Origin of the sequence: Brevundimonas sp., from assembly GCF_029946145.1 — a bacterium.
In the GTDB taxonomy this organism is placed as follows: Bacteria; Pseudomonadota; Alphaproteobacteria; order Caulobacterales; family Caulobacteraceae; genus Brevundimonas.
Genome location: NZ_JAQSDY010000021.1, coordinates 1 through 169,179, shown reverse-complemented (window position 1 = coordinate 169,179; position 169,179 = coordinate 1). Strand labels below are relative to the sequence as shown.

Genomic DNA, 169,179 nt, shown 5'->3' with positions numbered 1-169,179 from the left:
ATAGGCCGGATTCCTGGCGGCGGCCTCGATGGCGCCCACGACGGTCATCATGGCCTCGACGTCTCGGGCGGACAGGAACACCGGCCCGCCGGAGAACAGGTGCGGTCGATCCTCGAGCAGCGCCGAGACGAGGTCCGGATCTCCGGCCTGCCGGCGGATCGCTGCGTCCAGACGCGGCCTATCCAGCGTGATGCAGAAACAGTCCCTGTTGAGGACTGCGTCGAGGGCGCCGTCGCCCCCGGTCTTTATCATGGTGTTCCCTGGCCGGGCCCGCATTGGGGCGCCAGCGCCCGGCGGCCTGGCTTCCCACTGTGCGTCGGCTTGGTTGCGCGACGCAATCCATGCCTCGGTCCCGCCGCGCCAACGGGAGGGTCGATCGTTCCGACGCGACGCCGTAACGGGCCGACCGGTCGCTCGACGCGGCACCCGTCGCCGGACGGATGACGATTCGCCGCCTAGCGCCCGCCTTCCCGGCCCCCGGCGGCGCGGAGGAGGTCACCGACCCGCCGCCCGTTGAGTCTGCAGGAGGCGATGACCCGGTCATGGACGATGACCCGGCCGCTTCGACCCCGAACCGCGACGCACTCCAGCCGGCGGCCGCCCACGATGCGGATCAGGCGGTCGCGGTCGGCGCGGCCGGTGGAACTGTGCAGTTCGGGAGCATCGAAGTCGGACAGGCGCACCTCGATCCAGGCGGCGCGGTCGGCGGCGTCGCCTACGCACAGACTGTCGCCGTCGCCGACATGGCGCACCATCCCCGCGAAGGCTTCGCCGGCGCGGGCGGGCAGCCGGCCCTCGCACGGATCGGCCCGGGCGACGGCCGGAGCCAGCAGCAGTCCGGCGGCGATCAGAAGCCATTTCATCGGCCCAAGTTGGCGCAGCCCCGGTCGGGGAACAAGCCCCGGTCGGGGAGGGAAAGGAAGGCCGCGCGGCGGCGCTCCGTGGTGGAGCGGAGGACACCGCCATGAAACCAACCTCGACCCGGCCGACGACCGCTGAACCGCGCAAGCGTCCCCCGCCGGGGCCGACCCTCGTCCATGCGGCGCTGGCCGATCAGACCCTGCTAGCCATGATCCTCGGGAGGCCGGATCCGGACGCCGAGCCCGAACGGCTCGCCGCCGCCCTGCTCGACCGGTTCGGGTCGCTGGGCGCCGTCGCCGGGGCGGCGCCCGCGGAACTGGAGCGGGACTTCAGCGCCGGAGCGGGCGTCGGCGCCCAGCTCGCGCTGCTGCGGGAGTTCGCCCTCCGCCTGGCGCGCGACGAGGCCTGCCGGCGCCCCGTGATCACCTCCTGGACGGCGCTTGTCGCCTATGTTCGGACGGCGCTCGCTCATGAGCCGCGCGAACAGTTTCGGACCCTGTTTCTCGATCGGCGCAACGTCCTGCTCCGGGACGAACTGACGGCGGACGGAACGGTGGATCACGCCCCCGTCTATCCGCGCGAAGTGATTCGCCGGGCCCTGGAGCTGTCGGCGTCCGCCATGATCCTGGTCCACAATCATCCTTCGGGCGACCCGACGCCATCGCAGGCCGATATCCAGATGACGCGACAGATCGTCGAGGCGGCGCGGGTGTTCAATCTCCAGGTCCACGACCACCTGGTCGTGGGTCGGGAGGGCACGGCCAGCTTCAAGGCCCTGGGCCTGATCTGAGGGTTTGATCAGGAGGCATTCTCACCGCGCCCCGCCTGTCGATGGCTTGCCCAGGGTCGTGCCGATGACGGATTCGGCATGGAGGGCCGCCCAGCAGCCATCAAGCGCCGGAAAACACTTTCTGAGGGCCCGGATTGCCGTGGAGACTCTGTGATTTGTGCCGGCTAGAACCGCGTGCTCAGGGTCAGCCGGGCGTTCAGCGGAGCTCCGGTCGAGATGTTGGCGTTGTTGTGCGCGTCCGGGAAATAGGTCGTGTCGAACAGATTCTCGATATTCAGCTGCAACTGGACGGTGTCGTTGACCTCGTAGAACACGGCGGCGTCGACGCGGGTGAAGGCCGGCAACCGCGTCGTGGATGACGAGGTCCGGATCGCCGCGAACTGGCTGGCCTGATGTATGACTCCCAGACCGATACCCAGCCGGCGGCCGACGTCATAGCGGTTCCACAGGCTGAACTGCTGCTTCGGCGTCTGGGCCAGACGGACCGAGTCGTTGCCCTGCAGGCGGGCGTCCTGCCAGGAATAGCCGCCGCTGACCTGCCAGTTCGGCCGCAGTCGCCCGGTGACAGCCAGTTCCACGCCTTCTGTCCGTGTCTCGCCGACATTGATGGTGACCGTCGGGTTGAGAGGATCGGGCGTGGTCGCATTGGTGCGGTCCAGCCGGAACACGGCGGCCGTGACGTTGAGGTCGGGACGGATGTCCCATTTGGCGCCGACCTCATGATTGGTGAACTCTTCGGGCTCGAGGTTCTGCTCCGTCGTCGACAGGGTCAGGAACTGGTCGCCCGACCGCGGCAGGAAGGACTGGCTGTAGCTGCCGTAGATCGAGACGTTCGGCCTCGGCTTGTAGATCAGGCCCAGGCGCGGCGAGACCTTGTCGTCGGTGCGGGCGAAGGGGCGGTCCGGATTCGGTTGCAGGTCGGTTCCGGTGATGTCGAAGCGATCGTAGCGCAGGCCGGCGACGACCTCGATGCGGTCGCCGAGGCTGATCTGGTCCTGCACATAAGCCGAGACCGATTCGACGTTCGAAACCGTGTTGCGGTTGAGCGCCGGAAAGGTGACGCTTGGGAATACGGGGTCGGCGAGGTCAAAGTTCGTGTCGGACAGCACGGCGTTGCGGCGCCGGTTGGCTGAGTCCTGGTCGCCGTATTCGAGGCCGAACAGCACCTTGTGACCGATGCCGCCCGTCCTGACGTCCCAAACCAGATTACTCTGGACCAGCAGGTTTCGGCGGGTGGTGGGGTCTGTATAGCCGGCCAGCTGGACCGTCCCGTTCTGCGCCGTGGCGGCTCCGCTGGCGAAGACGTTGGTGTAGACCTTGTCGTAATCGCCGTACATGACCGTGGTCGAGACCTCGACATTGTCCGCCAGTACGCCGTCCAGCCGCAGCTTGACGATATTGGCCTCGAGCGTCGTGCGGTTCACGCCCGGGACACCGAAGAACTGGTCGCGATAGCCCCCGAGGGGCGCTCCGGCCAGCGAGGGGACACCCCGATCGACGACGCGGTCGTCATTGACGTACTCATAGGAAAGGCCTGCCCGCCAACCGGCTCCCAGGTCGATCACTACATAGGGGTTCAAGGCGTATCGCTCGCCTTCGTAGAAGTCCCTGTGGTTGTCGAGGGTCTCGTAGATGGCGTTGATTCGGACGGCGGCCCTGTCGCTGAGGGGCGCGTTGAGGTCCGCCGACACGTCCCAGGCGCCGAAGCTGTTGGCGCTGGCCCGGCCAGCGGCGAATAGTCCGCTCGCGCTGGGCGTCTTCTGCACCCGGTTGACGATGCCGCCGCCGCCGCCCCGCCCGAAGATCAGGGCGTAGGGACCCTTCAGCACCTCGACCCGCTCGAGATTATACAGGCCCCGGAAATACTGCGTGTCATCACGCACGCCGTCGAGAAAGAAGTCGGCCGTGGTGTTCTGTCCCCGCAAGGTGATCTGATCGCGATTGCCTTCGCCCTGACCGACCGTGGTGCCCGGCACATAGCGCAGGACGTCGCCGAGGCTGTGCAGCGCCTGATCGTCCAGCTGTGCGCGCGTCACAACGTTGATGCTCTGGGGCACGTCGATGAGAGGGGTGTCGGTCTTGGTCGCGGTCACCGAGTCGATCGCGATGTAGCCGCGGGCCTGCCCGGTGACGATGATGGGTTCCAGATCGGTCGCCCGCTCCTGAGCGATCGCGGCTACCGGACAGGTCAGGAGGATGGCTGTCGAAGCCAGAAGGAGGCGCATGGGATCTGTCGTTTCTTGAGTCGATGTTGGAAACAGGAATGCGAGTAATGCGACACATTCGCATTCGCAAGAAGAATCGATACCAGACCACGGCGATCGTCGGGATTGGCGCGGCGAGTACCTGCGGCCTCTCAGGGCGATGGGGGAAGGGAGGGCCGGCCGGGTTGGCCGCGATGGCGCGGCGAGCCCTCAGGAGACCGCGATGACTGCGCCCCGTTTCACGACCACCAGAGCACGCATGGCGTCATCGAATCCGGCGCCGCCCATCGCGCAGACGCGATACCCTCCGGGACCAGGGCGAGCTCTGAGGCGACCATGAGCTTGCACCGCATCGTCGCCGCCCTGGGCGGCGATCTCTACTCCGGCGGCCGGCGGGCCAATGTCCCCGCGCCCGGCCATAGCGCGCGGGATCGCTCCGTCTCGCTGCTGCTGACCGACGGCCGGGTCGTCATTCACGGCTTCGGCGGGTCGGACTGGAGGACCATCCGCAATCAGTTGCGGGACAGGGGCTTCATCGACGACGCTGGCCGATTGACCGGCGGCGGGCCAGCGGGCCCGTCGGTCCCAAAGCCCGATCCCCGTCTTCGTCTCCAGACAGCCTCGGATCTCTGGGCCGGTTGTCGGGGCCTGGATGGCGGCGATCTCGCAGATCGCTACCTGCATCATCGCGCCGTTCAAGCCGCCGCCGCTTCGAACCTCGGCTTCCATCCGGAAGCGCCAATCTCCGTCTACCGGCCGCGTGGCCGGGGTCGCCCCGCCCTGATAGCGCGGATCAGCGACAGAGAGGACCGACTGACGGCGGTCGAGCTGACCTATCTCGACCGGAACGGGCGTCTCGCCTCGGGCCTGCGACTGCCGCGAAAGACGGTCGGCCTGGTTCCGACCGGCGCAGCCGTTCGCCTGGCTCCGGCGACCGCGGAGATGCTGGTCGGGGAAGGCGTGGTCACCACCCTGTGCGCCATGGACCGCTTCCAGCTTCCGGGTTGGGCGCTGATGGCGGCGAACAACCTCGCCGCCTGGACGCCGCCCGCAAAGGTGCGCCGCCTGCTCATCGCCGCCGACCGGGGAGCCGTGGGCGAGGGCGCTGCGGCGCGGCTTCGGCGACGCCTCCTGCGCACCGGTCTGGAGGTCCGTGTCCGGCTTCCAGACCCGCCATTCGGCGACTGGAACGAGGCGGCCGTCGGCGCGGCGAGAGGAGGGGAGCGAGGGTCCTGAGGGGCGCCGGAGCGGCGGGGATAGGCCCCGATGCCCGGCAGGAGAGTTCCCATGACCGACCTCATTCCCGTCAGCGCGCCCGTGGTCGTCGAGCGCGACGAACGCACCGTTCGCCTTGCCGACATCGGCATCGCCCCCGAGAATCTGCGGTTCAACGAGCCGCCGGATGACGACATCCCGACGCTGGCCGCCACGATGAAGGCCGCCGGTCAGCTGCAGCGCCTCACCGTCCGCCCCGGCCGCGGCAAGAAGGAAGATCCCTGGATGGCGCTGGACGGCCGCCGTCGTCGCCTGGCGCTGGGCTTGCTGCAGGACGCGGGGGAGATCGACGGGAGCTACCCGGTCACGGTCTGTGTCGAGACCGATCCGGCCCGCCAGGCGGCCGCCGTCCTGTTGACCAACACGGCCGTGCCCGTTCATGTCGCCGATATCATCGCCGCCATCGGCCGGATGCTGAAATCGAAGCTGACGGTGTCCGTGATCGCCCGGGCCCTCGGCTACGCCGAGATCGACATCAAACGCCTGGCCGCCCTGGCCGGGCTGCCGCCGGTCGCCCTCGCGGCCCTGAAGGCCGGACGCATGACCCTCAAACAGGCCAGGCTGCTGGCCCGTCTGCCGGACAGGGCGGAACAGGCCGAGCTCGCCGAGGCGGCGCTCGACGGACACGGCTTCCAGGACTGGCGCATTATCGAACGGCTCGACGAAGGGCGGGTCACCGTCCGGGATCGACGCTGCGCCCTGGTGGACCCGGTCCGCTATGGAGAAGCCGGCGGCCGCACCGAGGCGGATCTGTTCGGGGAGCTTGCGCCGGTGTTGCTTGACCCGGAAATCCTGACCGACCTGTGGATCCGGCGGGCGCGCGGAATCGCCGCCGTGTTCGAGGCCGAGGGGATCGCGGTGCATGTCACGGCCGGACCCGAGCCGGACCTGCCGGACGATCTGGAGGCTCTGGGGTATGTCTACGGCGGCCAGCTTCCGGCTGAAGACATGGCGCGCTACCGGGCTCAGCGGGAGGTGTTCAATGAGCGGTTGGAGGCGGCCCGGCAGGTTCTCTCGGACGCCGGCGACCCCGAAACCGTGGACGCCACCATCGTCGCCATGATCCGCGCCCGGGTGACGGCGGACCAGACGGGTTGCGGCGGGCGGGTGGTGACGACGATGGTGATGTGGCCCGCCGCCGGGACGGGGGTCGATGTGCGCTGCTACACCCCCGAGGAGCCCGAGATCGAGGAGGACAGCTCGACCGAGAGCGATTCACCGGACCCGGCGTCGGCGCCGCCGGCCTATGTCCCTCCGGAAGTGGCGACGCCCGCGCCGGAGATCGACGGCGTCAACCATGCCCTGCACGGCGTGCGCACCGACGTCGCGACGCGGGGACTGATCCGCGCCCTGGCCGATGACCCGGGCGCCGCCCTGACCGCCCTGATCGCGCGCCTGTTCACCGTTCTGGTGCTTGCCGCCCAGGTGGCGCGCTCGGACTCCGCCCTGGCCATCCTCGCCACCGGCTTCAATCCAGCCGGCGGGCGGGTGATCGAACCCCTGGACGGAGAGGTGCGCCAGCGGCTCGATGATCGGCGCGCGACCTGGCAGGCTTCGGGCGAGACCGTCATCGCCTGGGTTCATGCGCTGCCGCATGGCGAGAAAATGGGTCTGCTGGCCGAACTGACCGCGATCAGCCTCGACGTCCGCGAGGAACGCACGACCCTGATCCGGCGCAGCGCCCGCGCGGAAGCGGCCGAGCTGGCCGCGCTGTGCGCGGCGGACATCACCCTGCACTGGACCCCCGACGCGCCCTTCCTTCAGCACCACTCCAAGGGGCTGCTGCTGGGGATGCTCGAGGCCATGGGGGCCGAGGACGACCGCGCCAGGTCGCTCAAGAAGGCCGAACTGGTCGACTGGGTCGCCGAACAGGCGGCGTTGCGGACCTGGGCGCCGGCCGGCCTGTCCTGGGCGGGCTCGCCGCAGGACGATGCCGACGAAGCTGACGACCGGGCCCTCGACGAGCAAGACCCTGTCTTCGACGACGACGGGGTTGGGGCGTTCGCCGTCACCCCGGCCGGTGAGGCCGCGCTCGATCCCGCCGCCGCCTGACCGCCAGTCTTCCTGACGGACGCCGCCCCGGCTCAGCCGGGGCGGCGTACTCGTGCGAATCCCTGGCGTGGAAAAGGGCGAGGAAAGGGCGGGCGAGGCGAGCCTGCAGGACCGAGAGGGAGGCGCCCTCCGCTCCAGGCCACCGGAGCCTTCGCCATGTCCTCGACCCCCAACCTGTCCCTGTTCGCCGATCCGGGCGCCGGCGACGCCGCCGCCAATATCCTTGCCGCCGCCCGGGCGCTGGCGGCGCATCTGGCGCGCTCCCGTCCGCTCGACCGCAAGCTCGTCGCCGCCATCATGACAACCGTCTTCGGCGGGTCCGACGCCGAGGGCGCCTGGGTCTGGCGCAACGCCTATGACGCGATCGAGGCGGCGACGGTCCTGCAGATCCGGCGTCTCGCGCCCCAGGTCGGTCGTCTGGAAGATGCGCCGGCGGAGATCACGGCCCTGCTGGCGGCCGTCTCGGCGCTCGGGCTGACCCAGTCCCGGCGCAGCGAGGAACAGGTCGCCCTCGATCAGTTCTCGACGCCGCCGCATCTGGCCGCCCTCGCCGTCCTGGCCGCCCAGGTGCGTCCCGGCGACCGCGTCCTGGAGCCCTCGGCCGGAACGGGACTCATCGCCGCGGTCGCGGAGGCCTGCGGCGGACTGCTGAGCCTGAACGAGCTCGCGACCGGTCGGGCCGACCTCCTCGACGGGCTCTTTGCGGACGCGGACCGGACGCGCCACGACGGACGCCATATCCATGACCTGTCCACGGGCTCGGGCGCTTTCGACGTGGTGGTGTGCAATCCGCCGTTCTCGGACCTGGCCCCCCATCTGATGGCGGCGCTGAAAGCCCTGGCCGACCATGGCCGTATGGCCGCGATCGTCCCCCTGAACGCCCTGACGGACGCCGCCCTGCTTCGCCGCCTCTGCAAGGTCGGCGCCGTCGTCAGCCGCATCGCCCTCCCGGGGCGCGCTTTCGCCAAACATGGCGCCTCCGTGGAGACCGGCCTGCTGGTGCTCGACCGCTCTGAAGGCCCCGCGGACGCCGCGGCGCCCCAGAGTGCTGATGATTTGCAGAACGCGGCGCGGATGGTCGGGGCGATTCCGCCGCGGATTGGCGCCAGGCCGCGAACCCGTCTCCCGGTGACGATCGGCGCCCTGCTGGGACCCCGCGCGCGGGGCCTGGCCCTGCCTTCGGGCCGGCTGGCCTGTCTCGGCGGGGCCGCGCCCCTGGCCTATGAGGTTCGGGCCTGGACGGGGGAGGGGCGCGATGTCGGGCTTTACCAGGCCCACGCCCTGGCGCGGATCGTTCTGCCCGAGTCCCGACCGCATCCGTCGCTTCTGGTCGAGTCCGGGCCGATGGCCTCGGTGGCGCCGCCGGCGCCGACCTATCGACCTGTCCTCCCGCCGGCCATGCGCGACCAGGGCTGGATCTCGGACGCCCAGACCGAAATGGTCATCTACGCCGGCGAGGCCCACGCCGTGCATCTGCCGGGACGGTGGCGGCTGGACACCGCGCCCCACCAGATGGTGCTCGCGTCCGAGGACCAAGGGGACGCTGTCCAGCTGCGGCGCGGCTTCTTCCTGGGCGACGGCACCGGCTGCGGCAAGGGCCGCCAGATCGCCGCCGTCATCGCCGACAACATGAGCCAGGGCCGGGTGCGCGCGGTGTGGCTGTCGCGAAACGACGCCCTGCTGGAGGACGCGCGGCGCGATTGGGCGGCGATCGGCGGCGGCGCGCACGACATCGTACCCCTGTCGAGCTGGAGGCAGGGGGACGCCATCCGGCTCGACCGGGGCGTTCTGTTCGCGACCTATGCGACGCTGCGCCAGCCGGCGCGGGGCGCCCGTCAGTCCCGCCTCGACCAGATCATCGCTTGGCTTGGCGCGGATTTCGACGGCGTCATCGCCTTCGACGAGGCCCATGCCATGGCCAACGCCGCGGGCGGCGGCAAGGGCGCGCGGGGAACGAAGAAGGCGTCGCTGCAGGGGATGGCCGGTCTGGCGCTGCAGAACCGGTTGCCCGATGCGCGGGTCCTCTATGTCTCGGCGACCGGCGCCACCACGGCCGAGAACCTCGCCTATGCCGCGCGCCTTGGCCTTTGGGGTGGACCGGAGGCGCCCTTCATGTCGCGGGCGGACTTCCTTGAGGCCATGGATCGGGGCGGGGTTGCGGCCATGGAGCTGGTGGCGCGCGAACTCAAGGCGCTCGGCCTCTATGTGGCGCGGAGCCTGGCGTTCGAGGGCGTCGAATACGAACCGCTCGTCCATCCCCTGACGTCCGACGACATTGCGATCTGGGACGCCTGGGCCGACGCCTTCCAGCTCATTCACGCCAATCTCGCCGAGGCCTTGAAGGCCGTCGGCGTCAACGACGAGACCGGCAAGGCGAAGGGCGGCCAAGCGGCCTCGGCCGCTCATTCCGCTTTCGAGGGCGCCAAATTGCGCTTCTTCGGTCATCTGCTCGCGGGGCTGAAGGCGCCGAGCCTGATCGCATCCATCCGCGACGATCTCGGCTCCGGCCGATCGGCCGTCGTCCAGATCGTGTCGACCAATGAGGCGGTGATGGAGCGCCGGCTCTCGTCCATCCCGCCGGAGGAATGGAACAACCTCTCCATTGACCTGACCCCGCGCGAATACGTCCTCGATTATCTGCGCGGGGCCTTCCCCGTTCATCTGATGGAGGCCGTCGAGGATCGAGACGGCAATGTGATCATGGTCCCCGTCATGAATGAGGGTCGGCCCGCTGTCAGCCAGGAGGCCCTCGTCCGTCGCGAAGCCCTGATCGAACAGATGGCCTGCCTGCCCGCCGTGCCGGGCGTGCTCGACGCCCTGCTGGAAGCGTTCGGCACGGACGCCATCGCCGAAATCACGGGGCGGTCGCGTCGGGTGGTGGTGCGTGACGGTCGACGCATCGTGGAACGGCGCGGCGCCTCGGCGGCCCGCGCCGAGACGGACGCCTTCATGAGCGGCCGCAAGCGGGTGCTGGTCTTCTCCGACGCCGGAGGCACCGGACGCAGCTATCACGCGGACCTGTCGGCGGCGAACCAGCAGCGCCGGGTCCACTATCTGGTCGAACCGGGGTGGCGGGCTGACGCCGCCATCCAGGGGCTGGGCCGCAGCCACCGCACCCACCAGGCCTCGGCCCCGCTGTTTCGGCCGGTCACGACGGACATCCAGGGCGAAAAGCGATTCACCTCCACCATCGCCCGCCGGCTGGACACGCTCGGCGCGCTCACGCGCGGCGAGCGCCGAACGGCCGGGGCGGGCCTGTTTCGGGCCGAGGACAATCTGGAAAGCCCATGGGCGCGCCGGGCCCTGCTGGTCTTCTACGGGGCCCTGGCGTTCGGTGATCTCGCCGCGATGACGCTCGAGACCTTCATGACCAGGACGGGTCTCAAGCTGCTCGACGCCGACGGCGGGCTCAAGCCGTCTGACGACCTGCCGCCGATCCACACCTTCCTCAACCGCCTGCTGGCGCTGAGGATCGCCGACCAGAACGCCCTGTTCGAGGACTTCGACCGCATACTCTCGGGCATCCTGGAGCGCGCCGCCGCGTCCGCGGATCTGGACCGCGGACTTGAAGACATCGAGGCGGAGGAACTGGCGGTGCTGCGCCAGGAAACCATCCGGACCGATGTCTCGACGGGCGCTGAAACCGCCTTGGTGACCTTCTCGCTCAGGGTTCGTCGTGACATCCTGCGCTCGCATGACGCGCTGGCCGGGACCGCCGACATCGCCCATCAGCTGGTCGTCAACGCCAAATCCGGCCGGGCGGCGGTCGCCGAGTTGGGCCTGACCACCGCCACGGACGAGGATCGGCTGGTCGCCGCCGTTCGCCTGATCCGGCCGGATGGGCGTCAGACCCTGCCGGAAAAGACTTTCGAGGAATCGGCCTGGAAGCCCGCGGCGACCGACGAATGGCGTCGCGTCTGGGATGAGGAGGTCGGGGGAACCGACCCCTGGCGGACGCGCGAGCTCACGCTCGCGACCGGTCTGCTGCTGCCTATCTGGGGCCGGCTGCCCGCGCGCGGCTGTTCGGTGCGTCGGGTCAGGGCGCCGGACGGCCGTCGCTGGCTGGGGCGTGTGCTGGACGAGGTTCAGGCCCGAAGCCTCAAGGCGAGCCTCGGCCTGACCGATGTCGGCGAAGCCTGGTCGGACGGGGCAAGGACCGCCGCCACCGTGCTGGATCGCAACGTCCAGCTCTCGCTGGAGGGCGGCCTGTGGCTCAAGCGGTCGCGGGTCATGGACCGCTGGCGGATCGAGGTGGTCGGCGGGCGGACAGACCGGGACGCCCTGGTCGCGCTCGGGTGCTTCGTCGAGATCATCGCCTTTACGCCGCGGGTGTTCGTACCGACGGACCGGTCGGAGGTGGTGGAGGCGGTGCTGCGCCGCCATCCCGTCCAGACCGTCCTCGACGGAGCGGCCGCCTGAGATATGCGCCGGGCGGGGCGGAGGCCCCGTCCGGGCAGGATGAGGACGGAGGAAGGGAGGTTCCGGGTGAAGCGGGATCGGGGAGATCGGCTCTCCGACGCTTCGGATCAACAGGAGACTGACATGCAGACCATGGTGTTCACCGGCCGGTTGGCGGCCGACCCCCAGATCAGCCCGGACTTCGCCAAGGCGGTGTTCCGGCTGCTCGAAAAGCGCGGCGTCGACGGCGCCGGCAAGGACCGGCTCGTCGGGGTCAACTGCGTCAGCTGGTCGAAGGGGCTCAACGAGAAGGTCATCGCCCGCGGACTGGCCCAGGGCTGCGAACCCGTCGTCGTCGGCGCCTTCATCGACACGGCCTACGCCGCCAAGGACGGGACCGAACGCACCGCCAAGGAACTGGTGGTGAACCGGCTGACCGTCCTCGACTGGGCCGAGGCCCGCGACCCCGGAGCCGTCGACGCCCGCGAAACCGATCGCGCCGCCGCCTGATCCTCAACCGAATTTCATCCTCAGGAGACTGACCATGCAAACCCTCACCCTCGAAGGCTATCTGGCCGCCGACCCGTCCATCCTGTCGGCTCAGGGCTCGGGCAAGAAGCGCGCGAGCTTCCGCGTGCTGGAGACCACCCGTTTCCGGCGCGCCGATGGCACGCCGGGCGAACGCACCACCGGCTTCAACTGCATCTGCTTCAACGAGGCCACGGCCGAGAAATATATCGAGGCCTTCGCCCGCAAGGGCAGCCGGGTGGTGATCCAGGGCCATGTCGAGAACGACACCTGGACCGGCAAGGACGGGGTCGAACACTACGATCTGCGTCTGATCGTCGGCGACATTCGTCTGAAGAACCGGCGTGACCGGCCGTCGGCGGACGACGGCGCCGCCGACCGGCAGATGCAGGAGCCGGCGAGCGGATACGATCTGAACGACGACATCCCGTTCTGAGCCGACGGCGAGAAGGGGGGCGGCCCGGCGCGCGAGCGCTGGGCCGTTTCCGTGGGAATCCGGAGGGCGAAGCGAGGGCGGACGCGGGCGAGCCGATTGGGCTCGCTGGCTTTGGAGTTGCCGCCATGACCGTCTCTGCCTGGACGGACGACCGCGTCGGTCGTCTCAAGACTCTCTGGATCGAAGGGCGCAGCGCGGCCGAGATCGCGCGCGATCTGGATCACGGTCTCACGCGAAGCGCTGTGCTGGGCAAGGTTCATCGCCTGGGGTTGTCGGCCGGGCGCCCGCCCGCTTTCAGGTCCGCCAGGGCCGCTGCCGGTCCGGCGGCGCGCCGGCCCCCGCCCGCCAGGGCCTCTCCTGCGCCTCGCCCGGAGCCGTTGCACCGAAGCGCGATGGATGCGCCTTCGCATGGCACGGCGACCATCCTGTCGGCGCGTCGGCAAGACTGCCGCTGGCCCTATGGCGATCCCGGCGACCCCGGCTTCGCCCTGTGCGGCCGGGCGGTCGCGAGAGGCGCCTTCTGCGCCGCGCATGCCGAGATCGGCTATCGCCCCATCGGTCAGAACGTCGAAGGCCTGATGGCGCTCGCGGGTCTGGCCTGAGACGCCGCGCTTTTGAATCCCCGTACCGCGCCGTCACGGCGGTCTCGACCCGAGGCCGCCGTTGTTGCTGTGTGTCCGGCGCGCGCCGGGAGGCGCGGAAGAGGCACGACGCGCCGGAGCGTTCTGGCCATGGGCGGCGCCGTGGCCGGCTTCCATCGGGCGCATGGATTGCAGGTGAGCGACGGCGCGCCGTCGCCGGCGACCGGTCGTGATGTCCTTTCGTCCGTATCGGCGCGACGGCGCCGAGTTGTGTCCTCGCCCGAAGACGGGCGAGGACTTGCCCCCACACAACGCCCTCCGATTTTGTCACAGCACCCCGGAAGTCAACGGCTGCGCCGTTCCCCTGCGCGACCCGCAAGGGGCGGGCCGCTCCGGTGACTGCCGGGGACCCCGCCGTGGCCAAAACCGGGGTCGTTGCGCATGGGGCGCTTCGACATTTCAGAAACGGAATGACCCGATGCAAGCCTTCAGCTCACCCTTCTCCGCCAAATCCGACTCCGCCTTCGACGACCTGTCCGCCTCGCTCGGCGATCCTCGTCCGCATCCGACGGAGGACGCCCTGGTTCAGCTCGGGCGCGCGCTCATGACCGAGTTGCTGGACGTGATCGCCGACACAGCCCTGGAGGACTTCCAGAACGACATCGTCGAGACCTACGGGCCCCACAACACCATCTTGGACAACTGCGCCGTCTACACCGCCTTTTCGGCGCTCGACCCGCTGACGCAGGAGAAGGTGTCCAAGCTGACCGGCTCTGTGGCGGAGACGCGCACCAGCCGCAGCGCGCCTGCCGGCCTGGCCGCCGGGCGTTCGTCCGTCTCCCGAACCCGGATCGAACGGCCGCTACTGGAACCGGGCGAAATCCGCGCCCTGGCGGATGACCGCCAGCTCGTCTTTGTCGCGGGGCGCCGTCCGCTGCGCACGCACAAGCTTCAATACGACCGGCGCGCGCCGTTCCGCGGTCGGGCGGCGGCGTCCGCGCCCGACCAGGCTGGCCGCATCGACACGCCGGGACGCCGTCCACATCCCTGGGCCGGCCGTCGTGGCCTCGGCGAGGATGCGCAAGCGAGCCTGCCTCTGTTCAAGGAGGTGGCCGCGGCCATGGACGACAAGAAGGCGGCCGCGCGGGCGGCGGACATCTACGGGCGGGTGGCGCAGGAGATGGCGGCCCAGCAGGCCGCTCTCGATCAACTTCAAGGATTGGGCGATGACCAGGACTAACCCCCAGACCAGCCGGGTGCAGGTCTATCTCAATGACCCGAAGATCGTCTCGGGTCTCAACCGGGAAGCGCGCGCGGGCCGGATGCCGTTGAGCCAGGCGGCCGGTCGGGCGATCGCCCGAGGCCTGCAGAAGAGCCCCCAGGCCGATCCCGAGGACCGACTTCTGCAGCTGGAGCGGTCGTTGCGCGATCACATGAGGTCGACGGCGCGCGACATGCAGATTGTCCAGGAACTGCTGATCGAGGTCGCCCGCGCCTTCTTCCTTCGTCTGCCGGACGCGGTCGTCGACCAGGATCCGACCGTGCAGGCGGCCGTGGACCGGCGGATCGAACGGCTGCTCGACGCCACGGCGGCCAGGATCGTCGCGGGCCGCACCGCCACCGGGACAGCGGCCGGAGAACCCCGCTCGTTCGATCCCTCCGCCTGATGGCCGTCCATCCGATCGTCGCGGAGCGCAAGCTGGAGGCGCTGCGCCACGCCCTGGGCGCGACGGTGCTCGCCGCGCTTGATGAGCCGGCCGTGGTGGAGATCCTCGCCAATCCGGATGGGCGGCTGGTCCTTGACCGCAGCGGGCAGGGGCGCAGGGATACCGGCGAGACCCTGGCGGCCGAGGCGCGCGAACGCGCCATCAAGCTGATCGCCGACTACGTCGGCGAAAGCGTGACCCGGGAAAATCCGCGCCTGTCGGGCGTTCTGCCGGGCACGGGCGAGCGGTTCCAGGGCTTGTTGCCGCCGATCGTTGCGGCGCCGGCCTTCTCGATCCGCAAGCGACCGGCTGTGATCTGGAGCCTGTCCGACTATGTCCGCGACGGCGTGATGACGCAGGCCCAGGCGGATGCGCTCCGACAGGCGGCGACCGAACGCCGCAACATCCTCATCTCCGGCGGAACAGGATCGGGCAAGACCACCTTGGCCAATGCGGTGCTTGCCGAACCCGCTTTCGCCGGGGACCGGGTCTTTCTGATCGAGGATACGCCGGAACTTCAGTGCTCGGCCTGGGACGTGGTCGCGGTGCTCACCCGGCGCGCGCCGGTCGTCGGCGTGGTCGATCTGGTCCGGGATGCGCTTCGGATGCGTCCTGACCGGATCGTGGTCGGAGAGATGCGCGACGGCGCCGCCGCGCTCGAAACCCTGAAGAGCTGGAACACGGGCCACCCCGGTGGTCTGTCGACGATCCACGCCAATTCAGCCGAAGACGTGCTGCGCCGGATCGAGGATCTGATGATGGAGGTGACCGCCCAGGCGCCGCGCCGGGCGATCGCCCGGGCCGTGGACCGTATCGTCCATATCCGCCGCACCCCGGAGGGGCGGCGGGTGGAGGCTGTGCTTGCCCTCGACGGTCTGCAGGGAGAGGGCTATCGGGTGACCGTGGTGGCCTAGGCGCGCTCCGGCTCCTGACGCACCGAAGATGACGGCTAGAGTTGGAGGGCTGCCTCTAACTCGTCATGGACGAAGGCGGACTCATAATCGCGCGCCTGATGACCGGTGACGCCGACCTTGCGAAACTCATAGCGCCATGCCTCGCGGATGCGGATGGCGGTCTCGCGGATCAGGCCCTTGGCCGCGGCCTCGGTCATCTCGAAAAACTCGCAGGCTTCCAGCGCGAGCAGGACAGATCGGTCGTGCCGACCGCCCTCCATGATAGCGGTCTCGAGATGCGGATTTCGGTCGGGCGCCGGGTTGATGTCGAACGCTGGCGACAGCCGCCACTGCTGGCCCCCGACATAGATGAAGCCGTGATTCTTGAGATGGTCGTCCTTGTTGGAGACGAGAATGGTGAAGATCAGTCGGAGATAGAGTTCGCGGAAATCAGCCGTCGGATCGGCCCCGGCCATCCGGATAAAATCGGCGATCTCCGTATAGGACCCAAGCTCTGCGCCCGTCTTGCGCAGCGCGGTGCGCGCCGAGATGTAGGGAATACGGGCCGCTTGCCGCCGGTCGAACCGCTGGATCAGGGCAACCGGGAAGGCGCTCTCCGCCAGTTCGAGCCTGACCTCCGGCGTCCGGATCCCGCACAGTCGCGCGAGCCGGAGTGTGGCGACCTCGACCCGCTCGATCGGAGCCTGGTCGTGCGCGGATGTGAACTTGGCCAGCCAGAGCGTCTCGCCGTCCTGCACGTTGGCCTTGGGCCGCGCACCGCCCGAGCCGCCGGCGCCGGCCAGGGCGTGCAAGTCCGCGGCCGAGACATCCTTGCCCTGTTCATAGGCGCGCGCGATCGCCGTGATCGCTTCCAGGTCCACGAGTCGGGGAACGGTCGCGGCCGCCCCGCGAATGACTTCGTTCTGGTCATCGAGAAAGCGAAGCGCGCCCTGGCGGCAAGCGTCGTCGGAGAGGGTGAGATATTCGAACTCCGAGAGACCAGCGCCATAGGCGCGCTCAAGGAGACGGCGTCCCCAGGTATCGGGCGCGGCATCAGAAAAGGCGCCCGCCAGGGCGTCGCGCATATGTCCGGGTTGGCCTGCCGAATGAACCGGCCCGCCATCGAGCGGCATGTCCGGTTGCAGGGCGAACCCACGCGCGTGTTCAATCCACGCCTGCTCATAGGTGAAGGTCGAGAACTGCCGCGGCCCCGTTCTCGTAAACCGCAGTTGGCCGACGAAGGTCAGGTTTTCGCCGAGGGCGACGCGTGCGCTGAACTCCGCCATCAGAAGGCCGCGCCATCCGGATCGAGGACATCCACGGCCACCTTGGAGGCCGCTCCAGCGACGCGTTTGCGTCGATGCATGGATCCCTGGGAGCGGCCACGCTTGGGCGTCTGCTCCCCGGCCAGGGCCAGGCCGAGATCGTCGTTGCGGATGTCGATCAGATCAGCCAGCCGTTCGATCAGTCCCAAAACCACCAGCACGTCCGCCAACGTCCCCAGGGCAACGCCGACATCGCCCTTCTCAAGGCGCGCCAGGGTGCTGGGCGACGCCCCGGCGCGGATCGCCAGATCGGCTACAGTCATGCCTCTGCGGAGGCGCGCGCCGCGAATATCACGGCCGAGCCGTTCAATGGCCGGTCTGGACTTCGGCGAGCTCACGTTAACCTCCCAGATATGACAAAATAAGATAGGTTGCTTGTCATATCTGATTGTTTAAGTCCAGATCAAAAATCGCGTGGGTCGCGCTCGCGCGGGGACTCCGGACACACATGACGGCGGGCTGGCGCGTGCGGACCGGTCAGGATGTTCACCGTGATGGCAGGTGAAAGTCGTCGCAAGTCGGGCCAGGCGTCACCACGGGTCATCCGCCACGACACGCCGCAAGTCACCGGAAACTTGCTGACAAGTTGCTGAGAAGTCGTCCATAAGTCATGGAAAATAAAAAGAAAAACAATTTGACAGACCCTCGTCTCGTTTGCTTGCAATGAGTCGCGGCGCGGTGACCTGCGCTGAAACAAAAGGAAGCGGATCATGCAACGGAGACTTGGGCGCCGCCTGTTCGGCGCAGCGATGACGTGCGGCCTGATGCTGGCCGGACCGGCCCTGGCCGGAGGTTCCGGCATGCCGTGGGAAGGGCCCCTGCAGCAGGTGGTCCAGTCGATCACCGGACCGGTGGTCCAGGCCGCGGCGGTGGTGGCGGTGGTGGTCTTCGGAGCCGGCATCGCCATGAGCGAGAACGGCTCCTCGATGCGGCGCGGCCTGGGCATCATGTTCGGCCTGTCCATCGCCTTCGCCGCCTCGACCTTCTTCCTGGACTTCTTCGGCTTCGCCGGCGGCGCGGAGATCGGGTGATGGATCCGCGTCCGGACGGTTGGGAGCTGCCGGTCGCCCAGGCTCTGGCCGAGCCGGTCCTGATGGCCGGGATGCCCCGCGACTACGCCATCGCCATGGGCACGATCGCCCTGGTCCTTGGCCTGGCGCTGCGCATCTGGTGGCTGGGCCTGCTGTGGTGGGCGGTCGCCCATGCGATCGGCCTGTGGGCGGCGCGCTCCGACCGTCGCTTCTTCGACGTGCTGCGCCGGCATCTGGCTCTGCCCGGACACCTGGACGGGTGAGGGCGCGATGCGATTTCTCGACGAACATCGTAAGCGTCCCGCCGCCCTGGCGGACCATCTGCCCTGGGCCGCCCTGGTCGCCCCCGGCGTGGTCCTGAACAAGGACGGCTCCTTCCTCGCCGCGTTCCGGTTTCGCGGCCCGGATCTGGAGTCCTCGACCGAGGACGAGCTGATGGCTGTGCGCGCCCGGCTGAACAACGCCCTCAAGCGCCTCGGCTCGGGATGGTGCCTGCATATGGAGGCGCGTCGCCGTCCGGCGACGGCCTATCCGGAGAGCGCCTTCGACCTGGATGTCGCCTGGCTGCTGGACGCCGAGCGTCGGAGCCGGTTCGAGACGGCCGATCCGGCCTTTGAGACGGACTTCCGGCTGGCCCTGACCTGGCTTCCGCCGGCCGACGAGACCCGGCGCATGGAGCGGTGGCTGTTCGACGGCCTGGCCAGGGGCGGCCATGACTGGCGGCTGTCGCTCGCGGCCTTCGGCCGGGAGGCCGACACCACCCTGGACCTGCTCTCGGACGCGCTGCCCGAGATCGCCCGGCTCGATGATGCTGACCTCCTGACCTGGCTGCATGACAGCGTTTCGCCCCGGCCGGTCGCAGTCCGGCCGCCCGAGACGCCGATGTTCCTCGACGCGTGGCTGGCCGACGCGGATCTGACAGGCGGGGTCGCGCCCCGTCTCGGCGACCGATCGCTCAAGGTCGTGTCGGTGCGCGGTCTGCCGTCCGCGACCCGCCCCGGTCTCCTGGACGCGCTGGGCGCCTTGCCGTTCGAATACCGATGGGCCGCGCGCTGGATCGGGCTCGACAAGCCCGAGGCCGAACGCGAGATCGTCAAGCTGCGGAAGCGCTGGTTCGCCAAACGCAAGGGCGTCGGCGTCCTGCTGCGCGAGGCCATCACCAAGGAGGAGGTCCCGCTCCTCGACACGGACGCGGCCTCCAAGACCGAAGAGTGCGACGGCGCCCTGGCCGCCCTGGGCGCCGAGTCCTGCGCCTTCGGCTACCTGACCCTGACCGTCACGGTGCTGGACGCGACCGAGGAGGGCGCGGCGGCCAAGGCCCGGGCGATCGAGGCGGCGCTGAATGCCCAGGGATTGGTGGCCCGGATCGAGGACCTGAACGCGGTCGAGGCCTGGCTGGGATCCCTGCCGGGCGAGCCATACGCCGATGTCCGGCGCCCCCTGGTCTCGACCCTCAATCTCGCCGACGTGCTGCCGGTGTCGGCCGTCTGGGCCGGACCCGCCGGGGACGCCTGCCTCGATGGGCCGCCGCTGGCGACGGCCCGCACGACCGGGGCGACGCCGTTCCGGCTGGTCCTTCATGTCGGCGACGTCGGCCATGCCATGGTCGTCGGGCCGACCGGGTCGGGCAAGAGCGCGCTTCTCTCCTTTCTGGCGCTGCAATGGTTCCGCTATCCGGACGCTCGCGTGGTCTTCTTCGACAGGGGTCGCTCCGCCCGGGCGGCGACCCTGGCGGCGGGCGGTCGCTGGCGGGCGATGGAGCCGGGGGCCCGGTTCTCGCTGCAGCCGCTGGCCCGCATCGACCGGGAGGATGAGCGGGCCTGGGCCTCGGAATGGATCGCCGAGACGGTGCGGCTGGCAGGCCTCGAGCCCGTCCCCCGGGTGCGCGAAGAGATCTGGGTCGCGCTCTCGGCCCTGTCGGACGCGCCGGTCGCGCAACGGACGCTGACGGTGTTCTGCGCCCTGGTCCAGGACAAGGCCGTGGCCGCCGCCCTGGAGCCCCTGACCCTGAAGGGACCGCACGGGGCGCTGCTGGATGGGGTGGGGGAGGCGCTTGAGCCGACCCGGTTCGACACCTTCGAACTGGAGACCCTGATGGGAACGCCCTCGGCGGTGGCTCCGGTGCTCTCGGCGCTGTTCCACGACCTGGAACGAGGTTTCGACGGCCGGCCGACCTTGCTGGTGCTGGACGAAGCGTGGCTGTTCCTTGGCGAGACGGCGTTCGCGGCCCGCATCCGGGAGTGGTTGAAGACGCTGCGCAAGAAACGGGTCTGCGTGGTGTTCGCCACCCAGAGCCTCGATGACGTCGCGGCCTCCTCGATCGCGGCCAGTCTGATCGAGAGCTGCCCGACCCAGGTCTTCCTGCCGAATCCCCGCGCGCTCGAGCCGGCCTCGGCCGAACTCTACCGGGGTTTCGGTCTCAACCGGCGCCAGCTGGAGCTGATCGCCTTCGCCACGCCCAAGCGCGCCTACTATTGGCGCCAGCCGCGCGGCCGACGGCTGTTCGACCTGCGCCTGACCGGCGTGGCCCTGGCCCTGTGCGGTTCAAGCGCGCCGGAGGACCAGACCCTGATCGACACCATCCTTGAGCGATCGGGTGACGCCGACTTCGCCCGGGATTTCCTCAAAGCCAAGGGAGTGCAAAATGTGGATTCCGTCTTCGACGCCTTTGTCGCCCCGCTGGCGGCCGACCCGGCCGCTGCGGTTCGCCGCGGCCGGCCTGGTCGCGGCCAGCCTCCTGGCCGCGACGCCGGTCCCGGCCCAGCAGGTCGTGTTCGACCCGCGCAATCACATCGAGAACGCGCTGCAGGCGGCCCGACAGCTGGAGAGCCTGGCCAATGAGGCGCGCAGTCTGGCGGCCTCGCCCTACAGCCATCTGACGCAGTCCAGCCAGTCGCTGAGCGACATGGCCGAACTGGCCCGGACCGCCCGGGGCGTCGCCAGCTCGGTCAGCGGCCTGGAGCAGCAATTCCGGAACCTTTATCCTGACGATCTGTCCGGCTCCGATATGCTCAGCCTGCTGGAACAGGCCCAGGCCCGGACGGCCAACGCCCGGCGCACGGCCGAGGACGTGGCCCGCACGGCGGCCGAACTGGAACGCCTGGGGCGCGGGCGGGATCAGCGCCTGGCCGGAGCGCTCTCCGCCAGTCAGGCGGCGACCGGCCAGACCGCAGCGGTCCAGTCGTCCAACCAGATGTTGGCGGTGCTGGCCGAGGACCTCGCGGCGTTGCGCACCATCATGTTGGCCCAGTCCCGCCTGTTGGCCGAGGCGACCGCCCGGGATGCGGCGGACCGCGCTTCGGGAGACGCCGCCCGGCAACGACGCTGGAGCGGTCAGGCCCGGTCCCCCTCGGCGCCCCGGTTCGATCCGCTGTCCCACGCGCGGGACTGAGGGAGACTCGCGATGACGGTCGGAGTGGAAACCCCCAACGAGCTGATGGTCGTGTTCTCCGACACGGTCTCGGCGGGGTTCGACGCCCTTCAGGGCTCGGTCAACGGCGTGTTCGGCCTGCTGATCGCCCTCGTCGTCGCCCTGACCGGCATCCAGTGGGCCCTGTCGCCGAACCGGGAGGTCCTGGCCTCCGGCTTCGGCAAGGTGCTGCTGATCGGCGCCTTCGCCTGGCTGATCAACGACTGGCAACGACTGTCCGAGACGATCTACGCCGGCTTCCTGGAACTGGGATTGACCGCGGGCGGCGGGTCGTTGAGCCGCGAGGAATTTCTCAATCCGGGCGCGATCCTGGCCCAGGGCTGGGAAATCGTGAAGGCGCTGGGCGAGACCCCGGCGCCGGTGGACAACCCGCTCGACATCGTCGGCAACATGGCCGACGCCCTGATCCTGGGGCTGGCCATGATCGGCATCATGCTGGCCTTCGCGGTGCTGGCCCTGCAGATCATCGTCTCCCTGCTGGAGTTCAAGATCGTCACCCTGGGCGGCTTCGTGCTGCTGCCGTTCGGAATCTGGAACAAGTCCGCCTTCCTGGCCGAACGGCCGCTGGGTTACGTGGTCTCATCCGGGCTCAAGGTCCTGGCCCTGGCCATCGTGGTCTCCGGCGCGCGGACGATCTTCGACCAGTTGCAGCCCTCGGCCAATCCGGACATCTACGAGGCCCTGACCATCCTGGTCGCGGCCATCCTGCTGGCCATGCTGGCGCTGTTCATTCCCAACCTGGCCTCGGCCCTGGTGACGGGGGGACCAGCACTGGGGGCAGGCGCGGCGCTCACCGGAGCGCTCGCGATCGGCGGGGCAGGCGCCCTGGCCGGTGCGGGCGTCGCCGGCGCCGGCGCGATGGCCGGCGGAGCCGCGGCGCGGCTGGCCGGACCGGCTCGTGCGGCCGCGGGGGCGGGGTCGGGACGTCCGACCGCGCCGACGAATGACCCGGGCCCCGGATCGTCGCCCAAGCCATCCAACGACAACCCGCCGCCGGGCGGACCCCGCCGCCCTTCAGGCGGAGCCATGACCGCACGGCCGCCTTCCGGAGCAGCCGGCGTCAGTGAACCCGCTCCGGCCCGGCGGCCCCAGGCCACGTCCGGCGCCGAAGTGGCGGACGGAACAGCTACGAACTCAACCTCGCCGTCGGGCCAGGAGGGCGTCGTCCCGGGCTCGCCGGGGCGGTCGCCGGGCAAGATCGCCGCCGAGGCCCAGGGCGCCCGGACAGACTTCCATCGCGCCGCGTCGCGACCAGCAACGGGAGCGAGCCCGCCCGCCCGGTCCGCCGCCCTGCAGGCCTTCTTCGTCGCCAACGCCGGTCGGGGCCTGCTGCCCTCCGGCGAGACCAGCGGCGTCCTGTCTCCCAACCTCAAGACCGAGGAGTCCTGAAATGCACCCCTTCTTCCGGCCCAGACGGGCCATGGCTTCCGCGCCGGACTCCACGCCCTACCAGCGGGCCGGCCAGGTCTGGGACGACCGCATGGGGCTGTCCCTGGCCCACGCCCGCAACTGGCGCCGCATCGCCCTGGCCAATCTGGCGTTGGCCGCCTTCCTGGGCGCCGGCTGGTGGGTCCAGGCGGACCGGGCCGTGGTCAAGCCCTTCGTGGTCGAGGTGTCCGACTGGGGCGAGACCCAGAGGATCACCGCCATCGGCGGGCGCTATGAACCGAACGAGGCCCAGATCGGTCATGCCCTGGCCGGCTGGATTCGCGATGTCCGTTCCAAGTCGATCGACCCCATCGTCATCCGCCAGAACTGGCTACGGGCCTATGACCTGATGACGCCGAAGGCGGCGTCCTTCCTCAACGCCTGGGCCCAGACCCACGACCCGTTCGCCGAGGTCGGGCGCGAGGCGGTCAATGTCGAGATCCTGAACGTGGTCCGCCGGACGGACCGGACGTTCGATCTGCAATGGCGAGAGACCCGCTTCGTCAACGGCCAGTCCGCCGGGACCGAACGCTGGCGAGCCCTGATCACCACCACGATCCAGCCGCCCCGCACGGAGGCCGAGCTGATGAAGAACCCCCTTGGACTGAAAATCGAGGATGTATCATGGACGCCCGACGCCTCCTGATCCTGGCTGCCCTGGGCCTGTCGCTGTCCGGCTGCGCGCTCTGGCGCGATGGCCCGGTCCACCCGGTCTCCCCGATGGCCATGACCGTTCCGGTCGCTGCGGATGGCGCAGCGTCGGCGGCGTTTGTCGAACCTGAGCCCGCCCTGCCGGTCGGCGAGGTCTCCCAGGACCGCTCGGGGTCGGAACGGCCCTACGAAGCCGCGCCTGCGCCCCTGGCGGCGGAGGTAGCGGCGGAGACGACAGACGGGCCGGACCCCTCCACCGTCGCCACCGGTCGGCGCGCCATCGCGGCGGCCAATGTGGCGGCCCGGGCGCCGTCCCGGGAGGACGGGTTCGTCGGCGGCGTCCAGGTGTTCGCCTGGTCGCCTGGACGGGTGTTCGAGGTCTGGACCGCTCCCTTGCGCGTAACCACCCTGACCCTGGCCCCGGGCGAGACCCTGGTCACCAAGGCGGCCGGCGACACCGTGCGCTGGCAGATCGGCGAGGCGGTATCCGGCGCGGGCGCGAGCCGGCGGACTCATGTGCTGCTCAAGCCCCTCGAACGAGGCCTTGAGACCAACCTCGTGCTGACGACGAACCGACGGGTCTATCTCATTGATCTGAAAAGCGGTGCGGCGGACGCTTTCAACGCCGCCGTCACCTGGGATGCGGATGCGCTCGTGGCCGGGCAGGTTCCGGGCGATGTGGTGGAGTCCGCCACGGTCCCGGTCACGGAGCCTGTGGCGATGCCGCAGGGGGCTCTCGACGCCCGCTACCGGATCGATCCTCAAGGCCGCCGTCCACGCTGGACCCCGACCTCGGTGTTCAACGACGGCCTGCGCACCTTCATCACCTTTGATCCCGACCTGCAGGTGGACGAGGCGCCGGTTCTTTTCGTCATCGCGCCCGACGGCGAGGCGCAGATGGTCAACTACCGGCAGGTCGGCGGCTTGTACGTCGTCGACCGCGTGTTCGACCGGGCCGAGCTCCGGCTCGGCGACCGGCGTCGGCAGATCGTCCGTATCCATCGTCTGGCCGGAGCACGCCGATGACTGATCTCGACCCCCGTTCCTCGACCGGATCCGCGCCATCGGCGAAGGAGCCGGCGCCGGGCCTCAGCACCCGGGCGCCGCGTCCCCAAGCCGTGCGGCTGCGGAAATCTGTCGTGCAGGCCATCGTCATCGGCGGCGCGGTGCTTGTCTCGGGATCCCTCGCCTGGGCCTTCGTGGTCCAGCCGGACCTGCGCGCCAGCGCCCGCGCCCGGCAGGCCGAGGCGCGCGACGATCAGGCGCGCGGCGTGGTCCGGCCCTCCGAGGCGGTCACCGACCAGCCGGCCAGCTACGACCGCCTTCCGGAGCCCCGCATAGGGAAGAGCGATCCGGAAACGGCGGCGGACATGAGGGCGCCGCCGCCGACGGGGGCCTCCGGCGGCTATGCGCCCGCCTACCGCCCGACATCGGCGTCGCGGGTCGTCGGACCCAGCCCTCGCGAACAGGCGGCGCGGTCGGGGCTGTTCTTCGAGGACGCCAGGCCCCGAGCGGCGGGCGCCGAGGCGCCGGCGTCCCCTTCGGGCGGGGAGCGGTCGCCCGCCGTCAACCCGGACTACGGCGCGATCTACAACGGACATACGCTGGTCGCGCCGCTCTCGCCGTTCGAGCTGAAGGCCGGGGCGATCGTGCCGGCGGCGCTCCTGACGGCCGTGGACACATCGCGCGCGGGGCCGGTGATCGCGACGGTCACCCAGAATGTCTATGACTCCGTGAGCGGCCGCCACCTGCTGTTGCCGCAGGGCACGCGGCTGATCGGCACGTCCGAGGGCGAGAGCGCCTACGGGGACCGCCGGGCCTTCCTGACCTGGGAACGGCTGATCCTGCCCAATGGCAAGAGTCTCGTGCTGTCCGGCGAGCCGGGGGTCGACGCCCAGGGGGCGGTGGGCGTTCGGGGCCAGGTCGATCGACGGCTGCTGCCGCTCCTCGTCGGGACGCTGTTCGCCGGCGCCATCACGACCCTGGGCCAGATCGCCCGGGACGACGACCGCGGCGGCTCGGGCGGGCTGCTGGGCGACGCCGGCGACGCGGCGGCGATCGAAGGCTCCCGGGTCGGGGGGCGGCTGGTGGATCGCGAACTGGAGGTCCGGCCCTCGATCCGGCTGAGGGCCGGGGCGCCTGTCCGGGTCCTGATCACGCGCGACCTGATCCTGGAGCCATATCGTCCATGACCCCGTCACTGAAATCGGTCGGATTCTGGGGGATAATGGCCGCCCTCGGGCTTCTGGCGAGCGCGGCCTCGGTCGCCGACCGGACCCCGGCCCTGGCTCTGGTCAACGAGAGTCCGAGTCTGCCACGGGGCGTCTATCTGAGACGGGCGGCCGCCGAACCTGAACCGGGCGGGGTCGTGGCCATTCCCCAGCCGGCGGCGGCGCGCCCCTATCTGGCGGCGCTCCGGATGCCGCCGGACGTGCTCCTGATCAAGCGTGTCGCCGCGGCGGGCGGCGATACGGTCTGCCGGCAGGAGGATCGGCTCGTCACGCCCCGGCGAACCGTCGTGGTTCATGAGCGGGATCGGCGCGGGGTCATTCTGCCCGCGTGGCGGGGATGTCGGCGATTGGGGCCACAGGAGCTGTTCCTGCTCGGCGATACGCCGTCGAGTTTCGACAGCCGCTATTTCGGGCCGGTCCACCTCAGTCAGGTGACCGGCGTCTATCGGGAGCTGCTGACATGGTGAAACTGATCTGGATGGCGGCCGCCGCTCTGGCGGTCGCGACCCCGGCCTCCGCTCAGCAGGCGGACTGGAGCCGGGCTGGCGGGGATCTGTTCGGGAGGCCGGTCGTCGAACCGGCGGCGGCGGAACCTCTGGACCGCGAGGAGATCCCGCGCCTGGAGAGCCTGAATCAGCCGTTTCAGGCGGCGATCGATGCCGCCGCCCTGGCCCACGGGATAGATCCGAAGCTTCTCCACGCCCTGGTCGTGACGGAAAGCGCTTATCGGGCCGACGCGCGATCCCCGGCCGGGGCGGGCGGCCTGACCCAGCTTATGCCGGGCACGGCAGCGGAGCTGGGGGTTGAGAACCGCTTCGACCCCGTCGAGAACCTGAGGGGAGGGGCTGACTATCTCGCGCGGCAGATCCGCCGGTTCGGCGACCTGAGGCTGGCCCTGGCGGCTTACAATGCGGGGCCGGCGCGGGTCGCCCGGCTGGGGCGCATACCCGACATAGCCGAAACCCAGTTTTATGTTGCGACGGTCGTGGACTGCTACCTTGCGCTGACGGCGGGCCAGGGCGTGACCAATTCCAGGCAGTGTCGTCCACGCGGAGCGGGACGATGATCGAACCGATGGAGACCGGGCTTGAGGCCCCTTCGGCCGGCGAAGAGGATCTGCTGACGCGGGCCGAGGCTTCGGCGTTTCTGGCTCCGTTCGGCATCCGGATGAAGCCCGCCACCCTGGCGCGGCTGTGGTCGGCCGGCGGCGACGGGCCGCCCTGCCGCCACATTCGGGCCAAGCCCTACTATCCGCGGGGCCTGCTGCGGGCCTGGGCGATGTCGCAGATGTCCGAACTCCGCACCGCCGCGCCGCCGGCGGCGAGAGGCAGGCGTCATGGCTGAGCGCCCGATCAGAGCAGTGGCCCCGCCTGTACCGACGGTCGCGGGTCTCTTGGCCGACCCGTCCGCCAGCTTCGCGGTCAAGGCTGTGGCGAGACAATGGGGGGCGCGTGATTGCGTTGACGCCGCGATCGACGCCCGCGTGCTTTGCGAGGTCTTCGAAGCCGCCGCGGATCGCATGACCGGAGGTGCGTCATGACCTTCGAGCCCGAGGCCGAACCCGTGCAGACGGGCGGGCCGCAGGACCGGCTGCTTCCGTGGGACCGGGTCCGGGACGTCACCGGCCTCAGTCGCTCGACGGCGTGGCGGCTGCAGCAGGTTGGGGATTTTCCGGAACCGGTGCGCATCTCGCCCAACCGGGTCGGCTGGTGGGAGAGTGAACTCACGGCCTGGAAGGCGACCCGGACCGTCCGCGGGCTTCCGCACCCCAGGCCGTTGGCCCGGCCCCGGGAGCCGAAGCTGATCCAGACCGCGCGATCGCCGCGCCCCCAGACGGCCCGACAGACGCCGATCCCGGCGGCTGCAACCGTACAGGAGCCATCCAACGCTGCTGCACCGGCGACCCAGCCCCGACGGCGAAAACGGCAGACGTCGGCGGATCAGATCGATTTCGGGTTCTAGGCCGGGACAGGCTCCGCGGCTTGGAGGAAGGCTGCGCTGGTGTCTGACGCCCTCCTGCGGATTGCGCTTCAGCCTATTCGCTTAAGTGACCCGGGCGGACATTTTGGCACATTAAGAGAGTTGTACGGACATTTGACCGTGACCTGGCGGACTAAGAGAAACCTACCAGGTGCCTCAGGCGGGTTATCGAGATGCTCGACTGCGTCCTGTCTCGGCTCGACGACTGGCAGTCCCTAAGGCACGATCAACGCGCGGCACGTCGATCCAGAAAGAGGCGGCGAACCTCGCCCTTCAGCCGATAAAGCCGGTCTGAAGGCAGATAAGGCCGCACATATGCGGCTTCCGATGCTCGTCCTGCCGGGACTCGGACCATCAGGCCGCGTGCGCGTGAAGCCAGCCCTTCTGGTCAAGCCTGTCGAACGCGAGCGCGATCTGCTGCCGGCTGAACTGGCGCTTGCGATCATTCCATCGATAGGTTTCGGCGGCGGCTTCGTCCGCGGTGCTCGATCCGCCCCGCGTGGCGACCCAGTGAACCGTGGCCAGTAGCTCCAGTCCGAACGGGGTCTCGAAACCGGCGACCAGATCCGCTACGCGATCGAAGCGGCTGCGAGTGTCGGCGGCGTCCGTGAGGCGGGCCTCGGCATCGGCGACCGCTCCGGGAACGATCTCGATCTGCTTGGTCGGCGCATCCCCGCCGTCAGCGTATCCGGAGATCAGATGACCTTCGACGGTCCTCAGCACATGACGAAGGTTCTGGGCATAAGGACCGTAGGGTGCCTTGGCGTAATCCAGTCGGAGAGGCTCGCCGGCTTCCTGCATGAAGTACATCAGTTTGTGGACTTCCAGCAGGGTGACGAAAGGATCCAGAAGCCCGCTGAGATAACGGTCCATCAGAACGACCAGGGCGGCGCGACCGTTCGTCATCGTCGGGACAGTTTTGGACGAAACCATTTCCTGCGCGGTCGGGGCGCCGCCCGGTTCGTAGATCAGGACGTGGACATCCGTGAGGTCGGCCAGCGCCCTTTCGATGCGCGGACGCACATCCGACCAGTTCAGTCCGCCCAGACCGCTACCCAGCGGCGGGATCGCGATGGACTGGATCTTGCGCTCGCGGATAACGCGGACGAGGTCGATAAGGCCGGCGTCGATATCCTCGATCCGACTCTTGCCGCGCCAGTGGCGCTTGGTGGGGAAATTGATGATGAAGCGCGGGTTGTCGAGACGGTGCCGTTCGTAGACGAACATCCGGCCGGGCTGGACCTCCTTGGCTTCACAGGCCCGGGCGTAAGCTTCCCAGTTGTCCTGGAAGGCGTTCTTGAATTGCAGGGCGATGCCCCGGCCCATGATGCCAACGCAGTTGACCGTGTTGACCAGGGCTTCCGCCTCGGACTTCAGGATGTCGCCAGTGGTGAGAGTGATCATCGGGCCCCCTAATAGTACCACGTTGGCTGAAGTTCGACCCGCGGCGCGTGCGCGGCGTTTGCCAAGATCTGATCGACCCGCATCTTGACCGGCATCGACCGCACGCCGATCCGCGTGAACAGAGACCAGGGAAAGGCGTCCTTCATCAGAAATTCGGCCTGCTTGCCCTCCCGGATTTCCGAGGCGGACCACTGATTGGAACCGACCGAGTCCCAGTTGATCTCATCGATCGCATCCAGGCTGGAGCGAAACTCGGCGTAATAAGCGCCGGCGTTGGACAGGGTGAAGGCCCATCTGCGGCCTTCACCTTCGGCCCATTCCACCGCGTCACGCAGATCGGCTTCCAGATGCACAATCGGCTCCTGTCCCCCGCGGTAGGTCACCTCCGCATGGTTGCCGCGGTATAACAGATAGAGCATGACGGAACGAGAACAAAAGTAGAACGAACGTATTCTCCGACACTGTCGCCGGGGTGGCAGCGGACAGGCAGAGCCAAGCGACGTTCTTTGATCGAGGCCATCCCGATCGTGGTCGCAGGTCCGCCGGAGGCGATCATCCTGGCGTCGCTCAGCAGTGCTCCGGTCGCGACCAGATTGGCCAGGTTATCGACGTGGGTGATATGGTAGATCTTGGGTCGGGCCGGTGCTGGCATGATGGGTCACGCTCCCGCGCCGTCGCTCGCCGATGATCGCGAATCCCCAGGGGATCAGCTCAAGTGTTTCGCACAACGGCGGGCAGGGCAAGGAAGCCCGGAATGGAGTCCGAGAACAACCCTCGACCAGGGACCTGACCGTTAAGAGGCGGCTTCGGTATGGGAGGCGCCGGCGAGTTCATCAAAGCGGGCCCGGGCCTTGGCCTCGTCGTAGAGAATCTCGCTCTGCCGCGGAGGCCCGACGACATAGTACATGGTGACCGGCGCCAAGGACTGACGCTCGCGACGCCAAAGAGCGACCCCCTCTTGGCCCTCCAGGCGCGTCCAGGTTCCGGCGTCGTTGGGATGGTCCGGGATCGACGCCATGACGGCTCCTTCGAATGTTTGGCCGCGATGGGTTCGCGGTGGGAGACCGGTTTGGATGAAAAGCCCTGCAAAAGCCGCGGACGAGCGCGGTCGAATCAGGCCCGCTGTCCACTTCAATCAATGCTTTTCAGGGCGCTTTGTCTCGTTTCGGGCGACATTTTTGCGCGGCGACTGCCCCACTACTGCCCCACTAACTTGACTTCCGAGAAACAATCATCCGTATGCAGATCAAGGCGCTCTGCTAAAGTAATGTTTTTCAACGAGAAAAATGGTGGATGCGACAGGGATTGAACCTGTGACCCCCTCGGTGTGAACGAGGTGCTCTCCCGCTGAGCTACGCATCCATCTATCGTGCCCCGTCCAAACGGGGAGGCGGCGACATAGCCCGGTCGCTTCGGACGCGCAAGACATGAGATGCCACGGAGCCGGGCTGTTCCAGCAGCCGGTCAGGCGATCAGCCGGGCGATCGCGGCGGGCAGGTCGTCGAAATGGGCGATCACGGCGTCCGCGCCCAATTCGGTCGCGGGTGTGTCGGTATAGCCGAAGGTCGTCAGGATGCAGGGCACGCCCGTTGCCCGGGCGGCGTCCAGATCGGTGATGCTGTCGCCGACCATGATCGCGCGGCCGGGATGGCCGCCGGCCAGAAGCACCGTCTCGCGAATGTGCGCGGCGTCCGGCTTCTTCGCTGACACGGACTGCGGCCCGCAGATGGCGGCGAACCGCTCGGACAGGCCGATGGCGTCGAACAGCGCCACGGCGAGATCGGTGGGCTTGTTGGTGGCGACGCACAGAACGGCCCCGCGGGCTGACAGCACGTCCAGCGCCTCCATCGACCCGGGATAGGCGGTGCTGTGATCCGCGATGTGGTCCAGATAATCGGCGAGGAAGGCCTCGAGCAGGGTCGGGGAGGCGGCCTCATCCCAATGGGCTCCGGCCGCCTCGAACCCCCGTTTCAGCAGGGCCACAGCCCCGTGGCCGATCAGGTTGCGGGCGGACTCCAGCGGGACAGGCGGCAGCTCGTGTTGCGCCAGCAACCGGTTCAACGTCCCCACCAGATCGGGCGCCGTCTCCACCAGGGTGCCGTCCAGATCGAAGGCGATGGTCCAGCCTGCAAGGTCCTTCACGCGCGTTGGTCCCCGGCCTCAGCGGGCGAGCAGACCTTCCGCCGCCGCCATGACCGCCTCAACCTGCAGCGATTCCATTTGGGAATGCGTCGTGCTGACGGTTTTCGAGGTTTTGCCGAAGATGAAGCCGACGTCCGCCGGCCTCACCGCGGCGGAGCGATCGCCCCACGGACCATAGAGGCGCTCGTCGGTCGGGCCGAACAGGCCCAGCGTCGGCGCGCCGGAGGCGGCCGAAAGATGCATCATCCCGGAATCGTTGCCGACGAACAGCCGCGCCCGGCGCATGACGGCCGAGGTCTTCAGCAGATCGGCGCCGGTCATGTCGAGGAAGCTGGTCCCGGCCAGGAGACCCCGGATGGCCTGCGCCGCCGCCCTGTCCATCGGCCCGCCGACGGCCACCACGAGCGCATTTTCCATAGGGCCGCCGACGGCGGTCAGCATCGCCGCGGCCCGGGCGAACCGGTCGACCGGCCACGCCTTGCCGATCCGGCTAGCTCCCGGTCCGAGGACGAGGATGTCGTCGCCCGCGGCCCTGATCTCCGACGGCACGTCCGCCGCGACCTCTTCCGTCATCCAGATCACCGGCGACGCCGGGTTCGTCTCCGGTCCCAGTATCGAGGACGCCTCGACGACCTTGTGCTCGAGGGCGCCACTGGACCCGCGACGGGGTCTCGACCTCGGTCCCCTCAGGAAGCGCGAGAACATCGTCCCGCGGAAATCATAGATCGCCTCCCACCGGCGCATACCCATACACCTGAACAGGTCCAGCCAATGGCGGCCGTGCTTCTGCTTCACGAGCGGGACGATGGTGGACTGTCCGGGCAGACCGCTGAACAGCAGGCGCGTGCCCGGCGAGCAGACGACCGTGAAGTGAGAGCCCGGATGGCGGCGGACGAGCTCTCCGATCGCCCCGGTAGTCATGATGACGTCGCCGATCATGCTGTTCGCGATGATCAGCACCTCACTGGTCATAGGATTTTTCTTCGGTCAGGGCCGAGCCCGTGACCGTGTTGATCTCGCGCTTGATCGCAGCCCTGAGATCGTTCTCGAGGTACACTCGCCGGGCAAGCTGGATGAAGTCGGCGTCGAACCGGTGTTCGCGCTCGTGCGCCCGCTTCCCGTCTTCCACTTCCCAGAGCGCGGCGTTGATCTGGTGAAGCCGGCCCACCAGCGAGTCGAGCGCCGGGCTGGCCGGCACGCCTGCCGCCATTGCTTCCAGCGCCTGCAGTTCCTTCGTGACATTGGCGACACGCGCGGGATCGCGAAGCTTGGCGGCTTTCAGTCGCAAGATGGTAATTTTGTCGAAAAGTTCGCCGACAGCGATCGGAGCAGTAACAATCATGTAACAATTTATCGAGTGATTTCAATGAGATAATTGCTAGAGCTCAGCGCGAAAGTTGTCAATCCTGGCTTGGCGAGGCGGGTTCTGGCGTTTCCGGCGACCGCGCCGTTGCCTGCCGGGCGTTCAAAGTCGCGTCCGCGAGGCATCCGCAGACCGCGGTGACGCTCCGGCTTTCGGTCAGGCTGCCGATGCGGTATCCGCTGGGTTGATCTGACGCCTGCCCGGATTCCCGCATGACCCCTCGCGCCGCCATCATCCTCGCCGCCGGTCAGGGCACGCGGATGAAGTCCTCCCTGCCCAAGGTGCTCCACCCCGTCGGCGGCCGCGCCATGCTGGATCACGCCATCGACGCCGCCGAGGCGCTGGGCTGTGAACGGATCGTGGTTGTGGTCGGCGCTCATTCGCCCGAGGTGCGCGACCATGTCGTCAAACGGCTGGGCGAGGACGCCATCGCCGTCCAGGACCCGCCGCTGGGCACCGGCCACGCCGTCCGCGCCGCCGAGGCCGTGCTGGGCGACTTCGTCGGCCAGGTGGTGATCACCTATGGCGATGTGCCCTTGCTGACCGCCGCCGACATCGAGCCCGTCTTCGCCGCCCACGAGGGCGTCACCGTGATCGGCTTCGAGGCGCGCGACCCCGGCGCCTACGGACGTCTGGTCATGGAGGGCGATTCGCTCGCCGCCATCACCGAGGCCAGGGAGGCGTCGCCGGAGGTTCTGTCTCTGACCGCCTGCAACTCCGGCGTCATGGCGGCTCCCGTCGGCCTGCTGTTCGAACTGCTGGCCCAGGTCCGCGACGACAACGCCAGGGGCGAATACTATCTGACCGACGTGGTCGAACTGGCCCGCAGGCGCGGCGCCCCGACCCGGGCGGTCTTCGCCGGCGAGGACGCCGTCATGGGCGTCAACGCCCAGTCCGAACTGGCCGTGGCCGAGGCCCTGTTCCAGAAGGCCCGGCGCGACGCCTTCCTCGCCGCCGGAGTCACCATGCCGGCCCCTGAGACGGTGCATTTCTCGTTCGACACCGAGGTCGGCGGCGGCACGATGATCGAGCCCTATGTCGTGTTCGGCCCCGGCGCGAAGATCGCCCCGGGCGCCCGCATCCGCAGCTTCAGCCACATCGAGGGCGCGACGGTGGGCTCCGGCGCCGAGGTCGGACCCTACGCCCGCCTGCGTCCGGGCGCGGACCTGGGGGAGGACGCGAAGGTCGGAAACTTCGTCGAGGTGAAGAACGTCCGCATGGGCAAGGGCGCCAAGGCCAACCATCTGGCCTATCTCGGCGACGGCGAGGTGGGGGCGAAGGCCAACATCGGCGCCGGCACGATCTTCTGCAATTACGACGGCTTCTTCAAACATCGCACCATGGTGGGTGAGGGGGCCTTCGTCGGTTCCAACAGTTCGCTGGTGGCGCCGGTGACCATCGGCGCGGGGGCGATGGTGGGGTCGGGCTCGGTGATCACCGCCGACGTGGCGCCGGGAGACCTGGCGCTGGGGCGAGGCCCGCAGACTGCCAAGGCCGGCTGGGCTGCGCGGTTCATGGAGACGATGCGGACGAAGAAGGCGGCGAAAGCAAGATGAGCGCGGACGATCAGAAGCGCCGGGCCGGCGAAGCCGCCGCCCTCCGCGTCGAGGCCGGGATGGTCGTCGGCCTCGGCACCGGCTCGACCGCGGCCTGGTTCGTCAAGGCGCTGGCCGCGCGCAACCTGACCGGACTGCGCTGCGTGCCGACGTCGGAGGCGACGGCCGAACTGGCGCGCGAGCTGGCTCTGACGCTGTCGACGCTCGAGGACACCCCGCGCATCGACCTGACCGTCGATGGCGCCGACGAGATCGGCCCGGGGCTGGCCCTGATCAAGGGCGGCGGCGCGGCCCTGCTGCGCGAGAAGCTGGTGTGGGAGGCGTCCACGCGCTGCATCGTCATCGCCGACGCCGCCAAGGTCGTGACGACTCTCGGCGCCTTCGCCCTGCCGATCGAGGTGGTCGCCTTCGGCCACAAGACCACCGCCAACCGCATCGCCGACGTTCTCGCCGACCACGACATCGCCATGCCGGCGCGCGTCCGCACCGCCGAGCGCGGCCTGGTCCGCACCGACGGCGGCAACCTGATCTACGACGCCAAATGCGGCGCCATCCACGACCCGGTGCGGCTGGCCGACGACCTGAAGCTGATCACCGGCGTGGTCGAGCACGGCCTCTTCCTCGATCTGGCCGATGAGGCAATCATTGGTGGCGCGGCCGGGATCGACCTCCTACTTCCGTGATCCCTTCCATCCGCTCATCCCGGCGAGAGCCGGGACCCAGTGCTTTCGCGGGGCAAGGTGGTTGGGATTTGCAGCGGCGCGGATCGGGTTCAACCGACCGCCCACAGAACTGGGTCCCGGCTTTCGCCGGGATGAGCGGGATAAAGAATGGCTGAGACCTACGACTACGACCTCTTCATCATCGGCGCCGGCTCGGGGGGCGTGCGCGCCGCGCGGCTGACGGCGCTGGGCGGCAAGCGGGTCGCCATCGCCGAGGAGTTCCGGGTCGGCGGCACCTGCGTGATCCGCGGCTGCGTACCCAAGAAATTCATGGTCATGGCCTCGGACTTCTCGCACCAGTTCCATACGGCCGAGGGCTACGGCTGGACCGTGAACGCCTCGTTCGACTGGTCCGAATTCATCCAGACCAAGGATGTCGAGATCGCCCGGCTGTCGGGCATCTACGCCGCCAACCTGGGCAAGGCCGGCGTCGACCTGATCCACGGCCGCGCCGTGCTGAGGGACGCCCACACCGTCGAGATCGTCGGCAAGGACCAGACAATCACGGCGGACAAGATTCTCATCGCCACCGGCGGCCGGCCGTGGTTGCCCGCCGACCTGCCGGGCGTCGAACACGCCATCACCTCGGAAGAGGCTTTCCACCTGCCGGAGCTTCCGAAACGCATCCTGATCGCGGGCGGCGGCTATATCGCGGTGGAGTTCGCAGGCATCTTCGCCGGCCTGGGCGTCGAAACGACCCTGATCTACCGGGGCCCAAACATCCTGCGCGGCTTCGACGATGACGTGCGCGCCCATCTGGCCGGCGAGATCGAGAAGCGTGGGATCAAGGTCATCCTCGGCTGTCAGCACTCGGCCATCGAGAAGACCGCGACGGGGCTGGTCAACAAGCTGGAGAACGGCATGGAGATCGAGACCGACGTGGTCATGTTCGCCACCGGCCGCGTTCCCCATGTGAAGGACCTCGGGCTCGAGGCCGCCGGTGTCGCCCTGAACGACAAGGGCGCGATCCAGGTCGACACGCTGTCGAAGACGACCGCCGATAACATCTGGGCCATCGGCGACGTCACCGACCGGATGAACCTGACGCCCGTCGCCATCCGCGAGGCTGTGGCCTTCCACGAGACCGTCTACCGCAACAATCCGCAGCACTTCGACTATGAGGCCGTCGCCACCGCCGTCTTCAGCCAGCCGCCGGTCGGCACGGTGGGTTTGTCCGAGAGCGAGGCGCGGCATTCCTGCCCCGGCGCCGTCGACGTCTATGTCACCCGCTTCCGGCCGATGAAGTACGCCTTCACCGGCTCGGACGAGCGGATGCTGATGAAACTGGTCGTCGACGCCGAGAGCCAGAAGGTCGTCGGCGTCCACATCGTCGGGCCCGAGGCGCCCGAGATGATCCAGCTGGCCGCCATCGCCGTGAAGGCCGGCCTGACCAAGGCCCAGTGGGACGCCACCTGCGCCGTCCATCCGACCATGGCCGAGGAGCTGGTCACCTTGAAGGAAAAGCAGTCGACTGACACGTCTGCGGGGTAGGGACGTCCGGATTTGACGTAGCGTTATGCCAGACTGGCCCGATGGCTCGCACAACCGCCCTTCAACACTATCTCGATCAGCGCCGATCTGATCCGACTAGCGCCCTGTAGACGCTGTAGACGCTGTAGACTGTGTTTTTCAGGTTCGGACCGGGCGGGCGGCGACGGCGAACGGACGACTGCGACATGGCCTTCGTTGTCCCGGGCGGTGCGAACGCCTATCCTTGAGACATGAGTACGCGCTGGACCCCCGATAGCTGGAGACAAAAACCCGTCGTGCAGATGCCGACGGACTATCCGGACATGGCCGCCCTGGGCCGGGTCGAGGACGAACTGCGCGCCCTGCCGCCGCTGGTCTTCGCCGGCGAGGCCCGTCACCTGACCGCCAAACTGGCCCAGGTCGAGGCCGGAAACGCCTTCCTGCTTCAGGGCGGCGACTGCGCCGAGAGCTTCAAGGAATTCTCGACCGACAACATCCGCGACACCTTCCGCCTGATCCTGCAGATGGCGGTGGTCCTGACCTTCGCCGGCGGCAAGCCGGTGGTGAAGGTCGGCCGCATCGCGGGCCAGTTCGCCAAGCCGCGCTCGTCCTCGCTGGAGACCATCGGCGACGAGACCCTGCCCAGCTATCGCGGCGACATCATCAACGGCATGGCCTTCACGCCGGAAGAGCGGCTGCCGGACCCGCAACGGCTGCTGCGCGCCTACAACCAGTCGGCCTCGACCCTGAACCTGCTGCGCGCCTTCGCCGGCGGCGGCTACGCTGATCTGTACAATATCCACCGCTGGACCATGGGGTTCGCCAGCGACAGCGCCTACGGGGCCAAATACCGCGAACTGGCCGACAAGATCACCGAGGCCCTGGCCTTCATGGAGGCCGTCGGCGTCACGCCGGAAAGCCATCCGGACCTGAGCCGCGTCGAGGTCTTCACCAGCCACGAAGCCCTGTTGCTGAACCTCGAGAGCGCCTTGACCCGTCTGGACGGGGCGACGGGCGAGTGGTTCGACACCTCGGCCCACATGGTCTGGATCGGCGAGCGCACCCGCCAGCTGGACGGCGCACACATCGAATTCGCCCGGGGCATCAAGAACCCGGTCGGCCTGAAATGTGGACCGACGATGGAGCCGGACGACCTCCTGCCGCTGATCGACGCCCTCAACCCGGACAACACCCCGGGACGCCTGACCCTGATCGGCCGCTTCGGCGCGGACAAGGTCGGCGACCGGCTGCCGCGCCTGATGCAGGCGGTGAAGGCCGAGGGCCGGCGCGTCGTCTGGTCGATCGACCCGATGCACGGCAACACCCTGAAGGCCGGCAACGGCTACAAGACCCGGCCCTTCGAACGCATCCTGGCCGAGGTCCGGGGCTTCATTGACGTGGCCGAGGCCGAGGGCGTTCACCCGGGCGGCGTGCATCTCGAGATGACGGGCCAGAACGTCACCGAATGCCTGGGCGGAGCGCAGGCCCTGACCGAGGACGACCTGTCCAGCCGCTACCATACCCATTGCGACCCGCGCCTGAACGCCGACCAGGCGCTGGAGCTGGCCTTCCTCGTCGCCGAGCGGCTCAAATCCGGCCGTGTCAGCCGGTCGCAGGCGGCGTGAGCATGGAGGGTGTGGGCAAACCGGCGGGCGACGAAACCGGCGGCCGATGCGCCTATCAGGGCGCGCCCGGGGCCTTCAGCCACGAAGCCTGCCTCGATCTGCGACCGTGGGACGAGGCCGTCGCCTATGACTCCTTTGACGGGGCCATCGCGGCCCTGAAGGCCGGGGAAGTCGGCTGCGCCCTGATCCCGGTCGAGAACAGCACCGTGGGCCGGATCGAACCCGCCGCGTCTCTGGTCGAGGGTGCGGGACTGACCATCGTCTCCGAAGTCTGGCGGCCCATCCGCCTGGCCCTGATGGCGCCTCCGGGCGCCACCCTGCGCAGTGTGAAGACGGCCGAGAGCCACCCCATCGCCCTGCGCCAATGCCCGGAGTCGCTGGCGGCCCTGGGCCTGACGCCGGTCGAGGCCTTCGACACCGCCGGCGCCGCCCGCGCCGTGGCCGAAGCCGGCGATCTCACCCGCGCGGCCGTGGCCCCCGCACGCGCCGCCGAGGTCTATGGACTGTCGATCCTGCGCAACGATATCCAGGATTCCGAGGACAATCGGACGCGTTTTGTCCTCCTGAGCCCCAATCCGGCTTGACGCCGCACGATCCATGCGGCCTTTGACTGCCATGGTCCGTTCGCAAGCCACCGCTGCGACTGCATTCGCCCGCGTTTTCGCGGCCGCGGACCTGTATCTCTACGGCTTTCGATACGCCGGCTGAGGCGTCCGGGACCTCGTCCTGACGGCCTCGCCGGCGACCGCCCCGCAACGGGGCGGCGGCTCGCAAAATCCCACATCGCCGTGATCGAAATCGAAAGTCCATTTCCGTGCCCCATTCCAGTACCAAACCCGCCCTCCAGCAGGTCTGGCCGACCGCCGAGCCTGCGCTGACCGACATCTCGCCCGAACACATGGCCCTGGCGGCCCTGCGTCACGAGATCGACGATCTCGACGACGAGCTCCTGACCCTGTTCGAGCGCCGCCTCGCCATCGCCGCCCGCGTCGGCCAGGCCAAGGACGCTCCCGCCGGCCCTCATGTGAAGCTGCGTCCCGACCGCGAACAGGCCGTGCTGGCGCGGATGCTGACGAAAGCCGGTCCCGACAACCGCGAGGCGGTTGAATCCCTCTGGCGACAGATCGTCGGCTGGGGTCTGGCCCGTCAGGGCCGGATCAAGGTCCAGGTCTGGTCGCCGATCGAGCCGACGCGCGCTTTCGACGGTGCCCGCCTGCGCTTCGGCGCCGCCGCCGACATGCGCGCCGTCCGCGATCCCGAGGCCGCCCTGGCCTGGGCCGCGGAAGGCCACGGCGTCGCCGTTCTGGCGGTCAACGCCGATAGCGCCTGGTGGATCGGCCTGCGCCGCGACTGGTCGATGCTGAGCGTGTTCGACGGCTTCGGCGGCGCGACGCCGACGGCCCTGGCGGTCGGTCGGATCGATCCGGCGGCGTTGCCGACGGGCCGGCGCGTCCTGGTCGACGCCGGCGGCGACGCCGGCGACGGCGGCGGCATCCGTCGGCGCGGCCTCGCCACCCACCACGGCTGGTCCCTGTCCCTGACCGACGCCTTCCTGCCGGTCGGCGGCGACGAGGGCTGCGTCGGCGCGATCGGTTAAAACCGCCCGAAGGCGGGCTCAGCCCGCCTTCGCCGCCCGGATGGCCCGGTCGATGTCGGCGGGCTGGATGCTGGCGCTGGCGCGGCCGTTGATGAAGAAGGTCGGCGTGCCGAGCAGGCCCAAACCCGTGGCCGACGTCTGGACGTCAGCCAGATGGCGCGCCGTTTCCGGGCTCGACATCGCCGCCTGCGCAGCCGGCGCGGCGACCCCGTTCGCGGCGAGGATGCGATCAACCGCCGCCTTGTCCAGCGCGGGCTCGGCCATCAGGGACCGGAACACGGCCAGGTATTTGCCTTCGCGGTGCGCGGCCTGGGCGGCGCGGGCGGCGTAGTGCGAGACGTCGTCGGTTCCGCGATCCAGAATCGGCCAGTCCTTGAACACGAACCTCACATCGGGGTGCGCCTGCATCAGACGCAGTACATCCGGCGCCGTCGCCTTGCAGCCGGGGCAACGGAAGTCGAAGAACTCGATCACGGTGACCTTGGCGTCGGCCGGCCCAAAGGCGGGGTCCTGGGCGGTTACGGCCAGCAGGGTCGGACTGGCCGCGGCGCGCTGGTTGATCGCGTCGGTGCGCGCGCCCTCTTCCCTGGCCTGCAGCGCCGCGCTGACTTCCTGCAGGATTTCCGGGTGCTTCAGCAGATAGGCCCGCACCCGTCCGTCGAAGTCGCCGCCGGTGGCGTAGGGCGCCGCGGCCAGCCCGAGGGCGACGATAGACACGGCCATGGACGCCATCGCCGCGCGAGGGCGGTCGAAAAAGCCGCGATCTCGCACGGGCGTCGGGTCAGGCGCGTCGGTCATATGGGTCTCGATCGGGGAAGGGGTCAGCCGGCGGCCGGGATCACGCCGCCGCGGTCGCGACGGCTGTTGCGGCGATCGACGTCGTCGATGTCGTCCTGGGTCGCGCCGGAGGCGAAGACGATGTCCATGGCGCGGGTCCACTCGGCCGTGCCGGGGGCCAGCATGTCCCGGGCGCGCAGGGCGAACTGGGTCGCCTGCCGCTCGGCGCCCATGGCGAAATACATCTCGGCCGAAGCCAGACGCGCCTCGCCCTCCTTGTTCTGGCTGGCATAGGCCTGGCTCAGCAGCCGCCAGCCCATGGTGTTGTCGTGCTCCAGCGCCGTGGCGCGTTTCAGCTGGTTCACGGCCTCGTCCAGTTTGGCGGGGTCGCGGGTTTCCAGCAGGGCGTGGGCCAGATTGATGCGCAGCAGCGGGGCATCGGGCTTCAGCTCGACAGAGCGCTGGTGCGCGCCGATGGCTTCGGCGGGGCGGCCTTCCTCGAACAGGATCTGGCCCTTCAACTCCCAGAAATAGGGGTTCTCGGGCTGTTCGGTCAGAAAGACTTCAACCACGGCGAGCGCCTTGTCGGTCTGGCCGTCGCGGTACAGCGCGATGGCGCGGGCGTATCGAGCGGGCAGGGACGTGTCGCTTTCCGGATAGTCGCGCAGCGTCTGGTTCGGCGCGTCCATGAAGGCGTGGATCTTGGCCAGGATCAAAGCGTGCTCGGCGATCCGTTCGGGACTGTCCTGGTGGTTGTAGTTCGATTGCTCGGAAACGAAGCGGCGCAGGTTTTCGATGCGCGCCGACGACAGGGGGTGACTGCGGAAATAGGGATAGCGCCGCTGATCCGAGAACACCTCCTGCGAGCGGAAATTCTCAAAGAAGGTGACCAGACCGCGGCCGGACTCGCCCGCGTTCTGCAGCGCCCGGGCGCCGGTATTGTCAGCCTCCCCCTCCTGATGCGTCATGTAGCGCAGCGCGCTGAGGGTTCCGAAATACTGGCTGTTGCCCAGCAGAACCGCGCCGGCGTCGGGGGCGCCGGCTGCGATCGCCAGCGCGCCCAGCGCCATGGTCATCAGCATGGGCTGCATACCGGCGCCCTGGGCGCCGTCGCGCAGGGTGTGGCGGTTCTTGATATGCCCCGCCTCGTGGGCGAGGACGCCGAGAAGTTCGTTCGCCGAGCGGGTCTTGAGGATCAGCCCGGTGTTGACGCCCATGATCCGGCCGCGCGTGGCGAAGGCGTTGAGATCGTTCTCGTTGATCAGAAGAATTTCGACCTCGGACGGTTCCAGCCCCATGGCGGTGAGAACCGGGTCCGTCCATTCCTGGATGATGCCTTCAATTTCGGTGTCCCGAATGGCGCTCTGGGCCGCGGCCGGCGAGGCTGCAGTCAGCACCAGGCCGACGGCGGCGACAGCGCCGGACAGCCGGGCGGCGGCGTTTCGGGACAGCCAGTTCACTGCGAACTCCTCATACCCAAGTCTACGCCCCCGCCCGGCCGATGGTCACAACCTAATCACGGCGTTTCAGCGGCGCCACCATCCGCGCTTCGGCTTTTCGGGCGGGGCGACGATCTGGTTCGGGTCTTCCGCGATCAGGGCGGCGACGTCGATTTCCGGCTGCGGCGACGCGACGGGCTCGACGACAGGAGCGGCAGCCGGCTCCGGCTCAGGAAGCGTCCCGGCCGCTTCGGCGGGCGTGACGTCCAGCACGGCGGCGGCGGTTTCCGGCTCCGCTTCGTTGGGCTCGATCGGCGCCGTGACGGCTTCGGCTTCGGCCTCGGCAGTGGCGCTGGCCGACACCTTGCGGCGCACGCGGCGACGTTTGGGCTCTTCCGCGATGGCGACCGAAGCCGTCTCGGCGTCGTCGATGACGACGGCCATAGGCGTATCGACCGAGCCGTCCGGCGGCATGCCCTCGTTGGTGGCGCGCGTCTCGACCTTGGTCTCGTGGGTCAGACCCTGTTCGCTGCCGCGATCCCGACCGCGACCTCGTCCGCGGCGACGGCGCGAGCGGGGCCCGCGTTCGCCGCCGAGCTCGCCCTCGGGCCGCTCGCCGATGACCTCGTCCACATCGTCGGCGGAGGTGGCGTCAGCTTCCGCGCGCGGTTCGACACGCTCGGGATTGATCGGATCGAACCAGACGTAAGGGTCTTCCAGCGACGGCGTGCGGCCGCGCACCCAGTTGAAGCCGTCGCGCTCGCCGCCTTCTTCCCGCACCCGTCGTCCGCCGCGGCGTCCGCGGCGACGGCGACGACCGTTTTCGCTGTCGTCGTCATCCTCGCCGGGAGCGAGCGCAGGCGCCGAAGCGACGGCCTCGTCAGCCGCGCCTTCGGGGGTGTCACGGCGTCCGCCGCGACGGCGACGGCCGCGGCCGCGGCCTGCTTCGCCTTCGACGCGTTCGGCGCGCTCGCGCGGTTCGTCGTCGTCCGTGTCCTCGCGGTCCAGGGCGTCGTCGTCGGCGATGACTTCGTCGTCGTCCTCGTCCTCGTCATCAAAGGCGCTGTCGTCGAAGTCGTCGTCGAGGTCGATGAAGGCTTCGGGGCGCTCTTCGGGGACGAAGTCCTCGTTGGTTTCGGTGCGATCGAGCGAGTGGTCGCCCTGGCCGAGGGTGTCGTCGATCAGGATGACGACGTTCAGGCCGCGCTGGGCCAGCAGGCGCTGCAGATAGTCGCGCTTGTGGTTCAGGATGTAGAGGGCGACCGCGGTGCACAGGCGCAGGTTCACCGAGCCCGCGCCGTTCTTGCCCGCCTCGATGTCCACGGCGCGCAGCGTCATCAGCGCGGCGCTTTCGGCCGAGCGGACGCGTCCGGCGCCCTGGCAATGCGGGCAGGCCTCGGTCGCGCCCTCGATGACGCCGAGGCGGCGACGCTGACGGCTGATCTCCATGAGGCCGAAGCCCGAGATGCGGCCCATCTGGATGCGGGCCCGGTCCTTGGCCAGCGCATCCTTCAGCACCTTCTCTACGGTGCGGTTGTTCTTCGACTCATCCATGTCGATGAAGTCGATGACGATCAGGCCGGCGAGGTCGCGCAGGCGCAGCTGACGCGCCGCTTCGACGGCGGCTTCCATATTGGTCTTGGTGGCGGTGGCCTCGACGTTGCGTTCCTTGGTCGAGCGACCCGAGTTGACGTCAATGGCGACCAGGGCCTCGGTCTGGTTGATGACCAGATAGCCGCCCGAGGGCAGGGGGACGACCGGCTGGTGGATCTGGGTCAGCATCTCCTCGATGCCGTTGGTGGCGAACAGCGGACGAGCGCCCTGGTACAGATGCACCTTCTTCGACTGCGAAGGCATCAGCACGCGCATGAAGTCGCGGGCCTCCTTGAAGCCCTCGACGCCCTCGACCTGGATGCCGTCGAAATCCTTGTCGAACATGTCGCGCACGGCGCGGCGGACGAGGTTTTCTTCCTCATAGATGATGGAAGGGGCGTTCGATTTCAGCGTGGTTTCGCGGATCGTCTCCCACAGGCGCAGCAGATATTCGTAGTCGCGCTTGATCTCGGCCTTGGTGCGTTTTGCGCCGGCGGTGCGGATGATCAGGCCCATGCCCTGGGGCACGTGCAGGGCGGCCGCGGCGGCCTTCAGGCGCTTGCGGTCGGTGGCCTGGGTGATCTTGCGCGAAATGCCGCCGCCCTTGCCGGTGTTGGGCATCAACACGCAGTAGCGGCCGGCCAGCGACAGCCAGGTGGTCAGGGCCGCGCCCTTGCCGCCGCGTTCGTCCTTGACGACCTGGACCAGCATGACCTGACGGCGCTTGATGACGTCCTGGATCTTGTAGCGGCGCATCAGGCGACGTTTCAGCCGCTCTTCCTCGGCCATGCCGCCTTCGGATTCGTCGTCGCCTTCGCGGGCGTGCTCATCGTGCTCGTCGTCTTCCGAATGCGCTTCGGCCATGATGGCCTCGCGGTCGGCGACCGGGATCTGATAATAGTCCGGGTGGATTTCGCTGAAGGCGAGGAAGCCGTGGCGGTTGCCGCCGTATTCCACGAACGCAGCCTGCAGGCTGGGCTCTACGCGAACGACCTTGGCGAGATAGATGTTGCCGCGAAGCTGGCGCTTCGCGCGGGATTCAAAGTCGAATTCCTCGACCTGACGGCCCTCGACGATAGCGACCCGGGTCTCCTCGGGATGCGCGGCATCGATCAACATGGTCTTTGGCATGGAAATTTTCTCTCTGGCGCGCTCGGCCATCCCCACGAAGGGGGCAGGCGGCTCGCCGAATGGGATGGGGGGCGAACGCAGACGGCATCCCGTCGCCGCGGCGAAGGCCGCGGGCGAGGTCGGTTGTTTCAAACCGGAAGGGAGCGCAGGCGATAAGGCCCATGGGGGTTCAGTACGGTCCTGGGGCCGGACGCGCCGTCTGAGGGGCGTCCCGGTCCCGTCTTCAAACCGGCGAGCGCAAACCCGGCCGGCTTTCGGATCAGTGAAAGTCACGCCGCGAGGAGGGCGCGTCCGGCCTGATGATCAGGGGACGCGATCGTTCGCGGACGAGACAAGCATAGGCATGGCGGCCGTGAATTAAAAGGCGCGTCCGCTTTAACCCGTTGGCGACGACGATGAGGCATCATGAGCCCAACCAAGAAGGTGGGTCTGCCGTCAAATGCACGGACTGTCGCGTATCAACCTGACGCAATGGCGCGTTCGCGAGTGGGCGACGGCGGCGATAGCCGCCGCCGTCTTCTGCGTCGCCGTGTTCGCGGCCGGGCGCGGCCTGGCTTCGGGGGCCATGGGCGAGGTGCTGCGCGTGCGGTTCGGCGGTGACGACCAGCACACACGGGTGGTGGTCGATCTGGACCGGACCTCGCGCGGACAGGTGATCCTGTCCGGGGAGCAGGGTCAGGTTGTCGTGTCGCTGGCCGGCGTCGCGCCGCAGCGCGGACTGAACGGTACGGGCACGGGACTGGTGCGCGGCTGGCGGGTCGCCGGCGCGGGCGTGGCCTCGCGGGTCGAGCTGGACCTGGCCACCAGCGCCGAGATCGAGCGCCGCTTCCTGCTGCCGCCCGGCGATGGGATCGCCCACTACCGCTATGTGATCGACCTGAAGGCCACCGGCCGCCCTCCGACGCGCGTCGCGGCACGGCCCGCGCCGCGTGCTCCGGTGCGCACGGCGGAACGACCCCTGATCTTCATTGACGCCGGCCACGGCGGCCGCGACCCCGGCGCCCACGGCGCCCGCTCGGACGAGAGCGACGTCACCCTGGCGGCGGCCCAGGCCCTGAAACAGGAGCTGGAGCGCACGGGCCGTTACCGCGTGCGGCTGACGCGCGAGAGCGACGCCTATGTCGCCCTGTACCGCCGGGTTTCCATCGCCCGTCAGGCAGAGGCCGACCTGTTCATTTCGCTGCACGCCGACGCGGGGGCCGATCCGGCCACGCGCGGGGCCAGCGTCTATACGCTGTCGGAACAGGGCGCGGGCCGGGCGGTGCGCGAGTTCACGCGCGGCGACAACTGGCACCGCAGCCTGAACCTGCCGGGCCGCGACCCCTCGGTGGACCGCATCCTGCTGGACATGACCCAACGCGCCACCCAGAACCGCTCGGCCCAGCTGGCCCGGACGCTGCTGGGCGAGCTGGAGGGCGCAGACCATCCGATGCTGCGCCGCAGCCACCGCGACGCCGGCCTGGCCGTGCTGCTGGCGCCCGACGTACCGGCGGTTCTGCTGGAGATGGGCTTTATCACCAATCCCGAGGACGAGCGGCTGCTGACCGACAATCGCGCCCGCCGCCGCCTGATGCGCGCCGTGGCCGAGGGCATCGACCGCTATTTCCGCGAGCCCGCGGGCACGCTGCAGATGGCGTCGAACGGGGCGGCCGGTCAGCCCTAGATCAACCTTTCCCAGTTCGGCGGCGGCGTCAGACCCTGATCGATCAGGGAGCGCGCGCCGCGTTCGAACTCTGCCCGGCCGCAGGCGCGCAAGCCTTCGAGGCCGACCAGCCGCCAGGATTCCTCGACCACCATTTGGGTCCACGCGCAGTTTACGGCGTGGCGCCACTGTTCGGCCTGCACGAGGCGCTGGCGCTCGAGGTCGGCCTCGGTCGGTTTCGGTCGATAGGGGCGGGGCGGGCGGCGGCGTGGCATGGGTCCTCCAATCGGGCATGCGGAAATGACCCCGCGCCGGACGGCGCGGGGGGCGGGAGGCGTGCGGAGCGCCGGACCGGAGCCCGGTGCAAAAAAGGGCAGAACCGTTTCGGCCACAGGCCGGACGCTCCGCGCGGAGATTGGTCGGAAGCTTGCGTCGGGTGGCGGTCTTATCGCCTTACCGCAGCGCCTCCGGCGGGCGGGCCGTGCTTGCGACACGGTCCCCGGACCGGACGAGTATCCCCCTCGTCCCTGACGTCCGTTTGGTTATCAGACCCCGGGCGTCGCTCGTCCTGCTCCCGGATCAAGTCCGGGATGACGAAGACGAACCGGAACCGGGCCCCCGCTTCTCCACATCCCGCCGCCAAAGATCGCAAGGCCTTTGCGCCTCCCCCGCGACGGGACGGAGAGGAGTGTCGCACGGGCCCTTCCTGCGGCTACGAAATGACGCTGCTTTTCAAAATAAACGTATAAATATCAACATATTAACATGGAGAATCTGGCTTGTTCAGCTGGAATTCGCAGCATTGTGAGCGGCATGCGGCCTGGCGGCCATCCGTCACCCCTGGGGGCAAGCCGCAGGAAGGCGGGATGGGGAGTTGTCGGGACCGGACCTAGTAGAGGTGAGCCGCGACCTTCACCCAATGCATCGCCTGGCCCGCATCAATCAGCTCGAACAGCGGGATCGCCAGCAGAAACACGAGGCCGTCCCGGATGGTGAGGAGGAAAAGGGAGGGGCGGATGGTCAGTTCATCCGCGTCGCGCCACTGAGAGAAGCGAGGCCAGAATCGGGGCGTGCGGGCGACATAGTCGGCATAGCCCGGGCCGAATTCCCGGAGCAGGAAGGCTTCCTCCCGCCGCACCGTAAGGTGGAACACCAGGATCGCCGCCACCACGAAAGCAGCGGCGATGACCGCGCTCCCGCTCTGGGCGCCCATTCCGAACGCCCCGATGAAACTGAAGACGTAGAGCGGATTGCGACTGATCGAATAGGGGCCCCGGTCGACGATTTCCGCCTTTTTCCGTCCCCCGATATACAGGGTGCACCAGGCGCGGCCGACGATCGAGAGAATGATCGCCGCCAGGCCGACAGTCTCCACGAACTCGTGCCAACCGCCATCGATCCCGCCGATGGATTGGCTGACGACAGACAGAGCCAGCAGCCCGATGAGGGCGATGGCGATCGCGACCTTCCGCAGCTTCTGGATTGTGGCGAGCTGCAGGGGAGGCGCCGGCGTCGGGGTCATTTCACGTCTCCGTGGGCGGATGGGACGGTGGAGCTGTGACGGTTTCGGGCCGGGCGGCGGATGGTGCGGAGCGGACGCATCTAGACCACCGTTCCAAACAGCCGGCCAATGCCCGCGGTCGCGGCCATGGCGATGACGCCCCAGAAGGCGACCCGCAGGACGGAACGGCCTACGTTGGCGCCTCCGGCCAGGGCGCCCAGCGCGCCCAGCCCCACCAGTCCCGCCAGGGCCGTTACGCCGACCCAGATGATCAGGCCTGACAGCGGCGCGAGTATCACCAGAATCAGGGGCAGAAGGGCGCCGAGCGCGAACGTCAGGGCCGAGGTCAGCGCCGCCTGCACCGGCCGCGCCGTCGTGATCTCGGAAATGCCGAGCTCGTCCCGCGCATGGGCCCCGAGCGCGTCCTTCTCCATCAACTGGATCGCCACCTGCCGCGACAGAACCGGGTCGACGCCGCGCGCCGCATAGATGCCGGCCAGTTCGGTCACCTCGGACTCGCGGTCCCCCGCCAGCTCGGCGGTCTCGCGGGCGAGATCGGCCTTTTCGGTATCCGATTGGGAGCTGACGGAGACATATTCCCCCGCCGCCATCGACATCGCCCCGGCGACGAGGCCGGCGACGCCGGCGATCAGGATTCCGCCGCGCGTCGCCTCGGCCGCCGCGACACCGATGACCAGGCTGGCGGTCGACACCAGCCCGTCGTTGGCGCCCAGGACGGCGGCTCGCAGCCAGCCGATGCGTGAGACCAGATGACGTTCGGGATGCAGGGCGAGACGACTCACAGAATAACTCCAGACCAGTAGCGCAGACTACGCCGGCGAGACGCGATCGTCCCCATCAGGGAAGACCCGGCGCCATGCGACGCAGGGTCGGGTCCCTGAGCACATAGTGGTGGAAGAGGGCCGCGGCGGCGTGGAAGCCGATCAGCCAGTAGCCCGCGGCGCCGACCGTGGTGTGCAGATCCTCGATCCGTTCGGCGAGCGCGGCATCAGGGGCCACCAGCGGAGGAAGAACGAGGCCGAAGAAGGGAACGGCGTCGCCTTCAGCGCTCAGCAGCAACCAGCCCAGGACGGGCATTGCGATCATGAGCATATAGAGGGCGACGTGCACGATCATGGCCAGGGCGCCTGACCAGGTCCGGGGAGCGGGTCCTCGTGGTGAAAGCGCCCGGGCGGCCAGGCGAACCCAGACCAGGACGAAAACCGAGAGACCGAGCATGAAATGCCACGTCTTCAACCCCTCGCGGACGTCACTGCCGCGCGGATAGAACTCCCGGAGCTCGATACAGGCGTAGACGGCCGCCAGAAGCGCCAGCATCAGCCAGTGCATGATGATGGACAACCGGGAGAATGGCGGAGCAGGGAGGTGGGGCGATAGGGCCATAGGGGTGCTCTGACGGGTGAAGAGAATCAAACCTCGCATGGGGAGAAACCCCACGCCTTGATCTTGCGCAAGGCCGGCGCCGCGTCCCGGAGCCGTTACGCGACCTGACCAGGCCGCGCCTCGGGAAGGTCCGTCAGCGCTTCCTGTTCGACACGACGGCCGGGGACACCTTATCCCTTCGGCATCGCGCAGCCAGCCGGAGCGGTCCCGTGACCCCCACCATCACCGCATTTGAAAGTTCGCCTGATCGCGGTCGGGGACTGGCGCGGGACATGCGCGTTCGCTGGGCGCTGGAGGAGGTGGGCCGGCCCTATGAGGTTCGTCTGGTTTCGTTCGGCCAGATGAAGGAGGCCGCGCATCGGGCGGTTCATCCCTTCGGGCAGATTCCGACGTATGAGGAGGGCGACCTGGCCCTGTTCGAGACGGGGGCGATCGTCTTCCACATAGCGGAACGCCATGCGGGCCTGCTGCCGGATGATGCAAACGCCCGGGCCCGGGCGATCGCATGGATGTTCGCCGCGGTGAACACAGTGGAGCCGCCCATCCTCGAGCGTGGAGGGGCCGTGCTGATGGAACGCGACAAACCCTGGCACGAGGCGCGCCTGCCCATGCTCGACGCGCGGGTGGATGCGCGGTTGGGTGATCTGTCTCGCCGGCTGGGCGACGCGGACTGGCTGGACGGCGCGTTCAGCGCCGCCGACGTGATGATGGTGACGGTGCTGCGCCGGCTGGATGGATCGGGCCTGCTGGAGCGGTATCCGAACCTGTTGGCCTATATCGCCCGGGGCGAGGCGCGGCCCGCGTACCGGCGAGCGTTCGCCGATCAGCTGGCGGTGTTCACCGACAGGCAGTCGGCCGACTGACGACGGGCCGCCGCAGGCTGGAAACAGTCAGCAAGCGGCGCTCGCACTCGCGCGCCCAACCGCCTATCTGCGTCCCATGCGCCTGAGAGTCGTCGATCTGGAAACCACCGGGGGAGACCGGACCGCGGAGATCATCGAGGTCGGGATCGTCGATGTGGTGCGCGACGGGGACGGGTGGACGGCGCTGCCGCCCGTGGCGAAACTGTTCAGGCCGCGGGGCGAGATATCGTTCCACGCCATGGCCGTGCACCATCTGACGCCGGGCCATTTCCGCGACGACGATCCGCATTGCGACGAACATCGGCTGCGCGAGATGTTCGGCGCCCAGCCCGCCGATGTGATGGTGGCGCACAGCGCGGGGTTCGAGCGGGGCTTCATCGCCGACACGGCGCACGGGGGCCTGCCGTGGATCTGCACGGTGCGCTCGGCCAAGGCGGTGTGGCCGCAGGCGCCGGGGCATTCCAACCAGGTGCTGCGCTACTGGCGCGGGCTGAACCTCGATCCGGCGCTGGCCAGTCCGGCGCACCGGGCCGGGCCCGACGCCTGGGTGACGGCGCATCTGCTGATCGACCTGCTGAAAGAGGCGACGGTCGAGCAGATGATCGGCTGGACGTCCGAGCCGCGGAGGCTGAACCGGATTCCGTTCGGCAAGCATCGCGGCAAGCCGTGGTCCGATCCGCCCGACGACTATCTGCGCTGGATGGCCGGGCAGGGGGATATGGACGCCGATGTCGTGGCCGCCGCGCGACAGGAGCTCGTCCGTCGCACGGATGCTATGGCGGACGCGGACGACGCAAGCTAAACCCGTGGTCGGGCCCGCCATTCGGAGACTGCGGTGAAGATTGCCGAACGCTGGTTCGTAATGGCGGGTGTCGCCCTGCTGGGCGGAATCGCCCTGGCGGGGCTGATCGTCGCCGTCTATGCGGCCTGGCTGTTCCATGACCTGCCGGACGCGTCCGAGCTGGCCGACTACCGGCCAGCGACGGCGACGCGGGTCTATGCGGGCGACGGCACCCTGATCGGCGAATTCTCGGACGAGCGGCGCATCTATGTGCCGTATGAGCAGATCCCGTTGCCGGTGGTGCAGGCGTTCCTCGCGGCCGAGGACCGGAATTTCTTCAACCACGGCGGCATCGACGTGGGCGGCCTGGGCCGGGCCATGTTCAAGAACGTGTTCAACGCGGCCACGGGGCGGCGGCTGGAGGGCGGCTCGACCATCACCCAGCAGGTCGCCAAGAACGTCCTGCTGACCAACGAGAGCAGCATCAACCGCAAGGTCAAGGAAGCCATCCTGGCCAACCGGCTGGAGGCGACGCTGACGAAACAGCAGATCCTCGAACTGTATCTGAACGAGATCTTCCTGGGCTATCGTTCGTTCGGCGTGGCGGCGGCGGCCTACAATTATTTCGGCAAGTCGCTGAGCCAGCTGACGCCGGACGAGGCGGCCTTCCTGGCGGCCCTGCCCAAGGGGCCTAACAACTATCACCCCAAACGCCACCCCGGCGCGGCCAAGGGCCGCCGCGACTGGGTGCTGGGCGAGATGAACCAGAGCGGCTGGATCAGCGACGAGGAACTGGTGGCGGCCCGCGGGCGGCCGCTGACGACCCAGGACGCGCCGCGCCGGGCCCAGTACGCCGACGCCGACTTCTTCGTCGAGGAGGCGCGGCGTCAGGCCATCGCCCGCTTCGGCAAGGAAGAGGTCAATCGCGGCGGCTACTATATGCGCACGACGCTGGACCCGACGCTGCAGTCGGCGGCGCGCGACGCCCTGATGAAGGGGCTGGAGAACTATGACCGCCGGCACGGCTGGCGCGGGCCGTGGGGCACGACCGACTTCGCCGGGGGCTGGCGTGAGACCGCCGTGCGCGGCCAGCGTCCGCCCGAGCGCCGGGCGTGGGAAGCCGCGGCCGTCGAGAACGCCGCCGGCAACAGCGTGCGCATCCGCACCGCCCGCGACGATCACACCGGCTATCTGATCACCGGGGACGCGGCCTGGGCCAACGCCAACCGCCCGCTGAAACGCGGCGATCTGATCTTCGTCGAGGCGCAGGGCGGCCAGTACGCCCTGAAACAGGTGCCGCGCGTCAACGGCGCCCTGGTCGCCATCGAGCCCCAGTCGGGCCGGGTGCTGGCCATGGTCGGGGGCTATTCCTACGCCCTGTCCAGCTTCAACCGCGCGACCCAGGCGAAGCGTCAGCCGGGCTCGGCGTTCAAGCCGTTCGTCTATGCGACGGCCCTGGAGGGGGATTACACCCCCGTCTCGATCATCCTGGACGCGCCCATCAGCTTCGCCGGCGGACGCAACGGGGAACGCTGGACGCCGGAAAACTACAGCCGCGAATACTATGGTCCGCAAACGCTGCGCCGCGGGCTGGAGCTGTCGCGCAATGTCATGACCGTGCGGCTGGCCCAGGCCATCGGCATGCGCAATGTCGTCGACCTGTCGAGGAAGATGGGCGTCGCCGACGACCTGCAGCCCAACCTGTCGGTGTCGCTGGGCGCCGGTGAGACGACGCCGTACCGGCTGACGGCGGCCTACGCCGCCTTCGTCAACGGCGGCCGGCGGGTCGATCCCTATCTGATCGAAATGGTCCAGGACCGGGACGGCGAGACCATTTTCAGCGCCGATCCGCGCCGCTGCCGCGACTGCGGCCGGCCATTCACCGGTCAGGAGTCGCCGCGTCTGGAACAGCGCGGAACCCAGGTCATCGACCCGATCACCGCCTATCAGATGAGTTCGATGCTGGAGGGCGTGGTCCGGCGGGGCACGGCGGCCAGCGCCAGCAGCCTGGGGCCCTGGGTCGGCGGCAAGACGGGCACGACCAATGAGTATCGCTCGGCCTGGTTCGTCGGCTTCTCGTCCGACATCGTGGTGGGGGTGTTCATCGGCTTCGACGATAACCGGCCGCTGGGCTCGGGCGAGACGGGCGCCACGGGCCCGGTGCCGGTGTTCACCGACTTCATGCGCGTGGCCCTGCGCGAGCGTCCGGCCCGACCGTTCGTGCGGCCTCGCAACGCCGTCTTCCGCACCGTGAACGGCATCGAGGAAGCCTTCCGCCCCGGCACCGAACGGCGCCGCGAGGAGGAGCGGCGGGCGCCGGCGGAACAGATTCCCACGGGTCCGCAGAACTACAATGAGGTGATCCGCCGCGAGATCGAGGGGCCCGACGCCCCGCCCGCGGCTTCCGCACCGCCGCCGCCCACGACACCGCCGCCGCCGAAGAAGGAACCGGCGGAGGACTTGAGCGGACTGTACTGACCCTCTAGGTAGAGCCATCGACGGCGCGCCTGCTTTTCGGGCGCGCCGTTCCCTTTTGGAATCGCAGGAGTTCGCGATGAGACCGGATGTCGAGGCCATGAAGGCCGACATCGAGCAGAGCATCGCTCTGCTCAGGAGGCGTCTTTGACTGGGATGTCGCGCTTCGAAAACTCGATGAGCTGAACGCGCGGGTCGAGGACCCGACGCTGTGGAACGACCCCGAGGCGGCCCAGGCCGTGTCGCGCGACCGCTCGCGCCTCGAGGCCCAGATCAACACCGTCCGCCAGATGGAAACCGGGCTGGAGGAGGGGGTCATGCTCTCCGAAATGGCTGACGAGGAAGGCGACGAGGCGACGCTGGAGGAGGCGCGCGCGCAGCTGAAGGCGATCAAGGACCGGGCCGGGCGCGCCGAACTGGAGGCCCTGCTGTCGGGCGAGGCCGACGGCAACGACGCCTATCTGGAAGTGAACTCCGGCGCCGGCGGGACCGAGTCCTGCGACTGGGCCGGGATGCTGCTGCGCATGTATTCGCGCTGGGCCAGGGCGCACGGCTACGAGGTCGAGCTTGAGGCCGAGGAATCGGGCGAACAGGCCGGCATCAAGTCGGCCACCATCCTGATCACCGGGCCCAACGCCTACGGCTGGCTGAAGTCGGAATCGGGCGTGCACCGGCTGGTGCGCATCAGCCCCTTTGACGCGGCGGCCAAGCGGCATACCTCGTTCGCCTCGATCGGAGTCTCGCCGGTGGTGGATGACGCCATCGAGATCGACATCAATCCGTCCGACGTGCGCACCGACACCTATCGCGCCTCGGGCTCGGGCGGGCAGCACATCAACAAGACCGACTCGGCTGTGCGTCTGACGCACATCCCGACCAACACCGTGGTGGCCTGTCAGGCCGGCCGGTCGCAGCACCAGAACCGCGAACAGGCGTGGAAGATGCTGCGGGCCCGTCTGTACGAGCTGGAGCTGCAGCGGCGCGAGGCGGCGGCGCAGGCCGTGGCCGACGCCAAGACCGACATCGGCTGGGGTCACCAGATCCGATCCTACGTCCTGCAGCCCTACCAGATGGTCAAGGATCTGCGGACCAACGTCGAGACATCGGACACGCAAGGGGTTCTGGACGGCGACCTGGACGCCTTCATGGGCGCAGCGCTGGCGGCGCGAGTCGGCGAGACGCGCGGCTCGACGGTGGATTAGGATGGTCTCCCTCCCCCGAAGTGGGGAGGGTGGTCGCGAAGCGACCGGGTGGGGAATGCCTGATGCACCCCACCCTGTCGCCGCTTCGCGTCGACATCCCTCCCCATGAAGGGGAGGGAGAGGCGTTTGTTACGCCCCCGGCTTCATGTCGATGATCTGCGGCGCCGCCTCAGGCGCGGCCGGGCGGGGCGGCGCGGTCGGCGCGGGCGCTTCGCGGCGGCCCTGCAGGACGCGGCCCTGGAAATAGGCGCCGATGTCGATCGACATCTGTTCGGCGGTGATGTCGCCGTCGACATAGGCCGTGGCGATCAGCTTGACCTGCTTGCCCGAGATGGCGCCGACGACGCGGCCCCGGATCTCGACATAGTCGCCCGAGACATTGCCCTCGACCGCGCCGGTCTCGCCGACGATCAGGCGGCCGACGCGGACGTCGCCCTTGATGGCGCCGTCGATCTGGAGATCGCCGCCGCCCGAAATGTTGCCGTCGAACTGGAGGTCCGACGACAGGGTCGACAGCCCGCGCTGGCTGGCCGGAGCCGGCGAGGCGGAACGCGGCGCAGCGGCCGGGCCGCCGGGCGTCGGCAGGTCGGGCAGGGGCGGAATGGCCGAGCCGCTGTTGGCGCGCGGCTGGGGCGGTGGGACGGGGGACTTAGTCTTGTTGAACAAGTTGATCTCCGGCTCTCATGAAGCGGGCGGGGTTTTGCGGGCGGCCGTCCATCCACACTTCGTAGTGCAGGTGGACGCCGGTGGAGCGTCCTGTGGTTCCCATGGCGCCGACGCGCTGGCCCAGCGCGATACGCTGTCCGGGCGTGACCGCCGTGGCGTTCAGATGAGCGTAGCGCGTCTTGAAACCGCGTCCATGATCTATCTCAACGGTGTTGCCATACCCTGAACGCACGCCGACAAAAGACACGATTCCGGGAGCCGGGGCGTGGATCGGGGTATTCAGCGGGGCCGCGAAATCCTGCCCCTGATGCAGGGCGGGGCGGCCGTTGAAGGGGTCGAACCGGACGCCGAAGCCGGAGGTGGTGCGCGCCTGGGTCGGGCGGCGGAAGGGCATGCCCTCGGCCGCATTGGCCAGGGTCCGCATCTCCGAAAGATTGTCGGCGGCGTGACGGATGCGAACCGCGAAGGCTTCGTCCACGTCCAGCACGGCGGCGAGGGCGCGGGGATCGCGGGCTTCCACCAGCGGGCCGCCCAGGGCCGTGTCGTGCGGGGCGTAGGCGGCGGGGTTCAGTCCGGCCAGCCGGAAGGCGAGGCGCAGGCGTTCGGCCCGCGTGTGGGCCTCGCTTTCGGCGCGCGCGATCAGCCGCTCCTGGTCCATGCGGACGGCGATCATGCGCTGGACGGGAGAGGTGCGGGCCGGATCGGGCGCGATCGCCGGCCGCAGGGCCGCCTGGGCGCCCTCGACGCCGCGGAACATGCCCATGACCTGGGTCAGGGCGGCGTGACGGCGCTCGACCATCTGCGCCATCTCGTCGAGCGATCCGGTGGTGGCGGTCATGCGCACGACCGCGCTGTCAAGACGGGCCTGCAGGTCGGCGTTCATCCGTTCGGACGCGGCGCGGGCGCGGGCCACGGTGCGGTCGGACTGGCTCTGCGCCACCATGTCGAAGATCAGGCTGCCCGAGGCGGCCATGGTCCAGCCGCCGATCAGGAGGGCCGCCGCGGCGGCCAGGACCTGTTTGCCCGGCGTCAGCGCCCAGGCGCGAACGGCGTCGCCGTCACGCAGATACAGGTATCGGGTCGGAAACCACTTTCCGATCAGAGACCGCCTGTTGGTCGGCTCGTGTTCGGTCATCACGCAACGCCCCCACGTACGAGCGGGGTATATGCGCCAGGTAGCGCCCCGGGGACAAGTCTCTTCACGCCTTGTTAACCACGATCAAGCGTGTTCGGGCGAACGAAGACCGTATTCGAGCTCAAAACTCGCCTGTCAGGCGAGTGCGCGAATCTTTGAAACGACAATTACATCTCTGGTTGTAGAGAACAGTCCGTGGTCAGAGCGATTTCACGGTCGCAAGAACTTCAGCTGCGTGGCCCTTGACTGAAACCTTGCGCCAGACCCGGCGGACGACGCCGTCGCCGTCGATCAGGAAGGTGGCGCGTTCGATGCCCATGTATTCGCGGCCGTAGAGCTTCTTCTGCACCCAGACGCCCCAGGCGTTGGTCACGTCCTCGGGCTCGTCGGAGGCGAGGATGACCTTGAGGTCGTGTTTGGCCTTGAAGCGGTCAAGCTTCTTCACGGGGTCGCGCGAGACGCCGATGACCACGGCGCCGGCGCCGGCGAAGTCGTCGATCAGGGCCGAGAAGTCCTGGCTCTCGGTGGTGCAGGCCGGAGTGTCGGCCTTGGGGTAGAAGAACAGGACGACGGTCTGGCCCTTGAGGGCGGCGAGGGATGCGCGGCCGCCGCCGTCCGCGGCCATGTCGAATGCGGGGGCCGGCAGGCCTTCGGTGATTTCCAACTCATTCCTCCCGTCATCCTCGGGCTTGACCCGAGGATCGGATGTGGGACCGCTGGTGCGACGCCGTTTTCGCACGAGCGATGGATGGTCCGGCCCTCGGGTCAAGCCTGAGGGTGACGGCGGATGGGGTCAGACCGGGCGCACCAGCACGATCTTCTTCTTACCGGCGGCCAGCTTGAGGACCCCGTCCGCGTTGACGTCGCCGGCCTCGATCAGGCGGGCGCCGTCGGCGATGGCTTCGTCGTTGAGACGCAGACCGCCGCCCTGGGCGAGGCGGCGGGCCTCGCCGTTGGAGGCGGTCAGACCGGCTTTCGTCGTGACGGCGGCGATCATGGCGCCGATGACCTCGTCGCGCGGCAATTCCACTGTGGGCAGGTCGACGGACAGCCTGCCCTGTTCGAAGGCGGCCTCGGCCGCGCCGCGGGCGTGGGCGGCGGCATCCGCGCCGTGCAGCATCGTCGTGGCGGCGTCGGCCAGGGTCTTCTTGGCGTCGTTGATGCCGGCGCCCTCAAGGGTCTCGAGCCGGGCGATCTCGCCCAGCGGCAGGTCGGTGAACAGGCGCAGGAATTTGCCCACGTCGGCGTCGTCGACGTTGCGCCAGAACTGCCAGTAGTCATACGGGCTCAGCTGTTCCGCATTCAGCCAGACCGCGCCCTGGGCCGTCTTGCCCATCTTGCCGCCCGAGGCGGTGGTCAGCAGGGGCGTGGTCAGGCCGAAGGCGGCCTTGTGGTCGACGCGGCGCACCAGATCGACGCCCGAGACGATGTTGCCCCACTGGTCCGAGCCGCCCATCTGCAGGGTGCAGTTCCGGGCGCGGTTGAGCTCGAGGAAGTCCACCGACTGCATCAGCATGTAGTTGAACTCGAGGAAGGTCATCGGCTGTTCGCGTTCCAGCCGCAGCTTGACCGAGTCGAAGGCCAGCATCCGGTTGATGGTGAAATGCGTGCCGTAGTCGCGCAGGAACTGGATGTAGCCGTAGCCCGACAGCCACTGGTCGTTGTCGAGCATGATCGCGTCGGTCGGGCCGTCGCCGAAGGTGAGGAATTTCTCGAACACTGTGCGGATCGAGGCGATGTTCGACTGGATGGTCTCGTCGGTCAGCTGGGGGCGCGAGGCGTCCTTGCCGGTGGGGTCCCCGACCTTGGTGGTGCCGCCGCCCATCAGGACGATGGGCTTGTGGCCCGCCTGCTGGAGCCGTCGCAGCATCATGATCTGGATCAGGCTGCCGACGTGCAGCGAGGGCGCCGTGGCGTCGAAGCCGATGTAGCCGGTGACCACGCCACTCGCCGCGGCGGCGTCGAGCTCGGCCGGGTGGGTGATCTGATGGATGTAGCCGCGCGCCTGAAGGGTTTTCAGGAAGTCGGACTGGAAGGCGGGCTCGGCGGTCATGGGCGGGGGATCGGGCTTGGCTTGGGAGGGAAGGGGCGTGTAGCACGGGCGTATGGAAGCGCGAACCGCCGGAGCATCCGGACAGCGACGGTCTTTGCTGCGCCACGCGGACTCCGCGGGCGAGGCGGCGTCGCGGGTCGAGGTCACGGCCTGGCGCCCGCAGCACGGGCGGCTGGCCCTGCTGTATGTGATCCATGCGCCGGCGGACGAACTGAAGCTGCCGCCTATGGCGGAGTCCGCCCGGGTCGATCACCTGTGGCGGCATACCTGCCTGGAGGCCTTCATCCGGACGCCGACGGGCGAGGCCTATTGCGAGATCAACCTGTCGCCATCGACGCGGTGGGCGGCCTATCGATTCGACGCCTATCGCGAGGGAATGGAGAACCTCGACATGCCATCGCCGCGGATCGAGAGTCGTTCGTATCCCGAGCGCCATGAACTCGAGGCGCTGATCGACCTCGGCGGCGCGCCGGAACTGGCCCGGTCCGACTGGCGACTCGGGCTTTCGGCTGTCATCGAGGACGCGGACGGCGGCAAGGCCTGGTGGGCGCTGGCCCATGCGACCGGGCAACCGGACTTCCACCATTCCGACGCTTTCGCCCTCGACCTGCCCGCCGTGGAGCCCGCATGAAATTCGGCATCGACCGCCTGCTGTCCGAGCCCGATCTGCGGGCGGCGCTGAAGGGGCGCAGGGTCGCCCTGCTGGGGCATCCGGCGTCGGTGACGGCGGACCTGACGCATTCGCTGGACGCGCTGATGGCGTGCGACGACCTGAACGTCACGGCGGCGTTCGGGCCCCAGCACGGCATGCGCGGCGACCTGCAGGACAATATGATGGAGTCGCCGGACTTCACCGATCCGCGGCACGGCATTCCGGTGTTCAGCCTGTATGGCGAGGCGCGCCGGCCGACGGCGGCGTCGATGCAGACGTTCGACGTCCTGCTGGTCGACATGCAGGACCTGGGCTGCCGCATCTACACCTTCGTGACGACCCTGCTCTATGTGCTCGAGGAGTCCGCGAAGCACGGCAAGGCGGTGTGGGTGCTGGACCGCCCCAACCCGGCCGGACGACCGGTCGAGGGGACGACCCTGCTGCCCGGCTGGGAGAGTTTCGTCGGGGCCGGGCCGATGCCGATGCGGCACGGCATGACCCTGGGCGAGATGGGCCGCTGGTTCATCGATCACTTCAGGCTGGACGTGGACTACCGCGTCATCGAGATGCAGGGCTGGGCGCCCGGGCAGGGGCCGGGCTTCGGCTGGCCGAGCGGGGAGCGCAGCTGGATCAATCCGAGCCCCAATGCGGCGAACCTGTCGATGGCGCGGGCCTATGCCGGGACGGTGATGCTGGAGGGCACGACCCTGTCCGAGGGACGCGGCACGACGCGGCCCCTGGAGCTGTTCGGGGCGCCGGACATCGACGCGCGGGCCGTGATCGCGGAGATGCAGGCGTTCGCGCCGGAATGGCTGGACGGCTGCCGGCTGCGCGACTGCTGGTTCGAGCCGACATTCCACAAGCACGTCGGAGCCTTGTGCAACGGGCTGCAGATCCACGTCGACGACCCGGCCTATGACCACGCGGCGTTCCGGCCGTGGCGGCTGCAGGCGCTGGGGTTCAAGGCGATCCGGCGGCTGTATCCGGACTACGCCCTGTGGCGGGACTTCCCGTACGAATACGTCTTCGACAAGCTGGCCATCGACGTGATCAACGGCGGGCCGGGCCTGCGGCAATGGGTCGACGATCTGGCGGCGACGCCGGCCGATCTCGAGGCCCTGGCCGGGCCGGACGAGGCGGCGTGGGTGGAACTGCGGAAGCCGTTCCTGCTCTACTGATCGTCAGAAGCGCCGCGCCAGACCGATCCCGATCTCGACGTCCGGGCTGTCCTCATTGAGGCCGAAATTGAGTCCGAAATCCAGCTGGGTGTCGGCCATGCGAGGGGGCGACCACACTGCGGTCAGGTCGAAGGTCGCCTGGGTCGAGGGGGCCAGGGGGTCTTCGTCGCGGCTGGCCCACAGCTCGACCCCCAGGGCCCAGTCGCCAACCATGCGGCCGACGCCCGCGGCCATCGCATAGGCCGCGTGACGACCGTCGCCGTCGCTATCGGCGACCACATCGACGCCTGGCGACAGACCGAGACTCCAGTCATCGTTCAGCGGCACTGAGACCGGCAGGATGACGCCGCCCTCAACCCCGTCCGCGCGAAAGGCGCGCGAACCCGTGGGGGCGGTCACATAGGCGGCCAAGGCCACCGAGAGGCCCGAACCGTCCGGGTTGGCCAGCGAATGGGCTATGCCGAGGGTGATGTCGCCGACCCCTTCGACGACGTCGGAGACGCCGCTGGTCCGGTCGGTCGCGGACTGGCGATTGTAGGCGGTGACGCCGAACTGGATTTCCGTGGTCGGAGAGACGCCGTGCCGGATGAAGATATCTCCGGCGGCCCAGTCGGTGGTCCGTGTCTGATCATCGCGCCGGCGGGCGAAGTCGACCAGGCCGAGCTCCAGCTGCCAGCGGCCCTGGTCGAGAATGCAGGTGGGCGTGCCCTTGCCGGGACGGGCCGCGCAGAACTCACGTTCCAGCGCGGGACTCTGCGCCAGCGCCGGCGCGCCAGACAACGTCAGGGCGGCGATCAGGGCGACCCGACGCATGATCAGGCCGGTTTTTCGGCCAGGCGCTTGTCCAGATAGGCGCCGACACGGCGTTCGACGGCGTCGATGTGGTCCTGCCAGAAGTGGGTCGCGCCCTCTTCGAGCTCATAGTCGATGATGATGCCCTTCTGGGTGCGCAGCTTGTTGACCACGCGCTCGACCTCGACCGGCGGGACGACGGTGTCGGCGGTGCCGTGCAGGAACAGGCCCGAGGCGGGGCAGGGGGCCAGGAAGCTGAAATCGTACATGTTCGAGGGCGGCGAGACCGAGATGAAGCCGTCCGTCTCGGGGCGCCGCATCAACAGCTGCATGCCGATATAGGCGCCGAACTGATAGCCGGCGACCCAGGTCTGGGAGGCGCCCGGGTTGTTGGACTGGAGCCAGTCGAGGGCCGTGGCCGCGTCGGCCAGCTCGCCGATGCCGCTGTCAAACTCGCCCTGCGACTTGCCCACGCCGCGGCTGTTGTATCGCAGCGTCGCGAAGCCGCGCTTCTGGAACAGCTGGTACAGGGTCACGGTGACCGGGTTGTTCATATGCCCGTTCGCCTTGGGGTGCGGATGCAGGATCAGCGCGATCGGCGCGTTCGGGCGCTTGCCCGGGGAGTAGCGGCCTTCGATACGGCCAGAGGCGCCGGGCAGGATGACTTCAGGCATATGGGTCCAACGCTTTGGGGAATTCCGTGTTCAACTGTCGTTTCGCAGCTGCGTAATACTTGACCGCAGCGGTAGGACTTTCTAAGTCCAGCCTGCGCGCCGACGCCTTTGCGAAGGCGCGGGTTCTAGCACAGGACCCTCGAAAAGCGCGCGATTTTTGAAGGTGCGCGATGCGTCTGTCGACCAAGGGACGATACGCCGTGATGGCGATGGCCGATCTGGCCAAGAACGGGCAGGCCGACGGCGTGGTCCGGGCCGTGTCCCTGGCCGAGATCGCGACGCGTCAGGAGATTTCGCTGAGCTATCTGGAACAGCTGTTCGCGCGGCTGCGGAAGAGCGGTCTGGTGCAGAGCGTGCGGGGCCCGGGCGGCGGCTATCGGCTGGCCAAGGGGGCGAACGAGACGGTGGTCGCGGAGATCGTGCTGGCGGTCGACGAGCCCATCCGCGCCACGCGCTGCATCGGCCATTCGGCGCCCAAGGGCTGCATGATGGCCGGCGAGCGCTGCATCACCCACAATCTGTGGGAGGATCTGGGCGACGAGATCCATCGCTATCTGGCGGGTGTATCGCTGGAAGACGTGGTGATGAACCGTACCGGGGCGCGCCGTCGCGCGACCGCCGAGGAAGTAGGAGTGGCGGCGTGAGCGGCGTGTATCTGGACTACAACGCCTCGGGCCTGGTGCGTCCCGAGGTGCAGGACGTGATGGCCCGGGCTCTGGCTGACAACGGCAATCCGTCGGCCGTGCATGCCGCAGGCCGTCGGGCGAGGGCGCGGGTCGAGACCGCGCGGGCGCAGGTGGCCGAGCTGGTCGGGGCCGATCCGTCCTCGGTGGTGTTCTCCAGCGGCGGCACGGAATCGAACGCCCAGGCGATCCTGAGCGCCATAGCGGCCGGCTGCGAGCGGCTGATCGTGGGCGCGACCGAGCATCCGTGCGTGGCCGAGGCGGCGACGGCGTCGGGCAAGCCGGTCAGGATGTTGCCCGTGGACGCGCGCGGCGTCGTGGACCTGAACAAGCTGCGGCAACTGCTGGGACAGCCGGGGCGGGCGGTCGTGGCCATCCATCACGCCAACAACGAAAGCGGCGTCATCCAGCCGATCGTCGAGGCGGCGAGACTGGTCCGCGCCGCGGGCGGTTGGCTGCATGTCGACGCCATCCAGTCGGCGGGCAAGATTCCGGTCGATATCCGCGAGCTGCGGGCCGACAGCCTGACCCTGTCGGCGCACAAGCTGGGCGGGCCGCAGGGCGTCGGGGCCCTGGTGATGGGCGAGGGCCGCGAGGCGGTCCAGATGCTGCACGGCGCGGGACAGGAGCGCGGCCTGCGGGCCGGGACGGAGAATGTGCCGGGAATCACCGGCTTCGGAGCCGCCGCCGTCTGCGCCGCGCGTGACCTGCCCGACGCCCAGGCCCACGCCGTCTGGCGGGACGCGGCCGAGGCCGTGGTCAAGGCGGCCGGGGCGACCATCATCGGCGAGGGCGCCGAGCGGCTGCCCAACACCCTGTTCATGGCCGTGCCCGACTGGGAGAGCCCGCAGCAGCTGATCACCCTCGATCTGATGGGTCTGATGGTCTCGGCCGGCAGCGCCTGTTCGTCCGGCAAGACCAAGCCGTCGCGGGCCATCCTGGCCACGGGACGGATCGACATGGCCACCGGCGGCATCCGCATTTCCGGCGGCTGGGGCACGGTCGAGGACGACTGGAAGCGCTTCGCCGCCGCCTGGGTCGAGGCCTACGCCAAACAGCGCCAGCGGGCCGCCGAACGCGTGAAAGCCGACGCCTGATGGCTGCTGTCCAGAAGACCATCGACGCCGTCGCCGCGCTGGAGAAGTACGAACACGGCTTCACCTCGGACATCGACACGGAATACGCCCCGCGCGGGCTGAACGCCGACATCGTGCGGTTCATCTCCGAGAAGAAGGGCGAGCCCGAGTGGATGCTGGAATGGCGTCTGGCCGCCTATGAGCGCTGGCAGGCGATGGAGGAGCCGACCTGGTCGTCGGTGAAATACACGCCGGTCGATTACCAGGACCTGTTCTACTACGCCGCGCCGAAGGAGAAGCCGGGGCTGAAGTCGCTGGACGAGGTCGATCCGGAAATCCTCGCCATCTACGCCAAGCTGGGCATCCCGCTGAAGGAGCAGGAGGTGCTGGCGGGCGTCGAGGGCGCGCCGCGCTATGCGGTGGACGCGGTGTTCGACAGTGTCAGCGTCGTCACCACCTTCAAGGCCGAGCTGGCCAAGGTGGGCATCATCTTCATGCCGATTTCCGAGGCCTTGCGCGAACATCCTGATCTGGTGCGCAAATATCTGGGCTCGGTGGTGCCGGTCTCGGACAACTATTTCGCGGCCCTGAACAGCGCGGTCTTCAGCGATGGATCGTTCGTCTACATCCCGCCGGGCGTGCGCTGCCCGATGGAGCTGTCGACCTATTTCCGCATCAATGCGAGCCAGACCGGCCAGTTTGAACGCACCCTGATCATCGCCGACAAGGGCAGCTATTGCTCCTATCTGGAGGGCTGCACCGCCCCGATGCGCGACGAGAACCAGCTGCACGCGGCGGTGGTCGAGCTGGTGGCGCTGGACGACGCCGAGATCAAATATTCGACGGTGCAGAACTGGTACCCCGGCGACGCCGAGGGCAAGGGCGGCATCTACAATTTCGTCACCAAGCGCGCCGACTGCCGCGGCGACCGGTCGAAGGTCAGCTGGACCCAGGTCGAGACCGGCTCGGCCGTGACGTGGAAATATCCGTCCTGCATCCTCAAGGGCGAGGAGAGCTCGGGGGAGTTCTATTCGATCGCCATCACCAACGGACATCAGCAGGCCGACACCGGCACCAAGATGATCCATCTGGGCAAGAATTCGAAGAGCCGGATCATCGCCAAGGCGGTCTCGGCCGGGAAGTCGGACTCGACCTATCGCGGTCTGGTCTCGGTGCATCCCAAGGCGACCGGGGTGCGCAACTTCACCCAGTGCGACAGCCTGCTGATCGGCAAGGACTGCGGCTCCCACACCGTGCCCTATATCGAGGCCCGCAACGGCTCGGCCCAGCTGGAGCACGAGGCGACGACGACGCGGTTGAGTGACGACCAGCTGTTCTACGCTCAGCAGCGCGGCCTGTCGCAGGAGGAGGCGGTGGCCCTGCTGGTCAACGGCTTCGTCCGCGACGTGATGCAGAAGCTGCCGATGGAGTTCGCCGTCGAGGCGCAGAAGCTGGTGGCGATTTCGCTGGAGGGCTCCGTTGGCTGATCTCCACAATCCGTCATCCTCGGGCTTGTCCCGAGGACCCATGGCGCCGCAAGCTCAACCTTATGGGCAGAGAGCGAGTCCTGATCGCCGTCTACATCATGACCAACGGACCGTACGGCACGCTGTACGTCGGCGTGACCAGCAATCTGTATCAGCGGGTTCAGCAGCACCGAGACGGGACGTTCGCCGGTTTCACCAGCAAGTATGGGTTGAAGAGGCTGGTCTGGTTCGAGACGTTCGAGTTCATGACGGTCGCGATCAAGCGCGAGAAGGCGATCAAACGCTATCTGCGCGACTGGAAGATCAATCTGATCGAACGGGACAATCCGCACTGGGACGACCTGTCGCTGGAATGGGATCGTCCGCCGGTTTGGAAGCATGGGCCGACGGACGAATAGCGTCCGCTCCTCGCCCCACCTCCCGTCATCCTCGGGCTTGTCCCGAGGACCCATCGTTCGGCGGCATGGCTTGGTCGGGTTTGACGCACCGGTCCGCGAGCACTGACTTGCGGTTCGCGCATGCTGACAAATGGGTCCTCGGGACAAGCCCGAGGATGACGGAATTTAGGGTGGCGATGTGTCTGGAAGGGAGCGTGGGGTGAGCAGTTTCCACGAACGCTTTTTCCGAAAGAGCCGGTTTGGCCATTTCTACCCACGCGGCCCCAAGGCCAGGCGGTACGCCCTTGCCGGAATGGTCGGTTTTCTCGCATTCGGCGGACTGGGCATGGTCCTTCTGACTTCGGGCCAGTGGTTGGCCGGTCAGATCGTTCTCGGCGCTCTGGTCGTCTTCATCCTTATCTACAACGGCTTCGTTTCGACGAGGTCAGACCTGTGAATTCAATGCTCTCCATTTCCAACCTCCACGTTTCCGTCGGCGACAAGCCGATCCTCAAGGGGCTGACGCTCGACGTTCCGGCGGGCGAGGTGCACGCCATCATGGGGCCGAACGGGGCCGGCAAGTCGACGCTGGGCTACGCTGTGGCCGGTCGGCCCGGCTATGAGGCGACCGAGGGCGCCGTGTCGTGGAAGGGCGAGGACCTGCTGGCCCTCGAGCCGGCCGAGCGCGCGGCGAAGGGCGTGTTCCTGTCGTTCCAGTATCCGATCGAGATTCCCGGCGTCCCGGCCCTGACCTTCGTGCGCACGGCGCTGAACGCCCAGAAGCGGGCGCGCGGCGAGGAGGAGGTGTCGGCCCCCGCCTTCCTGAAGCTGGTCAAGGCGGCGGCGACGTCGCTGAAGATGGACTTCGACATGCTCAAGCGGCCGCTGAACGTCGGCTTCTCGGGCGGCGAGAAGAAGCGGATGGAGATCCTGCAGATGGCCCTGCTGGAGCCGTCGCTGCTGATCCTCGACGAGACGGATTCGGGCCTCGACATCGACGCCCTGAGGATCGTGGCCGAGGGGGTCAACGCCCTGCGCAGTCCCGACCGCGCCATGCTGGTCATCACCCACTATCAGCGGCTGCTGGACTACATCAAACCGGACCGGGTGCATGTGCTGGCCGGCGGGCGGATCGTGGCGTCCGGCGGGCCGGAACTGGCGCATCAGCTGGAGGCGGAAGGGTACGACAAGTATCTGCCGGAAGCCGCTTGATGACCCTTCTCCCCTTGCGGGAGAAGGTGGCCCGCGCAGCGGGTCGGATGAGGGGTCGCGCAGGCGGCGCCGAGTCCTCTTCCCCGATCATTCCGGACAGAGCAGTGCGACCCCTCATCCGTCAGCCTTCGGCTGCCACCCTCTCCCGCAAGGGGAGAAGGGCATGAGTTTGGCCATCGACCTGCGCGACCCCTCATCCTTCCCGACCCGCCGCGTCGAGGCGTGGAAATATTCGGACCTGCGCCGTCATCTGCGCGAGGCGCCCGCGCCTTCGCCGTCGGCGACGGTGCCGCTGGTGGGGGGTGGGCCGTTCGAGGCGCTGGGCGGCGAGGCGATGGTGTTCGTCAATGGGCGCGCGGTGGGCGAGACCCAGCTGATGGTCTCCGGTGAGAAGACCGTGCGGCTGCGCCTGATCTCGCGGGCGGAGGGGACGGGGCACGCCCTGACAGCGCGCATCTCGGTGCGGGCGGGGGCGAAGCTGCTGCTGCTTGAGACCCACGAGGGCCACGGCTCGGCCTGGGTCGCGCACAACCGGCTGGAGCTGGACGTGGCGCGCGGCGCCGAGGTGACCCGGCTGGTGCTGACCGACGAGCCGGCGGACGCCATCTCGATCACCCAGGCGCTGGTGAAGGTCGAGGCGGGCGGGATCTATCGCCAGACGATCCTGACGACCGGCGCCAAGCTGCAACGTCAGGAGACGCAGCTGACGCATCGCGCGCAGGGCGCCGAGGTGCGGCTGGACGGGGTCTATGTCCTGTCGGGCGAGCGGCAGGCGGATCTGACCACCGTGGTCGATCATGTGGCCGCCAACGGCCTGACCAGCCAGCTGACCAAGGGTGTCGTCCGCGACACGGCGCGCGGAGTCTTCCAGGGCAAGATCGTGGTCGAGCGCGGGGCCGACGGCACCGATGCGCGGATGGGCCATCATGCCCTGATCCTGGGCGAACGGGCCGAGGTGGACGCCAAGCCGGAGCTGGAGATCTACGCTGACGACGTGCAGTGCGCGCATGGCAATACGGTGGGAAATCTGGACGAGAGCGCCCTGTTCTACATGCAGCAGCGCGGCCTGCCCGCCGACGAGGCGCGGGCCCTGCTGACCCAGGCCTTTCTGATCGAGGTGGTCGACCGGATCGAGCATGAGGGCGCGAGAGAGGTGGCGCGCATGTGGTTGGAGGCGAGGCTTTGACCGCCAAAGCGTCTCCCTTCCCCCTGGAGGGGGGAAGGGCCGGGGATGGGGGTGGAGGTGTGTCAGCCGCCGCTCAGCCCGGCGCGTCTGACACTGTGTTTGAACCCGCGTCCTCCACCCCCATCCCAACCCTTCCCCCCTCCAGGGGGAAGGGCTTTGACGTGGCAGCCGTTCGTTCGGAATTTCCCATCCTGTCGCGGACGGTGAACGGCAAGCCACTGGTCTATCTGGACTCGGCCGCCTCGGCGCAGAAGCCGCGGGTGGTGATCGACGCCATGACGGCGGCGATGGAGGGGTCCTACGCCAACGTCCATCGCGGCCTGCACACCCTGGCCAACGAGACGACCGAGGCCTTCGAGGCGGCGCGCGACAGCGTGGCGCGGTTCCTGAACGCCGAGGCGTCGTCCAACATCGTCTGGACCAAGGGCGGGACCGAGGCGATCAATCTGGTCGCGTCCGGCATCGGCCAGTCGATCCAGCCGGGCGACGAGATCATCGTCAGCCAGATGGAGCATCACTCCAACATCGTGCCCTGGCACATGCTGCGCGAGCGGCGCGGAGCGGTGCTGAAGTGGATCCCGGTGCTGGATGACGGCTCGCTGGACATGGCGGCCTACGCCGACCTGCTGGGCCCGAGGACGCGCATGGTCGCGGTGACCCACATGTCCAATGTGCTGGGCACCATCAATCCGGTGCAGGCGATCACGGAGATGGCGCACGCGGTCGGAACGCAGGTGCTGATCGATGGCTGTCAGGGGGCGGTGCACGCCGCGCCGGACGTGCAGGCCATCGGCTGCGACTTCTACGCCTTCACCGGCCACAAGCTGTACGGCCCGACCGGCATCGGCGCCCTGTACGGAACCGCCGGGGCGCTGGAGGCCCTGCCGCCGTATCAGGGCGGGGGCGAGATGATCGAGACGGTCACCGAGGACGCGGTTCGCTATGCCAGGCCCCCGCACAGGTTCGAGGCGGGGACGCCGCCGATCGTCGAGGCCATCGGCCTGGGCGCGGCCATCGAATGGCTGTCGCGGTTCGACCACGGCGCGGTCGCGGCGCATGAGCGGGCGGTCCATGACCACGCCCTGGCGCGGCTGGACGGCCTGAACTGGCTGAGGGTCATCGGGACGGCGGACGGGAAGGGGGCGATCCTGACCTTCACCGTCGAGGGGGCTCACGCCCATGACATCGCCCAGGTGATGGATCGCTACGGCGTCGCCGTGCGCGCCGGCCTGCACTGCGCCGAGCCGCTGGCGAAAAGGTTCGGCCTGACGTCGAGCGCCCGCGCCAGCTTCGCCCTATATAACACCCTCGAGGACGCCGACGCCTTCGCCGACGCCCTGATCAAGGCCCGTGAGTTCTTCGCATGAGTGACCCGACGACCCCGATTTCCGACACCCCGGCGTTCGCCGAAGCTTGGGACGCGCCGCAGAAGAGCGCCCTGGCCCAGGGTGAGATCGACCGCATGACGGACGACATCATCGAGGCGCTGAAGTCGGTGTACGACCCGGAAATCCCGGTCGACATCTATGAGCTGGGGCTGATCTACAAGGTCGACCTGTCCGACGATCGCGACGTGGCCATCGAGATGACCCTGACGGCGCCGGGTTGCCCCGTGGCGGGCGAGATGCCCGGCTGGGTCGAGGATGCGGTGAGAAAGGTGGAGGGCGTCCGATCGGTGCGCGCGGAACTGACTTTCGATCCGCCCTGGGATGCGTCCAAGATGAGCGACGAGGCCAAGCTGGCCCTGAACATGTTCTGATGGACCGTCCGATGACCGAGCTTCAGACCACGCCCCGTCCGCGCCGTCCGCGTCCCAAGGCCGTCAGCCTGACCGACGCCGCGGCGGCACGCGTGATCGAGATCATGGCCAACGCCGCCAGGCCCTGTGTGGGTCTGCGGGTCGGGGTGAAGAACGGCGGCTGTGCGGGCCAGGAATACACCTTCGCCTATGCGGAAGAGATCGCCCCGATGGACGAGGTGGTCGAGGACAAGGGCGTCACCATCCTGATCGACCCGAAGGCGATCCTGTTCCTGATCGGCTCGGAGATCGACTACGAGACGACGAAGCTGGCGTCGAAATTCGTGTTCCGGAATCCGAACCAGACCGACGCCTGCGGCTGTGGCGAGAGCGTCACCATCATTCCCGCCAAGGCGTTCGAGACCGACTGATGATCCGGCTGGAGGGGGTCACGAAGCGCTTTCATAGCGCGGCGGGCGAGCGCGTGGCGCTGAACGCGGTCGATTTGATGGTCGAGGCGGGCCAGGTGTTCGGCGTGGTCGGGCGCTCCGGGGCCGGAAAATCAACATTGATTCGAACCATCAACCTGCTGGAACGGCCGGACGCGGGCCGGGTGACGGTCGACGGGCAGGAGATGACGACGTTATCGCCGGCGGAGCTGCGCGCGGCGCGGCGGCGGATCGGCATGATCTTCCAGCATTTCAACCTGCTGAACGCGAAGACGGTAGCGGAGAACGTGGCCTTTCCGTTGCGGCTGGAGGGGCGGGCGTCGGCGGAGGTGGACCGGCGGGTGGCGGACCTGCTGGAACAGCTGGGTCTGTCGGAGCATGCGAGGAAGCATCCGGCGCAGCTGTCGGGCGGGCAGAAGCAGCGGGTGGGTATCGCCCGGGCCCTGGCCTGCGAGCCGGGCGTGCTGCTGTGCGACGAGGCGACCAGCGCCCTGGACCCTGAGACGACCGACGAAATCCTGACCCTGCTGGATCAGCTGAACCGCGACCTGAAGCTGACGATCGTGCTGATCACCCACCAGATGGAGGTGGTGCGCCGCGTCTGCGACCGGGTGGCGGTGCTGAAGGACGGGCGGGTGGTGGAGGAGGGGGCGACCGCCGACGTCTTCCTGCATCCGCGGCACGCCGCCACCCGCGCCATGCTGGCCGAGGGCGAGGAGGGGTTCGAGACCGCCGACGTGCCGCCCGGCGGCCGGCTGGCGAAGCTGACCTTCCGCGGCGGCTCGACCTATGAGCCCGAACTGAGCCGCGTCGCGCGGTCGGTCGGGGTGGACTATTCGATCCTGTCGGGCCGGATCAGCCGTATACGCGGCGAGCCCTACGGCCAGTTGGTCGTCGCCTTCACGGGCGGCGACGCCGAGGCGGCGGTGGCCCAGCTGACCGCGCGCGGCGTCACGGTGGAGGGGGTCTGATGGACGTCTTCTTCGCCAATATCGACTGGCCCGAAATCGCCCGGGCGTCGCGCGACACCCTGCTGATGCTGGGCGGGTCCATGGTGCTGACGGTGCTGTTCGGCATTCCGCTGGGCGTGCTGCTCTACCTGTCGGGCAGGGGGCGGCTGGCGGCCAATCCGGTGCTGAACGGCCTGCTGTCGCTGGTCGTCAACATCCTGAGGTCGGTGCCCTTCATCATCCTGCTGATCGTGATGCTGCCGGTGACGGTGTTGCTGGTGGGGACGTCGCTGGGCGTGGCCGGGGCCATTCCGCCGCTCGTCGTCGGCGCGGCGCCCTTCTACGCCCGACTGGTCGAGACGGCGCTGCGCGAGGTCGACAAGGGGGTGGTCGAGGCGACCCAGGCCATGGGCGGCTCGACCTGGCAGATCGTGACCCGCGCCCTGCTGCCCGAGGCCATGCCGGGCATCCTCGCCGGGGCGACCGTGACGGCCATCGCCCTGGTCAGCTATACCGCCATGGCCGGAGTCGTCGGCGCGGGCGGCCTCGGCGACCTGGCCATCCGCTTCGGCTACCAGCGCTTCCAGACCGATGTCATGGTGGTCACCGTCGTGCTGCTGCTGCTGCTGGTGCAGATTCTCCAGATGCTCGGCGACCGGCTGGTCGCCTCCGTTTCCCACCGCTGATCGTCCCGAAAGACCCGCCCATGATCCGTCGCTCGCTCCTGACCCTCGCCGCCGCCTCGCTGGTGCTCGCCGCCTGCGGACAGGGCGCTGACAGGAAGGCCGACGCCGATGCGCCGCTGATCGTCGGTGCGACGGCGGTGCCGCACGCGGAGATACTGGAGCATATCAAGCCGCTGCTGGCGGCCGAGGGTCTGCAGATCGAGATCAAGGTGTTCAACGACTACGTCCAGCCGAACACCCAGCTGATGGAGCGTCGGCTGGACGCCAACTATTTCCAGACCAAACCCTATCTGGACGAGTTCAACGCCTCGCGCGGGGCCGACCTGGTGACGGTGGCCGGAGTGCATGTCGAGCCGCTGGGGGCCTATTCGCGGCGCTTCCGCTCACTCGAGCAGTTGCCGAACGGGGCCGAGGTGGCCGTGCCGAACGACGCCTCCTCTATCGGGCGGTCGCTGATCCTGCTGCAGAAGGCGGGTCTGGTCCGGCTGAAGGACCCGGCTAATCCGCTGCAGACCCTGCGCGACATCGTCGACAATCCGAAGAACCTGCGCTTCCGCGAGCTGGAATCCGCGACCTTGCCGCGCGTGCTGGACCAGGTCGACATGGCCGTTATCAACACCAACTATGCGCTCGACGCCGGGCTGAAGCCCAGGACGGACGCCCTGGCGCTGGAAGGCGCCGACAGCCCCTATGTCAACTATCTGGTGGCGCGCCCCGACAACCGCGCCGACCCGCGCATCGCGACCCTGGCGGCCATGTTGCGCAGCCAGGCGGTCAAGGACTTCATCGCCGCCAGATACGACGGCGCGGTCATTCCGGCGGCCTGACGCATGGCCTATGATCCCGACTTCGGCGAATGGGTGCGCGAGCATTTCGCCGGGCTGGGCCCGATGCGGATCAAGCCGATGTTCGGGGCGGCGGCCGTCTATGCCGACGATCTGATCTGGGCCCTGCTGGACGACGGCGTCGTCTGGCTGAAGGTCGATGAGGAGAATGCGCCGGCGTTGCGCGCCGCCGGATCCCGCCAGTTCACCTATCCCACGAAGGACGGCCAGGTGATGAGCATGGCCTACTGGAGCCTGCCTGAGACCGCCGCCGACGATACCGACGAGGCGTTGGGCTGGGCGCGGGCGTCGATTGCGGCGGCGGTCCGCAAGGCGGCCAAGAAGCGGAAACCGAAAAAGCTCAAGCCGTGACTGGCGCGGCCTGGCCGGCGCGGGCGATCTCGTCCGCGGCGAGGACGCGAACGGCGGGCATCACCGGCTGACCGGTGGCCTCCGCGATCAGTTCAGCGGTCTTGCCTTCCACCGCGGCTTCCAGCCGGGAGAGGAATTCGTCCTTGTCCAGCCCGGTCGGGATAGGCTCGAGGAACTCCAGTGTCGCCGTGCCGGGGTTCTTGCGGAATTCCTCCCGCGGCCAGAACAGGCCCAGGTTGGTGGCCAGCGGGACCACCGGCATGTCGAAGTCGCGGTACATGTGCCAGACGCCCGAGCGGTAGCGGAATTTCTCTCCAACCCTGGCCAGATTGCCCTCGGGATAGATCAGGATCCTGCGGCCCGCGGCGTGGGCGTCGGCGGAACGGTGCTTCAGCGCCTCGCGGGCTTCGCGGCCGCCGCAGTTGTTGACGACGATGGCCCCCAGCTTGCGCAGCACCGTGCCGAGCAGCGGGAATTTTTCGAGGTGGTCGCCCGTGACGAAGGCGAGGTCGTCGAACTGGTCGTAGGTGGCGAAGCCGTCGCCCCAGCTCTGGTGTTTGGAGGCGATGATGAAGGCGCCGGCCGGCAATCGCTCACGGCCCCGGATCTGGAGGCGGATGCCGGCCAGCAGCCGCATGGCCTGGACCATGCGCTTCACATAGCGGCGGATGATCCAGCTGGTCGCGCCCCGTCCCGGTGCAAGCGCCGCGAAGGCGGCGGCCGAGGCGTAGACAATCGACAGGAGCCAGTAGGCGATGTTGAAGGCGAGGCTGCGCATCCGGCGACTATGGCGTGAATCGGGAGGCGGGAAAGGCCTCAGGCGGCCTTGGGCAGCCGTTCCGCGCACGACACGCGATTCCGGCCGCCGCGCTTCGACGCATAGAGGGCGGCGTCCGCCCGCTCGAGGAAGGCCGAGGCGGTCTCGCCCCGCCGCCGGACGGCGAAGCCCGCCGACACGGTCACGGCGCCCAGCTCATCGTTCGTTGAGCGGCGGCGAAGCGAGCGGGAGGCGATTTCCGTGCGGACGTTCTCGAGCGCGGCCTCGACCATGGCGACGCTCTCATAGGGGAAGACAATGGCGAATTCCTCGCCGCCGTAGCGGGCGGCGAAGCGGGGATTGGCGGCGGTGCGCCCCAGCACGCTGGCGACATAGCGCAGGACCTGGTCGCCGGTCTGGTGGCCCCAAGTGTCGTTGAACCGCTTGAAGAAGTCGATGTCGAGCACCGCCAGGGTCAGTGCGCCGCCCTCGGTCTCGGCGTGCTTGCAGGCCGCGGCGAGGTGTTCGTCGAAGGCCTTGCGGTTGGCGAGATCGGTCAGGGCATCGGTCATGGCGTCGCGGCGCACCATCTCGAGGTGCTGACGCAGGCGGACGACCTCCTGGGTGGAGACTTCCAGCTTCTTCTCGAGCGATTCGGTCTCATGCTGGGCCTGCCGGGTGGCGGTCGTCAGTCCCGAGACGATGGTCTGGAGCCCGTCGCCGTCGGCCGCCGCCTCGATGTTCGTCGCGGCCTGGTCAAGGGTCTGGCCATAGGCGGCCTGCGACCTGTGCGCCTCGGCGATGACGCTGGAGACGCTGGACAGCTCGCGGTCCAGCACCCGGCCGGCGTCGCGGATCTGTTCGGTCAGGCGGCCGCGGGGCAGGTGTTCCGCCGCAAGCCCGTCGGTGACCGCCTCCGTGAAGGGCTGGCCCGCCGCGGTCATACGCTGGATTTCGACGGCGAGGACGCTTTCGGGTTCGCCGAGCGCATGGGTCCAGAGTTCGAAATTCAGCGGCGTCGGCCAGACGCCGGCGGCTTCCATCGCGTCGATGACCTTGCGCGCAAGCCCATAGGCTTGCGGACTTCGCAGGGTGGTTTCGACCTTGGCCGTCATGCGTGTTTCCCCAGGCTCAAACCCGTGCGGCGATCCTGTGCCGTGAAGTTAGGCGGGGTTCCGTAACGACGGGTTAAATTGCGGGCCTGATCCGGAGATAGGCGAGCGTTTTCAACCCTTGATCGAAACGGGACGGCGCAGGAATGCGGGCACGTCGCCCTCGCCGAACGGACGGCCGTTCGAGCGTTCCGGCTGCGCGTCGGCGCGATCGCCGCGGCGATCCGACTGGCGCAGATGGGTTTCCTGCACGGGACGGTCCGACTGGACCGTCGGGACGGGCGCCGGGGCCGGGGCCGGGGTGGAGACGGGCTCGCGGTCGGCGGGCTTGCGCTCGGGGGCGGCGGCCTGGGTCTCGACCGCCGAAGCGGGTTTGGCGCTGCGGCGGCTGCGCGAGCGGCGGGCGGCCGGTGCGGCGGCGGCCTCGGGCGCGGCCACGGCTTCAGCGGAAGCCTCGACCGGAGCGGGGGCGTCAACCGGAACGGACGGTTCGGCCTGTGCGACCGGAGCGGCGTCAGCTTTCGATTCACTGCGGGCGCCGCGGCTGCGGCCCCGGGGCGGAGCCTTGTCGGACCTGTCGCTGTCGCGGGCGAGCGCCTTGCCGGGAGCGAAGTCGAGACCGTCGAGCACCAGTTCCTGCGGGTCCATCTTGATCAGCTTCAGGACCTTGTCGAGCGAGCGGTCGTCGCCCGGCGTCACGATCATGAAGGTCTGGCCCAGCTTGCCGGCGCGGCCGGTGCGGCCGATGCGGTGGACGTAGTCGTCGGCGTGGTGCGAGACGTCATAGTTGAAGACGTGGCTGACGTCGGGGATATCGAGGCCGCGCGCGGCGACGTCGGAGGCCACCAGCAGTTTCAGCTCGCCCGAGCGGAAGGCGGCCAGGGTCTTCATGCGCAGCGACTGATCCAGGTCGCCGTGGATCGGGGCGGCGTCGAAACCATGCTGTTTCAGCGACTTGGCGACGACGTCGACTTCGGATTTGCGGTTGCAGAAGACGATGCCGTTGCGCACGTCGGCGCGTCCGATCAGGGCGCGCAAGGCGGCGCGCTTGGCCTTGGGATCGCTGGTCGGGATGCGGACCAGATACTGGGTGATGGTCTCGGCCGTCATGGCGGGGCGCGAGGCCTCCAGCCGGGTCGGGTCCTTGAGGAACTGGGTCGTCAGCCGGGTGATCTCGGGCGGCATGGTGGCCGAGAAGAACAGGGTCTGGCGGCGCGGCGGCGTCAGTTTGAAGATGCGCTCGATGTCGGGGATGAAGCCCATGTCCAGCATCCGGTCGGCTTCGTCGATGACCATGATCTCGACGCCGTTGAGCATGACCTTGCCGCGCTCGAACAGGTCCAGCAGGCGGCCGGGCGTGGCGATCAGGACGTCGACGCCCTTGTTCAGCAGGGTCACCTGGTCGCCCATGGAGACGCCGCCGATCAGCAGGGCCCAGCTGAGCTTGGTGCCCTTGGCGTATTTCTCGAACGAGGAGGCGACCTGGTCGGCCAGTTCGCGGGTCGGGGCCAGGACGAGGGCCCGCGGCATGCGGGCCTTGGCGCGGCCCGACGACAGCCGGTCGATCATCGGCAGGGTGAAGGCGGCGGTCTTGCCGGTGCCGGTCTGGGCGATGCCAAGCACGTCGCGGCCGGCGAGGGCGACCGGGATGGCCGAGGCCTGGATGGGGGTGGCGGTGGTGTAGCCGGTGTCGGCGACAGCCTTGAGAGTCGTGGGCGAGAGGCCCAGCATGGAGAATTCGGTCATAGGTCCTTGGGACTGGAAGAAGGACGCCCCGCGCATCGGGCCGTCGTGCGATGTCGCGGAACCGCCCTGAATCTCTGGGCGAGCGGGCGGCGCGAATTCGCCAGTCCTGTCCCGAACGTGCGCCGGATATAGAAGCCCCCACCGCAGAGTCAACTATTCGTGCGCGGAGGAAGCGGGGCTTGGCATTCCATAAACGTTTGTTAATAGTTCGCGCCGGGAAGGGCTGAATGAGGGATCAGTATGCTGCGTACGCTTGGCGTCGCGACTCTTGCGGTCGCGTGTCTGATGGCCGGCTCTGTTCGGGCCGACATGAATTCCGCCTTCGGAAACACCGTGGTTTCGCGATACCCGGACGGGGGCTGGGTCAAGCACTGGTTCAATCCTGACGGCACCTACTCGGCCCAGTTTTCCGATGGCCGGCGGCTGGCGGCGCGCTGGTCGGTGAACGGCGAGCGCATCTGCCTGACGCATATGCGGCCCTATATGCTGGTGCCCCGCTTCTGCACCACCATGGTCGAGGCGTCTGTCGGCGAGACCTGGCAGTCGCGCGATCCGATGGGACGTCGCGTGCAGAACGTGCTGGTGGAGGGGCGGACGCCGTAGGGGCAGGGACGCTTCTCTTTACTGACGAAGCCGGGAGTTTATTCCTCGCACGCTGTCAAACCGTGCATCCCCGCCCTCGCGGGGGATGCACGGATCATTCCAGCGCTCGGTCTCCTCCCCAGGAATGGGGAGGAGACCGGGGCGTCAGCCGGGGTCGGCGGCCTGCTCGCGCATGCGGGCGGCGCCCTCTTCCATGCGGTCCGCGCCGCTTTCCATTTTCGGGATGGCGTCCAGCAGTTCCCGGTCGGTGACGGTTTGTCCGCGTTCACGGGCGCGGGCGATCTGTTCGGCGCGATAGGCCGGATCGCGCAGCTTGCGGGCCTCCTCGCGCATGTCGCGGGCGCCTTCGACCATCTGCTCCGCGCCCTCGCGCATCCGCACCCTGGCTTCAGCCAGCTGACGGCCGGCCTGGGCCCGCATCTCGTCGGCATTGGCGCGGGCGTGGGCCGCATGCTCGGCCAGGACCCGGGCATGGGCCGCGGAGCGCTCGGCCTGACGGGACAGGTTTGCATTGGCCCGGGCCATGGTCCGGGCTTCCGCTGCGTGGACACGGGCTTCGCGGGCCGTGACACGAGCCTGGGCGGCGGCTTGCCGCGCGGCGGCGACGGCGGTGCGGTGTTCCTCGCCCTGCCAGGCGGGGGCCTCCGGCGGGGCGGGCGGAGCAGGGGGCGCGGGAGGAGCCGGATGAGCCGGATGAGCGGGCGGGGCCGGGGGTGGCGGCGGGGCCGGCGGGGGCGCGACAACGGTCTGGGTCACAATCATCGGCGCCAGCGCGGCATAGGGAACAGTCGGAGCGGCCGGGGCCACAGGCCTGTGCCTGACGGAGAGCTCGACGGCGGCCAGGGGCGTCGCCACGCCCAGAAGGGCGCCGACGGCGACGATCATGACAACGGGGCGGGGCGAGGCGGGACGGCGGTTGGTCATGACCCTGGTGATCCTTTTTGCGAGAGAACGGGCCGGTCCGGTCATGCCGGTGGCGGCCACGGGGGTGAAGTCAGCGGCCAGGCCGAGCAGGGTGCGGGCGTAGGCCTCGGGCTCGACATGGCGCAGGGCGTCGGCGTCGGCCGCTTCCTCGGACAGGCGGCACAGCTCGGCCTGCAGCAACCAGACCAGCGGATTGAACCAGAACAGGGCCACCGCGACGCGGGACAGGGCGAGGAACAGCCAGTCCTGGCGGCGGATGTGGGCCAGTTCGTGGGCCAGGACCGCCTCGGCGTCACGCGGCTGTTTCAACTGGTCGGCGCCGATCAGGACCACGCCGGGTGGAGCGCCCCAGCTCAGGGGCGCGGCGATGCGGCCGGTCGCCAGCAGGCGCGGCGCGGACGCGCCGGCCAGCCGGGCCAGGGGCGCCGTCCAGGCGGGATCCGATACGACGTCGCCGGCGCGGGTCCAGCGGGCAAGGGTCAGGACGCCCAGGCCGAACCGCGCGAGGAGGACGGCGCCGCCGGCCCCCCAGGCCAGGGCGAGCCAGGTCGACCAGGCGGGCATTGTGGAGGACGGTGCGACCCCCGGCTCGCCTCCGGTCAGGGGGAGGATAAAGGTCTCCGCCGGCGAGGGCGCGGACGCCGCGGTCAGCCAGATCGTCAGGTCGGGCCCGGTCAGGGCGATGACGGGCACGACGACCAGCAGGACCACGGCGGCGCGCAGGAGCGTCACCCGTTCGGCCGGCGACCGTCCCCTGAGCAGCCATACAGCCGACAACGCCAGCCCGGCGACGAGGCTGGACTTGACCAGAAGGGACAGGAAGACGGCGGTCACGATCCCCGCTCCCGGGCTTTCTCGATGGCGCGTTGAAGCGCGGCCAGTTCGTCGGGCTTCAGTTTTTTCGTCAGGCCGAGCAGGGCCGTGGCGGCGCTGGCCGCCGAGCCGGCGAAGAAGGTGTCGACCAGACGGTTCAGGGCTCCGGCGGCGACCGTTTCGGGACGGGGGACGGGCGCATAGACATAGGCGCCCCCCTCGCTGTGGTGTCCGACCAGCCCCTTGGCCTCCAGCCGGGTCAGCAGGGTTCGCACGGCCGAGTCGCTGAGGGAGCCGGCCATGGCCTGACGCACCGCCGCCGCCGTGCCCTGTTCCAGCCGGCACAGGATCTCGAACACTTCGCGTTCACGCCGGGGGAGGGTTTCGATCATGCCGCGGGATTCCTGGTGAAGCGGGACTGCTACATATGTAGTGTTACGTTTGTAGCGGAAAAAGGCAAGACTGAGGCGCGGGGATGAAACCGCGGTAAGGTGCACTGTTTGTGAGGATGGGGGCGGGGGATCCGCGCCACCTCTCCGGTCAGGAGAAGTGGCGCGAGTGACGGGACTCGAACCCGCGACCTCCGGCGTGACAGGCCGGCACTCTAACCAACTGAGCTACACCCGCGTATCCCGGCCGCGGCGCTGAGGTGCGTCGCGGCGAGGGGCGTCGTTTAGGCGGGGGCGGCTCGCGCTGTCAAGCGACGAAAGACGGCGTCCGGAGAGTTTTTCCCGGGTTTCGGCGCCGTTCAGGCCGTTGCTGGAAGCGCCGAATAATCTGCGAACCATTCTCAAGAAAAACCTTTCGTCACACGGGTTTGAACGGGGGTTTGAACGGGCGCGGTTCAGCGGCTAGAAAGCGCCGAATCCGCCCCTCCCATCAAGGGCGGCCGAGGTCCCCCCGGATGAACGCATTCCTTCTCGAATATCTGCCGATCGTGATCTTTCTCGGGATCGCGGCGGTTCTCGGCCTCGGCTTTATGCTGGCGGCCTGGGTCCTGGCTCCGAAGAACCCCGACAGTGAGAAGCTGTCGGCCTATGAGTGCGGCTTCAACGCGTTCGACGACGCGCGGATGAAGTTCGATGTCCGCTTCTATCTGGTGTCGATCCTCTTCATCATCTTCGATCTGGAAGTGGCCTTCCTGTTCCCGTGGGCGGTGTCGATGTTCGACCTGTCGCAGGCGGGCATGGTGTTCGCCTTCTGGTCGATGATGGTTTTCCTGGGCGTCCTGACCGTCGGCTTCATCTACGAATGGAAGAAGGGCGCGCTCGAATGGGAGTGACGACCACGAACACCGTCCCGCTGATCGGCGTGGGCAACCAGGGCAGTTCGCCCGTGGCCCCGGGCGCGTCCTCGCGTCTGGCCGGGCCGATGAGCACGACCATGTTCAACACCGGCGCCCGTTCGTCGGTGGAGGGCTATGATCCGGCCATCCACGACAAATTCTTCGAGGCCGTGAACGCCGAGCTGGGCGAGCGTGGCTTCATCACCACCTCGCTGGACGACGTCATCAACTGGGCCCGGACGGGGTCGCTGATGTGGATGACGTTCGGTCTGGCCTGCTGCGCCGTGGAGATGATGCAGGCCTCGATGCCGCGCTTCGACATGGAGCGGTTCGGCATGGCTCCGCGCGCCAGCCCGCGCCAGTCCGACCTGATGATCGTGGCCGGCACCCTGACCAACAAGATGGCTCCGGCGCTGCGCAAGGTCTACGACCAGATGCCGGATCCGCGTTACGTGCTTTCGATGGGCTCGTGCGCCAATGGCGGCGGGTATTATCACTATAGTTACAGTGTTGTTCGTGGTTGCGATCGCGTTGTACCTGTCGACGTCTATGTGCCCGGCTGTCCGCCGACGGCGGAGGCGCTGCTGTACGGGCTGTTGCAGCTGCAGAAGAAGATCCGCCGCACCGGGACGATCGACCGATGAACGCACTCGCCCGTATTCAGGAGATCGAGACCGCCCTGACGCCGCTGGGCGCCGAGATGGTCGGCGAACTGGGCGTCGAGGCGCAGATCGCGTTCGGCGAGCTGACGCTGATCGCGACGCGCGCCAACATCCTGTCGGTGCTGACGGCGCTGAAGGACCGGTTCGGCTTCCATCAGCTGCTGGACCTGTGCGGGGTCGACTTCCCTGACCGGGCCGAGCGGTTCGAGGTGGTCTATCACCTGCTGTCGATGACGCGGAACGCGCGGGTGCGGGTCAAGCTGTCGACCGACGAGGTCCAGCCCGTCCCGAGCGCCGTGGGCGTCTTCCCCTGCGCCGACTGGTTCGAGCGCGAGGCGTTCGACATGTACGGCATCCTGTTCGAGGGCCATCCGGACTTGCGCCGGCTGCTGACCGACTACGGCTTCCAGGGGCATCCGCTGCGCAAGGACTTCCCCATGACCGGCTATGTCGAGGTGCGGTACGACGAGGAGCAGAAGCGGGTGGTCTATGAGCCCGTCAAACTGACCCAGGAGTTCCGCAATTTCGACTTCCTGTCGCCGTGGGAGGGCGCGGAATATCCGCTGCCGGTCCTGCCGGGCGACGAGAAGGCGCAAGGCCTGGCGGGGAGCAAGGCCTGATGGCTGACGGACACAACACCCCCCTGCCGATCGGCGCCACCGACGTGTTCGACGACGGCCTGACCGACCACGCCCGGGCGCTGGACGACCGCAAATTCACGATCAATTTCGGCCCGCAGCATCCGGCCGCGCACGGCGTGCTGCGTCTGGTGCTGGAGCTGGACGGCGAACTGGTCACCCGCGTCGATCCGCATATCGGCCTGCTGCACCGCGGCACCGAGAAGCTGATGGAGGCGCGGACCTATCTGCAGAACGTGCCCTATCTGGATCGTCTCGACTATGTCGCGCCGATGAACCAGGAGCACGCCTTCTGCCTGGCCATCGAGAAGCTGCTGGGCGTGGACGTGCCGTACCGGGCCCAGCTGATCCGGGTGCTGTATTCCGAGATCGGCCGCATCCTCTCGCACCTGTTGAACGTGACCACCCAGGCCATGGACGTCGGCGCCCTGACGCCGCCGCTGTGGGGCTTCGAGGAACGCGAGAAGCTGATGGTGTTCTACGAGCGCGCCTCGGGCGCCCGTCTGCACGCCAACTATTTCCGGCCCGGCGGCGTCCACCAGGACCTGCCCAACGAACTGATCGACGACATCGGCCGCTGGTGCGCGGAATTCCCGGCGGCGCTGAAGGACATCGAGTCCCTCGTCACCGAGAACCGCATCTTCAAACAGCGCAACGTCGACATCGGCGTGGTGTCGAAACAGCAGGCGCTGGACTGGGGCTTCACCGGGGTGATGCTGCGCGGCTCGGACATTCCGTGGGACCTGCGCAAGTCGCAACCGTACGAATGCTACGCCGACCTCGAGTTCGACATCGCCGTGGGCAAGAACGGCGACTGCTGGGACCGTTACCTGTGCCGCATCGAGGAGATGAAGCAGTCGGTGCACATCATGGAGCAGTGCATCCACAAACTGCGCAACTGCCCCGGCGAGCCGGTGATGACCGAGGACAACAAGGTCGTCCCGCCCAAACGCGGCGAGATGAAGCGCTCGATGGAAGCGCTGATCCACCACTTCAAACTCTACACCGAGGGCTTCAAGACGCCCGAGGGCGAGGTCTACGCCTCGGTCGAGGCGCCCAAGGGCGAGTTCGGCATCTATCTGGTCAGCGACGGCACCAACAAGCCGTACCGGGTCAAGATCTCGGCCCCGGGCTTCCGCTCGCTGCAGGCCATGGACTGGATGAACCGCGGCCACATGCTGGCGGACGTGTCGGCCATCCTCGGCTCGCTGGATATCGTGTTCGGAGAAGTGGATCGGTGACGGCTTTCGCCGTCGATCCGATCTTCACCGCCACCCAGGCGATCTGGTTCGCCGCATTTCTGGCGGTCGTCCTCGCGACGCAGGTCGCATTTTCGCCGAAGCGGCGGGCGATCATGGGCGGGCTGAAATTCGCCCTGGCCAGCGCCGTCGTCGCCGCGCCGGGCATTGCCGGGATCACCCTGGTCCGCGGCGCGTACAAGCTGGGTTACCTGGAAGCGGGCCGGGGCTTCTGGGAGGCCAACCTGCGCTCGATCGTGTGGATGAGCGGCGCTATCTTCGCCGGCCAGATGGCCGTGCGGTTTCTGCCGCCGATGGCGTGGCTGTCGCGGGAACTGCGCGACGCCGACCGGGCCGTATGGAGCGAGCGCCTCGGCCGCTGGATGGGGAGCGCGCGATGAGCGGCAAACCCCTGAGCGATCTCGTCCGGCAGGGTTGGTCGGTGGTCGCCTATTCGGCCACCGACATGAGCGGCGAGACCTATCAGCACAATGTACTGCTGACCCGTCAGGGCCAGCACCGCATCCTGACCCTGCGCAAGAAGATGATCGGCGAGGGGCTCGTCGTCTCGGAACTCGACATCTGACGAACCCGGCTCGGCGTGCGGGCCCTAGTTGCGCGGTCGCTGGGCGACGGCGCCGGTCGGGCGAGCCGGGCTGGCCGGCTCGCGCGTGGCCCAGCCCGCCGCCCCGCCGTAGAAGCCGGTCGCCACGGCCGTCCGACCGTCCGCGGACACGGCGAGGTCCACGGTGATGGCGCGTGACAGCCGGGCGATATTCCCCGGCTGCGCCGTGCATGCGATCCACCGACCCCAACCCGAGGATCCAAACGCCAGCGGAACGCCGGCCACATAGGCCGGAAAGGGGTCCGATGTGGAGGCGTAGAACACCAGCCCACGCTGTGCGGATTGGTTCGGCGCCCCGTCGCGGAAATCCAGGACGCCCGTAACGACCTGGGCGGGCGAGCCCCCCTCAACATGAAAGAGCCAACGACCGCCCGCGAGTTGCTCGCAGGGTCCGGCCAGGGCGGGCGCGGCGGCCAGCAAGGCGGCGGAGCCGATAACGACGGCTAGGACTCTGGACATGGCGCGCTCCCCCGCCCGGGCTGCGCGCGGGCCAGAAGGCCAGGCGAGCGGACGGCATGAGAGACAGGGCAGGTTTGCGACAGTTCGTCAAACGGCATCCGGTGAACGATGTCGCGTGAGAGGCGGGCGGGCCCGGGCCGGGTCGCCGCTTTGCGCGCGTCCCGAACTCTTGCCGCGCGTGTGGAACTGGGTGGCCCGGACGACTTGCGGGCCTCGTTCAGGAGGGGCTAGAGAAGGCCGCGCCTCACCAGCCCCCTTCACGCGAGTCTTCCCGCCCCATGTCCGTTCGTCGTCTCGCCAAGGAACAGCCGGCTTCGTTCGCCTTCTCGAAGGCGACGAAGGCCAAATGCGACTGGTGGATCGCCAAATATCCCGAGAATCGGCGTCAGTCCGCGGTGATCCCGATTCTGTGGCTGGTTCAGAAGCAGGAGGGCTGGGTCTCCGAGCCCGCCATCCGCACCATCGGCGAGTTGCTGGGCATGCCCTATATCCGGGTGCTGGAGGTCGCGACCTTCTACACCATGTTCATGCTGGAACCGGTCGGCACGGCGGCCCTGATCCAGGTCTGCGGCACCACGCCCTGCATGCTGCGCGGGGCCGGGGACCTGATGAAGGTCTGCAAGGACAGGATCGGGCCCAGGGACACGCTGAGCGCCGATGGCCGCTTCACCTGGCAGGAGGTCGAATGCCTGGGCGCCTGCGCCAATGCGCCGATGGCCCAGATCAACGACTACTATTTCGAGGACCTGACCGCCGAGACCATGGGCCAGATCATCGACGACTTCGCGGCGGGCAAGAAGCCGAAGCCCGGAAGCCGCGTCGGCCGCGCCAGCTCGGAACCGGAGGGCGGGGCCCTGACCCTGACCGATCCGAAGCTGTACGACGGCGCGGCCGCCAAGCCGATCAAAAAGCTGCCCAACAGCGATCCGGTGGTCGCATGAGTCGCCCCGATCTGACGGACGACGCGAAGATCGCCGAATACCGCGCCGAACTGCGCGCGGTCGGCCGCAACCAGCGGCTGGCCGGGTTCGCCCTGGTCATCCTGGGCGCCATCGCCGTCTGGAGCGCTTCCTTTGCCGGCGCCGCGGCCCAGATGGTGCAATGGGCGGGCTACGCCGCCCTGGCCGTGGGCTGGGCCCTGATGCTGGCCGCCATCTTCCTGCGCACCCGCTATCACCGCCACCGCATGCGGGAGACGAACTGACCATGGTCGGAATCCTCGAAGACAAGGACCGTATCTTCACCAATCTGTACGGGCTCCAGGACTGGGGTCTGGAGGGTGCGAAGAAGCGCGGCGCGTGGAACGCGACCAAGGACATGCTCGACCTCGGTCGGGACTGGATCATCGCCAACGTCAAGAATTCGGGCCTGCGCGGACGCGGCGGGGCCGGCTTCTCGACGGGTCTGAAGTGGTCCTTCATGCCCAAGGAGGTGAAGGACCGGCCGCACTATCTGGTCGTGAACGCCGACGAATCCGAACCCGGGACCTGCAAGGACCGGGAGATCATGCGCCACGATCCGCAGCTGCTGATCGAGGGCTGTCTGATCGCCAGCTTCGCCATGCAGGCCCACGCTTGCTACATCTATCTGCGCGGCGAATATGTGCTGGAACGCGAGCGCATGGAGGCGGCGGTCAAACAGGCCTATGAGGCCCGGCTGATCGGCAAGAACAACATCCATGGCTGGGATTTCGACGTCTATATCCACCACGGCGCCGGGGCCTATATCTGCGGCGAGGAGACGGCCCTGCTGGAGTCGCTGGAGGGCAAGAAGGGCCAGCCGCGACTGAAGCCGCCGTTCCCGGCCGGCGCCGGCCTGTACGGCTGCCCGACCACGGTCAACAACGTCGAGTCGATCGCGGTGGTGGGCACCATCCTGCGCCGCGGGGCCGAGTGGTTCGCGGGCTTCGGCCGGCCGAACAACACCGGCACCAAGATCATGTCGATCAGCGGCCATGTGAACCGGCCGTGCAATGTCGAGGAGGCGATGTCGATCCCGCTGCGTCAGCTGCTGGAAGACCATTGCGGCGGCGTGCGCGGCGGCTGGGACAATCTGAAGGCCATCATCCCCGGCGGCTCTTCGGTGCCCCTGATCACGCGCGAGATGAGCGAAACCGCGCTGATGGATTTCGACAGCCTGCGCGAGATGAAGTCGGGCCTCGGCACGGCGGCGGTGATCGTCATGGACCAGTCGACCGATCTGGTCCGCGCCATCGCTCGCATCAGCTATTTCTACAAGCACGAGAGCTGCGGCCAGTGCACGCCGTGCCGCGAGGGCACGGGCTGGATGTGGCGCGTGCTGGAGCGGATGGCCGTCGGCGAGGCCGATCCGTCCGAGATCGACCTGCTGCTGGACGTCTCGACCCAGATCGAGGGTCACACCATCTGCGCCCTCGGCGACGCCGCCGCCTGGCCGGTGCAGGGCCTGATCCGGCATTTCCGTCACGAGATCGAGGAGCGGATTTCCTCCTACCGCAGCCGCCGCGCGAATTTCGCCGGCCATGCGATCGCGGCGGAGTAGGGATGCGCGCACTGGTCGTCATGTTCGGGGCTGCCGTCGCTCTCGCCGCTTGCGGCGAGCGCGCGGACGCGCCCGCGCCGACGCCGGCGGAAAAGGTCTCGGCGGTGAACCCGGCGTCGGACGCCGAGGCCAGCGTGCCGGTCGTGCTGACGGCCGCCAACCTGCGCCGGGTGTGCCGGGCCGGTCTGGCTGCGATCCACGGACAAGGCCTGCGGGACATTCAGATCGACGGACTGGAAGGCCAGGTCGTCAACGCCTCGTGGCGCGCGCCGGTCGACGGCGGACGCCGCCGGGCCCAGTGCCGGGTCGACGGCGATATCGTCACCTGGAAGCCGGTCGGCGCCACCAACCCTGATCAGGACCGCTGGATGAACCAGTCCGGCGACCCGGTGACGCGCTTCGTCCTTGACGGCGACGCCATCACCATCAACACGACGCTCCCCGATGGGAGCACCGCGACGGAAGAGTATTCCGTGGCTGCTGAGCAAGAGGCCCGCTGATGCCCGTCGCCAAGGTCAACGGCGTAGAAACCGAGTTCGAGCCCGGCATGACCGTGCTTCAGGTCGCCGAGCGCGCCGGGCACGAGATTCCGCGCTTCTGCTATCATGAGCGGCTGTCGATCGCCGGCAACTGCCGCATGTGCCTGGTCGAGGTGAAGCCCGGACCGCCGAAGCCGCAGGCGTCGTGCGCCCTGCCGGCCGCCGAGGGCCAGGAGATCTTCACCGACACGCCGATGGTCAAGAAGGCGCGCGAAGGGGTGATGGAGTTCCTGCTCATCAACCACCCGCTGGACTGCCCGATCTGCGACCAGGGCGGCGAGTGCGACCTGCAGGACCAGTCGGTCGGCTATGGCCGCGACGGCTCGCGCTACGCCGAGAACAAGCGCGCGGTCGAAGAAAAGAACATGGGTCCGACGGTCAAGACCTTCATGACCCGCTGCATCCAGTGCACGCGCTGCGTCCGCTTCATCACCGAGGTCGCGGGCGTGCCGGACATCGGCATGATCTCGCGCGGCGAGGACGCCGAGATCACCACCTATCTCGAGAAGAACATCGACAGCGAACTGTCGGGCAACGTCAACGACCTGTGCCCCGTCGGCGCCCTGACCCACCGGCCGTGGCAATACCACTATCGCCCGTGGGAGCTGAAGAAGACCGAGACCATCGACGTCATGGACGCCCTGGGCTCGAACATCCGCGCCGATTCCAAGGGCGCCGAGGTGATGCGCGTGCTGCCGCGCGTCAACGAAGGCATCAACGAGGAGTGGCTGTCGGACATCAGCCGCTACGCCGTCGACGGCCTGCAGCGCCAGCGGCTGGACCAGCCCTATGTGCGCGATTCATCAGGCCGCCTCCAACCCGCGACGTGGGATGAGGCGCTGAACGCCGTGGCCGGCAAGCTGAAGGCGGCCTCGGCCGACCGGATCGGCGTCATCGCCGGCGACCTGCAGGACGCGGAATCGATGAAGGCGGCGCTGGACCTGTTCCGCGCCCTGGGTTCGGCCAACACCGACTGCCGTCAGGACGGGTCGGCCCTGGGCTATGGTCCGCGCGAGAGCTGGCTGTTCAACTCGGGACTGGCCGGGGTGGAAAAGGCCGACGCGGTGCTGATCGTCGGGTCCAACCCGCGCACCGAGGCGCCGCTGCTGAACGCCCGCCTGCGCAAGGCGTGGTTGGCGGGGACCAGCGAGATCGGTCTGATCGGCGAACAGGCCGATCTGACCTATGAATACAGCTACCTGGGCGCGGGTTCGAAGACGCTGGGCAAACTGCCCAAGGCGGCGCTGGATGCGCTGACCAAGGCCGAGCGGCCGGCGATCATCGTCGGCGGCGGTGCGCTGTCGGGCGCCGGCGGACCGGCGGTGCTGAACGCGATCGGCGCCCTGGCGAAGAAGGTCGGCGCGGTCGTCGAGGGCTGGAACGGCTTCAATGTGCTGCACACGGCCGCCTCGCGGGTGGCCGGTCTGGACATGGGCTTCGTGCCGGCGGCCGGCGGCAAGACGGCCGGCGAGATGCTGAAGCCCGGCGCGCTGGACGTGCTGTTCCTGCTGGGCGCGGACGAGGTCGAGCCGACGGCGTCGGACGCCTTCCGCGTCTATCTGGGCAGCCACGGCGACCGCGGCGCGCACGGGGCGGACGTGATCCTGCCGGGCGCGGCCTATACCGAGAAGTCGGGCCTGTATGTGAACACCGAGGGCCGGGTGCAGATGGCCGAACGCGTCGTCTTCCCCAAGGGCCAGGCCAAGGAAGACTGGGCCATCCTGCGGGCGCTGTCGGCGCGCGTGGGCCAGACCCTGCCGTACGACACCCTCGACGCCCTGCGCTCGAAGCTGATGGCGGATCATCCGACGTTTGGCCGCATCGACTACCTGCCGGCGGCCGCGTCGTTCGACGTGGGTTCGCTGGGCAAGAAGGGCGATCTGGGCGACGTGGCCTTCAGTTCGTCCGTTCGCGACCCCTATCTGAACAACCCGATCACGCGCGCCAGCGTGACCATGGCCGAGCTGTCCGCCCTGCGGGTGGCGCCGGTCGCGATGGCGGCGGAGTAAGGACCGATGGATTTCTGGACCACCCCGCTCGGCTGGACGCTCGCCACCATCGGCGGAATCCTGCTCGTCACCGTCGGCATCCTGATCTCGCTGGCCTTCCTGCTGCTGGCGGACCGGAAGATCTGGGCCGGCGTGCAGATGCGCAAAGGCCCCAACGTGGTCGGGCCGTTCGGCCTGCTGCAGTCCTTCGCCGACTTCTTCAAATTCGTGCTCAAGGAAATCATCGTCCCGGCCGGCGCCGACAAGATCGTGTTCCTGCTGGCGCCGCTGCTGACCTTCATCCTGGCCTTCATCGCCTGGGCGGCGATTCCGTTCGCCCCGGGCTGGGTCATCTCGGACCTGAACGTCGGCATCCTGTACATTTTCGCGATCAGCTCGCTGGGCGTGTACGGCATCATCATGGGCGGCTGGGCTTCGAACTCGAAGTATCCGTTCCTGGGATCGCTGCGCAGCGCCGCGCAGATGGTGTCCTATGAAGTCTCCATCGGCCTGGTGATCATCAACGTCATCCTGCTGGCCGGGACCATGAACCTGACCTCGATCGTCGAGCAGCAGCAGGGCATGTTCTGGAACTGGTTCGCCTTCGGCGGCGGGGCCGGGACCTGGCCGACCATCGTGGTGATGATCCCGATGGCGGTGATCTTCTTCGTCTCCGCCCTGGCCGAGACCAACCGCCCGCCGTTCGACCTGCCCGAGGCGGAGTCGGAACTGGTGGCCGGCTATCAGGTCGAATATTCCTCGACCCCGTACCTGCTGTTCATGATCGGCGAATACGCCAACATCGTCTTCATGTGCGCCATGATCAGCCTGCTGTTCTTCGGCGGCTGGAATCCTGGCGTGCCGCAGGACTGGCTGGACGCCCTGCCGGGCTGGCTGGAGCAGGCGATCTATCTGATCACCTTCCTGGGCAAGATCGTCGTGGCCTTCTTCATGATCGCCCTGGTGAAGGCCTTCGTGCCGCGTTACCGCTATGACCAGCTGATGCGGCTGGGCTGGAAGATCTTCCTGCCGACCTCGCTGGTCTGCGTCGTCGTGGTCGCCGCATGGCGCGTGTTCGCGGTGGGCGCATGAGCCGGATCCTGACCCTCGTGCTGCTGGCCTCCATGGCCGGCGCCTGCACCATTCCGACCTATGAGGCCGATCCCGTGTCGGTCTATCAGTGGGAGCGCCGCCAGGAGGCCATCCAGCGCCAGCAGGCCGAGCGCGAACGCCTGTGCCGCATCACCAGGGACGACGATCCGCGCAAGGAAGAGCTTTGCCGCGGCGTTTCCGGAGCCAGATCGTAATGATGAACCGCCTCGTCCAGGCCGCGAAGGGCGCGCTGCTCATCGACGTCATCGGCGCCATCGGCCTGTCGTTCAAATACATGGCCCGGCCCAAGGCCACGGTGAACTATCCGTTCGAGCGCAATCCGCAGTCGCCGCGTTTCCGGGGCGAGCACGCCCTGCGGCGCTATGCGAACGGCGAGGAACGCTGCATCGCCTGCAAGCTGTGCGAGGCCATCTGCCCGGCCCAGGCCATCACCATCGAGTCCGAGCCGCGCGCCGACGGCAGCCGCCGCACGACCCGCTACGACATCGACATGGTCAAATGCATCTACTGCGGCCTGTGCCAGGAGGCCTGCCCGGTCGACGCCATCGTGGAAGGTCCGAACTCGGAGTTCACGACCGAGACCCGCGAGGAACTGCTCTATGACAAGGACCGGCTGCTCGCCAACGGCGACCGCTGGGAACGGCTGATCGCGAAGAATCTGGAACTCGACGCGCCTTACCGGTAAGGCGCAGACGCTCACCGGGCCGTGATTCCAGCAGGGATCGCCGCCCACAGTCCGAAAGGGGCGAAGGCCTCCGATGTTGCAAGGCATTGCCTTCTATCTGCTGGCCGCGGTGGCCGTGCTGGGCGGCCTGATGGTCGTGACGGCGAAGAACCCCGTGCACAGCGTGCTGTGGCTGATCCTCGCCTTCTTCTCGTCGGCGGGGCTGTTCGTGCTGCTGGGGGCCGAGTTCCTGGCCATGCTGCTGGTCGTCGTCTATGTCGGCGCGGTGGCGGTGCTGTTCCTGTTCGTCGTCATGATGCTGGACGTCGACTTCGTGAAGCTGCGCGAGGGCTATGCCCGCTATCTGCCGCTGGCGATGATCGTGGCGGGCATTCTGCTGGCCGAGATGATCATCATCTCGCTGGCCGTGGTCAGCGGGGGCGCCGCGTCGGACTCGATCGGGCCGGTGGCGGCGACCGACGAGATGTCCAATGTCGAGGCGATCGGCCGCGTTCTGTACACGGACTATGTCTACATCTTCCAGGCGGCGGGGATCGTGCTGCTGATCGCGATGATCGGGGCCATCGTCCTGACCCTGCGCCACAAGCCCAACATCAAGCGCCAGAACGTCGCCCGTCAGGTCGGGCGCGACGCGAAGGCGGCGATGGAAGTCAAGTCGGTGACCACGGGCGCCGGCATCTCGTCCGAGGATCTGCTCTGATGGAAATCACCCTGCAGCACTATCTGGCGGTGGGCGCGATCCTGTTCACCATCGGCGTCTTCGGCATCTTCGTGAACCGCAAGAACGTCATCATCATCCTGATGTCGATCGAGCTGATCCTGCTGGCCGTGAACATCAATTTCGTCGCCTTCTCGGCCTATCTGAACGACGTGCAGGGGCAGATCATGGCCATGTTCGTCCTGACCGTGGCGGCCGCCGAGGCCGCCGTGGGTCTGGCCATTCTGGTGACCTTCTTCCGCAACCGCGGCGACATCGCGGTTGACGACGCCAGCGTGATGAAGGGATGACCGTGATCCATCCTCTTCCGATCATCCCCGCGAAGGCGGGGACCCAGTTCTTTGGGCGCTCCGGCGCCGGCGAACTGGCTCAAACCGCAATCCCGCGCACCCGTGCGTCGCGAAAGCACCGGGTCCCCGCCTTCGCGGGGATGCACGGAATCAAGATTGAAGGGCTGGCCGCGTGAGCCTCGAACTGTTGGTCACCCTCGGCGTCTTCGCCCCGCTGCTCGGCGCGGCCATCGTCGGCCTGTCGGGCCGCCGGCTCGGCGACCTGATTTCCAAATCCATCACCACCGGCCTGCTGTTCTTCTCGTGCGCGGTCGCCTGGATCGTATTGAGTCAGTGGATCTGGGGCGGGCTGCAGGCCTTCACGGTCGAACTGTTCCCCTTCATCAATGTGGGCGACTTCCAGTCGGTCTGGTCGATCCGCATCGACGCCCTGTCGGCGGTCATGCTGGTGGTGGTGACGACGGTGTCGTCACTCGTGCACCTGTATTCCTGGGGCTATATGGCCGAAGACCCCGACAAGCCGCGGTTCTTCGCCTATCTGTCGCTGTTCACCTTCGCCATGCTGGCGCTGGTCACCGCCGCCGACTTCATGCAACTGTTCTTCGGCTGGGAAGGGGTGGGGCTGGCGTCCTATCTGCTGATCGGCTTCTGGTACAAGAAGTCCACCGCCAGCGCCGCCGCCATCAAGGCCTTCGTCGTCAACCGGGTCGGCGACTTCGGCTTCGCCCTGGGCATCTTCACGGTCTTCTGGATGTTCGGCACGATCCAGTTCGCCGAGCTGTTCCCGATGATCGCCTCGAAGGCCGGCACGGGCTGGGCGTTCCTGGGTCATACCTGGTCGGCGATCGACCTGGCCGCCTTCCTGCTGTTCGTCGGCGCCATGGGCAAGTCGGCCCAGTTCTTCCTGCACACCTGGCTTCCGGACGCCATGGAAGGCCCGACGCCGGTGTCGGCCCTGATCCACGCCGCGACCATGGTCACGGCCGGCGTCTACATGGTCTGCCTGCTGAGCCCGATCTTCGAATACGCCCCGGTCGCCTCGGCCATCGTCGCCCTGATCGGCGCGATCACGGCCCTGTTCGCCGCCACGGTCGGTCTGGCCCAGAACGACATCAAGCGGGTCATCGCCTATTCGACCTGTTCGCAGCTGGGCTACATGTTCTTCGCGGCGGGCGTCGGCGCCTATCAGGCCGCCATGTTCCACCTGTTCACCCACGCCTTCTTCAAGGCCCTGCTGTTCCTCGGCGCCGGCTCGGTGATCCACGGCATGCACCACGAGCAGGACATGCGGAAGATGGGCGGGCTGTGGAAGCTGCTGCCGGTCACCTATGCGGTGATGACCATCGGCACCATCGCCATCACCGGCCTTGGCATTCCCGGCGTCGGCGGTTTCGCGGGCTTCTACTCCAAGGATTCGATCATCGAGAGCGCCTTCGCCTCGTTCAGCAACGGCCACAGCGCCATGGGGCTGTTCGCCTTCATGGTCGGCATTCTGGCCGCCGGCCTGACTGCCTACTATTCGTGGCGTCTGGTGTTCATGACCTTCCACAACAAGCCGGTGTGGAAGGACGCGCATCACGGGGACGAAGCGCATGGGCACGCGCACGACGACCACGCCTCGCACGCCCAGCTGGAAACCCATTCCGAGCCGATCGCGGACGATGAACACGCGCACGACGACCACGGCCATCACGGCCCGCTGAAGCCGCACGAGAGCCCGTGGGTGATGCTGGTTCCGTTGCTGCTGCTGTCGGTCGGCGCGGTCGCGGCGGGTCTGGTCTTCGCGCCTTACTTCATCGGCGACGGCGAGCACGCCTTCTGGCGTGGCGCCATCTTCACCGGGCCGGACAACCACGTCCTGCACGAGAGCCACTCGGTTCCGACGTGGGTGAAATGGTCGCCGCTGATCCTGACGCTGATCGGCACCTTCGCCGCCTTCTGGCTGTATGTGCTGAAGGAAGGCATGGCGCGCCGGATGGCCGACCGGGGCGGGGTCATCCACGCCTTCCTCTACAACAAATGGTATTTCGACGAGCTGTATGACGCCGTGTTCGTGAAGGGCGCCAAGGCCGTCGGCGATCTGTTCTGGAAGGTCGGCGACGTGAAGATCATCGACGGGCTGGGCCCGAACGGCGCGGCCTGGGCGTCGCTGAAATCCGCGGCCCGGCTGGCGAAAATCCAGTCAGGCTATGTCTATCACTATGCGTTCGTGATGCTGCTTGGCGTGGCCGGTTTCCTCGCCTTCGCCATCTATGCGTGGGGAGCCTGATCTTGCCCCAGATCCCCTTCATCCTCAGCGTCGTCACCTTCCTGCCGCTGGTCGGCGCGGGACTGATCCTGCTGGCCGGCCTGGTCAACAAGGGCCGGGCCGACGGCGCGGCGCGCTGGATCGCCCTGCTGACCACGATCGTCACCCTGGCCGTCTCCGCCGTGCTGGTCGCGACCTTTGATCCCTCCAGCGCCGCCTATCAGTTCGTCGAGCGTTACGACTGGTTCGCCGCGGCCCAGTACCACATGGGCGTGGACGGGATTTCGATCCTGTTCGTGCTGCTGACCGCCTTCCTGATGCCGATCTGCATCCTGGCCAGCTGGACCACGATCAAGGACCGGGTGGTCGATTACATGATCGCATTCCTGGTGCTGGAGACTCTGGTCATCGGGGTGTTCACCTCGCTGGACTTGTTCCTGTTCTACATCTTCTTCGAAGGCACCCTGGTGCCGATGTTCATCATCATCGGCGTGTGGGGCGGGGCGAACCGGATCTACGCCTCGTACAAATTCTTCCTCTACACCCTGCTGGGCTCGGTGCTGATGCTGCTGGCCATGCTGTGGATGGCGGCCGAGACCGGCACCACCAGCATCCCCGCGCTCAAGGAATACGCCTTCAGCCCGGCGGCGCAGCCGCTGCTCTGGCTCGCCTTCTTCGCCAGCTTCGCGGTCAAGATGCCGATGTGGCCGGTGCACACCTGGCTGCCCGACGCCCACGTGCAGGCGCCGACGGCGGGTTCGGTCATCCTGGCCGGCATCCTGCTGAAGCTGGGCGGCTACGGCTTCATCCTGTTCAACCTGCCCATGTTCCCCGACGCGTCGAGGATGTTCGCGCCGCTGGTGTTCGTGCTGTCGGCCGTCGCCATCGTCTACACCTCGCTGGTCGCCTTCCGGCAGACCGACATGAAGAAGCTGATCGCCTATTCGTCGGTGGCGCACATGGGTTTCGTGACCATGGGCATCTTCGCCGGCAACGCCCTGGGCGTGCAGGGGGCGGTGTTCCAGATGCTGAGCCACGGCCTGATCTCGGGCGCGCTCTTCCTCTGCGTCGGCGTGGTCTATGACCGGATGCACACCCGCGAGATCGCCCTCTACGGCGGCCTGACCGCGCGGATGCCATGGTTCGCGGCCATCTTCCTGCTGTTCACCATGGCCAATGTCGGCCTGCCGGGGACCTCGGGCTTCATCGGCGAGATCCTGACCATGACGGGCGTCTATGGCGTCTCGACCTGGACGGCGCTGGTCGCGGCCTCGGGCGTGATCTTCTCGGCGGTTTACGCCCTGACACTGTACCGGAACGTCATGTTCGGCGAGATCACCAATCCGGCGATGAAGGCGATCACCGACGTCGACAGGCGCGAGCTGCTGATCTTCGCGCCGCTGATCATCGGCACCCTGTGGCTGGGCGTGCAGCCCGGTCTGGTGCTGGATTACACCGCCGCCTCGGTCGAGGCCCTGACTTCCGCCTATCAACTTGCGATCGGCGGGTGAGACGATGATGCCTGATCTGGAATTCGCCCTGCGCCTGTCCGCCCCGGAGAGCACGCTCGCCGTCGGCGGTCTGGCGCTGCTGATGCTCGGCGCCTTCATGGGCGAGAAGAGCGCCCGGCTGGTGTCGATCCTGTCGGTGGCCCTGCTGGTCGCCGCCACGGCGGTGACCGTGACCGGCCCGCTGGGGCAGGCCTTCAATGGCGCCTATGTGGCCGATCCGCTGGCCGTCTACGGCAAGGCGCTGATCTTCCTGTCCAGCGCCGTGGCCATCGTGCTGGGCGGCGGCTGGATGCACCGTGAGAAGATCGCGCGGTTCGAATATCCGATCCTGATCGTGCTGGCCTCGGCCGGCATGGGGATGATGGCGTCGTCGGGCGACCTGATCTCGCTGTACATCGGCATCGAGCTGCATTCGCTGGCCCTCTATGTGCTGGCCGCCTTCCACCGCGACAATCTGAGGGCGTCGGAGGCGGGGCTGAAGTATTTCGTGCTGGGGGCCCTGTCGTCGGGCCTGCTGCTGTACGGCGCGAGCCTGATCTACGGCTTCACCGGCTCGATGCGGTTCGACGAGATCGCCGCCTATGCCGCGGCCAATCAATCGACGGGCCTGATCTTCGGCCTGGTGTTCCTGATCTGCGGCCTGGCCTTCAAGGTTTCGGCCGCGCCGTTCCACATGTGGACGCCCGACGTCTACGAAGGCGCGCCGACCCCCGTCGTGGCCCTGTTCGCCACGGCGCCCAAGGTCGCGGCCATGGTGCTGATCGCGCGGACGCTGGAGGGCGCTTTCGCCGGGTCGCATGACCAGTGGGCCCAGGTGCTGATCCTGATCTCGCTGATCTCGTTCGCCGTGGGCGCGTTCGGCGGTCTGGTGCAGAAGGACTTCCAGCGGCTGCTGGCCTATTCGTCGATCGCCAACATCGGCTACGCCCTGCTGGGCATCGCCGCAGGCACGACCCTGGGCATCCAGGCCATGCTGGTGTTCATGACCCTGTATGTGATCGACCAGTTCGGCTTCTTCGCCATCCTGCTGTCGCTGTCGCGCGGCGGGCGGCCGATCCGGACGATCTCCGACCTGGCCGGGCTGCGAAAGGACCGGCCGGTGACGACCATCGCCCTGACGGTGCTGTCGCTGTCCGTTCTGGGCATGCCGCCATTCTCGGGCTTCTGGGGCAAGTTCTACGTCTTCGGCGCGGCCGCGGATGCGGGCTACTGGATGGTCGGCGCCGCCGGTCTGGTGGCCTCGGTCGTGGCCGGCTTCTACTATCTGCGCGTCATCAAGCTGATGTGGTTCGACAAGGCGCCCGAGGGCGTCGAGCCGATGGACAAGGCGCCGATCGAGGCGAAGACGATCGCCTGGGCCGCGGCGGCCTTCTCCTTCCCGCTGGTGATCGTCGGTCTGACGTGGATCGAGCCGCTGAGCCGCGCCGCCGCCGTCGGATTCGGAGCCGGATAGGGCGCCATGCCCGCCGCTCCGATCCTGCTGCTGGAAGAGACCGACTCCACCAATGCGGACGCCCGTCGCCGCGCCGAGGCCGGTGAGGCGGGACCGCTGTGGATCGTCGCCCGCCGCCAGACGGCCGGACGCGGACGGCGCGGGCGCGAATGGGCCAGCGAGGGCGGCAACCTGTTCGCCACCCTGTTGCAACTGACGCGCAAGCCGCCGGCCGAAGCGGCGCAGGTGACCTTCGTGGCCGCCCTTGCCATCGCCGACCTGCTGGATACGTATGCGCCGCCATCGCTGGTGACGATCAAATGGCCCAATGACGTGATGCTGGCGGGCGAGAAGGCATCCGGCGTGCTGGTCGAATCCGGGGCGCATGAGAGCGGCGGCCTGTGGCTGGCGGTCGGTATCGGAGTCAATCTGGTGCACGCGCCGGCGGGGACCGAACGGCCGGCGACGGCGTTGGTCCACCATCTGCGCGGCGACGTGCTGGCGCCGCCGTCGATCGAGGCCGCCGCCGCCGTGCTGTCCGAAGCCTTCGCGGTGTGGATGGATCGCTGGGAGACGCTGGGCTTCCAGCCGGTTCTCGACGCCTGGCGGGCGCGGACGCCGGGGCTGGACGGGCCCGCCGTGGCGCGGCTGGGGCGCGAGACCGTCGAGGGCCGGGCCGAGGGCGTGGCGCCCGACGGCGCGCTCAGGCTTCGGCTCGCCGATGGAAGTTTGCGGCTGATTTCAGCGGGCGACGTCTTTTTCGGGGAGGCGGCGTGATATTTCCCCGCACAAAGCCCTCCCCTCGAGGGGGAGGGTTGGGTGGGGTGGAGGCAGGCTGCCTCCTGTTCCATTCCGGAGACTCCAATGGAGTCTCGCGGTCCTTGCGGGCGCCGTTCGTGCGTTCACCCCATCCCCCGACCCCTTCCCCCTCGAGGGGAAGGGGAGAAGAAGGGACACTTTGATGCTGCTGGCGATCGAGCAGGGCAACACCAATACGCTGTTCGCGGTGCACGACGGGGCCGAGTGGATCGCCCAGTGGCGCACGGCGACCGAGGCCAGCCGCACGGCGGACGAATACGCCGTCTGGCTGAGCCAGCTGCTGTCGATGCGCGGTCTGGCCATCGCCCAGCTGGACGGCTGCATCATATCCAGCGTCGTACCCCAGTCGATCTTCAACCTGCGCAACCTGTCGCGCCGCTATCTGTCGGTCGAGCCGCTGGTCATCGGCGACAATGTCGACCTGGGCATGACGGCGCGGATCACCAAGCCGAGCGAGGCGGGCGCCGACCGGCTGGTCAACGCCATCGGGGCCCATCTGATGTACCCCGGCGACCTGATCGTCATCGACAGCGGCACGGCGACGACGTTCGACGTCATTGCCGCTGACGGGGCTTTCGAGGGCGGCGTGATCGCGCCCGGCATCAACCTGTCGCTGCAGGCCTTGCACGAGGCCGCCGCAATGTTGCCCCGCATCGCCATCCAGAAGCCCGACCGCGTGATCGGCAAGGACACGGTCTCCAACATGCAGTCGGGCGTCTTCTGGGGCTATGTCGCCCTGATCGAAGGCCTGGTCGCGCGCATAAAGGCGGAGTGGGGAAAGCCCATGACCGTCATCGGCACCGGCGGCGTCGCCTCGCTGTTCGAAGGCGCCACAGAATCCATCGACCGGTTTGATCCGGACCTCACTATCCGCGGCCTGCTCGAAATCTGGCGGCGGAATACCCACTCTAAGGACGTATGAAAAAGCAAACCAACGACGAGTTCGTCTTCCTGCCGCTGGGCGGGTCGGGCGAAATCGGTATGAACCTGAACCTGTACGGCTACGGCCCCGAAGCGAACCGCGAGTGGATCGTGGTCGACGTGGGCGTGACCTTCGGCGATCTGTCGACGCCCGGCGTGGACGTGATCGTGCCCGATCCGGCCTTCCTGGAAGGCGAGACGATCCGCGGCATCGTCCTGACCCACGCGCACGAGGACCATATCGGCGCCCTGGGCTGGCTGTGGAGCCGGATGAAGGCGCCGCTGTACGCCACGCCCTTCACCGCCTTCCTGATCCGCGAGAAGCTACGAGAGGCCGGCATCCTGGATCAGGTCCAGCTGATCGAGGTTCCGCTCGGCGGGACGATCAATCTGGGCAAGTTCGACGTCACCTTCGTCACCATGACCCACTCGATCGCCGAGCCCAACGGCCTGGCCATCAAGACGCCGCTGGGGACGGTGCTGCACACCGGCGACTGGAAGATCGACGACGATCCCATCATCGGCCAGGTCACCGACGCCGGCGCCATCACCCGCCTGGGTGACGAGGGCGTCCTGGCCATGGTCTGCGATTCGACCAATGTCTTCGTCGAGGGATCGGCGGGTTCCGAGGGCGGGGTGCGCGACGCCCTGGCCGAGTTGATCGGCGGGCTGAAGGGCCGGATCGCGGTCGGCTGTTTCGCCTCGAACGTGGCGCGGATGGACAGCGTGATCCGGGCGGCGGAAGCGGCCGGGCGGCGCGTGTCCCTGGCCGGGCGCTCGATGCACCGCATCACCTCGGCGGCCAAGTCCGTCGGCATGATGAGCGATCTCAAGCCCTTCCTGTCGGAACAGGAGGCCCGCGTCTGGCCGGCCGACGAGATCCTGTACCTGTGTACGGGGAGCCAGGGCGAGGCGAGGGCGGCCCTGTCCCGCGTGGCCGAGGGCACCCATCCCTACATCAAGCTGAGCAAGGGCGATCACTGCCTGTTCTCCTCGCGGGTCATCCCGGGCAACGAACTGTCGATCGGCCGCCTGCAGGACAAGCTGACCGACCGCGGCGTGCGTATCTACACCGAGAAGGACCACCCCGGCATCCACGTCTCGGGCCACCCGTGCCGTGAGGAGCTGCGCCAGATGTACGCCTGGGCCCGGCCGAAGATCGCTGTGCCGACCCACGGCATGCGGCGCCACCTGGCCGAGCACGCCAATCTGGCCAGGGACATGGGCGTGCCGGAGACGGTCACGCCGCGCAACGGCGACATGGTCCGCCTGGCCCCCGGGCCCGCCGCCATCATCGACGAGGTGCCGAGCGGCCGGCTGTACGTCGACGGCGGGCGTCTGGTCACCGAACAGGGCGAGGCCCTTCATGAGCGGCGTCACGCCTCGACCAACGGCGTGCTGATCGTCAGCTTCGCCATGGACAAGCGCGGCAAGATCGTCAGCGACATCGACGTGCGGGCCATCGGCCTGCCGGGCGACGCGCAATCGCCGCTGGGCGACGCGCTTGACGATCTGGCCGAGCGCGCCGAACAGGCCGTTAACAAGCTGAAAGGCGCGGCGCTGGAGGACGAGATGGTCATCGAACAGGCCGTCTCGCGTGCTTTGAAGAAGGCCAGCCAGCAGATCTGGGACCGGCGGCCGATCGTCGAGACGATCATTCTGCGGATGTAATCCGGGCAGTCAGGCCTTTGAACCGGCGGGTTCGCTTCCTATAAGGAGCCGAATCCGCCGCCCAGGACCGCCCCATGCCCGACGCCCCGCCCGAGTTTCTCTACAAGCGCGTCCTGCTGAAGGTCTCGGGCGAGGTGCTGATGGGCGATCAAGCCTATGGCATCGACCAGAAGACGGTGGCGACCGTGGCCCAGGCCGTCGCCAATGTGGCGCGCGAAGGCGTCGAGATCTGCCTCGTCATCGGCGGCGGCAACATCTTCCGCGGGCTGAGCAAGGCCGCCGGCGACATGGAGCGCGCCACGGCCGACTATATGGGCATGCTGGCGACGGTGATGAACGCCCTGGCCATGCAGGCGGCGCTGGAGAAGATCGGCGTCCAGACCCGGGTTCAGAGCGCCCTGACCATGAACGCCGTGGCCGAGCCCTATGTGCGCCGCCGGGCCCTGCGCCACCTCGAAAAGGGCCGGGTCGTGATCTTCGCCGCCGGCGTGGGCGCGCCCTTCTTCACCACCGACTCGGGCGCCGCCTTGCGGGCCGCCGAGATGGGCTGCGACGCCCTGTTGAAGGGCACCAGCGTGGACGGCGTCTACACCGCCGACCCCAAGAAGGATCCGACCGCGACGCGGTACGAGACCCTGACCTATCATGATGTGCTGGCGAAAGACCTGAAGGTCATGGACGCCTCGGCCATCGCCCTGATGCGTGACTCGGGCATTCCGATCGTGGTCTTCTCGATCCGGGAAGACAATTCGTTGCGTCGGACGTTGACGGGGGAGGGGACCTTTACGGTCATCTCGTCCAAAAAAGCCGCCTGAGCCGCCAAAGCCAAGAAAACGCGAGAGAAACGACCATGGCCAAGCCTGATCTGAAGACCTACCGCGAGCGGATGGACAAGTCCGTGTCCGCGCTGAAGGAAGAGTTCAACGGCCTGCGCACCGGCCGCGCCAACGTCGGCCTGCTGGATCCCGTGCAGGTCCAGGCCTACGGCTCCAACGCCCCGCTGAACTCGGTCGCCGCCATCAGCGTGCCCGAGCCGCGCATGATCTCGGTCAACGTCTGGGACAAGACCATGGTGGGGCCGGTCGAGAAGGCCATTCGCGCCGCCGGCCTGGGCCTGAACCCGATCGTCGACGGCCAGACGCTGCGCATCCCGGTGCCGCCTCTGACCGAGGAGCGCCGCAAGGACCTGGCCAAGCTGGCGGGCAAATACACCGAGCAGCAGAAGATCGCCGTTCGCAACGTCCGTCGCGACGCCAACGAGGACCTGAAGAAGGCCGAGAAGGCCGGCGAGATCAGCCAGGACGAGCAGAAGAAGATGGAGACCGAGGTCCAGAAGGACACGGACGCGGCGATCAAGCGCATCGACGAGGCCCTTCGGGCCAAGGAAGTTGAGATCATGCAGGTTTGACGGCGCGAATTGCCGTAGGATAAGCGCCGATGCCCGCCAACCCTTCTCATCCCGCCGCGCCGACTGACGGGCCGCGCCACGTCGCCCTGATCATGGACGGCAACGGGCGCTGGGCCGAGGCGCGCGGCCTGCCGCGGGCCATGGGCCATCGCGAGGGCGTTCAGGCGCTGAAACGCACCGTCCAGGCCGCACCGGCGCTGGGCATCACCTGCCTGACCGTGTTCGGCTTTTCGACCGAGAACTGGCGCCGCCCGGCGGAGGAAGTCTCCGACCTGATGGGGCTGGTGCGGTCCTATGTGGCCAGCGATCTGAAACGGCTGGAGCGCGAGGGCGTAAGGGTTAGGGTGCTGGGGCGCCGGACAGGCCTGCCCGCCGATATCGCCGCCATCATCGAGCGCGCCGAGGCGACCACGGCGCACAATGACAAATTCGTCCTTCAGGTCGCCTTCAACTACGGCGGCCGGGCCGACATCGTCGACGCCGCGCAACGTTATGTAGACCGGGTGCTGGCCGGAGAGGCGACGGGTCCGCTGGACGAGGAAACCCTGGGTCGGGGGCTGGCCACCGCAGGCGCGCCGCCGGTGGATGTGATCGTACGCACCTCCGGAGAGCAGCGGCTGTCGAACTTCCTGCTTTGGGAGGCCGCCTACGCCGAGCTGGTCTACCAGAACGTGCTCTGGCCCGATTACGGCCCCGCCGCCCTGGCGGACGTGGTCGAGCAATATCGCAACAGGGACCGGCGTTTCGGCGGCCGGGCCACGCCGAGCGCGGCGCCCGCCCTCGCGGCCGGCTGATGGCGGTCAAGGCGGGCGACATTGGCCTCAGGGCCGCTTCGGCCATCGTGCTGGCTCCCGCCGCCGTTCTGGCCATATGGGCCGGCGGCCTGTGGTTCCTGGGACTGATGCTGGCGGCCTGCGCGCTGCTGGCGGTCGAATGGGCGACGATGAGCGCCGCAAAGGCGTGGCGCGTCATGGCCGGGGCCGTCGCCTTTGGCCTGGTCGCCGGGGTCGTGGCGGCCCATGCCCAGCAGCTGTCCCTCGCATTGGTGATGCTGGTCTTCGGGGCCGTGGCCGCCGGACTGTTCGCGCGCAACCGCGGGCAGGAGGCGCTGGATGCGGCCTATGGGGTGCTTTACCTCGGCTGGCCGGCGGTGCTGCTGATCTGGCTGCGCGACGTCGACAGCCAGTCGGGCCTGGCCTGGACGGTCTCGGCCTTCGCCATCGCCTGGGCCTCGGACATCATGGCCTATCTGGTCGGCAGCCTGGTGGGCGGACCCAAGCTGTGGCCGCGCTTCTCGCCCAACAAGACATGGTCCGGATTCATCGGCGGTCTGGCGGCGGGCACCGTCGCCGGCGCCGTGCTGGCGGCCTTCCTCGACATGGGGATCAATCCGGCCTGGGGCGCGCTGCTGGGGTTCGCGGCGGCGCTGGCCACCATGGCCGGCGACCTGTGGGAATCGGCGCTGAAGCGGCGTTATGGCGTCAAGGACGCGGGCAAGCTGATCCCGGGCCACGGCGGCCTGCTGGACCGGGTCGACGGGCTGATGTTCGCGGTGGTGGTGGTGGCCTGCGGGCGGTTGCTGGTCGGCCTGTTCGGGGGCGGGGCGTGATCCGGCGGCGCGTCACGGTGCTGGGTTCGACCGGATCGGTCGGCTGTTCCACGCTGGACCTGATGGACCAGATCGAAACCGCCGGAACGGGCGCCTTCGAGGTTGTCGCCCTGACCGGCGGGGCCAATATCGCCCGGCTGGCCGAACAGGCCCGGCGCTGGAAGCCGATCCTCGCGGTGACGGCGGATCCGGCCCGATTGCAGGACCTGCGCGACGCTCTGGCCGGAACAGGCGTCGAGGCGGCGGGCGGCGACGAAGCCATCATCGAGGCGGCGACGCGGCCGGCGGACTGGATCATGGCGGCCATCGTCGGGGCGGCGGGGCTACGCTCGGCCTGGGCGGCCGCCGCGACCGGGGCGACCCTGGCGCTGGCGAACAAGGAAAGCCTGGTCTGCTGCGGTCCGGCGCTGATCCAGCGGGTGCGTCAGTCGGGCGGGCGCCTGATCCCGGTGGATTCGGAGCATTCGGCCATCCATCAGGTGTTTCCGCACGAGGCGCCCGAACGGGTGGCGAAACTGGTGCTGACCGCGTCGGGCGGACCGTTCCGCACCATGAAGCGCGACACCCTGGGCGCCATCACGCCCGAACAGGCCGTGGCCCATCCCAACTGGAGCATGGGAGCCAAGATCTCGGTCGACAGCGCCACCATGGCCAACAAGGGGCTGGAGGCCATCGAGGCGGCCTATCTGTTCGACATGCCCGCCGAGCGGATCGAGGTCGTCGTCCATCCCGAGTCGATCATTCACAGCATGGTCGAATACGTCGACGGCTCGACCCTGGCCCAGATGGGGCCGCCGGACATGAAGACGCCGATCGCCTACGCCCTGGCCTGGCCGGACCGCATCGCATGGAATGCGCCGAGGCTGGATCTGGCGGCGCTGGGCCGGCTGACGTTCCAGGCTCCCGACGAGGACCGGTTCCCGGCCTTGAAACTGGCCCGGCAGGCGCTGCAGGCGGGAGGGGCGGCGCCCACCGTGTTCAACGCCGCCAACGAGGTCGCGGCCCTTGCGTTTCTTGACCGTCGGTTGGGCTTTCTCAATATTGCCGCAGTCGTCGCCGACACCTTGTCGCGCGTGACGGCCCCGGGGGCGGTTTCCTGTTCCGACGATGCATGCGACGCGGCCCTTCAGGTCGATGCGCAGGCGCGGCGGATGGCGGAATCGATCATCCAGGGCATCGCGGCGGCAGCCTGACGGCGGAGGGACCCTTACCGGCATGACGGGCTTTCTCAGCCAGACGCTGCTCTACATCGTACCCTTCCTGCTGGTGCTGACGTTCATCGTCACCATCCATGAGCTGGGCCATTTCCTCGTCGCGCGCGCGTTCGGGGTGAAGATCGACCGTTTCTCGATCGGCTTCGGCAGAACCATCGTCGCAAAAACCGACAAACGCGGAACGGAATGGCGTCTGGCCTGGCTGCCGTTGGGCGGATACGTCAAATTCGCGGGCGATCTGGATGCGTCCAGCGTGCCCGACCAGGCCGGTCTGGCCGAACTGCGCCAGCGCCTCATCGCCGAGAACGGCGCCGGGGCCGAGCGCGACTATTTCCATTTCAAGCCGATCTGGCAGCGCGCCCTGATCGTCGCGGCCGGCCCCGCGGCCAACTTCCTTCTGGCCATCGTGCTGTTCACCATCCTGTTCAGCGTGGTGGGCGAGCGGATCGTCGCGCCCCGCGTGGCCCGGGTCGCGCCCGACACGCCGGCGGCCGCGGCGGGGTTCCAGCCGCGCGACCTGATCGTCGCCGTGAACGGCCAGCCGGTCCTCGAAGGGGCCGAGGTCACCCGCATCGTCATCATGAGCGCCGGCGACCCGCTGCGCTTCACGGTCGATCGAGGCGGACAGCTGGTGACGCTGACGGCCACGCCTGAACGGCGGATGGAGGACGACGAACTGGCCGGGCGGGTGCGCATCGCCCGGATCGGGCTGGAGATGGCCCCGCTGGCGCAGGACTTCAAATTCCGCCGTCTGAACCCGCTGCAGGCCGCCGCCAAGGGCGCGGACACCATCGGCGACACGGTCGCGACGACCGGCACCTACATCGGCCGCATCTTCACCGGCAAGGAATCAGGCGATCTGCTGAACGGGCCGCTGGGAATCGCCAAGGCGGCCGGCGGGGTCACCCGTCAGGCGGTGGCTGCGAATCCCGACCCCGGCTACATGGCCGCGAACCTGGCCCTGACGTTTCTTCAGTTCGCCGCCATAGTTTCGATCGGAATTGGCATTGTTAATCTGCTGCCGATTCCGGTTCTGGATGGGGGCCACCTGCTGTTCTACGCTTATGAAGCTGTGGCACGCAGGCCAGTCCCCGCCCGCGTTCAGGAGGTGGGCTATCGCGTCGGCCTTGCTTTGCTGGCGGGATTGATGTTGTTCGCCACCTGGAACGACTTGCAAAAGCTGAGCCTGTTCAAATTCCTCGGCGGGCTCGCATGACGAGCCGACGCCAGCCCCCGATGGTTCCCCGCATGATCCGACAAGACGCAGCCACCCTTCGTTTCGCCCGGAGCCTGAGCCCGAGCCTGCTGGCCCTTGCGGTCGCGGCCGGTCTGGCCGGCCCTGCGCTGGCCCAGACCGCTCCGGCCGTCCAGCCCGGCGCGCCGGTCGAGGCCGCTCCGGCGCCCCAGGCTGCTCCGGCGCCCCAGGCCGCGCCCCCCCAGGACGAGCGAATCCTGATCAACCGGATTCTCGTGCGCGGCAACCAGCGCATCGACCAGACCACGGTCCTGTCCTATCTGCCGATCCAGCCGGGCGACACGGTCGATCCTTCGATCCTGGACGTCGCCGTCCGCACCCTGACCCGCACCCAGCTGTTCGCCGATGTCCAGCTGGGCGTGCAGCCCAACGGCGACCTGGTCGTCGAGATCGTCGAAAACCCGATCATCAACCAGGTGGTGTTCGAGGGGAACGGCGCCATCAGCGAAGACAAGCTGACCGAGGAAGTCACCCTGAAGCCGCGCGGCATCTACACCCGCGCCCGGATCCAGGAGGACGTCGGCAAGATCGTCGAGCTGTACCGCCTGTCGGGCCGTATTTCGGCGACCGTGACGCCCAAGATCGTCCAGCTGGAACAGAACCGCGTCGACGTGGTCTTCGAGATCGATGAGGGCCCGGAAACCGGCGTGCGCGCCATCACCTTCCTCGGCAACACCGCCTTCTCGGACAATGATCTGCGCGGTGTGATGGTGACCCAGGAATCGGCCTGGTACCGCCTGTTCACGACCAACGACAACTACGACCCGAACCGGCTGGACTACGACCGCGAACAGCTGCGGAAATTCTACACCAACCGCGGCTATTACGACTTCCGGGTCCTGTCGGCGATTTCGGAACTTTCACCCGACGACGGCGCCTTCGGCATCACCCTGACGGTGGACGAGGGCGACCGCTATAATTTCGGCACGGTCGAGGTCGTCACCGAGAACGACCGGCTGAACCCCGACTTCCTCAAGATGCTGCTGCCGATCCGGCCGGGCGATCTGTACGAGAGCGACAAGATCGAAACGGCGGTCGACGCCCTGACGTTCGCGGCTGGCTCGGCCGGCTACGCTTTCGTCGAGATCGAGCCGACCTATCGCGCCAATCCCGACACCGACACGGTCGACGTGACCTTCAACGTCAAGGAAGGCCAGCGCGTCTACGTCGACCGGATCAACATCATCGGCAACACCCGCACCCTGGACAACGTCATCCGCCGCGAGATGATGCTGACCGAGGGCGACGCCTTCAACCGGACCCTCCAGGAGCGCTCGCGCAACAACCTGCGGGCCCTGGGCTTCTTCAAGGACGTCACGGTCGAGGAGGCGCGCGGTTCGGCCCCCGACCGATCGGTCATCAACGTCACGGTCACGGAACAGCCGACAGGCGAGCTGTCGGTCGGCGCGGGCTTCAGCTCGGTCGACTCCTTCGTCGTCAACCTGGGTATCACCGAGCGCAACTTCCGCGGCCGGGGCCAGAACGTCGTGGCCCGTCTGGAATGGGGCTCGCTGCGCCAGCAGGTCGACTTCCGCTTCACCGAGCCGAAATTCCTCGGCCGCGATCTGCGGGCCGGCTTCGACGCCTTCCACTCGCGCTACGATCTCAGCGAATATTCGTCCTACGACTATCGCTCGACCGGTGGCGGCGTGCGCCTGTCCTACCCCTTGAACGGCTATACGCTGCTGAGCACGCGCTACTTCCTCAAGAGCGACGAGATCATCGTGCCGACCGGCTATTGCGCGGCCAACGGACAGGGTTCGACGGCTCTGTGCGATCAGGTTGGCTCGTTCCTGAACTCCTCGGCCGGCTTCACCCTGCTGGTTGATCGGCGGAACGATCCCGTCCGGCCGACCCGCGGCTGGACAGGATCCTTCCGCCAGGACTTCGCCGGCATCGGCGGCGACGTGAACTACACCAAGACCGAAGCAGATGTGTCGGCCTATTGGGGCATCACCCCCGAGTGGATCGTCACGGCCACGGCCTCGACCGGCTATATCTCGGGCTGGGGTGGCGATCCCATCCGCATCAATGACCGCTTCTTCAAGGGCGGCAACAGCTTCCGCGGCTTCGAAACGGCCGGTCTGGGTCCCCGCGACCTGAGGACCACCGACGCGCTGGGCGGTAATTTCTACGCCATCGGCACGCTGGAAATGACCGTGCCCAACTATCTGCCGGAACAATACGGCATCCGGACATCCCTGTTCGCCGATGTGGGGACGCTGGGCGTCCTGGATGACCGCTATACGGTGAATTCGCTGGGCAATCCGGATCCCAACATCGTTGATGAACTCAAGCTGCGTGCATCGGCCGGCGTCAGCATTCACTGGCGCTCGCCCATGGGCCCGATCCGCTTCGACCTGAGCCAGATCATCGGCAAGGAAGAATACGACAAGACAGAAACGTTCCGCTTCTCGACCTCAACCCAGTTCTGACTGCGGGACCGAGTCCCGCTCAAAGGTTAAAGATGAAACTGTTCGCTCTCGGCGCCTTCGCGCTTGCTTCCCTGGCCGCCGGCTCAGCCGCCGCCCAGGCCCAGGCTCCCGCCAACCCCGGCCCGGTGATCGCCGGCGTCTGCGTCTTCCACAACGACCGCATGCTGGCCCAGTCCACCGCGGGCCAGTCGGTGCAGGCCGGCATGCAGCGCCTGATCACCGAGGTCCAGGGCGAACTCCAGCCCTATGCCGCTGCGATCCAGACTGAAGCCCAGGCCCTGCAACAGGGCGGGGCCGCCGCCGACCCCCAGGGCACGCGCCGCCAGGCGCTGCAGCAGCGCGCCCAGGAGGCCCAGCAGCTGGAGCAGACCCGTCAGCAGGAGCTGCAGTACACCCAGGGCCTGCAGGTCCGCGCCATCGCCCAGGCCGCCGACCCGATCCTGGTCGCCGTCTATCAGGAGCGCGGCTGCGGCCTGCTGCTGGACCGTTCGGCCGTCTACATCTCCAATCCGGCGATGGACATTACCGACGTGGTCATGCAGCGCCTGAACACCGCCTTGCCGTCGTTGAGCTTCAACCGCAGCCCGGTGCCGGCCCAGGCTCCCGCCCAGTAGGGACGCCATGCCAGATCCGCGCTTCTTCGACAGCCTGCCGGCGCTCAGCGTCGCAGAGCTGGCCGGGCGGATCGGAGGCGAAGTGCAAAATGGCGGAGACCGTCAGGTCTCCGCCGTCGCGCCCCTGGCTTCGGCGGGGCCGACCGATGTCGCCTTCCTCGGCGACCGCAAATTCCAGGCAGCCCTGACCGGGACCCGCGCGGGCTGCGTCATCGTGCCCGCGAGCGCGGTCGAATTTGCACCGGCCGGCGCGGCCGTGATCGTGTCCGGTGAAGCCCAGGCTTCCTGGGCGCGAGCGTCGGCGTTGCTTCACCGGCCCGTGCCGCTGGACGTCGCCGCCAATCAGGATGTAGCCGCCGAGGATTCTTCCGTCATCTTCGAACCCGGGGTGGTTGTCGGCAGGGGCGTTCTGATCGGACGGGGATCGAGGATCGGCGCCAACACCGTCATCGGACCGGGCGTCCAGATCGGTCGCGACTGCCAGATCGGCTCGAATGTTACGATCGGCTTCGCCCTGGTCGGCGACCGGGTGAAGATCTATTCGGGCGCCCGGATCGGCGAACAGGGCTTCGGCGCGGCGGGATCGAAGGCGGGTCCGGTCGACATTCCCCAGCTGGGCCGGGTGGTCCTGCAGGACGGCGTCACCGTCGGCGCCAACTCCTGCATCGACCGCGGCGCCTATGACGACACGGTCATCGGCGAGAACACCAAGATCGATAATCTGGTCATGATCGGCCACAACTGCGTCATCGGCCGCAACTGCCTGATGGCGGCCAACACCGGCATCTCGGGTTCGGTCATCGTCGGCGACAACGTCATCTTCGGCGGCAAGGCGGGGATCGGCGACCATATCAGGATCGGCGAAGGGGCCCGCGTCGCGGCGGGCGCCGGCGTGCTGGCGGACATTCCCGCGGGCGAGACCTGGTCAGGCTATCCGGCCAAGCCGATCCGACAGTTCTTGCGTGAAACGATCTGGCTCGCCAAACAGGCGTCCGGAAAGGCGCGTTCCTAGCGCCCACGGCGAGGAAGGCCGCAGGATGAGTGACGACGGGAAGATCGATTACGCCGAGGTGATGCGGCGGCTGCCCCACCGCTATCCTTTCCTGCTGATCGACAAGGCGGAGGATTTCGTCCGCAACACCTCGATCACCGGCATCAAGAACGTCTCCCACAACGAGCCCTATTTTCCCGGTCACTTCCCCATCGATCCCGTCATGCCCGGCGTGATGATCGTCGAGGCCATGGCCCAGACAGGCGCCCTGCTGATGTCCAAGTCGATGGATGTGCAGGTCGAGGGCAAGGTGATCATGTTCATGTCGATCGACGGCGTGCGCTTCCGCAAGCCGGCGCGTCCCGGCGACCAGCTGCGCATGCAGGTGGTGGTCACGAAGATACGCGGCGACATCTTCAAATTCCGCGGCGAGACCTTCATCGACGGCAAGCTGGCCTCGGAGGCGGACTTCGCCGCCATGATGGTCACCATCGACAAGCCGGTGAGCCCGTGAGCCGCATCCACGCCACGGCCGTCGTCGACGCCGGCGCCCGGATCGCGGACGGCGTCGAGATCGGCCCCTGGTGCATCGTCGGCCCGGGCGTGGTGCTGGAGCCCGATGTCCGTCTGGTCAGTCATGCGGTGATCCAGCAGGACACAACGGTGGGCGCCCGGACCGTGATCCATCCCTTCTGCGTCATCGGCGGCGACCCCCAGCACACTGGCTACAAGGGCGAAACGGTCCGGCTGGAGATCGGGACCGACAACAGCATCCGCGAACACTCGACCTTCAACCGCGGCACGCCGCAGGGCGCGGGGGTGACCCGCGTCGGCTCCAATGGCCTGTTCATGACCGGCGCCCACGTCGGCCACGACTGCGTCGTCGGGGACAATGTGGTGATGGCCAACAACGCCACCCTGGGCGGGCACGCGCGCATCGGCTCGAAAGTCTTCCTCGGCGGTCTGGCCGCCGTGCACCAGAACGGCCGGGTAGGGCAGGGCGCCATCGTCGGCGGTCTGGCGGCGGTGACGCGCGATGTGATCCCTTATGGCTCGGCCTGGGGCAATCACGCGCAACTGCACGGCTTGAACCTGATCGGGCTGAAGCGGAAGGGCTATGACAAGACGGCGATCCGCCGTCTGCTGGCCGCCTATCGCGATCTGTTCGAGGGCGGCGGGACCTTCGCCGAGCGGCTGGACGCGGTCGAGCACGCATACGCCGACCTGCCCGAGATCATGGAGATCACGGCCTTCATCCGCGAGGACGGCAAACGGCCCCTTTGCCTGCCGGGCGAATGAGCGGTCCGGGAAAACTGGGCCTGATCGCGGGGGGCGGGGCCCTGCCCGTCGCGGTGGCGGCCCGGTGTGAGGCCGAAGGGCGGCCGGTGTTCGTGGTGCGGTTGACCGGCTTCGCCGATCCGCATCTGGCGCGCTATCCCGGCATCGAGGCGGGCATGGCTGAGATCGGCAAGGTGCTCTCGGCGCTGAGGAAGGCGGGCTGCGCGGCGGTGACCTTCGCCGGGACGGTGAACCGGCCGGACTTCAAGAACCTGAAGCCGGACTTCAAGGGAGCGACCCTGCTGCCTGGCATCGTGGCGGCGGCCAGCAAGGGCGACGACGCCCTGCTGCGCAAGATCCTGTCGGTGTTCGAAAACGAGGGCTACGCCATCGAGGGCGCGGACGACATTCTGGGCGGCGAGACATTGCCCGGCGGCGCGCTGGGGGCCGTTCAGCCCTCTCCGGAACAGCTTTCCGATCTAAGGAAAGCGCTTCATGTCGCGGAAAAGGCAGGCGAACTTGATATAGGTCAGGGCGCTGTCGTGTGTGACGGCCTGGTTCTGGCTGTTGAGGCGCAGGAGGGAACGGACGCCATGCTGGCCCGGGTCGCCGCCCTGCCGGCGGACCTGCGCGGCTCGGCCGGCGACCGCAAGGGGGCGTTGGGCAAGGCGCCCAAACCGATCCAGGACCTGCGGGTCGACATGCCGGTGATGGGCGCGCGCACCGTCGAACTGGCGGCCGCGGCGGGACTGGCGGGCGTCGGCGGGATCGCCGGCAAGCTGATCCTGATCGATCACGCCGCCATCGTGGAGGCGGCCGACCGGCTGGGCCTTTTCGTCTGGGGCGAGGGCGGCGAATGAGCCGGCCGTTGAAGATCATGCTGGTGGCCGGCGAGGCGTCCGGGGACGCGCTGGGCGCCGGCCTGGCCGAGGCGCTGAGGGCGCGATTGGCCGCCGACGTCGCCTTCGTCGGCGTCGGCGGCCCCCGGATGGCCGAGCAGGGAGTGCATAGCCCGTTCGACATCGCCGAGCTGTCCATCCTTGGCTGGCTCGAGGGGTTGAAGGCCTATGGCGTGGTCAGACGCCGGGTGACCGACACGGTCGCGCTCGCGGTCGCTGAAAAGCCCGACGCCGTGGTCCTGATCGATAGTTGGGGGTTCACCATCCGCGTCGCCAAGGCGCTGAAGGCGGCGCTGCCGGGGGTTCCCCTGATCAAATACGTCGGCCCGCAGGTCTGGGCGTCCCGGCCAGGCCGGGCGAAGACCCTGGCGGCGTCGGTGGATCACCTGCTGGCGCTCTACGCCTTTGATGCTCCGTGGTTCGAGCGGGAGGGGCTGCCGACCACGGTGGTGGGATCGCAGGCGCTGCATGTCGATTTCGGGAACGCGGACCCGGCGGCGTTCCGCAGGTCGCGGGGGATGGCGCCCGAAGCGAACCTGCTGCTGGTCCTGCCCGGCAGCCGGCCGTCCGAGATCCGGCTGATGACGCCCGTCTACGAGGCCGCCGTGGCGCGGCTCAAGGCGGCCGATCCGTCGCTGGAGGTCGCGGTCGTCGCGGCGGGGACCGTCGCCAACGATGTCGCCGGACAGGTGGCGGGATGGCCGTTCCGGGCTCATCTGGTACCGGAGAGCGAGAAATACGCCGCCATGCGAGCCGCTACGGTCGCCCTGGCCACCAGCGGCACGGTCTCGACCGAACTGGCGCTGGCGGGTGCGCCGATGGTCATCGCCTACCGTTTCCAGCCGCTCAGCTATGCGATCATGAAACCGTTCTTCACCGGCAAGTACGCGACCCTGTTCAACCACGCCGCCGACGCCGAGATCGCGCGCGAACTGATCCAGACGGACGCCACGCCGGAGTCGGCGGCGACGGAGGTCGGCCGGCTGCTGGCGGATCCCGAGGCGCGGCGGGTGCAGGTGGAGCGGCAGACAGCGGCGCTGGATCTGATGGGGCGGGAGGGGCGCGACCCGTCCGAGATCGCCGCGGACGCGGTCCTGCGGGTCATCGCCACGAAAAACGCCGGGGCCTGAGCCCCGGCGTTTCTGTCTGCGGACTTGCGGCTTAGCCGCGCTTCTGGATCGGCACGTAATCCCGTTCGGTCGGGCCCGTGTAGAGCTGGCGCGGGCGGCCGATCTTCTGGCCAGGGTCGGCCATCATTTCCTGCCACTGGGCGATCCAGCCGACGGTGCGGGCCAGCGAGAACAGTACGGTGAACATCGAGGTCGGGAAGCCCATCGCCGACAGGGTGATGCCCGAATAGAAGTCGACGTTCGGGAACAGTTTTCGCTCGATGAAATATTCGTCGTTCAGGGCGATCCGCTCCAGCTCCTTGGCGACCTGGAACAGCGGATCGTTGGGATCGCCGACGGCGGCCAGCACCTCGTCGGCGCTCTCCTTCATCACCTTGGCGCGCGGATCGTAGTTTTTGTACACGCGGTGGCCGAAGCCCATCAGCTTGTACTTCTTGGCCTTCACGCCCTCGATGAATTCAGGGATCCTGTCCGGGGTGCCGATCTCCTTGAGCATGTTCAGCGCCTCTTCATTGGCGCCCCCGTGCGACGGGCCCCACAGGCAGGCGATGCCGGCGGCGATGCAGGCGAACGGATTGGCGCCCGACGAACCGGCCAGGCGGACGGTCGAGGTCGAGGCGTTCTGCTCGTGATCGGCGTGCAGGATGAATATCCGGTCCATGGCCCTGGCCAGCACCGGATTGACCACATAGTCCTCGGCCGGAACGGCGAAGCACATGCGCAGGAAATTCTCGGCGTAGGTCAGATCGTTGCGCGGCGAGATGAACGGCTGGCCGATGTGATATTTATAGGCCCGCGCGGCCAGGGTCGGCATCTTGGCGATCAGACGGATGGCCGAGATGTTGCGCTGGACCGGATCATGGATGTCCAGGCTGTCGTGATAGAAGGCCGACAGGGCGCCGACCGTGCCGACCATGATCGCCATCGGGTGGGCGTCGCGGCGGAAGCCTTCGAAGAAGCGGTCGAACTGCGAGTGCAGCATCGTGTGCATGGTGATGTTGCGCTCGAAGGCCTCGTATTCCGAGGCCGTCGGCAGTTCGCCGTGCAGCAGCAGGTGGCAGACCTCGACGAAATTCGATTTCGAGGCCAGCTGGTCGATCGGATAGCCGCGGTGCAGCAGGGTGCCGACATCGCCGTCGATGAAGGTCAGGGCGCTCTCGCAGGCGGCAGTCGAGGTAAAGCCCGGGTCATAGGTGAAGGCTTCGGTCGCGCCGTACAGCTTGCGGATGTCGATCACGTCGGGGCCGGTGGAACCAGACAGGACGGGAAGCTCGACACTCTTGTCGCGGAAGGTGAGGGTCGCCGTGCCGGCGGGTTTGGCTTGTTCAGTCATTGCAGCCCCTTGGGGGTTAGGCGGAGACCGGCGCGGAGAGGCGCAATCCACGGTCTGATGAATTGTCAGATAGTCTGTTGCAGCGCATCATCCAAGCGCCCGAGGCTTTCTTCGCGTCCCAGGGCGGCCAGAGTTTTGGCGATGTCAGGCGAGACGCCGTCGCCCGTCAAGGCTGCGCGGACGGGCGGGCCGATCTTGCCGAAACCAACGGCCTCCTCCTCGGCGAAGACCTTGAGCTCGGCCTCGAGCGCGAACACGTCCCAGCTGGCGAAAAGCCTGAGTCGGTCGCGCAGGCGGCCGATGCGCTCGCCTGATTCTCCGGCCAGCATCGGCAGGCCCTTTTCGTAGATCTTCAGCGGGCGCGGACGCAGGACGAAGGCGGTCTGATCGGCCAGTTCCAGCGTCGTCTTCGCCCGGTCCTTCACGAACGGCATGGCCTTCAGCAGCCGGGCCTCGTCGTCGGGCCCGAGGGCGTGGCCGCGCGCCAGATGGACGTCCAGCGTCATCTTGGCCAGCCGGTCGTCGTCGGCCAGGCGGATCCAGTGGGCGTTCACGTGGGCCAGCTTGTCGAAGTCCAGCCGGGCCGGCGCCTTGCCGACGCCGGTCAGGTCGAACCACTCCAGCGCCTGGGCGTCGTTGAACAGCTCGTCATCGCCGTGGGCCCAGCCCAGCCGGGCCAGATAGTTGCGCATGGCCTCGGGCAGATAGCCCATTTCGGCGTACTCATGCACGGCCTGCGCCCCATGCCGCTTGGACAGTTTGGCGCCGTCGGGACCGTGGATCAGCGGGATGTGGGCGAAGCTCGGCCGGGTCCAGCCCAGGGCGTCATAGATCAGGCTCTGGCGGGCGGCGTTGTTCAGGTGATCGTCGCCGCGAATGACGTGGGTCACGCCCATGTCGTGGTCGTCGACCACGACGGCCAGGTTGTAGGTCGGCGCGCCGTCCGAACGCAGCAGGACCAGATCGTCCAGATCGTCATTGGCCCAGCTGACCGTTCCCTGCACCTGGTCCTCGACCGTCACCTGACCGGGCAGGGGGCGACGGAAACGAACGACGTGGGGCTGTGACAGGTCATCGACCGTGGGTTCGCGGTCGCGCCAGGGCGATTCAAACGTGCGCCGCTCGGCCTTGGCCAGGTCGCGCAGGCGTCCGGTTTCCTCGGCCGAGGTGAAGTCGCGATAGGCGGCGCCCCGCTCCAGCAGCTCGTTGACGACCTCCCGGTGGCGGTCGGCGCGGCTGAACTGGAAGACGGGCTCCTCGTCCGCGAACAGCTCCAGCCAGCTCAGACCGTCGAAAATGGCCTTCACGGCTTCGTCCGTGGACCGTTCCCGGTCGGTGTCCTCGACGCGGACCAGGAACTTTCCGTTGTGTCCCTTGGCATACAAATAGTTGAAAAGCGCCGTCCGGGCGCCTCCTATGTGCAGGGAACCGGTCGGCGAGGGGGCGAAACGGGTGACGACGGCTGGCGTGGGAGCGGACGGGGAGGTCATGGCGGGCGTTATAGCGCCGACGCCGGCAAAGCCCAGCCTTGCTGCGCGCGCCCGGGCCTTCCTGTCGGATCAGGCCGCGGCGCAGACCCTGCGGTGGCGGATGTGGGCCCCCGTGGCCTTCGGCGGAGGTTGCGCCGTTTATTTCGCGCTGAAGAGCGAGCCGCCAGCCTGGCCGCTGCTGCTGGCCGCCGGGATCACCGCCGGGCTGTGGCTGGGCGCGCGCCGTATGGCGCTGGGCCGCGTCTGGACCCTGCCGTTGCTGATGCTGGCCTGTTTCGCGCTCGGCGTCGCGGTGGCGAAGCTGCGAACGGAAGCGGTCACGGCGCCCATCGCCCCGGCCATGGCCGAACCGACCGTGGTCGAGGGCTGGGTGGTGGACGTCGACAGCCCCGGGTCGGCGGGCCCGCGCCTGGTGATCGCCCCGGTGCGGATACGCGGTCTGACACCGGAACAGACGCCGGTGCGGTTGCGGGCGACCGTGCGGGGCGCGACACCAGCGCCGGGCGAGGCGGTGCGGCTGTTCGCCATTCTCAACCCGCCGCCGGCGCCGGCCAGTCCCGGAGCCTATGATTTCGGCCGCAACGCCTTCTTCCAGAGTCTGGGCGGGGTGGCCTTCTCGCTCGGCGAGACCCGGCCGACGTATCTGGCTCCGCCGCCGTGGCGGGTGCGGGCGGCGATGGCGGTCAATGGCCTGCGATTCGATCTGGCCCGTCGCATCGTCGCGCGGCTGGGCGAACGGACCGGCGGGGTCGCGGCGGCCATGACGACCGGTCAGGAGGCGTGGCTGAACCCGGACGACGTCGATGTGATGCGCGATTCCGGCCTGGCGCACATCCTGTCGATCTCGGGCCTGCATATGGCGGTGGTCGGCGGGTTCGCCTTCTTTCTGGTGCGGCTGCTGGTCGCGGCCTGGCCGTGGCTGGCGCTGCGCGTTCCGGGCAAGAAGGTCGCGGCGGTCGGAGGGCTGCTGGCGGTCGGGACCTATCTGATCGTGTCGGGCGCGCCGCCCCCGGCCGAGCGGGCGGCGATCACGGCCTCGATCGCCTTTCTGGCCATCCTGCTGGACCGGCAGGCCATAACCATGCACGCCCTGGCCGTCGCGGCCTTCGTGGTCCTTCTGCTGCAGCCGGAGGCAATCGTCACGCCCGGTTTCCAGATGTCCTTCGCGGCGACGGCGGCGCTGGTGGCCCTGGTCGAGGCGTGGCCACGGCGGCCGAAAGAGATATCCGCGCCCCTCCCCATCCTGATCGTCCAGCGGGCCGGCGCCTGGCTGGCGGCGGCGGTTCTGGCCAGTCTGGTCGCGGGAGCGGCGACCGGGCCGTTCGCCATGCAGCATTTCAACCGCACGGCCATGTACGGGCTGGCGGCCAATCTGGCGTCGGCGCCGGTGTCGGATTTTCTGATCATGCCAATGCTGGCCCTTGGGGCCCTTCTCGAGCCGCTGGGGCTGGGCGCGCCCTTCCTGTGGTTGGCGGGACAGGGGATCGGCCTGATGCTGGGCATCGGTGAATGGACGGCGAACCTGCCGGGGGCGGTCCGGACGGTGGCCAGCGCGCCGGACTTTGTCCTGCCCGTCTCGTTCCTCGGCGTGCTGTTCTGCTGTCTCTGGCGCGGGCCGTTGCGGTGGCTGGGCCTGCCGTTCGCGGCGGCGGTCATGCTGTGGCCCCGCGCGCCTGCGCCGGACATCTGGATCGGTGACGGCGGGACCAATGCGGCCTGGGTGCAGGCCGGACAGACGGTGGTGATGCGGCCCGGCGTGCGGCAATTCGCGGTCGACGTCTGGTCGCGGCGGCGGGGCGTCTTGCCGCAGGAGCGTCCGTCAGAGGGCTGGACCTGCACCCGTTTCGCCTGTGCGCCAGAGGCCCCGGCAGCCGGGCCGCTGGCTCTGTGGTGGGGAAAGAAGCCGCCGTCGCCCGAACAGATCGACGCCCTGTGCCGCGCGGCTCCTGTGGTCAGCGTGCGCGCCGCCCTGACGGCCCTGCCGTCGACATGCGAGGGCCGCCTGGTGCTGGACGGCCTGGACTACGCCCGGGGCGGGGCGGTGGAGCTGTGGCGCGACGGCCCGCCGCCGGCCGGTCGCTGGCGTGCGGTCTGGGCGGCGGACCTGCGCGGCGACCGGCCGTGGAGCCGGTTCGGCGATCCGGATGTCAGTGATAGCGGCGGATGAGGCCGACCAGCTTGCCCTGAACCTCGACCTGATCGGGGCCGAAGATGCGAGTCTCGTAGTTGCGGTTGGCCGGCTCAAGCGCGATCGAGCCGCCCTTCTTGCGCAGGCGCTTCAGGGTGGCTTCCTCGCCCTCGACCAGGGCCACGACGATGTCGCCCGAGGTGGCGGTGTCGGTCGATTTGATGATCACCAGATCGCCGTTCAGGATCCCGGCCTCGATCATGGAGTCGCCCTCGATCTCGAGCATGTAGTGCTCGCCCGCGCCCAACATGGCCTCGGGCACCGGATAGCGGGCGGTCTCGTGTTCGATGGCCGCGATGGGCGTGCCGGCGGCGATCTTGCCCATCAGCGACAGTTCGCGGGTGTCGTTGGCCGGCTCGGCGGCCATGGGGCGTCCGCCCCCCTGAATGACGTCGGGACGGAAGGGCTGGCGACCACGCGGCTGGGAGGGCGTGGCCTGTTCCGGCAGTTTGGTCACTTCCAGCGCCCGGGCCCGGTGGGCGAGACGGCGGATGAAGCCGCGCTCCTCCAGGGCCGTGATCAGCCGGTGGATGCCCGACTTGGACGCCAGATCCAGCGCCTCCTTCATCTCGTCGAAGGAGGGGGAGACGCCCGTTTCCTTGATGCGCTCATGGATGAACATCAGAAGTTCGTGCTGTTTGCGCGTGAGCATGGAGGTCCTCGAGGCGAATCCCGTTGTGAGAAACGTAGCGGAACAAACCGCAAACGTCCACAAGGTGTTCCTGTGCTGTTCCGGTTAAGGTCCGGTTACCGGCGCAGTCCTGGCGATCGTCAGCCCATCAAGGCGCGGGTCGCCGCCTCGACGTCAGCCTGCCGCATGAGGCTTTCGCCGACCAGCACCGCCTGGGCATGGGCGTCGGACACCCGCTGCACGTCGTCCGGGGTGAATATGCCGCTTTCGGCGACCAGAAGGGCGCGGACGGGGCTGAGCATGGCGAGGCGTTCGATGACGGCGAGGTCGACCTCGAAGGTGCGCAGGGAGCGGTTGTTGATCCCGACCAGATCGCCGCCCAGCTTGCAGGCGCGGGCCATTTCGGCCTCGTCGTGGGTCTCGATCAGGGCGTCCATGCCGAACCGTCCGGCCTCAGAGAGAAGCTCCCCCGCCAGCGTGTCGTCGATCATGGCGAGGATGATCAGGACACAGTCGGCGCCCAGGGCCCGGCTCTCGGCCACCTGCCACGGATCGACGAGGAAGTCCTTGCGAAGACAGGGAAGGGCGGTCGCGTCACGCGCGGCGGCGAGGAAGGCGTCGTCGCCCTGGAAGCTGGGGCCGTCGGTCAGGACCGACAGGCAGCTCGCGCCGCCGCGCTCGTAGGCGCGGGCGAGGGCCGGCGGATCGAAGTCGGCGCGGATCAGGCCCTTGGACGGGCTGGCCTTCTTGATCTCGGCGATCAGGGCCGGGCGGCCGGTTTCCTCGACGTGACGTTCAAGCGCGGCCCGGAAGCCTCGCGGAGCCGACGTCTGACGCGCCAGAGCCTCGACAGCATCCTGCGAGGTCGCGGCCTTGCGGGCGGCCACCTCTGCCCGTTTGTAAGCGGCGATGCCGGCGAGGACGTCGTTCACGCCGGTTCTTCCGGCTCGGGCGAATTGGTGGCCTCGACCAGATCCGTCAGGGCCTTCCCGGCCCGGCCGTCGTCGATGACCTTGGCGGCGATGGCGGCGCCCTCCTTCAGATCGGCGGCGCGGTCGGCGACAACCAGGGCGGCGGCGGCGTTGAGCAGTACGATGTCGCGGTACGCGCCCGGCTGGCCCGCCAGCAGTTTGTGCAGGGCCAGGGCGTTCTCCTCGGCGTCGCCGCCGCGGAGATCCTCGATCGAGGCGCGGGGCAGGCCGGCGTCCTCGGGCGTGACGGTGAAGCGGCGCACGACGCCGTCGCGCCACTCGGCCACGCCGGTGGGGCCGGTGGTGGTCAGCTCGTCCAGACCCTGTCCGTGCACCACCCAGGCGCGCTCTGCGCCCAGCCGGCCCAGCACCTCGGCGAGGGGCTCCAGCAGGCGGGGGTCATAGACGCCCATGACCTGTCGTTTCGCGGACGCCGGGTTCGAAAGCGGCCCCAACAGATTGAAAACAGTACGAAAACCGATCTCGGCACGAACCGGCCCGACGTGACGCATGGCGCCGTGATAGGCGGGGGCGAACAGGAAGGCGATGCCGGCGTCGTCCAGCGAGCGACGCTGCTGGGCCGGGCTGGCGGCGAGGTTGACGCCGAGGGCCGCCAGCACGTCGGACGAGCCGGACTTCGAGCTCAGGGCCCGGTTGCCGTGCTTGGCGACCTTCAGGCCGGCGCCGGCCAGAACCAGGGCCGCGGCGGTCGAGATGTTGAAGGTGTGCTGGCCGTCGCCGCCGGTGCCGCAGGTGTCGATGACGTCGTACGGATGGTCCAGCTTCAGGGCCGCGTCGCGCATGGCCGCCGCGAAGGCGGCGATTTCCTCGACCGTCTCGCCGCGGATGCGCAAGGCGGTGACGGCGGCGGCGACCTGGGCCGGGGTCGGTTCGCCGCGCAGGCAGGCGGCGAAGAAGGCGTGCGCCTCTTCCGTCGACAGCACGCGGCCTTCGACCAGCTTGGCCAGCAGGGGTTTGAAGCCGTCGGCCATGATCAGACCATCGCCCGGCGTCTGACGTTGGCCAGATCGAGGAAGTTCGCCAGCAGGTCGTGGCCGTGCTCGGTGGCGATGGACTCCGGGTGAAACTGGACCCCGTGGATCGGCCGCGTGCGGTGCGCCAGCCCCATGATCTCGCCGTCGGCGGTCCAGGCGGTCACCTCCAGCACCTCGGGCAGGGTTTCGCGACGGACGGCGAGGCTGTGATAGCGGGTGGCGGTGAAGGGCGAGGGCAGGTCCTTGAACACGCTCTGGCCCGCGTGCTCGATCGGCGAGGTCTTGCCGTGCATCAGCGCCTTGGCGCGTATCACCTCGCCCCCGAACGCCTGGCCCATGGCCTGATGGCCGAGGCAGACGCCGAAGATCGGCATGTCCAGCGGCGCGCTGTCGAGGATCGACAGGCAGATCCCCGCCTCGTTGGGCGTGCAGGGTCCCGGCGACAGCAGGACGGCTTCGGGCTTCAGAGCCCAGGCTTCGGCGGCGGTCAGGTCGTCGTTGCGGACGACATGCGTCTCCGCGCCCAGCTCCGCGAGGTAGTGGACGAGGTTGTAGGTAAAGCTGTCGTAGTTATCGACGACCAGGATCATGGTCGGCTTCTAGGGGCTGCGGGGCCATGCGCCAAGCGTGTCGGGCCGTAAGTCTTCGTTAACCGAACCGTCCCGAATTGGGATTGTCCGAACGGAGACCGGCCATGACCGACAAGACCATCGCGAAAGCCCGCGCCTTGCTCGCGCCGACGGCGGCCCCGGCCAATCCCTATGCGACGCTGGGCGCAGCGGCGCTGGCGGCGACGGCGGCGGTGCTGATGGCCGGTGTGCTGGTGCTCGGACCGGGCGTCCGGTTCGACGAGACGGTCGTTTCCGCTCAGCCCTGAGGGTTTCCGAACGGATAGCGCCAGGCGTCTTCCGCGGCGCGCATGGGGGCCTGGGCCTTGGCTTTCGTTTCGGCGTATTCGGCGGCCGGATCGCTGTCGGCCACCACGCCGGCTCCGGCCTGGACGTGAATCTTGCCATCGGCGAACAGGGCGGTGCGCAGGACGATGCAGATGTCTGCCTCGCCGCCCGCCGAGATGTAGCCTACGCCCCCGCCATAGCCGGCGCCGCGCTTGGTCGTCTCCAGCTCGTCGATGATCTCCATCGCCCGCACCTTGGGCGCGCCCGACAGCGTACCGGCGGGCAGGGCGGCCAGCAGGGTGTCGACGGCGTCCAGCTTCGGATCGGCGTCGCCCTGCACCTCGGAGACGATGTGCATGACCGAGCTGTAACGCTCGATGCGGAAGCTCTCGATGACCTCGACGGTGCCCGGGGCGGCGACGCGGCCCACGTCGTTGCGACCAAGGTCCAGCAGCATCAGATGCTCGGCCCGTTCCTTGGGATCGGCCAGAAGTTCGGCCTCCAGGGCGCGGTCGGCCTCGGGCGTCTCGCCGCGCGGCCGGGTGCCGGCCAGCGGGCGGATGGTCACCCGGCCGTCCTTGAGCCGCACCAGGATTTCCGGGCTGGAACCGGCCAGCTGGAAGTCGCCGAAGTCGAGGAAGAACAGATAGGGCGAGGGGTTGGAGCGCCGCAGCGAGCGGTAGAAGGCGAACGGATCAGCGCTCCATGGCGCGGCGAACCGGTGGCTGAGCACGACCTGGAAGATGTCGCCGGCGCCGATGTAGTCCTTGGCCCGCGCCACCAGTTCGCCGAAGCCGGCGGCGTCGACCGGCGAAACGAACTCGGGCGCGGCGGTCTCGATCGCCGCGGGCAGGACGGGCAGGGGCGTGCGAAGTTCGGTCTCGAAGGCGTCCAGCCGGTCGACGGCGGCGGCGAAGGCGGCCTCGGCGGTCGCCCCGTTGTCGGGGTAGGCGGCCGAGACCAGCACGATCTCGTGGCGGACGGAGTCGAAGATGGCGACCAGCGTCGGTCGGGTCAGGACGGCGTCCGGCAGGTCCAGCGGGTCCGGGTTCGGCGGGCCCAGCGGCTCCAGCAGCCGCACCATGTCATAGCCGAAGACTCCGAACAGGCCGGCGGCCATCGGCGGCAGATCGTCGGGCAGGTCGAAGCGCGAGGCGGCCATCAGCGCCCGCAGCGACCCCAGGGCGTCGCCGCTCTCCGGCGTGAACCGGCCTTCGTCGATCGCGGGGCCGCGCGCCAGTTCGGCCTGCCCGTCACGGCAGCGCCACACGGCGTCGGGTTCGCGCGTGATGATCGAGTAGCGACCGTTGACGGCCCCGCCCTCGACGGATTCCAGCAGGAAGGCGTGGGTCCGGCCGTGCCCGACCTTCAGGAAGGCCGAGACGGGCGTCTCCAGGTCGTCGACCAGCCGGCGGACGACCACGCGGGGAAGGCCGACGGCCCAGCCCCGCTGGAAGTCGGCGAAGTCGGCCGCGCCTGTCCCAGGGGTCATTGTCCCTGGGCAGGCGCCGCGGCGCCGGCGGCGGGCGCGGCCGGCGCTTCGGCGGGCAGGCCGAGCGCCGCGCGGGCCAGGGCTTCGTCATACCGGGCCTTCGAGCGGGCGGCGGCGGCCTTGAGCGCCAGTTCGCCCACAGCGTTCACATTGTCGCTGGCCATGCGCTGGCGGAACTGCTCGGCCATCGGCGCGGCCAGAACGGCCGGGGCGGCCGTGATCCGGTCAGTGCGGCCGATGACGAAGCTGTCGTTGGTGTTCTGCTGCGAGAACATCTCACCGCGCGCGCTGCTGAACACGCCCTGGACGACGCCCTGGCCATACTGCTGGACCGACTGACGGTTCAGGCCGGAGCCGGTCTGGACGGTCGCGCCGGCCGAGGCCGCCACCGCGGCCAGATCCTCGCCGCCGCGGACGCGGGCGGCCAGCGCGTTGGCGCGGGTGGTCAGCAGACGGACGTTTTCACGCAGAACCCATTGCTGGGCCAGAGGGGCGCGGATCGTTTCCAGCGGCGGCAGGGCGGCGGGCGTGACCTCGTCCACGCGGACCACGAAATACTGGCCCTGGCCCATGTCGACGACTTCGCTCTCGGCGCCCTTGCCCAGGGTCCACATGGTCTGGACCAACTGGGGCGGCAACGGCGGGTTGATGTCCTGACCGTTGCGCAGCTTGCCGTCCTCCCGGATCGCCGGCACCTGGATGATGCGGGCTCCGATCTCGGCCACGGCGGCGTCCAGGGTCTTGCCGGCCTGACGGGCCTTCTCATAGGCCTCGACGCGCGCGTAGACGGCGGCGCGGGCGTCTTCGGCCCGCAGTTCCTCGATGACCTGCTCGCGCACGTCGGCCAGGGTGGCGGCGCGGCCCGGAGTGATGGCGGTCACCTTGGCGACCACGAACCCGACGCTGGCCTGGACCGGAACCGAGACTTCGTTGGCGGCCAGGCCGAAGACGGCGGCGGCGATGGCCGGGTCGCCCAGGGCGCTGCGCGGCGTGTCGGCGTAGTCAGCCGGCTGGATGTTGTTGGCGCCGGCGACGGCGGCCGGCGCCTGGCCGGCGCGCAGGGCGGCGGCGATACGGTCGGCGGCGGCGCGGCTCGGCGCCGTCAGGGTCACGAAGGTGCGCTTCTCCGGCAGGGACAGGGCGTCCCGACGGAAGTTGAACCGTTCCGCGATCCGGGTCTCGCTGATGGCGGCGGGCGCCGCGCGGTCGTCGAACAGGACGACGGAGGCGGTGCGCGATTCGGGCAGACGCAGTTCGGCGGCGTTCTGGTTCATGAAGGCGGTCAGCTGGGCGTCGGTCGGGGTTCCCGCCGTCCCGGCCATGGCCTGGGTCACGGAGAACCAGCGGCCGTCGCGGGTTTCCAGCGCCTGGCTGGCCAGAACCGCGCCATAGATACGCGGCAGGCGCATCCCGGCGCCGAGCGCCGAGCCATAGTGCTGGGTGATGTACTGGTCGCGCAGCTGGGCCTCGAACATCTCGGGCGTCGCGTTGTTTTCAGCCAGTTTGGCCCGGTACTGGTTCTCGTCGAACTTGCCGGTCACGGAATCGAAGAAGCCCGGCGCCTGGCGGATCTGGCGCAGGACCAGTTCCTTGCCGGGACGGATGCCTGTCTGCCAGGCCCAGTTGAGGAAACCCAGCTGCTGCGACCGCTGCTGGAGGTACTGGACCAGGCCGCCCTGGCCGACAAGTTCCTCGAAGGTCAGGGCCCGTCCGGCCTGTTCCTGGGACTGTTGGAGAATACGGTCCATCTCGCCGCGGAACTCGGCCTGACCCACGCTGCGATCGCCGGCCGTGACCACATGCCTGGGCCCCAGGTTGCCCAGCACGTCCAGCTGGGTGCCGCCGGTCACGAGCAGCGCGAGCGCCAGAACAACCAGAAGCCCGATGGCCCATTTGGACTTGGCGAAGGTGCGAAACGCAGTGAGCATGGTCGGTCCTGGCGGAACAGCGGCGAGAGTGTCGCTTGGCCTATAGGGCGTGAGCGACCCGCACGGCAAGACAATGGCCATTCTTGTCGGGCCGTGATGGTCGGTCCCTCGGGACTTCGACCCCACGCGGCCTGACGACTTGGCTTGAGTCGACGCGCCGCATAGAAGGCGGGCATGAAACAATCCGTGAAGCTGGTTGCCGGCAATTGGAAGATGAACGGTCTGGGCGCGAGCCTGGACGAGGTGGAGGCGCTGCGCGCCGCGCTGGACAAGGAGCCCGCGGCCTGCCGCGTCGCCCTGTGCCCGCCCGCGACCCTGGTCGAACGGATGGCGCGGGCGGCGGCCGGGAGCACCATCGAGATCGGCGGGCAGGACTGCCGGGCCGAGACCCATGGCGCCTTCACCGGCGATGTCTCGGCGCCGATGCTGAAGGACGCCGGTGCAACCCTGGTGATCCTGGGCCACTCCGAACGCCGGCAGGGCCACGCCGAAAGCGACCTTCTGGTTTCGGCCAAGGTCGAGGCGGCGCTGACCGCGGGCCTGGAGCCCGTCGTCTGCGTCGGCGAAACCCTGGACCAGCGGGAGGCGGGCCGGGCCGTGGACGTGGTGCGGTCGCAGATCCTGGCCTCCCTGCCGCTGGCGCTGAGGGGGCGAGACTTCGCCGTCGCCTATGAGCCGGTCTGGGCGATCGGGACGGGCCTGACACCGACGCTGGACCAGATCGAGGAGGTTCACCGCGCCGTGCGGGCCGCGATGATCGAGCGGCTGGGCCTGGCGGTCGCCGCGACGCCGATCCTGTACGGCGGCTCGGTCAAGCCGGACAACGCGGCCGACATACTGGCTGTCCCGGAGGTCGGCGGCGCGCTGGTCGGCGGAGCGTCGCTGAAGGCCGCGGATTTCCTGGGCATCATCCGGGGCGCCTGAACCACCGGCCGTGTCGGGTCGGAGGTCCCGCAGGGCCGACGCCACGGCCCCGGGGAAAGCCTGTTTGCTCCCGTCCCGCATCAATGTTAGACGCCGCCGCTTGATCGGCGCGGTGTCGCGCCACACATATCGGCTGCCATGCTCCAGACCATTCTCCTCGTCGCCATGATCCTCATTTCGGTCGCGCTCGCCGGCGTGATCCTGATTCAGCGCTCCGAAGGCGGGGCTTTGGGCATGGGCGGAGGTCCGTCGGGCTTCATGACGGCGCGCGGCGCGGGCAATCTGCTGACCGTGACGACCTGGTGGCTGGCCGGCGCCTTCTTCGCCTGCGCCATCGGCCTGACCATCCTGGGCAATGTCGAGCGCTCGAACCGCTCGATCGTCGACGCTGACGCCATTGGCGAGCTGATCACGCCGACGACACCGCAGACCGCACCGACGCAGGTTCCGGCCGATCCGGCCCGGCCCGCTGCGCCTTCGCTGCAGGATCTGGAGTCCAGCCTGTCGGGAACGGCGTCCGCGCCGGCCCCGGCCCAGCCCGCACAGTAAGGATGAACGGGGACCTTATCCCCGCCTTCCGCTCCCGCCCTAAAAGTCTCCGCAAGTCGCTGCTCGAATCAGCGGTAGAGTGATCTCCCATGGCCCGTTACGTGTTCATCACCGGCGGCGTGGTTTCCTCATTGGGAAAAGGCCTCGCATCCGCCGCTCTCGGCGCGCTTCTGCAAGCGCGCGGCTACAAGGTTCGCCTTCGTAAGCTCGACCCCTACCTGAACGTCGATCCGGGCACGATGAGCCCGTATCAGCACGGCGAGGTCTTCGTCACCGACGACGGGGCCGAGACCGACCTCGACCTCGGCCACTATGAGCGCTTCACCGGGGTGTCGGCGGCGAAGTCGGACAACATCACCACCGGGCGGATCTATTCGACCATTCTCGAGAAGGAACGGCGCGGGGATTACCTCGGTGCCACGGTGCAGGTGATCCCGCACGTCACCGACCAGATCAAATCCTTCTGCCTGACGCCGGCCCTCACCGACGCGGGCGAGGACGTGGACTTCGTGCTGGTGGAGATCGGTGGCACGGTCGGCGACATCGAGGGCCTGCCGTTCTTCGAGGCCATCCGCCAGCTGGGCCAGGACCTGCCGCGCGGCCAGTCCTGCTTCGTGCACCTGACGCTGCTGCCGTACATCAAGACCGCAGGCGAGATGAAGACCAAGCCGACCCAGCACTCGGTCAAGGAGCTGCGCTCGATCGGCATCCAGCCCGACATCCTGCTTTGCCGCTGCGAATTCCCGATCCCGCCGGAGGAGAAGCGCAAGATCGGCCTGTTCTGCAACGTGCGCGAAAGCGGCGTCATCCAGGCGATGGATTCCAGCGACATCTACGCCGTGCCGCTCGACTATCACCGCGAGGGTCTGGACGCCGAGGTGCTGACCCATTTCGGCATGACCGACGCGCCGGCTCCGGACCTGTCGATGTGGGAAGAGATCGCTCGTCGGCGACTGCACCCCGACGGCGAGGTCACCGTTGCCGTGGTCGGCAAATACACGGTGCTGAAGGACGCCTACAAATCCCTGATCGAGGCGCTTCACCACGGCGGGGTTGCCAACAACGTCAAGGTCAACATCGACTGGGTCGAGGCCGAGACCTTCGAAGGCGACCGGGAAGCCTGTGACGCGCGCCTGCAGGCGGCGCACGCCATCCTGGTGCCCGGCGGTTTCGGCGAGCGCGGCTCGGAAGGCAAGATCGAGGCGGCCCGCTTCGCCCGCGAGCGCAAGATTCCCTATTTCGGCATCTGTTTCGGCATGCAGATGGCGGTCATCGAGGCGGCGCGGAACCTCGCCGGCTATCCCAAGGCGTCATCGACCGAATTCGGCCCGACGTCGGAGCCGGTCGTCGGTTTGATGACGGAATGGACCCAGGGCAATCAGCGGGTGTTGCGCCAGCAGGGCGGCGACATGGGCGGCACCATGCGGCTGGGCGCCTATGACTCGACGCTGAAGCCCGGCTCGAAGATCGCGCGGATGTACGGCTCGACGACCATCAGCGAACGGCATCGTCACCGCTATGAGGTCAACATCAACTATCGCGAGGCGATCGAGCAGAAGGGCGGCCTGCTGTTCGCCGGCCTTTCGCCCGACGGTGTCCTGCCCGAAACGGTCGAGCGCGAGGACCATCCGTGGTTCATCGGCGTGCAGTACCACCCCGAACTGAAGAGCCGGCCGTTCGCGCCCCACCCGTTGTTCGCGGGCTTTATCCAGGCGGCGGTGGTGCAGAGCCGTCTGGTTTAGGGACATCCAGCCCCTCGAACGAACGCCGATACCGGCATCGGACGCAGACTTCGGTCCCCGGCTGACTGCGGCTATCGACGAACATATGGCCCTTCAGGGCGCATTTGACTGACTCGAACACAGGACCTTCCCCCGTCCGTCCCCACAAAGAACAGTGTTCCTTTTTCTGTTGCAATGCAAGATTTTGGCGGTCGGTGGCGGTTTCAGGCTCCCGTGAACATGGTCCGGTCCGCCTTGATCGCCTCCAGAATCATCCCGGTCACCGCCCGGATCCGGGCCAGGGGCTTCAGGTCCGCATGGGTCACCAGCCAAAGGCTGCGATCCAGGTGCACGGCGTCCGGCAGCACCCGGCGTAGCCCGGCCTCACGCGCCGCGATGAAATCGGGCAGCACACAGAGGCCGGCCCCGGCCAGGGCCGCCTGCAACTGGGCGATCAGGTTCGAGCTCTGCAAGGCGACGTGAATGTCCACGTCGGGCGCCTGCATATAGTCCAGTTCCGGTGCGTAGAGCAGGTCGCCGATGTAGCCGATGAACCTGTGACCAGCCATGTCGGCGCGCGTCAGGATCGACGGACGAGCGTCCAGATAAGAAGGCGCGGCGTACAGGCTCAGGCCGTAGTCGGTCAGTTTGCGCGACACCAGCCGGCCCTCACGCGGCGCACTGAGCGTCACCGCGATGTCGGCCTCGCGCTTGGACAGGCTGAGTACGCCGGAGATGGCCACCAGCTGGATATCCAGCCCTGGATGCCGGTCGGCCAGCCGCGCCATCAACGGCGCCAGAACATAGCTGCCGAACCCTTCAGGCGCGCCGATCCGTACCGTGCCGCTCAGCGCCTGGTCTGCCTCGCCCAGTTCATGGGCGGCCCGAAGGGTCAGGCTCTCGATCTTCTCGGCGGTCGGCATCAGCCGCTCGCCGTGGGGCGTCAGGGCGTAGCCGTGCGGACTACGGTCGAACAACTGGGCTCCCAGGCCCGTTTCCAGCGCGGCGATGCGTCGGGCCACCGTGGTGTGATCCATGGCGACGCGCGCCGCCGCCGCGGTGAGCCGCCCTGTGCGGGCCACAGCCAGGAATGCCCGCAAGTCATTCCAGTTGAAATCGGCCATTCCACGCCCCTGTGCGAAAATGCACAACGATTACGCAAATACTGGCATCGTCAGAACAGAAAAGCCATGAGATACCGGCGCTATCGAACGCGACTTCGTTCAAGGGATCCCCATCATGGCATTCGACGCCGCCGCCTATACCTCCAGCTCGCTTGCTTCGGCCCTGCCGGTCTTGACGCTGATCGACACCGCCGGCGACCCCTGCCCTGAGTGGGCGGCCGAGAACCCCGATCACGCGCTCGCGTTGCTGTTCGTGACGCCGCGCGCCTGCGCCGCCGTTGACGTGCTCGTCTCGCTGTAAGCAAGGCTCCGCCATGACCACCTCATCGACGCCCATCCCATCCGCGCCCGATCCGATGGTCGTGGCCGAGACCTTGACCACCCTGATGCAGAACGCCGCGGCTGCGGTTCGCACGACGATGGTCCAGGCTGCGACGCCCCGGACGCTGCCCTACGACCCGACCACGCTGGCGAAGGCGATGATCGCCTTCAATACCTCGGTGATCATGCAGCCGGCCACGCTGTTCGAAGCCCAGGCGAAGAACTGGAACGACTGGACGGCACTGTGGCGGACCATGGGCCAACGGGCGATGGGCCAGGAGACGACGCCGATCGCGGCTCCGGCGAAGGGCGACCGTCGCTTCTCTGATCCGGCGTGGAGCGACGAGCCCGTCTATGACTATCTGAAGCAGGCCTATCTTCTGGCCGCGCGTCAGCTGCAGGAATTCGTCGCCACCGCGCCGGTGGACGAGGACACCCGAGCCCAGGTCGATTTCGCCAGCCGTCAGATGATGAATGCGCTGGCCCCAACCAATTTCGCCCAGACCAATCCGCAGGTCGCCCGTCGGATGGTCGAGAGTGGTGGTCTCAGCCTGATGACCGGCGTGTCGAACCTGCTGGAGGATATCGGCAAGGGGCAGGGGCTGGTCAGCCGCCGCGCGCCCAACGATTTCGAACTGGGCGTAAACGTCGCCGCCACCCCCGGCGCGGTGGTGTTCAGGAACGGCCTCATGGAGCTGATCCAGTACGCCCCGACGACCGCGCAGGTCTGTCGCCGTCCGCTGCTGTTCATCCCGCCCCTGGTCAACAAATACTACCTCTTCGACCTGACTCCCAAGGCCAGCTATCTGAAATGGCTGGTTGACCAGGGCCACACCGTCTTCGTCATCTCCTGGGCCAATCCGGACGAGAGCCACGCCGATAACGGACTGGACGCCTACATAAAGGATGGCGTGATCGCCGCCCTGGACGCCGTCAAGGCGGCGACCGGAGAGCCGGACGTCGATCTGGTTTCCTACTGTCTGGGCGGCACGCTGTCGGCGATGACCCTGGCGTATCTGGCCGCGACGGAGCAGGCGGACCGCGTGGCCTCGGCGACGCTGATTGCGACCCTGGTCGACTTCGGCGACATGGGCGAGTGGTCGGTGTTCACCGGTGAGAACGACCTGAAGGCCTTCAACCGCTATCTGGACGAGCGCGGCTATGTCGAGGCGCACGACCTCACCAAACTGTTCTCGACGGTGCGGGCCAATGACCTGATCTGGTCGTCGGTGGTGAACCACTACCTGCTGGGCGACGAGACGCGGGCCTCGGACCTGCTGTGGTGGTTCGACGACGGCTCGCGCATCCCGGCCCGGATGCTCAAGGAATACGGCTCCCACGTGCTGCGCGGAAACCAGCTCAAGGAAAAGGGCGGCGTTGTAATCGACGGCGTCGCGCTCGATCTCGGCGCGATCAGGACGCCCGTCATGATCGTGGCCCTGAAGGACGATCACGTCGCGGCCTGGAAGAATACCTACGCCGGCCGCAGCTTCTTCGGCGGCCCGACGCGTTTCCTGCTGGGCGGTTCGGGACACAACGCGGGCATGATCAATCCGCCCGCGGCCAACAAGCACGGCTACTGGACCAATGACGCGGCGCCGGACGAAGCTGACGCATGGCTGGCCGGCGCGGAGCAGAAGGCGGGATCGTGGTGGCCGGAATGGCAGGGCTGGCTGGACGCCGCCGCCGCTGATGAAAAGGTCAGGGCGCGCAAGGTCGGCTCGGGCAAGCTGAAGGCCGGAGAGCCCGCGCCGGGATCCTATGTCCGCGTTCGACACTGAGGGTCGTTTACGCCTCACGCGTGCAATCCAGTGAATTTGCTTTAACCCTTCGCTTTCGAGTCAGCGGCTTAGGCTCTGACCGTCTGTAGGGGTGGAGCATGGGTGACCGGCTATCGCGGCGGCAGCTGCAGTGTGTTCGACTGGCTGGGGAAGGCCTTTCCAACAAGGAGATCGCCCGGCGGCTGGGGGCGACGATCTCGCCGAACACCGTCAACAATCATCTTTCGAACGCGTACAAGCGGCTCGGGACGTCCGATCGCTACGAGGCCGTGCGCATTGTCTCCCGGGACTACCCGCTTTCCTCCTCGTTTGCTCCCGGTCCCCTTCCCACGGGCCCATCCCCGACGTTCCCTCGTTCGGCGCCGGACGAACAATCCGGCGTCCCAGGCGACCGCCCGGGCCCGTCCAGCTGGTTCCTTCCGCGTCCTGACAGGCGCATCATGGTCCGGTTGGTTCTGGTCCTGGCGTTCGCGATGGGCGCCGCGATCGTGTCGATCGGAATCGTGTCTGTGATGGCGGCGACTACACGCACCGCCGCCGAACAGGCGCCTCCCGGTGCGATCCGGACCTTGTCGGAACCAACGACCAGCCACGGAGCGGGGACGTGAAGAGAGCACAGTTAGGGGTGAGGATCGCCCGACAGATCCATACAACGGAGCACGCCGTCGATCGAGCGATGGTGGCCGCGAGCGAGCTGCTGCAGACGATGCTGGACGGGCGGCGCGACGCGGCGGTGGGGGCCGATGTCGGTCATGCCGAAATCACGGATGTGGTCGCCAGTCTGGCGCAGCTGAACGGTGCGCGGGGCCTCGTGGTTCGCAGTCACGGAGGCCTGGCGCGGGTGGCGGAGGATCTCGGAGTGTCATGGCGCCTCGGTGGACCGTACGAGGAGAAGATTCCGCCGCCCCCGATGGCGCTGGCCGCGAACGGCTGACGTGTTCGATGCGAGTTACAGCCTGGGTCAGCACGTCATCGGTCTGCTGAGTTTTGTGGCGATCGGTCTGTTGCTGGTGTTCGGGCGATTTGCCGAGCGCATCGCGGGGGCTGCCTTCCTCACGGACATGCTGGGCACGCCGCTCGTGGACCATCTGCACATGGGCGGCCTCCGGTATGGGGTGGCCATTCTGTCGGTAGGGGTCTTCGGAACCTTGATCGCGCTCAGTCTACGGGCCGATCGATGGTGGCTGATCGCCGCGACGGGAGTTCAACTGCTTTCAATGGGACTCTGGGTGGCCACCGTGTTCGGCGACCTGCAGGTCTGGGGCGCGGTCACGGTGCGTATCGTGATCTGGACGCAACTGATGCTTCTCGCCCTCTTCGGGGTCTGGGAGGCCCGCGCGGCCCCCTATGCCCGGTCTTCAACATCAGCCGGACCCCGGGTCTGGCCAGGAGCTATATCATGACGACCAAGCGCGCCTTTGGAGAGGCGATCACGCTGTGGGAGGCCACGCGCCAGACAGCCACTGACGATGAATTCGCGACACTGGAGAACGCCGAGCGCGTGATCCTCGCCCATAGGCCGACGTCCCTCGCCGACGCGGCCACCATGCTTGAAGTGGTGATGGAGCAGAGGGGCGACGGCCGCAGCGACGGGCTGGATTTGCGGGCCATCGAGCGGATTGTCTCGTTGCTGCGCAATGGCGGGACGGATGGCGTGCGTTCCGTTGAGGCCTCCGGCTCGGTCCTCGGTTTTGGGACGAGTCGAGCCTGAAGCGGCGCCTCGGCCAGGTGCGTCGCGCGCCCTCCATCTCCCGGGTCGGGGCGGCGAAACAGGTGGCCCGAAGTTCGTCCGCTGCCGCGCACAGCATTTTCGACGAAGGAACCTGAGCGGTATGGAGTCGTTTTCGCCATCGGTTTCTGGAGGAGATGCGTCATGCCGACCTATGTCTTTCAACTGCACGATGGCCCTTCCGAGCGGCCTTCGGAGGAGACGGTCGAGGCGACGGATCTCGATCAGGCGCGCGACCTGGCCGAGATGCGTTTGTTGCTCAGCAACCAGTTCACCCATGTCGAAGTGCTTCAGGACGGCGAACAGCGACTGAGATTGAAACGCGACGGTCGCCGGTAGCGGCAGGTGGTCCGCAAGCCGGAATCATCCGGCCGGATTGCGGATTTTTCACGGCGCGCTTGCAACGCCCCGGCTTTCAGGCGTCTTGACCCCACGCATGGCCAGTCGCCCCACCACAGTCAGGAAGACCCTGTCCGAGGCCAATCTGGCCGCGCTCGGCGCCGATCGCCTCGCCGCCTTGCTGATCGAGGTCGCGGACGGCGCCCTGAAACGGCGGCTGCGGATGGAACTGGCGGCCGAGGTCGGGGCGCCCGACCTCGCGCTCGAACTGGACAAGCGTCTGACCACTCTCGCCGCCAGCGGGGCCCGGGTGTCCTGGCGCAAGCGGCCCGAACTGCTCGCGGACCTCCAGATGCTGCGCCGCATGATCGTCGGGCGGCTCGGCCCGATGGATGCGAAACTGGCGCTCGACAGGCTGGTGGTCTGGTTCGACCTCTATCCATCGCTGGCGGCGCGGGTGAAGGACCCCAAGGGCGAGCTCACCCTGGTTTTCGATTCCGCATCGACCGATCTGGCGGCTCTGGCCTCGTCGGCGGGGCCAGACGTCGCGGGCCCCGTTCTGGCGGAGGCCCTGTCCACGCGGCTGTCGGAATGGGCGTCCTGGGTCGGCCGCGGCGCGGCCGCCCTCAGTCCGGTCCTGGCGAGACGTTTGTTGTCCGATCTGACGACAGCGCGCGCCCGCCCGACCGGTCGCCTGGCCCTGGTTGTGCGCAAGCTGGCGGACAGGGCAGGCGATATCGACGCCTGGATCCTCGCCATTCCCGACGACGATCGCCGAAAGCCCGAGGTCGCCGCCGAGATCGCCAGACGCCTCGCGCAGGCCGGTCGCGCGGGAGAGGCGCGCGCTGCGCTGGAGGTCTCGCGGACCGAGCCTCCAGCGGCGAGCCGATGGGGCAGGGGCAAGGTCGCCGAAGCCCCGGCCCTCCCGGACAACTGGCATTCGGCCGAGATCGCCGTCCTCGAGGCGGAGGGGCACGTCGCCCTCGCCGAAGAGGCTCGCTGGAGTCTGTTCGAACGGACGCTTTCGGAAGACACGCTGAGGACCCTGCTGGCGGCGTTGCCTGACTTCGAGGACGTCATCGCTCTGGATCGGGCCTTCGCCATCGCCGGCGCCTTCGTGGATCCCATGAAGGGGCTGGCGTTCCTGATGAACTGGCCGGCCCACCGCGAGGCGGCCGAGATGGTGCTGGCTCGACGCGACGAAATTCGCGGATCTGTCGATGACGCGCCCTTGTGGGCCGCACGACTCGCCGGCCGTTATCCGGACGCCGCCCTGTTGCTGACAAGAGCCCGGGCGCGAGCCCTGGTCCGGTTCGGCGACGGCATGACGGAAGAGGTCGAGAGCCTGGTTGGCGAGGCGGAAGTCCTGTTCGCCAGCGCGGGCGTCGCAGAACTCGAGACGCACGCCGTGTTTGTCGAGGGACTGAAGGCGCTGGCGGCGCCGAGGCGACCCGTCTGGCGTTGAAAATGTCATCGGGTGAAGGCGATCATCACCGTCATCGGCCTGTCGTCGGCTACCATCGGTAAACCTCGGCAAACATCGTCATCCGCCTGCTTGGCAAGCCGGGCCGCTCCGCGACTGTGTACGCATCAAGGCACGCGAGGCTCGACGATGCACAGTATGGACAGGCGCCCCTCATCGTATGACCGGGGATTGCTGACCGCCATTCAGATCCCTCCGGTTCAGAACGGGTCCATGGCTCACGCCCGCAAATGCGTGGTCCTGCTGGAAATGGAGGCGGGGGTTCGCCGCGACTTCGCGGTAACGGCGCTTCAGAGCGGCGGAGCTACCGTCATAGCGACTGTGGCGGGACAGCCGCTCGACAACCTGGACGCCGTTTTCGCAAGCCACGTCGTTGTCCTTGACGGCCTGGCCTCCACCTACGACAGCCTGGATATCTGCAGGCGATTGGCCGAGCTCAGGGGACCGCCTGTCATCCTGATGGCGGGATCGGACCACGAAGCCGAGCGGATTGTCGGACTGGAATACGGGGCGGACGATTGCGTGCCGTCATCGGCCAGCGCCCGCGAGCTTCTGGCTCGCGTTTTCGCCCTCGTCCGCCGCGGCGCCGTGCGTGCTTCGGGCGAGGCGGCGTCGGGCGCGGATGCGGCGTCCCGCCTGACCTTCGCGGGCTGGTCCTTCTGCCTTCCGTCCGGGGAGCTGAAAGGTCCCACCGGCAGGGTGGGATTCCTCTCGCGTACCGATCATGCCGTCCTTGCGGCCTTCGTCGAGCGTCCTCGCCAGATCCTGTCGGCCGACCAACTGGCCGAAATCATCGACGGCGAACCGTTGACCGAGGTCGCCAAGGTGGACTGGAGAGTGCGGATTTCCCGACTGCGGCGAAGGCTTGATCGTCTGGATGGTGGGGGCGGCCTGATCCAGACGGTCCATGGAAAGGGCTACGTCTTCGTCGCCGACTGCATGTGCGACCCGGGCTGACCAACCGGATGTGCGCAATGAGTATGTCTTCCGTATCACACCAATTGTTTATGCTGTAAATACGAATTTCTTGAAAGCATAAAATCGCCGGACGCCTACTCTCTCACAGGTTTGGAGTGTTGAACGAGTTCAATTTAACTCAACTCATCGTTCCTTTATCTACTAAAACTGCTTATGAGAGGGCGGGTAACAGGATCATGAAAAACAAGAGATCAAAACTGCTTTCATCTACGCTCGCCGTGGGAGTTTTGGCGGGGTCAGTGCTTGCAGCACCGATGGCCAACGCTCAGGAAAGCCAGGCTGGCCAGGATGAGGGGACGCAGCTCGACGAAGTCGTCGTTACGGGCTCCCGCATTCGCCGCGACCCGACGAACGCCCCCACGCCGCTGATCCAGGTGTCGCGCGAGGCGTTGCTGACCACCGGGCAGAACACCGTCGTCGATTTCCTTGCCACGATCCCGGCCCTGTCGCAGTCGACCGTCCCTTCAGATACGACAGGCTCGAACCTGAATGACGGCGGCCAGTCCTTCGCCAACCTCCGGGCCCTCGGCGCCAACCGGACCCTGACCCTGGTCGATGGGCGCCGTCACGTCGGTTCCAACGGCGGGACCTTGTCGGTCGATGTGGACGCCATTCCGCGCCTGCTGATCGAGAACATCGAAATCGTCACCGGCGGCGCCTCGTCGGTTTACGGCGCCGACGCCGTTTCCGGCGTGCTGAACTTCGTCCTGCGCAAGGATTTCGAAGGCCTGCAGATCGACGGCAACTACGGCATGATCAACCAGGATGGTCAGGCGAACAAACGCCTTTCTGTCCTGACCGGGGCCAACCTGCTGGACGACCGCCTGAACCTCTGGGCCTTCGCCGAGTACGAGGACATCGACGAGGTCCAGGTCCTGGATATCGACTGGCTGAAGGCCTCCTGGCTTATGGCCACAGTCGACTCTGACCCGACCTCGGCCGGCGTCGGCCCGACCTCCGACGGTATCGTGGACCTGGCGCTGTTCTCGGATGTCCGCACCCTGTCGCGTCCGCGCTGGGGCCGCACCGTCCTTGCGAACATGCAGGTCCCCAGCCGTCTGGACGACCCCGAGGTCCCGTTCAACGACTGCTCGGCCACGGCCGCGTTCAACACGGCGACCAACACCAACTGCTTCAATCTCGAGCCCGGCAAGACCTACATCTACGAGGGGCTGACCGGACGTTTGGCCGACTTTGGTCAGCGTATCGGTACCGCTGGAGCCAACCGCGTGAACAACATCGGTGGCGATGGTTCGAATCCCGCTGAATTCGGACAGATCTCCCGGGTGGGCCAGTCGGATTCCTCGCGGTTCGCGGTCGGTGCGAACTTTCAGATCACTGACGAAATCTCGGGAACGCTGGAAGCCAAATACATCGAGGAACACACCTTTGACACGTCCCAGCCGGTGTTCTTCGACGTCAACATTTCGGACCGTCGCGCGGCGAACGTGACGTCGGCCATCCGTTCGCCCAGCCAGTTCGATGTGCGACTTTCGGACAACGCCTTCCTGCCGACCAATGTGAAGTCGGCGATCCAGAACAATATGCTGGTCCGCTACGGTCAACCGACCAACACGACGGACGGAGCGCCTCTGGCTCCGGTCGCCGCGCCCTTCGCCCGCCACGCGCTGTTCGGGCCGAACCGGACCCAGGACAACACCCGCACCATCCAGCGAGCCGTCGCCGGCCTGCGTGGCGAATACGACCAGCTGGGCTTCATCAACGATGTCACCTGGGACCTGTCCTACACCTACGGCGAATATGAAGGTCTGAACCGTGAACGAGGCGTCGATGTGCTGCGCTTCGCCCTTGCGGCAGACGCGGTCGTCGATACGGCCGGCGTCGTCAGCGGAACGCCGGGCCAGATCGTCTGCCGGGCGCAGCTGATCCGGGCGACAAACCCTCTCCTGCCGCTGGACGACTATGCCTTTGGTGGAGACCTGCGTGACACGCCTGAGGGCCGCGCCGCTGTCGATCAATGCACGCCACTGAACATCTTCGGTGAGGGCAACCAGAGCGAGGCCGCACTGGCCTATATCGACGCCGCCATCAAGGTGAGGCAACGCAACGAACAGGAAGACGCTATCGCGTCGTTCTCGGGCTCCCTGTGGGATTTCTGGGGAGCCGGCCCTATGGGCTTCGCTGTTGGCGCTGAATATCGTCGTGAGTTTACCTCGGCCATAGGGCGGGACGCGGACACCGGAAACCGTCTGCTGTTCCTGAACACCGGTCCTGACTTCCCGGGCGTCGAATATGACTCGCAGGAATATTTTGGTGAGCTGTCGATCCCGCTTTTTCGCGACAGTTTCATGGGCGAGTACGCCGAACTGAGCGGCTCGTACCGCACGGCCAACTATTCCACAGTGGGCGATGTCGAGGTCTATGGCCTGAACCTCGTTTATCGTCCGATCCCGGATATTGCGATCAAGACCAGCTTCAACAACTCGATTCGCGTACCGAGCCTGGGTGAGAATTTCGCGCCGTTCATCCAGACGTTCGCAAACGGCTTCGTCGATCCGTGCGCGACCGCCCAGATCAATGCGGCGGGGCTCGGCGCGGCCGTTCGTCAGAACCGGATCACCAACTGTACGGCGCAGGCCGCCGCCAAGGGTCTGGCCTTCGATTTTGCAGGTGCGACGGCCACCAACACGGACGACTTCGCTCCGGTCTACAGTTCGGGCATTGCCGGTGTGATCGGCGGCAACCCGAACCTGAAGCCGGAAGAGTCGAAATCGTTCACATTCTCGACAGTCTTCAAGCCCCGGTTCATTCCTGACTTCAGCCTCGTGCTTGACTACTATGAGATAGAGATTGAAGACGTGATCGCGGCTGTCACAGCCCAGATCATGGCCAACAACTGCGTCAGCGGACCCGGCCTGAATCCGCAATGCAACACCCTGTTCCGTAACAGCCCAACGATTCCTTTTGGCGTCGGCGCGCCGCAAGGCGACCCGGTCGGCGGGTTCATCCAGGGCTCGTTCAACCTCGCCAAACTGCAGACACGCGGCATGGACTTCACCGGCCGCTATCGCCTGGATCTCGAGGAGCACACGGGTCACAATTGGGGTCGCCTGGATTACGCCATCACCGGTTCCTGGTTGCTGGAACAGAAAACCTTCCTCGATCAGGGCAACCCCGCCTCGTTCACGGAACTGGCAGGCAGCATCGGAGCTCCGGGACAGTTTCCTCGAGTTCGCTTCACCTCGTCGCTGACATGGACGCCGAATGACATCTGGAGCGTGAACTGGTCGGTGGACTGGCAGTCGGCGCAGGACATCGTCGTCGCCCGCGCGCTTGTCACAAACGCGGATGCTCGTGATCCGGACACCTACGATACCGGCAACTTCGCGCGCCACGACCTGACGGTTCGATGGAACGTGCAGGACAATCTGGCGGTTCGGGCGGGGGTCGTGAATCTGTTCGACGCCGAACAGGCCCGGCATCTGGGCACGACCATGTTCGACAACTTCGACCCGTACGGAACGCGCTTCTTCGTCGGTTTCAACTACACACCCTACTAGGACCAAGCTGTCCTCCGGCAGGAAGGCGATCGGGGCGGCTCGCAGGAGCCGCCCCTTTTCTGTCTGGACGACGCCCGCCGCGATGGATGCCCGGGGCCGCCGACAGCATGCCAGGATGAGGTCAGCCGACGGTGAGGGACGCCCTGTAGGCCGAGGGCGTCAGTCCGAAGGCGACCCTGAACGCCGTTGAGAAATGGCTGTGGCTGGCGAAGCCCAGATCCATCGCCACGGTCGTAATGTCGTCGGTTTCGCCCAGCCGGCTCAGGGACCGCGCCAGCCTCAAGCGCGCCTGATAGCGATAGATCGGTGTCCCTTCCACCTGACGGAACAGGCTGGTGAGATAGACGGGAGAAGCGCCCACACGCGACGCCAGGTCGTCCAGCGAGCGAGGCGCGCTGGTTTCCTGCACAAGTTCACGCACGCGCTGGACCAGGGCCCGTGATCGCTCGCCTGCCACTGAAGGACGCCGGGGCGGCTCCATGGCCGCGACATGATCCAGGATGGTTCTCAGGGCGTCATCACGAACGGGGGATGGCAGGTTTTCGCGCCACGAGATCAAGGTCGCCAGCCGCGCCGCTTCCCTCTGCAGGTCGGGGCCAACAGGCAGGACGGTGCAGCCCCCAGCCTGTCCGAGCGGCCCCGGCGGGCAGCTGATGGATATGTAAACGACGTCACCGACGTCCGCGTGACGTTGTGTCAGGGTCATGTTGCCGGGAACCAGGGCGATCTGGTTCAGGTCCATCCACACGGCCCCCGCGTCCCATTCGAGATAGAGGGAGCCGCTCAGGGGAATCAGGGCGAGGGGCCGCGATCCCGGGACGAGGGGAACGCCTTCCGACGCCAGACTGCGGATGGTCACGATCTCCGCCTGGAGCAAGGACGAGTTCGCGAGCGACCGACGCGTCACAGTCGTGGCTTCCGCGGCCCGCCCGGACATGGCTCGGACCGACTGCGCGAACGGTCGATGACGCAGGTCGGTCAGCGCCATGCCGTCCCTGAGGTCCGCGCCCGCGGCCGCCGCCTGTGACGTTGAGCGCCTTGTTGGTTCGCGAGACTGGACATGGCTCACGAAACACTGCGCGAGCCGGTTCAGGGCAGATATCGAAAGCTGCTGGCCCGGAACACAGACCTGTGCTCCCCGGCGGGGCGTCCGCTATGGCGTCATCGGTTTTTGCTCGGCAATCATCGTCATGCGCGCCTTGTTGGCGGACAGGCGACCCGAGCACGCTGTGATCGAGATCGGCGACCGTTTCGCCGCCGACGGTGGATGCGGAAAGCCGATGATGAATCACCACACAGTGCAGAGCCTGCCCGACAAACGGACAGGCTCGGGCGTGGCCACCCCCTCCTTTGGACTCGCTCCGGTCAGCGGCGCGGCCGAAGGCTGGCGCGACAGCGGGCGCACGGGTCGCGGCGCCCGGGCCGTGACGGTGTCGGGCGTTACCGACCTGGCCCCGGTCCCGGAGCATACCCTTTGCATCCATCTGGGCCGCCCCATCCTCGTGAACTGTCGGCTCGACGATCTGATGCAGAATGGCCGGCGGCAGGTCCGGGGAGATATGGACATCGTCCCATCGGGTTCGCGTATTTGCTGGGAGGCAGAAGAGGAGGCGTCGCTTCTGCTGCTGCAGGTGAGCTCCGTCGCGCTGGCCAGCGCGGCGGCGCAGTTGGGCCTCGACCCCTGTCACGCCGTGCTGGCCGCGCAGCTTCAGGTGCGCGACACTCCGCTGGAACGTATCCTGATGGCGATCGAATCCACTCTTCTGGCGGGAGGGGCGATCGATCCGGTGTTGTTCGACTCCCTGAGTCTCGCCGCGACGGTGCGGCTGCTTCAGAGATTTGCGGACGCGTCCCCCCCGCGCCCGCTGCAGGCGCTCGCGCCGCGCAAACTGCGTCGGGTGCTCGAGCATGTCGAGGCGCATCTCGGCGAGCGCCTGAGCGTCGCCCGCCTTGCCGAAGTCGCCGGAGCGAGCCCGTCCCACTTCGCCGCGCTGTTCCGTCGTTCAACCGGTGAAAGCGTTCATCAGTACGTGCTGGGCCGTCGTATCGAGCGAGCCAGGACCCTGCTGATGGTCAATGGCGTCAGCATCAGTCAGACCGCGCTCGAGGCGGGCTTCGCGCATCAAAGCCATATGGCCTCCTGCATGAAGCGCGCGCTGGGACTGACTCCCAGGGAACTGGCGAGGCTGGGCGATGAAGCGTCCTGACCGTCGCAGCCGGGACATCAGTCGGAGACGGTCGCGACCCCTGCAACGCTCGGCCGGACCAGCATCCAGACGAGGATGAGAGCCATGGGAATGCCGACCGCGAGGATGTGCACCAGGAGATTGCGGATGATCTGTTCAGGATCCGACGACACGTCGAACGGCGCTCGCGACAACTTCACCACGATCTTCATCACCAGGAAGACGCCTATCCCGAAAACTGTCCCGGACAGGAGGGGGCGTTGAAACACAATCGGCCAGACCCGCCCGGCCAGAACGAACACAGCGCCGGCGACCCACAGGATGCCGTAATGAAGCACGGCGCCCAGGAGGGCGACCGATGCACCGCCCTTGAAGGCCTCGGCGCCCAGCACGCCGCTGGCGATGGCCCGCATCACACCCGTCATGGTGACGCCTTCCCGGGCGAAGCTGGCCGCATAGACCAGGTCGACCGAGCCCGCGGCGATCGCCGCAAACAGGGTCACCAGGATTGCGTCAATCAGTTTTATGGCCGGCCGGACCCCCGGTGACTTTGAAATGGTCATGCGTCCCCCCTCGGTATCGCCGGGATCTACGCAGGGTGACGCCTCGTCTTCGCGCGGATTTGGGGGGATTCGGACACGATCCGACGATGATGTCGGACACACTCTTCAAGTGCGGACGGATCCGGGTTCTTTTCGATTGCCGTAACCGGATTTGCGGGTGTTAATTCGGGATCAGTCAGGCAAATCAATGAGCGTTTCCTACCTGCCTACGGCCGCACCGGTCGACCTGTTCAACGAAGCGGACTTTCGTCTGGGCGCGTTTCATGCGCGGCCGGGAGTCAGGGAAATCCAGCTCGATCGTCATGTCGAACGACTGGAGCCGCGGGTGTTTCAGGTGCTCATCGTGCTGGCGCGCTCGCGTAACCGAACGATCAGCCGGGACGCCCTCATCGCCCTGTGCTGGGACGGTCGCTTCGTCAGCGACGACGCTCTCAACAGGACGATAGGGCGCCTGCGGCAGGTCTTCGCGCGCGATCAATCGGGCTCGGTGACGATCGAGACGGTGCCCAGACTCGGCTACCAGCTTCGTGTTCATGAATCAGACGTCGACCCAATCGCTTCGCCGTCCGCGGCGGAACGGCCCAGGGCGTCGCGGACGCGGCGGTTTCCATCCTGGGCGACAGGGCTTTTCGCCCTCGTGCTGGCCGGACTGATTGGCGGAACAATTGCCTACGTTCAGGTCAACCCGCGACCCGCGGACCCGGATATCCGGCTGCAGGTCATTACGTCCGATCTGGGGGCCGAGATCTATCCGGCCCTGTCGCCATCTGGTTCCATGATCGTCTATTCCGCGGCGGGAGAGGGGGAGGCGCACCACCTCTATCTGCGAACCCTCGACGATGGCCCGGTCGAGCAACTGACCTCGGGGGAAGCGTCGGAGACCGCGCCGAGTTGGTCGCCTGACGGGCAGCGCCTTGCCTTCGTCCGGACTTCGCCGGCGCGCTGCGAGGTCATGATCATGGCCTTGCCGCGCGGGCCCGGCCGTTCCGTTACGACATGCAATTTGCGGACCAGCCCTTCCACGGCCTGGCTCGACAACGAAACCTTGTTGATCGCCGACCGCCCGAACCCCGCCGCGCCGATAGCCCTGTTCAGCGTCGATATCGGAACCGGCGCGCGACGTCAGGTGACCCATCCCGCGGCCGGCGACTGGGGAGATCAGTTGGCGGCGGTCAGTCCCGACGGCCGCATTGTCGCCTTCAGGCGGTCTTCGCTGCCGGGCGTGTCAGAGATCTATCTGGCAAACCTCGAGAGTGGGGATGTTCGTCAGTTCACCCGCGATCACTCCACGATTCTGGGTGTCGCCTGGGCTCCTGACGGCCGGCGCCTGTATGTCTCGACAACCCGCGCCGGCGACTTCGGTCTATGGCGCTACGACATCTCCCGGGCGGATCGTCCCGAACGGATGGTGACCGGGTTGAGGCGGATCGGCCGCCTGTCCTCGGACCAGCGGGGGCGGGTTGCGTTCGAGGCGTTCGACCTCCAGTCGGAGATTGTGCGCGTCACCCGGGACGCCCAGGCGCCTCGAACCGCCTCCAACGGTGAATCGGCCTATCCGGACCTCTCGCCAGACGGAAAGACCCTGGCGTTTGCGTCGGACCGCGGTGGCAAGTCCGCCATCTGGACCATGGGTGTGGCGCCCGGATCCGCGTCGCCCAATCGTCTGCTTTCGCAGGACTACGACTACGTCGCCTGGCCGCGCTGGTCCCCTTCCGGGCAGCGGATCGCCTTCCTGGCGACAGTCGGTGGGCGATCGCAGCTCAACATCGTCGCGGCGGACGGCGGCCGGCTGCGAAGTGTGTTCGAGACAAGGGACACTCTCTGGAGCCTGGACTGGATTTCCGAGGACACCCTGATCCTGGCGACCAATGGCGCGGGGGTCTGGCGGCTCTGGAAAGTTCGCGTGACCGACGGCCAGGCGACGCCCGCATCTCCACCGGGATGGGACTCGGTGCAGGCAGGGCCGGGAGGGCGGGTCTACGGCACACGGTTTAACACGGACGGCGTCTGGCGCCTTCCGGCGAGCCCGACCGAAACCCCGACGCTTGTTGCTCCGCTCGCGCCGATCGAATGGCGGAACTGGGCGATCTCGGGCGATCAGGTCGTTACGATCCGGCGCAATGATGCAGGCATCGATCTGGTTTCGACGCCTCTGTCAGGGGGCGTGGGCAGGGTCGTCGGTAACCCGGCTGGCGTGGCGAACCTCTCGGGCCTGACTGGCGATGCAGCGAACGGATTCTACCTGACCCACGGCATCACAAACGAGTCGGATATCGTCGTCATCGATACCGCGCCATCGCGCAGGCTGCCCTGATCGGTCACCGCATGACGGGCGAACGCATCACCATGCCGCGCTGCGACGACGTGGCGATCGAAATCGGCGGGCAGCGCCTGACCATCCCCGACGCAGGCGTGTTTGACCTGACCCCCCTGATGCCTCCGGGGTCCATCGGGATCGACGGCCTCGTCGGCTCGATGTGCTCGCGGAACGCCCCTTCACCCTGGAGCTGGCCTCCGGACGGCTGACGTTCGAGACGGCCGGGAGTCTGGTTGAGCGGACGGCGGGGGCGACAGAATTACCGATCCGCTTCCAGCGCCAGGCCGGCGGCGCCAGCCTGACCGTCATGGCGCCGGTTTCATCGTCGAGCGGTTCGCGTGCGTGACATTTCCATCGACGGCAACATCGGAGCGCCCGTCATCTCGCGCTGGGCCCTCACGTTTGATCTGGCTCGCCGGAAAATATGGATCCAGCCAGCCTATTGAGCCCGGAATGCCCCTCCCGGCGAGCTGACGCTACAGTCACGTTTGACGAAGGTCGTGGGCGCATGCCCTATGCCGCCCCCGCCTTCAGCCTGAATCATTTGAAAGTCGTCCATGCGCGCTCGTCTCGTCTCTCTCGCGGCTCTTCTTGCGGTCGTCGCACCGTCCCTGACCATGGTCGGTTACGCCGCCGCCCAGACGGCGGTCATCGCAGGGACAATGCAGGCGCCTGAACTGCCGGCGGCGCCTGTTGCGGATCTGGTGTCCCGCGTCAATATTCCCTGGTCGCGCTTTACCCTGGACAACGGACTGACGGTCATCGTCCACACCGACCGCAAGGCGCCGGTCGTCGCGGTGTCCATCTGGTATAATGTTGGCTCCAAGGACGAGCCCGCCGGTTCGACGGGCTTCGCCCACCTGTTCGAGCATCTGATGTTCGGCGGTTCCGAGAATTCGCCGGTCAGCCACCTGCAGGCCATGCGCGGCGCCGGGGCCACCAGTCTGAACGGCACGACCTGGTTCGACCGCACCAACTATTTCGAGACCGTCCCGACGCCGGCGCTGGAGCAGACCCTGTTCCTCGAGAGCGATCGCATGGGCTATCTGCTCGGCCAGGTCGGCCAGGACGTGCTCGATCTGCAGCGGGGCGTGGTCCAGAACGAGAAGCGGCAGGGCGACAACCAGCCGTATGGCCTGTTCGAATACGCCCAGCTGGAAGCGCTTTTCGCCGAGGGACACCCCTACCGCCACTCGACCATCGGCTCGATGGCCGATCTGGACGCCGCCAGCCTCGAAACGGTGCGCGACTGGTTCCGCGAGAACTATGGCCCCAACAACGCGGTGCTGGTCCTGTCCGGCGATATTGACGAGCCGAACGCCCGCTCACTCGTGCAGAAGTATTTCGGCGCCATCCCGCGCGGTCCCGTGAATACTCCGGCCGAGGCGGAAGTGCCCGCCCTCGCGGCGCCAGTCAGTGCGGTGATGAACGACCGTGTCGCCAATGTGCGCCTGACGCGCAGTTGGGCCGTGCCCGGCCTGCTTGACGAGGACACCATCCCGCTGTCGGTTGGGGCGTCCGTACTCGGCGGTCTGGCGAGCTCGCGTCTGGACAACGAACTGGTGCGCGGCGACCAGTCGGCGGTGTCGGCCAGCGCCTCGGTGTCGGACTTCCATCGCCTCGGCATCTTCGACATCTCGGTGGACGTGAAGCCGGGACAGGACCCCGCGGCCGTCAACGCGCGTCTGGACGCCATCCTCGCGGACCTGATCGCCAACGGCCCGACCAATGAAGAGGTGGCCCGCGTGGCCACCAGCTATGCATCGCGCCAGATCCAGAGCCTGGAACAGGTCAACGGCAAGGCCTCGGTCCTCGCCGAAGGCCAGCTCTATGCGGGCGATCCCGACCACTACAAACACCAGCTGGACGCCTACGCCTCGGTCACCCCGGCCCAGGTTCAGGCGGCCATGCGGAAGTGGCTGTCGCGTCCCGTCTACAGCCTGACCATCGAACCCGGCGAGCGCGAGGCCTATACAGAGGCCGCGGTTTCGCCCTCCGGCGCCGCCCCCGTCGCCGCATCGGCGATCGAGCGTGTCGCCCGCGATCCGATGCCCGTCATCGGCGACGTATCGGACCTGTCGTTCCCGGCGGTCGAACGCACGCGCCTGTCGAACGGCGTCCAGGTCGTCTATGCGCGCAGCACGACGGTGCCGGTGACCCGCGTGGCCGTCGAATTCGATGCGGGCTATGCGGCGGACCGGGCTGACCGGCTGGGCGCGCACAGCCTGATGCTGGACCTGATGGATGACGGGACGACCACCCGCAACTCGACCCAGCTGGCCCAGGAAGAGGAGCGCCTGGGCGCCTCGATCAACGTCGGCGCCTCGATGGACCGCTCGGCGGCGAACCTGACGGCCGTGACCACCAATCTGCGGCCGTCGTTGACCCTGCTGGCCGACGTGGTCCGCAACCCGGCCTTCGCGCCGGGCGAGGTCGAGCGTCTGCGCAACCAGCGTCTGTCGTCGATCGCCAGCGAGCGCACCAATCCCAACGCACTGGCCATCCGCGCCCTGCCGCCGCTCCTGTACGGACAGGATAGCCCCTACGGCCGTCCGTTCACCGGCACTGGCGACGAGACCAGCATCGCGGCCCTGACGCGCGCCGACATCGTGTCTGAACATCAGACCTGGGTACGGCCCGACAACGCCACCATCTTCGTGGTGTCGGACCTGCCCCTGGATCAGGTCACGCCCGAACTGGAGGCGACGTTCGGCGACTGGACCGCGCCCGCGGCTCTTCGCGGCGCCAAGACATTCGACGCCCCCGCGACGGCCGGGACCAGCCGCATCGTCCTGATCGACCGGCCCCAGTCGCCCCAGTCGCTGATCTACGGCGGCGTGGTGTTGCCGCTGTCCGGCACGGACGATCTGCTGGCGCTGAACACCGCCAACTCCATCCTCGGCACGGACTTCCTGTCGCGCATCAACGCCGACCTGCGTGAAACCAAGGGCTGGTCCTATGGCGTGCGCGGCACGGTCAACCAGATGCAGCACCAGGTGCCGTACATCATCTCGGCTCCCGTTCAGGCCAACCGGACCGGGGAATCGATCACCGCGCTGATCCAGCAGTACAACGGCTTCCTGACCACCAACGGCGTCACGCCGCCGGAGCTGGAACGGACGATCAACGGCAACACCCGGTCCCTGGCCGGCGGGTTTGAAACCTCGGCCCAGGTGCTGGGCGCGCTTCGCAGCAACGCCCTGTATGGCCGTCCGGACGACTATTACGACACGGTCGCCAGCCGCACCCGCGCGCTCACGGCCGCCGATCTTGATATGGCGGCGCGGGCGGCGATCAAGCCCGAGGGCTTCGTCTGGGTGGTCGTGGGCGACGCGTCCGTGGTGAAGCCTCAGCTCGAAACGCTGGGCCTGCCCATCGAAGTCCGGTCGGCGACCGAATAGGCCACAACCCTTCCGCCCCCGCGCGGACCGAGGCGCGCCGTTCGCGGCGCGCCTCTTTTCGTATGGCGCGCCGGCCGCAGACCGCAATAAATTGCTGCGACTGCGAGCGAAGTTGCGCCGCCACTCTACAATTATGCAGCTTCAGGTCCGGGTAACGCGAAACTAACGTGCCGGAATCGTGGCAAAATCTTTGATTACAGCAAAAAGTATCCGCAAAACACCGTCCGCCCACTTGTCTATTTCGCAAATGCGGTAAACATTTCGCACATGCGTAATGCTGTCTTGGGGGATCAAATGACACGACTTCGTATCGGGCTTGCGGGGGCTCTGACCCTGGCGTTGGGCGGTCTCGCGGGGGCGGCTTTCGCAGCCGCGCCAACCGCACCGGACCCGGCGCTTCTGGCGCACCAGACAACCCTTGCCCTTGATGGCGCCGCGACCGGCTGGATCCTGACATCCACGGCCCTGGTCCTGCTGATGACCCTGCCGGGTCTGGCCCTGTTCTACGGCGGCATGGTCCGGCGCAAGAACGTCATCGCTACCATCACCCAGTCGCTGGGCGTGGCGTCGGTGGTCACCCTCGCCTGGTTTATTGCGGGCTACAGCCTGTCGTTCGGCGTGGGCCAGCCGATCGGTGGCTATACGGGTGACGAGGTGCAGGGCTCCATCGGCTCGTTCCAGGCGCTGTTCCTGAACGGCGTCACGCCGACCACGGCGCACAGTCTGACGCCAGGCCTGCCTGAATACCTCTGGATCGCCTACCAGCTGACCTTCGCCATCATCACGCCGGCGCTGATCGCTGGCGCGTTCGCGGAGCGGATCAAATACTCCGGCCTGCTTCTCTTCACCGGTCTGTGGACCCTGCTGGTCTACGCGCCGATCTGTCACTGGGTCTGGGGCGGAGGCTTCCTCGGCGCGGCGGGCGTGCTTGATTTCGCCGGCGGCGCCGTGGTGCACGTCAACGCAGGCGTGGCGGGTCTGGTCTGCGCCATCTTCCTCGGGGCGCGCAAAGGCTATGGCAAGGAAACCATCGTCGCCCACAATCCGGTCCTGACCATGATCGGCGCCTGCCTGCTGCTGGTGGGCTGGATCGGCTTCAACGCCGGCTCGGCCTGGACCGCGGACTCGATCGCGTCTGTCGCTCTCCTCAACACCATTCTGGCCGCGATGGCGGGCTCGCTGACCTGGAAGATCGTCGAGGTGATGGAGAAGCGTAAGCCGTCTCTCATCGGCGTGCTGTCCGGCCTGATCGCCGGTCTGGTCGCCATCACCCCCGCGGCGGGCCTGGTCGATCCCAAGGGCGCGGTGATCATCGGTCTGGCCTCGGGCCCGGTCTGCTATGCGGCCTCGGTCTGGATCAAGAAGCTGCTGCGCTATGACGACAGCCTCGACGCCTTCGGCATCCACGGCGCCGGCGGCATCCTCGGCGCGCTGCTGACGGGCGTCTTCGCCTCGGCGGCCGTCAATGGCGTGGCCGAGGGGGCGACGATCGCCAAACAGGCCTGGGGGTTGGGCGTGACCATCGGCTGGAGCGCCGTGGTCACCTTCCTGATCCTGATCGTCTGCAAGTTGACCACCGGCCTGCGCGTCACGGCCGCACAGGAGGCGGAGGGCCTCGACGGACACCTGCACGGCGAGGTGATGGAGGGCGTCTGAACACGAACGACAGGCGGCGCGGAGCCTCCCCTCCGCGCCGCCGCCCGGTAGATCTGACGCTCAAAAACCATCGACAACAGGGGATACGATGATGAGAACCGCTTTCGCCTTCGCGGCCATGACGGCCGCCCTTCTGACCGCCGGGGCCGCCAGCGCCCAGTCCACGCCCGAGGTGGCCTGGAATGTCGGCGTGGTCAGCGACTATGTCTTCCGCGGCTACACCCAGACCGACGGGGAGCCGGCCCTCCAGGGCGGTGTCGACGCCACCATCGGGGCCTTCTACGTCGGCGCCTGGGGTTCCAATGTCGACTTCGGCGACGACACCGACGCCGAGGTGGACATCTATGGCGGCTATCGCGGCGAGGCCGGGGGCTTTGCCTACGACGTCGGGGTGGTCGGCTATGGCTATGTCAACGCGCCGGACGGGGCGGACTACGACTATCTGGAGCTCAAGGCGGCCGCGTCGCGCGCCATCGGCCCGGCGACGTTCGGCGCCGCGGTCTACTGGTCGCCGGACTTCTTCGGACCGGACGAGGAGGCGACCTACGCCGAGGTCAACACCGCCTTCGCCCCGGCCGACAAGTGGACCGTATCGGCGGCGGTCGGCCGGCAGTGGCTGGATGTGAACGACGACTATGCGACCTGGAATGTCGGGGTCGGCTACGCCGTCACCGAACATGTGGCGATCGATGTCCGCTATCACGACACGGACGTCGACGGGACCCTGTCGGATAGCCGGGCCGTCGCCGGGATCAAATTCCTCTTCTGATGCGATGCACAAGGCGAACCGGTCGGACGTTGCAAATATGTGCGTTAGGCCGGTTTTTGCGCAATGAAAGGCGTGATCTGCATATCTTGCACGGAAGTTGCCACACCTCCCTCCTGACCCTAAGTCTTGGTGCAACAGCGAAGGGATCGATGTGGCGTCCGTGAACCAGACTTTCGTGGTCACTCCGAGGACCGGCCCGGCCAAGGCCGCGGCCGCCGATCGCGTCCGCGGTTTCGACGAAATCCATGCGGACTTCACCGTCGCCGCCGGGACCGGACAGTCGAGCCGTTGCGCCCAGTGCGGCGTGCCCTTCTGCCAGACGGGCTGCCCCTTGCAGAACAACATTCCCGACTGGCTGAAGCTGGCGGCCGAGGGCCGGGCCGAGGAGGCATGGCGTCAGGCCGAGGCGACCTCGACCCTGCCGGAAATCTGCGGCCGCATCTGCCCGCAGGACCGGTTGTGCGAGGGCTCGTGCACCCTTGAGCAGGCCGGCTGGGAGACGGTGACCATCGGTTCGGTCGAACGCTGGCTCGGCGACATGGCGTTCGAGAACGGCTGGGTCGATCCGATCCGGCCGCGGATGGAGCGCGGCGCTTCGGTGGGGATCGTCGGCGCCGGCCCCGCCGGGATGGCGGCGGCGGACCGGCTACGGTCGGCAGGATATGCGGTGACCCTCTATGACCGACACGATCGCGCGGGCGGTCTGCTGACCTACGGGATCCCCGGTTTCAAGCTCGAGAAACACGTCGTCCAGCGCCGCCTCGACCGGCTGGCCGAGGGCGGGGTCGAGTTCCGGCTGGGCGTCGACGTCGGGGGCGATCTGCCCTTCGCCGAGGTGCGCGCGGCGCATGACGCCGTGCTGGTGGCGACGGGGGTCTATCAGGCGCGGCGCCTGACCGCGCCGGGCTGCGGCTCGGATGGCGTGGTCGCGGCGCTGGACTATCTGATCGCCTCGAACCGCAAGGGGTTCGGCGACGCCGTGCCCGCCTTTGACGACGGCGCGCTGAATGCTTCGGGCAAGCGGGTGGTGGTGATCGGCGGCGGCGACACGGCGATGGACTGCGTTCGCACCGCCGTCCGGCAAGGCGCGGCGGACGTAACCTGCCTGTATCGCCGCGACCGGGACAACATGCCGGGCAGCGCGCGCGAGGTCGCCAATGCGGAGGAGGAGGGCGTGGTCTTCGAATGGCTGGCTGCGCCGCGCGCCGTGCTGGGGGAGGCCGAGCGGGTGACCGGCGTCCGGGCGCAGCGGATGGCGCTGGCGGCGCAATCGGCCGACGGTCGCTGGAGCGTCGAACCGGTTCCGGGCGGTGAGTTCGACCTGGCCGCCGATCTGGTGATCGAGGCCCTCGGCTTCGATGCCGAGGACATGCCCGGGCTGTTCCATGAGCCCGATCTGGCCTTGACCGAATGGCGCACGATCCGGACGGCCGGGCATACGAAGGCGACGACGCTGGAAGGCGTGTTCGCGGCCGGCGACATTGTGCGCGGGGCGTCGCTGGTGGTCTGGGCGGTGCGGGACGGACAGGATGCGGCGGCCGAGATCGACGCTTGGCTGACCAGCCGCGAACGGGCGGCGGCATGAGCTTCGATCCCGAACAATACCAACGCGACCGTCAGCGCCTGATCGACGCCCACGCCTATGAGCCGGCGTCCGAACGCGACGCTTGCGGCGTCGGTCTGGTCGCCGCCATTGACGGCAAACCGCGTCGGGAGGTCGTCGATCTGGCGCTCAAGGCGCTCAAGGCCGTCTGGCATCGCGGAGCGGTGGACGCAGACGGCAAGTCGGGCGACGGCGCGGGGATCCTGATCGGCCTGCCGCGCACCTTCTTCGAGGCGCAGGTGCGCGACGCCGGCCACGAGCCCCGGCCCGGGCCGATCGCCGTGGGCATGATCTTCCTGCCCCGGGTCGATCCGGGGGCGCAGGAACGAGCCCGCACCATCGTCGAGCGGGAGGTGATGTCCGCCGGCTTCTGGCTCTATGGCTGGCGGCAGGTGCCGACCCATGTGTCCGTGCTGGGCCAGCGGGCGGCCGCGACCCGGCCCGAGATCGAGCAGATCATGCTCAGCCCGCCGGAAGGGCTGGACGGCGAGGAACTGGAGCGGGCGCTGTACCTGCTGCGCCGCCGGATCGAGGCGCGGGCGACGGCGGCCGGCCTGCAGCATTTCTACGTCTGCTCGCTGTCGGCGCGGTCGGTCATCTACAAGGGAATGATGCTGGCCCAGGCGTTGGCCGACTTCTATCCGGACCTGAACGATCCACGGGTCGAGGCCAATGTGGCCCTGTTTCACCAGCGCTATTCGACCAACACCTTCCCCGAATGGCGGCTGGCGCAACCGTTCCGGATGCTGGCCCATAACGGCGAAATCAACACCCTGCGCGGCAACGCCAGCTGGATGCGCAGTCACGAAATCCGCATGACCGCCGAGGCCTTCGGCGCCGACGACGCAATGGTCAAGCCGGTTATCCAGGCCGGCGGCTCCGACTCCGCGGCGCTGGATAACGTGTTCGAGGTGCTGGTCCGCGCCGGTCGGCCCGCGCCCATGGTCAAGGCTCTGCTCATCCCCGAGGCGCCGATCGAGGGGGTGATCAGCGACGACCACCGGGCCCTCTACGCCTATTGCAACGCGGTCATGGAGCCATGGGACGGGCCCGCCGCGATCTGCGCCACCGACGGCCGGTGGGTGGTGGCGGGCAAGGACCGCAACGGCCTGCGCCCGCTGCGTGTCGCGGAGACGGTCGACGGCCTTCTGATCTGCGGGTCCGAAGTGGGCATGACCGGCATCGCGGACGAACGGATCAGGCGCCGCCTGCACATTGGCGGCGGGCGGATGATCTCCGTCGATCTGGAGGCGGGGGTTCTCTACGACGAGACCGAGACCGTCGACCGGCTGGCGGCGGCGCTACCCTACCGTCAGTGGTTGTCGAATATGGTGGAGCTGGAGCCGCTGGTCGGTCCCGGCCCTGAACCACGCCGTCTGTCGGACGAGGCCCTGACGCGGTTCCAGGCCGCCGTCGGCTGGACCCGGGAAGACATCGACACCCTGCTGGATCCGATGGCCGGGGAGGGCAAGGAGGCGATCGCGTCCATGGGCGATGATACGCCTCCGGCCGTGCTGTCGCATCAGGATCGGCCGTTCGCCCACTATTTCCGTCAGGCCTTCGCCCAGGTCACCAATCCACCGATCGACTCCCTGCGTGAGGCCGGGGCGATGAGCCTGCGGACCCGGTTCAAGAACCTGGGCAATATCCTCGCCCAGGACGAGATCCAGACGAAGGTCTTCGTGCTGGACAGCCCGGTGCTGACGACCGGCATGTACGAACGGATGCTGGATGTGGTGGGGGCCGGTGCGACCACGGTCATCGACTGCACCTTCCCCGCGGGCGAAGGCGCCCTGAAGCAGGCGCTGGATCGCGTCCGGGACGAGGCCGTGGCGGCGGCGAAAGACGGCGCGGCCCTGATCGTACTGACCGACGAACGAATGGGCGAGGCGCGGCCGCTGATCCCCATGATCCTGGCCACAGCGGCCGTGCACGGCCGGTTGGTGGACGAGGGGCTGCGTACCTACTGCTCGCTGGTGGTGCGTGCGGCGGAGGCTATCGACGCCCATGCCTTCGCGGTGCTGGTCGGATGCGGCGCCACGGCGGTCAATGGCTGGCTGGCGCAGGAGACCTTCCTCGAGCGGCTGGCCGGCGGCCGCTATCCCGGGCTGACCCTTCGCGATGCCTGCCTGAACCACAAGGCCGCGGTCGAGGCCGGGCTGATGAAGATCCTCGCCAGGAAGGGGATCTCGGTGATCTCGGCCTATCGCGGGGCGTGCGAGTTCGAGGCGCTGGGGTTGAGCCGCGCCCTGGTGGCGGAATTCTTCCCGGGCATGACCTCGCGCATCTCGGGCATCGGTCTGGCGGGCATCGAGGCCCAGGTCATCCGCAAGACGGCGCGCGGGTTCGAGTCGTGGCGCCCGTCGCTGCGCATCGGCGGCTCGCATCGCGTGCGGGCGGGGGAGGAGACACACGGCTGGGACGCCGAACTGATCCACCGGCTTCAGGACGCAACGACGCGTGGTGATTACGGGCGGTTCAAGGCGTACAGCCGCCGGGTCCGCGAACTGCCTTCGACGGCCCTGCGTGACCTGCTGGATTTCCGGGACGCCATCGCCGCTCCGATCGACGAGGTCGAAAGCGTCAACGACATCCGCCGTCGCTTCGTCACGCCCGGCATGTCGTTGGGCGCCCTGTCGCCCGAGGCGCACGAGACGCTGAATATCGCCATGAACCGCATCGGGGCCCGGTCCGTATCGGGCGAAGGCGGCGAGGACCCTGAGCGCTACACGCCGCGCCCCAACGGCGACAACGCCAACAGCGCGGTCAAGCAGATCGCCTCCGGGCGGTTCGGCGTCACGGCTGAATATCTGAACCAGTGCCGCGAGATCGAGATCAAGATCGCCCAGGGCGCCAAGCCGGGTGAGGGCGGGCAGCTGCCCGGGTTCAAGGTCACCGAGTTCATCGCCCGTATGCGCCATTCGACGCCCGGCGTCACCCTGATCAGCCCGCCGCCGCACCACGACATCTATTCGATCGAAGACCTGGCCCAGCTCATCTACGACCTGAAGCAGATCAATCCGGACGCCCGGGTGACGGTCAAGCTGGTCGCACAGTCGGGCATCGGCGCGGTCGCCGCCGGCGTCGCCAAGGCCAAGGCCGACATTATCCTGATCGCCGGTCATAGTGGTGGGACCGGAGCTTCCGCGCTCGGCTCCATCAAGCACGCCGGCATGCCGTGGGAACTGGGGTTGTCAGAGGCGCACCAGGTGCTGAGCCTGAACGGCTTGCGCGGCCGCGTGCGGCTGCGCACGGACGGCGGCTTGCGGACCGGGCGCGACATCGTCATTGCCGCCATGCTGGGAGCCGAAGAGTTCGGCATCGGCACGGCCAGCCTGATCGCGGTCGGCTGTCTGATGGTGCGCCAGTGCCATTCCAACACCTGTCCCGTCGGGGTCTGCGTCCAGGACGAGCGGCTGCGCGCCATGTTCACAGGGACGCCCGAGAAGGTGGTCCACCTGTTCAGCTTCATCGCCGAGGAGACGCGGGAAGTGCTGGCCTCGCTGGGGCTGAGGTCGCTGGACGAGGCGGTTGGACGAACCGACCTGCTGCGGCAGGTGTCGCGCGGCGATGCCCATCTGGACGATCTGGATCTGAATCCGCTTCTGGTCCGGGTCGGCGAGGGAGAGACGCGCGGCGCCGAGCCGCCCTGGAACGCGGTGCCCGACACGCTGGATGCGAGGATCGTCGAGGACGCAGCGCGCTTCCTGGACCGGCGCGAGAAGATGTCGCTGACCTATGCGGTGACCAACACCCAGCGCGCCATAGGGGCCCGGATATCCTCGCACATCGTGCGCCGTTACGCCTCGACCCTGCCGGCCGGTCATCTGACGCTGAGGCTGCGGGGGGCGGCGGGACAGTCGCTCGGCGCCTGGGGCATGAAGGGCCTGCGCATCGAACTGGACGGCGAGGCGAACGACTATGTCGGCAAGGGCCTCTCGGGCGCCGAAGTCATCGTCCGCCCCACTGCGTGGGCGGCCGGAGAGGCCTTGATCGGAAACACCTGCCTGTACGGCGCCACGTCCGGCGCCCTGTTCGCGGCGGGCGCGGCCGGAGAGCGGTTCGCGGTCAGGAACTCCGGCACCGACGCGGTGGTGGAAGGTTGCGGCGCGCATGGCTGCGAATACATGACCGGCGGAACCGTGGTGATCCTCGGCGCGACAGGTTGGAATTTCGGGGCGGGAATGTCCGGCGGCGAGGCCTTCATCCATGACCCCGAGGGCACGGCTCTTGTTCGGGTCAACGGCGACTCGGTCGCGAGCGTGATGGTCTCCGGAGAGTCGGGGGTGCGGCTCCAGGCGCTGGTCGCCCGCCATGCCGTCGAAACCCGATCTCCGCTCGCTCTCCGTCTGCTCGAGACCTGGCCTTTCGTCCTGGGCCAGTTCCGCCACCTCCTGCCCAGGACGGAAGGACAGGCTGTCGTCAGCGCCCGGCGGGCGTAACATGCGACAGGCGGCGGGGGCTGACCGTGGGGGTTGTCTATATTTTGCCGGAAACCAGACCGATTCATGAGGTCTTTTCCGGCCAACTCGACGGCTGGAAGCCGGGGGTCGGGAGACGCCGGCAAAATGGCGGCGTGAGTCCCGACCCGGGATGGCGGACAGGGTGGGATTCGAACCCACGGTAGGCTCTCACCTACGGCGGTTTTCAAGACCGCTGCCTTAAACCACTCGGCCACCTGTCCGTGCTTATCGAGCGGAATGGCCGCATAGCGCCAAACGTCCCGTTAACCAAAGCGGAAATGTCTCCGGTCATAATTCCGGCCTTCGGGAGAAGGGCGATGACCGGACATATCAGCATGAAACTCGTGCGTGGGGTGCTCGCGGGCGGGCTGCTTCCGCTTCTGGCCGCATGCGCGGGCGGCGCCCGGCCGGATGTTGGCCGGCTGCCGGTCGTGACCGATCCGGCGCCTATCGTGTCCGGGACCATGCGGCCCTATCAAGTCCGCGGACGCTGGTATCGGCCCGCTGAACAGCCCGGTTACGACGAGACCGGCCTGGCCTCCTGGTACGGAGATCAGTTCAACGGCCGTCCGACGGCGACGGGGGAACGGTTCGACATGTATGCCCTGACGGCGGCTCACAAGACGCTGCCTCTGCCCGGGCTGGTGGAGATCACCAATCTTGCCAACAGCCGCCGGATCGTCGTGCGGGTCAACGACCGGGGGCCCTTCGTCGATAACCGGATCATCGATCTTTCACGTGGAGCGGCCGACGCCCTCGACATGCGGCGCGCCGGTGTCGGAGAGGTGCGGGTTCGCTACCTCGGCCGCGCCCCGCGACTGGGTGGCGGTACCGTCCTGCAGTACGCCGATGCCGGCGCGCCGCCTTCCGCCCCGACGGCGGTCGTATCCGGTCCGGTTCCTTATCTGGCGTCCATACCTGAGCCAGCCGCACCCCCGCCGGAGCCTTCGCTCTCTTCGACGCCCGCGCGGGCCGGGGTCTGGGTCCAGGCCGGAATGTGGGCCGACCCTCGCCGGGCTCGTCGGGCGGCTTCCCATCTGGGCGGCGGCGCCACGGTCGACGAAGCCGGGCCGGGCCAGTTCCGCGTCCTCGTCGGTCCCTGGCCCGACGCCGGGACGGCCGAGCGCTCCCGGCGCGCCGTCATCTCGCGAGGTTATCCCGAAGCCACGATGATTTCCGGCGGCTAGACCCTTGCGAACCGGGCGGGCGCCGCCATTGTGCGCCGGTGACCCAGGGCAGATTCATTACATTCGAAGGCGGCGAGGGAACCGGCAAGTCGACCCAGGTCGCCCGGCTGGTCGAGCGCCTGCGCGCGCGTGATCTCGAGGTTGTCCAGACGCGAGAACCCGGCGGATCGCCCGGCGCGGAGGATATTCGCAGCATCGCCCTGAACGGCGACGCCGGCCGCTGGTCTCCGATGACCGAGACGATGCTGATGTTCGCCGCCCGCAGCGACCATCTGGAGCGCACGATCCGGCCGGCGCTCGGAGCGGGCCGTTGGGTGGTATGCGATCGTTTCACCGATTCCAGCCGCGCGTATCAGGGCGTCGGCGGCGGGACGCCGGCGGCGTTTATTGAAACCCTGGACGCGGCCATTGTCGGCGAAACCCAGCCGGATCTGACCCTGGTCTTCGACCTGCCGGTCAGCGTAGGTCTGGAGCGGGCCTTCGGGCGGGGGCTGTTCGAAACGCGCTTCGAATCAAAGGGGCTGGAGTTCCATGAGCGACTGCGGCGCGGCTTCCTCGACATCGCGACGGCCCATTCCGAACGCTGCGTCGTCATCGACGCCGACGGTGATCAGGACACGGTCGCGGCGCGCGTCTGGGCCGCTATAGAGGCGCGGCTGCTGTGAGCGAGCATCCGCGCGACCGCTTCGACCTGATTCCGGACGCCGCGGCCGAGGCGTCATTCCTTGACGCCTTCGACAAGGGCCGACTGCACCACGCCTGGCTGCTGTGCGGGGTCGAGGGGTCCGGCAAGGCGACGTTCGCCTACCGCGCCGCCCGCCGCCTTCTTGGAGCCGCGCCTGATCCGTCACGCGGCCTGCTGGGGACCCGGCCGGACGATCCCGTGGCCCGGCTGGTGACGGCCCAGTCCCATCCCGACCTGCTGGTGCTGGAACGCGCCGTCGAGGGCGGCAAGACGAAGAAGTCGATCTCGGTCGATCAGGCCCGCGACCTGCCGGAGTTTTTTTCGAAGAGCCCCTCGCAGGCCCGCTATCGCGTGACGATCATCGACGCTGCGGACGACCTGAACCTGAATGCCGCCAATGCCTTGCTGAAGGTTCTGGAGGAACCGCCAGAGCGGGGCGTGCTGTTCCTGGTCACCCATGCGCCAGGACGGCTGCTCTCGACCATCCGCTCCCGCTGCCGTCGCCTGGCCTTCCCCGTCTGGCCGCTGCACGCCCTTGAAGACCTGGTCCGCAACCAGACCGGCGTCTCGTCCGGTGAAGCCGCACGGATCGCCGGCATGGCCGCCGGTTCGCCGGGTCAGGCCCTGGCCCTGGCCTCCGGTGCAACCCTGGAAGCGGATCAGCTGGCCCAGACCTGGATCTCCGCCCCGACCGTGGACCGCGCCGAGGCTCTGGCCGTCGCCGACAAATTCCGCGGCGCGGAGGGGCAGGAGCGGTTCGAGACCCTGATGGACCGGCTGACCGCCGCCGTGAAGGTGCGGGCGCTGGAAGAGGGGGCCTCCGGCGCCCGCTGGGCCGAGCTGTGGAGCCGCCTGTCCGAACTGCCCGAGCGGACGGCTGCGATCAATCTGGATCGGGGGGACGTTCTGGCTGGAGCGCTGGCCGATCTGCAACGCACCAAGGCGGGCGGCTGATGCTGATCGACAGTCACGTCAATCTGCACGCGCCGCAGTTCGACGAGGACCGCGACGCCGTCATCGCCCGGGCCCGCGCGGCAGGCGTGGGCCTGATGATCGAGATCTCCGACAAGCTGTCGACCTTCGAGGCCACCCACGGGCTCGCCATGGCTCATGACGACATCTGGTGCACGGTCGGGGCCCATCCCCACGAGGCGAAGGATCACGCCGATCTGACCGCGGAACGGCTGGCCGAGCTGGCGGCGCGCGACCGCGTGGTGGGAATCGGCGAGTGCGGGCTGGATTTCCATTATGATCTGAGCCCCCGCGATGTTCAGGCGGCCGTGTTCCGCCAGCATATCGGGGCGGCCCGGCTGACCGGTCTGCCGCTGGTGGTCCACACGCGCGAAGCCGACGAGGTCATGGCCGCCATCCTCGCCGAGGAACAGGCCGAAGCGCCATTCCAATTTCTGATGCACTGCTACACGAGCGGCCCGGAACTGGCGGAAAAGGCAGCGGAACTGGGTGCGTGGTTTTCCGTGTCCGGCATAGCGACCTTCAAGGCGGCGGGCGATGTGCGGGACGTGATCCGCGCCATGCCGGCCGACCGGATCATCATCGAGACCGACTGTCCCTATCTGGCGCCCGTTCCTCACCGGGGCCGCCGCAATGAGCCGGCCTATGTCGGTCACGTGCTGGACGCGCTCGCGGATATCAGGGGCTGGACCCGGGAGGAGGCCGAAGCGCGCACCACCGACGCCTTCTTCGCCCTGTTCGATCGCATTCCGAGGCCGGAGGGGGCATGAGCGGCGCGGGCGAGCTGGAGGTCGTCATCCTGGGCTGCGGCTCGTCCGGCGGGGTGCCGCGCGGCGACGGCGACTGGGGCGATTGCGATCCGGCCGAGCCGAAGAACTGTCGCACCCGCTGTTCAGCCTTGATCCGCCGCCACGGGCCCGACGGCGTGACCAGTGTGCTCATCGACACCTCGCCTGACCTGCGCGCCCAGATGCTGGCCGCCCGGGTCCGGCACATCGACGCTGTACTCTACACCCACGACCACGCCGATCAGGTGCATGGGATCGACGATCTGAGGGTGTTCGCGGTGCGGGCGCGACGGCGCATTCCCGCGTGGATGGACGCCGCGACGCAGACCGCGCTGACCGGACGTTTTCCCTACATTTTCAAAAACCAGGAGGGCTATCCCGCCATTCTGGACGAGATGCTGATCCCGCCTCACGGGCAGGACTGGGACGTCAGCGGCGCCGGCGGGGACGTGCCGGTCGTCACCTTCGACCAGGCCCATGGCCCGATCCGGTCGGTCGGCTACCGAATCGGGCCTGTGGCCTACTCCAGCGACGTGTCCGATCTGGATGAGGCTGCGATCGAGGCGGTGCGGGGCTGTGATCTCTGGATCGTCGACGCCCTGCGCTGGACCCCGCATCCGACCCACGCCCATGTCGAGAAGACGCTGGACTGGATCGCCCGCGCGGGCGTTAAACGCGCCGTCCTGACCAATCTGCACCTCGATCTCGACTACAACGCCCTGAAGGCCGCGGTTCCCGCCCATGTCGATGTGGCTTTTGACGGCTGGTCCGCGCGGCTGACACTGGCTGGAGTTCCGACGAAATGAAACGCCTGCTGTCCGCCGTTTGCGGCCTCGCCGCCCTTGCCCTGTCATCGGCCGTCCTCGCCCGGCCGGCGCCGGCGGAAGGGGATTTCACCGCGACGGATTTCGCCCTCGCCGGCGGGCAGCGGCTGCCGGAACTGCGGCTGCACTACCGCACCCTCGGGGCGCCGCGCCGGGGCGCCGACGGACGAGTCGAGAACGCGGTCCTGCTGCTGCACGGCACGGGCGGGACGGGCGCCCAGTTCCTGTCGCCCCAGTTCGCGGGCGAACTGTTCGGACCGGGTCAACCGCTGGATACGTCCCGCTACTACATCATCATGCCCGACAACCTCGGACACGGCGGCTCATCGAAGCCGTCGGACGGCCAGAGGGCCCGCTTTCCCGAATACGGCTACGCAGACATGGTCGAGGCGCAGCGCCGGCTGCTGACCGAGGGCCTCGGCGTGGACCGTCTGCGGCTGATTCTTGGCACTTCGATGGGTTGCATGCACATCTTCGTCTGGGCCGAGACCCATCCGGATTTCGCCGACGCCCTGATGCCCATGGCCTGCCAGCCGACCGCCATCGTCGGCCGCAACCGGCTGTGGCGCTCCATGCTGAAGGACGCCATCCGCAGCGATCCGGCGTGGGCCGGCGGGGACTATGCGACCCAGCCTGTTGAAGGCCTGCGCACGGCGGTTGATCTGCTGCTGCTGGCGGGCTCGGCGCCCATGGCCATGCAGCAGGATCTGGCGACGCCCGCCGCCGTCGATGAGTGGCTGACGGCCCAGCAGGCGCGGCGCATCCCGGCGCTGGACGCCAATGACCTTTGGCATCAGGTCAACGCCTCGTTCGATTACGATCCCTCGGCAGGGCTGGAGCGGATCACCGCCCCGATGACCTGGATCAACTCGGCCGACGACTTCATCAATCCGCCTGAGCTGGGTCTGGCCGAGCAGTTCGTTCCGCGCATCGCCAGTGTCCGCTACCGCCTCGTCCCCAACAGCGCCGGCGGCAAGGGTCATGGAACCCACACCTGGGCGGCCTTCTGGAAGGACGATCTGGTCGACCTGCTGGCGCGGTCGGAACGCTAGAGCGCCGCGATCGCCGAGGGTGGGGCGCGGTGACGCCAGGCCCGGATCAGCGCGTCCCGCAGGGTCGCTTCATCGACCGCGCCCATATGCACCAGGGTCGAGCCGTTCTTGCCCCAGCCGCCGGGGAGCGGGGAGAACATCGCCGGCTCGGCCTCGACCAGCATCGCCTGCTCCTCGGGCTTGAGGATCACCATGCCGGCGTCCTTGTCGGGGTGCAGGCTGGCGAAGATGCGGTTGCCGACGCGGTAGTCCGTGCGACCCATGTGCCCGCCCTCGACAGCCTCGGGCAGGCTCAGGGCGACGCGCCGGAAATCGTCGAGGGTCATCTGGCCAGAAGCCTCGCCGCCTTGGGCGCGAAATAGCTCAGCACGCCGGCGCAGCCCGCGCGCTTGAAGCCGTGCAGGGTCTCGAGGATGGCGCGGTCCTCTTCCAGCCAGCCGTTGGCGATCGAGGCCTGCATCATCGCGTATTCGCCGGACACCTGGTAAGCGAAGGTGGGGACTTTGAAAGTCTCCACAACACGTTGAACAATATCGAGATAGGGCATGCCCGGCTTGACCATGACGGCGTCAGCGCCCTCGGCGATGTCCATGGCCACCTCGCGCAGGGCCTCGTCGGAGTTGGCGTAGTCCATCTGATAGGTCTTCTTGTCGCCGGTCAGCTGTTTCGCCGAACCGACGGCGTCGCGATACGGACCGTAGAAGGCCGAGGCGAATTTCGCCGCATAGGACAGGATCAGGGTGTCGTGGAAGCCATTGGCCTCCAGCGCCTCGCGGATGGCCTGGACGCGGCCGTCCATCATGTCGGAGGGCGCGACGATGTCGGCCCCGGCGTGGGCGTGGATGAAGGCCTGTTCGGCGAGGCGTTCCAGACTGGCGTCATTGAGAATGCGACCGTTCTCGACAACGCCGTCGTGGCCATGGTCGGTGTAGCAGTCCAGGGCGACGTCCGTCATGACGCCGATCCCGGGCGCCGCGTCCTTGATGGCCTTGATGCAGGCGGGGATCAGGCCGTCGGGGTCGGTGGCGCCGGTGCCGACGCCGTCCTTGATGGCGCTGTCGACATTGGGGAACAGGGCCACGACCGGGATGCCCAGATCGCGGGCCTCGACGGCGGCCTCGGCGGCGGCTTTCGGCGACAGGCGGAAGACGCCGGGCATGGAGGCGACCGGAATCCGGTCCTCGGCGCCGTCATGGACGATCAGCGGCCAGATCAGGTCGGCGGGCGTCAGCGTCGTCTCGGCCACCAGCCGGCGCACCCAGGGGCTGCTGCGCAGGCGGCGGGGACGGGCGTAGGGGAAGGCGGCGGGGGCGAACGGCTGGGTCATGCAGGGGTCATAGGCGGCTTGGCGGTCAGGGAAAACAGGGCGCGAAGCGTTTGAAGAGTCCGGAGCGGTCGGTTCCCGGGCGAAAACACAGTGCGAAGCGTGCGAAGAGCGCACTCCGTGCGCGGCGGAAAAAACAGTCTCAAGAGTCTCATGCGTCTCATCCGTCCATGCCCCTGTCGATCATCAGGCGGCCCCGCGGGCAATCTGGCACGGCTCTACGTCAGAAACGGACGCAGGAACGGATCACACTCCTGCTTTCGTCATCTTCCGGCGCCACGCAGACCGGGGGATGACGAAAGCAGTGGTTGGGATGACGTGAGCGGCGGGCATGGTTAGAAGCGCGTTCGAACTCAAGGAACGACCCATGGACTTCGCCCTCAACGACGACCAGCGCGCCATCCAGGACGCCGCCCGCCAGTTCGCCGAGGCGGAACTGGCCCCGCACAGCGCCGAATGGGACGAGACCAAGCATTTCCCGGTCGATGTCATGCGCCAGGCCGCCGAGATGGGCTTCTGCGGCATCTATACGGGCGAGGAGCACGGCGGCATGGCGCTGGGCCGGGTCGAGGCGGCTCTGATTTTCGAAGAGTTGTCGCGCGGGGACGTGTCGACGGCGGCCTTCATCAGCATCCACAACATGGCCACGTGGATGATCGACAAATTCGGCTCCGACGACCTGCGCGCCCGCTATGTGCCGCGGCTGGTGTCGATGGAGCTGATCGCCAGCTACTGCCTGACCGAGCCGGGTTCGGGGTCCGACGCGGCGGGCCTGCGCACCACGGCGCGGCTGGACGGCGACCACTGGGTGCTGAACGGCTCCAAGGCCTTCATCTCGGGCGCCGGGACCTCGGACGTCTATGTCGTCATGGCCCGCACCGGACAGGATGGGCCCAAGGGCATATCGACCTTCGTGGTCGAGAAGGACGCGCCGGGCCTGAGCTTCGGCGCGCAGGAGAAGAAGATGGGCTGGAACAGCCAGCCCACGGCCATCGTCGCCTTTGACGACTGCCGCATTCCCGCAGCCAATCTGCTGGGCAAGGAAGGCGACGGATTCCGCTACGCCATGATGGGTCTGGACGGCGGCCGTCTGAACATCGCCGCCTGTTCGCTGGGCGGGGCGCGGCTGGCCCTGGAGGCGGCGCAGGCCTATGTCACGACGCGAAAACAGTTCAGCAAGCCCTTGTCTGACTTCCAGAATGTTCAGTTCAAGCTGGCCGATATGGCGACCCAGCTGGAGGCCGCCCGCCTGCTGGTCCTGCGCGGCGCCTGGGCCATGGACACGCGCCATCCGGAGGCGACCAAATGGTGCGCCATGGCCAAGCGGTTCGCCACCGACGCCTGTTTCCAGATCGCCGACGAGGCCCTGCAGCTGCATGGCGGCTACGGCTATCTGAAGGACTATCCGCTGGAGCGGATCGTGCGCGACCTGCGGGTCCACCGCATCCTCGAGGGCACCAACGAGATCATGCGGGTGATCACGGCGCGAGAGATGTTGCGGCAGTAGGCCAGCCGCGCGATCTATGTTATTCTGACCAGAATAATGGTCAGGAGACGGGTATGCGGACTGTGGGGGTCCTTGAAGCGAAGACAAATCTCTCTGCGCTGATCGATGAGGTGGAAACCTCTGGAGAGGCCATTGTGATCACCCGTCACGGCAAGGCGGTCGCCCGTCTTGCGCCTGAACCTTCGGATCGACGGGCCCGGGCGACGGAACTGGCGGAGCGAACCCGGGCGTTCCGCGACAAGCAGGCGCCCGATCCGGACTGGGCGTCGCTATCATGGGAGCAGTTGAAGGCGATCGCGCGTGACGAAGCTGATCGTTGACGCCTCGGCGGCGGCGGCGTGGCTACTGGCCTCCCAGGCGACCCGGCCAGCTCTTGATCTTCTCGACAGTCTCGACAGATTTGAACCGGTCGCGCCACACGTGTTCCAGTGGGAAATCGGAAACCTTCTCGTACGCCAGACGCGCCGCGAGCCGGGTTTCGACCTGCCAGAAGCGCTTACGCTTCTCGACGCCTGCGGGATCGCGACTGCACCGCCGTTCAATCGAGACGACCTGCGACTCCTGTCCCTCCTTGCGGCGGCTCGGGGGCTAAGTCTCTTCGACGCGAGCTACCTGTGGCTGGCGATGGCGATCGACGGCGCACTCGCGTCTCGCGATGCGAGCCTCATAAGCGCCGCGAATGCCGCCGGCGTGGACGTCTTCGATCTACGCGACTAAGCGGAGCGCATGATCGCCGATTCCGAAGTCCTGACCCGCGTCGAATCCGGCGTCGGCCGCATCACCCTGAACCGGCCCAGGGCGCTGCACGCGCTGAACCGGGCGATGTGCGAGGGGATGACGGCGGCGCTGCTGGCGTGGCGCGAGGACGATGCGGTGCAGTCCGTCCTGATCGACCATTCCGGCGAACGCGGCTTTTGCGCCGGCGGCGACATTCGCATGATCGCCGGGAGCGGGGCGGGGGACGCCTCCGAGGCGAAGGCCTTCTTCCTGACCGAATACCGGCTGAACCATCTGCTGTTCGAATATCCGAAACCGATCACCGCGATCGTCGACGGGATCGTCATGGGCGGCGGGGTGGGCATCAGCGAGCCGGCCGACGTCCGCATCGCCACCGCACGCACCACCTACGCCATGCCCGAGACCGGCATAGGCCTGTTCCCCGACGTGGGCGGCGGCTGGTTCCTGCCGCGGCTGCCGGGCTTCACCGGGACCTGGCTGGCCCTGACCGGCGCGCGGCTGAAGGCGGCCGACACTGTATTCCTGGGCATCCACACCCACTTCATGGACGAGGAAGGTCTCGACGCCTTCCGCGCGATCCTGTCCACGGACCCGGCTCACCCGGTCGATATCGCCGACGAGCTGGAGAGTGACCACGGCGACGCGCCGATCGAGGCGCACATCGAGGCCATCGACCGGCTGTTCGCCTTCGACACGGTCGAGGAGATTTTCGCGGCGCTGGAGGCCGACGGGTCGGAGTGGGCGCTGGCCCAGCTGGCGATCCTGAAGACCAAGTCGCCGCAGTCGATGAAGATCACGCTGCGTCAGTTGCGGATCGGGGCGACACTGGCGACCTTCGCGGACAACATGGCCATGGAATACCGACTGGGCGGCCGGGTGGTGCGCAGCCATGACTTCCAGGAGGGGGTCCGCGCCGTGATCGTCGACAAGGACAATACGCCCCGCTGGTCGCCCGCCGACCTGGGCGGAGTGACAGACGCGCTGGTCGACGGCCTGTTCGCGCCCCTGCCCGCGGGCGAGGAATGGTCACCGCTGCCCTGAGGTCTTGCATCCCTGGCGGTTCCGGGTCGTAGCTGGAGGCGGGAACAGGAGGATCGTCATGATCAGGACTTTGGCATTGGTGCTCGCAGCCTCGGCGGCCCTCGGCGGCTGCGCGATGACCGGCGATGAGGTCGCTGTCCCGGGAAGCGACGTGCGGACCGATCTGGCGGCCGTCCATGCGGCGGCCGTGGCCGATTCCCGCCGTCTCCCCGCCGAGGTCGCCCGCGATCCGCTGCGCAAGCCGGCCGATATGCTGGCCCTGATGCGGCTGGCTCCGGGGCAGGCGATCGCTGACATCCGCCCGGAGGAGGGATACTTCACGCGGCTGTTCGCGCCCGCCGTCGGTCCTGAAGGCCACGTCTACGCTTTCGTCCCGAACCAGACGGCCCAGCGCGAGAACGGCTTCGCCGACACCATGGCCTCGGTCTATCCCAACGTCAGCCGGGTGACCGGGGCGCTGGAAGCCATGACCTTCGACCGGCCGCTGGATGTCGTCTTCATGGGCGAGGAGTACCACGACTTCACCATCCCCCGGTTCAATGTGGATGTGGCCCGGATGAACGCGGCGGTGTTCGCGGCGCTGAAGCCCGGCGGGCTCTACGTCATCCTGGACCACCAGGCCGCCGACGGCGCCGGGATCAGCGTTTCCGGAACCCTGCACCGGATCGAGGCGGCCGAACTGCGCCGGCAGGTCGAGGCGGCCGGTTTCGTCTTCGACGGAGAGAGCGACGCGGTCCGCGTTCCGGCCGACGACCATTCCCTGAGCGTGTTCGACGAGAGCATCCGCGGGCGCACCGACCGGTTCGTCCATCGCTTCCGCAAACCGGGCTGACGGCGGGCTCTTCAAGGTCTAGCTTCCTTCGGCGCCGTCAGAGCGCGTCAGGAGGATTTGTCATGCGTCGTTCCCTGTTCATGGCCGCTGCGGCGGCTGTCATCCTGTCGTCCGCAAGCCTCACGGCCGCCCCGGCGTACGCGTCGGATCCCGGCAGCTACGCGGCGGCGCTGGCCGACACGGGCCGCACGGCCGAGGACCGGGCCCGGGACGAGGCGCGGCATGCGGCCGAGACCCTGGACTTCGCCGGAGTCCGGCCGGGTCAGAAGATCGCCGACATGATCATCGGCGGCGGCTATTTCACCCGCATCTTTTCGGCCGCCGTGGGGCCCGAAGGCCATGTCACCGCCTGGCAGCCGGCCGAGTTCATCGCCTTCCAGGCCAGCTATGGCGACAGCCTGACCGCGGCGGACGCCCTGCCGAACGTGGACGCCATTCGCTCGCCGATCGGGGCGCCCGAGTTTCCCGCGGATCTGGATCTGGTCTTTACGGCCCAGAATTACCACGATCTGCACCTCCAGCCGTTCCCGGCCGATACGGCGTCGAAGGTCAACGCCGCCGCCTTCGCGGCCCTCAAGCCGGGGGGGCGTTACGTCATCATTGACCATTACGCCGCTGTCGGCTCGGATCTCTCGGCGGCGCGCACCCTGCACCGGATCGACATCGAGGCGGTCAAGCGCGAGGTCCAGGCCGCGGGCTTCGTTCTGGACGGCGAGAGCGACATCCTGGCCAATACGACAGACCCGCGCACCGCCAACGTCTTCGATGGGTCGATCCGGGGGCGCACCAGCCAGTTCATGCTGCGCTTCCGCAAGCCGGGCTGAACAAAAACCGCCCGGCGACGCTGGCGACCGGGCGGGTGACGGGCTAACGCTCCCGAAAACCATTCGGGAGACGACGCCATGACCCTCAAGATCGCCTTCATCGGCCTCGGCAACATGGGCGGGGGCATGGCCGCCAACCAGGCGAAGGCGGGCCACGCCGTCGCCGCCTTCGACCTGTCCCGGGCCGCGCTGGACCGCGCCGCCGCCGCGGGTTGCGCGCCCGTCGGGTCGGTGACCGAGGCGGTCAGGGACGCCGACGTCGTCATCACCATGCTGCCCGCCGGTCCGCATGTGCTGACGGTCTATTCGGAACAGATCATCGGCGCGGCGCCGACCTCGGCCCTGCTGCTGGATTGTTCGACCATCGACGTGGACACCGCCCGCAAGGTGGCGGGTCTGGCGAAGGACGCGGGCTACGCCTTCGCCGACGCGCCCGTCTCGGGCGGGACGATGGCGGCGGACGCCGGCACCCTGGCCTTCATGGTCGGCTGCGACGAGCCCGACTTCGCCCGCATCGAGGCGGCGCTGGAGCCGATGAGCCGCGCGACCTTCCGGGCGGGCGACCACGGGGCGGGGCAGGCGGCCAAGATCTGCAACAACATGATCCTGGGCATCACCATGCTGGGCACCTGCGAGGCCATCGGCCTGGCCGAGAAGCTGGGCCTCGATCCGGTGAAGATGTTCGACATCGTCGCCAAGTCGTCGGGCCAGAGCTGGTCGACGACCACCTACTATCCGTGGCCGGGCCCGGTGCCGACCGCGCCGTCGAACCGCAACTATGACGGCGGTTTCGCCACGGCCATGATGCTGAAGGACCTGAAGCTTGCCCAGGACGCGGCGGCGAAGGTGGGCGCCTCGACCCCGCTCGGGGCCCAGACCGAGGCCCTGTTCCAGATGTTCAACGGCCTCGGCTACGGCGGCCGCGACTTCTCGGCCATCCTGCAGATGTTGCGCGGCAAGCTGGACGAACTGCCCCGAACCTGATCCGGACTTGATCCATCTCAAGGCGGCGCACGGTCCGTTCGCGGATCCTCGTGCATGCGCACGATCCAAACTGAGAATCGTTATCAATTAGAAGGTTGCGACGATTTAACGGTCGCGGTCGATAGACTTTCGCGGTCGCCCGGCGCAAATACCGGGCGATCCGAAGAGACCGCGCGAGTGACAGGGTTGTTCGACTACAAGGCTGCCTTCGAGACCGCCGTTGAGCAGGTCAAGAGCGAGGG

The 169,179-nt window shown here is 68.0% G+C and carries 163 protein-coding genes, 3 tRNA genes and 3 pseudogenes; 123 read left to right on the top strand and 46 right to left on the bottom strand.

The window, feature by feature from the left end:
* Together PSV23_RS09400 and PSV23_RS09395 are read right to left on the bottom strand one after the other, a co-directional pair.
* Positions 1–252 (bottom strand): annotated as a pseudogene (locus tag PSV23_RS09400) (hypothetical protein); the annotation flags it as partial.
* Positions 253–455: 203 nt separating this feature from the next.
* A complete protein-coding gene (locus PSV23_RS09395; protein WP_300468182.1) occupies positions 456–863 on the bottom strand; it encodes a nuclease in 408 nt (135 codons plus the stop codon).
* A 101-nt stretch (positions 864–964) separates the two neighbouring features.
* On the opposite strand from PSV23_RS09395, the gene radC reads away from it, so the two are divergent.
* Entirely contained in the window at positions 965–1,651 is a 687-nt protein-coding gene (radC, locus tag PSV23_RS09390) for a DNA repair protein RadC (RefSeq protein WP_300468180.1), read from the top strand.
* 164 nt (positions 1,652–1,815) lie between these two features.
* Here radC and PSV23_RS09385 read toward each other — a convergent pair whose 3' ends face one another.
* Entirely contained in the window at positions 1,816–3,876 is a 2,061-nt protein-coding gene (locus tag PSV23_RS09385; protein ID WP_300468178.1) for a TonB-dependent siderophore receptor, read from the bottom strand.
* A gap of 315 nt (positions 3,877–4,191) precedes the next feature.
* Here PSV23_RS09385 and PSV23_RS09380 point away from each other — a divergent pair, with 315 nt between their 5' ends.
* From PSV23_RS09380 to trbB, 9 genes are all read left to right on the top strand, one after another.
* Positions 4,192–5,091 carry a toprim domain-containing protein gene (locus tag PSV23_RS09380; RefSeq protein WP_300468176.1) on the top strand — a complete coding sequence of 300 codons (900 nt, stop codon included), beginning with the start codon at positions 4,192–4,194 and terminating at the stop codon, positions 5,089–5,091.
* A 51-nt stretch (positions 5,092–5,142) separates the two neighbouring features.
* The gene (locus PSV23_RS09375) at positions 5,143–7,182 is read left to right on the top strand and encodes a ParB N-terminal domain-containing protein (RefSeq protein ID WP_300468174.1); all 2,040 of its coding nucleotides are present in this window, start codon (positions 5,143–5,145) and stop codon (positions 7,180–7,182) included.
* 156 nt (positions 7,183–7,338) lie between these two features.
* The gene (locus tag PSV23_RS09370; protein ID WP_300468172.1) at positions 7,339–11,601 is read left to right on the top strand and encodes a strawberry notch-like NTP hydrolase domain-containing protein; all 4,263 of its coding nucleotides are present in this window, start codon (positions 7,339–7,341) and stop codon (positions 11,599–11,601) included.
* Positions 11,602–11,724: 123 nt separating this feature from the next.
* Entirely contained in the window at positions 11,725–12,090 is a 366-nt protein-coding gene (locus PSV23_RS09365) for a hypothetical protein (protein ID WP_300468171.1), read from the top strand.
* Positions 12,091–12,124: 34 nt separating this feature from the next.
* Complete coding sequence (locus PSV23_RS09360; protein WP_300468169.1) at positions 12,125–12,544, top strand: single-stranded DNA-binding protein; 420 nt, start codon at positions 12,125–12,127, stop codon at positions 12,542–12,544.
* A gap of 125 nt (positions 12,545–12,669) precedes the next feature.
* Positions 12,670–13,146, top strand: a complete 477-nt coding sequence (locus PSV23_RS09355) for a GcrA family cell cycle regulator (RefSeq protein WP_300468167.1) — start codon at positions 12,670–12,672, stop codon at positions 13,144–13,146.
* 457 nt (positions 13,147–13,603) lie between these two features.
* A complete protein-coding gene (locus PSV23_RS09350; RefSeq protein WP_300468165.1) occupies positions 13,604–14,365 on the top strand; it encodes a type IV secretory system conjugative DNA transfer family protein in 762 nt (253 codons plus the stop codon).
* Positions 14,352–14,792, top strand: coding sequence for a hypothetical protein (locus tag PSV23_RS09345; RefSeq protein WP_300468163.1), 441 nt, complete (start codon positions 14,352–14,354; stop codon positions 14,790–14,792). Before PSV23_RS09350 ends, PSV23_RS09345 begins: the two co-directional genes overlap by 14 nt.
* Positions 14,792–15,745, top strand: coding sequence for a P-type conjugative transfer ATPase TrbB (gene trbB, locus PSV23_RS09340; protein ID WP_300468161.1), 954 nt, complete (start codon positions 14,792–14,794; stop codon positions 15,743–15,745). Before PSV23_RS09345 ends, trbB begins: the two co-directional genes overlap by 1 nt.
* Positions 15,746–15,780: 35 nt before the next feature.
* Here trbB and PSV23_RS09335 read toward each other — a convergent pair whose 3' ends face one another.
* Together PSV23_RS09335 and PSV23_RS09330 are read right to left on the bottom strand one after the other, a co-directional pair.
* Positions 15,781–17,010: a type II toxin-antitoxin system HipA family toxin gene (locus PSV23_RS09335; RefSeq protein WP_300468159.1), complete on the bottom strand. Its 1,230-nt coding sequence runs from the start codon at positions 17,008–17,010 to the stop codon at positions 15,781–15,783.
* A complete protein-coding gene (locus PSV23_RS09330; RefSeq protein ID WP_300468157.1) occupies positions 17,010–17,387 on the bottom strand; it encodes a helix-turn-helix transcriptional regulator in 378 nt (125 codons plus the stop codon). Before PSV23_RS09330 ends, PSV23_RS09335 begins: the two co-directional genes overlap by 1 nt.
* 372 nt (positions 17,388–17,759) lie before the next feature.
* Here PSV23_RS09330 and PSV23_RS09325 point away from each other — a divergent pair, with 372 nt between their 5' ends.
* The 12 genes from PSV23_RS09325 (at position 17,760) to PSV23_RS09270 (ending at position 27,782) form a co-directional block, all read left to right on the top strand.
* Entirely contained in the window at positions 17,760–18,080 is a 321-nt protein-coding gene (locus tag PSV23_RS09325) for a TrbC/VirB2 family protein (protein ID WP_300468155.1), read from the top strand.
* Positions 18,080–18,343 carry a VirB3 family type IV secretion system protein gene (locus tag PSV23_RS09320; RefSeq protein WP_300468153.1) on the top strand — a complete coding sequence of 88 codons (264 nt, stop codon included), beginning with the start codon at positions 18,080–18,082 and terminating at the stop codon, positions 18,341–18,343. Before PSV23_RS09325 ends, PSV23_RS09320 begins: the two co-directional genes overlap by 1 nt.
* A 7-nt stretch (positions 18,344–18,350) precedes the next feature.
* A complete protein-coding gene (gene trbE / locus PSV23_RS09315) occupies positions 18,351–20,921 on the top strand; it encodes a conjugal transfer protein TrbE (RefSeq protein WP_300468151.1) in 2,571 nt (856 codons plus the stop codon).
* Positions 20,851–21,471 (top strand): conjugal transfer protein TrbJ, encoded by a 621-nt coding sequence (locus PSV23_RS09310; protein ID WP_300468149.1) that lies wholly within the window; start codon positions 20,851–20,853, stop codon positions 21,469–21,471. Before trbE ends, PSV23_RS09310 begins: the two co-directional genes overlap by 71 nt.
* Before the next feature lie 12 nt (positions 21,472–21,483).
* On the top strand, positions 21,484–22,899 hold the full coding sequence (gene trbL, locus PSV23_RS09305) for a P-type conjugative transfer protein TrbL (RefSeq protein ID WP_300468147.1): 1,416 nt from the start codon (positions 21,484–21,486) through the stop codon (positions 22,897–22,899).
* A gap of 1 nt (position 22,900) precedes the next feature.
* Positions 22,901–23,584 (top strand): conjugal transfer protein TrbF, encoded by a 684-nt coding sequence (gene trbF, locus PSV23_RS09300; RefSeq protein ID WP_300468145.1) that lies wholly within the window; start codon positions 22,901–22,903, stop codon positions 23,582–23,584.
* Positions 23,563–24,615, top strand: coding sequence for a TrbG/VirB9 family P-type conjugative transfer protein (locus tag PSV23_RS09295; RefSeq protein WP_300468143.1), 1,053 nt, complete (start codon positions 23,563–23,565; stop codon positions 24,613–24,615). Before trbF ends, PSV23_RS09295 begins: the two co-directional genes overlap by 22 nt.
* Entirely contained in the window at positions 24,612–25,781 is a 1,170-nt protein-coding gene (locus PSV23_RS09290) for a TrbI/VirB10 family protein (protein ID WP_300468141.1), read from the top strand. The genes PSV23_RS09295 and PSV23_RS09290 overlap by 4 nt, the downstream gene beginning before the upstream one ends.
* Positions 25,778–26,287: a S26 family signal peptidase gene (locus PSV23_RS09285; RefSeq protein ID WP_300468139.1), complete on the top strand. Its 510-nt coding sequence runs from the start codon at positions 25,778–25,780 to the stop codon at positions 26,285–26,287. Before PSV23_RS09290 ends, PSV23_RS09285 begins: the two co-directional genes overlap by 4 nt.
* On the top strand, positions 26,281–26,886 hold the full coding sequence (locus PSV23_RS09280; protein WP_300468137.1) for a lytic transglycosylase domain-containing protein: 606 nt from the start codon (positions 26,281–26,283) through the stop codon (positions 26,884–26,886). Before PSV23_RS09285 ends, PSV23_RS09280 begins: the two co-directional genes overlap by 7 nt.
* Positions 26,883–27,164 (top strand): hypothetical protein, encoded by a 282-nt coding sequence (locus PSV23_RS09275; protein ID WP_300468135.1) that lies wholly within the window; start codon positions 26,883–26,885, stop codon positions 27,162–27,164. Before PSV23_RS09280 ends, PSV23_RS09275 begins: the two co-directional genes overlap by 4 nt.
* A gap of 192 nt (positions 27,165–27,356) precedes the next feature.
* Positions 27,357–27,782: an AlpA family transcriptional regulator gene (locus PSV23_RS09270; protein ID WP_300468134.1), complete on the top strand. Its 426-nt coding sequence runs from the start codon at positions 27,357–27,359 to the stop codon at positions 27,780–27,782.
* A 372-nt stretch (positions 27,783–28,154) separates the two neighbouring features.
* On the opposite strand, the gene PSV23_RS09265 is transcribed toward PSV23_RS09270, so the two are convergent.
* The 7 genes and pseudogenes from PSV23_RS09265 to PSV23_RS09235 form a co-directional block, all read right to left on the bottom strand.
* Entirely contained in the window at positions 28,155–29,204 is a 1,050-nt protein-coding gene (locus PSV23_RS09265; RefSeq protein ID WP_300468132.1) for a macro domain-containing protein, read from the bottom strand.
* An 8-nt stretch (positions 29,205–29,212) separates the two neighbouring features.
* Positions 29,213–29,856 (bottom strand): annotated as a pseudogene (locus tag PSV23_RS09260) (DUF4433 domain-containing protein).
* 141 nt (positions 29,857–29,997) lie between these two features.
* Positions 29,998–30,222, bottom strand: a complete 225-nt coding sequence (locus tag PSV23_RS09255; RefSeq protein ID WP_300468130.1) for a hypothetical protein — start codon at positions 30,220–30,222, stop codon at positions 29,998–30,000.
* A gap of 269 nt (positions 30,223–30,491) precedes the next feature.
* Positions 30,492–30,566, bottom strand: a tRNA-Val gene (locus PSV23_RS09250).
* A 102-nt stretch (positions 30,567–30,668) separates the two neighbouring features.
* Positions 30,669–31,346: an HAD hydrolase-like protein gene (locus PSV23_RS09245; protein WP_300468128.1), complete on the bottom strand. Its 678-nt coding sequence runs from the start codon at positions 31,344–31,346 to the stop codon at positions 30,669–30,671.
* 18 nt (positions 31,347–31,364) lie between these two features.
* On the bottom strand, positions 31,365–32,318 hold the full coding sequence (locus PSV23_RS09240; protein WP_300468126.1) for a glycosyltransferase family 9 protein: 954 nt from the start codon (positions 32,316–32,318) through the stop codon (positions 31,365–31,367).
* Complete coding sequence (locus PSV23_RS09235; RefSeq protein WP_300468124.1) at positions 32,308–32,688, bottom strand: DUF6165 family protein; 381 nt, start codon at positions 32,686–32,688, stop codon at positions 32,308–32,310. Before PSV23_RS09235 ends, PSV23_RS09240 begins: the two co-directional genes overlap by 11 nt.
* Before the next feature lie 233 nt (positions 32,689–32,921).
* Here PSV23_RS09235 and glmU point away from each other — a divergent pair, with 233 nt between their 5' ends.
* From glmU to PSV23_RS09205, 6 genes are all read left to right on the top strand, one after another.
* A complete protein-coding gene (gene glmU / locus PSV23_RS09230) occupies positions 32,922–34,265 on the top strand; it encodes a bifunctional UDP-N-acetylglucosamine diphosphorylase/glucosamine-1-phosphate N-acetyltransferase GlmU (protein WP_300468122.1) in 1,344 nt (447 codons plus the stop codon).
* Complete coding sequence (rpiA, locus tag PSV23_RS09225) at positions 34,262–34,948, top strand: ribose-5-phosphate isomerase RpiA (protein WP_300468120.1); 687 nt, start codon at positions 34,262–34,264, stop codon at positions 34,946–34,948. The genes glmU and rpiA overlap by 4 nt, the downstream gene beginning before the upstream one ends.
* A 147-nt stretch (positions 34,949–35,095) precedes the next feature.
* On the top strand, positions 35,096–36,478 hold the full coding sequence (gor, locus tag PSV23_RS09220; RefSeq protein ID WP_300468118.1) for a glutathione-disulfide reductase: 1,383 nt from the start codon (positions 35,096–35,098) through the stop codon (positions 36,476–36,478).
* Between the two features lie 230 nt (positions 36,479–36,708).
* Positions 36,709–38,082 carry a class II 3-deoxy-7-phosphoheptulonate synthase gene (locus PSV23_RS09215; RefSeq protein ID WP_300468116.1) on the top strand — a complete coding sequence of 458 codons (1,374 nt, stop codon included), beginning with the start codon at positions 36,709–36,711 and terminating at the stop codon, positions 38,080–38,082.
* Between the two features lie 11 nt (positions 38,083–38,093).
* On the top strand, positions 38,094–38,666 hold the full coding sequence (locus PSV23_RS09210; RefSeq protein ID WP_370461034.1) for a prephenate dehydratase domain-containing protein: 573 nt from the start codon (positions 38,094–38,096) through the stop codon (positions 38,664–38,666).
* Positions 38,667–38,896: 230 nt separating this feature from the next.
* A complete protein-coding gene (locus tag PSV23_RS09205; RefSeq protein ID WP_300468112.1) occupies positions 38,897–39,679 on the top strand; it encodes a chorismate mutase in 783 nt (260 codons plus the stop codon).
* Positions 39,680–39,697: 18 nt separating this feature from the next.
* Here the strand turns inward: PSV23_RS09205 and PSV23_RS09200 are convergent, their stop codons facing one another.
* The 3 genes from PSV23_RS09200 to PSV23_RS09190 form a co-directional block, all read right to left on the bottom strand.
* Entirely contained in the window at positions 39,698–40,477 is a 780-nt protein-coding gene (locus tag PSV23_RS09200) for a thioredoxin domain-containing protein (protein ID WP_300468110.1), read from the bottom strand.
* A 23-nt stretch (positions 40,478–40,500) separates the two neighbouring features.
* Positions 40,501–41,916 (bottom strand): M48 family metalloprotease, encoded by a 1,416-nt coding sequence (locus PSV23_RS09195; protein ID WP_300468107.1) that lies wholly within the window; start codon positions 41,914–41,916, stop codon positions 40,501–40,503.
* Positions 41,917–41,982: 66 nt separating this feature from the next.
* Positions 41,983–44,619 carry a ribonuclease E/G gene (locus PSV23_RS09190; RefSeq protein WP_300468105.1) on the bottom strand — a complete coding sequence of 879 codons (2,637 nt, stop codon included), beginning with the start codon at positions 44,617–44,619 and terminating at the stop codon, positions 41,983–41,985.
* 439 nt (positions 44,620–45,058) lie between these two features.
* On the opposite strand from PSV23_RS09190, the gene PSV23_RS09185 reads away from it, so the two are divergent.
* Entirely contained in the window at positions 45,059–46,282 is a 1,224-nt protein-coding gene (locus PSV23_RS09185) for an N-acetylmuramoyl-L-alanine amidase (RefSeq protein ID WP_300468103.1), read from the top strand.
* Here PSV23_RS09185 and PSV23_RS09180 read toward each other — a convergent pair.
* The 4 genes from PSV23_RS09180 to PSV23_RS09165 form a co-directional block, all read right to left on the bottom strand.
* On the bottom strand, positions 46,279–46,536 hold the full coding sequence (locus PSV23_RS09180; RefSeq protein WP_300468101.1) for a hypothetical protein: 258 nt from the start codon (positions 46,534–46,536) through the stop codon (positions 46,279–46,281). The two genes, PSV23_RS09185 and PSV23_RS09180, sit on opposite strands and share 4 nt — an antisense overlap.
* A gap of 614 nt (positions 46,537–47,150) precedes the next feature.
* A complete protein-coding gene (locus PSV23_RS09175; RefSeq protein WP_300468099.1) occupies positions 47,151–47,783 on the bottom strand; it encodes an isoprenylcysteine carboxylmethyltransferase family protein in 633 nt (210 codons plus the stop codon).
* An 80-nt stretch (positions 47,784–47,863) separates the two neighbouring features.
* Positions 47,864–48,565 carry a VIT family protein gene (locus PSV23_RS09170; protein WP_300468097.1) on the bottom strand — a complete coding sequence of 234 codons (702 nt, stop codon included), beginning with the start codon at positions 48,563–48,565 and terminating at the stop codon, positions 47,864–47,866.
* 55 nt (positions 48,566–48,620) lie between these two features.
* The gene (locus PSV23_RS09165) at positions 48,621–49,166 is read right to left on the bottom strand and encodes a cytochrome b (protein ID WP_300468095.1); all 546 of its coding nucleotides are present in this window, start codon (positions 49,164–49,166) and stop codon (positions 48,621–48,623) included.
* 209 nt (positions 49,167–49,375) lie between these two features.
* Between PSV23_RS09165 and PSV23_RS09160 the strand changes: the two genes are divergently transcribed.
* The 4 genes from PSV23_RS09160 (at position 49,376) to prfB (ending at position 54,487) form a co-directional block, all read left to right on the top strand.
* Positions 49,376–50,029, top strand: a complete 654-nt coding sequence (locus PSV23_RS09160) for a glutathione S-transferase family protein (RefSeq protein WP_300468093.1) — start codon at positions 49,376–49,378, stop codon at positions 50,027–50,029.
* A gap of 76 nt (positions 50,030–50,105) precedes the next feature.
* Entirely contained in the window at positions 50,106–50,831 is a 726-nt protein-coding gene (locus PSV23_RS09155) for an exonuclease domain-containing protein (RefSeq protein WP_300468091.1), read from the top strand.
* 60 nt (positions 50,832–50,891) lie between these two features.
* Positions 50,892–53,288 (top strand): penicillin-binding protein 1A, encoded by a 2,397-nt coding sequence (locus PSV23_RS09150; protein WP_300468194.1) that lies wholly within the window; start codon positions 50,892–50,894, stop codon positions 53,286–53,288.
* Between the two features lie 76 nt (positions 53,289–53,364).
* A protein-coding gene (gene prfB, locus PSV23_RS09145) for a peptide chain release factor 2 (protein ID WP_300468089.1) occupies positions 53,365–54,487 on the top strand; the annotation gives its coding sequence in 2 pieces (ribosomal slippage) (positions 53,365–53,433 and positions 53,435–54,487; 1,122 coding nt in all).
* 129 nt (positions 54,488–54,616) lie between these two features.
* On the opposite strand, the gene PSV23_RS09140 is transcribed toward prfB, so the two are convergent.
* The 4 genes from PSV23_RS09140 to tyrS all read right to left on the bottom strand — a co-directional run bounded on the left by PSV23_RS09140 (position 54,617) and on the right by tyrS (position 58,341).
* Complete coding sequence (locus PSV23_RS09140; RefSeq protein WP_300468087.1) at positions 54,617–55,153, bottom strand: polymer-forming cytoskeletal protein; 537 nt, start codon at positions 55,151–55,153, stop codon at positions 54,617–54,619.
* The gene (locus PSV23_RS09135; protein WP_300468085.1) at positions 55,137–56,288 is read right to left on the bottom strand and encodes a M23 family metallopeptidase; all 1,152 of its coding nucleotides are present in this window, start codon (positions 56,286–56,288) and stop codon (positions 55,137–55,139) included. The genes PSV23_RS09140 and PSV23_RS09135 overlap by 17 nt, the downstream gene beginning before the upstream one ends.
* A 199-nt stretch (positions 56,289–56,487) precedes the next feature.
* Positions 56,488–56,952, bottom strand: coding sequence for a peroxiredoxin (locus tag PSV23_RS09130; RefSeq protein WP_300468083.1), 465 nt, complete (start codon positions 56,950–56,952; stop codon positions 56,488–56,490).
* Positions 56,953–57,081: 129 nt separating this feature from the next.
* A complete protein-coding gene (tyrS, locus tag PSV23_RS09125) occupies positions 57,082–58,341 on the bottom strand; it encodes a tyrosine--tRNA ligase (protein ID WP_300468081.1) in 1,260 nt (419 codons plus the stop codon).
* Between the two features lie 94 nt (positions 58,342–58,435).
* Here tyrS and PSV23_RS09120 point away from each other — a divergent pair, with 94 nt between their 5' ends.
* Both PSV23_RS09120 and PSV23_RS09115 read left to right on the top strand, forming a co-directional pair.
* Positions 58,436–58,972 (top strand): DOMON-like domain-containing protein, encoded by a 537-nt coding sequence (locus PSV23_RS09120; protein ID WP_300468079.1) that lies wholly within the window; start codon positions 58,436–58,438, stop codon positions 58,970–58,972.
* Entirely contained in the window at positions 58,969–60,171 is a 1,203-nt protein-coding gene (locus PSV23_RS09115) for a DUF1343 domain-containing protein (RefSeq protein WP_300468077.1), read from the top strand. Before PSV23_RS09120 ends, PSV23_RS09115 begins: the two co-directional genes overlap by 4 nt.
* A 3-nt stretch (positions 60,172–60,174) precedes the next feature.
* Here PSV23_RS09115 and PSV23_RS09110 read toward each other — a convergent pair whose 3' ends face one another.
* Entirely contained in the window at positions 60,175–60,984 is an 810-nt protein-coding gene (locus tag PSV23_RS09110; RefSeq protein ID WP_300468074.1) for a transporter, read from the bottom strand.
* 2 nt (positions 60,985–60,986) lie between these two features.
* Positions 60,987–61,637 carry an alpha/beta hydrolase gene (locus PSV23_RS09105; RefSeq protein WP_300468072.1) on the bottom strand — a complete coding sequence of 217 codons (651 nt, stop codon included), beginning with the start codon at positions 61,635–61,637 and terminating at the stop codon, positions 60,987–60,989.
* A gap of 170 nt (positions 61,638–61,807) precedes the next feature.
* Between PSV23_RS09105 and PSV23_RS09100 the strand changes: the two genes are divergently transcribed.
* The 14 genes from PSV23_RS09100 to PSV23_RS09035 all read left to right on the top strand — a co-directional run bounded on the left by PSV23_RS09100 (position 61,808) and on the right by PSV23_RS09035 (position 72,677).
* Entirely contained in the window at positions 61,808–62,281 is a 474-nt protein-coding gene (locus PSV23_RS09100) for an Rrf2 family transcriptional regulator (protein ID WP_300468070.1), read from the top strand.
* Positions 62,278–63,417, top strand: coding sequence for a cysteine desulfurase family protein (locus tag PSV23_RS09095; RefSeq protein WP_300468068.1), 1,140 nt, complete (start codon positions 62,278–62,280; stop codon positions 63,415–63,417). Before PSV23_RS09100 ends, PSV23_RS09095 begins: the two co-directional genes overlap by 4 nt.
* Positions 63,417–64,883: a Fe-S cluster assembly protein SufB gene (sufB, locus tag PSV23_RS09090; RefSeq protein WP_300468066.1), complete on the top strand. Its 1,467-nt coding sequence runs from the start codon at positions 63,417–63,419 to the stop codon at positions 64,881–64,883. The genes PSV23_RS09095 and sufB overlap by 1 nt, the downstream gene beginning before the upstream one ends.
* A gap of 62 nt (positions 64,884–64,945) precedes the next feature.
* Complete coding sequence (locus tag PSV23_RS09085; protein ID WP_300468064.1) at positions 64,946–65,281, top strand: GIY-YIG nuclease family protein; 336 nt, start codon at positions 64,946–64,948, stop codon at positions 65,279–65,281.
* Between the two features lie 199 nt (positions 65,282–65,480).
* Positions 65,481–65,717 carry a hypothetical protein gene (locus tag PSV23_RS09080; RefSeq protein WP_300468062.1) on the top strand — a complete coding sequence of 79 codons (237 nt, stop codon included), beginning with the start codon at positions 65,481–65,483 and terminating at the stop codon, positions 65,715–65,717.
* 5 nt (positions 65,718–65,722) lie between these two features.
* Positions 65,723–66,472, top strand: coding sequence for a Fe-S cluster assembly ATPase SufC (gene sufC / locus PSV23_RS09075; RefSeq protein ID WP_300468060.1), 750 nt, complete (start codon positions 65,723–65,725; stop codon positions 66,470–66,472).
* 163 nt (positions 66,473–66,635) lie between these two features.
* The gene (gene sufD, locus PSV23_RS09070) at positions 66,636–67,658 is read left to right on the top strand and encodes a Fe-S cluster assembly protein SufD (RefSeq protein ID WP_300468058.1); all 1,023 of its coding nucleotides are present in this window, start codon (positions 66,636–66,638) and stop codon (positions 67,656–67,658) included.
* Between the two features lie 161 nt (positions 67,659–67,819).
* Entirely contained in the window at positions 67,820–69,025 is a 1,206-nt protein-coding gene (locus PSV23_RS09065) for a cysteine desulfurase (RefSeq protein ID WP_300468056.1), read from the top strand.
* Between the two features lie 95 nt (positions 69,026–69,120).
* On the top strand, positions 69,121–69,417 hold the full coding sequence (locus PSV23_RS09060; protein ID WP_300468192.1) for an SUF system Fe-S cluster assembly protein: 297 nt from the start codon (positions 69,121–69,123) through the stop codon (positions 69,415–69,417).
* An 11-nt stretch (positions 69,418–69,428) separates the two neighbouring features.
* Positions 69,429–69,827: an iron-sulfur cluster assembly accessory protein gene (locus PSV23_RS09055; protein WP_300468054.1), complete on the top strand. Its 399-nt coding sequence runs from the start codon at positions 69,429–69,431 to the stop codon at positions 69,825–69,827.
* Positions 69,827–70,816, top strand: a complete 990-nt coding sequence (locus tag PSV23_RS09050) for a methionine ABC transporter ATP-binding protein (RefSeq protein ID WP_300468052.1) — start codon at positions 69,827–69,829, stop codon at positions 70,814–70,816. Before PSV23_RS09055 ends, PSV23_RS09050 begins: the two co-directional genes overlap by 1 nt.
* Entirely contained in the window at positions 70,816–71,481 is a 666-nt protein-coding gene (locus PSV23_RS09045) for a methionine ABC transporter permease (RefSeq protein WP_300468050.1), read from the top strand. The genes PSV23_RS09050 and PSV23_RS09045 overlap by 1 nt, the downstream gene beginning before the upstream one ends.
* Positions 71,482–71,501: 20 nt before the next feature.
* A complete protein-coding gene (locus tag PSV23_RS09040; protein ID WP_300468048.1) occupies positions 71,502–72,308 on the top strand; it encodes a MetQ/NlpA family ABC transporter substrate-binding protein in 807 nt (268 codons plus the stop codon).
* A gap of 3 nt (positions 72,309–72,311) precedes the next feature.
* Positions 72,312–72,677, top strand: coding sequence for a TfoX/Sxy family protein (locus PSV23_RS09035; protein WP_300468046.1), 366 nt, complete (start codon positions 72,312–72,314; stop codon positions 72,675–72,677).
* Here the strand turns inward: PSV23_RS09035 and PSV23_RS09030 are convergent.
* The 3 genes from PSV23_RS09030 to PSV23_RS09020 form a co-directional block, all read right to left on the bottom strand.
* Positions 72,667–73,455, bottom strand: coding sequence for a lysophospholipid acyltransferase family protein (locus tag PSV23_RS09030; protein WP_300468044.1), 789 nt, complete (start codon positions 73,453–73,455; stop codon positions 72,667–72,669). The two genes, PSV23_RS09035 and PSV23_RS09030, sit on opposite strands and share 11 nt — an antisense overlap.
* Before the next feature lie 38 nt (positions 73,456–73,493).
* Positions 73,494–74,549, bottom strand: a complete 1,056-nt coding sequence (locus tag PSV23_RS09025) for a GGDEF domain-containing protein (RefSeq protein ID WP_300468042.1) — start codon at positions 74,547–74,549, stop codon at positions 73,494–73,496.
* A gap of 111 nt (positions 74,550–74,660) precedes the next feature.
* Positions 74,661–76,292, bottom strand: a complete 1,632-nt coding sequence (locus tag PSV23_RS09020) for a DEAD/DEAH box helicase (protein ID WP_300468040.1) — start codon at positions 76,290–76,292, stop codon at positions 74,661–74,663.
* 240 nt (positions 76,293–76,532) lie between these two features.
* Here PSV23_RS09020 and PSV23_RS09015 point away from each other — a divergent pair, with 240 nt between their 5' ends.
* Positions 76,533–76,895 (top strand): hypothetical protein, encoded by a 363-nt coding sequence (locus PSV23_RS09015; protein WP_300468038.1) that lies wholly within the window; start codon positions 76,533–76,535, stop codon positions 76,893–76,895.
* A 144-nt stretch (positions 76,896–77,039) separates the two neighbouring features.
* Here PSV23_RS09015 and PSV23_RS09010 read toward each other — a convergent pair whose 3' ends face one another.
* The 3 genes from PSV23_RS09010 to PSV23_RS09000 all read right to left on the bottom strand — a co-directional run bounded on the left by PSV23_RS09010 (position 77,040) and on the right by PSV23_RS09000 (position 79,259).
* Entirely contained in the window at positions 77,040–78,653 is a 1,614-nt protein-coding gene (locus PSV23_RS09010; protein ID WP_300468036.1) for a M56 family metallopeptidase, read from the bottom strand.
* The gene (locus PSV23_RS09005; RefSeq protein ID WP_300468034.1) at positions 78,650–79,024 is read right to left on the bottom strand and encodes a BlaI/MecI/CopY family transcriptional regulator; all 375 of its coding nucleotides are present in this window, start codon (positions 79,022–79,024) and stop codon (positions 78,650–78,652) included. Before PSV23_RS09005 ends, PSV23_RS09010 begins: the two co-directional genes overlap by 4 nt.
* Positions 79,025–79,182: 158 nt before the next feature.
* A tRNA-Asp gene (locus PSV23_RS09000) sits at positions 79,183–79,259 on the bottom strand.
* A gap of 277 nt (positions 79,260–79,536) precedes the next feature.
* On the opposite strand from PSV23_RS09000, the gene PSV23_RS08995 reads away from it, so the two are divergent.
* From PSV23_RS08995 to PSV23_RS08970, 6 genes are read left to right on the top strand one after another with little or no spacing between them, the layout of a single operon-like run.
* Positions 79,537–79,914 carry an NADH-quinone oxidoreductase subunit A gene (locus PSV23_RS08995; RefSeq protein ID WP_298100386.1) on the top strand — a complete coding sequence of 126 codons (378 nt, stop codon included), beginning with the start codon at positions 79,537–79,539 and terminating at the stop codon, positions 79,912–79,914.
* The gene (locus tag PSV23_RS08990) at positions 79,884–80,561 is read left to right on the top strand and encodes an NADH-quinone oxidoreductase subunit B family protein (RefSeq protein ID WP_370461032.1); all 678 of its coding nucleotides are present in this window, start codon (positions 79,884–79,886) and stop codon (positions 80,559–80,561) included. The genes PSV23_RS08995 and PSV23_RS08990 overlap by 31 nt, the downstream gene beginning before the upstream one ends.
* Before the next feature lie 23 nt (positions 80,562–80,584).
* The gene (locus tag PSV23_RS08985) at positions 80,585–81,199 is read left to right on the top strand and encodes an NADH-quinone oxidoreductase subunit C (RefSeq protein ID WP_370461037.1); all 615 of its coding nucleotides are present in this window, start codon (positions 80,585–80,587) and stop codon (positions 81,197–81,199) included.
* Positions 81,199–82,458, top strand: coding sequence for an NADH-quinone oxidoreductase subunit D (locus PSV23_RS08980; RefSeq protein WP_300468030.1), 1,260 nt, complete (start codon positions 81,199–81,201; stop codon positions 82,456–82,458). Before PSV23_RS08985 ends, PSV23_RS08980 begins: the two co-directional genes overlap by 1 nt.
* Positions 82,455–82,856 carry a hypothetical protein gene (locus tag PSV23_RS08975; RefSeq protein WP_300468028.1) on the top strand — a complete coding sequence of 134 codons (402 nt, stop codon included), beginning with the start codon at positions 82,455–82,457 and terminating at the stop codon, positions 82,854–82,856. Before PSV23_RS08980 ends, PSV23_RS08975 begins: the two co-directional genes overlap by 4 nt.
* Entirely contained in the window at positions 82,853–83,041 is a 189-nt protein-coding gene (locus PSV23_RS08970; RefSeq protein WP_300468026.1) for a hypothetical protein, read from the top strand. Before PSV23_RS08975 ends, PSV23_RS08970 begins: the two co-directional genes overlap by 4 nt.
* A gap of 24 nt (positions 83,042–83,065) precedes the next feature.
* On the opposite strand, the gene PSV23_RS08965 is transcribed toward PSV23_RS08970, so the two are convergent.
* Positions 83,066–83,539 (bottom strand): hypothetical protein, encoded by a 474-nt coding sequence (locus tag PSV23_RS08965; RefSeq protein WP_300468024.1) that lies wholly within the window; start codon positions 83,537–83,539, stop codon positions 83,066–83,068.
* A 278-nt stretch (positions 83,540–83,817) separates the two neighbouring features.
* On the opposite strand from PSV23_RS08965, the gene nuoE reads away from it, so the two are divergent.
* The 30 genes from nuoE (at position 83,818) to lpxB (ending at position 112,827) form a co-directional block, all read left to right on the top strand.
* The gene (nuoE, locus tag PSV23_RS08960; RefSeq protein ID WP_300468022.1) at positions 83,818–84,480 is read left to right on the top strand and encodes an NADH-quinone oxidoreductase subunit NuoE; all 663 of its coding nucleotides are present in this window, start codon (positions 83,818–83,820) and stop codon (positions 84,478–84,480) included.
* Complete coding sequence (locus tag PSV23_RS08955; RefSeq protein WP_300468020.1) at positions 84,477–84,743, top strand: hypothetical protein; 267 nt, start codon at positions 84,477–84,479, stop codon at positions 84,741–84,743. Before nuoE ends, PSV23_RS08955 begins: the two co-directional genes overlap by 4 nt.
* 2 nt (positions 84,744–84,745) lie before the next feature.
* Positions 84,746–86,059 (top strand): NADH-quinone oxidoreductase subunit NuoF, encoded by a 1,314-nt coding sequence (gene nuoF, locus PSV23_RS08950; RefSeq protein ID WP_300468018.1) that lies wholly within the window; start codon positions 84,746–84,748, stop codon positions 86,057–86,059.
* A gap of 2 nt (positions 86,060–86,061) precedes the next feature.
* Positions 86,062–86,559, top strand: coding sequence for a hypothetical protein (locus PSV23_RS08945; protein ID WP_300468016.1), 498 nt, complete (start codon positions 86,062–86,064; stop codon positions 86,557–86,559).
* Positions 86,559–88,607: an NADH-quinone oxidoreductase subunit NuoG gene (nuoG, locus tag PSV23_RS08940; RefSeq protein WP_300468014.1), complete on the top strand. Its 2,049-nt coding sequence runs from the start codon at positions 86,559–86,561 to the stop codon at positions 88,605–88,607. Before PSV23_RS08945 ends, nuoG begins: the two co-directional genes overlap by 1 nt.
* Positions 88,608–88,613: 6 nt before the next feature.
* Positions 88,614–89,678 carry an NADH-quinone oxidoreductase subunit NuoH gene (gene nuoH, locus PSV23_RS08935; protein ID WP_300468012.1) on the top strand — a complete coding sequence of 355 codons (1,065 nt, stop codon included), beginning with the start codon at positions 88,614–88,616 and terminating at the stop codon, positions 89,676–89,678.
* Positions 89,675–89,893, top strand: a complete 219-nt coding sequence (locus tag PSV23_RS08930; RefSeq protein ID WP_300468010.1) for a hypothetical protein — start codon at positions 89,675–89,677, stop codon at positions 89,891–89,893. The genes nuoH and PSV23_RS08930 overlap by 4 nt, the downstream gene beginning before the upstream one ends.
* Positions 89,893–90,384, top strand: coding sequence for an NADH-quinone oxidoreductase subunit NuoI (gene nuoI / locus PSV23_RS08925; protein WP_300468008.1), 492 nt, complete (start codon positions 89,893–89,895; stop codon positions 90,382–90,384). Before PSV23_RS08930 ends, nuoI begins: the two co-directional genes overlap by 1 nt.
* A 73-nt stretch (positions 90,385–90,457) precedes the next feature.
* Positions 90,458–91,084: an NADH-quinone oxidoreductase subunit J gene (locus PSV23_RS08920; RefSeq protein ID WP_300468006.1), complete on the top strand. Its 627-nt coding sequence runs from the start codon at positions 90,458–90,460 to the stop codon at positions 91,082–91,084.
* Positions 91,084–91,392, top strand: a complete 309-nt coding sequence (gene nuoK, locus PSV23_RS08915; protein ID WP_292025854.1) for an NADH-quinone oxidoreductase subunit NuoK — start codon at positions 91,084–91,086, stop codon at positions 91,390–91,392. The genes PSV23_RS08920 and nuoK overlap by 1 nt, the downstream gene beginning before the upstream one ends.
* Positions 91,389–91,568: a hypothetical protein gene (locus PSV23_RS08910; RefSeq protein WP_300468004.1), complete on the top strand. Its 180-nt coding sequence runs from the start codon at positions 91,389–91,391 to the stop codon at positions 91,566–91,568. The genes nuoK and PSV23_RS08910 overlap by 4 nt, the downstream gene beginning before the upstream one ends.
* Positions 91,565–93,661 carry an NADH-quinone oxidoreductase subunit L gene (nuoL, locus tag PSV23_RS08905; RefSeq protein ID WP_300468002.1) on the top strand — a complete coding sequence of 699 codons (2,097 nt, stop codon included), beginning with the start codon at positions 91,565–91,567 and terminating at the stop codon, positions 93,659–93,661. The genes PSV23_RS08910 and nuoL overlap by 4 nt, the downstream gene beginning before the upstream one ends.
* 11 nt (positions 93,662–93,672) lie before the next feature.
* Positions 93,673–95,151: an NADH-quinone oxidoreductase subunit M gene (locus PSV23_RS08900; RefSeq protein WP_300468188.1), complete on the top strand. Its 1,479-nt coding sequence runs from the start codon at positions 93,673–93,675 to the stop codon at positions 95,149–95,151.
* A 7-nt stretch (positions 95,152–95,158) separates the two neighbouring features.
* Entirely contained in the window at positions 95,159–96,604 is a 1,446-nt protein-coding gene (nuoN, locus tag PSV23_RS08895) for an NADH-quinone oxidoreductase subunit NuoN (protein WP_300468000.1), read from the top strand.
* A gap of 6 nt (positions 96,605–96,610) precedes the next feature.
* Complete coding sequence (locus PSV23_RS08890) at positions 96,611–97,360, top strand: biotin--[acetyl-CoA-carboxylase] ligase (protein ID WP_300467998.1); 750 nt, start codon at positions 96,611–96,613, stop codon at positions 97,358–97,360.
* Between the two features lie 181 nt (positions 97,361–97,541).
* Positions 97,542–98,324 carry a type III pantothenate kinase gene (locus tag PSV23_RS08885; protein ID WP_300467996.1) on the top strand — a complete coding sequence of 261 codons (783 nt, stop codon included), beginning with the start codon at positions 97,542–97,544 and terminating at the stop codon, positions 98,322–98,324.
* Positions 98,321–99,994, top strand: coding sequence for a ribonuclease J (locus tag PSV23_RS08880; protein WP_300467994.1), 1,674 nt, complete (start codon positions 98,321–98,323; stop codon positions 99,992–99,994). Before PSV23_RS08885 ends, PSV23_RS08880 begins: the two co-directional genes overlap by 4 nt.
* A gap of 74 nt (positions 99,995–100,068) precedes the next feature.
* Positions 100,069–100,809: a UMP kinase gene (gene pyrH / locus PSV23_RS08875; protein WP_300467992.1), complete on the top strand. Its 741-nt coding sequence runs from the start codon at positions 100,069–100,071 to the stop codon at positions 100,807–100,809.
* Positions 100,810–100,844: 35 nt separating this feature from the next.
* Positions 100,845–101,402, top strand: coding sequence for a ribosome recycling factor (gene frr / locus PSV23_RS08870; protein ID WP_300467990.1), 558 nt, complete (start codon positions 100,845–100,847; stop codon positions 101,400–101,402).
* 29 nt (positions 101,403–101,431) lie between these two features.
* Positions 101,432–102,196: a polyprenyl diphosphate synthase gene (gene uppS, locus PSV23_RS08865; RefSeq protein WP_300467988.1), complete on the top strand. Its 765-nt coding sequence runs from the start codon at positions 101,432–101,434 to the stop codon at positions 102,194–102,196.
* Positions 102,196–103,011 (top strand): phosphatidate cytidylyltransferase, encoded by an 816-nt coding sequence (locus PSV23_RS08860; RefSeq protein WP_300467986.1) that lies wholly within the window; start codon positions 102,196–102,198, stop codon positions 103,009–103,011. The genes uppS and PSV23_RS08860 overlap by 1 nt, the downstream gene beginning before the upstream one ends.
* The gene (dxr, locus tag PSV23_RS08855) at positions 103,008–104,204 is read left to right on the top strand and encodes a 1-deoxy-D-xylulose-5-phosphate reductoisomerase (protein WP_300467985.1); all 1,197 of its coding nucleotides are present in this window, start codon (positions 103,008–103,010) and stop codon (positions 104,202–104,204) included. Before PSV23_RS08860 ends, dxr begins: the two co-directional genes overlap by 4 nt.
* Positions 104,205–104,226: 22 nt before the next feature.
* Positions 104,227–105,441 carry a M50 family metallopeptidase gene (locus PSV23_RS08850; protein WP_300467984.1) on the top strand — a complete coding sequence of 405 codons (1,215 nt, stop codon included), beginning with the start codon at positions 104,227–104,229 and terminating at the stop codon, positions 105,439–105,441.
* Between the two features lie 32 nt (positions 105,442–105,473).
* Positions 105,474–107,915 carry an outer membrane protein assembly factor BamA gene (bamA, locus tag PSV23_RS08845; protein WP_300467983.1) on the top strand — a complete coding sequence of 814 codons (2,442 nt, stop codon included), beginning with the start codon at positions 105,474–105,476 and terminating at the stop codon, positions 107,913–107,915.
* Between the two features lie 32 nt (positions 107,916–107,947).
* A complete protein-coding gene (locus tag PSV23_RS08840; protein WP_300467982.1) occupies positions 107,948–108,529 on the top strand; it encodes an OmpH family outer membrane protein in 582 nt (193 codons plus the stop codon).
* A gap of 7 nt (positions 108,530–108,536) precedes the next feature.
* Positions 108,537–109,541, top strand: coding sequence for a UDP-3-O-(3-hydroxymyristoyl)glucosamine N-acyltransferase (lpxD, locus tag PSV23_RS08835; protein WP_300467981.1), 1,005 nt, complete (start codon positions 108,537–108,539; stop codon positions 109,539–109,541).
* A gap of 25 nt (positions 109,542–109,566) precedes the next feature.
* Positions 109,567–110,034, top strand: a complete 468-nt coding sequence (fabZ, locus tag PSV23_RS08830; protein WP_300467979.1) for a 3-hydroxyacyl-ACP dehydratase FabZ — start codon at positions 109,567–109,569, stop codon at positions 110,032–110,034.
* Complete coding sequence (gene lpxA, locus PSV23_RS08825; protein WP_300467977.1) at positions 110,031–110,819, top strand: acyl-ACP--UDP-N-acetylglucosamine O-acyltransferase; 789 nt, start codon at positions 110,031–110,033, stop codon at positions 110,817–110,819. The genes fabZ and lpxA overlap by 4 nt, the downstream gene beginning before the upstream one ends.
* Positions 110,816–111,658 (top strand): LpxI family protein, encoded by an 843-nt coding sequence (locus PSV23_RS08820; RefSeq protein WP_300467975.1) that lies wholly within the window; start codon positions 110,816–110,818, stop codon positions 111,656–111,658. The genes lpxA and PSV23_RS08820 overlap by 4 nt, the downstream gene beginning before the upstream one ends.
* On the top strand, positions 111,655–112,827 hold the full coding sequence (gene lpxB / locus PSV23_RS08815; RefSeq protein WP_300467973.1) for a lipid-A-disaccharide synthase: 1,173 nt from the start codon (positions 111,655–111,657) through the stop codon (positions 112,825–112,827). The genes PSV23_RS08820 and lpxB overlap by 4 nt, the downstream gene beginning before the upstream one ends.
* Before the next feature lie 31 nt (positions 112,828–112,858).
* Here lpxB and gltA read toward each other — a convergent pair whose 3' ends face one another.
* Together gltA and gltX are read right to left on the bottom strand one after the other, a co-directional pair.
* Entirely contained in the window at positions 112,859–114,160 is a 1,302-nt protein-coding gene (gene gltA / locus PSV23_RS08810) for a citrate synthase (protein ID WP_300467971.1), read from the bottom strand.
* Between the two features lie 65 nt (positions 114,161–114,225).
* Complete coding sequence (gene gltX / locus PSV23_RS08805; RefSeq protein WP_300467969.1) at positions 114,226–115,650, bottom strand: glutamate--tRNA ligase; 1,425 nt, start codon at positions 115,648–115,650, stop codon at positions 114,226–114,228.
* Between gltX and PSV23_RS08800 the strand changes: the two genes are divergently transcribed.
* On the top strand, positions 115,649–117,817 hold the full coding sequence (locus tag PSV23_RS08800; protein WP_300467967.1) for a ComEC/Rec2 family competence protein: 2,169 nt from the start codon (positions 115,649–115,651) through the stop codon (positions 117,815–117,817). The genes gltX and PSV23_RS08800 overlap by 2 nt on opposite strands.
* On the opposite strand, the gene lexA is transcribed toward PSV23_RS08800, so the two are convergent.
* From lexA to PSV23_RS08780, 4 genes are all read right to left on the bottom strand, one after another.
* Positions 117,798–118,490, bottom strand: a complete 693-nt coding sequence (lexA, locus tag PSV23_RS08795; protein WP_300467965.1) for a transcriptional repressor LexA — start codon at positions 118,488–118,490, stop codon at positions 117,798–117,800. The two genes, PSV23_RS08800 and lexA, sit on opposite strands and share 20 nt — an antisense overlap.
* Before the next feature lie 119 nt (positions 118,491–118,609).
* Positions 118,610–119,401, bottom strand: a complete 792-nt coding sequence (trpC, locus tag PSV23_RS08790) for an indole-3-glycerol phosphate synthase TrpC (protein WP_300467963.1) — start codon at positions 119,399–119,401, stop codon at positions 118,610–118,612.
* The gene (gene trpD / locus PSV23_RS08785) at positions 119,398–120,432 is read right to left on the bottom strand and encodes an anthranilate phosphoribosyltransferase (RefSeq protein WP_300467961.1); all 1,035 of its coding nucleotides are present in this window, start codon (positions 120,430–120,432) and stop codon (positions 119,398–119,400) included. The genes trpC and trpD overlap by 4 nt, the downstream gene beginning before the upstream one ends.
* 2 nt (positions 120,433–120,434) lie before the next feature.
* Positions 120,435–121,025 (bottom strand): aminodeoxychorismate/anthranilate synthase component II, encoded by a 591-nt coding sequence (locus tag PSV23_RS08780; protein ID WP_300467959.1) that lies wholly within the window; start codon positions 121,023–121,025, stop codon positions 120,435–120,437.
* Between the two features lie 104 nt (positions 121,026–121,129).
* Here PSV23_RS08780 and PSV23_RS08775 point away from each other — a divergent pair, with 104 nt between their 5' ends.
* Positions 121,130–121,312, top strand: coding sequence for a peptidoglycan-binding protein (locus tag PSV23_RS08775; RefSeq protein ID WP_300467957.1), 183 nt, complete (start codon positions 121,130–121,132; stop codon positions 121,310–121,312).
* Here the strand turns inward: PSV23_RS08775 and trpE are convergent.
* Both trpE and PSV23_RS08765 read right to left on the bottom strand, forming a co-directional pair.
* Positions 121,303–122,823 carry an anthranilate synthase component I gene (gene trpE / locus PSV23_RS08770; RefSeq protein WP_300467955.1) on the bottom strand — a complete coding sequence of 507 codons (1,521 nt, stop codon included), beginning with the start codon at positions 122,821–122,823 and terminating at the stop codon, positions 121,303–121,305. The genes PSV23_RS08775 and trpE overlap by 10 nt on opposite strands.
* Entirely contained in the window at positions 122,820–124,751 is a 1,932-nt protein-coding gene (locus PSV23_RS08765; RefSeq protein ID WP_300467953.1) for a peptidylprolyl isomerase, read from the bottom strand. Before PSV23_RS08765 ends, trpE begins: the two co-directional genes overlap by 4 nt.
* 174 nt (positions 124,752–124,925) lie before the next feature.
* Here PSV23_RS08765 and tpiA point away from each other — a divergent pair, with 174 nt between their 5' ends.
* The 3 genes from tpiA (at position 124,926) to PSV23_RS08750 (ending at position 127,966) form a co-directional block, all read left to right on the top strand.
* Positions 124,926–125,675 carry a triose-phosphate isomerase gene (gene tpiA / locus PSV23_RS08760; protein WP_300467951.1) on the top strand — a complete coding sequence of 250 codons (750 nt, stop codon included), beginning with the start codon at positions 124,926–124,928 and terminating at the stop codon, positions 125,673–125,675.
* Positions 125,676–125,813: 138 nt separating this feature from the next.
* Positions 125,814–126,224, top strand: coding sequence for a preprotein translocase subunit SecG (gene secG / locus PSV23_RS08755; RefSeq protein WP_300467949.1), 411 nt, complete (start codon positions 125,814–125,816; stop codon positions 126,222–126,224).
* A gap of 89 nt (positions 126,225–126,313) precedes the next feature.
* A complete protein-coding gene (locus PSV23_RS08750; protein ID WP_300467947.1) occupies positions 126,314–127,966 on the top strand; it encodes a CTP synthase in 1,653 nt (550 codons plus the stop codon).
* A 203-nt stretch (positions 127,967–128,169) separates the two neighbouring features.
* On the opposite strand, the gene PSV23_RS08745 is transcribed toward PSV23_RS08750, so the two are convergent.
* Positions 128,170–129,069: a LysR family transcriptional regulator gene (locus tag PSV23_RS08745; RefSeq protein WP_300467945.1), complete on the bottom strand. Its 900-nt coding sequence runs from the start codon at positions 129,067–129,069 to the stop codon at positions 128,170–128,172.
* 115 nt (positions 129,070–129,184) lie between these two features.
* Here PSV23_RS08745 and PSV23_RS08740 point away from each other — a divergent pair, with 115 nt between their 5' ends.
* The 10 genes from PSV23_RS08740 to PSV23_RS08695 all read left to right on the top strand — a co-directional run bounded on the left by PSV23_RS08740 (position 129,185) and on the right by PSV23_RS08695 (position 139,221).
* Positions 129,185–129,370 carry a hypothetical protein gene (locus tag PSV23_RS08740; protein WP_300467943.1) on the top strand — a complete coding sequence of 62 codons (186 nt, stop codon included), beginning with the start codon at positions 129,185–129,187 and terminating at the stop codon, positions 129,368–129,370.
* A gap of 13 nt (positions 129,371–129,383) precedes the next feature.
* The gene (locus PSV23_RS08735) at positions 129,384–131,171 is read left to right on the top strand and encodes a class I poly(R)-hydroxyalkanoic acid synthase (RefSeq protein ID WP_300467942.1); all 1,788 of its coding nucleotides are present in this window, start codon (positions 129,384–129,386) and stop codon (positions 131,169–131,171) included.
* 98 nt (positions 131,172–131,269) lie between these two features.
* Entirely contained in the window at positions 131,270–131,779 is a 510-nt protein-coding gene (locus tag PSV23_RS08730) for a helix-turn-helix transcriptional regulator (RefSeq protein WP_300467940.1), read from the top strand.
* A 68-nt stretch (positions 131,780–131,847) separates the two neighbouring features.
* On the top strand, positions 131,848–132,105 hold the full coding sequence (locus tag PSV23_RS08725) for a hypothetical protein (protein WP_300467938.1): 258 nt from the start codon (positions 131,848–131,850) through the stop codon (positions 132,103–132,105).
* Between the two features lies 1 nt (position 132,106).
* Positions 132,107–132,574, top strand: a complete 468-nt coding sequence (locus tag PSV23_RS08720; protein WP_300467936.1) for a hypothetical protein — start codon at positions 132,107–132,109, stop codon at positions 132,572–132,574.
* Positions 132,571–132,882 carry a hypothetical protein gene (locus PSV23_RS08715; protein ID WP_300467934.1) on the top strand — a complete coding sequence of 104 codons (312 nt, stop codon included), beginning with the start codon at positions 132,571–132,573 and terminating at the stop codon, positions 132,880–132,882. The genes PSV23_RS08720 and PSV23_RS08715 overlap by 4 nt, the downstream gene beginning before the upstream one ends.
* Before the next feature lie 162 nt (positions 132,883–133,044).
* Positions 133,045–133,239, top strand: coding sequence for a hypothetical protein (locus tag PSV23_RS08710; protein ID WP_300467932.1), 195 nt, complete (start codon positions 133,045–133,047; stop codon positions 133,237–133,239).
* Between the two features lie 97 nt (positions 133,240–133,336).
* Positions 133,337–134,704 (top strand): DUF6880 family protein, encoded by a 1,368-nt coding sequence (locus tag PSV23_RS08705; RefSeq protein ID WP_300467930.1) that lies wholly within the window; start codon positions 133,337–133,339, stop codon positions 134,702–134,704.
* 231 nt (positions 134,705–134,935) lie between these two features.
* Entirely contained in the window at positions 134,936–135,679 is a 744-nt protein-coding gene (locus tag PSV23_RS08700; RefSeq protein WP_300467928.1) for a winged helix-turn-helix domain-containing protein, read from the top strand.
* Positions 135,680–135,954: 275 nt separating this feature from the next.
* Positions 135,955–139,221 (top strand): TonB-dependent receptor domain-containing protein, encoded by a 3,267-nt coding sequence (locus tag PSV23_RS08695; RefSeq protein WP_300467926.1) that lies wholly within the window; start codon positions 135,955–135,957, stop codon positions 139,219–139,221.
* A 121-nt stretch (positions 139,222–139,342) separates the two neighbouring features.
* Here the strand turns inward: PSV23_RS08695 and PSV23_RS08690 are convergent, their stop codons facing one another.
* Positions 139,343–140,080, bottom strand: coding sequence for an AraC family transcriptional regulator (locus PSV23_RS08690; protein WP_300467924.1), 738 nt, complete (start codon positions 140,078–140,080; stop codon positions 139,343–139,345).
* 370 nt (positions 140,081–140,450) lie between these two features.
* On the opposite strand from PSV23_RS08690, the gene PSV23_RS08685 reads away from it, so the two are divergent.
* On the top strand, positions 140,451–141,428 hold the full coding sequence (locus tag PSV23_RS08685) for an AraC family transcriptional regulator (RefSeq protein ID WP_300467921.1): 978 nt from the start codon (positions 140,451–140,453) through the stop codon (positions 141,426–141,428).
* Positions 141,429–141,445: 17 nt separating this feature from the next.
* Here PSV23_RS08685 and PSV23_RS08680 read toward each other — a convergent pair whose 3' ends face one another.
* On the bottom strand, positions 141,446–141,970 hold the full coding sequence (locus PSV23_RS08680) for a hypothetical protein (protein WP_300467919.1): 525 nt from the start codon (positions 141,968–141,970) through the stop codon (positions 141,446–141,448).
* A gap of 187 nt (positions 141,971–142,157) precedes the next feature.
* Between PSV23_RS08680 and PSV23_RS08675 the strand changes: the two genes are divergently transcribed.
* The 7 genes from PSV23_RS08675 (at position 142,158) to gltB (ending at position 156,158) form a co-directional block, all read left to right on the top strand.
* The gene (locus PSV23_RS08675) at positions 142,158–144,284 is read left to right on the top strand and encodes a winged helix-turn-helix domain-containing protein (protein WP_300467917.1); all 2,127 of its coding nucleotides are present in this window, start codon (positions 142,158–142,160) and stop codon (positions 144,282–144,284) included.
* A gap of 11 nt (positions 144,285–144,295) precedes the next feature.
* Entirely contained in the window at positions 144,296–144,496 is a 201-nt protein-coding gene (locus tag PSV23_RS08670) for a hypothetical protein (protein WP_300467915.1), read from the top strand.
* A 348-nt stretch (positions 144,497–144,844) separates the two neighbouring features.
* Entirely contained in the window at positions 144,845–147,688 is a 2,844-nt protein-coding gene (locus tag PSV23_RS08665; protein ID WP_300467913.1) for a pitrilysin family protein, read from the top strand.
* Between the two features lie 294 nt (positions 147,689–147,982).
* Positions 147,983–149,344, top strand: coding sequence for an ammonium transporter (locus PSV23_RS08660; protein ID WP_300467911.1), 1,362 nt, complete (start codon positions 147,983–147,985; stop codon positions 149,342–149,344).
* Between the two features lie 91 nt (positions 149,345–149,435).
* Positions 149,436–150,113 carry a TorF family putative porin gene (locus tag PSV23_RS08655; protein WP_300467909.1) on the top strand — a complete coding sequence of 226 codons (678 nt, stop codon included), beginning with the start codon at positions 149,436–149,438 and terminating at the stop codon, positions 150,111–150,113.
* Between the two features lie 151 nt (positions 150,114–150,264).
* Positions 150,265–151,698, top strand: coding sequence for an NAD(P)-dependent oxidoreductase (locus PSV23_RS08650; RefSeq protein WP_370461030.1), 1,434 nt, complete (start codon positions 150,265–150,267; stop codon positions 151,696–151,698).
* Entirely contained in the window at positions 151,695–156,158 is a 4,464-nt protein-coding gene (gltB, locus tag PSV23_RS08645) for a glutamate synthase large subunit (RefSeq protein WP_300468186.1), read from the top strand. Before PSV23_RS08650 ends, gltB begins: the two co-directional genes overlap by 4 nt.
* A 152-nt stretch (positions 156,159–156,310) precedes the next feature.
* Here the strand turns inward: gltB and PSV23_RS08640 are convergent.
* Positions 156,311–156,400, bottom strand: a tRNA-Ser gene (locus tag PSV23_RS08640).
* Positions 156,401–156,514: 114 nt separating this feature from the next.
* Here PSV23_RS08640 and PSV23_RS08635 point away from each other — a divergent pair.
* From PSV23_RS08635 to PSV23_RS08610, 6 genes are read left to right on the top strand one after another with little or no spacing between them, the layout of a single operon-like run.
* Positions 156,515–157,366 carry a septal ring lytic transglycosylase RlpA family protein gene (locus PSV23_RS08635; RefSeq protein ID WP_300467905.1) on the top strand — a complete coding sequence of 284 codons (852 nt, stop codon included), beginning with the start codon at positions 156,515–156,517 and terminating at the stop codon, positions 157,364–157,366.
* A gap of 38 nt (positions 157,367–157,404) precedes the next feature.
* Positions 157,405–158,031, top strand: a complete 627-nt coding sequence (gene tmk, locus PSV23_RS08630; RefSeq protein ID WP_300467903.1) for a dTMP kinase — start codon at positions 157,405–157,407, stop codon at positions 158,029–158,031.
* On the top strand, positions 158,028–159,005 hold the full coding sequence (locus PSV23_RS08625; protein WP_300467901.1) for a DNA polymerase III subunit delta': 978 nt from the start codon (positions 158,028–158,030) through the stop codon (positions 159,003–159,005). Before tmk ends, PSV23_RS08625 begins: the two co-directional genes overlap by 4 nt.
* Entirely contained in the window at positions 159,005–159,793 is a 789-nt protein-coding gene (locus PSV23_RS08620) for a TatD family hydrolase (protein ID WP_300467899.1), read from the top strand. Before PSV23_RS08625 ends, PSV23_RS08620 begins: the two co-directional genes overlap by 1 nt.
* Complete coding sequence (locus PSV23_RS08615) at positions 159,790–160,617, top strand: MBL fold metallo-hydrolase (protein ID WP_300467897.1); 828 nt, start codon at positions 159,790–159,792, stop codon at positions 160,615–160,617. Before PSV23_RS08620 ends, PSV23_RS08615 begins: the two co-directional genes overlap by 4 nt.
* On the top strand, positions 160,614–161,687 hold the full coding sequence (locus PSV23_RS08610; protein ID WP_300467895.1) for an alpha/beta fold hydrolase: 1,074 nt from the start codon (positions 160,614–160,616) through the stop codon (positions 161,685–161,687). Before PSV23_RS08615 ends, PSV23_RS08610 begins: the two co-directional genes overlap by 4 nt.
* Here PSV23_RS08610 and PSV23_RS08605 read toward each other — a convergent pair.
* A complete protein-coding gene (locus tag PSV23_RS08605; RefSeq protein WP_300467893.1) occupies positions 161,684–162,013 on the bottom strand; it encodes an MmcQ/YjbR family DNA-binding protein in 330 nt (109 codons plus the stop codon). The genes PSV23_RS08610 and PSV23_RS08605 overlap by 4 nt on opposite strands.
* Entirely contained in the window at positions 162,010–163,014 is a 1,005-nt protein-coding gene (hemB, locus tag PSV23_RS08600) for a porphobilinogen synthase (RefSeq protein ID WP_300467891.1), read from the bottom strand. Before hemB ends, PSV23_RS08605 begins: the two co-directional genes overlap by 4 nt.
* A gap of 364 nt (positions 163,015–163,378) precedes the next feature.
* Here hemB and PSV23_RS08595 point away from each other — a divergent pair, with 364 nt between their 5' ends.
* From PSV23_RS08595 to PSV23_RS08560, 8 genes and pseudogenes are all read left to right on the top strand, one after another.
* Entirely contained in the window at positions 163,379–164,518 is a 1,140-nt protein-coding gene (locus PSV23_RS08595) for an isobutyryl-CoA dehydrogenase (RefSeq protein WP_300467889.1), read from the top strand.
* A 62-nt stretch (positions 164,519–164,580) separates the two neighbouring features.
* Positions 164,581–164,838: a type II toxin-antitoxin system prevent-host-death family antitoxin gene (locus PSV23_RS08590; protein ID WP_300467887.1), complete on the top strand. Its 258-nt coding sequence runs from the start codon at positions 164,581–164,583 to the stop codon at positions 164,836–164,838.
* Positions 164,819–165,235: a PIN domain-containing protein gene (locus PSV23_RS08585; protein WP_300467885.1), complete on the top strand. Its 417-nt coding sequence runs from the start codon at positions 164,819–164,821 to the stop codon at positions 165,233–165,235. The genes PSV23_RS08590 and PSV23_RS08585 overlap by 20 nt, the downstream gene beginning before the upstream one ends.
* Positions 165,236–165,244: 9 nt before the next feature.
* Positions 165,245–166,297, top strand: a complete 1,053-nt coding sequence (locus PSV23_RS08580) for an enoyl-CoA hydratase/isomerase family protein (RefSeq protein WP_370461029.1) — start codon at positions 165,245–165,247, stop codon at positions 166,295–166,297.
* 58 nt (positions 166,298–166,355) lie between these two features.
* Entirely contained in the window at positions 166,356–167,129 is a 774-nt protein-coding gene (locus tag PSV23_RS08575; RefSeq protein ID WP_300467883.1) for a hypothetical protein, read from the top strand.
* A 62-nt stretch (positions 167,130–167,191) separates the two neighbouring features.
* Entirely contained in the window at positions 167,192–167,953 is a 762-nt protein-coding gene (locus tag PSV23_RS08570) for a methyltransferase (RefSeq protein ID WP_300467881.1), read from the top strand.
* Between the two features lie 66 nt (positions 167,954–168,019).
* A pseudogene (gene mmsB, locus PSV23_RS08565) lies at positions 168,020–168,937 on the top strand (3-hydroxyisobutyrate dehydrogenase); the annotation flags it as partial.
* Positions 168,938–168,991: 54 nt separating this feature from the next.
* A partial coding sequence (locus PSV23_RS08560) for a hypothetical protein (protein ID WP_300467879.1) occupies positions 168,992–169,179 on the top strand: 188 nt, incomplete at its 3' end.

Bases quoted from the DNA above. Each gene is read 5' to 3' on its own strand.
- PSV23_RS08850 (WP_300467984.1), top strand. From the start codon at position 104,227: ATGACGGGCTTTCTCAGCCAGACGCTGCTCTACATCGTACCCTTCCTG.
- PSV23_RS09050 (WP_300468052.1), top strand. From the start codon at position 69,827: ATGATCCGGCTGGAGGGGGTCACGAAGCGCTTTCATAGCGCGGCGGGC.
- sufD (WP_300468058.1), top strand. From the start codon at position 66,636: ATGAGTTTGGCCATCGACCTGCGCGACCCCTCATCCTTCCCGACCCGC.
- PSV23_RS08665 (WP_300467913.1), top strand. From the start codon at position 144,845: ATGCGCGCTCGTCTCGTCTCTCTCGCGGCTCTTCTTGCGGTCGTCGCA.
- nuoK (WP_292025854.1), top strand. From the start codon at position 91,084: ATGGAAATCACCCTGCAGCACTATCTGGCGGTGGGCGCGATCCTGTTC.
- PSV23_RS09015 (WP_300468038.1), top strand. From the start codon at position 76,533: ATGCTGCGTACGCTTGGCGTCGCGACTCTTGCGGTCGCGTGTCTGATG.
- tyrS (WP_300468081.1), bottom strand. From the start codon at position 58,341: ATGACCGCCGAGCCCGCCTTCCAGTCCGACTTCCTGAAAACCCTTCAG.
- PSV23_RS09395 (WP_300468182.1), bottom strand. From the start codon at position 863: ATGAAATGGCTTCTGATCGCCGCCGGACTGCTGCTGGCTCCGGCCGTC.
- PSV23_RS09100 (WP_300468070.1), top strand. From the start codon at position 61,808: ATGCGTCTGTCGACCAAGGGACGATACGCCGTGATGGCGATGGCCGAT.
- PSV23_RS09295 (WP_300468143.1), top strand. From the start codon at position 23,563: ATGGACGCCCGACGCCTCCTGATCCTGGCTGCCCTGGGCCTGTCGCTG.
- PSV23_RS09355 (WP_300468167.1), top strand. From the start codon at position 12,670: ATGACCGTCTCTGCCTGGACGGACGACCGCGTCGGTCGTCTCAAGACT.
- PSV23_RS08700 (WP_300467928.1), top strand. From the start codon at position 134,936: ATGGCTCACGCCCGCAAATGCGTGGTCCTGCTGGAAATGGAGGCGGGG.
- PSV23_RS09370 (WP_300468172.1), top strand. From the start codon at position 7,339: ATGTCCTCGACCCCCAACCTGTCCCTGTTCGCCGATCCGGGCGCCGGC.
- PSV23_RS08930 (WP_300468010.1), top strand. From the start codon at position 89,675: ATGAGCCGGATCCTGACCCTCGTGCTGCTGGCCTCCATGGCCGGCGCC.
- PSV23_RS08860 (WP_300467986.1), top strand. From the start codon at position 102,196: ATGGCGGTCAAGGCGGGCGACATTGGCCTCAGGGCCGCTTCGGCCATC.
- pyrH (WP_300467992.1), top strand. From the start codon at position 100,069: ATGCCCGACGCCCCGCCCGAGTTTCTCTACAAGCGCGTCCTGCTGAAG.
- PSV23_RS09365 (WP_300468171.1), top strand. From the start codon at position 11,725: ATGCAGACCATGGTGTTCACCGGCCGGTTGGCGGCCGACCCCCAGATC.
- PSV23_RS09200 (WP_300468110.1), bottom strand. From the start codon at position 40,477: ATGACCGACGCGCCTGACCCGACGCCCGTGCGAGATCGCGGCTTTTTC.
- radC (WP_300468180.1), top strand. From the start codon at position 965: ATGAAACCAACCTCGACCCGGCCGACGACCGCTGAACCGCGCAAGCGT.
- PSV23_RS09240 (WP_300468126.1), bottom strand. From the start codon at position 32,318: ATGACCAGTGAGGTGCTGATCATCGCGAACAGCATGATCGGCGACGTC.
- tpiA (WP_300467951.1), top strand. From the start codon at position 124,926: ATGAAACAATCCGTGAAGCTGGTTGCCGGCAATTGGAAGATGAACGGT.
- PSV23_RS09235 (WP_300468124.1), bottom strand. From the start codon at position 32,688: ATGATTGTTACTGCTCCGATCGCTGTCGGCGAACTTTTCGACAAAATT.
- PSV23_RS08735 (WP_300467942.1), top strand. From the start codon at position 129,384: ATGACCACCTCATCGACGCCCATCCCATCCGCGCCCGATCCGATGGTC.
- PSV23_RS08620 (WP_300467899.1), top strand. From the start codon at position 159,005: ATGCTGATCGACAGTCACGTCAATCTGCACGCGCCGCAGTTCGACGAG.
- trpE (WP_300467955.1), bottom strand. From the start codon at position 122,823: ATGACCCCTGGGACAGGCGCGGCCGACTTCGCCGACTTCCAGCGGGGC.
- fabZ (WP_300467979.1), top strand. From the start codon at position 109,567: ATGAGTGACGACGGGAAGATCGATTACGCCGAGGTGATGCGGCGGCTG.
- uppS (WP_300467988.1), top strand. From the start codon at position 101,432: ATGCCCGCCAACCCTTCTCATCCCGCCGCGCCGACTGACGGGCCGCGC.
- PSV23_RS09150 (WP_300468194.1), top strand. From the start codon at position 50,892: ATGGCGGGTGTCGCCCTGCTGGGCGGAATCGCCCTGGCGGGGCTGATC.
- PSV23_RS08775 (WP_300467957.1), top strand. From the start codon at position 121,130: ATGACCGACAAGACCATCGCGAAAGCCCGCGCCTTGCTCGCGCCGACG.
- PSV23_RS08570 (WP_300467881.1), top strand. From the start codon at position 167,192: ATGCGTCGTTCCCTGTTCATGGCCGCTGCGGCGGCTGTCATCCTGTCG.
- PSV23_RS09180 (WP_300468101.1), bottom strand. From the start codon at position 46,536: ATGCCACGCCGCCGCCCGCCCCGCCCCTATCGACCGAAACCGACCGAG.
- PSV23_RS09030 (WP_300468044.1), bottom strand. From the start codon at position 73,455: ATGCGCAGCCTCGCCTTCAACATCGCCTACTGGCTCCTGTCGATTGTC.
- PSV23_RS08655 (WP_300467909.1), top strand. From the start codon at position 149,436: ATGAGAACCGCTTTCGCCTTCGCGGCCATGACGGCCGCCCTTCTGACC.
- rpiA (WP_300468120.1), top strand. From the start codon at position 34,262: ATGAGCGCGGACGATCAGAAGCGCCGGGCCGGCGAAGCCGCCGCCCTC.
- PSV23_RS08765 (WP_300467953.1), bottom strand. From the start codon at position 124,751: ATGCTCACTGCGTTTCGCACCTTCGCCAAGTCCAAATGGGCCATCGGG.
- PSV23_RS09275 (WP_300468135.1), top strand. From the start codon at position 26,883: ATGATCGAACCGATGGAGACCGGGCTTGAGGCCCCTTCGGCCGGCGAA.
- PSV23_RS08945 (WP_300468016.1), top strand. From the start codon at position 86,062: ATGCGCGCACTGGTCGTCATGTTCGGGGCTGCCGTCGCTCTCGCCGCT.
- PSV23_RS09115 (WP_300468077.1), top strand. From the start codon at position 58,969: ATGAAATTCGGCATCGACCGCCTGCTGTCCGAGCCCGATCTGCGGGCG.
- frr (WP_300467990.1), top strand. From the start codon at position 100,845: ATGGCCAAGCCTGATCTGAAGACCTACCGCGAGCGGATGGACAAGTCC.
- nuoF (WP_300468018.1), top strand. From the start codon at position 84,746: ATGGTCGGAATCCTCGAAGACAAGGACCGTATCTTCACCAATCTGTAC.
- PSV23_RS09165 (WP_300468095.1), bottom strand. From the start codon at position 49,166: ATGGCCCTATCGCCCCACCTCCCTGCTCCGCCATTCTCCCGGTTGTCC.
- PSV23_RS08575 (WP_300467883.1), top strand. From the start codon at position 166,356: ATGATCAGGACTTTGGCATTGGTGCTCGCAGCCTCGGCGGCCCTCGGC.
- PSV23_RS09155 (WP_300468091.1), top strand. From the start codon at position 50,106: ATGCGCCTGAGAGTCGTCGATCTGGAAACCACCGGGGGAGACCGGACC.
- lpxB (WP_300467973.1), top strand. From the start codon at position 111,655: ATGAGCCGGCCGTTGAAGATCATGCTGGTGGCCGGCGAGGCGTCCGGG.
- nuoH (WP_300468012.1), top strand. From the start codon at position 88,614: ATGGATTTCTGGACCACCCCGCTCGGCTGGACGCTCGCCACCATCGGC.
- PSV23_RS08965 (WP_300468024.1), bottom strand. From the start codon at position 83,539: ATGTCCAGAGTCCTAGCCGTCGTTATCGGCTCCGCCGCCTTGCTGGCC.
- nuoE (WP_300468022.1), top strand. From the start codon at position 83,818: ATGTCCGTTCGTCGTCTCGCCAAGGAACAGCCGGCTTCGTTCGCCTTC.
- PSV23_RS08970 (WP_300468026.1), top strand. From the start codon at position 82,853: ATGAGCGGCAAACCCCTGAGCGATCTCGTCCGGCAGGGTTGGTCGGTG.
- gltX (WP_300467969.1), bottom strand. From the start codon at position 115,650: ATGACCTCCCCGTCCGCTCCCACGCCAGCCGTCGTCACCCGTTTCGCC.
- lpxD (WP_300467981.1), top strand. From the start codon at position 108,537: ATGCCAGATCCGCGCTTCTTCGACAGCCTGCCGGCGCTCAGCGTCGCA.
- nuoI (WP_300468008.1), top strand. From the start codon at position 89,893: ATGATGAACCGCCTCGTCCAGGCCGCGAAGGGCGCGCTGCTCATCGAC.
- PSV23_RS08745 (WP_300467945.1), bottom strand. From the start codon at position 129,069: ATGGCCGATTTCAACTGGAATGACTTGCGGGCATTCCTGGCTGTGGCC.
- hemB (WP_300467891.1), bottom strand. From the start codon at position 163,014: ATGACCCAGCCGTTCGCCCCCGCCGCCTTCCCCTACGCCCGTCCCCGC.
- nuoN (WP_300468000.1), top strand. From the start codon at position 95,159: ATGCCTGATCTGGAATTCGCCCTGCGCCTGTCCGCCCCGGAGAGCACG.
- PSV23_RS09380 (WP_300468176.1), top strand. From the start codon at position 4,192: ATGAGCTTGCACCGCATCGTCGCCGCCCTGGGCGGCGATCTCTACTCC.
- PSV23_RS09265 (WP_300468132.1), bottom strand. From the start codon at position 29,204: ATGATCACTCTCACCACTGGCGACATCCTGAAGTCCGAGGCGGAAGCC.
- PSV23_RS08635 (WP_300467905.1), top strand. From the start codon at position 156,515: ATGAAACTCGTGCGTGGGGTGCTCGCGGGCGGGCTGCTTCCGCTTCTG.
- sufB (WP_300468066.1), top strand. From the start codon at position 63,417: ATGGCTGCTGTCCAGAAGACCATCGACGCCGTCGCCGCGCTGGAGAAG.
- PSV23_RS08750 (WP_300467947.1), top strand. From the start codon at position 126,314: ATGGCCCGTTACGTGTTCATCACCGGCGGCGTGGTTTCCTCATTGGGA.
- PSV23_RS08580 (WP_370461029.1), top strand. From the start codon at position 165,245: ATGATCGCCGATTCCGAAGTCCTGACCCGCGTCGAATCCGGCGTCGGC.
- PSV23_RS09110 (WP_300468074.1), bottom strand. From the start codon at position 60,984: ATGCGTCGGGTCGCCCTGATCGCCGCCCTGACGTTGTCTGGCGCGCCG.
- PSV23_RS08920 (WP_300468006.1), top strand. From the start codon at position 90,458: ATGTTGCAAGGCATTGCCTTCTATCTGCTGGCCGCGGTGGCCGTGCTG.
- PSV23_RS08910 (WP_300468004.1), top strand. From the start codon at position 91,389: ATGACCGTGATCCATCCTCTTCCGATCATCCCCGCGAAGGCGGGGACC.
- bamA (WP_300467983.1), top strand. From the start codon at position 105,474: ATGATCCGACAAGACGCAGCCACCCTTCGTTTCGCCCGGAGCCTGAGC.
- PSV23_RS08820 (WP_300467975.1), top strand. From the start codon at position 110,816: ATGAGCGGTCCGGGAAAACTGGGCCTGATCGCGGGGGGCGGGGCCCTG.
- PSV23_RS08605 (WP_300467893.1), bottom strand. From the start codon at position 162,013: ATGACCCTCGACGATTTCCGGCGCGTCGCCCTGAGCCTGCCCGAGGCT.
- PSV23_RS08840 (WP_300467982.1), top strand. From the start codon at position 107,948: ATGAAACTGTTCGCTCTCGGCGCCTTCGCGCTTGCTTCCCTGGCCGCC.
- PSV23_RS08955 (WP_300468020.1), top strand. From the start codon at position 84,477: ATGAGTCGCCCCGATCTGACGGACGACGCGAAGATCGCCGAATACCGC.
- secG (WP_300467949.1), top strand. From the start codon at position 125,814: ATGCTCCAGACCATTCTCCTCGTCGCCATGATCCTCATTTCGGTCGCG.
- PSV23_RS09215 (WP_300468116.1), top strand. From the start codon at position 36,709: ATGAGTACGCGCTGGACCCCCGATAGCTGGAGACAAAAACCCGTCGTG.
- PSV23_RS09175 (WP_300468099.1), bottom strand. From the start codon at position 47,783: ATGACCCCGACGCCGGCGCCTCCCCTGCAGCTCGCCACAATCCAGAAG.
- PSV23_RS08880 (WP_300467994.1), top strand. From the start codon at position 98,321: ATGAAAAAGCAAACCAACGACGAGTTCGTCTTCCTGCCGCTGGGCGGG.
- PSV23_RS08705 (WP_300467930.1), top strand. From the start codon at position 133,337: ATGGCCAGTCGCCCCACCACAGTCAGGAAGACCCTGTCCGAGGCCAAT.
- PSV23_RS09375 (WP_300468174.1), top strand. From the start codon at position 5,143: ATGACCGACCTCATTCCCGTCAGCGCGCCCGTGGTCGTCGAGCGCGAC.
- PSV23_RS09255 (WP_300468130.1), bottom strand. From the start codon at position 30,222: ATGGCGTCGATCCCGGACCATCCCAACGACGCCGGAACCTGGACGCGC.
- PSV23_RS09060 (WP_300468192.1), top strand. From the start codon at position 69,121: ATGACGGACGACATCATCGAGGCGCTGAAGTCGGTGTACGACCCGGAA.
- trbE (WP_300468151.1), top strand. From the start codon at position 18,351: ATGCGATTTCTCGACGAACATCGTAAGCGTCCCGCCGCCCTGGCGGAC.
- PSV23_RS09045 (WP_300468050.1), top strand. From the start codon at position 70,816: ATGGACGTCTTCTTCGCCAATATCGACTGGCCCGAAATCGCCCGGGCG.
- PSV23_RS09085 (WP_300468064.1), top strand. From the start codon at position 64,946: ATGGGCAGAGAGCGAGTCCTGATCGCCGTCTACATCATGACCAACGGA.
- PSV23_RS09360 (WP_300468169.1), top strand. From the start codon at position 12,125: ATGCAAACCCTCACCCTCGAAGGCTATCTGGCCGCCGACCCGTCCATC.
- PSV23_RS09005 (WP_300468034.1), bottom strand. From the start codon at position 79,024: ATGATCGAAACCCTCCCCCGGCGTGAACGCGAAGTGTTCGAGATCCTG.
- PSV23_RS09185 (WP_300468103.1), top strand. From the start codon at position 45,059: ATGCACGGACTGTCGCGTATCAACCTGACGCAATGGCGCGTTCGCGAG.
- PSV23_RS09285 (WP_300468139.1), top strand. From the start codon at position 25,778: ATGACCCCGTCACTGAAATCGGTCGGATTCTGGGGGATAATGGCCGCC.
- PSV23_RS09270 (WP_300468134.1), top strand. From the start codon at position 27,357: ATGACCTTCGAGCCCGAGGCCGAACCCGTGCAGACGGGCGGGCCGCAG.
- sufC (WP_300468060.1), top strand. From the start codon at position 65,723: ATGCTCTCCATTTCCAACCTCCACGTTTCCGTCGGCGACAAGCCGATC.
- PSV23_RS08610 (WP_300467895.1), top strand. From the start codon at position 160,614: ATGAAACGCCTGCTGTCCGCCGTTTGCGGCCTCGCCGCCCTTGCCCTG.
- nuoG (WP_300468014.1), top strand. From the start codon at position 86,559: ATGCCCGTCGCCAAGGTCAACGGCGTAGAAACCGAGTTCGAGCCCGGC.
- PSV23_RS09335 (WP_300468159.1), bottom strand. From the start codon at position 17,010: ATGGCGGAGTTCAGCGCACGCGTCGCCCTCGGCGAAAACCTGACCTTC.
- PSV23_RS09035 (WP_300468046.1), top strand. From the start codon at position 72,312: ATGGCCTATGATCCCGACTTCGGCGAATGGGTGCGCGAGCATTTCGCC.
- PSV23_RS08615 (WP_300467897.1), top strand. From the start codon at position 159,790: ATGAGCGGCGCGGGCGAGCTGGAGGTCGTCATCCTGGGCTGCGGCTCG.
- gltB (WP_300468186.1), top strand. From the start codon at position 151,695: ATGAGCTTCGATCCCGAACAATACCAACGCGACCGTCAGCGCCTGATC.
- PSV23_RS09345 (WP_300468163.1), top strand. From the start codon at position 14,352: ATGACCAGGACTAACCCCCAGACCAGCCGGGTGCAGGTCTATCTCAAT.
- PSV23_RS08680 (WP_300467919.1), bottom strand. From the start codon at position 141,970: ATGACCATTTCAAAGTCACCGGGGGTCCGGCCGGCCATAAAACTGATT.
- PSV23_RS08990 (WP_370461032.1), top strand. From the start codon at position 79,884: ATGGAAGAAGGGCGCGCTCGAATGGGAGTGACGACCACGAACACCGTC.
- PSV23_RS08780 (WP_300467959.1), bottom strand. From the start codon at position 121,025: ATGATCCTGGTCGTCGATAACTACGACAGCTTTACCTACAACCTCGTC.
- PSV23_RS08800 (WP_300467967.1), top strand. From the start codon at position 115,649: ATGGCGGGCGTTATAGCGCCGACGCCGGCAAAGCCCAGCCTTGCTGCG.
- PSV23_RS09320 (WP_300468153.1), top strand. From the start codon at position 18,080: ATGGATCCGCGTCCGGACGGTTGGGAGCTGCCGGTCGCCCAGGCTCTG.
- PSV23_RS09040 (WP_300468048.1), top strand. From the start codon at position 71,502: ATGATCCGTCGCTCGCTCCTGACCCTCGCCGCCGCCTCGCTGGTGCTC.
- PSV23_RS09020 (WP_300468040.1), bottom strand. From the start codon at position 76,292: ATGACCGAATTCTCCATGCTGGGCCTCTCGCCCACGACTCTCAAGGCT.
- PSV23_RS08980 (WP_300468030.1), top strand. From the start codon at position 81,199: ATGGCTGACGGACACAACACCCCCCTGCCGATCGGCGCCACCGACGTG.
- trbB (WP_300468161.1), top strand. From the start codon at position 14,792: ATGGCCGTCCATCCGATCGTCGCGGAGCGCAAGCTGGAGGCGCTGCGC.
- gor (WP_300468118.1), top strand. From the start codon at position 35,096: ATGGCTGAGACCTACGACTACGACCTCTTCATCATCGGCGCCGGCTCG.
- PSV23_RS08740 (WP_300467943.1), top strand. From the start codon at position 129,185: ATGGCATTCGACGCCGCCGCCTATACCTCCAGCTCGCTTGCTTCGGCC.
- trbL (WP_300468147.1), top strand. From the start codon at position 21,484: ATGACGGTCGGAGTGGAAACCCCCAACGAGCTGATGGTCGTGTTCTCC.
- PSV23_RS09025 (WP_300468042.1), bottom strand. From the start codon at position 74,549: ATGACGGCCAAGGTCGAAACCACCCTGCGAAGTCCGCAAGCCTATGGG.
- PSV23_RS09190 (WP_300468105.1), bottom strand. From the start codon at position 44,619: ATGCCAAAGACCATGTTGATCGATGCCGCGCATCCCGAGGAGACCCGG.
- PSV23_RS08670 (WP_300467915.1), top strand. From the start codon at position 144,296: ATGACGGGCGAACGCATCACCATGCCGCGCTGCGACGACGTGGCGATC.
- PSV23_RS08675 (WP_300467917.1), top strand. From the start codon at position 142,158: ATGAGCGTTTCCTACCTGCCTACGGCCGCACCGGTCGACCTGTTCAAC.
- PSV23_RS08730 (WP_300467940.1), top strand. From the start codon at position 131,270: ATGGGTGACCGGCTATCGCGGCGGCAGCTGCAGTGTGTTCGACTGGCT.
- PSV23_RS09290 (WP_300468141.1), top strand. From the start codon at position 24,612: ATGACTGATCTCGACCCCCGTTCCTCGACCGGATCCGCGCCATCGGCG.
- PSV23_RS08890 (WP_300467998.1), top strand. From the start codon at position 96,611: ATGCCCGCCGCTCCGATCCTGCTGCTGGAAGAGACCGACTCCACCAAT.
- PSV23_RS09385 (WP_300468178.1), bottom strand. From the start codon at position 3,876: ATGCGCCTCCTTCTGGCTTCGACAGCCATCCTCCTGACCTGTCCGGTA.
- PSV23_RS09280 (WP_300468137.1), top strand. From the start codon at position 26,281: ATGGTGAAACTGATCTGGATGGCGGCCGCCGCTCTGGCGGTCGCGACC.
- gltA (WP_300467971.1), bottom strand. From the start codon at position 114,160: ATGACTGAACAAGCCAAACCCGCCGGCACGGCGACCCTCACCTTCCGC.
- PSV23_RS08710 (WP_300467932.1), top strand. From the start codon at position 133,045: ATGCCGACCTATGTCTTTCAACTGCACGATGGCCCTTCCGAGCGGCCT.
- PSV23_RS08995 (WP_298100386.1), top strand. From the start codon at position 79,537: ATGAACGCATTCCTTCTCGAATATCTGCCGATCGTGATCTTTCTCGGG.
- PSV23_RS09055 (WP_300468054.1), top strand. From the start codon at position 69,429: ATGACCGAGCTTCAGACCACGCCCCGTCCGCGCCGTCCGCGTCCCAAG.
- PSV23_RS08595 (WP_300467889.1), top strand. From the start codon at position 163,379: ATGGACTTCGCCCTCAACGACGACCAGCGCGCCATCCAGGACGCCGCC.
- trbF (WP_300468145.1), top strand. From the start codon at position 22,901: ATGCACCCCTTCTTCCGGCCCAGACGGGCCATGGCTTCCGCGCCGGAC.
- trpD (WP_300467961.1), bottom strand. From the start codon at position 120,432: ATGGCCGACGGCTTCAAACCCCTGCTGGCCAAGCTGGTCGAAGGCCGC.
- lexA (WP_300467965.1), bottom strand. From the start codon at position 118,490: ATGCTCACGCGCAAACAGCACGAACTTCTGATGTTCATCCATGAGCGC.
- PSV23_RS08725 (WP_300467938.1), top strand. From the start codon at position 131,848: ATGGTGGCCGCGAGCGAGCTGCTGCAGACGATGCTGGACGGGCGGCGC.
- PSV23_RS09105 (WP_300468072.1), bottom strand. From the start codon at position 61,637: ATGCCTGAAGTCATCCTGCCCGGCGCCTCTGGCCGTATCGAAGGCCGC.
- PSV23_RS08715 (WP_300467934.1), top strand. From the start codon at position 132,571: ATGACGACCAAGCGCGCCTTTGGAGAGGCGATCACGCTGTGGGAGGCC.
- PSV23_RS09325 (WP_300468155.1), top strand. From the start codon at position 17,760: ATGCAACGGAGACTTGGGCGCCGCCTGTTCGGCGCAGCGATGACGTGC.
- PSV23_RS08660 (WP_300467911.1), top strand. From the start codon at position 147,983: ATGACACGACTTCGTATCGGGCTTGCGGGGGCTCTGACCCTGGCGTTG.
- PSV23_RS08695 (WP_300467926.1), top strand. From the start codon at position 135,955: ATGGCCAACGCTCAGGAAAGCCAGGCTGGCCAGGATGAGGGGACGCAG.
- PSV23_RS09350 (WP_300468165.1), top strand. From the start codon at position 13,604: ATGCAAGCCTTCAGCTCACCCTTCTCCGCCAAATCCGACTCCGCCTTC.
- PSV23_RS09135 (WP_300468085.1), bottom strand. From the start codon at position 56,288: ATGACCGAACACGAGCCGACCAACAGGCGGTCTCTGATCGGAAAGTGG.
- glmU (WP_300468122.1), top strand. From the start codon at position 32,922: ATGACCCCTCGCGCCGCCATCATCCTCGCCGCCGGTCAGGGCACGCGG.